Source organism: uncultured Martelella sp. (assembly GCF_963677965.2).
Classification (GTDB): domain Bacteria; phylum Pseudomonadota; class Alphaproteobacteria; order Rhizobiales; family Rhizobiaceae; genus Martelella; species Martelella mangrovi.
In genome coordinates, this window is sequence record NZ_CAXXFM010000002.1 from 1 (window position 1) to 224142 (window position 224142).

Sequence of the window (224142 nt, forward strand, 5' to 3'; positions counted from 1 at the left end):
AGCGCCACCCGGTTAAGGCCGTCATCCACTCCGACAAGCCGGGCATTGCGGATATCGGAAAGCGGGATATCGAATTCGCCGGTCTCGATCGGCGGCAGGGCATCGAGCTGCAATTGCGTGAGATCGGAAAGCAGTTCCTGCGGCCGCGTCTTTTCCATGTCGGAGGGCACGACAACCATGGCGCCGTTGACCTCGCCAAGCCCGCCGAACTGGCGGCCCTGCACCGTGCGCCCGCCGGCGACGCGATCAAGGATCTTCAGATAGGTTTCGTTCGCCACCGTGCCGCCCTCGTCGATCTCGGAAGGATCGAAGCCCTGTTCATTGGCGGATTTCTCGAACAGGATCGCCGCCGTCTGCAGCACGGCCGATTGCAGTTTCGGCTGATGCGCGAAGGCGGTCCCGAGCGCCGGCAGGGCAACCGCCGTCTGGTCGGACTGCGACGGCATCTTGACCGTGAACACCTTCTCGTTTTTCAGCGTCAGCGCGCGCGAAACCTCATCGACAATCGTGGCGTCGCCTGTCGTCAGCGAAAGCGCGGAGGCATGCGCAATCACCGGCGCCTGGTCGGAAAGCTCGGCCAGGATCGGCACAGCCCTGTCGCCCAGCGTATCGATCAGCGTGGCGGAAAAACCGGAAATCGCATCCGGGTTGCGCATCAGCGTTTCGGAAAGTCGCGCCTGTTCGCCGGGCAGGAAGAAGGGCACCGGCTGTTCGTAGATGGTGGAAACCTGATTGCGCTGCAGCTGGCGCTGGGAAAGCGATGTGGCCAGCGCCTCGGCGCTTGTCGGATCGATGGCCGTGACCTCGATCAGCCCGGCGCGACCGGCCTGCCCGAGCGGGTCTGTGGCGCGTTCCTTCAGCAGGTCGTCGGCATGCTTGGCGGCGGCGGCAAGAACTTCCTGTTTGGCGGCGTAGCCGGCGCTGCCGGCGCTGGCGTCCGTCTGGTCTTTCAGCGTCTGCAGCCGCGCGGCGATTTCCGTTTCGCTTTCGGCGTCCATGTTTCGGGTGGCGTCGTATATCTGCTGTGCCTGTTTGCGCGCGCGGTTCCATTCAACGGCCGCCTCCGGCCCGAGAAACTGTTCAACCGTGGCCGCATCAAGCCCGGTTTCGGCCGGATCAAGCCCCTTGCCGTTTTTGGCCATGCTGGCAATGTCGTCGGCGACAAGGCCCTGCAGCTGGGCGGCGCGTGAGCGGAATGCGTTCTTTTCCGCATTCGTCATGTCGGTGGCGTCACGCTGCAGCATTTCGCTGAGCGCTGTAATCTCTCCCAGCATCCGGTTGCCGTATTCGCCGATCGACGGATCGTTTTCCAGCCATTTGTCAACGAGGCTGACGGCAAAGGCTTCCTTTTCCTGCGGGCCGGGCAGGGCGTCGTAAACGCCCTGGATGCGTGCGCGGGATGCCGTGATGGCAACGTCTTCCTTGAGCTTTTCACCTTCCGCCGGCGAAATCGTGTTGTTGGCAACGGCCTGGTCGATCGACGCCTGCGCCCGATAAACCATCTGGCCGACAACCTCGTCGCCGTCGCCATTGGCGCCGTAGCCATAGGCCTGCCGCTCGACATTCACCTGCACGGCGGCAATGCCGTCGGTAAAGGCAACTTTTTCCTCGTCTTTCAGGCGGCGGCCATAATTGGCGGTGATCTGCTGCTGATATCCGAGTGCGCGCTGTGTGATGTTCTGTTGCAATGCCTCGCGCATCTGCGGATCGGCAAAGGCGGGGTCCTCAAGATAGCGCGCCTGAATATCGTTGACGGCGGCATTAAAGGCTGCCGGATCGTCCTGAAATTCCTGCTGTGCCTGAAACAGATCGTTGGAAACGCCGGCCTGCACGCGCCAGAGATAGGCCGATTGCGCCGCCCGGTCATAGGCATCGCCATAGATCGTGCCATCGCGGCGCAGCTGCAGCGGTGCGGTGTTGATCTGGCGTGAAGGGTCGAAAGCGGGCGCCGCCGTGCCCGTGCCGCCGCGCGTGCTGTCGTCTTCAATGTGCCAGTTTTCGTTTCCAAGCGGAAATTTCAGCCCATAGGCCGGCGCATTCTCATGCAGCCACGAAACCACGTTCTGCGGGGCCTTGCTGAGCGACTGGCCGTTATAGGCAACATCCATCGCCTTGCCGTGATTGTGTTGGCTCTTGCCGGGCGGCGCCACCCATTTGCGGGCGGCCTCGGCCGAACCGTATTTGACAAGCGCATCCTGCCACAGCCGCGCCTGGTGATCTTCCGATCGATAGCCGGAATACATGCCCAGTCCGGCGCGAATTTCTTCCGGCGCGGCCTGAAACAGGTTGGCCACCTTGACCGCGAAATTGTCGTCAAGGCCTTCGGTGTGGCTTGCCGCCTTGTTGGAAACGCCCTGCAGGAATTGCTTTGCCGCGATCGGATCGCCATTGATGGCGCGATATGTCGTCGCGCTCTGCAGATAGGGCGCGCCGGCGCTCTCGCCAACAGGCGTTCCGTCTCTTGTCCCGGCGCGAAGTGCCGCCCCCTCGGCCAGCGCGGTCAGCCGCTCGGAAAGTGAGCCGGCAAGATTGGCGAGCGCGGCGGATGCGCCGCCATTGCCGGCAACAGCGGAAGGAACGCCGGACCCGGCGCGGCCCTCGCTTTCAAGGCGTCTGATCGGTGCCATGTCAAGCTCCAAGCTGGCGGATATTGAGCGCGGTATTTGCACCCGTGTTGATGGCATTCAGAAGGCCGCCAGCCGCCGCCATTCCGCCCTTTCGTCTCAAATTGCGAGCGCGTGCACGGTACTGCGCCTGCACGAATTCGCTGTCCCGGCGGTCGATTGATATCTGTTCGGCGGCATCTTCTGCGGTTTTTCGTGCCTGTCCGGCGGCAATGCCACCGGTAAGGTCAACGCCGGCGCTTGCATATTTTCCTTTGGTCTCGCCAAGGATAGAGGCCATTTCGCGCCGGATGCGGTTCTGGCGCTGTTGCGCGTCAAGCCGTTCCTGTCCTGCCTGCAGGTCCGCCTCATCTGCCTGCGCCCGCGCAATGTCTCTTTCGGCAAACCCCATGCCGATCTGTCCGAGCGCCGAAATGGCGGAAAGGCCGATAATGCCAGTCTTGAGCGCTGCAAGGCCGCTGCCGGCCGCGACGGCCGGCGCAACAGTTCCGGCTGCCCCTGCCGCCCCGGCCGCCGTTGCTGCCGTGGTTGCGGCAGCCGCACCGCCGCCCGAGAACAAACCCGCAATTGCCGAAAACGCTGCTTCCATGGAAAGCTCCCCTAAAGTGCAGCCTCAAACGTAATCGAGCGCACGTTCAGTCTACCCGGCCGCACCTGCGAGACCGTCACAAAGGGCTGGTCGGCATAGCCGCGCAGACCGGTAATCTTGATTTCGCCGGTAAAGCCCTGGTTTAATTCACCGACATCGGCCAGCATGCCGTAGCGCATCAGGTTCACGTCGCGCAGCTGGCCGTCATTGGTGCCGACGGCCACGCTTGTCGTATCGGAAAGCGAAAGCCGAACCGTATGAATGCGGCCGCGCCGCTTCAGCACGCGCTCGCCGCCGACCTCGCGCGAAGGCGGCAGCGTTTTGACGATCGGCGGAGACCATGTGCCGACGGTTGCAGCGGAAACCGCGATCGGCAGCGTCAGCGCACCGCCGGAAACCGTGTATGGACCGAAAACATTGCCGTCCGCGATCACCCACACCGAAACGCCGTTGAAACGCGAAAGGCCGCTGATCGTTGACGACGGACTGCCAAACGAAAAGTCGCTGGCATCGTCCAGCAACAGCCCTTCCTCGAACCGCATAAGGGTGCGGTTGCCGCTGCGATCGGAAATAAATGAAATTTCGTTCCGGCCGTTGACGGCCGTTGCATTAAAGGTCAGCCCTTGACTGGTCATCCGCGTGAAAGCGGTTACTTCCTGTTCGCGTAGGATCGTCGCCAGACGTCCATGGCCGGTACTCAAAACCAGAGACAGAAGGTTGGCAGAATTATCGGATGTTGTTTTTTGAAGCGCTAGAGAACCTATTCCGGATTTCATGAGGTGTGGCGCAAGTAACGATATATTGGCCGACTTCAGGTTGCCATCTTCATATGGCCTGTAAAGCTCACCGAGCGATGATCTGTTTTTATAGAGATAGATTGTGGATCCTTCGCTCTCAACGGGTGCGACAGCGCCAGCTGTGCCATTCGTTGAAGCAGGTACGTGGTCTGGTGCCTTGTTGCGTGATAGCCCTCGTTCGGAAATCCAGTATTGGGCTTCGGACGTAAAGATTTGCAGATAAAGAGATGGGTTAATGTGCTCAATGCTCTCACCGCCCTTAGCATCCATCGGAACAAGCGCGGGGCCATCATCCTCGGTAAAGCGGTTGTTGAACTCGAAATAATCCGCCTGGCGGCTCATCATCCAGGCATGCGGCAAGCTCTTGAACCCACCCATCAGCAGGCGCTGATTGTAGAACGCCCCGCATTGCGGCCAGCCTTTGTCTGCGGAAATCACCGGCTCGCCAGGTGCAACGCCGACCGTATCCTTGACCGAAACAATCGCCGCATCCGCCTTGTTCACGACCTTGCCGGAAACCGCCCAGCTGTCGCCCTCATTGCCCTCGCCGCTGAAGGTGATTGATATCTTGTTTGACGATGGCGAGGATACGGCAAAACCGGCGGAAATATTCGGTAGATCGTTCAGCGCGGTCTCGATCGCTGAAACCAGCGTCGGCATGTCGCTTTTATACGTGATCGAGAACGTTTCCTGCTGGGAAATCGTCAGCGTGAAAATCGAGGTGTCATTTTGCAGGCCGACAAATTCCAGCGTCCAGACGGCTGCGACCCCGTTTGTGTAGGTGCCGCCATAATCCCAGCTCGGCAGGTTTTCGAGCGGGGCTGTGTCCACCACCCATCCGCTATCCGTCAGCCTGATCCGCTTTGGCTCCATATCGCGGTGAAAAAGCAGCATCGTGTCGAAGCGCTGCGCATTTGTTGCCTCCGATAGCACGCCGGAAAGGCCGGAAACCGTGATATCGGCGGCTTTGGCCGATGCGCCCCACACCTCGCCGGCATCACCGGCAAAAACGATGTCGTAAGCGCCGCCCTGCGAGCTTTCGAACGGGAAAATTCGGTCTGCGGCGGCGGGCAGGGCGCCGACATGGCGCAGGCCGGGCCGCAACGTAAATCCGCCTTGCGGCGCAATGGTGATGTTTTCGGCGTGTTTGAGGCCGGTTGCGTAATATTTGAGCCGGGTGCGTTCCTCCAGCAACGGGTCCAGTTCGCCGGCGGTAAAGGCGGCCTGTGTGACGCCCGGACTTGAAACCATGGTCAGCCCCTCCAGGCTTGCTCAAGCGGATTTTGCGAAGTGCCCATCGGGCGCGGCGGGTTTGAGAACCCGTCTTCGGAAAGCGCCGTCCGCATCTGCCCGCCGCGAAAATTCTCTGACGCGCTGCCATAGGCTGTTTGCTGCAGTTCGGTGCGGGTGTTGCGGTCGGAGGCCAGCGAATAGGCCATTTCGGCGGCAAGCGCGGTGATGGTCGCGCGTTTGAATGTGGCAGTCCAGAGGCTGGGCGCAGCCCGGAATTTCACCATGGCATAAAGCGGATCGTCGCTGGCGTGGATCTTGCCGTTTGTGAGAATGAAGCGGTTATAGCGGCGATCGGGGTCCGAAGGGTCATCGGTCAGAAAAACCGGCGTGCCGGTGTAGGGCGCCGGAATGTCGAAAACATGATCGTAGCCGGTAAACGCCGTTGCGCCGTCGATGCGGGAGAGCTGGCGCATTTCACGGGCGAACTGAAAGCCGGAAGGCTGAAGGCCGAGGTTGAAATCCACCACCATGCCATAAAGCAGGCCTGCGGCCGAGTTGCCGCCATCGTCATCGTCGAAACTCTGTATCGGGTCCTCGCCGATCATGGCGCAGGCGGCATTTGCAATCGCAAGGTCGGTTTCAAGCAGGTCCATTGCTCACTCCTCAAAGGCAAACGGCCGCCGGGATGTGTGACCGGCGGCCGAACACATCGGCCAGAATAACGCGAAGCGTTTTCGCCCGGACGATGTGCAGGGATGCAGCTAGAGATTTCGCATCAAGCGACGTTCTGTGCTGCAATCGCCACCACGCCGGCGGAATTCGAGCTGACCACGTAGTTGCGGCGCATTACGGTTCCGTCGAGATCCAGCGTGCAATCGATGTGATCGCCTTTCTTCACGCGCGAAGACAGGTCGTTGAAGTAGCCGGCCGTTTCTACGGCGGCGGTGTCGTCATTGGTGACGTATTTATGGACGGCGAGATTGGCGCCGGCCTCGCCGGACGGGTTGGTCATGTAGTCGATCGTCCGGAAACCCTTGACGTTGAAAGCCATGATTTCATTTCTCCTGTTGAGGGGATAAACGGGGCGCCAGGACGCCCCGATCGGAAAGCGTCAGACGATCGCGATCGCCGAGTTGGTGGAGGTGCGGAAGCGCTTGATGCCCTTGCCCTCCTGCAGGGTGGTGGCCGCGCCCTTGGCCTGCATGTTGATCGTCCAGTAGTCCTCGTAATTGTCCCACTGGGTGATCACGCGCAGGTCGGTGTTGTTTCCCCAGCCCATGGCGGACTTGTGCCAGATGAACAGGTCCTGCTTGTTGGAGGCCGGAACCGGGTAAAGATCCTCGGCGTCTTCCTCGACGAACAGGAACCAGTTGACCCCGTTCCAGAACCGGGTATCGGTCGCGCCGACAAAGGGCAGGCCGTTGGGGCCGACATGTTCTGCGGAGTTCACGACCTTATTGGCCAGGAGCTGGTTCCACTGCAGCGACGGAAGCCCGCAATAGACCTCGCCGTTCCACGGCACCTTGTCATCCTGGAGCGCCTTGCAGAGCATCAGGGCGTTGGCAGCCGAGAATGCGCCGGCGGAAAAGTCGAGACCGGAACCGAACGAGGCATGCGCGGCCTGCATCTTGGCGTAGATCTCGATATCGGTCGCGCGGCCGAGCGCATTGGCGCCGCTCTCGTAGATCACTTCCTTTTCGTCGACGGTCATGCGATCGACGTCGTATTCGTCGACGGTATCGAAGGCCACCCAGGTCTCCAGGCTGGCTTCGAACTTCTTGCGCTCGGAATTCGACGGCACGTTGCGTTCGCGGCGGGTCTTCTTCTTCGCCTTGGACTTGCCGGCGAGCCAGAAGACGGCCTTTTCGTTGTTCTCGATGCGGGTTGCCGCCGTCACGGTCGGCCGCAGGCGGTTGCCCTTCTGCTGGTAGATGTGCATCGCGCGGTTGGCGTACTGGGTGGTATTCCAGTTGTTGGCATTGATAGACATGGATCGCTCCGATGTTGATTGATGAGAAAAACACCGTTTGGAGAGGCCGCGCGCAGCATCAGGGTCCGGTCATCAGCCGGAGAGGCCATCACTCTTGCAGGTCCGCCCGTTGTCGAGATCAAGGCTAGGCGCGCGCGGGTGCGGTAAACCGCCCGCACGAAAAAGGCCGGGTCGCCCCGGCCTGTTCTGTCTGCGTTTTTGTCTTGTGACGGTCTCAACCGTAGAGCCGATTATAAGCTTCATCGTAACGTTTGCGCAGATCCTCATCGAAACGCTTGTTCGGGTCTGGATTGTTGCGGTTGCGCGGATCGATGCGTGGATCAGCATCGAGCTTTTTCAGGTCGGCCTCGGTTAACGCGCCTTCGCCGCCGCCCTTGCCTTCCAGCCCGAAACCGCTGTCGTTGATCCGCGCGGACAGCGCCTGCAGGATGGCATTGCCGGCCGCCGTATCGGTCAGCCCCATAAACATGCCCTTGGCTTCGTCGGTGAGCTTTTGCGGCAGGTCCAACTGCTCGATCAGACCCTTGGCGAAGCTTTCCGATTGCTGCAGCGCCTTGCCGACGCCCGCCCTGTCAAGCCCGGTAGCCTCCTGGAAGCTGCGCACCTCTGCTGCTGCATCGAACGGGGCGGAAAGGGCGCCGGCTTCTGCCAGCGGGCCGAACGTGTCGGACAGGAAGCCAGAGAACTGTTCCTGGCTTATCCCGTATTTATGCGCTGCCTCGCGGGCGGAGGCATAAAGCTTGTCTTCTTTCAGGTCGCCAAAGAATGGTGCCAGCTTCTCATCCGGCTCGAAGCTGTATTCATCAGGCGTTTTGGGCGCACTTGGCCGTTGTGCCAGGTCTTTGCGCAGGCCCTCGGCGCGTTTGTTGGCATCGGTGTAACCGCCGAGCAGCTTGCCAAGCGTTTCGTCCGCATCCGCGCCGGTGAATTCCTCCGGCAGGCCTTCCGGCGGTTTCCAGCCGCCGCCGGCCGGATCGCCGCCGTCCCCGCCATTGCCATCGGCGGCCGGGTCTCCGCCGTCACCGCCGCCAAGGCCTTCGCCCTCGAAAACCACAAGCGGCAAGAACCGTCTCAGAAGATCATGCATTGCTTATCACCTCTACACATCACGAGGCTTGATTGCCTCTTTTTCGCCCGCGCTGATATGCCGGGCGATATCGTGCGCGAGGGAATTCTGGCCCTCGCGAAACGCGCCATAGGTCGCCATCGTCGCCGGGTCCCATCCGGCTGTTGCCATGTAGACCGCACGCCGCAACGTCACATCGAACATTGCCTCAAGGGCCTTGCGGCCGTCCGGCGAATTGTAGAAACGCGCCCAGGCGGAGGCGATCGCGCGTTGATCCTCGGCGGCGCGTTTTTGCTTAAGATCAATATCTTTCTTGATCCTTTCGTTCGCCTGCTTAAACCAGTCCCACCCCCCTTCGGCTGCGCCGGAAATGATGCTCTCAATGTCCAGTGGCTGCATGTCATGTTCCTCCTGCGGCGCCGGCCGCCTGCGCGGCGATCGCGGCCGCCTGCATTTCCTGTTCTCGGGTATCCATCGCATCGCGTTCCTTGTCGGAAACCATCAGAGTTTCCGGCACGCCAAAATCGCGGCCGATCATCACCAGGGCCTGCTCAACGCGCGCGACGCGGTTGGAACGATCCGCCATGATCATCAGCACCATCTGCAGCCACTGAACGATTTTCTCTATGCGCTGCGCCTCGCGGGCAATTGCCAGCGGGCTTTTGATGCGCACGCGGATCAGCAGCTGGTCAATCGGAATATCATCGGCGATCAGCCCGCGATTATAGGCAAGCTCCAGCACGCGCTTGACCGCGGGGATCGTGACTTCCTTCACCAGTCGCCCGTAAGCGCCAAGATGGTCGGAAGCGAGCCGTTTGACGCGCTCAAGGATTTCGGTTGCCGAGCGCACTGCGGCGCCTTCGGCCGGCAGGCTCTGGTCCATCATGGTCGCCTTAACGCCCATGCGCATGTCGTTCAAAACCATGTCGGAAAGATCAAGGCGCGGATCGGGGAAACGCTGCACCGATGGGCCGAGCGATCCGCCGTTGCGGGCGACCTTCCAGAAAGACCCCGGCGCTTGCGTTGCCAGATCCGGATTGAACACGCCATCATCAACGGCGGTATAGATCCCGAGCATGGTGATTGCCGCCGCCTGAAGCTGCAGCCGCGCCGTGGTGTTGAGCGTCTTGATCGTCGGCATGGCCAGCATCACCGGACCGCGCCCGTAGGTCTCGCCCGGCACACGGAAATAGCGCGGCACCAGCCAGGGACATGTGCGGCTTTTTGCCTGGTTCAGCCGGCCGTCTTGCTGTTTGCACCACACGGTCATCACCCACTGGTCCTTGCGGGCGTCGTGGATCGTGTCCTGATAGACCTCGATTTCCTTTTCCGGGTCCTGTTCCATCAGGTCCCGCAGTTCCTGGCCGAGTTTGGCGCGCGGCCAGGTATCCTTGATCACCCGGAGCGACATTTTTCGCGTCCAGAAGATGCCGGAAATGCGGTTGCGCGGGCCGTTTTCAAGCAGGATTTCATCGACCGGTACGCTCATCGGCTCCCACAGCTTGTCCGGCGCCGTGGTGCTGTCCATCAGGATAGCGCCGGTTCCGGCCGAAAGCTCCAGCGCCATTTCATGAAATGACATATCCCAATCGCCATCGTCGAAGAACGCGCCGGCAACGCTGGCAATCGGGGCAAGCTGTTTGGCAAATTCGTCGCGTTCGGCCTGGTTGACGATCACCGGCCCCGGTTCAAGCTGGAAGTTGTCTTGTCCCGCCGGCCAGAAATCCTGTTGCAGCTTTCCGGCAAAGCGGAATGCGCTGTCGATTGCGGTATGATCGAAAACCTGATCGACGCGTTTTTCACCGCGCGATCGGCCGTTGCGCTCGCTGTTGGCCGATTTTCGGAACGGGATGGCATACTGGTAGGCCTCATCCAGCAGCGGCTGGAATTCGTCGCGCTCTCGCTGGGCGGCATTGCGCCGCTGTTTGAGCCGGGTTGTTTCGCTCATCAGGCGCCGCCAAGCTTGTCAACGCCGTTGCCGGAAAGGAAGGTCAGAAGCCGGCTGCCTGTCTTGCGCCCGGCCTTTCCGCCGGTCGCCTGGTCAACTTCAGCCTGTTGCCGCGCCAGATCGGCCAACTGGCGTCTCTGGTTGCTCTCCTGCTGTCTGCGAAGATCGCCCGCACCGCTTTTCCCGCCGAATAATCCGCCCATCTCTCTGCCAAAGCTCCGTGTTGTTCCAGTGCTCGACGAAACGAAAGCCGCAGAGGCGGGCAAGCCGCCGGCCGGCATCCGTTGCGCAAAACGTCACGATGGCAGGGTAGGGCGCGGCATCTAGCGTCAACCGGCCGTGGCGGACGATAAGCCGCATGTGGCGGGCGCATTCCGGGCGGACGGAAAACCACGCTTCAGCCCAGCCGTCATTGGGATAAATCCCGAAAAGGCAGATCGGTTTGCCATCCTCCCGCAGAACATGGGTTTCCCCGTGCGACCACATCTGTTTGGCAATTGCCCAGTGAATTTGCGTATGGGCATCGGCCATGTCGGCCATGTCGAAAATCGTCGCAGGTGTTTCGATTTCAAGCGTGGTCATCGGCCGACAAGCCCCACCTTGTGCGGATCGAAGCCGCCACCCCCACCCCAGGGGGACGAATTCCCCCGTTGCGGGCGGCCGAAGCGGTCGCCCTGGCTGGAAGGTCGCGCGGCATCGGCCGCGCCGCGAATGGCGCCTGTACGGCCGCGAAAGCCAAGCACGAGATATTGCAGCCCATCGTGAATATCGGACCACGGATGGCCTTTGTCTGGTTTTTCCTCGTAGTCCGTCGAGGCGGTTTCCGCGCGTTTCTTGTACCGGTATTTGCCTTCAAAACCTTCCAGCAACAGCGGGCATTTCTCCGGGTCAATCAGCAAGTGCGTGTCCGGCTCCAGATAACCACGGATTTCGGCTTTCACCGCATCGAGCCGCATGCCAAGCTCGTTCGAACCGCCGGCGGGAATGAGGATCGGCAGGCCGAGAATGACGGCAAGCGTTTCCATGGCTGAAAGCTGGCCGCCTTCCTGGTCGGCGCCATGCTCTGCCGCCGGGTCCACCCAAATGCGGATTTTGCTGGCGTTTGAATAGTCTTCCGAAAGCTTCTGTTTCAGGGCTTCGCCAAACCGCGCCGCCCCGACGCCGTGCCCCAGATAAAGTTCATCGGCAACAATGATCCGGCCGGGTGCGCGCGTCTGGCCGAGCACGCAGGCAGGATTGAGGGTGTTCATCGAAATATCGATACCGATGCCCAGCGTCAGTTTCGGGTCCGTCATGATCCGCATGCGCGCCACATTCCGCCGCCGGTCGAACCCCTCATAGACCGGCTTGCCGGCGCGGGAATAGCCGAACTCGTTATCGACCATGCGCCGCACAAACCAGTCCTCCTGGTTGCGCACAATGCGGTCGTAATAGTCCGCTTCGAGGTTGAAGCGGTTTTCGGCGTCGTCGGATCGGCCGGACGGTTGCTGAAACAGGTATCGGTCCGGCGTCCGGTTCTTGATCAGGTCGCGATAGGTCCAGCTATCGACCGTCGGCGCGTTCATGTCGCCGATCACCATGCGCTGGCGTTGGCCGCTGACAAGCTTGCGGCCCAGTTTTCGGCTAAGGTCCTCGATCTCGTCCACTGTCAGCAGGTTTTTCGACGCCGGATAGCGGCCGACGCGCTGCTCCATATCGGCCAGCGAACCATCTGCATGTGTGTCGATTTCGTTCAGCCATCCGCCGGAATATTCCCGGCCTTTCATCATGGTTTCAATCGAGTTTTCGCCAAGGCCGGCGAATTCCGTGATGGCCTCAACGCGAATGCCATCGACCATGAAACGCAGTATATGCGTCACCGGACGGTCGTTGCCGCCGGCCCAGGACGAACCCGGATAGCCTTTCGGAAACCACTGTTTCCAGCTTTCCAGCACGGTCTTTTCCGCTGATCGGAAGGTGTCGCGGAGAACCACCCAACGGCACATGCGCGTCGGCTTGCCGTCTTCAGGGTGCCAGGCGATCGGGGCTTTTGTGGCGGCATAGATGCGCTTGAAAACGCAAGCCGTCGTCTTCCCGCCGCCAAGCGGACCCATGATTACGGTCGTCAGCAGGTCCGATTTGATGAACGCCTGCGCAACCGGGCCGGGCGGCGTGTAACTGAATGGCGAAAAGTTATCATTGATCTCAAGTTTGGCGACGAGGGCGCGTTCCTCCTGCGTGTCCAGTCGCTTGAGATCGTCGCGTGTAATACTGCCGATCGTGTCGCTCATGCGCGCGCCCTCACAATGCAAGAACCAGTCGGCGCGCATGCGCGCGCGCCGACACCGAATAAGTCACCTGAAGGCCGGAGGCCGTAAGGTGTCCTTTCAATCATCGTCAGTTCGGCATTCTGTCGACCGTATGAAGGGCAAAGACCTTCCATCCCCCGACCCCGGCAGAAGCGGGAAGGGCGCCGGCGCGGCCTTGATGATCCCCCGCACCCCCATGGCTCCCGTCTGAACGCGACGCAACGTCCAGATTGACCGGTTCCCGGATCACTGACACCCGATTGCTCAAATCGGGATCGGTGCGCAAGCGCCTCCCCCCTCGGGGCGGGGGTGCCCCCCTTTCGGGGGAAGGCCTCGGCGGCGGCCGCGATCCGGCGGCAAAAAATCTGGCGGGCGAGGGGCAGGGGGCAGGGGGCAGTGCCGCCCGTGGCCGATCGTCCGGCCCGGCTCTGCCACTGATATCTGATCAGTTGCCGATTGAATGATTTCAATGCTTTACGAGCCGTGTGACTGTTGAGACCAAAAGTCACAAATGCGTCAATCTTCCATGTCATTGTTTTTATTTGCCTTTTCTTCAATGAGCGGCTGGCCGACTGACAGGCCCTTTTGCTCGGCCAACTGCCGCGCCTGGTCGAGCTGGTTGGTGCCGAGATGGAGGAACAGGGCGGGCAGCATTTCCTCAAGCTGCTGGGGCATGCTCATGATCTTGGCATGGAGGTAGGGCGCAAGCTGCACCCGCATGGCATTCTGGTCCTGCATCACCTGCCAGAGGCTCGGCGGCTTGTCCGGCTGGCGCTCGCATATCCAGGCATGCAGCTGCTCGGCCGGCATCGTGACATACTGCATCATCGCTTCGACCGGATCGGCATAGCCTTTCTCGTCCTGCAGGGCGAGAAGGTCGCGCGATCGCTTGTTTGTCGCGCCTTTCGGCCGTCCGGGCTTGCGCCTGGGCTTGGCCTTGCGGTCGCGCTCCAGCCGTTCGGCCTCGCGCCGCTCCCAGCTCGCCCCGGCGTCGGCGAACTCACCCCAATCCATATTTTCAGTTTCTTCGGATTGTTTATTCATGGCCCTGCCTTTCGACTGTCTAGAGACTGTCTAAACGCTGTCTTATGAATAACGTAATAAATACAATACGTTATATATAAATTAGACAATTAGACAGTTAGACAGTCATTCTCTACACATGCGCGCGTGTGTGTGCGTATGTACGAGACGAAACGCTGTCTAATTGTCTAATTGTCTTGTGGTTCTGATTTTGCATTTCAAAACAATGCCTTGGCGGCGCAAAATCCGTAGACAGTAGCAAGACAGTGCTAGACAGTTTGTCTGTCTCGCCACACGCATGAGTGCACCATACGCCCACGCACGAACGGTCAACCGCGCGATTTATTGCAATTCGACGGGTCCGGGTGGGGGATTTCGGGTGCAAAATGACGCAATCGGGCGGCGCTCTGCATCGTCTGGTTGAGATCATGCTAGAGCGCTCCGTATGCCTTGAGGTCGACAAACAAACACCGCACCTGTCGCCCGGCGATGGTCACGCGGTTATCCTCGCGCCCGCTGCCGTCGTCGATGCCGCGCTGCACGATGTGCGGCGGCGCACGGCGCAGCGCCCACTTCCACGATCCGTTGCCGCCACGGTCGCCGAATGGCGTATCCAGCAGCGCACGGCCGATCTTCTTCGAACTGTTGGGAACGGCGAGGATCAGCCCGCCCTTGACGCTGCCATAAAGCCCGAGATCCGCATGGCCCAGCTTGCGCCGCGTCTCCTCGAATGCGCCCGTCGCGCTGCCGCCCATGGCGTCGCTGCTGCGGCCCTGCTTCAGATCGTCCAGCACCTCGGAAACCGTGTTCCGCACCCCGCCGGAATAGGCATCGATCTCGCTTGTCAGAATAAGGTCGATCGCCTGGCGCCAGGTCTCGCCCGCGCCTTCCAGCTCCGGCATGGCCTCGGCCTGCAGCCATTCGCCCCAGCGGTGCAGGTCGCCGCCCTGTTCGCTCGGCATACCCAAGGCATGCAATCCGTCATCGCCGATCAGCGTATGCGCCAGCGCCAGAAACGTGCCATAGGTCTTTTGTCCCCGGCTGTTGTGCCCGGCCTCGCGCAACACGGCATAATACTGGTCCAGCTTGTAATCGAGATCGCCCCAGCCATCCGCAAGGATCCGCAACAGGCGCGGTCCCACAGTCTCGGCCGCCGGCAGCGTCGGCGCCTTGTTGCTGGTCACCTTCAGCGGCATCATTTCCACGATCACAAGCCGCGTGAGGTTTGCCGGTGGAATGGGCGGGGGATTGATCCCCGAAAAGGCGAAACTCGATTGCGCTTGAAATTCCACGCCCTTGTGGTTCTGCCCGCCACGGATGCGCACCGATCCCGAAGCCGCATCACGCGCCATCTTGATCACCTTCTGCGCCTGGTCCTGCCCGTCCTCGCCTTCCAGTTCGTCGATCGCGATCGGCACGCTGTCATGGCCGACAAGCTGGTAAAGCCCGGCCTCGCTGGCGTTCGTCGTGGCCACCATCATCTTGCCGAGCACAGAACGGATCAGCCCGTTCTTGCCGAAAAGCTCGGATTTGCCCGTGCCGGCATCGCCGACCATGAAAATCGACGGTCGCCAGTCCAGCGCGCCGCCCAGCATGGCCACGCCGAGCCAGCCGATCAGAAACATCACATCCACATCGCCGCGCGCGAAATTCCACGTCCGCAATATCTCGAAAAGCGTGGTCGCTGGATTGTCCTTCTGCGCAACAGGTTCGGCCCATGGCGTAAAGCTCGCCGGCCGTCGCGGATAGAAATAGCCGTCATATTCGCCGGTATCTTCCAGCTGTCCCTCGATCCACATGGCATCGCCGCAATGGATCATCAGCCCGCCCTGGTCATCGCGCCAGGCGCCGCGCCCGCGCACGGTGTCGCTCATGCTCCATGCGCCGCGCGCCCGGCAGGCTGCAAAAAGATCGCGCCGCACGCGCTCGCTCTTGAAGCCAGGGTCGGCCGCCATCTTTTTCGGTTCCTTGGCAGGCCACGCCCAGTAAAGAAAATCCTCATGCCCGGCGAAAAGGATCTGCATCCGCTCAACACCCAGTCGCCCGGCAGCGGCAGAGTTGAAAACCTGCCCCATCGTGTCGACGAAATAAAACGCCTCGCCTTCATAGCCGAGCGGGCGCACCGGGCATGCCTTGGGCAGAAAACCGGTGTCATCGATTTCGCCTTTTTCCGGCCATTCTCCCGGCGGCACCCCGTTCCATGGCTGGCCGGGCAGCGGATAAACCGCATCGCGCCGCTTTGCCTCCAGCTTGGCGCGCTGCCCGGCCGCCGCAATCAGCCCGCCGACGCGTTTCGCGCCGCCGTTCTGGCCGCCGTTTCCCGTGTTGTCCTGCTCTTGCATTGCAATTTACCTGTGGAAAACTTTTCTTCACCCGCAAAAGCCGGTCTGAAACCGGCTTCAGGTTGACAATTGACCGCTCAGTTTCGCGGAGCCTTGCGGCGGCTTTTGCCCTTTGCGGCCGTTTTGCGGGTCGTGGGCGGCGTTTTCACAGTCTTGCCAGCTCCTCCAGCCGCGCCATCCGGTGCGCCCTGCTGTCCGTTCCCGTCGCCTGCAGGGGGCGTATCACCATCGCCCGGAACCACCGGTGCACCCTGCGGTGCTCTGCCTGCTTGCGGTTCCGTGTTCGTGCCAGCTTGCGGCTGTTGATTTGCTGTTTCTTCTTCACTGGGCGCTCCAAGGTTGATTGGCTGCATCTGCGCCCCGTCCTCATGCTCGACGATCGCCGGCGGCATTTCGGGGGCAGGGGCTTTCGGTTTGGAAAGGTTTTTGAGGAAATCCAGCGCATGCGGCTCCATCTCGCCCATGCTGCCGATCGGCTCAAAAATCGTGTCTTCGATCTTCGGCGCCGCCGGCGCTTTGCGCCCCTCTGCAAGGCGCATTTCCTCGCGGAGGCCGCGTTCGGTCGCCAGCTTGTCAAGAAGGGGCTTGAAGGTTTCGCAAAACAGCAGGAATGCCCATTTCCGGCTTTGCTCGACATCGGCAAAGGCCCGGCTTTCCGGCATCCCGTCGTTGATCATGCCGCGCATGCGGCACTGTATCCAAAGTTGCTCGCCACCGGCCTGCTTGCTGGCTGTATAGCAGGCCATGCCGTATATCTCGGTCGCCAGCGCATCGCCCTCAAGGCCGGTTCCGGCCCAGTCAGCGCCATCCATCTCGTTCAGCATGCCGTAAAGCTGGCTCGAGGCCGCATGAGCCACGGCCGCCGCCGCTTCTATCGTGTCCAGTTCCAGAAAATCGAGTTTCACCACTCTCTCCTCGTATAAGCATCGTTGACGTCTTTCCCCCAGCTCGCCGGCATGGAAACCACTTCCACCGGCTTGCCGAAGCCTTTGATCCGCGCCACCGCGCGGCGAAACAGGTCCTGCGCCTGGCGCTTGCCCCAGTCATTGTCCTGAAAGATGATGAAGCCGCTCGCAGCCGCGTGGTCGGGCATATGCAAAAGCCCGGACAGCGAGCCGGTTGCCCACATGCGCAGCTCGGGGGCGGCAATCGCGGCGGAATATCCATCCTCACAGCCCTCGACGATGCCGACCAGGCCGCAAACGCCCTCGCGTGCGGCCTGCTCCGCGCCGATCCCGGCCGCGCCATTGGTCAGGCGGATCACAAGCCCGCTGGTTTCGGGAAACATCAGCTTGGCCTTGAACACGTCGGCCTTGCCGCTGCCGTCGGCGCGCAGGAATGTGTAATGGTTCGCCGCCACCTTGCCGCCGGCCGTCACCATGGCGTGCACCATGGCCGGCATCAGCGGCCGTTCGTCTTCCATCCAGTATTCGCAGTCATGGCGATACCGGATCGCGTGCCCGAGTGCGGGAATGGCGGAAAGGGCAATGCCCCGGCTTTCCAGATATGCCTCCACCGGCGTGCCGGCCACGTTCTCGCTGCAGGCATAGAAAAACTTGCGCGCCCGGTTGATATTGTTTTCCCGCCGGGCCTTTTCCTTCGCCTCGGCCGCCAGCCGCCGGCTTTTTCCCTCGGCCTCCATCCGCCGCTTGCGCGCCGGGTCCATGTTCTTCAGGCCGTAGCGTTCTTCCAGCCATTCCACCGCCGCCATGCGGCTGTCATCGCTCACCGCACCGGCCAGCGCATAGGCCACCAGGTCAATCGCATCGCCCTTGTCGTTGGAAACGAAATCCTTGAACGCGCCGCGCCGGTTGCCCGTCAGCCAAACCACCATCTGGTCCGGCTTGGCCTTGGCCCGATAGGGATTGACGATATTCCAAAGCCCGGTGCGCTTGTGGCGCCGGCTGGCGCGGTAAAGCTCCTCGACGATGCTTTCCAGATCGTCGATCGCGCGTTCCTTGGCGACGGAAAAGCGGCTCATTTGGCTTTACGCCTCCTGCCGCTGGTGAATGCCGGCAGCGGGTCGGCCAGGCGCAATGTCTGCCCCCCCCCAGCAAACAGGCAATCATCCTGCTCGGTCAGCATGCCCTTGCCGGCAAGGCTCGTAACGGTCTCCGCCTTCACATGCTTGCCGTCGGGAATGGAGAAATACACATAGCCATTGCCCAGCCGGATCGCCGTTTCGCTGTCGGATGACATGCGGGCAATAATATTTCCTTTTGCCTGCAGGCGTTCGACCAGGCGCTTTTCATTGGCTGAAAGATGTGGGGTCTCAGGCATGATCACCTCCAATCATCACCGCCTCGATCCGCGCCAGCGCGCGGTCAAAGGCCGTGTCCTCGCGGGCCTTTTCCACCCGGCGAAGATGTTTCGAAATGTTCTGCTTCGTGCAGCCGCACAGCGTGGCCGCGTCGGTCTGGTTCAGGTTGCAGCCGGTCACCAGCAGATAGATCTCGACCGCCTTTTTCCGGGGCTGCAGCTCCGGCATGAAGGAAACGGCAAGGCGTATGGATCGAAGCGCCGTTCCGCCGGCGCGCAGCATCAGCCGGTCAGTCATCGGGGAACACCCCTTCCGCCCCGCGCCGCCGCGCTTCGATCGTGCGCAGCGCAAACCGCAAGGCGGTAATCTGTGCCGGAAAGGCGCGTTTCTCCCGCCTGATCCGCCGCCATGTCTCGCGTGAAATCCCGGCCGTATCCGCCAGCTCGGAATGATGCACGTCCATGACCTGCCGCCGCGTCTCGATGGTAGAGAGCGCATCCGCCTGGTCGGGCCGGTAAAGATTTCGCTTCGTCATCTCGCCACCTGGTCAAAGGCGGCCCTACGCACAACAAAAAGGCCTTGTTACTGTTTGGATGCGAGCGCCCATTTCTTGGCACGGCCGATGAAATCATTGGCTTCCTGCACCGTTTCAAACACTTCGACATCGCGTGTCAGTTCGGTGTCGTAGGAGATGCGCTCGTATTTTCCGGTTTCGTCCATATTGGTGACCACAGCGGCTTCCCATGCATAGGGATAGGGGTGTGCGATCGGACCGTTAATAAGCGAAAGGCCAAAACCGTTCGGCAATCTGTAAAGGCGCTGAACGCCGCCTGCCGCCGGATTGCCGCGCTCAAGGATCAGCATGTCGTTCGTGATCTGGATTTCCTGTGTGTCTGCCATCTCACTTTGCCTCCATCTTCAGTTTGAATTCCGCCGCGCGCTGCCAGTTGCAAAGCGCGGCCGCTATCCCGCTCGTCGAGCTGGACCTGATACCGGCCAGAATGATGAACGTGCCGTTCCAGCTGTCGCGCGTCTTCGCGCCTTCCTCGGCGCCAAGCTTTTCCAGCGCCGCCGCTGCCGCCGTCCGGTGCGCAGCCACGCTGGCGTGATATTGCGCCCATGGCTCGACCGCGATTGCCGGTATCGCCGCCCGCAGCCCCGCAACCACGCCAATCAACCGCCGCAATTCGTCCTGTTGGCTCATGCCGCATTCTCCATCAGCAGTGTGCCCCACTGGTCGGCCATGGCCTCGGCAATGCCGGGAAAAAAGCGTGAGCGTTCGTGGCCGCGATTGCCTTTCGGCGGCATCCGCCAGACGCGGTTCCACTGTTTCCATTCGGCGCTGTTTCTTTCGGGTTCCTGCAGGCGCTGCGTTTCCGCCAGCGGCGGCAGGCCGCGCGTGTAGAGGCCGGTATTCTTGTATTCCGCATGACCGAACCAGTGCGGCTGCACCATTTGCGGGCGCGGCAGGTCGGCGGGCATGCGCGCCCTGGCGATATCGTGCATTTCCGGGTTTTCAATCGCGACACGGTCAACTGGCGCGCGCCAGCAGGTCAGAAACAGGTCAACGCCTTCCTCGAATTCCGCTTTCATGCTGTCCCATGTACGCCCGCGCGGCAGCGCTTTCGGCGGCGTCATCATGCCGGGGCCGGAAAGCCAGCGCCGGCCGGATCGGCAAAGCCGCGTGCACGGCGGATGCGCAACAATCAGAAGGTCCCAGCCATCACCGAGAATGGCACGCACATCGCCGGTAATATGCCGGTTGCTGCCATCCTCGGCCGGCAGCAGGTCGCATGACCACGCGTCATGTCCGCGCGCCAGAAAGGCGTTGCGCACCGTGCCGGAAAACTCGCATGCGGCAAGAACCCGGCCCATCACCGCTCACCCCGCGCAAAAAGCGCCCTCAGATCGTCCACATCGGCGCGTTTGCCGTGTGTCACCGTGCCGGCCAGCATCATCTGGCCGGTTGCGGCGCTGTAGCTGTGGCCGGTAAGTTCGACGCCGCCGGCGGAAAGGGCGGCGGATATGCGGTTCATCACGGCCAGCTGGTCGCGGTAGACCGCGCGCACGGCGGCCGGGCCTTCCGCCCGCGCATCCGCCGGCACAATGCCCCTGAGCCTGATTGTCGCGCCGGCGAAACTCATGACAGGCCTCCCGAAAGCAGCGCGACGCCCAGCAGCGCGGCCATGCCGGCACAAAACAGCACGCCGCCGATGGCATGGCGCACAAGCGCGCCCTGCAGCCGGTCACGATCCGCCCGGATCGCCGAAACCCTGCGCGTGGCAGCCCGGTCCATCTCGTCGCGATGCTTCATGCCGCACCGCCTTTCGCCTTGGCGCGGTATTCCGCTTCCAGCGCCGCCAGACCCAGTGCAATAGACTTGATCAGATCGCGTTCCGCCGTTGTCGGCCGGTACCATTCATCGGCAAACGGCCACCATGCCGGCGTAAATCCTTTTGGCTGGCCGTCGTCATGGGCATGAAGGGCGTAGCAGCCGGAAGCGGCCGCCAGCACGGCAGGGCCGTGCGCGTCGTCATGCTCCACTGTCCAGCCCTCGACGGCAACCTGCCTGTACCGCTCGTTGATCGCGGCCATCAGCGCCCGCAATCCCGCAGCGCGGCCATGTCCTGCCAGGTTTTTAACCGTGTCGGTGGCGGCGCGCGTGTTCCAGCGATCGGCATCCTCGACCGGCCAGGCGTAGACCCCGATCGGGCACCGTTTCGCGCCTTCACCTTGTTCGACGTGCTGCAGCGTTCCGCCACGATCCATCATTTTGTCGCCACAAAACGGGCAGGGTTTGAATTCCTTACTGCTCATGACACACCGCCTTTCCGGCGCGCAATCTCGCGGTCGAGATACCACCGCGCCTTCTCAAGATCCTCGATCGCATTGCCCTTCAGGTCGGCGCGCCAGATGTATTTCACCGCATTGCCGAGGTTGAACCCCATATGCTCGGTGATCTGGATGCACTCGATGCCGGAAGGATGCTTGGTGTAATGCTTCGAATGGTTGACCGGATCGGGATCGGCCGACGGTGTGTGCAGCGCCCATTGTGTCGCCCATTGTATTCTGTCGGCACTTTCCTCAGCGATGCACGACGGACATATGTTCGACGTCGTAAAGGTAGATGAAGCGTATTCCTTGCCGCACACGATACACAGGCCGGGTGCGAAAAATTTTGGATCTACTACCATCCCCGTTTCCTCCCTCTGCCGCGCGTGTCATTGCCATTGGCTCGGCCGATCAGAAGGCCGATGCCGCCGGACACGATGAAGAACACAAACACGAGGGCGAGAAGCCCGATCACGATCCAGCTCATGACCCCGTCCTTTCCCGCATGACCTCCAGCCGCTCGCTTACCATCTCGTCGAGCGCGGTCTTGAGCTTTTGCAATGTGCGCTCGCTCACCGTCCGCCGGTTGGCCTTGCGCGCCGTGTATGTCGTTGGATGTACGCCGGCGCGCTGGCACAGATCGGCCTGCGAAATCCCGGCGGCAGCGCGACGTTTTTCAATTTCCGAAAACATTGCAAATCACCCTTGCGAACTGATTTGCATATATGCATAAGCAATATTGCTTATTTTGCAAGGTGTTTTTTTGTGACTGCGTTAGCACTCCCCCATAATATATTTGCGCGCATGACGGATAATCAGCGCGATACAAAAGCTTGGCTCAAGGCGGTGGCAGACCATATGAACCTGTCGCTGTCCAAGCTCGCCCTCAATGCGGGCATGGCCGCCTCGACGCTGACCCGTTATTACAATGACACGACCGGTTCGGTCGGTATTACGCAGACCTCGCTTGAGAATGTCGCCCGCTATTCCGGCTTTCGGCCGGGGCAGATGCCGGGCCGCAGCATCTCCGGCATGGCCGAACCCGACGCACTTCCCTATGCCAATGACAACGAGCCGCGCCCGGCGTGGATAACCGCCGCCGTGCAGGCAGCCAGCAATGGCCGCAACGGCGTCGAAGCATGGATCATGAAGGGCGGCGCGCTGGACGGTATGGGCATCATGCCCGGTGATATCGTCATTATCGACCAGAACCGCCGCCCAAAAACCGGCGATATCGTGATTGCCCAGATCATCGATCCAGTGCGCGGCACGGCGGAAACGGTCATGCGGCTCTATCAGGCCCCGTTCATCACTTCACATTCCATGCGCCTCGGCCCGCAGCGGCCCGAGCAGGTTGACGACGATCGCGTTTCGATCGCCGGCACGGCCATCGGCATCATTCGCCACCCCGAATAAGTTTTTCGCAGCTCGACACTTCGCACCATCCTTGCACCCGGCTTCGCCAGGGGGGGCAGGTCATGGTCCGCTGCGCTGATTTTTTCCATGCATTGAGGGCCTGCAGGCGAGGGTGATAAAACCTGTCACCCTTCGCCGCGATAGCGCTTTCGAGGCCTTGACATGTGCGTTATTGCTGTCATTTCGAATTTTGGCATAAGCGCAATCGCAAATTAATGCTTGCCATAATAAGCATTAACGCTTATTGATTTGCAATATCGCAACGATGCCAGGAGGCGATGCAGATCATGACTATCCAACACCACACCATGGAAGCGGGCGCGGTTGCCGAATGCCTCGGCATTTCGCGCTCTGTTTTCCTGCGCCGGCGTGATGCGCTTGAGCGTGAGTATGGCTTTCCGCCGCCGCTGCCGCTGGCCCGGCCGCTGCGCTGGCAGCAGGCCGCGGTTGAAAAATGGCTGGAAGGCTATGCCGATGCCGGCCGCAAGCGCACCGCACAGACCGTGCGCGAAACCGTCATCGAAAACGACAGAACCCGGCTGATGGCAAAATATGCCCGCCCGGCCAACGAAAACGGGGTGGCGGCATGAGCGTGCATTACGACGTCGAAACCACGGTTGCGCAGCTGCGCACCGCGCTGAACGAAAGAAAGGCGCCGGGCGAACACGCCACGAAGGGCACGCATGTGCGCTTCCGAAACCCCGAAGCGATCATCGCCGTGCAGGAAATGTTCATGCGTGAACTGAACCGCGCCACGCCGAGGGAAGACATTATCGAGGCTGTCATTGAAATGACGGTCGATCACCTGACCTCGCTGCTTGGCGGCAATCGTGAGGCGCTGTCCGCGCTGGCGGAGCCGTTCGCCGTCGCCTTTATCGACCGGATGCTGACAGCAGCCGGCGGCGAGGGTGTGCGCAGCAAATCCTACCCCATGGTTTTTGAACATGGAGGCCACGCATGAACGCCGCCGCCGTCAGCATGTTCGACAAGCCGGCCGTCGCCGCGCCGAAAAAGGCGCTGACCGCCGGCCAGCGCAAGGCGCTGCAGGCCGTCGGCCAGTTCCGCCACCATCGCCAGACCTTTTCTGGCGGCTGGTATATCGGCAACCGTTATTGTCAGCGCGGCACGGTCGCCGCGCTGATGAAGGAAGGCCTTGTGCGCCGGGAAAAGAACCCCGGCCGGGGCAAGGGCTACCGGCTGGAACTGACCATGGCCGGGCAGATCGTTCTGGAAAGGCTCGGATCATGACCAGCCTCCGCGCCCATAACCGCACCATGAAGGACATTCACGACACCGCGCGCGCTGCCATGGCGGACCTCATTGAAGGCATCGCGCGCACCGCGCCGGACTATGAAGGGCTGGAAGACCTGCGGGCGGAAGGCAAGGCGGCCGCGCTGGCGCTGGCCGATTTCTGCGCCTCCGCCCAGGCGGCCGGCATAGAGCTTGCCACCGGCCTTTCCGTCCGGCGCCATTTTCCCAAGAAGCCGGAAAACGGCCACACCGATCAGGCGGCCCTGTAACCTGCGTATGCACCGCCGAAGATCATAAAAACGCGGCCCGGTCTCCTGTCCCTTCCGGTTCCGGTCCGCACGCGCCGCAAGTCCTCCCAACCCCGCGCGGCGCCACCTCGCGCCGGCGGCATGGCACTCCTTACATGCCGCCGGCGCTTTTTCCTTCAACGATGGAGAATGAATATGTCACTGGAATGGAAGAAGAATGCAGCCGGGTTTTACAAAAGCGAGAACAAGGCGGCGACATTTGAAATCGAAAAACGCCGTTCCGGCTGGTGGGTTGGTAGCGCACGGCCGAAGAAGGGCAATGGGTTTGCACAGTGGTCCAGACGTTCGTTGATGGCTGCCAAAGCTGCAGCTGAAGTGCAGGCATGTGAAAGGCGGTATCACTGATGACTGACGCCACCTCAACAACACGCGTATATTCCTTCTCAAAGGAAACGCTCGCTTGGCACGATGAGGCTATTCGCGCATCCGATAGAGCGCGGCAATATCTCCGTCCGGGCGATCGCATCACTTATGAGCATTGCCCAGGGCCAAAGCGATGGGGTGTTTTCGTTTGCTTTGACGGGCACTGGGCCTGCACAAAAACCCGCAACGACGTGGTGCCGATGTGCATCACCAAGGTGAACAACGTTCCTGTCGATTTTACGGACAAGGGTGTTTGTTCCTCGTGTTCGATGATCGGCATGGGAGGGTGGAACGGGTGCTTTAGTCCGCGATCAGCTTTAGGCGGTGGCTGCAACGCGATCGGCTGCCCCTATCAAATTTGTCGTCAGGACCCGGACGATGACATTCCGCTCTAAACCCCAAGGAACCCGTCATGCGTAACCTCAACGACCCGTCACTGTTTCTCTATGCATTGCAGCTTGGCGAAGACGGCGGCGCTTTTGAAATCCCGCATCGCCCCACAAGCGTTGTCCTGCGTGTCGTCGCATCTGTCGGCCTTGGCTGGGATCACGTCAGCGTCAGCCTGCCAAAGCGCTGCCCGAACTGGCCCGAAATGGAATATGTCAAGCGCCTGTTCTTTCGCGAAGACGAAACGGCCATGCAGTTGCACGTGCCGCCGGCCGATCACATCAGCCATCATCCATTCTGCCTTCATATGTGGCGGCCGCATCACATCGAAATTCCGATGCCTCCGTCGTTCATGGTGGCTTGAGCCTCAAGGAACCCGTCATGCGTAAAGCCGATCCCAAGATCAAATATGTTTCATGGCGCAATGGCCGGCCGCGCTTCACGCCGGGGCCGAAGCTGCGGCAGCAGGGCTATAAGGCCGAAGACCTGGTAAACGATGCCGGCGAATGGATGACGGCCGGCGAGGCGCTGGACTGGTCGCGCCGGTTTGCCGAAAGCCTCGCCGCCGCCCGCAAGGCCCGGCCGCGCCGCAAGCAGGCCGCCACGCCGCCGCCAAAGCCCGTCAGCTATTACACGGTTGCCGAACTGTTGAAGGACTACGCCACCTCGCAGGCCTTCCGCGATCTGCAGCCGCGCACACAGAAAGACTATCTCACGAAAATTCGCTCCATCGAGCGGCATCTGAAAGACGCCTGGGCGGCCGAAGCCGAAGCGCTGACACAGCCGATCTGTTTCGGCATGTATGACGAGCTGCGCGGCAAGACCGGCCTGCACACCGCCAATGCGGCGATGCGCCTTTTGGGTATTGCCTATAGCTGGGGCATGTCGCGCGGCAAGCTGCCGGCCGTCGCCATCAACCCGGCGCACAAGCTCAAGCTCAAGAAGGAAAACCCGCGTGTGCGCGCCGGAGAGCGCGAGGAAATCGAACACTTGATCGCCACGGCCGATGCGCTGAAACGGCCGGAGATCGGCGACATGATCGCGCTTGGCGTCTGGTCCGGCCAGCGCCAGGGCGATCGCCTGGCCTATCAGATCGCCGGCCGCCGCAATGGCCGCATCATGCTGCGCCAGTCCAAGACAAAGGTGCTGGTCGATATCCGTGAATTTTCCGAGCTGAATAGACGTCTCGATGCCGCCCAGGAGCGCCGCAAACTGGCGGAAGTGATCTCAAGCCATGTCATCCTCGACGAGCGCACATGGCGGCCGTTCGAGGAAGATCACTACCGCAAGGTCTATGCGGAAGTCCGCCGCCACGCCGCCCGCACGATGAAAAGCTGCGCCACGCTGCGCGATCAGGACCTGCGCGACACGGCCGTGACCTGGCTTTTCCGCGCCGGCTGCACCGTCGGCGAAATCTGCGCCATCACCGGCCACAGCCTGGCCACGGCAACGCAGATCCTCGAACACTACTTCGCCCGCCACCCCGAGCTGGCGGACAGCGCAATCGACAAGGTTGAACTCTGGTGGAACAAGGGAGAGTGAAATGTTTACACCTTTGACAGTGAATATCATGCTTGCCTGCCATGTCTCGAAAGATCCTGACGACGTGGTGGGGACAAAAGTTTGGCATTCCATTGCCGCAAAAGAGGAACGCGGCTTGCTGGTTAACGAGGGTATGCTGGAACTTGAGAACGGTGATTGGATCGTCACTGATCGCGGTAAGGTCTGGATCGAGCGCATTCTATCGACGCCGTTGCCGACTTGCGTATGGACGTTTCCAGATGACTAAACCGCCCTGCGATCTCCGACAGGGCTTCCTGTTCGCTTACTGCCAGCGCTGTGGCTGGACGGAGTACGACGACGACGATTTTCCTTGCCAAAGGCGTGTGACGAAACCTGAAACAGAACCGGTCACAAAGCAGCAAAGTCACAAATCAAAAGAAACCTAAAGCATTGAAATAAATAAATATTCCAAATACTCTTAATCAGCGGGTCGTAGGTTCGAGACCTACATCACCCACCATTTTCTCTTTCATCGTCCTGTTTATTTGCGCCTCGATAGGCATGTCGGGCGTTACTGCTTTCTGCAATATTGGGAGCGGTGCCGGTTCGTGCCCTGTTTTTGTGCGTGGCTGGTTTGATATCGGCCCGATGGATTTTCCCACATAGCTTTCCCCGGTGCACCACGGCTGCCGTACTATTGTATGACAGTCGTTATTATAGATCATGTGGTCTTTACATAAGGTCCATATGGACTATATTGGTCTGCAAGGAGCAATGATATGCACGTTCTGGAAAAACAACATGAGCCGGCCGACGTCGCGGCAGTTGCCCTCAAGGCCTATGCCCGCGTGGTCGATGGCTGGGGGCTCACGCAACGCGAGGCCGCCTTCCTTGCCGATATGTCCGAGAGTACCTGGAAACGCGCGAAGAAACCCGGCTTTTCCGGTGAACTGACCAAGGACCAGATGCTGCGTCTGTCCGCGGTCATTGGCATCTACAAGTCGCTGGAGCTTTATTTCTCCGGCAAGATTGCCGGCAGCTGGATGACGCGTCCGAATTCCGGACCTCTTTTCAGCGGGCGGCGTCCGGTCGATACGGCGATTGAAGGTGGCCTGCCGCAGATCCTGCATATCAGGACCTATCTGGATGCCCTGCGGGGTGGGGCGTGAGGCAGACGAATCTCTCCGACCGTGCATTGGCCCGGCTCATCCCGGCGACCTATCACAAGCCGCCGGTATTAAGGGGACTGGTCGATAACGAGGCCGAGGCGGAAATCCTCGCCGAGATTGAAGGGCTGACAAATGCGCGGCTTTCGGCAGAGGCGGGAAACAATCCGCATTTCGATCCGCGTGAACTGGCATGGTATCGCCGCAAGGCGGACCTTCGCGTCTACGGCAACACCCATGTAAATGCGGCCTTCACCTACACGCGCAAAGCCGGAAACCGTTTCAATACGGAAGACCGGGGGGCGTGGTACTGTGCCTGGGATGTTCAGGTCTCGATTGCCGAAGTTGCCTTTCATCGCACACGCGAACTCGAATTCACCGGCCTCTTTGAAGACGAGGCGCGCTATGTGGAGATCAGGGCCGATTTCATCGGGTGCTTCGATGACATCACCGACGAGATCGGTCATGCAGCGCTCCACCCGGATGTGGAAGTTGGCTACAGGGCCGGTCAAGTTCTCGCCGAAGAGCTGCGGCGCGGCGGGTCGCGCGGACTGATCTATCCTTCGGTACGGGCGCCGGAAGGCAATTGCCTCGTCTGCTTTGATCCCGGCGCCGTTCAGAACGTGACGCCCGGCGCCAGCTGGAATCTCGTCTGGGACGGCTCGCCGGTCTACACCATCGAGAACATCGCCTGAAACCGCATATTCACGGATCGCGGCCGCTGGAAGCCACGGGGCAGACACCGTCCGCCTGCGCGAAACCTGATCGGTATTTTCATTGACATCGCTTAAACATGACTTTTAAAGGAAGGTTAAACTTGCCGCGGGGTCGATCTCCGGCGCGCGTCGTGTGCCGAGCCTTCGCAATGAACGGACGGGTATCAAAGCATAATGCCAATGAGTTGGGATATTCAGGGCCTGTTCCGGCTTCATGCGAAGGGGATTGCACGTTCGTTGACGCGCCGCGGCATGTCTGATGAAAGTGCCGCCGATATTACACAGGACACGTTTGAGCGCGTTCTGGCCAGGCCGCCGGAGCACGGCGTTTCCAACCACAATCCCAAGGCTTATCTCTACCGCGTTTCACGCAATCTTGGCATCAATCAGCAGCGCCGTGATGCGCTGCTCCGCACCGTCGATCTGGACAGTGACGAGGCGCGGGAGCAGGCCGATCCTTCGCCGTCTCCCGAACACATCGTCTATTCGCGGCAATGCCTTTTGCAAACCTATCGGGCGCTGGAGCAATTGCCGGACAGAACCCGCAGGGCCTTTGAAATGCACCGCCTCGGGGAACGCACGATTGCCGAAGTGGGGGAGGAACTGGGTATTTCCACGACCCGGGCGTGGACGTTGATCCATCAGGCCTACCGTCATCTCCTCAGCGCGACGGAAGAAGAATGAACCTTTTGCCGATCCTGAACGGAAAATCCGGCGCTCTCGATTGTACTACAGGCAGGAAATATGCGCAGGCCGTTGCCGCGCCGAGGGATATGAGATGAACGACGCCGCGCCTGAAGAAGAGCGCCTGCTGGACGAAGCCATCGACCTGATGATCAGCCATCAGGGCGATCCGGACAATGCCGGGATCATTGACAGGATCATGGCATGGCGGGCGGTCAGCGATGACCACGAGCGGGTGTGGAACCGCGTCGCGAAAATTCACGGGGCCTCCGGGCGCATTCTCTCCGAAAAGAAGCGGATTGAACGGCGTGACGCCCTGCAGACGTCCCGGCGGAATTTCATGATCGGCGCGGCGGCAACCGCCGGGGCAGGGGCGACGGCCTACCTGTTCGGGCCGGGGCTTCTTCTTGAGGCCCGTGCCGACTATCTGACAGGCAAGGGCGAGTTCCGGCGTATCGAACTGGCAGACGGCAGCGTCGCGATCCTCGGTCCGCAAAGCGCATTGGCCGTGGATTTCGGCGACCAGCAGCGGGCAATCAGGCTGCTGGCGGGCATGACCTTCCTGTGGGTCGCGCCGCTGCCGGGCGCACCGCTGTCCGTCATGGCCGGGCCTCTGCGCGCCGCATCGTCCAGTGGCGCTTTCGATATCAGCAGCGATGGCGACTATGTGACCGTGGGGGTCGATGACGGCCGGGTAAACCTCTCTTCCCAGCGCCGGCAGTTTTCCGGCGATGAGGAACTGCGGCAGGGGGACTGGCTCAGCTTTGATGCGTCATCCGGCGCCATCGGGCGCGGCAGGCGGGAGCGCGACATGATCGGCTCGTGGCGCGACAATCTCATCATTGCCGAAAACGAACCGGTCTCGGCGCTGGCGCTGCGCATCGGTCGCTGGATACCCGGGCGGATCGTGATTGCCGATCCCTTTATCGGCAGCCGTTATGTCAGCGGCGTTTTCGATCTCGACAGGCCTTTCAGCGCGCTGGAAGCCGCCGTCCATCCGGCAAATGCAAAGGTTCGGCGTATCTCCTCGCTGCTGACCATCGTTTCGCCTGTCTGAAAAAAAAGTTGAGTAAAGGGTGAATATTTTGTCAGCCCGTTTGTACTAGCTTTGAGGACAATGGGCCGGATCGCTGCCCGTTGCCGCAAAATTCAATGCAACGGAGTGGTTGACGCATGGGGCGCATCAACGAAAAAAACATGATATTCAACAGGTTGAAGAATGGAACTGCAGCAGTGGCTGTGGTTCTGGCCGCAGGCGGACTGCTGCATGTGGGGGCGTCCACGCCGGCTGTGGCGCAGGTGCAGGCACAAACCGGTTTTACCATTCCGGACGGATCGCTGAGTGGGGCGTTGACGACGTTCGGCCGCCAGGCCGACCTGCAGGTGACCTATCTCGCATCGGTCGTGGCCGGAAAAGCCTCTCCCGGCTTCAGCGGAACCGCCAGCCCGCAGCAGGCGCTCTCTGCAATCCTTCAAGGCTCCGGTCTGGTCTATACCTTCACCAATGACCGGACCGTGGCCATTTCCGCGCCCGAACCGGTTTCCTTCGGTGCCGGCGGAGGCGGCGATGCGGATGATACGACGTTTCTGGAGCCGGTGACGGTGACAACCAGTGCCGGGGGCAATGTCGGCATCGTTGCGACCGCGAGCGGAACCGGGGCGAAATCCGGCCTGCCGATCAAGGATACGCCGCAGGCCGTCAACGTGGTGACCCGCGACCAGATGGATATTCAGGGCTCGGAAACGGTGGTACAGGCGCTGCGCTACACGCCCGGCGTGGTGGCGCAATATGGCGATGCCGATGCGCGCGTGGACTGGTTTTCGGTGCGCGGTTTCCGGCCGGGGCGCTATCTCGACGGCCTTCGCCTGCCATTCGGCGCGCGCGGCTACGCCCAGCCGAAGATCGAGCCTTACGGGCTGGAAAGCGCCGAAGTGCTGAAGGGCCCGACATCGGTGCTTTACGGCCAGAACCTGCCGGGCGGGTTGATCAACATGGTCAGCAAACGCCCGCGCGATGAGGAAATCCGCGAGGTCGAACTGCAGGCGGGCAGCTATGACCGCTTCCAGACCGCGTTCGACTTCGGCGGCCGTCTCAACGACGAAGGCACGATCCTTTACCGCCTGACCGGGCTCGGGCGGATTTCCGACACGCAATATAACTATGTCGACGAGAAGAAGGGCTTCTTCGCGCCGTCGCTGACCTTCGCACCCGATGACGCCACATCGCTAACGCTTTATGGCCAGTACCAGAAGGTCAAGTCCAATGGCGGCGGCGGGTTTCCGACCCTGCCGGCAAACGGCACGCTCTATACCGACGTCTACCCGGAACTGCCGCGCGATACCTTTGTCGGCGAGCCGGATTATGACAAGTTCGAACTGGTGCAGACCTGGGCTGGCTATGAGCTGGACCACGAATTCAATGACACCTGGGCGGTCAAGCAGAACCTGCGCTATGCTTATGTGAATGCCGACACCCAGCGCGTGGCGCCGGTATGCCTTGCGGGCATGGTCTGCGATCCGGCGGCGCTTATGCGCTATGCCTGGGCGTTTCCCGAGCGCTCGCACCTGTTTACCGTCGATAATCAGGCGATCGGCACATTCTCCCTTGGCGAAACCGAACACTCGCTGCTGCTCGGCCTCGACTATTCCTACGAGACCAGCCATTTCGAGGAATCGCAGCTGACGATCATCACGACGCCGTTCGACGCCTATGATCCGGTCTATGGCGCAACGCCGATCTCCCGTCCGCCGGCGGCCATGCGGATCGATCAGGAGCGTTCGCAGCTCGGCCTTTATGCGCAGGACCAGATCGAGTGGGACAACTTCGTCTGGACGCTTGGCGGCCGGTATGACTGGGCCGACACCAAGACCCGGACCCGCAATGCCTCCGGCGATGCCACGGTCGACCAGAATGATGGCAAGTTCACCTGGCGGACCGGCCTCGTCTATAATTTCGACAATGGCATTTCGCCCTATGCGGGCTATTCCACATCGTTCAATCCGCAAAGCGGAACCGACCGGAACGGCAATCCGTTCAAGCCGACGACCGGCGAACAGTTCGAAGTCGGACTGCGCTATGTGCCGTTCGGTGAGGATATCTCGGTCAGCGTTTCGGCCTATCAGTTGACCCAGAATGACGTGCTGACGCCCGACCCGGCCAATATCAACTACAACACCCAGACCGGCGAAGTGCGGCTGCGCGGTATCGAGGTCGAAGGCAAGGCGGAACTGACCGACGGTCTCTCGCTGATTGCTTCCTACGCCTATACCGACAGCAAGATCACCGAGGATAATCCCGATGCCGCAGGCCTCAGCGATGTCGGCAACCGGCTGGCCTTTGTGCCGCGTCATCAGGCCTCGCTATGGCTCGACTACACGGTTCAGTCGGATACCGCCTGGGGTGGCCTGAGCTTCGGCGGCGGCGCGCGCTATATGGGCCAGACCTATGGCGACAATGCCAATGTCTACGACATTCCCGACTATACGCTGTTCGATGCCGCTATCCGCTATGACTTCGCGGCGATCGATCAGAAATATGACGGGCTGACGGGTTCGCTCAACGTCTCCAACCTGTTCGACAAGAAATATGTCTCGACCTGCATCGCGTCGACGGGCTGCAACTGGGGTGACGGGCGCACGATTTACGGCACGCTGAAATACAGCTGGTAATCGTTGATGCCATTATCTGCAAAACATGCTCTGACGCGGCGGCAATTCGTTGCCGCGTCCCTGCCGGCGCTGTTCATGGGAAACGCGGCCTTTGCATCTCAGCAGGGGCCGCGTCTTGCCGTGCTCGACTGGGCCTGGGCGGAAACCGTTCTGGCGCTCGGCGCAGCACCTTATGCCGTTGCCGAGGCGCCGCTTTATAACGAACGGGTGGTTTCGCCCGCATTGCCGGCCACAACCATCGATCTTGGCCTCAGGTCATGGCCCAATATGGAACTGCTGAAATCGCTGCATCCCGGCCTGATCATCACGCAGGCCGGTTACGGCGTTCCGGAAAGCCGGCTCGAGGCCATCGCGCCGACCATGGCACTGCCGCTTTTCACGACCGACAGAACGCCGCTCGCCCTTGCCGAAAGCGGCATGAGCGCGATTGCCGAACGGCTGGACCGCAAGGCGGAGGGCGATGCCTGTATCGCGCGCTTTGACGCCGCCCTTTCAAAGATGCGCGACACGCTTGAAGGGGATGACGGAAGGCCGGTTCTGATCGTCAAATTCGCCGGTGAAAGAATGCTCGATATTTACGGGCGAGGTAGCCTGTTCGACGATGTGCTGCAACGGCTCGGGCTTGAGAACGCCTGGCAGGAAACCGGCAATCGCTGGGGCTTTTCCACCGCCGGGCTGGATGCCGTTGCCCGCCACCGCGATGCCCGGCTGGTGATCATCGAACCGGGCCCGCCGCCAAGCCTTGCGCAAAGCCGCCTGTGGAACACAATTCCCTCCGTCAGCGCCGGGCGGGTTTTCACCATTCCACCGACCTGGGTGTTCGGCGGTCTGCCATCGGCCTTGAGGTTCGGCCGCATCCTGACGGAGGCACTGACGACCGCATGAGAAATTCTGCCACCGCGCCCGTCGCCGCGCTTTCGATCCTGACCCTCTTCGCGCTGGCGCTGACAGTCTTCGGTTATGCCGGCCATGTCGCGCCGGGCCGGCTGCTGTCCGCGCTGATGGCGCCCGACCCGGAGATCTTCGGCGAGGTCTATCTGCATTACGGCCTGTTTCCGCGCCTGTTCGTGGCGCTCATTTGTGGCGCTGCGTTGGGGCTTGCCGGGGTGATCTTCCAGCAGGTGCTGAAAAATCCGCTGGCCGAACCGGCAACGCTCGGGCTTCTGTCCGGCGCGCAACTGGCCATCATTGTCGTTTCGCTGGCATCGGTCGGTGCCGGCGGCCTGTGGGCGCGGGAGCTTGCAGCACTTGTCGGCGCGTTTGCCGCCCTCGGACTGGTCGTGGCGCTTGCTTCGGGGCGGAATTTCTCGCCGGTCACGTTGCTTTTGGCGGGCATGGTCATCAGCTTTCTGGCGGGCGCGACCATTGTCGTGCTGTCGCTGTTTCATCATGACTATCTGCGCGCCGTCTTCATCTGGGCCAGCGGCTCGCTGTTGCAAAACGACTTTTCCGCCGTTCCTGCGCTGGCGCTCAGGCTCGTCATCCTTGTGCCGCTGGTTCTGCTTCTGGTGCGGCCGCTGACGATTGCCGGGCTTGACGATGCCAGCGCGAAAAGCCTCGGCCTGCCGGTGAAGACCATTCGCCTTGCCGCGCTGTTGCTGGCCTCGGCCATTTCCGCCGTCGTGGTGGCGCGCGTCGGGGTGATTGCCTTTGTCGGACTGGCCGCACCGCATTTCGCCAGTCGTTTCGGCGCGCGGCATTTTGCCCGACGTCTGCTGCTTGCACCGCTTTTCGGCGCGCTGCTTCTGGCCTTTGCCGATGGCGCGGTGCTGACAATGGCGCGCTTTATCGGCGAGGTGCCGACCGGCACGCTGACGGCGATTTCCGGTGCTGTTCTGCTGCTCATCCTGCTGAAGCGACTGCCGGCTGCCGCCCCGCAGGCCAGCGCGCCGCAGATCGTGCAAAGCCGGCGGTTTCCCGCTTCTGTGGTGCTGACACTCACCCTGCTTGTGCTTGCCGGTGTCATCGCATTCTCGCTGTCCGAGACGATCTTCATCGACGGGCTTCCCCTCTCCGAACTGGCCGCCGGCCGCTGGCCGCGCATTGCCGCATCCTTCGGGGCAGGGGCGATGCTGGCGCTGGCGGGTGTCGTGATGCAGGCGATGACCGGCAATCCGCTTGCCAGCCCGGAAAGCCTCGGCGTCAGCGCAGGCGCGGGGCTTGGCATCATCGGCGCGGTGTTTCTGGCCGGATCGTTCTCGCCGCCGGTAATGCTGGTTGGCGGTGTGGCCGGGGCGGGGGTAACCTTCGTCTTCATCCTCGCCGTCGCGCGCGCCTGTGCGTGGTCGCCGGGGCCGGTGTTGCTGGCGGGCGTGGCCGTCGGCACATTTGCCGCGGCGCTGATCTCGCTGGTTCTTGCCAGCGGCGACCCGCGCGCGGCCTATATTCTCGCCTGGAGCGTCGGCCCGACCTTCCGCGCCACGGCAATCACCGGGGGGATAGCGCTGGCGCTTTCCCTGTTGTCGCTGCCGTTTGTGCCGCTTTTCGCGCGCTGGCTGGAAATCCTGCCGCTCGGCAATGAAAGTGCCCGCGCGCTCGGTGTTTCTCCAGGCCGCGCCCGCGCGTTTATGCTGACATTTTCTGCCATTCTCACCGCCGCCGCGACACTGGTGGTCGGGCCGCTCAGCTTTGTCGGGCTGATGGCCCCGCATATGGCGGCGATGCTGGTGCCGGGGCGTCCGCTGGCGCGCGCCTTTTGCGCGGCCATGCTCGGCGCGCTGTTGATGGTGACCGCCGACTGGCTCGGCCGCAGCGTCGATTTTCCCTATGAAATCCCGGCGGGCGTTCTGGCGGCCTTTGTTGGCGGCCCCTATTTCCTCTGGCTGCTTTATCGGAGGCCGGCATGAGCGCCGATCCAGACCGGTTGATAGCGATGCTTGACGGCCCGCTTGCGCTGGTGCGCGCCAAACTGTCCCTTCATCCCGACCCGCGCCCGGCCGAAACGGCCACAGAGCTTCTGGAGGAAAAACGTCTGTCCGCCATTCTCGCGCGCCACGGCAATCATCACGGTGTGGCGCCGGATGCGTTCCTGCTGTCGCTCTGGTCGCAGAAATATCTGGCGGTGGCGATCATTCCCTATATTGCGCTGTCGCTGCTGGCCGGACGCCCCTTGCGTATCGGCATGGACGAGGCCGCCTTCGTGCTCGACGAAACCGGTGAGCCGGTGGCGCTGCGTCCGCCGGAGGGTAAGTTGACCTTCACTGAAGGGCAGGCGGCAGACATCGTGCCGACGCTTTATTCCGCCCATCTCGAACCCGCCATCGCAGGGCTGAAACAGGCAAGCCGCCTTTCCGAAAAGGCGCTGTGGGGCAATGCCGCGCATTATCTGGAATGGGCCATCCGCCAGATGGAAAGGCATCCGGCCGTTGACCGGCAGGCGGCGGCCGACGCGCTGGCATTTTTATCGCGCCAACGGCTTGAACACGACAAGCCCAATCCTTTGAAGGATGCGATCCACTATATCGAAGAGGCGGGACGGACAGTCCGCCGCCGCAAGGTCTGCTGCCTGCGCTATCGCGTTCCCGGCGTTGAGGGCTGCGGCACGCTTTGCCCGGACAGGAAGATAAGAGAAGCTTCATGCATGACGACCAATTGACGTTTTCGCTCCGCGACGTGTCTTTCGGCATTGGCGACCAGACGATCCTGCAACCGCTGACCCTCGATCTCTCGCTGAAGGGCCAGGTGGCGGGTCTGATCGGCCATAACGGCTCGGGCAAATCGACCCTGCTGAAACTGCTGGCGCGGCAGTTGCAGCCGCAGGGCGGTGCGATCCGTCTCAATGGCGAGCCGATCGACAAGCTGAAGGACCGGGCGCTTGCCCGAAGGCTTGCCTATCTGCCGCAAAACCCGCCGCCTGCCGCCGGTATGACGGTGCGCAATCTGGTGGCGCTAGGGCGCTATCCATGGCACGGCGCGCTTGGCCGGTTTTCCAAAGCCGACCGTGACGCGGTGGACGAAGCCATGACGCTGACGCGGGTGACAGCCATGGCCGACCGGCTTGTCGACACGCTGTCTGGCGGGGAGCGGCAGAGGGCATGGCTTGCCATGCTGGTTGCCCAGAAGCCGCAATGCCTGCTTCTGGACGAGCCGATTTCCGCCCTCGATATCGCCTATCAGATCGAAATCCTCAAACTGGTCGGCGACCTTGCCCGCAACCACGATCTCGGCGTCATCGTCGTTCTCCACGACATCAACATGGCGGCCCGCTTCTGCGACGAAATCGTCGCGCTGCACAGCGGCAGGCTGCTCGTGAGAGGTACGCCGGACGAGATCCTGAAGCCTGCAATTCTCAAACGCATCTATAGCGTCGACATGCACATCACAACGCCAACCGGGGCGTCATGGCCCATTGCCACGCCTGTGTGACACGAAATCAAAACCGGTAAATTGAGGGGCAGGGATCGCTTACGAAGTTTGCTCTTAACGGCGGCGTCTATCTCGGTTACATCTGCCGTCTTGTGTCACAAAAGAGGAAGATGTTGATTTGACTTCATTCTTTGAGCTTCTCGTCGTTTTCCTTTTTCTGTGGCTTGCATTGTCAAATGCGGGGATGAAGGGGCGTCTCAAAAGTCTGGAAGACGATCAGCGGAAAACCCGTGCGCGGCTGGAGCAACTGGAGCGGCTGAAAAACGATGCCGGTACCGCCGCAGAGGACCAGGCGGAGACGGCGGCCGAACAGCCGGCTACGGAGGCGAAGACCACTGAAGCCGAAGATCTCGCGCCGGCGCAAGACACAAAGCCGGAAACCGCAAGACCGGCCGAAACCGGAAAAACGCCACCCGCAACGAGCGGTCCCCCGCGCGCCTTTGTCTTCACCGGAGCGCTTCTGCAGCAGTTCGGTGAGTGGTTGCGACAGAACTGGACGATCGCACTTGCTGCACTTTCGCTGGCGCTGGGCGGCATTTTCATGGTCCAGTACGGCGTTGAAAACGGGCTTCTGACGCCGTTCTGGCGCGTTGCAGGCGCGTTGCTTCTGGGCGCGCTGCTGGTGGGGGCGGGCGAGGTGATCCGCCGCCGCTATGGCGACGAGGAAAACGAAGCGACCCGCTATCTGCCCTCCGCCTTTGCCGGGGCAGGGTTGATCACGCTTTTCTCCGCCGTGCTGGCCGCCCGTCTTCTTTACGGGCTTGTTTCGGCCGAGACCACACTGGCCGGGCTGGTTCTGGTCAGCGTTCTGGCCGTGGCGCTCGGCTGGCTTTACGGCTCCGTCCTGAGCGCCGTCGGCATTATCGGCGCCACGGCCGCGCCGTTCCTCGTTGGCGGCGAATCGGACAACAGCTGGCTGTTCTTCTATTATTTCGCGCTCATCGCCGTTGCCGGCCTTGCCGTCGACAGTGTGAAGCGCTGGGCATGGGTCTCCGCCGTGGTGCTGATCGCAACGGCGTCGGCGGCGACAATGCTTTACGTCGCGACGGGCGGCATGATCCACTACACGGCTTTTCTTGCGCTGTCCTGGCTGGCGGCCGTCATCATCCCGGTGCAGAGTTTTGTGCCGACACATGTGGGCCAGACCGTGCTGGCGACGCTGTCGGGTCTCAAGCCGCGCGCCGATTTCCCGACCCGCATCGTTGCGGCGATGACGCTTTTTGTCTGCGGGGCCGGGGTATTCCTTTCACTCGATACGCAGTCTGTTACCGAAGCCAATATCGTCTTTGCGTTGATCGCCCTTGTTCTTGGCGCGACGCTGATATGGATGTACCGGGCCGAGGCGCTGAACGATATACCGCTTCTGCCGGCCGCCGCATTTCTGGCTGTGCCTGTCCTTCAGGCCGTTCAATACGGACCGCTTTTCAGAAACGTCACCGGCGCCACGCTGTCACAGACCGATATGGCCTCTCAGTCGCCGACATCCTTTGTCACATACGTTCTGATCCTGTCGGTGGTTGCTTCTCTCATGGCGTTCTGGCGGATGGCGCGGTCTCGGGATGACGCCCGCGCGGCGATCGGCTTTGCGCTGGGCGCTGCGAGTTTTGCACCGGCGACCACGCTCATTTTCCAGTTTCTGTGGTTACCGGCAGCCGTTTTCGGAGACTATGTCTGGAGCCTGCATATTCTGGCCGTCTCCGCTGTCATGGCGTTCCTGACAGACCGGGTGCTGCGTGGCGAGGCGCGCCCCGAACGTCAGCTGCATGCTGCGCTTTTCGCCATTGCCGCACTTTCGATGCTGGCGCTGGCCCTGTTTGTGGTGCTCACCCAGACCGCGCTCACACTGGCGCTCGGTATTGTGGTCGTTCTCACCATCTGGCTCGACCGGCGTTTCGATCTTGCGCTCATCGGTATCTTCACCAAGCTGGCGCTGGCGGTGATTGCCTTCCGGCTGGTGATCAGTCCCGGTTTCTTCTGGGCGGTGCGCGGCACCACATCGTGGCTGGCATTCGTGGAGGCCTATCTCGGCACGCTGGCGCTGCTTTATGCCGGCTGGCGCCTGACCGTGCTGCGCGCACGTCAATCGGTGCAGGTTGCCATCGAAACCACCACATGGACGGTCGCTGCCGTCTTCGCCTGTGCATTGTTGCAGCGTCTGGTGCCGGATGAGCCGGGGCTGCTCGCCGCCGTTCTGGCCATCGCCATGCTCGCCCAGCTCAGTCGTTTGCAGACGACCGGCAAGGGGTTGCGGTTCCTGAGGGGCGCTTTCGCAGTTGTCTTCGGGTTTATTGCCGCGATCCTGATTGCCGTGCCGCTGACGATCTCCAATCCGCTGATGTTCCGGTATAACCTGGTGAAGGGGCCGCTGATCTTCGACACACTTGCGCTCAGCTATCTGCCGCTGGCGGCCGTTCTGGCGGTGGGCGCGTGGAAGATCGGCAGCCTCTCACGATGGCTGCGGATCGGCTTTATCGCCATTTCGAGCCTGCTTGGCGGCTTTTATGTCATCTGCGAGATTCGCCGGTTCTGGCGTGGCCCCGATCTTTCGGTTCCCGGTGTTACCCAGCCCGAGCTTTACAGCTACACGATTGCGCTGGTGATCATCTGCGCCGCCCTGCTGGTGATCAGCTTTTCGCGGCGCTCCCATATCCTGCGCAAGGTTGCCATGGCCGCAACCGGTCTGACGATCGCGAAGGTCTTTCTCGTGGATATTTCCGGCCTGGAAGGACTGTTGCGGGTCGTCTCCTTCATCGGCCTCGGGCTGGCGCTGGCCGGTCTCGGCTGGCTCGACCGCACCATGAAGCTTCGCTGGAGCAGGATGACGGACCGGTCCGAAACACCGGGTTACACCGAGAGCTGACAGATGGCCGTGCCACCGGACCTGCCAATGCCAAAATCATGGCAGGTCTTTACGGCGTTGCCGACGCCCTCTGCCTGTTCTGCAATGCGGGGTAGGTGCAGAGAGAGCTTGCGACCCAGACTTCGTCTGATGTCCGTCCCTGAAATGGAAACAGAATAACAAGGGCCGGGGGGGGCCACAGTCCCTGGAGGCGTGGTTCTATCGTCTGAATTCGGACTTTTGCTGAAGCGCGTAGAACTGGCGTTTCTGGCTGTACATCTCAGCATCGGCACGGCGCACGGCAGACTCGATGGTTTCGTCCTCCCCGCAAATCGCCATGCCGGCGGAAATGCTGATCGGGCAATCGGCGTAAAACTGATTGTTGATCTCCAGGACCTTCTGAATTTCCTCCAGCGCCATTTCGGCTGCCTGCTGATTGGCGCCGGGCATCAGCACCGCAAATTCGTCACCGCCGATACGGGACACGCAGTTGGGCTTCGAAACCGATTCATTGAGCACCTCGCCGAGCCTGCGCAGTAGACTGTCGCCGGCATCATGGCCAAAAGCGTCATTGGTATTCTTCAGGCCGTTGAGATCTATGACCAGTACACCGACAGGGCGGAGCCTCTTGCGCTCCAGCCGGTTGATTTCCTCGGTATAAAAAGAACGGTTGTAGAGCTTGGTCAACACATCATGACGGCCGAGATATTCGAGATAGGCCTCCGCCTTCTTGCGCGCGGTGATGTCGGTCAGCGACACCAGAACAAGCGACCAGTCCTCCTCATGGCCGGGGAAGACGGAGAATTGCAGCAGCACATAACGTTCGCTCCCGTCGAGGGCGTAGTTCATCACCTCATGGGTGTGCAGAAGGCGACCTTCCCATAGGTCGATCAGCTGCTCGCGGAAATGATCCTCGACATCATCGCGGAAGACGGCATGCTGGTTCTGCAGCAACACCTGGCGGTTCGGCGCCCGGAACATGTCGAGGGTGGCCTGATTGACATCGATGACGCGGATTTCGCTGAGACACTGGCGCACGAATTCGGGGTGGACATCCAGGAACACACGTAGATCCATAATGTGGCGCGATCGCAGATCATCGAGCAGGGCGCGGATTTTGGAGAAATCTTCGACCCAGAGCGACACGGGCGAATGTTCAAACAGGCCCTTGGCATAAAGCGACTGGTGTCGTTCACGCCGGTGGGCATCCTCGCGCTCGGTCACATCCTCCGTGGCCAGCAGAACATAGTCGAGCGTCTGCTCGTGGCCGGGCATGACCTGGCCGCGCAGTTGCACGTCAAGCCGTTTTCCGGAAAGTGTGTAATTGACCGTATAGCTGGTGAAGTTCTGCTTGCCCTCGAAAAGCTGCGTCAGTTCGTCAATATGGGTTTCCAGCATGTCATCGCGAAACACGGCGGAAATATTGTCGACGAGGTGGGCCGTATCCCGGGCCTCGAACAGCTCCAGTGTCTTGCGGTTGACCTTCAGGACGCGGATGGCGCGCGAACATTCTGCAACACGCGACATGTCGGCCCGCAGGAAAGATGCAATATCGGTTACACCTTCACCGCGCCAGGTGTCGAAGAGTGCCTTGACCGCACTGAAATCCTCGACCCACATGGCGATGGGGGCAAGCTCGAACATCTCATGATCAAAGGCACTTTGATCCGGGGGGCTGCTGTTCATTCGTTCACGTCGGCCTTTCTCAGGCTGTCGGGGGGGCAATGCTGCTCTAACCACGGATAAAAACACTCCGGCCAGGTTCCAGCGGGGCGCGGCGATCCTATAGCGCTTCCGACATTCTGCAAAGAAGGTATCGTCATCCGCCAACGCTTGCCGGCGGGCGGAAAACGGTTTGCCGGTACTGATGACGTGTTCAGGTTCGGAAGAAATTTCTACTTTTTATACAGTGTATTATAGAGGAATATGGATGCAAATTCGCAGCTGAACGTCAGGACGTGTTGAGCGCGGCCTGTTGACGTAACTGTATCCATCGCCGTTTTCGCCGTGTGATGACCGGCGCAAGCGATAGTCCTGTCATGGCTTACGAATCAGACGCCGGCGGCATTGGATGTCTGGCTTGTTTTTTGGCAAGCGATATATATTGCGTCGGGAAGCGGGCAGGGCGCGTTGATCATCCTCGGTGGCTCGGCGCGGGGCAGTGATGATACGGCTTTCTGCCGCCGGGCTCCGGACAAACCGGGTATTTAAAATGATCGTCTGGGGCGCTGAATTCCGATCACGGTTTTACGCGGACTTGATTTTTATTGCCCGACAGCGAAAATTGCGTAAGAAGGTGTCAGAGTGCGACGCGCCGGGCGGCGCGGTAAACCAATCGGAGCAATTATGATGTCGGCGAAGATTTATCGTCCCGCCAGAACGGCAATGCAGCAGGGCCAGGCCAAAACCCACAAGTGGGTGCTGGAATTCGACCAGCAGGCGCCGCGCAAGATTGACCCCGTTTTCGGTTACACCTCGTCTTCCGACATGCTGCAGCAGGTCAAGCTGCGCTTTGAGAGCCAGCAGGAAGCCGAAGACTATGCCCGTCGCCACGGCATCGCCTATCGGGTGATCATGCCGAAGGAAACCAAGGAAAAGGTCGTTTCCTATTCCGACAATTTCAAGCCTGGCCGGGTTCAGCCCTGGACGCACTGAAGGTCTGCTTCCGGACCGCGGACTGCCGATCCGCTCGCTCGAAATTTTTGAAGCCGCTTCCGTTCCTTGCCTCAACACCGCAGCGGGCCGGTTGTGTTTTTCCAGCGAATGAGGCATTCATGCCCCGCGCTGACCCAAGCGCGAAAACGGCCCCTTAGCTCAGCTGGATAGAGCACCGGCCTTCTAAGCCGACGGTCGCAGGTTCGAATCCTGCAGGGGTCGCCAATCTTTTCAGGTGGTGCCAATGAAGCATAAGAATGCACGAAATCGCCATTTCTCGTGCACCCCCCGAGTCAAGTGATTTCTCGGAAAATGTAAGTTTTCTCTGAAAATCAAATTAAATCAGTTGCTTGTGGCTGTATCGGATCAGATCACGATGAAGATCGAGATTCTGTCATGTTGGAATTTGAATCAAAGTTCTGCTCTTACCCCGGCATTCGTGAAGAGGCGGGAGCCCAAAGCGAGCGGGGTGAAGCATCCTGAACGCCACCCAACCGCATATATGCGCCCGGAATTTTCCTGGCGCGGCATCTGGGAACGACAGCTTAGCGCCCCCAAGTCGGACGTTTGCGGTTGTGGCCTCAGTTCCCGTAAGCAGCCATTCGCTGCGGTCAGATCCAACGGCAGTACTGCGCAAGATACAGGAGTTCGCAAAGTCTCTATGAGCACCTGTTACGGTGCCCGGTCGCGCAGCGGTTATAGCATCTGGCGCATGGCATCCCGCACCGAATGCGTCAGCGTGCTGACGGCGTGCAGAATCTACCCCAAAATGATGCCGTATGCCGTGCTGGCGATCTTGTAGAATAGCCAAGACGCAAATCCACCCAGCGCAAGGCGGTGTGTCAGTGCGCGGTCCTTATTCTCGACGAGAACGTTAACGGGAAAAGCCCACTTAGCGTATGCGGTCAATGCCCGGTAAAGGATTATACAAAGGCCAACAAAGTAGATGAACAGAGGCCAGCGAAACAATTCGAAATTCGCACCGGCCGGTATTAACTGATCCATGTAAAAGGCAGAGAAGTAAAGCGACACCGGCAACGCGATAAACCATAGGCCAATATCATAGGCGAAGTTTCGGTGAATCGCGCCATACCAAGTTTTGTGCGCGGTGACCTTCTTCTCAATAGCCTTCTGAACAGCGTTGAAGAATGTAATGTCCTCCGCACGGACCATTACATTGCCTTCGTTTGGGGTGGCTTCCGATACCAATGGGTGCGGGTCAAATACCTCCGGCTTACCAAAGTCCAAGAAGACCGAAATGCGGTTCCTTGGTTCGTTGCCGTTGGCATTTCTCTTAAACGAGTTCACATTAGTAAAGAAAATGGATTTAATGGGTTTCGGAAGGTTCGGGTCGTCAAAAACACTATCGGTTTCTCCGTAAAGTTGCTGGTCCCGCAAACCGTTTACAGTGATGGTAAGGCAAAACGCGTCATCAAGCAGAAAGGACTTACGTTCCTCCCACTCTTCATCAGTCAAGTCCGCCTCACGCTGCAATGTCGAAATTACCTGTTCGCCAAATTTCCTGTTGATGGCGTCGAGGTCGCGATAAACGTCCTTAATATTCTCCAACGACAACCTACAACCGCGGATAGGTATTGTCTCTTCATACCAACCTACCGGCTTGCGGTTCGTTGTAACCAAAGCATTTTCTGTCATTGAAACGTCCGAAAGTGTATGCCTCCATCACAAATATTCCATACACATTCGATTTACCATGCCAAATGACATGATGTAGCGCGCGCAGGCGCCGCAAAGGGCAGTATTGGGTGTGACCTGCAACGATAACCATCCAACGGATGGCGGCTACGGCCGAAAGCGCAGCAGCGCGCAACGTAGGACCATGTCCGCTTTGCCGTCTGACTATCCGGAAACCCGCCAGTCAGCAGTCGGCCCCCTTTCAGCCGTTGATAAACAACATGCCCGGTGGTCCGTCGTGAGAGTACGATTGCGTTATAAGTTTTACGCAAAAGGCTTATAACGCCGTAGATAAAGGCTGCGTCAGGATAGACGAAGATATCTCACACAAGGACCGTGCTCGCGACTTCACTGAGCTTGAAAGAATTCGGCTGCCGGTATGTTCAGGCTTCAATCATGCCTCGCATCAAGAGTTCAGCTTCCTGCCCGGCCTCCACCTCCGACGGGTAACCAAGCGAAACATTGCGAACAATCGTGTCGCCTTCGACGGCTTCACGCTGTCGATGCGTATGCCCGAACAACCAGGCATCAGGATTGTGCTTCGTGATCACCGCCCGAAGATCCGAGCCGTAGATCGGATCAAATTCGCTTGGCGTATCTGACAGCAGCTCCGGATGCGGACAGTGGTGCGTGACCACCACCGTCTTGCCCGCAAACGGCTTTGTCAGCTGGTCCTCCAGCCAGCGCCGATGATCACCGTGAATGAGCACCGTGTCTGATGGCTGGATCTTGCCGTACCGAGGTGTTTTACGGATATAGCGGTAATCATTCATCCGTGTTCTGGCGAACGCCATGGCCGCAGCAGGCGCGCCATGAAGCGCGAAGTCGGTCCAGAGCGTGCAACACAGAAACCTTGTATTGCCCACCGTGACTGCGGCCTTCTGAACAAAGTGGGCTCCCGCCTGAACCGTCAATTCGGCAAGACGATCATCGCCATCAATGACGTGGTGATAATAGTCGTGGTTTCCGGGGAACACGTAAATGCGTGCCGGGTCGACATGGCGTCCAAGATACCGGAGCAATTGCGCCCATCGCACCTTCGGTTTGTCCGCCAGATCTCCTGCGATGATCAGTGCATCCAATGAGCCGAGGATTTCAGGGGACAGCGCGGCGAAAGGAACGCGCCCTTCTCCAAGCCATTGATCGAGATGCAGGTCGGCGGTGATCAGAACGGGCATGATGTTCACATTTGCAGGGCGAGAAGCGAGATGGAGCGGATAGGCAGGCAGATTATTTCAACTGCATGTCACACCGAAACCAATGGCGGTCAACGTGCCGTTAACCACGGTTCACGAAACTTGGCTTAAGCTCCCTCTGCTGCGGGCCTCAAACGACTGCTAACGATGCGAATGGCATTCTGAGTTTCGCATTGCTTCTCAGTATTGCAGCGACGTTATCGCCAGGTCGGTCGGCCAACCAGACGAAATGCGAAAACCTCAGATGGCCGCTCTTTCAGGGCTTACGCCTGACCATGCGATGAGAAATTTCGAACCCGTTTCGGATATTCGCAGGGCTGTTTCACATGCACACCGTTCGGGTCTCTTGCCGTCGCCAAAACGACGTTTCCTTTTTCACATTAATTCAATTTATTCAATTATTTATGTGGAAAAATCAGGACTTTCAAAGCGATCGATATTGGTGCTATCTCCGCCTCCTGTTTGAAGGCGGCCACACCCTGGCCCCGAATATCCGCCCTCCACATCACTGCTCCGCAATATTCGTCCCGCTTAGCACCGTCATTTTGAGTAACCATGACCCGCATATGTCCGCTCTCGGATAAGATCGATGGCGATCCTTACGACCCTATCGGGGGCGCCTTCCGGACCGTCAGAAAGGGGACCGTGAACGGACTGTCCGGACTTGGCAGTGGGTGAAGAAACAGCTGCCATAGACCACGGTCGGCCTCCATGACCGCTTCGCGCCCCCAATTCAGCCGTCGAGAGCTAGTCCGCGTACGTCAAAAAGCGGACATGACTTCATGTCTTCAGTTCGGTCGTTGGATTGGTGGTGCGCGGTTTCCGAAAGCAGCCATCTGGGCGGCGCAGGGCAAAAGTGCCCGATCAGGCGGGGCGCTTCGGTTTGCTGCTCTTGTTTTTCGACGTCTTGCGGCGATCGGCCGGCGGAACATGGTGTTTGCGGGCCGGCTTGCTGTCCTGCTTGAATTTCGGTTTCGCTTGTCTCGATTTTTCGCGTGTCTCACCGGCAGGCGCGATCTTGATGCCTTTCTCGAGACTGCCGGGTTGCTTGATCTGTTTCGCGTAACCGGCGGCCTTGTTGGCCGAAATTTCGAAACGGGTTTCAGTCTCATCGATCTTGATCTTGCCGACATCGCGCTTGGTCACGCCGCCAGCGTTGCATATCATCGGCAGCAGGAATTTAGGATCGGCGCGCTGCCTGCGCCCGAGCGAGATGGTAAACCATACGCCGTCCTGCATGTCCGCACCGCGCGGCTCGCGAACCGTCCCTTGCTTGTCTGCAGACCGGCGGGCGAGAGCGGAGGTCTTGTTCTCAAGCGCTTCGGCGGGCAACGGCAAGAGGTCTTCGGGAACAGGGCGGGCGGCCAATTGCTGACGAAGGAAAGCCGCTGCGATCCGCTCAGGCCCCACCCGGTTCAGCAATTCGGCCACGAATTCTGCCTCCGGTCCTTCGGGCGGCGTAGAAGAGGCTGCGGCATCCATGATCCGCCGGCGGTAGCGCGCCTCGATTTCGGCAATGCCGGGTGCTGCACGAACGGTCGCCGTCAGCTTGGCCAATGCGAGCACGCGCCGAACCGCGCCACGCCTGTTTTCCGGAACAATGAGCACGCATACGCCCTTTCGACCTGCGCGGCCGGTTCGGCCGGAGCGATGCAGCAGCGTCTCCGGGGTGCTCGGCAGATCAGCGTGGACGACGAGGTCAAGGTTCGGAAGGTCGATGCCGCGTGCCGCGACATCGGTCGCCACGCAGACTTGCGCGCGCCCGTCACGCATCGATTGCAGCGCATTCGACCGCTCCGACTGCGCCATTTCACCCGAAAGCGAAACCACCGCGAAACCACGATTTGCCAGCCGCGCCGTGAGATGACGAACCGCTTCACGCGTGTGGCAGAACACCAGCGCGCTTGAGCTATCGGTATCGAGCAGCGTATTGATGATGGCATGTTCGCGCTCGTCGCGACGCACCACCATCAACTGATATTCGATGTCGGCATGTTGCTCGGTGGATGCGGTCGTCTCGATGCGCACCGCGTTCTTCTGCACGGTCCTCGCCAGTTCGGCGATACCGCGCCGCACGGTCGCCGAAAACAGCAATGTGCGACGCTCCTCAGGCGCGGCGCCGAGAATGAATTCCAGGTCGTCGCGAAACCCGAGATCCAGCATCTCGTCAGCTTCGTCCAGCACAACCGCGCGAATGGCGCCGAGGTCCAGCGCGCCCCGCATGATGTGATCGCGCAGGCGGCCGGGTGTGCCGACGACGATATGGGCGCCGCGCTCGAGCGCACGGCGTTCGCTGCGCATGTCCATGCCGCCCACGCAGGTTGCGATCCTGACCTTCGCGGCCGCATAAAGCCAATCGAGCTCCCTTTGGACCTGAATGGCCAGTTCGCGTGTCGGCGCGATGACCAGACCGAGCGGCGCGGCAGCGGCGTCGAATTGCGCATCAAACCCGAGCAGCGTCGGCGCGATTGCGATGCCGAAGGCGACCGTCTTCCCCGAGCCAGTCTGCGCCGAGACCAAGAGATCGGCGTCACCGTGCTCTTTATTCGTCATCGCCGTTTGAACCGGTGTCAGCGCGCTATAGCCTTTGGCCGCGAGGGCGGAGGCAAGGGCCGAATGTATGGCGGCGATCGGGGATGTATTACTGGAATCGGCATTCGGCGTCATGGTCACCACCTTTGTCAGCCGCCGAATAACATCATGTGTGCGTTCTGGATAGCAATAGTTTGCCGGGTTCTGCGACCCTTGACACGCAGGGCTGATGCTCGGAAACCCGCAGCCCCTCCTGTTGCCGTTTAGACCGATCCGCCGACCGCGCCCATGTTGGTCGTTGGAGACACGAAATTGGCTCCCAAATACGGACGTGCCTTCGCTTGTCTGGCCGCAACCCAGTCGTGGAGACCTATGATCAGGAACAATCCGACTTTCGGGAAGCAGAGAAAAGCCCACTTTTCTTTGCTTGGGCCAAGTCACTCGATTGAGCCGGCTTCTTTTCCTCGTCAGCAATGGAAGACTGTTTTGCAGCTATCCTAAACTTTGATACGCCTCTACCTTGGAATAACCGCCCCATGACGGCTGACGAGGGATCGCAATCGAAGATGATTGATATCAAGCATTTGCGGATTTTTTTATGCGTTGCTGAAGTCAAATCTCTTAGCCGGGCGGCGGATCTCATGCGGCGTTCGCAGCCTTCGCTCAGCCAGGCGGTGCGCGAGATCGAAGCCAGCCTGCAGACGACGCTGTTTCACAGGACCGGGCGCGGAATGGAGTTGACCGCAGAAGGCGAGGCATTTGCCAGGGCGATTGCTGAGCCGCTGTCGGCGCTTGACCGTGCGATCTACCGCGCCAGCAACAACACCGAAGTGAGCGGCCGTGTTACCATCGCAGTGCCGCCGTCACTCGGCCCATGGGCGACCAAGACGTTGAGTGCGACGACAGCCAGGCAACATTCCGCCCTTCTGATCCGGATCATCGAGGGGCACCCGCTGCACATGATCGAATGGCTCCAGAAGGGCGAAGTCGATCTCGCGCTTCTCTATGGGCCAGTGCAGAAGCTTCATTTCAAGCTTACGCCCCTGTTCAGCGAACCCCTCGTTTTGATCGCCAAGCGGTCCGCTGGACTTGATCCGGCAAAACCGATCGAATTCAGGGAACTCAGCCGTCTGCCTCTCATCCTGCCAAGCCGGCCTTATGGGATCCGCACGGTTGTCGATCTTGCGGCAGAACAATCAGGAATCCGCATCGCGCTTTTCCTGGAATCCGATTCCGGGAGTTCAATGCGCTCCATTGCCTCTGAAGGTCTCGGATACGCGATCCAGCCGCAATCGGTCACAATCGCCAACGCCGAACAAATGCAGCTCAGTTGGGCACCGTTCACCAATCCCGTCCTCGAGCGTGAGGTCATCCTGGCGGAACCCTCCGATCGGGCGCCGGGGCGCGCTGTCGAAGCGGCCACATCCATGCTGGCTGCGGCTGTCTGCGAGCTGGAGAAGGACCCGGCATGGGCGATCTCGGTTACGCCGGTCTGCCGGCGTCTGTCGGCTAGCAGAAAGAACTGAAGTCCAGGTGAAGATATAAGAATTTCTTATATCTGCTATCGGTTCTCCTGTGATTGTGAAGCACAGAACCGCTCCGTAACATCGATCTCAACAGACACGACGAATGCACCCGCCTGACCGGCACATTCCCCGTGTCTGGGCTTTTTGATGTGACGCAGAGAGAATAATTCATGATCCGTATCGGCATCGACATTGGCGGCACCTTCACTGATTTCGTTGCCTGGCGCGAAGGTGAAGACGAAGTCGTCCTGTCGTTCAAGCTGCCTTCGAGCCCTCCCAATTTCGATCGTACCGTTTGTGAAGGCTTCGACCGGATCATTGACGCGATGAAGCCCGGCGCCGATGAAGCGGTCATGCTGATGCACGGCACGACCGTCAGCACCAACATGGTGATCGAACGCGCCGGTTCGCGTCTGGGCCTTCTGACGACGGAAGGCTTTCATGACATTATGGGGCTGCAGCGCCTCAGACTGAAGGACCCAACGGGCCTCTTCAATGACCGGCCGACGCCTCTGGTGCCACGCCAGTTTGTCTTTCCCGTCGCAGGCCGTATCGATGCGCATGGCCGCGAGATTGAGGAACTTGACGAGGTCGCCATTGCGGAGGCCGCGCGGCAGGCCGAAAAGGCCGGCATCGAAAGCATCGCGATCGCCTTCATCAACAGCTTCAGAAATGCCGGTCATGAGCGCCGCGCCCGCGAAATCGTTCAAAAGACGGTTCCCGGCATGGATGTCAGCCTGTCATCCGATATCTGGCCGCAGATCGGCGAATATGAGAGGGCGCTGATCGCGCTGCTCAACAGCTTCGTCAAGAAGCGGATGAGCGACTATCTGACCGCGATCGAAGACCACATGGCCTCGCGCCATGGCCGGGCGCATCTGTTCGTGACACAGTCGAACGGTGGCGCCATGTCGACGGCCGAGGCCAAGCGCGAGCCGGTTCACACGCTGTTGTCCGGCCCGGCCTCCGGTGTCGCTGCCGCCAGTTTCCTCGGTCGTCTGGCAAAGATTGATGACCTGCTGACATTTGATATGGGCGGCACCAGCACGGACATGTCGTTGATCCGCTATGGCCAGCCGACAGTCTCACGCGATGCGGAGGTCGGTGATTTCCCGCTTTCCATGCCGGTGACCGGGATCGAGGCAATCGGCGCGGGCGGCGGCTCGGTGATTGCAGTGCGCGATGGCGTTCTTTCCGTTGGTCCGCAAAGCACCCAGTCTTATCCTGGTCCCGCCTGCTACGGCCGTGGCGGCACGCGGCCGGCGCTGACGGATGCCTATCTGCTCTGCAATTATATCGATGAGAAGCATTTCCTCGGCGGCCAGATGCCCCTTGACCGGGACGCAGCTGTAAGGGCGATGCAGCCGGTGGCCGACGCACTCGACATCAGCATAGAGGCGGCGGCCGAAGCAGCGATCCGGGTCGCGACAGCCAATATGGTCGCCGCCGTCATGCCTTATCTCGCAAGGCTTGGCATGAACCCCGAAGTGCTGAGCATGGTGCTTTTCGGCGGTGCCGGCGGTGTTCACGGGCCACTCCTCGCCGCCGAAATCGGCGTTCCGCGTATCGTTGTGCCGCAGACTTCGTCCGTCTTCTGCGCCTTTGGCGGGCTCATCAGCGCGCTCACGCATGATGTGGTGGAAAATGTCCACCGTCGCTCGCTGGCAGGCGGGGCGCTGGCCACGGCGCTTGACCGTCTGGAAAGCGAGGCACGCGCCTGGCTTGCCGAACAGATCGATGCCCGGATGATCCTCGATACCGATATCGAATATGTCGCGGCCATGCGCTATGCGGGCCAATCCTTCGACATCGATGTCGTGCTCGACGCTTCCGCGCGCGCCGGCAATGTTGAGGCTGCATTTGCGCTTTTCCACGCCGAGCACAAGCGGCTCTATTCCCATTCCGATCCTGACGCTGCGGTCGAATTCATGACGCTTCGTGCCCGCATTCGCGGCAGCCTTGCCGGACCGAAGGGAACGGGGCGCAAGCGTATGTCGTCCGGCAGTACACGTCAGCTTGCCGCGCGCGATCTGCGCATTGGCGGCGAATTCCATGCCAATGCCTCTGCATTCCATCGTGATGGCATGGACGCAGATGATGCGATCCCCGGTCCGGCCATCATCGAGCAGGACGATGCAACGACGCTGGTGCCACCAGGATTTGTCGCCCGCCTCGGCGCGCAGCGCGAATTGATCATCGAAAGGCAGGACTGACCATGGATCCGATCCGCACCGCGATTATGTACAGCCGCTTTTCGGCGGTCGTCGAGGAAGCCTCGTCCACGCTGCATCGCACGGCCCATACGACCTTCGTGAAACTGGTGCAGGACTATCAGTGTGCGCTTGCAACGCCTGAAGGGGACATCTTCGCCTACCCCTCGGGTTCGGGCGTGACCACCTTTATCGGTCTCCCGCTTCATGGTGTGCTGCGCTGGCTCGATTTCGATAGCCTTGAGCCCGGGGACGTGATCCTCACCAATGATCCCTTCGCCTCTGATGGCGTGGTGACCCACCAGATGGACGTTACCATGCTGCGTCCGATCTTTCGGGAAGGCCGGCTGATCGCCTTTGCCTGGTCGTTCGTCCATGCCTCCGATATCGGCGGTGCGGTTGCCGGCAGTATTTCACCGTCCTTCACCGAATCCTACCAGGAAGGTATCCGGCTGCGACCGGTCCATCTGGTCAAGGCCGGCAAGGTCAACGAAACCATCAAGAACATCCTGTTCGACAATTCACGCGCTGCGGAAGACGTCTGGGGCGATATGAAGGCCATGCTGGCCGCTATGGCGAGCATGGACGAGCGGCTGAACGGTCTCTGTGACCGCTTCGGAACCGCTGATGTCGAGGCCGGCATGCAGGATGTCATGGCGCTTGCCGAGCGCAAGGCCCGCAACGTCATCCGCGACATACCCGACGGCAGCTATGACTTTTCCGATTTTGTCGAAGGTCTGGGACAGGGCGAGTTTTTCCAGGTTCGCGTCAACATGACTGTTGATGGCGATGCCGTGGATTTCGATTTTACCGGCACCGATCCGCAGATGCCCTCGGCCTATAATTTCATCTGTGGCGAGCGGCCTCATCCCTATATCGTTCAGGGCCTGATGAACCTCATCCTGACGCGCGCGCCGGACGCCCCGAAGAATGCCGGCCTGCTGCGCCCGATGACCATGAACGCCCCGCGCGGCAGCCTGATCAATGCGGAACCGCCGGCGGCAATGGGCTCGCGCGTGGCCTCGGGCCTGCGCGTCTATGATGCAGTCATCGGCTGTCTCAACAAGGCACTGCCGAACGGCCTGATGGCGGCTGGCGCCGGCATGGCGGGCATCGTCGTGGTCAACGCCATCGATCCCGTGACCGGCAAGGAACGCGTCACCGTGGTCAATCCGATCTGTGGCGGTGGCGGTGGACGCCAGGTCCGTGATGGCATTGACGGCATTGATGGCCGCGTTGGTGGCCTCAAATCGGTTCCTGCAGAAATCGTGGAGGCCGAGACGGTGCTGCGCGTGCGTCGCTTTGAACTGCTTCCAGACAGCCAGGCTCCCGGGAAATACCGCAGCGGAGCGGCGGTCGTGCTGGAGCTCGAAAGTACAGGCATCAGTGCTGAGATTACCGCGCGCGGCATGAACCGCTTTCACTTCCGTCCCTGGGGTGTGAAGGGCGGTGAGCCCGGAAGGCTTGCCAAAATCTCGCTGGCCCATAAAGACGGCACCTCTGAGATGATAGACCGGATCACCGTCCTGCCGCTGCAGGAGGGCGATATCCTGACCGTTGAAACACCTGCCGGCGGCAGTTACGGACCGGCTTTCGACCGCGATCCGGAACTGGTGCTCGCCGATGTCGAGCAGGGACTGGTGAGCCATGAAATGGCGAAAGAGGCTTATGGCGTGGTGATTGCCGATGGCACGATAAATACAGATGCGACCGGACGGGAGCGCAAGGGACGCCAGTCCGCAAACGGCGACGTCACGGACATCGTTTTCGGGCCGGAACGCCTGGCGTTCGATCGTCTTCGACCCGAACCGGTACGCATTCATCTGGCCAACCGGCTGCTGCAGGAAACGACCGCGACCCGAAACCAGCTCGTGCGGGCGATCCAGCCCGAACTGTCCGCGCGGACAGAACCACTCGATGTCGATGCCGCCGATGACCTTGTGGAACGCCATCTGCGGCGGATCAGAGGCGAGCGCCCCCAAGACCAGGCATCGAACCAAATCCGATAGTGAAAAGACCCAACACAAAGCGAAAAGGGGAATATCATGAAGACCAACAAGATGACGCGCGGCCTCATGGCCGCTGGCCTCACGCTCGGGCTTGCCCTGGCTTCATCCGCAGCACTCGCGGAGACCTGGCGCATGGCCGTCGACCAGAGTCTGGAGAGCCCGGAAGGCCAGGGTATCCAGCGGTTCGCCGAGCTCGTGGAAGAATATTCCGACGGCGACCTGACCATCCAGCTCTTTCCGTTTGAACAGCTCGGCAAGACTGATGCCGTGATGGAACAGCTTTCCAGCAACGTCATCCAGATCCAGTCGGCCGGCCTCGTGCGGCTGATCAAGTGGAACCCCGATATTGCCTATATGAACGCACCGTTCCTGTTCGAGGATCGTGATCATTGGGTGCGCTTCATGCATTCCGATCTCGTCAATGGCTGGTTCGATGGTATTGCCGAAGATGCCAATGTCGCCGTCCTTGGCGATCCCACGATCTTCCTGCGCGGTCCGTACCGGGTGATCGTCTCCACCAAGCCGGTGCATACGATCGATGATCTTGCCGGCCTCCGTCTTCGCATGCACCCTGACGAGCTGGCTGTCGAAGCCTGGCAATATCTCGGTGCCGATGTCCGTATCATGGCCTGGAGCGAGGTCTATCAGGGCTTGTCGCGCTCGATGATCGATGCCGTCAACAGCCCGATTTCGCTGGTTGAGAGCACGCGTTTCCAGGAAGTCGCCAAGAATGTTGCCGAGCACGACGAATACTGGCAAAGCGTCGGCTTCATGATGAATACGGACGCCTATGACGCGCTCAGCGAAAAGGATCAGGAAGCGCTGCAGAAGGCCTATGTCGAAGCCTCGGCCTACGGCACGGAACTCGTTGAGAATTCCGTCGATGCCTCCATCGAACGCATGCAGGGCGAAGGCGTGACCTTCAGCAAGATGGAAACAGGCCCGCTTGTCGAAAAGATGCAGCAATTCTACGACGAGAAGGATCAGGCCGGCGCGTTGCCGGAAGGCTTCCTCGCGGCCGTTGAAGCAAGCAGGTCCGCTCAGTAAAGAAAGCGACATGCGGGAAGGGACCGACAATGTTGAAGCGCCTCGGACATCTGTTCGACGTTCTTGCTGAACGTTTTCAGCAGGCCGCGACAGTCATCCTCATCGTGATCTTGGCGCTGAATGCCGCCAACATCCTCTACAGGCTCACGATGGGAACTGATATCGGCCCGGTTCTGCCGTGGACGATGCTGTTGTTCGTCTGGATGGTGTTTGTCGGTTTCTTCCCTCTTTGCCACATGGGCAGCGACGTAGCCGTCGAGTTCCTGACCAACCGCATGGGACCTGCCGGTCAGAAGGTCATCGCCCTTTCGACCGACCTTCTGACCTTTCTCCTGACGGGCTTCCTGCTGTTTCAGGCACCACGGGTCATCGCCTCGCAGGTCGGCGCACTGCCGATGGTCGGTCTGGAGCGTTACTGGTTGTCCGTGCCTTTGTTCATCTCCTGCGCTGCGCTGATGCTCGATTCGATCATCCAGTTAGCGACACGGCTTGCCGGTCAGGAAGCGGAGCAGCAGGCATGACCGGCGTTATTCTCTTCGGCGGCTTCATCGCGCTCATGGTCCTTGGGATACCGGTTATCAGGGCACTCGCCTGTTCGGCGATCGCCGCATTTCTCTATGCCGGTTTCGCCAGCACATCCTTTCTCGTACCGCAGCAGATACTGGAAGGCGTTGACGCGTCCACGCTTCTGGCAATCCCGTTCTTCATCATGGCCGGTAATCTGATGAATGCGGCCGGTGTTTCGGACCGGATATTTGCCTTCGCATCAGCTTTGGTCGGTCGTTTCCGAGGCGGTCTGGCGCATGTCAATGTCCTGGCTTCACTGATCTTTTCGGGCGCTTCCGGCTCCGCGCTTGCCGATATTGCCGGCCTCGGCACGATCGAAATCAAGGCCATGCGGCAGCGCGGATATAACGCCGACTTTGCCGCCGCGCTTACCATCGCCAGCTCGATGCTTGGCCCGCTGATCCCACCGTCGATCGGACTGATCGTCTACGCCTACCTTTCAGAAACATCCGTAGCACGCCTGTTTCTGGCGACGCTGCTTCCCGGCCTGCTGCTTGCGGCACTGATGATGGCAAACGTTGCATGGCTTGCGAAGCGCCAGGAAATGCCTCGCGAAGAGCCCACGTCGCTGCCGGAAATTGGAAAGACCGCCATCCATGGCATCGGGGCACTGGTTTCGCCCGCCATCATTCTCGGTGCCATCTTCACAGGCGTAACGACTGCGACCGAAGCCGGCGTTCTGGCATGTCTGTGGACGCTGTTGCTCGGCTTTTTCTATCGTAGCCTGAGCTGGCATGACATCTGGAAAGCGGCCCGATCAACCGTAACGACGACGACCTTCATCATGATCATTGTCGGCTTTTCCGCTCTGGTCGGATGGCTGGTCGCAATTCAGGCGCTTCCGCAAGCACTTGCAGACTTCACCATCGCCAACACCGACAGCAAGCCTGTGTTCATCGCCATCCTCGCGCTGTCCTTGCTGGTGATCGGCTGCTTCATCGAGAGCGTGCCTGCCAAGATCATTCTGGTGCCGATGCTGCTTCCGGTGCTCGACCAGTTCGGCGTCGACCGGATCCAGTTTGGCGTGCTCCTGACACTCGCGCTTTCAATCGGCATTGCCACTCCGCCCATGGGCGTCGGACTGTTCATTGCATCGAAAATCGCAGATCGTCCGATAGAGAACATCGCCCGGGCCATTCTGCCCTTGATGCTGCCGCTTCTGTTTCTTCTCGCTCTGATCGCCTACTGGCCACCGTTAACCCTTTGGCTTCCCGGAATCGCCATGGACTAGCGATATCTCACTCACCTGGCAGACTGAGGAGGCCCTTTTCGTCGTACAATCAGAAGCAAGCGGACCGACCGCTCCCGGCCCCGTTGGGTTTATCATGTTCGCCTATCCTCCTGGCGGCCAATGGTGGCCAAAGGAGTATAAACATGGGAATAGCACAGTATGATCCTGCCGCTTGCGGCAGGCCTGCATGGAACGCCGGACGAATGGCCGGTGTAAAGAAACCCCTGAAGCAGCGCCAGATCTGGGCGATCCGCTTCTTTCTCGATCGCGAAGGGTGAATGCGTGATCGCGCCCTGTTTGATCTCGCCATAGACAGCAAGCTTCGAGGCTGTGATCTCGTCAAGATCAAGATCGGTACGCTGGTTTCGAGGCCGTTGATCCGGATTGGCGAACGCGGAAAAGCCGATATTAATTGGAGCACGCTTGTTCCTACGGCCAGGAAAACTACTGACGTTACCTCGCTTCCGGTTTGGAATTGCGGAGTAGAACTGTCAGGACACCGGCCAGCGGCAGCCAGGCAGACCAGACGAAGATGGTGTGGACGCTGGTGGCGTCTGCCAGCCAGCCGAATACGGCAGAGGCGAGGCCGCCGATGCCGAAAGCCGTGCCGTAGAACAGGCCGGAGATCATGCCTATACGTGCCGGCACCAGACTTTGGGCGTGAACAATGATCGCGGGAAAGGCCGAGGCAATGACCGCAGCCGCCGTGATTGCCGCCGCTATCGCCCCGACCTGCCCCAAATAGGGAAAAGCCAGTGCGAAGGGCGCTGCCCCCCAAAACGAAAAGGCTATGACGCGCGCCGTACCGAGCCGATCGCTGAAGGCGCCACCTATAAGGCCTCCCCCCGCAACCGCCGCATGAAAGCCAAAAAGGACGATAAGCCCTTTCGAAGCGGGAAAGCCGAGTGTCGCCTCCAGATAGAAAACCAGGAAGCTACTAAAGCAGGCGATATAGATGTATTTCGCGCAGACGAGAACAAACAGGAGCGTGAGTTGGCCTGCCGGTCGCGCAGCGGGTGATGTTTGCCGACCAACCGGGTCGCCGGACGGTCGCGTCGCTGCATGAGTTATCTGATCCGGCTCCGCTGCAGTGATCCGCACAGTCAGAAATACGCCGATCAAGGCAACGAGCAGGAACCATGTGATCGAGCCCTGACCATAGGGTAGTACGATCGCCGCTGTCAGCAATGGTCCCGCCATGGTGCCGAGACTGCCACCGAGCTGGAACAGTGATTGGCCCCAGCCAACTTTTTCGCGTGCCCATTTGCGGGCCAGGCGCGCCGCTTCGGGATGAAAAACCGCAGACCCGAGGCCGAGAAACAGGCTGGAAATCAGGAGATGCGCGTAACTCCCGGCCAACCCGAGCATGAGGATGCCAACGCCGCTCAGCGCCATACCGAAAGCCAGGCTCCATCGCTGCGCACGACGATCCGTCAGTGCGCCGACGGTCGGTTGCAGCACCGAAGCCGTGACCTGATAAGTCAGGCTGAGCATGCCGATCTGCAGAAAGTCGAGGGAAAGCTCCGTGCGCAATAGCGGATAGCTTGCGATCAGCAAGGCCTGCATCAGATCGTTCAGAAAGTGAGAGGCGGCGATGCCGGAAAGCCGGAACCGGCCTTCATCATGCCCCCGGGCGGAGACCGTGGTTTGACTGGACATTGGAAACTCCCGTTGGTTCCCAGCATTCTTGCCCGCGCCTGTTCCGCAATGATATCTATGATGAGCCAAAAAACATCGCGAGTGAGCCATGACCGAAGACATTACTGGACCAGAGGACATTATTGCCCTCGGACGGCGATATGCCGATGGCAGCCATCTGGAAGAGCATCGTCATGAACGCTCGCAACTCCTCTATGGACTGACCGGAACCGCGATCGTGACCACACAGTCTGGCCTGTGGATGATGCCGCCCGATGCTGCACTCTGGATCCCGGCTGAGACACCGCACGAAGTCAGGATGGTTGGCGAAGTGAATATGCGCAGTCTTTACCTCAAGCCGACGCTATTGCCTCAGATGCCACGACATTGCGTTGTCCTTGAGGTGGGGACGCTTCTCAGGGCCCTGCTTGATGCGCTTGCGGATACCACCGGGACTGAGGAGAGCAAGCGAAGACTGATGTCTGAACTGGTATTGCTGGAAATCGCAAGCCAGCCAGTCGTTCCGCTGACGCTTCCATTGCCGCCCGTCGGCCCGTTGAGGAACCACTGCCTGGCTTTCAGCGCCGCGCCGAATGTCCACGCAAAACTGGACGACTGGTGTGCCGCCCTGAATATGAGCAGGCGTAACTTCACCCGGGTATTTCGTGCAGGCTCCGGCCTGAGCTTCGTCGAATGGCGCAGCAGAGCCTGTGTGCTGGCTGCCATTTCGCGGCTGTCCGCAGGTGATCAGGTGACCCGCATTGCATTCGACCTCGGCTACGACAGTTCCGCCTCATTCGCTGCAATGTTTCGCCGTGCAACAGGCAGTGTCCCATCCCGCTTCAGGCAAAAGCAATAGGGAGCAGAGTCTCCCGCGTAAGCCTGATCGAAGTAAGTGATCAGTATCGTGAAAGCGATGAACCAAAACAGGACGGATATGGAGCTCCATCTCGGACTTTCGCAGGATTTTTGTTATATCTGCAAAGCAGCCGTCCGTCGTACGTTGTTCGAATGCCCGTAGCGGGCCGAATTCTACTCTGCCCTATGCAAAAGGCCGGCGCGGATGATCTTGATTTCCTCTTCGAGGTGAGGGCCGCGGTAGACAAAAGAAGTTTCGTGCCGGGCGTATTGTCCATTGCGATCGGCGCTGAGCCAGTTGAACGATCCAGCGCAAAGAAGATCTTTGTCGACGGTCACGATCTTGCTGTGCAGTTTAGGGACCCTGTGCATCGCGACGCCAATTTCTGAAAGCCTGCTCTTAACAGCCTCTATCTGGCTGAGCCCGCCCGCTGCAGGGCCGGTATTTAGCAATGGGTCGGCAAAGACTTCAATTTCGGCACCACGCTGGCGTGCCGTTGCCATAGCGTCCAGTAGGCCGGTCCGCTCGATTGTTCCGGCTACGACCCAGGGGCTGACGATCACGTATCTACGACCTTCGCCTCTCAGTGCATCCAGCAAGAAGGCGTCGTGCTCAGCCGCCTGTTGAAGCATTTCGATTCTTGCCTCGCCCCGTGTCAGGTCTTCACGGGGTTCCATGGCGAAATCCAACGCCTTGCCCTTGGTGGCCAGGAATTCGGACAGCAACGCACGGGGGGAGCCGCTGCGGGCCGTGGCGAGGACATCCATGTCGCCGAAGACGAGGAAGCTGTCCTTGGCGCGCGATACGGTCACGTTCAACATGCTTGGCGAGGCGTCGATGAAGCCGCCATCTGCGTGCTTGGAGTAAACCGGCGAGAAGATCACCACGGGCCGTTCAGCGCCCTGCAACGCGTGCACGGTGCCGATGGTCATGCCGTCACGGCCGGACACAGTGATGCGGCGCAATTCAACACCGCTTGAAAGCATCTCGATCTGCTGACGATCATCGGCCTTGAGATGCGAAAATCCGGAAGCGCGGTGGCGGTTCTGTTCAAGTCGGTCGACCCGGCGCCTGATGCGCGCATGATCCTTACGGGTAACTGTATCAGCGGCTCTCTGCCAGTCCTCCTTCTCCCGCTCTTCCGGCGAGAGCTTTGCCTCCCGCAGCTTTCGAAGGTGCTCTTCGAAACGGCGCGTGACTTCGATGGTGTTGAGGGGCTCGAAGAACCGGGCTTCGACAAAGGGTATCCGTTTCCACGAGCGCAGGAGCTGCGGACGCAATTCAACAGTTGTCTTGAGGACTATTATGCGAAAGCAATGACCGGCAGAACATTTGAAGCGCGGGGTCTTCTCGTTACCGGAAAATCGCGAATGGGAAAGTCGCATGAAATCGATCACCTGATCAGGGCGTTTAATGACAGCGCCACACCGATGCCAGACGGTCGGCCGGCTCGGTTTATCCAGCTCCGGCTGTGGGCGCGGAACTCGTTGAAGGATCTGGGCAGTTCGACATTGGAAGCGCTTGACTATCCTGCCTCCGGAAAGGCGAAATCCCCTTTTCAGATCTGGGAAATGGTCCTCGAGCAGGCCGAACGAAACGGCGTCATCGGCATTCATTACGACGAGGCACAGCATGCTTTCACCGATACCGGCGGTGCCACGAACCGTACCATGCTCGATAACTTCAAGGCACTGATGAAGGAACCTCGCTGGCCAATGATCCTGATCCTGTCCGGCGTCGACGCCCTGTCTCAGCATGTTGAACTGGTGGGGCCAGAAGAGCGCCGGCAACTGAGACATCTGTTGCGGCCAGTCCGTTTTCGCCCAATTGACCCCAAGGCTGACCTCGACGAGCTGAATGGACTTGCCTACGCATACGCGAAGAAGGCCGAAATCGATTTCGCCCCTCTGTCGAGCACCGATTTCTTTCAACGTCTTTCCCACGCTTGCGGAAATCGCTGGGGACTCGTTATCGAGTTGATCATCGCTGCCTTCATCCGATGCAAACGGGCTGGTGAGGCCCAGATTTCACTGGATCACTTTATTGACGCGTTCGCTGAAATGCATGGGACGCCCAGAGATTTTTCGCCGTTTACTGCTCCAGACTATCAAGAGCTTTTTGAGCCGGACAGACTACTGGAGATTCTCAACGAGGAAGACTGACCCAGACAGTCTCCGAATATTGAATGCGAGAAGGTCCGCCCATAGCGGGCCTTTTTTCATGCGGATGATCTGGTGGGCTTTTCAAGGGTGTGCACGTTTATGCTTCATATCTGCATGCTTATGCTTGGGGCTTCATGGGTTCTCTATAAGTTATTGATATCATATGTTATTTTTGCTTTAAATGCCGGAAATTGATTCGGTGTGCACTCTTATGCTTCATTGGCAGGTGGTTAGGTTTATTGCGCTGCACAAATGGTAGCCGGTTTACGGGCTGGTTTACAATTTCCGCAATCAGGTACCGCCTTATAGCACGGCTATGCACCAATCCTATTTGCCTGTGTATCTCCGGCGCTCCCTGAGAACCGCCTGATAGTTCGAAAGCAGGATTATTGCTCCGCCGAGGAAAACCCAAAGGTCGATGGCTTCGCCATAGGCGTAGTAACCAACAATGGCCGCCAGGGGCACGCGCAGAAAATCGATGGGTATGACGACCGATGCTTCGAGCCTTTTGAGGGCCTGTGCCTGGCAGAAATGGGCACTGAGCGCGCCAATGCCGGCGACCAGCATCCACGGCACATCGGTCCAACTGACCGGCTGCCAGTCCGTGAGTGCGAAAACAAAACCCAAGGGTAGCTGGATCAGGATCATCCAGACAACAATCACGCCGGGCGAACACTCACGTGTCAGCTCTTTCACGCAGATCAGAGCCAGGGCGTAAAACGCAGCGGCCAGCAGGACGAGGCTCGCCGCCGGATCAATCATTCCAAGGCCCGGGCGTGCAATGACCAATACACCGAGGAACCCGCCAAGGGTGGCCAGAATGCGTGGACGGGTCAGCTTTTCCTTGAGGAAAAGCCAGGCGAAGAAAGCGACCCAGATCGGCATCGTGAACTCCAGTGCGAAAACCGATGCCAGCGGCAGGAGAACGACGCCGATTGTCCAGAAATACTGCCCCGTAAAGTGGACGATATTGCGGATAATGTGCAGACGGACCATTTTTGCCTGCCTTATCTCGGGCAGGAATTGTCTAGCCAGGACGATAATGATGCCCAGGCCGACGAGTGCGCGGAAGAACAGGACCTGCCTGATGGATAATGACGTGGCGAGTTCGCGGGAGCCGACGGACATCCCGATAAAAGCGGCCATGCTCAGCGCGACCCATATCAGGCCTTGAGAAAATTCTGCCCGGCTGCGGGGCTGATCCAGGTTGAGGTTAGCAGACATTGTGTTTCTGTTCTCGCTCGACGGAGCGTCTGGGGACTGAGGCTTTGCGGGCTGATCGTTCACGGCGGATGAACAGCCCATTGCCCTTCAGGGGCAACAAACCGGATAGCGTGTTCAAAGAGGGCAGGGCCTAAAGCTCGGCCGGGTCTTGCGGCTGGTTGACCGATTCCACCGTCAAGCGGCAGACCCGGCCGTCTCGCGTCGTCCAGTCGATTGAATGCCCGGCTTTCAGACCGATCAACGCTGCGCCGATGGGCGTCAGAACGGAAATCTTGCCTTCAGCGATATCGGCCTTTCCGGGATAAACCAGCGTTACCTGTCGGTCTTCGCCGAGATCGGTCGTGAAATGAACAGACGAGCCCATACGCACCACATCAGTAGCAATGCGTTCGTCTTCAACGATACGAGCGCGTTCGAGTTCGCTGAGAAGAAAATCGGCAATCTCTGCATTCTGATCGGCAAAGCGTTCGGCAAGAAGCAGAAGGCGCTTGTGGTCGGTTTTCGTCAGAACAATGGCAGGTTTGCGCAGTTTCTTTTGGTTTGAAGGCACAGTCCATCTCCTTGCTGAGATCATCAGCAAAATGAACGCCGCGAGCGCGGGCATTATCTCTGCTATTTAAGGATTTGTGTCGCTTGACAGGCGCTGTTTCGAGCGCCCGGTGGCAAAATGCCTGTGCCCCGCGACCGGGGCGCGACGCGACCAGGCCGGGGGCTATTTGCCTACGATGAGGCGAACCCGTTGAGAGCGGAGATGGAAACGCGTGTTGTTCATGAGCCAAGGTGTGGCTTTGAACTGACCTTGAGTCAACCCGGCATCTTTGCGCCAAGGTGCGTCGAAGTGTCTGGGAATGAATTCATCGAGGGGCCGCTTGTGTCAAAGTCCGCGGCCAATGAGCCGAAATGCCTGTGCTCTTGTGTTGTCAGATGCTGGTGTTGTCGTCCAGGCGAGAAACCGACGGCCGACAAGGCGGAGATTGCTCTGGCCCGGGAAGACAGAACGGTCTGACACGCCGGATTACGGTATCAGCTTTGTTTCCGACCCGATACCGAATTCGGGCTGTGGCCTATCTGCCGCAGAAAATCAGCCGTAGCGATCCAGACCTTCAATCATGCTTTCCTTGCCTTACGGGCAATCGCGGTCCTCAAGCACCGGCTTCGAAGCGACGGTGCTGGCGGGAGAAGCGCGGCCCTGAAAAGGCCGCGCAGCAGGACGGCGGATTTAACCGCCATATTCTTCATCGATAACATGCGCGCCCCAGTCAACGGCCGAGCCATCGACGGCTTTCTGAATGGCGTAATGGGTTACCGAAGTCGTATCGGTCGCGCCATGCCAGTGCTCGACATCCGGCGGGCACCAGACAACGTCGCCGGCGCTCATGATCTGCTTTTCCTGGCCGCGTTCCTGGACCCATCCGGTGCCGGAGGTCACGACCAGGATCTGGCCGGCCGGGTGTGTGTGCCATGCGGAGCGGGCGCCTGGAAGGAAGGTAACCTCACCGGCATTGACGTCGCCCATTACCGGCGGGAAAACCGGCGCCACATAGGAGGTCCCGGTAAAGACTTCGGCATCGCCGATTTGTCCGGCACGCTCCGCGTGGCGGCTGATTTCCATTGATTGTGCGAAGGCCGTCGGGGCGGCGGCGAGAAGGACAGCAAGTGTGAGTAGGGTTCGTTTCATTTCCGGTCGTCTCCTGTTCGTAAACACTGGGGCGGCCTGATGGCGCAACCTTGAGGGTTGGAATTCCAACCGCGATCCGAACATGGCTCCCGGGATTTTCAGAATAATGCTTCAGATTCACAAGTCGGTCATGTGCTGGATTCATGAAAGCCCGACAGGCCCTGAACTCCAGGCGTCACGCGCGCCTGTGACGAACTTGTCGACTGCATGCGGACCGATAACAAATTCGTGAATCGATGAAGAACTGCCCGCAGAATTAATGACCTTCCTTCATAAGGACGGCAGTCGGTGCCGGGCAGGGAACCGTTTTCTTGATAAAAATCAGGGAGCTATGCTGTGACGTCATAGTGTGCATGCCATCTCTTCAATTTTAACCGGGCAGCCGGGGTTCTATATCATGTGTGTGAAAGGACCGCGTAATGGCATTGCTCACCCCCGCGCCGCAAACAAACCCGGCGTCGTTTCATAAGACGTCCGTGATTTTCCGGCGCAAACTGCGCCAGAGCCTGGTTGCTCAGATGGCTGCGCTTTTCTGCATCTGGATTGCCGGTGAAATGATTTCGCGCGGACTTGGCCTGCCCATCCCCGGCAGCGTGGTCGGCATGATGTTCCTGCTCATGGCCTTGATTTCCGGCGCTGTGCAGCCCGCCAGCATCCGGCGCGGTGCCCGCTGGTTCATTGCCGAACTTCTGCTCTTCTTCGTACCTGCCGTTCTGGCCGTGCTGGATCATCCCGAATTTCTCGGCATTGATGGCCTGAAAATCATGGCGGTCATTTTGTCCGGCGTTGTCTGTGTGATGGTCACAACCGCGCTTTCCGTCGATCTCGGTTTCCGGTTGATGGCCAAGCTGAATTCGGACACCAAGTGATGCCCTTCCTCGGAATGCTTACGGCAACGGTTTTCTGGTCGTTGCTGACCATTGCCTTTTACATTGTCTCCAAGAAACTCAATCGCCGTTTTGCCTCACCGCTGACGGCGCCACTGGTGTTGACGCCGGCGCTGTTGATTGTCGTCGCCCTGATCCTGCGTCAGAGCTATTCCGGCTATATTCATGCCACCCACTGGCTGGTGATGATGCTTGGTCCGGCAACGGTGGCCTTTGCGCTGCCGATCTTCGAACAGAGAGATATGATCAGGCGCTACTGGCCCCTGCTTTTGATCGGTGTGGTGGCTGGCAGCGGCACAGCCATGCTTTCGGCCTGGGGTATGGCCGATCTGTTGGGTCTCAACGAAAGCCTGCGGTTGAGCCTTATGCCGCGTTCGTTCAGCACGCCTTTCGCCATGACCGTCTCGGAAGATATCGGCGGCATTCCCGATCTCACTGCCGTCTTCGTGGTTATCACCGGCGTTGCCGGCGCGCTGATCGGCGAGGTTCTGCTGCATGTTCTGCCGCTGCGTTCTGCGCTGGCGCGCGGCGCCCTGTTCGGCATGGGGGCCCATGGCGCGGGCGTGGCCAAGGCAACGGAGATCGGCAAGGAAGAAAGCTCGGTTGCCGGCCTGATGATGGTCCTCGTGGGCGTTGTGAACGTGCTGGGCGCGCCATTCCTGCATATGCTTTTGCAATAGAGAATTTATTCCGGACGCCATCAGCTTAGGCAGCATGGGCGGATTTGATGAAGTTGAATGCCATCGCGCTTGAAGCGTTGGCATGAAAGCCATGCCGAGCTCCACATCAGTCGACGCCTTATGAACTAGATAAAGCTCTGCCGGGGATTCCATTCCTTCAAATTATGGAAATCGGTCTGCACGTTTTAGTATATATCCTGTAATTAATATCCTAAATCGCGAATAAAATAAAATTTATTAATAACGGAACATATCTACACTTTATGCATTATGACCATAATTCGACTAAAATTTGTCGCATTTATGCGGTTTTAACTAATTTAGGCGATCGTAATAAGATAATTACCCAACGCGTTTGGACGCGTTCTTTGGAGAGGGGCAGATATGCGTAAAATAGCTTTGATTACGTTGGCTTCTTTGATGAGCGGCGTCTCGGCCAATGCAGCCGATATCGTGATGACTCCTGCGCCACAGCAAGAGGTGCCTCCGATGAGGGATGTGCCCACCGCTTTCAACTGGCAGGGGTTTTATGTCGGTGGGGTCGGCGGCTGGGTGTGGACCGAAGCGGAACCCAATACATTCAGAATACGTCAGTCGAGCCTTGATTCAAACAATGGGTTGATCGGCGGCTTTGTCGGTTACAATTACCAGTTCGAAAATAATTTCGTGTTGGGTGTCGAAGGTGAGCTCGATTATAATTTTGGCTCGGATGATCAGAATCTGGACGTTCTTTTGAACGGCTCCTATCAGCCAATGAATGGCAAGCTTGATCTCCAGTGGGGTGGATCGATCCGCGCTCGCGCGGGCTATGCCTTTGATCAGGCACTCATCTATGCGACAGGCGGCTGGGAAGTTGTCGGTGCTCGCTTGAAGGCTTCAGGGCCTGGTGGAAGCATCGATACAGACGACCAGGCATTCAACGGCTGGACCATCGGTGCCGGTGCTGAATACGCGTTTACCAAGAACTTGTTCGGCCGTGTTGAATATCGATACTCGCATTTCCCGAAGGTCGATCACCCCTTTGGTTTCGACAACAGTTTCAGCGTGAAGTCCCATCAAAACCGCGTGCAGGTCGGTTTGGGTTACAGCTTCTAGAATACATTAAATCGGAATTGGCTGCGGGGCGGGTTAAACTTTAATCCGCCCCGTCGCGTGCGTTCCAATAAGCTGCTGTATCCAGCGAATATTGCCCATCCAAAAAACGGGAACCGCTAGATGAAGTGGCGTGACTTGGCTTGCAGAGCCGACGAAAAGCCTAATGTTTCAGCTGGTTTTCGTTTATAAAAAACTTTATTTTGTTCCTTTATGATATTGATTTTGCCGTGACTTTATGAGCTTACGGTTGCGGTTTCTAGACCTTTCGGGCACGCCAATATTTTCAAGGTGTTACCGACATACAAAAAGGGTGCAACAACCGTGCTCCACGGTCACATGATCTGATGCAGGAAGAAACAATCGATATTGAACGGATTTATACGCTCTGGGACGAGTTGGCGGATTTCGAGGCGTCGCGCATGCCGGAGGCGCGGCTACGCCTGCTTTCTGTCGTTTGCGACATGATCGATGCGCGGCAGGCTGACTGGATCGGAGCCGTCAGGCTGGTCGACAACATGCAGCGCGATCCGCTTTTCGGCTGGCGCCCACGCAGCCTTTCCGCGCTTTATCCCGACGCGGAAACTGCGAGAACCATTCAGGAAGCATTTGCACTGATGGAGAAGGGGGAACCTGACATCACCACGATCCGCAATGCAGAGCTTGCCGGACAATTTCGGGTCTTCATGCTGCATGAGCTTGCCACGCCCGAGTGGTATGAAAGCTATTCCTACAAGACCTTTTATCGCGGTCTGGATCGGTTGGACTCGATCTGGGTGGGCATTCCCATCAATGCAGACGCCGAAATCCAGATTGGCTTTCACCGCTCGCTCTCGCAGCCATCGTTTTGCGAGCGTGATCGCCAGATCGTGATGCACGCCTTGCGCGGTATCCGCTGGTTTTACCGCTTGCAGATGCTGTCGGAGGGGATCGGGGTTGCCTCCGAGCCCTTGACGCCGATGGAAAGCAGGGTGCTGCATGACCTGCTGCAGGGGCTTTCAGAACGCAAGATTGCCGAACACAATGGCCAGAGCCCCCATACCGTCCATGATCACGTCAAGCGGATCTACCGAAAATATGGCGTTTCCAGTCGCGCCGCACTGATGGCGCTGTGGCTGGGCCAGCCCATTCCCCCCTGAACAGGGGATTTCAAACGCAAGACGGCTGCCCGATAAGCGTTGGCGAAACAGGGTCTCGTCAAAACCGGTGCGCCTCGCCGCCGTCATCAGGCTGAATGCAAAGCAGGGTCCCTTATGCAACGATCCGTATTGGGGGAACCATGCATCAAACGGCCTTGTCAGAGAATTCCGGTTTGTTCGCGACAGCGCGCCAGAATTCCCCTGAAATGCCCCACGACGAGAAGGCGGCAGGCGGATCTGCGCAGTTACCCGGCAAAAACGGGCCTCCCGCCCGTCCGGTTTCCTCCTGGTGGGGATTTCTCGGCTGTGGTTTGCTGGCGCTGGGCTGCCTTCTGGCAAAAACAGACACGGCCCTGGCACAAACCGCAGAGCGGATCGAACAGACGGTTGCCGGCCAGACGACCATTCTCGAGCGGTTCACACCGCCGCAGCGCATCGGCACGGTCGATATCAAGGTGCAGGATCAGCGTCGGCGCACTCCCGAAAAGGATGCCGCCCGGATCCGCTTCACGCTGAATTCTTTGACGATCAAGGGCACGGAAACACTTCCGGCTACGGCGTTTTCCGATCTCTGGCAGGGTACGGCGGGGAAGGTCATCAGCCTTGCCGATCTCTACCGGATTGCCGCTGAGGTCGACGCTCGGTATCTGCGGGCGGGCTATTTTTCGATGACCGTCGTGCCGGTTCAGGACTTCTCTTCCGGAAAGATTACGCTGCGCGTCTATGAAAGCTATGTCGAGACGCTGGAGATCAACAGTTCCATTCCGGGCATTCGCCAACGGCTTTCGCCCTATATTGATGGCATCATCGCCATGCGGCCGATCCGGATCAGAGAGGCCGAGCGCATCCTGCTGCTGATGAGCGATCTTGGTGGGCTCGATATCGAAGGCATTCTGATACGGCCGGAAAACCCGCAAGGTGGCGGAACGCTGCGTCTCAATATCGGTTTCGACCGCGCCTCAGCCGGAGCCGGACTCGACAATCTGGGTTCCGATGAGGTCGGCCCGCTGGAGCTGTCCGGCAAGGTCACCGTCAATGACATGCTGGGGCTTTTCGACACGGCGAGCCTCGTGGGCGTGACGGTTCCCAACACGCCGCAGGAAATGGTTTTTCTGCAGGCATCTCAGGATATCCCGATCGGCTTTAACGGTCTGTCCGCTGGATATGACCTGTCATACGTGACCCAGAAACCGGGCGGAGATCTGAAAGCCGACGACCTTCATATCCAATCCGTGGTCGGCACGGCGCGGCTCGATTATCCGTTCATCCGCACGATCGATCAGAGCCTTTTCGGAAGGTTCGAGGTCAATCTGCGCAATGACCGCATTGATGTCATGGGTACGCGGGCAGCGCGCGAACAGACGCGATGGGCGGCGATGTCGCTGACCTATGATCGTCAGAGCGGGTCGACGGCCTTTCTGACGAAAGCCGAATTCGGACAGGGGCTGGGACAGAAAACCGCGCTGCCCGACGTGCCGGAGGACTATCGGTTCGCGCGGTTGAATTTCGACATCGCGCATGACCTTGGCGCCGACACGGCCATTCGTCTGCGCAGTGCCGGACAGTATTCCGCAACGCCGCTGCCAGTAGCAGCGCAGTTCTCCCTCGGCGGAGATCCTTATGGCTGGGCTTTCGACGGCGGCAGCCTCTCCGGTGCCAGCGGAACGGCGGCAGCCCTTGAAATCAGCCATGACATCGAAACCGGCTGGTCGGCGCTTCCGGATCTGACCTGGACGGCCTTCACCGATTATGGCGTGGTCTGGAATGACGCGGCAAGCGCCGACTATGCGCGCGACGCTCTGGGGTCTGTCGGCATCGGTGTCAGCGGCATGTTAAAGGAAAAGATGAAGTTTCAGCTGATCGCGGCGGTGCCATGGTACAGTCCCGACAATGGTGGGGATGAGGGGCTCAGGGTTTTCTTCAAACTGGGGCTACCGCTTTGATGCGGTCCAGGTCGCATCGGCACCTGACAAACGAGACGTTCCGGCGGAGCCGGTTTTCGAAAAGAGGATAGAGGTTTTCCATGTCACATTTCAAAGCTTCGCGCCGCCGTTTTCTGGCTTCCGCTTCGCTGGCTTCGGCCTCTCTTGTCTTGCTCTCGGCTCCGGCATTGGCCGAAATGCTGCCGCCATCGCGAACGGCAGGTGTTCCGGTTCCATCCGGGCAGATTGATAAGGCCGTGGCCGCGCTTGATGGCATCATTGAAGACATCAAGGCCCGCAGCGGCGTGCCGGGCGTTGCCGTCGCAGTGGTTCACGGCGGCGAGACTGTCTATGCCAAGGGATTTGGCACACGCGGCGGCGACCTGCCGGTCACACCCGATACGGTGTTCCAGCTCGCCTCGCTGTCCAAATCCATCGGCGCGACGGTTGTCGCCCGCCAGGTCAGCCGCGATGTGGTCTCCTGGGACAGCCGCATGCAAGACCTGCTGCCGTGGTTTTCGCTCTCTGACGCGGCGGTCAGCGAACGGCTGACAATCGGCGACCTCTACAGCCATCGCTCGGGCCTGCCGGATCATGCCGGAGATGATCTCGAGGACCTCGGTTTCGGCCGCCAGACCATTCTCGAGCGGCTGAGGCTTCAGCCGCTTTCACCCTTTCGCACCAGCTATGCCTATACGAATTTCGGCCTGACGGCAGCCGCCGAAGCGGTTGCCGATGCTTCCGGCATGGCGTGGAGCGATCTTGCGCAGGAGGCCGTATTTCAGCCGCTTGGCATGACCAATACCAGCGCGCGCTTTGAAGACTTCATGGCGCGCGAAAACCGCGCGACGCCCCATGCCCGAACCGCAGAGGGTTTCGCCCCGCTCTATCAGCGCCAGCCTGATGCCCAGTCGCCTGCTGGCGGTATCAGTTCTACGGCCAATGACATGACGAAATGGATGAAGATGGTGCTCGCCGATGGCGCCGACCTCATCCGGCCCGAAGCCTTGCAGCCGGCAATCAGCCCGCAGAGTTTTTCCAGAAGGCCGCACAGCCCGGATGAACGCGCCGGTTTTTATGGCTACGGATTCGGCGTCAGCACAGACCCGAGCGGCCGGGTGATCCTCAGCCATTCCGGCGCTTTCATTATGGGGGCTGCCACCTATTTTGCGCTGATCCCCTCGCTCGATGTCGGGATTGTGGTGCTCTCCAACGCGGCTCCGGTCGGCGCGGTCGAATCGATCGGCGCGAGCTTTACCGACATGGTCCAGACCGGCGCTGTCACGCGCGACTGGTTTTCAGGCTATGAGCCGATGTTTGCGGGCTTTTACACCCCGCTGGGCGAGACCGCCGGAAAGCCGTTCCCTAAGGCGGCCGCAGCGCCGCCGCCCGCAAGCTATAGCATCGGCCGCTACAGTCACCCCTATTTCGGGACCGTCGAGGTGGCCGAGGACGAGACCGGTGGGCTGGCCTTGCTGGTCGGGCCCAGGCCAGAGGCGTTTCAGCTGATGCCGTGGGACGGCGCGATGATGGTGTTCGACATCGATACCGAAAACGCGCCCGCAGGCTCCCGCTCGGCCGCCACGTTCTCCGGCGGCCCGGGCAAGGCCGAAACGCTGGAGATTGAACTGTTCGCCCTGAACGGGCCAGCGCGGTTCACAAGACGATAGCCGCTCATCGAGCGTTCCGTCCCTTCGCTCCAGCCAGCGCCTTCGTCTTGGCGTTGGCTGCAATGCTCTCCATCCACTTCATCTACCGGATCGATGCCGGCATCGAGAAATGCCCGATGGACGACGATCATGTGATCGTCGATGGAACCTCGACAGCTGAGCTTGCCTGAAAAATCGATGTTTTCCTGACTTGTCTCCGAGGCTCTGGAACCGGTCACCGCCCAGCGACGTTCTTTCAAAACGGTTTTCGCGCGTCTGGCTTGCTTCGGCTTGGCCCATCAGAAGGCATTGCCGGCGATCGTGCGCAACCGGGCCGTTTTCTCGCTGTCGAGATTGTGACAATCTGAACGGGAGGAAATCAATATCAGCATTTGCGTCCAAACCGGACAGCAGAACGGAAAGTCATGATCGCGTTCATCGGTGTTTCCCCCGCCATTGTGGCACTGGTGCTTCTGGCGCTTCTCTTCGCAGCCTTCACGATCGAAAAATATCCGCCCGATGTCACTGCTGTCATCGGCGCGGCGCTGTTCATCGTCCTTGGCCTGGTGTCTGCGGATGATGTGATGAGCGTGTTTTCCAGCTCCGCCCCGATTACCATCGGAGCGATGTTCGTCGTTTCCGGCGCCCTGTTGCGGACAGGCGTTCTGGATGCTCTTGCCGATTTCATCGTGGGACGAGCGAAATCCCACCCTGTTTTTGCGATCATGATCTTTATCGTTATCGCAGCGTCCGCTTCCGCCTTCATGAACAGTACGCCGGTTGTCCTTGTCCTCATCCCGGTGGTGGTGCGCCTTGCCGCAAGCCTGAGCATGGCGCCCACCCGACTGCTGATACCGCTTTCCTACACCGCCATTCTAGGCGGAACCTGCACATTGATCGGCACCTCGACCAATCTTCTGGTGGCGGGAGTGGCGCAACAGAACGGTCTGGAGCCGTTCTCGATATTCGAAATCGCGCCTGTCGGTATCATCTCGGCGGTTGTGGGCGGCATTTCCGTCTTTGCGCTCGGCAGGTTCCTGCTGCCGCACCGGGACACCGGCGAGAATGTCGGCGATGAGGAGACGCCGTTCCTGTCCGAGGTCACGGTTCTGTCCGACTATGCGGGCATTGGCAAAACGCTTTCCGAAATCAGCGACTTCCAGCGGTCCGGCATTCGTGTGACAGGCATTCGGCACGGGAGCGAGATCGAACGAAGCGGCCTGCCCGAACACGTTCTCAAACAGGGTGACGCAGTGATCCTGATCGCCCCGACATCCGAACTTCTGACCTTCGAAGAACAGGCCGGCCTGCAGGTCGGCTTGCAGCGCTCGGTTTTTCTGGAACCGGACGCCGAAGTCCGGGTGGCCGAGGTCATCGTGTCGCCATCGCGCAGAAGTTCCGGCACGACAATAGCGAACCTGGCGCTCGGGCGGCGCGCAGGCATGCGCGTCCTGGGAGCCTATCGCGCCAGCCATGTGGCAGGGCCGGACCTGCCCAATGTTCAATTGCGTCCGGCCGACAAACTGCTTCTTGAAGGCACCTCGGAAGGGTTCAGCGATCTGTCGAGGGTTGGCGATGTTGTTTCCGTGACGGAGCCCGGCGGCCGGGCCTTTCGTCGGCGTCAGGCACCGATCGCCGTTTTGACCCTGATCGGCATCGTCACCCTTGCCGCATTCAACGTCTTGCCAATCGGCATCCTTGCTCTGCTGGGCGTTGCCGTTATTCTCGCGCTTCGCTGCATTGACAGCGATGAAGCCTGGAAGACCATCGACGGGTCCATTCTTGTTCTGATCTTCGCGATGCTGATCGTGGGCGCCGGCCTGGAAAACAGCGGCGCCGTGGAACTGGTCGTGAACATGCTGAAGCCATGGCTTGAAAACCTGTCACCGATGCTCATGCTGCTGGCGGTCTATTTTGTCGGCTCCATCCTGACGGAGACCGTTACCAACAATGCTGTAGCGGTTGTCTACACGCCCGTCGTCATCGCGCTTGCCACCCAGCTCGGCCTTGATCCCCGGCCGTTTGTCGTTGCCGTGATGTTTTCAGCCAGTGCGAGCTTCGCAACGCCGATCGGTTATCAGACCAACACGCTCGTTTATGGAGCCGGCAACTACCGGTTCGGCGATTTCCTGAAGATGGGAATCCCGATGAACATCATCGTCGGCTTGACGTCGGTTTTCGCGATCGGCTTTTTCTTTCCGATGTGAGGGCCAACGCTGTATCGATGGCGCTGCAAACCGGCGGCTACATCGGGGCCAGGAGTGACTTTCGGTTTTTGGGCGAGCGCGTCATAGCCTGCCGTTCCATAACGGGCATTCCCTTGGCTTTATAATTGTCGCGTATCGATGAAACAGGCATCCTGCCGCAAAACAAATCCCGAAATCTCATTTCGATTTCCGGGACAAAAATAGTGCCAGCGCCGATGACGTCGCACCGAACACGCATGTCCCGGTCCAGCCCCAGGCGGCATATGCAGCACCGGCGAGACCGGCACCGGCCGCGCCTCCCGCGAGCATGGTTGCCATGAAAACCGTGTTCAGTCGGCTGCGTGCAGTCGGATCAAGCGCATAGACGCGCGCCTGGTTGGCAACCTGCGAGGACTGTACCGCAAGGTCCAGAACCAGAATGCCTACAATCAAACCGGTGATGGAACCGCGCCAAAGACCGAAAATGAGAAAGGCCAGCACCACGAGCGCCGCGCCGAACGAAACCACAACAGCCGGCCCCTGACGGTCCGCAAAGCCACCGGCAATGGGAGCCGCAAGTGCGCCTGCGACACCGACAAGCGCCAAAAGGCCGACCGCCGTGCCACCGAGTTGATAGGGCGGTTCAGACAACAACAATGCGAGATTTGACCAGAAACCGATAAAGGCTGCAAAGATCAGGAATTGCACCATGACCGCCCTCCGGAGAGCCTCATGCGCCCGTATCAGTGTCCACAGAGACCCAAGCAGGCGCGGATAACTCAAGTGGGTCGTCGGCGGTACGCGCGGTAACCAGATGGCCAATGCGACAGCGACCGCCGTCATCAGGACGGCAGCAAACCAGAATACGTATGTCCAGCCCCAAAGGTCCGAGATTGCGCCGCTGATGGTGCGGGCAAGCAAAATGCCAATGAGGATGCCGCCTGTCACTTTGCCGAGTATGCGCCCACGTTCCGAAGGCGGAGCCAGATGCACGGCGAGAGGAACGATCTGTTGTGCAACAGTGGCAAACAGACCAACCGCAAGGCTTGCGATTGCAAGCCATATGAAGCCTGGCGAGATGGCCGCGCCGATCAACGCTGCCACCAGAGTTCCGATGGTTATGAGGATGAGAGACTTGCGTTCCAGTCGATCCCCGAGCGGGGCGAGAAAAAGCACGCCGAGCGCGTTTCCGGCTTGCGTCAACACCGGCACAATGGCGGCGATCCCGGATGCCAAGCCGAAATCCGTCGTCAAATGGCCGAGAAACGCCTGATTGTAGTAGCTGTTGGCAACGGACGCGCCAGCGCCCACCGCCAAAAGGCGAACCAGAGCGGCCGGCAGGTGATCAGGTTGATGAGGATGAGTTTGCATGAATGCAGACATACATTTCGGCACCAGTCGGACAAATCATTTCTGTTGTCGAATGATTTAGTTCAGCTAAACTCTGTCTTATGACACTACCTGTTTCTTTCAGCGCGCTACGCGCCTTCATCGAAGTCGGGCAGCAAGGCAGCATTAAACGCGCCGCGTTGGAATTGAATGTCACACCGGGGGCTGTGAGCCAGCAGGTCAAATCGCTGGAAACGAGGTTTGGGGTCAAACTGCTTCAGCGCGGCAATCGTGAAGTGAAGCTGTCGGCGCATGGCCTCAGGCTGTTCAACATGGTTGCGCCGGGATTTGAGCAGATCGATGCCGCGGTTCAGGTGTTCGAAGATCGTCGGGCAAAGCCACGTTCTCTCGTCGTCAGCACGACGCCGTCTTTTGCTGCCTGTTGGCTTGCGCCCCGCCTCGGTGGTTTCACCGCGCAACATCCCGAGATAGAGGTGCGGGTTGAAACATCGGTCCAGCTTGCTGACATGAAGAACGGCATGGTTGACGTTGCGATACGGCACGGTTCCGGCGAATATTCCGGTCTTGACGCCACTTTGCTGTTCGAACCGCGTCTCATCGCGATTGCAAGCCCATCACTCCTGCTTGACGGCACCCTGACCGATCCGGTCGATTGCCTGCGCTATCCGCTATTGCAGGATCGCGACCGGGTCGAATGGGCGACCTGGTTTCGCGCGCTTGGCGTCAAGGCCGGCCGCAATGCATCGAAAGGGCCAAGTTATGCCGACGACGCCATGTTAATCCAAGGCGCCAGTGCCGGACAGGGCCTTGCCGTCGTGCGGGATGTTTATGCTGCCGGTGCTCTGAAAACCGGAAACGTGGTTCTCGCAATCGAGGCGCCCGTTCCAACGAAGGAAAGTTATTTCGTGGTCGTCCACCCAAACAAGCTGACCGTTCCCAAGATCGCGGCGTTCCGGCGATGGATCACGCGAGAAGCCGGCGCTGCATGAGCCCGTCTTTTGAAACAGCCAACCATTTGATTTTGTCTGCACTCCTACGCTTCATTGGCGCCCTGTCTCAGCCAGGAACGCGTCGTCGCGTTGACGAGTGATTGCACTGCGGCCGAGCTCAGCGAGCGGCAGGCGATGGACAGGTCAAGCGGGTTTGGTCCATTCAGCAATGGCCGCATGACAAGTGAAGAGGGCATGACCCGCTCTGCATATTCCGGCATCAGCGTGAGCGTATCGGTCACCAGCATCAGGGAAAAGGCTGCCGCGATATCGGCAGCGCTGTGCGTGGGTTCGAGAATGACATTGTTTTCCTCGCACCAGATGTCGATTGTCCGCCGCAGGGCCGGGCCGACGCGTTCGTTGATGGCGACCAGCGCGTGACCGGCAATGTCGTCGATGGAAAGCGCATCGCGGGCGGCGAGAGGGTGGTCCGCCCGCATGAAAGCGGCGATGCGATGTCTGTCGATCGAATTGGAGCGCACGCCGCGCAGGGACGTTGCGCCCCGGACGAAGGCGAAATCCAGATTGCCGTCATGCACCGCCTGTAAAAGCGCGACGGATGACCGGCTGGTCACGACGATTTCCAGATCGTCTGCCTCCTTTTTGAGAATTTGGCGCAGCCGCGGCAGGATTTCGGCCTCAAGGCCGGAAATGATCCCCACCCGTAGCAGCAGCGACGACGCCTTGAGGCGTGAGACGGAGCTGTCGACCTGTCTGAGGATCTGCCGGGCATGGCCGAGGAAGATCTGCCCCTCGCGGGTCAGCCGCATCCCGCGCGTCTCGCGCGCAAACAGCATCACGCCAAGCTCTGCTTCCAGGTCGCGCAACTGCCGGCTCAGCGAAGGCTGTGCCGTATGTAGCGTCGAGCGCGCGGCCTCGCTGACGCTGCCTTCATCCGCCACCGCGACGAAATACCGTAAATGCCGAAGTTCCATCTGCCCATACCTCGCAAGCATGGGCGATAGCACTAGCAAGTCTTTGTATCGATTTAAAGCCGGGCGTAGCTATGGGCGCGACTTGAGGCGGAGCCTGCCTTTTTGCCCGGTTCTCCGCCGCCTTTCGGAGTGACAGGAGACAACAATGAAACAGGAACATGAAATTCTGTTCGAACCGATGAAGATCGGCTCTGTGGAAATCAAGAACCGGTATGTGATGGAACCGATCGGGCCGGTCGGCTTCTGCGATGCCGATGGCGCCTACAACCAGCGCGGCGTCGAATATTATGTCGAGCGCGCCAAGGGCGGCGCGGGCCTGATCATGACCGGCGTGACGATGGTGGAAAACGAGATTGAACAATGCGTCATGCCATCGGCGCCCTGTCCGACGCTGAACCCGCACAGCTTCATCCGGACCGGCAAGGTCATGAGCGAGCGTATCCACGCCTATGACGCCAAACTGTTCCTGCAGCTTTCGGCCGGTTTCGGTCGCGTCGGCGTTCCTTCCGTCATCGGAACGGTCGCCATTGCGCCGTCACCGATCCCACATCGCTGGATGGATGGCGTTATCTGTCGGGCGCTGACGTTCGAGGAAATCAGGACCTATGTGCGCAAATTCGCCGACAGCGCCGAGATCGCCCAGCAGGCGGGTTTCGACGGCATCGAGATCCACGCCGTTCATGAGGGCTATCTGCTCGACCAGTTCGCCATTTCGATGTTCAACCAGCGCACCGATGAATATGGCGGCAGCCTTGAAAACCGGCTGCGGTTTGCGGTTGAAATTGTGCAGGCGATCAAGGAACGCTGTGGCGACGACTATCCGGTATCGCTGCGCTATTCGATCAAGAGCTTCATCAAGGGCTGGAAGCAGGGCGGCCTGCCGGGCGAGGAATTCGTCGAAATGGGTCGCGATATCCCTGAGGGCATTGAGGCCGCCAAGCTGCTTGAAGCTGCCGGTTACGACGCCTTCAACGGCGATGTCGGCTCCTATGACAGCTGGTACTGGAGCCATCCGCCGATGTATCAGGCCAAGGGGCTCTATACGCCCTATAACGAGATTCTGAAAAAGGCGGTCAGCGTGCCGGTGATCACCGCCGGCCGTATGGACGACCCCGACCGTGCGGTCAACGCAATCCACAACAGGCAGGCCGACTTTATCGGTCTGGCGCGGCCGCTGCTGGCCGATCCGCAGCTTCCCAACAAGGTGCGGGCGGAAAAATTCGAGAAAGTCCGTCCCTGCATCTCCTGTCAGGAGGGCTGTCTTGGCAGGCTGGCGGCCTTTACCCAGGTTTCCTGCGCGGTGAACCCGGCCTGCGGGCGGGAAGCGGAATACGGGCTGACCCCGGCATTGGAGAAGAAATCGGTGATGATCGTCGGCGGCGGCATCGCCGGCATGGAGGCGGCCCGCGTTGCGGCGCTGCGCGGCCATGTGGTGACGCTTTACGAGAAGACGGATCGCCTCGGCGGGGTCGTCATTCCCGGCGGCGTGCCGGATTTCAAGGAGGACGATCACGGTCTGATCAGCTGGTATGAACGGGCGTTGCGCGACCTGAAGGTGCCGGTGGTCTTCAACACGGACGTCACGCCGGCGGCCGTCGAAAAGGCTGATCCCGATGTGCTGATCGTCGCCACCGGTGCACGGCCGAAACGCCTGAAGATCGGCGACGCCGAAAACGTCCTGACCGCCGAAGACGTGCTGAACGGCGTGAAAGACCCCGGCGACAGCGCCATCGTCATCGGCGCGGGCCTTGTCGGCTGCGAAACGGCGATGTGGCTGCATGACAAGGGCAAGAAGGTCACCATTGTCGAAATGGCGGATGACATTCTGGCGCTGACCGGGCCGCTCTGTCACGCCAATCACGACATGCTGCATGATCTGATGCATTTCAAGAAGATCGGCGTCATGACGTCCAGCCGGGTCACGGCCCCGGCGCCGGGTGGCTTCAAGGTTGTAACCGGCGACGCGGAAACCCTGGTGGAAGCCGACAGCGCGATCCTCGCCGTCGGCTACAGCTCGAACCGCGATCTCCACAACGAAGTCCGCAACATGGTGCCGGAAGTCTATACCTTCGGCGATGCGCGGCATGTGTCCAACATCATGTACGCCATCTGGGACGCCTATGAGGTCGCGCGGTCGATCTGATCGGAAGCTGAACAGCAGAAAACCCGTTGCCATGTGCCGATGCGCATGGCGGCGAACTTTTATGATCGTGTTGAAATATACCCTGTCAGGGGGATGGTGATCGGAGACCGCGATCGTTCGATGGAGGAGGGCAAGCGCCAATGCGCCCTGAAGCTCGGTGATATGCTCCCAAACCTGATGAGCGTTCTGCAGCCTCGTGTTGGCGTTGCAACTCCCTTCCGAAAAGAAAGGAGCGCGCCATTTGTTTTCCCACACCTGAAAAGTTTTTGAAGTTTGGGCAGTGAAGAAGCTTTATGGAAATATAACCTGTTGTTATTTAATTATTTTTAATTGTAGAGGGAAACTTTCCAGGAGGGAGGATGCCTTACGGACTGCACGAAAAAATTTCCGTTTCGCGCAGTCTTGTGCTTCATTGGCAACTTCAGAAACAAGCATCAAACCACTGAAGAAGATTCTGTTTCTCTTGCGTGGAACGATGCGGCGAGCCTATGGTTCGATGGAATTTCTGGTCAGTCTATGATGACGTTAGATACTGTTCCTGAGCATTCTCATTGCGCCATAAAATCCACAAACATGGGAGTCCGTCCGGATGAAAAAGACCCTTCTGCTTTCCTCCTGCCTTGCGCTTTTACTGGCCGCGCCGGCCTATGCTGCAAACCCGCAGCCTGACGAAACTCTGGCAGACAACCAGAACCTGGAATACTGGTTGCTCGATGCCATCAAGACCAAGGATCCGCAGCTCAACAGCGCGGTTGAAGGTTCGCATGTGGCACGTCAGCTGTTTGAAGGTCTCTACAATCAGGATAATGCAGGCAATCTCGTTCCCGGCGTGGCAACCGATTATGAGGTTTCCGACGATCAGACGGTCTATACCTTCCATCTTCGCCCCGACGCAAAATGGTCCAACGGCGATCCGGTGACGGCCGGGGATTTCGTCTTCGCATGGCAGCGCCTTGCCGATCCCGCGACCGGTTCGACATACGCATGGTATGAAGAGCTGATGAATGTGAAGAACGCAGCGTCCATTATTGCGGGCGAGACCGATCCTTCGGAGCTGGGCGTCAAGGCTGTTGATGACCACACACTGGAAGTCACGCTTGAAAGCCCGATCCCCTTCTTCGTCAAGATGCTGACCCACACCTCGACCTTCCCGGTCAACAAGGCCGTGGTCGAAGAATATGGCGACCAGTGGACCCTGCCGGAAAACATGGTCGGCAATGGCGCCTACAAGCTGGTTGAAGACAAGCTCGGTCAGGACCTCACGCTTGAGCGCAACGAGAACTACTGGGACAACGACAATACCGTCATCGACAGCATTCATTTCCAGGCGATCAACGACAAGAACGCAGCGCTGACGCGCTATCTGGCCGGTGAACTGGACTATATCGAGCTGCCGTCCGGCCAGTTCCCACGCCTGAAGGAAGAATATCCGGAGCAGACGCATGCCGTGCCGCGTTCGTGCACCTATGCCTATCTGTTCAACCTTTCCGACAAGGGACCGGAAGCGCTGAAGGATGTGCGCGTGCGCAAGGCGCTCTCCTATGCGCTCAATCGCGACATCATCGTCAACAACATCACCCGCAGCGGCGAAAAGCCGGCCTATAGCTGGACCTATTACGCCACCGCCGATTTCGAGCCGCCGGTCACCGATTATTCTGAGTGGTCGCAGGAAGAGCGCAATGAGAAAGCGGTCGAACTTCTCAAGGAAGCCGGATACGACAAGAGCAATCCGCTGGAACTGACGCTTTCCTACAACACCTCCGACGACCACAAGAAGATCGCCATTGCCGCCCAGCAGTTCTGGAAGGCCATCGGCGTCAACGTCACGCTTAACAACACCGAGTGGAAGGTCTATCTCGACAACCTCAAGAATTACAATTTCGATATCGGCCGCTACGCCTGGTGCGGTGACTATGACGAAGCATCCACCTATCTCGATTATTTCCGCTCCGGCGGCATGAATTATGGCGGTTTTGACGACCCCGATTATGATGCCGTGATGAAGGCATCGCTGACGGCGGAAGATCCGTCGGCCGATTACGACAAGGCCGAGCAGATCCTGGCCGAGGAAATGCCGCTGGCGCCGATCTATTTCTATTCGACGCCGGTTATGGTGCCTGCCGACCTGAAGGGACTTCCGGTCGAAAACGTGCTTCAGAACTGGTACGCGAAAGACCTTTATCGCGTCGCCAATTAAGGATATGAAACCGGCCTCGCGGGTGCGGCGGCAATTGCCGTTGCCCCGCGGGGCCGTATCGTCCGTATTGTCCGAACCTGACGAGCCTTTTAAGTTTGAGGCATGAGGGGAGGGCTGGAGCACAAGACCGAGCCAAGCCGAATATGACCGGTTACATCATCAAGCGCCTGTTTGTGGCGATCCCGACAATCCTGCTGCTGATTGTCTTTTCCTTCTTCCTGATGCACGCCGCTCCGGGCGGCCCGTTTTCCTCCGAGCGCGCTCTGCCGCCGCAGGTCCTTGCCAATATCAATGCAAAATACGGTCTCGACCAGCCGCTGTGGCAGCAGCTTGTCGATTATATCTGGGGCATTGTTTCGCGGTTCGATTTCGGCCCGTCATTCGTTTATCCGGATCAGACGGTCAATTCGATTATCGCGCAGGGCTTTCCGGTGACGCTGACCTACGGCCTGTTGTCGGCCATCGTCGCCGTGCTTGTCGGGGTCACCCTAGGCGTGGTTGCCGCTGTGCGGCACAATACCTGGCTCGACAGTCTGGCCGTCGGCATTTCGGTCGGTGCTCAGGTTCTGCCGAATTTTGTGATGGCACCGATCCTGGTGTTGATCTTCACGCTATGGCTGCGCTGGCTGCCCGGCGGCGGCTGGGAAGGGCTCGGCCATCCGGCCTACATGATCATGCCGGTGATTGCCCTTTCGACCTCCTACATGGCGTCGCTTGCCCGCATCACCCGTTCATCCATGCTGGAGGTGCTGAACTCCAACCATATCCGCACGGCCAAGGCCAAGGGGCTGCCGATGCGCCGCGTGGTGATGAAACATGCGCTCAAACCGTCGCTTTTGCCGGTGATTTCCTATCTCGGTCCGGCCTTTGTCGGCATGATCACCGGTTCGGTGGTGATCGACATGTATTTCTCGACCGGCGGCATCGGCAAGTTCTTCGTCGAATCCGCGCTCAACCGCGACTACGCCGTGATGATGGGCATCACCATTCTGCTCGGATCGCTGACCATCGCCTTCAATCTCTTCGTCGATATCCTTTACGCCTGGATCGACCCGAAAATCAGGTACTGAGCCATGCTGATCGAAAGAGAGAAAATTCAAAGCCTGTCCGAGGCCATGGCCGATGAGGCGGAAAAGGGGCGTTCGCCCTGGGCGGATGCCCGTATACGGTTCTTCAAGAACCGGCAGGCCGTGGTCGGGCTCTGTCTGCTCGTCTTTGTCGTTCTCTTCGCGGTAGCAGGTCCGTGGATTGCGCGCTGGTCGATCGACGAGATCGATTTCATGGTCATGGGCGACATCGTGCGCGAAGGCGCGCCGTCGCTGGCCAATGGCCATTATTTTGGAACCGATGATCTCGGCCGCGATCTTTTCGCGCGAACGGTGCTGGGCACGCAGATTTCGCTGGCCGTCGGCCTTATCGGCGCTTCCATCGCGGTGATCGTCGGCACGATCTATGGCGCTGCCGCGGGCTTTCTCGGCGGCCGGGTCGACAACCTGATGATGCGCACCGTCGATATCCTGCTTGCCATCCCCTACATGTTCGTTCTGATACTGCTGCTGGTGATGTTCGGCCGTTCGATCGTGCTGCTGTTTGTCGGCATCGGGCTGTTGTCCTGGCTCGACATGAGCCGCATCGTCCGGGGCCAGACGCTCTCCCTGAAAGGCCGTGAATATGTCGAGGCGGCGCGGGCGACGGGGGTTGCCTCCGGCACCATCATTCGCCGCCATATCGTTCCCAATCTGCTGGGCGTCGTCATCGTCTACGCGACACTGCTGGTGCCGGGCATGATCCTGTCGGAAAGCTTCATCTCCTTCCTTGGCCTCGGGGTGCAGGAGCCGCTGACCAGTCTCGGCGCGCTGATCTCGCAAGGCGCGGCCACGATGAATTACGGCACGCTCTGGCAGCTGATCTTCCCGCTCTTCTTCTTCATCGTCACGCTGTTTTCCTTCTTCTTCCTGGGAGACGGGCTGCGCGACGCACTAGACCCGAAGGATCGCTGACATGGCGCTTCTCGATGTTTCCAATCTGGATATCCGGTTCACCACCAATTCCGGCCCCGTCTTCGCCGTGCGCGGCGTCGATTTCAAGCTCGATCGCGGCGAGACATTGGCAATCGTCGGCGAAAGCGGATCGGGCAAAAGCCAGACCGTTTTCGCGATGATGGGCCTGCTTGCTGCAAACGGCACGGCCTCCGGCTCGGTGCGGTTCGACGGAACCGAGATCCTCAATGCGCCGCCCAGGGTGATCAATCCCATCCGTGCCAACCGCATGGCGATCATCTTTCAGGACCCGATGACCTCTCTGAACCCCTATATGCGGGTTGCAGAACAGATGGCGGAAGTGCTGCAGCTCCACAAGGGCATGTCGAAACGCTCCGCGATTGCCGAAAGCGTGCGCATGCTGGATGCCGTGCGCATTCCCGATGCGAAATCGCGCGTCAGCCTTTATCCGCACGAGTTTTCCGGCGGTATGCGCCAGCGGGTGATGATCGCCATGGCGCTGCTCTGTCGCCCCGAAGTGCTGATCGCCGACGAGCCGACAACGGCGCTCGACGTGACGGTTCAGGCGCAGATCATGCATCTGCTTTCCGACCTCCAGCGCGATTTCGGCATGGCCCTCATTCTCATCACCCATGATCTGGGTGTGGTTGCCGGTGCCGCCGAGCGGGCGATGGTGATGTATGGCGGGCAGGTCATGGAAAAGGGCCCGGTCGACGCGTTGTTCAAGAATGCGACGCATCCCTATACGCGCGGGCTTATCGGCTCGATCCCGCGTGTTGACCGCAGTGACGACATGCTCCGTTCCATCCCCGGCAATCCGCCCAATATGGCGCGTCTGCAGCAGGGCTGTCCGTTCGCGCCGCGCTGCGATTTTGCCGATGAGGACTGTCTGGACCATCTCGACCCGCTGACGGAGTTTGCGCCGGGGCGGCTGCGCGCCTGCAACCGGCCGATTGCCGTGGTGACCAGTGGCGATGCCGAAGTCAGGGGAGATCTGCAATGACAAGTGATGTTCTGCTGAAGGCGGAAGATGTCCGCGTCACCTTCGATATCCATCGTTCAAGCAGCATGCCCTGGCAGAAGCCTTTGTCTCTGCATGCCGTCAATGGCGTCAGCTTCGAACTGCGCCCCGGGGAAACGCTGGGGATTGTCGGGGAATCCGGCTGCGGCAAGTCGACACTGGCGCGGGCGATGATCCGCATGGTTCCGGCAACGGGATCGGCGCTGTGGAACGGCGAGACCAACCTGCTGGAGCTTTCGCCGCGCGAGATGCTCAAATACCGCAGCGATATCCAGATGATCTTTCAGGACCCTCTGGCAAGCCTCAATCCGCGCATGAAGGTCGGCGATATCATCGCCGAGCCGCTGATCACCCACCAGAAGGGGATAGGCAAGGAAGAGGTGCGTGAACGGGTGCAGGAGATGATGAGCCGTGTGGGGCTTCTGCCCAACCAGATCAACCGCTATCCGCATGAATTCTCCGGCGGCCAGTGCCAGCGTATCGGCATTGCCCGCGCGCTGATCGTCCGTCCGAAGCTGATCATCTGTGACGAGCCGGTATCCGCGCTCGATGTTTCAATTCAGGCGCAGGTCATCAACCTGTTGATGGAGTTGCAGCGTGAACTGGGCCTTGCGCTGATGTTCATCGCCCATGACCTGTCGGTGGTGAAGCATATCTCGACACGGGTCATGGTGCTCTATCTCGGGCGGGTGATGGAGGTGGCGCCGAGCGACGAACTTTATGCCGCGCCGCAGCACCCCTATACCCAGGCCCTGCTTTCCGCTGTGCCGATCCCCGATCCCGAAATCGAGCGCAACAAGACGGCGCTGCCGCTTGAAGGCGACCTGCCAAGCCCGCTCAATCCGCCATCGGGCTGTGTTTTTCGCACCCGCTGCCCGCGTGCAACAGCCATATGTGCCGAACAAACGCCCCCGCTGCGCACAGACCCGGATAAAGGCTCTCAGCACAGTTTTGCCTGCCACCATCCGGGACCGGAGACAGAGGCGTTGACTGCGTGATTCACTGCGCTGGGCGATGAAGCCGGCGGCCTGTCAGCCATTCACCACGCGATAATCGGCGGGCCGGCTTTTTGCGAGGACGAGACGCATATTCGGCAGGTCATTGCCGTCCATCTTGCGCTCACGGTCTTCGGGGCTCAGATGTGCCCAACGCGCCGTCAGCCGGTCGTGCAGCGTCTTTTCCGGCACCTCGATGAAAACCGTCCTGTCGAACATCGCCGTGACCGGCTGCCAGCGGATATCGTCCAGAAGCAGATAATTGCCTTCGACGATGATCAGTCGCGCCTCAGGGCCGATAATGCGGGCCCCTGCGCGCGCGATTTCAATGCTTCGGTCAAACACCGGAACGGCGATTTCCGCACCGTCATCCGCCCGGATGCGCTGGAGGGCTGAGAGGAGGCCGCCGACATCAAACGTGTGCGGCGCGCCTTTGCGCGCCAGGTCCCCGCGCGCCTCAAGCACCATGTCGTCAAAATGAAACCCGTCCATGGGAAGGATCTGACCCTTCCCGGGCATTTTGTTGTTAATCAAAGAAAAAAGCACATCGGAAACATGACTTTTCCCCGCACCCGGAGCACCCGCCAGAGCAATAAGCTGACGACGGCTGCCGGCCGCAAGCTCTTGCAACTCCAAAGCAAGCTTTTCCAGCCCGATCTTCATGTTCATTCGTCTCCTCCCGGCCAAAGCGGCGATTTTTGAAAGTGGCTATTCGTATTCGGGCCCAGGGGCATCGATGATCAGTCGCGGCGGCACGACAGAAACCTCGCCGGCGCGCTCGTCCTCGCCATCGAACCACGAAAAGCAGACCTTGATCAGGTTTTCCACATCCTGCCTGAGCATGATGCTTTTTACCGGAAGGCAGGCTGCAAACGGGTCCCAGTCGAAACAGGCGACACGTATGTTTCCGGCAAGATCAGGCCGGTCACGCCAGAATGTTGCGAACCCCTCGAAGGTCGTGATCGAGTTGATGAGCAGGGCAAGCGGGGGGCTCTTCGTGTCGTCGAACAGCTTCGAAAGCGCCTCGCGGGCCGCGACCGGGCTGTAGCCGCAGCGGACGATATCCTCGTTGCCGGCGGTCCGGTTGTTTTCCTGCATGCCCGCCAGAAAACCTTCGATACGGCGGTCGGTGGCGTATTCGTGCTCCCGACCGCCGAGGAAGATCGCGCGTGCCGTGGGCGCCAGATCTTCGAGCAGGCGCCGTGTGAGGTCACGCGCGCCGCCGAAATTGTCTGTGACCACGGAAAAGGCGTCCGGTCCGGGAAGGTCGACGTTGACGCAGCGCACGCCCTTGTTGCGGCAGAGCCGATTGATGCCGGACGGGTTTTCCACACCGGCAACGACCAGCAGTTCGACCTCCTGCATGACCAGTTTGGCGGCGACCTGGCGCTCGATTTCCGGGTCACGCTGGGTGCTGACGACGATCGGGACAAGACCGCGCGCCCGCGCCTCGGTCTCGAAATTCTCGACCAGACCGGCAAAGAACCGGTTGCGATGGTGGGGAATGATCATGCCGGCCAGCGAGGAGCGCCCGAGGCGCAGGGCGCGTGCGCGCTGATTGGCCTGGTAGCCCAGCTTGGCGGCAAGAGCGAGGACACGCTCAGCCGTTTCCGGGTTGGTTCTGTGTTTTTTCCAGGTTCCGTTCAGCACAAAACTCACTGTTGATACAGACGTTTCAGCGGCCTCTGCAAGGTCGCGGATCGTCGTCTTTTTCTTCGGTTTTGGCATGTCTGAATCCGGTTTCACTGATTCCGCTTAGCGCTGTCCCTGCGAATATACAATCGCAAAACCGGGTTGACAGTGCAAGCTAAAAGGTTTTAGCTAAACATATTCGGTGAGACACGGCAGCAGGAGGCCGTCGCCGGATTTGCAGTTTTAACAGGAGGAGGAGATCCCAATGGCCTTTACGACCATGACCCGCCGCGCGCTTTTGGCAGGGGCGGCCACGATGATGACGGTGTTTGCCGGACCGGCAGTTCATGCGCAGGATCAGACCACGATCGGCGTTGTTGCCAAGATCGGCGGTATCCCGTGGTTCAATGCGATGGAAGCGGGTATTGAAGAGAAGGCCGAGGAGCTCGGCGTCAACGGTTTCATGATCGGCCCGACCAGTGCCGACCCGGCGCTTCAGGTTCGCGCCATTGAAGATCTGATCGCACAGGGCGTCGATGTCATCGGCGTCGTGCCGAACGATGCTGCGGTTCTCGAGCCGGTGCTGAAACGTGCCCGCGATCAGGGCATCATCGTCCTCACTCATGAATCGCCCGATCAGCAGAATGTCGACTGGGATTTCGAACTCGCGTCAGCCGTCGGCTTCGGAGAAGCCTATGGCAAGCAGCTGGGCGAGATGATGGATGGCGAAGGCAAATACGCCGTGTTTGTCGGCGGCCTTACGGTTCCGCTGCACAATGCCTGGGCCGATGCGGCCATTGCCTATATTCAGGAAAACTATCCGGATATGGAGCTCGTCGGCGACCGTTACGGCGTGGCCGAGGATGTGGACGCGTCGCGCAAGACCGCTCTCGACCTGATGCGCGCCAATCCCGATCTCGGCGGTATTCTCGGCTTCGGCAGCCAGGGCCCCATTGGTGCGGCGCGCGCTGTCGAAGAGCGCCGCAAAACGGGTGAGGTCGTTGTGCTGGGCCCGTTTTCTCCGGGGCAGGGCCGAAAGCTCGTCCATGACGGCGTGCTGTCCGGTGGGTTCATGTGGAACCCGAAACAGGCCGGCGAGGTGTTCGTGACGCTGGGCACGATGCTCGTCAATGGCGAGGAGATCGAGGCCGGGATGGATATCGAGGGCCTTGGTGTCATCGATCCCGATTTCGAAGGACGCGACATCATCGTTGATCAGCTGGTGCAGATCAACAAGGATACCGTGGACGATCTGGCCGCACTCGGCCTTTAGTGAAAGCGTCTGCGTTCGGCGCCGTATGTCGGACGCAGACACTGACAGACCTTTCAAAATATCAGGTGGATCCATGACGGACGAGCAAACGCCCCGTGCGGCGTCGGCTGGCGACGGCCCATGCCTGTTGCGCCTTGAGCATGTCTCCAAACGTTTCGGTGGAGTGCAGGCTCTCGATGATGTCTCTTTCAATGTCTGGCCCGGCGAAGTGCTCTGCCTTGCCGGAGAGAACGGCTGCGGAAAGTCAACGCTGATCAAGACGGTCAGCGGCGTGCACAAGCCGGAGCCGGGTGCGGTGATGGAATGGGACGGCGCGGATATGACCGATCTCGACCCCGCCAAAGCCCGCGCAATGGGCATTCAGGTGATCTGGCAGGACCTGGCGCTGTTTCCCGAAATGAGCGTGGCCGAAAACATCGCCTTTGAACGCAATCTTGGCGGCAAGCCCAGGCTCGTCAATCACGATGCCATGCGCCGGGAGGCTGCCGACATTCTGGATCGCCTCGGCGTGTCGATCGATCTGGAGGCGAAGGTTTCTTCGCTGTCGATCGCCAACCGGCAGCTGGTTGCCGTCGCGCGCGCGCTGATTGCCGATGCCCGTCTGGTCTTCATGGACGAACCGACGGCATCCTTGTCGCGGCATGAAACGGAGGCGCTGGTTGCAATCGTTCGGCGGTTGTCGGAACAAGGGGTCGCTGTTGTCTTCGTCAGCCACCGTCTTGCCGAGGTTCTCGACGTTTGCTCCAGGGTCACCGTGCTCAGAGATGGCTGCTATGTCGGCACCTATCCGACCGAAGGGATGACACAGGCGCGTCTGACCGAGTTGATGACCGGCCGCAATTTTGATTATGAGGTGCGTGCGCCGCAGGCAAACCACGCGGCCCCGCTTGTTTCGGTGCGTGGACTGACCCGTCACGGCGAATATCAGGATATCGATCTGGATATTGCGCCCGGTGAGATCGTCGGCCTGACCGGGCGTTTGGGGGCAGGGCGAACCGAACTTGCGCTGACCCTGTTCGGCATGAACTTTCCTGATGAGGGCGAGATCGTGATGGAGGGGAAGCCGCTTCGGTTGATGTCGAACCGGGACGCGATCCGTGCGGGGATTGCCTATGTCTCGGAGGACCGCTTGTCGCTCGGGCTGGTTCAGCCGCAGTCGATTGCAGACAATACCGTAATTTCCGTTCTCGATCGTCTGCTCAGCAATGGCCTGCTGTCAGCGACGAAAAAGAAGAAGCTGGTGGATGACTGGATCGGCCGGTTGCGGGTGAAGATCGGTGAAACCACGGACCCGGTTTCCAGCCTGTCCGGTGGCAATCAGCAACGTATCGTGCTGGCCAAATGGCTGGCGACCAATCCCAAACTGCTGATCCTCGACAGTCCGACGGTGGGTGTCGATGTCGGCGCGCGCGCCGGAATTTTCGATATCGTCAGCGATCTGGCCGCCAGAGGGATGGCAATCCTTCTGATCTCCGATGAGACACCGGAAGTCTATTTCAACGCTGACCGTGTCCTGCATATGCGTGATGGACGGATCGTTGAAACATTCCAGCCCGCCGAAACCGATATCGAACGCATCGAGGAGGCGGTTCATGCGTAAATACCTTCCAAGACTGACCGGAACGGAACTGTGGCTGTCGGCGGTCATTGCGCTGATCGTTGTCGGCCTCTCGGTCACCACCGATACCTTCTTCACGCTCGTCAACCTGTTTGATCTTCTGAACTATTCGGCGGTGAATATCATTTTCGCCGCTGGCCTGCTGGTCGTTCTGATTGCCGGCGGCATCGATATATCCTTTGCCGTTGCCGCATCGGTCGTTCAGTACCTTCTGGCAACCACCCTGATGCAGTTCGGTGGCGGAAACTGGGCTTTCGGCTTTGCTCTGGCCATCAGTTTCGGTGCGATGCTGGGCGCCATCAATGCGGCGATGATCTATCATTTCCGCATCATCTCGATTGTCGTCACCATCGCCACCTTCAACCTGTTCTTCGGACTTCTCATGTTCGCCACAGGCGGCGTGTCGATATACCTGCTGCCCGACTGGATGGTGGATCGCGTTGTCCTGTTCGAACATGAAACCGCGATAGGATGGGCGGAAATCACCTTGCCCGTTGCCGTCATGGCGGTGGTCGTGTTCGCGACATGGCTCCTGCTGCGGCGACTGAATCTGGGGCGTCAGCTGTTCGCCATGGGCGACAATACCGAAGGCGCGCGGCGGCTGGGTATCAATATCGGCGCCATGCACTATCTCGCCTATTGCTGGCTGGGCGCCTGTGCCGGCATCGCCGGGCTGATGCAGGCGCATTATGCCCAGGAAGTGGTGCCGAATGCGCTCTATGGCCGGGAGCTGGAGGTTCTGGCTGCTGTCGTCCTCGGCGGAGCCCGCCTTGGCGGCGGTCGCGGCACGCTTCTTGGCGCGGTCCTCGGTCTGGCGCTGATTGCCATTACCCAGAACGGGCTGAACCTGCTCGGCATCTCCCCATACGCGTTCCGCATGATTGTCGGTGCAATCATCCTCATCGCCATCGCGATGTCTGCTGAAACGCTGGGGCTCGTGAACGAAAAGCTGCGCCGCTTCAAGGCAAATACCGGCCCGACGGGAGTGACCAGATGACACGAACGTTCAACAATCTGTTTCCCCGCACTGCCGCCAGCAGCGAGATCTTCGGCCTTGTTGTCGTGCTGTTTGCCCTGATCGCGCTGTTCGGATCGCTTTCGGACCGGTTTCTGACAGGCGCGACCTTCTCGTCAATCGCTTTCCAGCTGCCCGAACTCGGCCTTCTGACACTGGCGATGTTCATTCCGATCCTCTCGGGAGGGCTCAATCTGGCCATCACGTTTTCGGCCAATATTTCCGGGCTCGTTCTGGCCTGGGTGATTACATGGGGCGGCGGTGCAGATGCCGGCCCGGCAGTGATCATTCTGGCTGTCGTCGCCGCGCTTTTAAGCGGCATCGTCATCGGCTGGGTGCTCGGGGCCATCATTGCCTATACCGGCGCGCATCCGATCCTGGCCTCGCTTGCGATGATGATCTTTCTGCGCGGACTGGGAGAATTTTTGACCCGCGGCGGCAGTGTCTCCGGTTTTCCGCCCGCCATTTCGGCGCTGGGGCAGGGGACCGTGATGGGTATTCCCGCGCCGCTGATTGTCTTTGCGGTCTGTGTGGGGCTCTGGGCACTTCTTCTCAACCGTACACGGCTTGGCTTTTCGATCTTCATGCTCGGGTCAAACCCGGAGGCAACGCGCTATTCCGGCATTGATACCCGTTTCACCCTGACCATGATCTATGCACTGTCGGGCTTCATGTGCGCGGTTGCGGGCATCATCATGGCCAGCCGTTTCAACTCGGTCCGTGTCGGTCACGGCGAAGCCTATCTTCTGATCACCGTTCTGGCCTGCTTTCTCGGCCGGGTCGATCCGTTCGGCGGGTTCGGGCGTGTCTCGAGCGTCGTGCTGGCACTCATCATCCTGCAGATCATTGGCTCCGGCCTGAACCTGCTCGGCACCAATCAGCATCTCGCAACGGCCCTTTGGGGCGGTATCCTGCTGGCCGTCATGGTGTCGCGTTATCTTTGGTCGCACCGTGGTCGTGTCGCCAGTTTCAAAACCAAACTTTCACTTTCAACTTCGCAGCAAGGAAAACAACAATGAGTATCAGTGGGTTCGGCGTTCACACTGCCATGTGGGCCATGGAATGGAACCGCGAAGCGGCCGAGTTTGCCATTCCCGACGCCGTGAAATACGACATCGACTTTCTCGAAATCACCATGCTTGATCCCGAAGGCGTTGACGCAGCACACACGCGTGGTCTGCTGGAAAAGAACGAAGTCGAGTGCGTGTGCTCGCTCGGCCTTCCGCTGGACCGGTTGCCGACAAACAATCCGGAGGGCGCTCTGGAATTTCTCTACATGGCGATCGACAAGTCTTCCGCCATCGGCGCGAAAGCCATGAGCGGGGTCATTTACGGCGGTCTTGGCCAGCGCACCGGCAAGCGACCGACCGAGGCTGAATATGACGCCACTGCCCGTGTGGTTGCGAAAGCGGCCGCCTATGCCAAATCAAAGGGCATGGATTACGGTTTGGAAGCGGTCAATCGTTACGAAAACCACCTGCTGAACACCTCCGACCAGGCCGTGATGCTGTGCGAGAAGATCGGTGCCGACAATGTCTTCGTGCATCTCGATACCTACCACATGAATATCGAGGAAAAGGGCATTGCGCAGGGCATTCTGAAAGCGCGTGAACATCTGAAATATATTCACCTTTCAGCATCGGACCGCGGCACGCCGGGGCGCGACACCATTGCCTGGGATGAAGTATTCACCGCACTGGCGGCCATCGACTACAAGGGCGGCATGGCAATGGAGAGCTTCATTACAGTTCCGCCTCAGGTCGCCGAAGCACTGTCGGTCTGGCGCGATGTTGCGCCTGCCCGCGAAGAGGTGCTGACGGACGGGCTTGGTTTCCTGAGGATGAAAGCCAATCAGTACGGCCTGATCTGACAGGCCGCTGACACGCTGCAATACTTGCAAGGGCGCGGGACCATAGATGGAGCCACGCGCCTTTCGTTTGCGCGGCTTGCACGACTTTCCCGTTTCACGATCGTGTGGGTGGGCGAGAAATACGGCGAGACGTCTGAAAACAAAGCCGATGCGTTTTGCTTTGAAAAGGCCGAAAAGCGCGAGCAAGTATGGCGGAGGAGGTGGTTATGTGCCTTCCGCCAGAAAAACAATACCTTAGTCTGTCTGCACCGCCCATTTATACCGTTGAAATTGTTGACGTTTTTTCGCCAAGGTCCAACGCATTTACGGCCTCTCTGATCATCTCTCACACGCTCGAAATGGCGGGAGTGTGACATGGCGCTTTTGAGAGAAAACGACGTTCTGTTCGCCTACAAGGCATTGAACCTTATTCCGGGTCTACCCGAAGCCTCACGCCGTGTTGCCGGCGCGATCCTTGACCACTTCAACAAGAAAGACGGACAGTGCGATCCCGGCATTGAACGGCTATCGCGTATGCTCGGCCTGAACCGCTCAACGGTCATCCGTGCGACGGAAAAGCTGGACGAACTCGGCCTGATCGGGAAGGACAGCCACGGCGGCAAAGCGCATCGTGCCAGCTACAAGCCGAACTGGTCACTCTTCAGAGCCATCGTCGAAGATTGGGATGCCCGCATGATCAAGGGAGAAGCTCCCTCGAATGAAGCCGCTCAAAGGGGTGACATGGTGTCACCTGTCGCTTCTGGAGCCCCTGAAATGACGGCCGCCAAAATGTCCACGGGTGACATGGTGACACCCGTCAGCGACGAAAACTCAGGATCAAAGGTCGCAGGCCTGCAACGTTCAAGGTCGCAGCGCTGCAACCCAAACCCTTCGAATAAACCCATCGAAAGAACCCATAGAAGCGGAGCAAGTGGAAACGCGGCAGCAAGAGCCGCCACGAGAGCGACCGCAGAAAGACCGGAATGGGCTTAGGAATGGATGGAGCAAGCAGGCAGGACAGCGTTCCCTCCTCTTGCCCATTGCCGGAGGAAAGCCCGCACGGTCAGTCTCTCACGCTCAGGCAGCCAGAGCGGCGGCAGACAGGCGCTTGGGAACGGCTTTGAACGATCTTGGCGTAGAGGCATCGGCTGAGGTGCTTGACTGGATCACTGAGGAACGTCACGCGGCGGCAGTCGAAGCGGAAATGCGATGGCACGGCGGCGGAATGGCCTATATTCGGGAGGGGATTGGCGGGGAAAGGTTGGTTGCTCATGGCTGACTGGCCCTGCAACACGGCAGCTTGGCGGCGGCTGCGCATGGCAAAGCTGGCGGCGGAACCACTTTGCTACGCCTGCAAGCTTCGAGGGCAGATTGCTGAGGCCAAGGCGGTTGACCATATCACGGCAATCAACGCTGGCGGTGATCCGTTCCCGGCTTTGGATGGCCTGATGAGCCTTTGCGAACGATGCCACAACGACAAGACCAACGCTGTTGACCGGCCAGACCGGCGCGGCTCGGGGCGGCGGTTCAAAGGCTTCGACCTTGAAGGCAAAGCGCGTTTCGCAATCTGATCCTCAACCAGCGGGTTTCGGCTGTGTCCCGGTTCATTCACAAGGCCGAATGGGATCGCTGCAACGCCGCGTCGGACCTTGCCAGCCTCAAGGGCCGCGAATGCTATGGCGGGCTGGACCTTTCCGGCTCACGCGACCTCACGGCCTTTGTTCTGGTGTTTCCGAAGGAAAGCGGCTTTGACGTTCTCTGCCGTTTTTTCATGCCGGAGGCGCATATTGCGGAGCGCTCAAACGAAGACCGGGTGCCTTATGACCTATGGGCCAGACAGGGCCATATCACGCTTATTCCCGGCTCAACCATCGATCCGGGCTTTGTCGCTCACGCGATCATGGAAGCGGCGCAAGAATACGACCTCAAGGCTGTTGCCTATGACCGCTGGCGAATTGAAGACCTGAAACGGGAACTGGCACTGTTTGGCGGCTCAATCCCGCTGGAACCCTTCGGGCAGGGCTTCAAGGATATGTCGCCCGCCGTCGATACGCTGGAGCGACATGTGGCCGAACGGATGCTTGCCCATGCTGGCAACCCCGTGCTGAACATGTGGGCCGCCAATGCCGTTGTCACGCGTGATCCGGCAGGCTCCCGCAAGCTGGACAAGTCCAAGGCCACGGGGCGCATTGACGGGCTTGTGGCGCTCGCTATGGCCCTTCAGGTTTCGGGGCGTCATGAGCCGGAGGCGCTTCCGGCGTGTCTAGCGGAGTTGATGGTTTAGTATTCTTGCCATCGCGGCGTTCAATACTCGCTTTTGTGTTTTCAGGCAGCAGAGCATATAGTTCTTCGGCCTCACGCACCTCAGTAATCATTTTTTCGACGATGCGGTTGATGCAAACCAGAAGAAATTTAGCAATTTGTCTATCATCGCGAAGATCCAATTGGCCAGGATGCACAGCGTTGTTGCCAACTACTCGAACCCCATCTAGCATTTTTTGTATCTTATCAGGAAGACCTCTGCTAACCAGCTCCCCAATTTGAGCATCAAGCTTTTTCTTTGGATTACAACCCAATTCAATACATAGTTCCTGCAAAGCTAACCGAGAAAGTGCTGCGGAAGCTCTGGGGGACGCGCTCAAACATCGAGAAGCTTCTATGAAAGTGCGCTTGATGGGCTCAGGTAGGTCCGTATTGGGGGCGATTTCCTGCTCGGAGGGATAGAGCATGGCGTCATATTTCCATACAGAAACGCCTCCACAGTGGTGGCACCTTTCCAGAAACAGATTGTGAACTTTTAAACCCTTGTGAGTTACAAACTTCCGTTCAATCCGAATATCTCCGTCAACAAGCCTTTTTTGTAGTTCTAATAGCTCTTCTTTTGGGGTCGTCGCCGTCGCCTCTCCCATAACCAAATCGTAGATCTCAGATTTAGTGGGAGTTTTTGTCCCTAAACTTCCGGCATAGGTTTGATGCCACGTATGGACGGTGTTTATGCCGCAAAACGGACAGGTGAACCCTCTTTCGTTAATGCTCGGCGGAATAGTGTTAGCCATAATCACAACCCCTTCTGAAGACGCACCCCGGGCCCTTCTCCATTCGCTTCGACGAAAATCACACCAGCACGTTCAAACGCTGATTGCAAAGCTTCAATTGTTCTCGGAAGCAAGTCTTCTCCCCGCTCAAACCGTGAAACGGTGTCGACGGACACGCTCGCTTGCTTGGCAAGATCGCGGACGCCCCAGCCGACAGCGGCGCGGGCCATTTTGCATTGAATGGGTAAGATCATAACATTGTACCGATTTCATATTGACGCACTGACTCAGTGCGGTTATCGTAACAATGCACTGATTTCATAATCCAGACAATGGAGCAACGCGAATGAACACTCATTTTCGCGAAGGGGATAGCTTTGTCAGCCTTCTGGAGGTCACGCCGGAGCTGCGCAAGGGCATCGAACAAACGGTTGAACAACTGATCGCGTTGCTCGATCTCTTTGACGGCGACGAAAACTCGGAAGACGACGGAACTGCCGAACCTCTTAACGGCTGGCCGAATGGCGACCATTTCCCACCGCACTCGGTCACCAATGCCCTGTCCTGCGATGATGACCGGGAAAATGATAACGCCGACTATGAGGACAACGCCGATTGCGAGCCGTGGCTCGGCTGGACTGTAGACGGCGAAACTGGCTCGCCTTGCGATGCCGACCTCGAAAGCAATGGCGATGAGCAAGAGCCGTTGTGCGGCTGGAGCGAGGGCGTAGACCAGACCGACCCTAAAAGCAGGGAAACGACGCGCCCGCAGGAATGGAGCTCTCATTCCGGGTTTGACGGCAGCGGCGAACGTGTTGGCATGAGCCTCCTTCGCGAGAAGGTTGGCGACCGCGCGGCGCAGAATGTGGCTCAGACGGGCGTTCGGGCGTGGCGACATTGGTCCGGCACCGATCTCTAAATGTCAAAAACGCATTTTGTCTTGACTTTTCAGACAAAACAGGTCATTTTCTGACAAAAGAGTTTTACACATTTAGGTTTTCAATATGGTCAAGACCACCCAATTTATCGACGGAATGGCAGGCGCGACAGGGCTTTCAGATAAAACCATTCGCGTTGCATACCGGTCTTTGCGCGAAGCTGGCCTGATGACCACGGGTGCCCGTGGCGTCAATGCCCCTGACATGGTTTCAATGGATGCGGCCCGGATGCTGATCTGGGCGCTTGTGAGTGACCGTCCGGCGGATGGCCCGCAGGTTGTGGCTGATTTTGCAGGTTTGGCGCTTCAACTTGATCTGCTTGAAGGTTCGCATTTCGACAGTCTCCGCGCTGTATTTCCCGGCTTCTTTGAGCCTCATTGCTTCGAAACCGGCATCGAAATGCTGCTGAACCTTCTGAACGCTGAGGGTGGGGCCGATCCGGTTATTGAAGATTGCGCCATTGAAATCCGCTCTTCCGATCTGATCGGGATCATCGAAATCAATTCTGTCTCTTTCGTCTATGCGCTGAGCTTTGACCATGGCTCGCAAGGCGATCTGCGGAGCGCCAATAGCGGCTTTTTTGCAAAGAGGAGCGAATATCAGCGCCGCATCAAACAGTCCCGTCGGGTCGAAGTCGAGGAGATTGAGGAGATCGCCGCGATGTTCGCCGAATAGTTTCCCGCCATTCCCCGCGCCGTTCATTGAGGCTCCGCCAGCGAGCCAACAACGACAAGCAGCCCTCCGGGGCGCGGGGCCGAACGAACCACCGGACAAGGGCTGCACGCTGGCGAAATTCCCCGCCCACAAGGGCATTATTCAAAGCATACAACCTTACACATGAACTTGGTTCCGGACGGTCACAACCCAAAGGAACGACTTATGAAAAAACTGATCGAACTGCGCGAACAGCGTGCCGCCAAGGTCACGGAAATGCGCAACCTGCACAACAAGGAAACCCTCGCAGATAACGAAGAACAGCGCTTCAAGGCTTTGGAAACCGAAGTCGAAACCATTGACCGTCAGATTGGCCGCGAAGAACGGATGGCCGCTTTTGAGCGGGAAACCTCTGCTGAGGCGGTCAACGACAACGGCGAATATGGCCGCGAGCTTCGCAGCTATTCGCTTGCTGCTGCTGTCTCCGGCGCTCTTTCTGGCCGCCTCAACGGTCGCGAAGCCGAAGTCCATCAGGAACTGAGCCGGGGCCGTGAGAACCGTTCCGGCGCGAACGGAATTCATCTTGCAGTTCCATCCGAAATCCTGCTTGGCCGCACCGAAACGCGCGAACAGAGCGTCGGCACAGCAACGGCGGGCGGCTACACCGTGGCAACACAGCTTTCCGCTGTTGCTGACCGCTTCCGTCCGTCACTGAAGGTCGAAGGCATGGGCGCGACCGTGCTGCGCGGCCTGACGGGCTTTCTGGACCTGCCCAATATGATCGGCTCAGGGACAACCTCATGGGTTGCCGAAGGTGGCAATGCCGCGCGCTCTGCCGTGACTTTTGGCAAGGTGTCTATGGCTCCGAAGACAATCACTGGCGAATATGGCCTGACACGCCGCCTGATGCTTCAAAGCGATGAAGCAATGGAAACCATTCTTCGCCGCGATCTTGGCCTGATGCTGGCACAGGGGCTTGACCATGCTGCGATTGCCGGAACCGGTGCAGATAATCAGCCGCTTGGGTTGCTGCAAAATACTGCCGTTGCCGAGATCGCAGCCGACGCTGATGACTTTGCAAGCACTACTGCCGATCTGATTGCGGCTTTGGAAATGGATGACGTGACCGGCACAACCGGTTTTCTGACCAATCCCACGGTTATGAATACCTGCCGCAAGCTGAAAGATGCAGACGGCCATTCCTTCGCCATGGCCGAACTGTTCCACAATAATCGGGTTGAATCCTCGACACAGGTTCCCGCTGATCTTGGCGATAACGAAGACAAGTCGGCACTGATTTACGGCCAGTGGGGCGAGCTTTATCTCGGTTATTGGTCTGCGGTCGATATCCTGATTAATCCCTATCATCCGGACGTTGCCAGCAATGGCGGCGCGCTGCTTCATGCATTCCTCGACGCTGACGTGACTGTTCGCCACGGCGAAGCCTTCGCATACGCGGAGGTCTGATCATGGTGACGCTCGCTGACGCAAAGGCCCATTGCCGCGTTGATTTCGATGATGATGACGCCGTGATTGAACGCTTTATCGCGGCAGCGAGCGCGCATCTCGCATCGATCGGCGTGGACATGAGCGCCGACCCTCTGCCCGAACCGCTCGACCTGGCTGTGTTGTTGCTGGTCGGGCATTTTTACACGAACCGGGAAGCCTCCAGCGCGGAAGCACTGCGCCGCACACCCTTCGGTGTTGACCGGTTGATTGCCCCTTACCGGGAGAATTTTGCATGATGAACCTCGAAAAGCGGGGCCTTGCCGCTGAAATCCGCGCAAAAGGGCGCAGACTGGAAGGCTATGCCGCGACCTTCAACAACCCCGCTGTGATCGGCGGGGCCTTTTCCGAAACGATTGCGCCGGGGGCATTCTCCGGCTCGCTGCGTTCCGGGCGTGACGTGCTTGCCCTTGTCGATCACGATCCGGGCCGCGTACTGGCGCGGACGCGCTCTCACTCGCTGCGGCTCGGGAGGCTTACGCACAGGCGCTTGCAGGTGTTGAAGAATGGCGTTCGAATATCGGCGCAAGCCGGACCCGTCCGGGCTCATTCGATGCTCTGGCCGTCTCGTTCTATCGCTCACCGCTCTTTCAGGGGCGCAGGGACAGTACACAGAACACTTACAGGCCAATTATTGAACGGTTCCGGGCGAAGCACGGCAAACGCATGATCCGTGACCTTCACCGAGAACATATCAAAGCAATTCTTGGCGACATGCGAGAGACGCCACAGGCCGCAAATCGGCTTTTGTCGCTTCTCAAGATCATGCTCGATCACGCCTTGGACAACGGATGGATCGCAAGCAACCCTGCGGCAGGTATCAAGGGCTATTCTAAGAAGACTAAGAGTCTGTTCAAGAAAGCGGATATCGAGCGAGCCGCCTTGTCATGAGCTTGATCATAGCGGTCTGAATGAAGGCGAGGCTTGTTGCTGAGAACCGCTCGAAATCCTTTGCCAAACGGCGGTTTATCCCGAGCCACGCCAATGTTCGTTCGACAATCCAGCGCTTCGGCAGAACCTGAAAACCTGCTTGACTGCGCTTGACGATCTCCATCGGTCTCGGGCTTGCCTCTTCGACCCTTTGGCCTTGATAGCCGCCATCACCGCAGATTTTTTCGATGAAGGGAAAACGATTGGCGATTTTGTTGAACACGAACGCTGCTCCGTCACGATCCTGAATGTCTGCCGAGTGAACCTCGGCCTTTAGAAGCATACCGAGCGTGTCGACCAGGATGTGCCGTTTGCGGCCCTTGACCTTTTTGCCGGCATCATAGCCGACATCACGGCGGGCATCCGGGCCAGTCTTCACCGACTGGCTGTCAATGATGGCAAACGACGGCTGTTCCTCACGCCCCTCCAATCGCCGGGTCCGGCAATAGAGCGCGTCATGAATACGTCGCCATGTCCCGTCCCGGCAGAACCGTTTGAAATAGTGATGGACTGTGCTCTTCGGCGGAAAGTCGTGAGGCAGCAAAGCCCATTGGCAACCCGATTGCAGCAGGTAGAAAATGGCGTTTATCACGGCGCGAAGCGAAGTCCTGCGCCTGCGGCCGCGCGACGGCTGAGATGGCATAAAAGGCGCGATCATGCTCCATTCCCGATCCGTCAGGTCACTTGCGTAGCGCAGGCGGCTTCTGTCATGGTGACGCCGGGTGAAGGGTGTCCAGGCCATTCGATATCTCCGTATTTGTCGCAAAATACAAAGAATCTGATTGCCGCCCTTCACTCAACCCCGCGACGTCATCGCCATTCTTGGACAGACACTAAGGGCTTTCATACCTGGACTGAAGAAGAAATCGCCAAATTTGAAGCCTTCCACGCAGAGGGGACAAATGCGCGTCTTGCGCTCAATCTTCTGCTCTACACAGCCCAACGCAGAGGCGATGTGGTCAAGCTTGGATGGCAGAACATTCGCGGGAACCGCTTGCATGTCATTCAGCAAAAGACCGGGGTGGAGCTTGATCTCTTTATTTTGCCTGAGTTGGCCCAAACTTTGCAAACATTACCGCATGACAAACCGACCTTCCTCACGAATGGGCTGGGCAATCCCTTCACTGCTGCTGGCTTTGGAAACTGGTTTCGAGATCGCTGCACCGAGGCCGGGCTGACAAATTGCACCGCCCACGGGCTTCGCAAGGCCGCGGCCCGACGCATGGCTGAGGGTGGCATGAGCGCTGACACGATCAAAGCGGTGACCGGCCACACGAACCTCAAACAGGTATCCGTCTACACCGCAGCCGCCAATCAGGCGGCGCTGGCAGAACGCGGCATTAAAGCGATTTCCGGGAAGAAAAAGAGAACAGAAATTGTCCAACCAGTCGCCAAGGTTGGACAAACAGAAGGGAAATAATATGAAAAATCAGAAGCTTACAAAAAGAATGGCGGAGGAGGTGGGATTCGAACCCACGGTACGCTTTCACGCACGCCGGTTTTCAAGACCGGTGCCTTAAACCGCTCGGCCACTCCTCCGCAAAGGGCTGCGGTCCCGGCTACCGGTGTTGATCAGCCGTTTTCGGTGCAGCGAACGGGCTTTATCATCGCTGTCTTGTGGCGGTCAATGCCGTATTCGCGCGGATATGCCGATATCGCCATGCGGACATGATGCCCGGATCCGGATGGAATATCGATTGCAGTTATGGGTTGAATCGGCCGGGCGAATTTGATACCCGCCTTAAAGCAGCCACTAAGTCTCGCCATAGGGGACGATATTCAGATTTCAAGATGGTGGTTTCCGGCAGGTTTCAGCGGCTGGCCGATCAGGACAAATGGAAGAATTGCTGGCATGAGAGAATTTCGGTTATCTGCTTCGGTCGCCATGCTGGCCGTGACTGCATTGCTGAGCGCTTGCGCAACCACGGGCGATACATCCGAAACGAGCAAGGATGACGCCGCCGAAACAGCCAAGACGTCCGCAGAAAAGACGGCCACGTCCAAAAGCCTCGGTTATCAGAAAGTCGGAAAGCCCTATCAGGTGAAGGGCAAGTGGTACACGCCGAAAAGCGTTGATAAATATTCCAAGGAAGGCCTCGCCTCCTGGTATGGCCCGAATTTCAATGGCGGGCGCACTGCCAATGGCGAAATCTACGACATGAACCACCTGTCGGCGGCACACAAGACCCTGCCTCTGCCGAGCTATGTTCGCGTCACCAATCTGAAAAACGACAGTTCCGTTATCGTGCGCGTCAATGACCGTGGTCCCTTCGTCTCCGGGCGGATCATCGATCTTTCGAAAAAGGCCGCGGAAATGCTAGACATGACCGGCGCCGGCGTTGCCGACGTGCGGGTTGATTATGTCGGGCCGGCATCCCGTTCAGCTGACGATATGGACTACCTGCTGGCCTCATACCAGAAGCAGGCAGTTCCCCCGGGTGTCGATCCGCAACGCTTTGGCGATGCTTCGGTTCAGGTTGCCGAGGCGGAAATCAAGACAGAACCGGCGGGATCGGAGACCTTGCTGGGGCTGATCGAGAAGAAGAAATCGGTGAGCGATGCGGCCACAGCCGCAAACAAGGCCGTTGCCGCCGAGGCGAAAGTGGCTGAGGAGGCAAGTGCGCTTGCCCTCGTCGACAGCCAGTCCGACGAGCCGGGCAACCCGGCGAGCAAGGCCGCGGAATCGATCCTTGTCGAGGATGCCAGCCTCCCGGCCGCTGCCCCGATCCCCTTTAAAAAACAGGACTAGCCCGCCGCAGGGCTTTTTCCCTCGCCTGAATTCCTCTAAACCGGCTGAAGTTCGAGATGTGAAGGACGGCTGGTTCCGTGCGACAGGGCATTTTCATCAGTTTCGAGGGCGGGGAAGGCGTCGGCAAGTCGACGCAGATCCGCATTCTCGCCCAACGGCTTGCAGACCTTGGCCATGCCGTCGTGACGACGCGTGAGCCCGGCGGTTCAGCCGGTGCGGAAGCCGTTCGGCATGTGCTTCTTTCAGGGGCGGCCGAGCCCTTCGGCGTCGGCATGGAAGTGTTGCTGTTTGCTGCTGCCCGCAATGACCATGTCGAAGAGGTCATTCGACCTGCCCTGAACAAGGGGCAGATTGTGCTTTGCGACCGTTTCATGGATTCCTCGCGGGTCTATCAGGGAGCTTCGGGCGCGCTTTCACCGGAATTCGTGACCACGGTCGAACGGATTGCGGTCAACGGTCTGACGCCCGACCTGACGCTGATTTTCGATCTGGATGCGCCCGAGGGGCTGAAACGTGTCCGCCAGCGCCTGCCGGAGACGGCATTGGCCGGTGTGCCCGATCGTTTCGAGAAGGAGGCGCTTGCCGTTCATGCCGCGCGGCGCCAGGCCTTTTTGAAGATTGCCGAAGACGAGCCGGATCGTTGCACCGTTGTCGATGCTGCGGGCGCTCCTGAAACTGTGGCAGAGGATGTCTGGCGGGCCGTTTCGGCATTGCTGGATGCGCGGAACTCAGGAGGCGACGGCAATGACTGATGAACAACTTCTGGACGGCGCAATCGAGCCTCAGCGCAACAGGCGGCTTTTCGGGCACCGGGAGGCGGAAACCTATCTGGCGCGTTCCTATAACAGCGGCAAGGGGCATCATGCCATTCTGCTGGAAGGGGCGGCCGGCATTGGCAAGGCGACGCTTGCCTTCCGCTTTGCAAATCATATCCTGCATTTTCCCCACGCCGGCGATGCGCCGGACCATCTGATCGAACCCGATCACGATGCGCCGCTGACACGGCAGATCATCGCCGGTGCGTCGCATGATCTTCTGCATCTGAAACGCCCGATCGACCAGAAGACCGGCAAGCTCAGAACCGCGATCACCGTTGAGGAGGTGCGCAGGGCAGGGCATTTCCTGTCGCAAACGTCGGGTACGGGAAACTGGCGGATCGTGATTGTCGATTCGGCCGATGACCTCAATCGCAGTGCCGCCAATGCGATCCTCAAAATTCTCGAGGAACCGCCGAAAAACGCGATGTTCCTGCTGATCTCGCATACCCCCGGCAGGCTTCTGCCGACGATCCGGTCGCGCTGTCTGCCGCTTCGTCTGCGGCCGCTGGCACCCGATGACCTGATCGCAGCATTGTCCGCGCTCGGTCTTTCGGTCGAAGGACAGGATATGGAAAGGGTGACGGCGCTGGCCGGCGGAAGTGTTGCCGAGGCGCTGAAACTACTCAATTATGGCGGGCTCGATATCATCGATGCCTATGATCAGGCGTTGCAGTCCTCCTCTGCCGAAGCGCGGCTTGTCATGCACAAGCTTGCCGACACGCTTTCCAAGCGCGAAAACGAAACGATCTTCGCGTTTCTGATCGGCCATGTCGATGGCGATATCAAGCTGCGCGCGCGCAATGCAGCGCTTTCAGGGGACCTCGATCTTGCCGAGCGGCTGGCCGTGCTTTCCTCGCGCATTGCGTCCGATACCGCGGAAGCCGATGCCTACAATCTGGACCGCAGGCAACTCGTCCTCGATCTGCTATCGCGCCTCAGATCTACGCTGCAGCCGCAGCCGCACACCGCCTGAAGCAGGTTTGACTTGATGCGCCCATTGAGGGGCGTTAAGACCGGTCTGATTTCAGATGCCGGAACCGGGGATCAGCGAAACCCGGCCTGCCTGCACATCACGAACGCCCCTGGAGCAACCCGGCTCCGCGACAGCCATGCATACGGACAGTGGAATGAGCGACAACAACAAGTTTTACATCACAACGCCGATCTTCTATCCCAATGGCGCGCCGCATATCGGCCATGCCTATACCATGATCGCCAGTGACGCTCTGGCCCGCTTTAACAGGCTGGAGGGCAAGGATGTCCGTTTCCTGTCGGGCACGGACGAGCACGGGCAGAAAATGCAGCAGACGGCCGAAAAGGAAGGGATCACGCCGTTGGCGCTTGCCGACCGCAACTCGGCCGTCTTCCGTGGTCTTCTCGCACAGCTCAATTGCTCCAATGACGATTTTATTCGCACGACGGAAGATCGCCATCGCAAGTCCGTGCAGGCGCTCTGGCGGCGTATGCAGGAAAACGGCGATATCTATCTCGGCAAATATGGCGGCTGGTATTCGGTGCGTCAGGAAGCCTATTTCGACGAGGGCGAAACGACTGTCGGCGAAGACGGCGTTCGGCGCGAACCGCTCGGCTCTCCCGTTGAATGGGTGGAAGAGGAAAGCTATTTCTTCAAACTGTCGGCCTATGGCGACAAGCTGCTCGAATATTATGACAATCATCCCGAATTCATCGGCCCGGCCGAGCGCCGCAATGAGGTCGTTTCGTTCGTGAAATCGGGCCTCAAGGATCTGTCGATTTCGCGCACCACCTTCGACTGGGGCGTGCCGGTTCCCGATGATCCCGATCATGTCATGTATGTCTGGGTGGATGCGCTGACGAACTATATCACCGCGCTCGGCTTTCCCGACGAGGAGAACGCGCTGTGGTCGTACTGGCCCGGTGTGCACATCATTGGCAAGGATATCATCCGTTTCCACGCCGTCTACTGGCCGGCCTTCCTGATATCGGCCGGTCTGCCGCTGCCGCAGCGGGTCTATGCCCACGGCTTTCTTCTCAACAAGGGTGAGAAGATGTCGAAATCCGTCGGCAACGTCGTCGATCCTTTCAATCTTGTCGAACATTTCGGCCTCGACCAGATCCGCTACTTCCTGCTGCGCGAAGTCTCCTTCGGCCAGGACGGCAGTTACAGCGACGAGGCGATCGGCACGCGCATCAATTCCGATCTTGCCAACGGTATCGGCAATCTGGCCAGCCGTTCATTGTCGATGATCGCCAAGAACTGCGATGGTCAGATCCCGGAATGCGGGCCGCTGACGGCGGAAGACGAGGCGATGCTGGCGGCTGCCGACGGCGTCATCGAGACGGTGCGCGAGGCCATGGAGAAATTCGCAATCCACCGGGCGATGGCCGCGATTATCGGGCTCGTCTCGGAGGCTGACCGCTATTTTGCCGGACAGGAGCCCTGGGCCCTGCGGAAAACCGATCCCGAGCGCATGGCGACCGTGCTGTATGTGACGGCGGAAGTGGTGCGTCAGGTCGCGATCCTGCTTCAGCCGGCCATGCCGACCTCTGCGGGAAAACTGCTTGACCTGATTTCAATACCGCAAACACAACGCGATTTCGCGCATCTGGGCCAGGCCGGCCGCCTGAAGGCGGGCACGCCGCTTGAAAAGCCGGCGCCGGTCTTTCCGCGCTATGTCGCGCCCGAGGAATGAGACATCATGCTGATCGATAGCCATTGCCATCTCGATTTTCCCGATTTCGAGGCCGAACGTGACGACCTCGTCGCACGCGCCAAAGAGGCCGGCGTTGCGCAGATGGTGACGATTTCAACGCGCGTGAAGAAATTCAATCAGGTTGTTGAAATCGCAGAAAAATATGAAAATGTTTTCTGCTCCGTCGGAACCCATCCCGGCAATGCCGATGAAGAGCTCGACATCGGAACGGATGACCTCGTTCGCCTGACCGAACATCCCAAAGTGGTGGCAATCGGCGAGGCGGGGCTGGACTATCACTATCAGCCCGAAAAGGCCGAGGCGCAGAAAACCGGACTTCGACGCCATATTGCCGCTGCCCGGCAGACCGGTCTGCCGCTGGTCATCCACAGCCGCGAAGCCGATGATGACATGGCGGCAATCCTGCGGCAGGAGACGGGCGAGGGCGCGTTTCCCTTCATCCTGCATTGTTTCTCGTCCGGTGCGGATCTGGCAAAAACCGGGGTCGAACTTGGCGGCTATGTGTCCTTTTCCGGCATTCTGACCTTCAAGAAATCCGACGATCTGCGGGCGATTGCCGCCGATGTTCCGATGGACCGGTTGCTGGTTGAAACCGATGCGCCCTATCTGGCGCCGACGCCTTATCGCGGCAAGCGCAACGAGCCGTCCTATGTGGTCAATACCGCCCGCGTCCTGGCCGAGGTGAAGGGCGTGAGCGAGGCCGAAATCGCGGATATCACCACCGAAAACGCATTCCGCTGCTTTTCCAAGATGACGCGGGTCTGACATTGGTCTATCGCCGTCGTTTCACCATTCTCGGCTGTTCGTCGTCGCCCGGTGTGCCGCGCATCAACGGGGACTGGGGCGCGTGCGATCCGCAAAACCCGAAGAACCGGCGTTCGCGCACGGCCTTTCTCGTCGAGCAGATCGCGCCGGATGGCGGCGTGACGACGGTGGTGATCGATACCGGCCCGGATTTCCGCGAACAGATGGTGCGCGCCGGGGTTTCCCGTATCGATGCCGTGCTGTTCACCCATGCGCATGCGGACCATATCCACGGTATCGATGACATTCGCGGTTATTTCCATGCCCAGCACAGGCGCATCCCCGTCTATGCCGATGAGCGGACCATGGAGCGGATCCTGGAGGGGTTTGCCTACTGCCTCGAAACACCGAAGGGTAGTGCCTATCCGCCGATTGCGCATGCCAATGTCATTACCGATTTCGACCGGCCCGTCACCATTGACGGGCCCGGTGGAAAGATGCGGTTCATGCCGCACCGCCAGCAGCATGGCGAGATCATTTCGCTCGGCTACCGGCTGGGCGATGTGGCCTATTGTACCGATGTCAGCGATTTTCCGGCCGAATCTGTGGAAAAACTGCGCAATCTCGACCTTCTGGTGATCGATTCGCTGCAATACCGCCTGCATCCAAGCCATCTTTCGCTGGATCAGGCATTGTCATGGGTGGATTATTTAGGCGCGCGCCGTGCAATCCTCACCCATATGCATATTCCGCTCGACTATGAAACGGTGCTGCACGCAACACCCGATCATGTCGAACCCGCCTATGACGGGTTGAGCGTTGAATTTTCTGTCGCCGAAGACGCACTCTGAACGGCTTTTTCCGGCTTATGCAGCGCCTGCGCGCCAGGCTTGTGTCATTTCCCTATGTGCTTGTTTTTCACTCGAAATACGTGTTTTTGCGAAGAATTTTGAGTACGACGAAAGTCTGTCAACCCCATAAAACGGCAAATCGCTGTTGAAATTGCGGTCGATTTCTGCCCATTCTTTGTCCGTTCTTTGAATTTGAGGTTGAATTAGGCAAAACGAATTGCACTATAAAACCGGACTGCTTGAGAAGGCGCGCACGACGATGCGGCCCGCAAGATCCGCTATAACAAGGGGACAAAATGGCTGAAAACCGGGGTGCTTCGGTTAAATACGACAGTGTTCAAAAAAGTTATGATGGCGAAACCCTCGTCGTTAAAAAGTTAAATCTGGATATTCCGCCGGGCGAATTTCTGACCATGCTCGGCCCGTCGGGTTCGGGCAAAACCACCTGTCTGATGATGCTGGCGGGGTTCGAACCCGCCACATACGGTGAGATTTATCTCAACGAAAAGCCCATCAACAACGTGCCGCCGCACAAGCGCGGCATCGGCATGGTGTTCCAGAATTACGCGTTGTTTCCGCATATGTCGGTGGCTGAAAATCTCGCTTTTCCGCTGCAGCTGCGCAAGATGGGCAAGGCCGAGCAGGAGGAAAAGGTCAAGCGGGCGCTCGACATGGTCCAGCTTGGCAATTTCGGAAACCGCCGTCCCGCACAGCTTTCCGGCGGCCAGCAGCAACGTGTCGCGGTGGCCCGCGCGCTGGTGTTCGATCCCGAACTTGTGCTGATGGACGAGCCGCTCGGCGCGCTCGACAAGCAGCTGCGCGAGCAGATGCAGTACGAGATCAAGCACATTCATGAAAGGCTTGGGGTCACGGTCGTCTACGTGACGCATGACCAGACCGAGGCGTTGACCATGTCGGACCGGGTTGCCGTGTTCAACGACGGCGTGGTGCAGCAGCTCTCCGAACCGTCGATGCTTTACGAGGACCCGAAAAATTCGTTCGTCGCCCAGTTCATCGGCGAGAACAACAAGCTCAGCGGCACGGTGACCGAAATCCGCGGCAGCGAATGCTCCGTCAAGCTCGATGACGGCACCATCATCATCGCCGACAAGGTGAATGTCGATAATGTCGGCGACCGCACAACCATTTCGCTCCGTCCGGAGCGTGTCGAAATCGTTCCCACCGATGATCACGCCAACACCATTACCGGCACGATCGAGGAACTGATCTATCTTGGCGACCATATCCGCGTGCGCATGAATGTGTGCGGAAACGACGAATTCGTCGTCAAGGTTCGAAATCGCGGCGAACGCTGGGATCTGCACGAAGGCAAACAGCAGACGATCGGCTTTGCCGCCGGCGACTGCAAGGCGCTTGATCCCGTCGCGTAACAGCAGCTTCCGGTCGCTTGAGACCGGCGGTTTCACAATGCGGGCTTCAAGGCCCGGCCAATCATCTCGAAGAAGGGGAAGAAAGACTATGAAATCCAAGTCTATTATTCTTGCACTGGCGGCATCGCTCGCCACGTCCACGGCAGCTTATGCCGAACAGATGACCATCGTTTCGTGGGGCGGTGCCTACCAGGATTCGCAGAAGAATGCCTATACGGATCCCTATATGGAGGAGAATCCGGATATCGAGATCGTCTGGGACGAATCCTCGAATGAGGCGGTTGCCAAGCTGCGCGCCATGAACGAAGCCGGCAACATCACCTGGGACCTCGTTGATGTGGTTGCCGCCGACGCCATGCGTCTTTGCGACGAAGGCCTGGCCATGGAATATGATCCCGACGAGTTTCTCGCACCTGCCCCCGATGGCACGCCGGCTTCGGAAGACTTCGGTGATCTGATCATCTCCGACTGCTTCATTCCGGAAATCGTTTATTCCACCACCGCCGCCTACCGCCCGGACCTGCTGCCGGAAGGCGCGCCGGAGCCGGAAACGATCTGCGCCATGTTCGATACGGAAACCTATCCGGGCAAGCGTTCGCTCGAAAAGCGCCCGATCAACAACATGGAATGGGCGCTGATCTGCGACGGCGTTGCCAAGGAAGACGTCTATGACGTGCTTGAGACGGAAGAAGGCCAGGATCGCGCCTTCGCCAAGCTCGATACCATCAAGGACGACGTGATCTGGTGGTCGGCTGCCGCCGAGCCGCCGCAGCTCCTGGCCGATGGCGAGATCGTGATGGGCTCGTCCTATAACGGCCGCTGGTTCTCCGCGATCGAGGAGGAAGACCAGCCCTTCGAGATGCTCTGGGACGCGCAGGTGTTCGACCTTGACGGCTGGATCATCCCGGAAGGTCTTCCCGAAGACCGTCTGGCCATGGTCAAGGATTTCGTCCGCTACGCCACCGACACCCAGCGTCTGGCTGACCAGGCTGCCTACATCTCCTACGGTCCGGCCCGCAATTCCTCGGCGCCGCTCGTCGGCGAGCATGCCACGCTCGGCGTTGACATGGGGCCGCACATGCCGACCGCACCGGAAAACTCCAAGAACGTGTTCGTCTATAACTACGAATGGTGGGCTGACTACCGCGACGATCTGGACGCCAAGTTCCAGTCCTGGCTGGTACAGTAAGCGCCGTTCGCTTTGGTGAAAGCGCGGAAGGGCCGGCGGCCCTTCCGCACCTGAAATGACGAAAGGCCGCATCAGACGGTCGGACAGACGGCCGCAGGCCGAACCAGCAAAGAAGCGGGGAACATGAGCGACACGACCTCCAATACGGCGGAGAAGCTGACGACCTCCGACGGCAAGCCGCTGAAAGCCAGCCTGGCAAAAGCGCTGAGACGCCAGAAGATGCGCGCGCTGCTTCTGATTGCGCCGCTCCTGCTGTTTGTACTGATTTCCTTTGCCGCGCCGATCATCGACATGCTGTTCCGCTCGGTGCAGAACGAGATTGTTCCCGAAACGCTGCCGCGCACGGTGACCGCGCTGGAAAGCTGGGACCCCGCTTCCGGTGAACTGCCTGACAATTTTGTGTTTGCCGCGCTGCGCGATGACCTGGTCATCGCTGCCGAGCGCAAGCAGCACACCCGGCTGGGTTCACGGCTGAATTATGAAATGACCGGCATGTCGAGCCTGTTCCGCAAGACGGGACGGAGGGTCGATGATTTCGGCGAGATTTTTACCGAACAGTTTGAAGATCTGAACGAAGCCTGGGTCGAGCCGGCCACCTGGGTCTCGCTGATGGCGACAGAAGACTGGATCACGGCGCAGGCCGAATGGGCCGCTGAAGATGATGATTCCGTTGCCGAACCCGCTTTCGAGATTTCCGAAACGGCGAAGGAAGCGCTTCCGCGCACGGCTGAAATCTATGCCGGCTTTGCCGATGTCATTCAAACGGAAGATCAAGACAGCCCGACGGAAGAAGAGCCGTGGAACCCGGTCTATGCCGCGCTTTATGATGATCTGATCGAAAACCCGGACGCCGCGTCCTTCTATTCCGGCGCAACCGCAGAACTGCTGGCGTCTGCTGCCGCCGCTGTTCCCGATTTTGAGGCGACCACTGCGCGCGAGGAATTCATCGACGCCGACGAGGACTGGGGCTCGCTTGACGTCTGGCAGACGCTTGACCGTTTCAAGGGGCGTTACACCGCCGGCTACTATCTTGCCGCGCTCGATGCCAAGCGCACCGCCGATGGCATCGAAATGGTGCCCGAGGAACAGCGTATCTATCTGCTGCTGTTCATGCGCACGCTGATCCTGAGCGTGGTCATCACCTTCTCCTGCCTGCTGCTTGGCTATCCGATTGCCTTCCTGCTTTCGCACCTGCCGCTGCGCTCCGCCAACCTTTTGATGATCCTGGTGCTGCTGCCGTTCTGGACATCGCTTCTGGTGCGCACCTCGGCATGGAAGGTGCTGCTGCAGCAACAAGGCGTCATCAACGACATACTGGTGTTCATCGGCCTTGTCTCCGATGACGGGCGGCTTGCGCTGATCAACAATGCGACGGGCACGGTCATCGCCATGACCCATATTCTGCTGCCGTTCATGATCCTGCCGCTCTATTCGGTGATGAAGACGATTTCGCCCTCTTATGTGCGTGCGGCCAAGAGCCTAGGCGCGACCGACTGGACGGCCTTCTGGCGGATCTATTTCCCGCAGACCGTGCCCGGCATCGGCGCCGGCGCCGTTCTCGTCTTCATCCTGTCGATCGGCTACTACATCACCCCCGAGCTCGTTGGCGGCACCTCCGGTACCTTCATCTCCAACCGGATTGCCTACCACATTTCGAGTTCACTGAACTGGGGGCTTGCGGCTGCGCTCGGCACGCTGCTTCTGGTCGTGGTGCTGCTCTGCTTCGTCATCTACGACAAGCTTGTCGGCATCGACAACGTGAAACTCGGATAGGAGAGGGACCATGGCCAAACTGCCTCCATACATGACCACCGGCCAGCGCGTCTGGCACTATGGCTTCCGGGTGATCTGCGGACTGATCTTCTTCTTCCTGATCTTTCCGATCCTGGTGATCATTCCGCTGAGCTTCAACGCCACGGACTTCTTCACCTTCACGCCCGAAATGCTGTCGTTCGATCCCGCCGGCTATTCGTTCAAGCATTACCAGGATTTCTTCACCAATCCCGACTGGCAGCAGGCGCTCAGAAACTCCGTGATGATCGCGCCGGCGGCAACGCTTCTGGCGACCGGTTTCGGAACGCTGGCCGCCATCGGCCTGTCGCAAAGCCATGTGCCCTATCGCGGCGCCATCATGGCAATCCTGATTTCGCCGATGATCGTGCCGCTGATCATCTCGGCTGCAGGCATGTATTTCTTCTATTCGCGCCTCGGCATTCAGGGCACCTATTGGGGCGTGGTGCTGGCCCATGCCGTGCTCGGCACGCCGTTTGTGATCATCACCGTGACGGCAACGCTGGTCGGTTTTGACCGCGCTCTGGAGCGGGCGGCGGCAAGCCTCGGGGCCAATCCGGTTACCACCTTCTTCAAGGTGCAGATGCCTCTGATCCTGCCCGGGGTGATTTCCGGCGCGCTGTTTGCCTTCATCACCTCGTTCGATGAGGTGGTCGTGGTGCTGTTCGTCGGTTCGGCCTCGCAGAAGACGCTGCCCTGGCAGATGTTCACCGGGCTGCGCGAGCAGATTTCGCCGACGATCCTGGCGGTCGCCTCGATCCTCGTGACAATTTCGATCGTCCTGCTGACGGTGCTCGAACTGCTGCGCCGCCGTTCGGAAAGACAGCGCGGCCTTTCGCCGGGCTGATGGTCTGAAACGCTCTCAAAAAAAAGCAATCCGCTCTTCGTCGCCCTTCGTAGAGATGTGCAAACCGCATCTTTACGGAGGGTGAAATGTCTGTGGCGCTGCTGATCTTCGTTTTCATCGGGCTCTGCCTTGGCATGGCCGGAGCATGGGCTGTTCAAAGAGCAACCGGCAACAGCGGCTGGATCGATACGATCTGGGCCGCGGTGACGGGGCTTGGCGGGCTTGCTGTCATCATCTTCTCCGTCGATGGAAACCCGGCCCGAAAATGGCTCGCCGGCATTCTGGTCGGTCTCTGGGCGCTCAGGCTGGCCGGCCATATCGCCACCCGCAGCGCCGGCAAGAAGGACGATCCACGCTACGCTGCGCTGATTGAGGAATGGGGAAGCCATGCCGGGCCGCGGCTGCTCTGGTTTCTGCAGATCCAGGCGTTTGCGGCTTTCATTCTGGCGCTTTCGATCTACGCCGCCATTCTCAATCCCGCGCCGTTTCCGGGCATTCTTGACGGGCTTGCGCTTGTCATCGCCGTCGTGGCGATTGCGGGCGAGGGCATGGCCGACTGGCAGCTTTCGCAGTTCAAGCGCAGAAGCCCGGAAGGCAAGACGGTCTGCGATATCGGCCTATGGGGCTATTCACGTCATCCCAATTACTTCTTCGAATGGCTGTGGTGGTGTGCCTGGCCGCTACTGGCGCTTTCCGGCTTTCAGACGATCTTCTGCTTCATCCTGTCGCTGCTGGCGCCGCTGATGATGTACTGGCTGCTCAACCACGTCTCCGGAATTCCCTATCTGGAAAAACACATGGAAGCCTCGCGTGGTGACGCTTTCAAGGCGTACCAGAAACGTGTCAGCGCGTTTTTCCCGTGGTTTCCGGAACGCGATAAATAAAGCATCGTCAATAAGTTAAAATGTACGAATAATGTCAATTCTTAAACGAGGTCAAGATGGGGACGCGCTCGGCGGTGCGGCGGGAACGACGGCCCTGGTCCTTGCGCTCAACAAGCCGGTTTACCCGATCTATGTCTGGTTTCTGGCCGAAAGCGCGTTTCAGCTTTCGCTGCTGACGGCACTGTCGATGCCGCTCTATCTTGTCGTCTGGTACGTCTCGCGTGTCGGAAACAGTCGCGCGGCGCGTTTGGGCCTGGTGATTGTCGGCGTTGTCGATACGCTTGCGATTGCCTTGATCTTCGGCCGGGAGAGCGAAACGCTCGTCTTTCTCTTTGCCTGCCTCGTGCTTTCCGGGTTTGCCTTCTATCGCTGCGAGGTGTGGCTGTCGCGCGGGCTCGTTGCGGCGATCTTCGTCCTGTTCGTTCTGGCGGAAAGCCTGATCGGCGGGCCGCTGAGGCCGGTCACGGCCGGCGACATGCAAAACCTCGCCTATCTTAATATCACCGGCGCGGCGGCGCTCGTCGCCTTCATCGCGCTGCGTTTCCCACGGCAGGGGCGGACGGATTGAGGCTCAGACGGCCGGTTTCATCAGATGAAACTGCGCGACGTCGATGCGCCCCGCGTTGAAGCCGGAAGCGCAGTAATTGAGATAATAGCACCACGTTCGCCGGAAGCGTTCGTCGAAGCCGAGCGGCCGGATTGCCTCCCACTCCGCCAGAAAACGTTCCTCCCATTCCTTGAGCGTGCGGGCATAATCCTTGCCGAACGCAAACAGCTCCTTCACGGCCAGCCCGGCACTTGAAGCGCCTTTGCGGAAGGTCTCAACGGATGGCAGCATGCCGCCGGGAAAGATGAAATGCTGGATGAAATCCGGGTTGTCGCGGTAGTCGTCGAGGCGATGATGTTCGATGGCAATCGACTGGATCACCGCGGTTCCGCCGGGGGTAAGGCGCGCATTCACCGTATCGAAGAACACCGGCCAGTTTTCCTCACCGACGGCCTCGAACATTTCGATGGAGACAATCTTGTCAAATGTGCCGTTGCAATCGCGATAATCCTGAAGCCGGATGTCGGTGCGCCCGGAAAGGCCCTTGTCGGCAAGCCGCTGGCGGGCAAACCTGGCCTGTTCTTCCGAAAGCGTCAGGCCGGTGACATGGCATCCCGTGGTCGCCGCGGCATGTTCGGCAAAACCGCCCCAGCCACAGCCGATTTCCAGTATCCGGTCTTCCGGCCCGACCTGCAGGCTGGCCAGAATACGGTCATATTTGGCGGTCTGCGCTTCCGGCAGGGAGCGTTCACGCCCGTCGTAAAGCGCGCTTGAATAGGTCATGGTCTCGTCAAGCCACAGCTTGTAGAAGGCGTTGCCGAGATCGTAATGGAAGGCAATATTGCGCTTGCTGCCGGTTTTGGTATTGGCGCGCATGCGGTGGCGCAGGCGGCTTATCTGCGTGAACAGATAGGACGAGGACAGCGCTTTCGACAGTTCCTCCTCATTGACGATCGCCAGATCAATCACGGCGCCGAGATCCGGCGTATCCCAGTCGCCATCGATATAGGCGCGGGCAAAGCCAAGGTCGCCTTCGCTCAGCAGCCGGTAAAGCGGGCGCGCATTGTGGAGCATGATTTCGGCCGCAGGGCCCGGTCTGACGCCTGTCACCGTTTTACTGCGCCCGTCGCGAAAACGCAGCGTAAGGGAACCGGCCGTAATCCGGCCGGCGATGTTGGCGATCGGCCTTTGCCAGAGTTTCAGGCTTTTCTGCGGGGGGTGTCCGTCATGCGTCTGCTTCATCGGGTCTGTCTCTTCGCGGCGGGCCGCCCGCGACGACGCTTTGAACACGCGATGCGGATGGCCGGTGTTTGAATACCGGTATTCCCTTCAACAGTAATCGTATCGCCTCAAGATGAATACCCGCAATGATTTTTACCGTCATCAGCGGATAGGCGAAGAAGGCGGACAGAAAAGCGCGGTCGCTGATTGCGTGACGCTTGCCGTTGAAGGCGGCAAACAGCAGCGCACCTTCGCTGTCTTTCTCGTTGATCCGCACCGACACGGTTTCGCCCGGCGGGGCGATGGAAAAATGATATTCGCACGCCATCGGGATGAAGGGCGAGACATAAAGCAGCTTTTGCGCGCGCTGCCGCACGGGGCGGGTGTCGTCTGTAACGGGGATGATATAGGTCAGCCGTTCCTTGAAGGTGTTGCAAACTTCGTAAAGGATTGCGGCAAGCGCGCCATCGGCCCGGTAGCAGAAATAGACCGTCAGCGGATTGAAGACATAACCGAGGATGCGCGGATAGCACAGCATTTCCACCCGCGTGATCGTGTCATCAATGCCGGCCTTTGCGAGTTCATCGATTGCCCAGGATTTCAGATTGCCGCCATCAAGCTTTCCGTGATCGCGGTCATGAACGCTGAAAAGCGCAAAACGGTTATGGCCGAAAAGCTTCATCCGGTTGCCGAGGCGGGGGAGTTCATCGAGATCAACCAGCAGCGAAAACACCCGGTAATGCAGCCGGTGGGCTTTCGGCCGGTGGCGACGGTGGATCACATCGCCCCTGTATATGGCGGAGCCGGATGTCATTCGGCGGTCACCGGCGCTGGCGCGAGGTGGATACGGCCGGATTCGTTTTCGACAGACCACGGCCGCCTGACCCCACCGATCGCTTCCGCCACGGCAAGGCCCGACTGCAGCCCGTCTTCATGAAAGCCGCTGCCGAAATGCGCACCGCAATACCAGACATTGCCATGCCCCTGGATCTGCCAGAGATCACGCTGCGCGTCGATTGCGTTCCGGTCGAAGAGGGGATGGGTATAGGTATAATGCGCGTGAACCCTGTCCGGCCGGATCGGCTCCGCCGGATTGAGCGTGACGAACAGCGGAAAGCGCTCATCGATATTCTGCAGCCGGTTCATCCAGTAGGTCACACTCAGCGAAATGTCAGCGGCCCCTTTGTGTTCCAGATAGTTCCAGCTCGACCACACCTTGCGGCGCTTCGGCATCTGGCTCTCGTCACTGTGCAGATACGCCTCGTTGACGGTGTAGCGGAATGCGGAGAGAAGCCTTTGTTCATTGTCGCTGGCATCCGCCAGCAGCGCAAGGGCCTGATCGCCATGGGTGGCCACGACCACGGCATCGAAATCCTGTTCCTCGCCATGATCAAGGATGAGACGTACGCCATTTTTGCGGCGATAGATCTGTCTGACGGGTGTCGACAGCCGTACCGGGCCGTTCACCGCCTCCAGCAGACGCGTGACATAGGAGCGGCTGCCGCCGGAAACCGTGCGCCATTGCGGCCGGTCGACAAGCGTCAAAAGCCCGTGGCTTTCAAAGAAGCGGGTGAAGGCGGCCAGAGGATAGGCGCGCATCTGCTCGGCGGTGGTCGACCAGATCGCCGCCCCCATCGGCAGGATGTGATCCTCGACGAAACGCCGGGAATAACCTTTGCTGTCCAGATAATCGCCAAGCGTCAGATCAACGGCCGTCGTGTCGCGCGCGGCGACGGGGGCCTCGCGGTAAAACCGGAAGATATCATAGACCATCCGCCAAAAGCTGGCGCGCAGTATATTGGATTTCTGGGCGAACATGGTGGCGATATTGCTGCCGCCATATTCAAACGCGCCATTGTTCAGCGAGGCCGAAAACGACATCTCGGATTTTTCGGTCTCCACATCGAGATGTGAAAACAGGGCGGTGAGATTGGGGTAGTTGCGTTCATTATAGACTATGAAGCCTGTATCGACGGAGATGTTTTTGCCGTTGATCACGGTATCCGCCGTATTGGAATGGCCGCCCGGGCGCTGGTCCGCCTCAAACAGCGTGACCCTGGAGGACTGGCTCAAAAGCCATGCGGCCGACAGGCCGGAAATGCCCGAACCGATGACGGCAACCTTTCTCACGCCAGGAATTCTCCTGTGGGCCTTGTCCAGCTTGTGATCCATGTGCGGATTCCTCTTGATCTGTTACCTGATCTACGCACCGGACCGTTCGACGGATTGAAATCGGAACAAAATTGTTGGAACCTTCAATCTGGATGGGGCGTCGTGCCGTAGAAGAGGTCATGTCAGATCTTTCACACTACAGGCCGTCTTCCGGCACGGTGCCCAGACCAGCCCGCTTCAGGGGGATACCCGCTGTTGCGGCGGGGAGGGTGACAACGTCGGAAGGCTCGGTTGTGGAGGAATTGACGACGGAAGATATGACGCTTTGCCTGGTGCGCACCGGCCGGTCGCATGACGTTGCGTCCTTTGAACGGTTATTCCTTCATTTCGGACCGCGGATCCGCAGCTATATGCTGAAACGTTCGCTTGACGGGCAACAGGCAGAGGAGCTGATGCAGGAGACCATGATGATGGTCTGGCGCAAGGCGTCGCTGTTCGACCCGCAGCGCGGAAATGCCGCCGCCTGGGTGTTTACACTTGCCCGCAATGTGATGATCGACAGCCTGCGCAAGGCCAGGCGGCCTGAATTCGATCCGACCGATCCCGCCTTTGTGCCGGAGGCCCCGGAAGCGCCCGACAGCTATTACGAACAGGACGAAAGCGCCGCGCGCATGCGCCGCGCCATTTCCACGCTGCCGGAGGAACAGGCGGAATTGTTGCGCATGTCGTTTTTCGAGGACATTTCCCACAGTATGATTGCCGAGAAGACCAATTTGCCCCTGGGCACCGTCAAGTCCCGTATCCGGGCTGCCTTTTCCAGATTGAGGGTGGCGCTGGGAGAAGAACGATGACCGCGATCCATCACCATATTTCAGATGCGCTGTTGCTGGAATATGCCGCGGGAACGCTGGCGGAAGGCTGGAGCATTGCGGTGGCCACACATCTCGCGCTGTGCCCGGCCTGCCGCAAACGCCTTGATCTGATGGAGGCAACAGGCGGTGCGCTGATGGACGCAATCGAGCCGGATACCGCACCCGAGCGCGACAGGGCCAGCTGGGAAACGATGCTGCAGCGGATGAAGGCCGAACCGGTCGAGCCCGCGCCCGAACACCCGGAAAACGACAGGATCGAAACCGTCCCGGACCATGCCGTGCCCCAGCCGTTGCGTTCCTATATCGGTGCCGCTTCGCTTGATCAGGTCGGCTGGCGCCGCCTTGGCATCGGCGCTTCGCAGTTCAAGGTGCTGGCAGAAGGCGATATCAATGTGCGCCTGTTGCGCGTCGGCCCCGGGCGACCCTTGCCCGAGCACGGCCATGGCGGGCGTGAGCTGACGCTGGTTTTGAAGGGGCGCCTGCGCTGCGATGACGAAACCTTCGGTCCGGGTGACTTTACCGAAGAGGACGAAGACACCGTCCATGAACCGGTGGTGACGCCGGAGGGCGAATGTATCTGCCTGATCGTGACCGATGCACCGCTGAAGTTTCGAAGCCGGATCATGCGGGTCGTCCAACCGCTGCTTGGTATATGACGCGATGCCCATGAACCGCTCTGTAACAGCATTTCTTGTCATGGCCGTCTGCTTTTCGCTGCTGGATTTCATCTGGCTGGGAACGGTTGCCTTCAGCTTCTACGAAGCGGAAATCGGTTCGCTCCTGCTGGCTTCCCCGAATTGGTACGCAGGATTAACTTTTTATGGCATGTACCTGATTGGAATATATTATTTTTCCGTCTATCCCGGCGTGAAGGCGGGCTCATGGCGAAAAGGGCTTGTCAACGGGGCGGTGTTCGGCCTGATGGCCTACGGCACCTATGACCTGACCAATATGGCTACGCTGAAGGACTGGTCCTGGGCCGTTGTCGGTGTGGATATGGCCTGGGGCATGTTTGCCACCGGCCTGACGGGTCTGGTCAGCTGTCTTGTGACCGGGTGGATTGCGGGGCGTCGCGTCTGACCTGCCTTGACTCCGGCGGGCCGGTGCCGTTCAAACGGTGGACCGTTCCATCATGCCGAAGCCCATGTTCAAGCTCATCAGACCCGCCACCAGCGAACGCGAAATCAAGAAAAGCCGGTTTGCGACCATTGCCGCGCCTGTTGCCGATGAAGAGGCGGCGAAGGCCTTTGTCGCGGAGAACAGCTTTGCCGATGCCAGCCATAATTGCTGGGCATGGCGGATTGGCGCCGACTATCGCTTTTCCGATGACGGGGAGCCGGGCGGGACGGCAGGCAAGCCGATCCTGCAGGCAATCGAGGGGCAGGAGGTCGATGGCGTTGTGGTCGTGGTCTCCCGCTGGTTCGGCGGTGTGAAGCTGGGCACGGGCGGTCTTGCCCGCGCCTATGGCGGCAGTGCTGCCGAATGTCTGCGGCTTGCCGACAAACAGCCGATTATTGCCACCACACAGCTTTCCGTCGCCGTGGCCTTCACCGATCTGGCGCTTGTCGAGGCGCGTCTGGAAACCTTTGACGATATCGCGGTGACGGCGCGCGATTTTGACGAAAACGGCGCGGTGTTCCGGCTCGATGTGCCCGACAGCCGGCTTTTGGCGCTGGCTGAATTGCTGCGCGACCTGACGAGCGGGCGGGCAAGCCTTGATCCCGATATTCTGGCCGATCCGCCGGCAGACCCATAAAAAAGCGGGGCCGGGCGCTTTCCACTGACCCCGGCTGACCTAATTAGATTATAACATTTGCGAATATGTTTGTTCCGATCCGTTTTCCAGACCCGACCGAGGTGGTTTCATGCGCATTCCTGTCACAATTCTCGCCCTTTCCCTGCTTGCTGCCGGCTGCACGCAGCGTGCCGATAGCATCGGCGCCATGCCGGTTTCGCCAAGCCAGTATGCCGGTGCCAGCTGCCAACAGCTGAGCGATCAGATGGAGACGGAAAACAACAGGCTGAAGGAGCTGGCGCGCCTGCAGGATGAGGAAATCGTCGGCGATTTCCGGGTCATGGGCGCCGATCTGGGCAGCGTTGCCGCCGAAGGCGCGGGCAATCAGCAGGCGGCGATTGCCTATAGCAAGGGCAAGATCAACGCGATCGACATTGCCATGCGCCGCCAGGGCTGCGCGATGTGATCGTCCCGTGTTGGCGGATTGTTCCGCGCTGTGTAAAACAGGCCTGACGCAGCGCGAAGGGCAGACAGAGTGATGGAAACGGCAGGAGAACCGGAGGAGCAGAACCCGCAGGCCAGCGGTTCTTCGGGCAAGGCGCGCGCAGGCGCGCTCAGGCTCTGGTCCGCCTTGATTGCCGCATCCGCCGCTCTTGTCGTCGTGCTTTCGCTGGCCGGGCTTCCGGCAGCCCTTCTCCTGGGGCCGATGCTGACGGCCATCCTGTTTTCCTTCTTCGGCCGGCGCATTGTTGTGCCGGTGGCGCCTTTCAGCCTGGCACAGGGCATGGTCGGCTTGCTGATCGCGCGCACCATGACCTGGCCGATCGTGCAGGAAATCGGCAGGGACTGGCCGATTTTCGTCGCCGGTGTGCTGGCGGTGGTGTTTGCCGCCGTGGCGCTTGGCTGGCTTCTGGCGCGGCTTCAGGTTCTGCCCGGAACGACGGCGATCTGGGGTGCGTTTCCGGGGGCTGCCACGGTGATGACGCTGATGTCCGGCGCGTTCGGGGCGGATATGCGGCTGGTCGCCTTCATGCAATATACCCGTGTGGTGATCGTCACCATCGTGGCCGCGACCATAGCAAGACTGTGGACCGGAATGGGCGGCGAGGGCGCGCCTGCACCCGTTTTATGGCTTGCCGAGCCGCGCTGGTGGCCGCTTGGCCAGACCCTCATTCTGGTGATCATCGGCGTTGTCATCGGCAAGCGCTCGCCGATACCGGCAGGTGCGATGATCGTGCCGGTGATCCTCGGCTCGGCGCTCAATATCGCAGGCCTGGTGGATATCGAACTGCCGCAGCCTCTGCTCGCCGTCTCCTATGCACTGGTCGGCTGGGCAATCGGCGCGCGGTTCGATCGCGAGGTCATCCGCCATGCCAGCCGGGCGCTGCCGCGCGTGCTGGCCTCGATCCTGGCGCTTGTTGCGGTCTGTTCGGTGTTTGCCGCGCTGCTGGTGGTGTTTGCCGGGATCGACCCATTGAGCGCCTATCTCGCCACCAGTCCCGGCGGCGCGGATGCGGTCGCCATCATCTCCGCCTCCACCGATGTCAACGTTGCTTTCGTGATGTCGATGCAGATCGCGCGGTTCTTCTTCGTCATGGCGCTCGGGCCGATGCTGGCGCGGTTCGTGGCAAAGCGGAGCCATTTTTAGGATAAAGCGTAAACCGCATTGTTGAACGCCACGGAACGGGTTAGCCTCAGCCAACCATAACAAGGGTCAGGCGGAGGAAATCCCATGTGCACGCGCATCTTCTATGAAACCGGAACCGGCAACTTCATCACCGGGCGCTCGATGGACTGGCGCGATGTGACGATGCAGTCCGATCTCTGGGTGTTTCCGCGCGGCATGTCCCGCAATGGTGGGGTGGGCGAGGGCTCGGCCACATGGACTGCGAAATACGGCTCGGTTGTCGTCGCGATCTATAATCTCGCCACGGCCGACGGCATGAACGAGGCGGGCCTTGCCGGCAACATGCTCTATCTGGTGGAATCGGCTTACGGCGATCCGGCCGCGCGCGCAAAACCGCTGATCTCGGTCGGCGCGTGGCTGCAATATATGCTCGACAACTTCGCCAGCGTCGCCGAAGCCGCCGCCGCCATGGCCGATGACCCGCTGACGGTGATCACCGGCGAGGCGCCGAACGGCGCGCCGGCAACCGTGCATCTGGCGCTTTCCGATGCCTCCGGCGACAGCGCGATCTTCGAATTCGTCGGCGGAAAGCTCACCATCCATCACGGCCGCGAATACAGGGTGATGACCAATTCGCCGACCTATGACCAGCAGCTTGCCATCAACGGCTACTGGGACCTTGTCGGCGGCAAGAGCTTTCTGCCCGGCACGGTCAACGCCGCCGACCGCTTCGCCCGCGCCAGCTACAACCTGAAATCGGCCACACCGCTGAAGGACCGCCGCGCAGCCCTTGCCTCCGTGTTCTCGCAGGTGCGCGCCATCTCCACCCCGCTCGGCATGACCGACCCCGAAAAACCCAACATAGCCTCCACCCTCTGGCGCACCGTCGCCGAACACGACCAGAAACGCTACTATTTCGACTCGGTCATCAACCCGTCGGTGTTCTGGGTCGATCTGGATGATTTTGATCTGGGCGAGGGGGCCGCGGTGAAGAAGCTGGCGCTGAATGACCCGGAGGTGCCGGGCGGCGATGTTGCGGGGCTGCTGAAGGCGGCGGAGCCGTTTGAGTTTTTGGTGCCGTGAGGGGGCTACCGGCAGACGCTCAGCCACCCCCTGACGTCTCACCTTCCAAAAACCTCCCAGCCCACAATCTCTCCCCTTGAGGGAGAGATGCCCCGACAGGGGCAGAGAGGGGTGAACCCTTTCCGAGAGCACAGAACTTGCGGATACACCTCTCTGTCGCTTTCGCGACATCTCCCCCTCAAGGGGGAGATTGATGGTGAAGAAGCATTCAGTAAAATGATTCAAGAGCGCCTTCCGACACAGTAGAGTCAATAAGGCGCGAGGTTTGATTCGAACTTCATAAACTTGGAAATACGAAAATATTAGTTCCTATAGTTTAGTTAATCAAAATTAAAATTATCTAACAATAAAAATATAATTATATTATTGAATAAACTACATTTTTATATTATTTATTGATAAAATAAAAACAAGAGCGATTATGGCAATAGTGCCATTTGCAGTCGCCTCAAAACCCCATCCACTCAATTGGATCATTGGTCTTCTCCATATTTCAAATGTAAACTTACTATAGAGAAGACTAAATTTTTCTTCGATAGAATATAATTCGTGGCTGTACGAGGATGAAACTGCTTCGATTAGAGATCCTTAAGCAGCGCATTCTATCTCCGTGTGTCAAGCTCCTTCCTCATTTTGTCTATCGCCTTTTTTCCGGCAGACACCTGTTTTTCAATGTGATTTAACTCACTATTCGGCGGTATTTCACCGTACTTTATCAATAGCTTAATGGTGTCCCTCTGGGACAGAGAAATGCTATGGCTGTTCTCAAAAAACTCCTGCAACCTTCTGACTTGTAAGTAGAGTTGAACTGGTTTCAATTCGCTTCTCAGCTTCTTGGGTCTTCCGATTTTGGTTTCAGTTTTGGCTCGCGTGTGTCCCGAGCGTTTTCGCGATGTCGCATTCATCGCCACCACTCCAAGAAGCCATACTAGGTCATCGACATCTTCGTTCAGCCGTTCTTCAATATACCACCCAAAGCCTAATTCGCGGGCTGCTGCCAATATTTGAAACTTCCGATGGCTTTCATTTGTCGCCTCCTGCTGTGCTGAAGTTGTCATATGCCTGTTTGATCCCATAATTCTCCGCACAAAGCGGTCACATCCGTCAACCATAGCATGTTGCCTCATTGGGAGACGCAGTGCCATTCAACAGGGTTGGTTATTTCTCCGAAGTAGAGCGCGCCAGATTCCTATCGCGATGTTTTTTTGTCGATGAGGGAAGCGAGAAGGGACATCCCCCAAAACAAAAGCCGGCGTTTCCGCCGGCCCAGACTGCTGACAAAGCAAGTTGCAGACACTTTAAGCTTGCCTCCCCCTCTGTCCGTCATCCCGGACTTGATCCGGGGTCCAGGGCGGGGAGCACCTTACGTTCAAGGGGCTCTACTCGTGGCTGTTGTCGAAATTTGCCCTAGATGCCGGCTCAGGGCCGGCATGACGGGGGAGTCGGAAAAGGGACTTTGTCAATAAGCTGAGCCGGCGTTTCCGCCGACCTTTGATCTCACAATAGTGATGCGGCCCGCCCTCTACTCCGCAGCCTCCGCATACTCGCTCATCGGCGGGCAGGCGCAGACCAAATTCCGATCCCCATAGACATTGTCCACGCGGTTGACCGGGGGCCAGTATTTGTCGACGCGGAAGGCGCCGGGGGGGGAAGCAGGCTTCCTCGCGCGAATAGGGGTGGGTCCATTCGCCGACGAGGTCTTCCACCGTGTGCGGCGCGTTTTTCAGCGGGTTGTCGTCCCGGTAGGCGCGGCCTTCCTCGCGGATCGGCGAAAATTTGCTCATGGGACGTGGATGCCACAACCATCTCCCCTTGCACCTCACTTCATGATCGGTAGGTTTCCGGCGACGGAGTCGCTTTTGCGGCTCCGCGTTTTCACACCCCGATTTTGAAAAATCCCGGAAATACAACATGCTGCATAAATTCGCCGCCCTGGGCGTTGCCCTTGTCTGCCTTGCCACGCCCGCCCTTGCCGACGAAGCCGATATCAAGGGGTCGCAGGACCATCCTCTGGTGTCGCGCATGCCGGGCACGCATATTATTGGCTATCACACCTCGGATTATCAGGAATTCATGATTGCGACGGGGCCGAAGGCTGAGGGGGAGGACCTTCCGCCGGTCGAGCGGTTTGAAGGTCAGTCCACCGTCATCACCTATCTGGCGGACGAGAAGTCGCTTTCGGCGCTGGCAATCTTCAGGAACTTCGAAAAGGCCTTTGCTCAGGCCGGTTTCGAGGAGACGTTTACCTGTAAATCGGATGCGGAATGCGGCGAGAAATTCGTCACCCAGCTCTACTGGTACGGCGATCCGCAGCGGCAGGGCCAGAACCCGCGCCTTGATGCGCCCAACCGCCACGGCGACCGCCACGCCTATTATTACTGGTCCGGCACGGGTAAGGCCGAGAGCGGCGATTATGTCATCTCGCTTCTGGTTGCCCAGCATTCGGCGATGAACTTTCCCGCCGTCGTCGTTCTCGATATCAGCAAGCCCGAGGCGCTTGATGACGACCAGATCACCATCAATACCGAGGCGATGACCGGGGACATGGAAAAGGACGGTCATGTCGTGCTCGACGGCGTGTTCTTCGACTTCGACAAGGCGACGCTGACGCCCGATTCCGAACCCGCGCTGACGGTGATCGCCGATTACCTGAACGCCAACCCGGAGCGGAAATTCTTCGTCGTCGGCCATACCGATATCGAGGGCGGGCTCGATTATAACCGGGCGCTGAGCCGCGAACGTGCCGATGCCGTCATCAATACGCTGGTGAAAGATTACGGCGTCGCCACCGCGCAGATGATGGCCGTCGGCGTCGGCCCCGTTGCCCCGGTGACCAGCAATGAAACCGAAACCGGCCGCGCCGAAAACCGCCGCGTTGAACTGGTTGCGCAGGACTGAGGGGCGGTTGCTGGCCTCGCAATCCCCTCCGTCATGCCGGGCTTGCCCCGGCATCCAGGGCCGGATTTCGAGGACGATCGCGAACATTCCTCCTGCGGCCCTGGACCCCGAATCAGGTCCGGGGTGACGGGCATTGGATGGGCGTGTTTGGTTTGTCCAAAACACAGTCTTTCAGCGACTAAAAAGGCCGGCGTTTCCACCGGCCTTTTTTGATGTTTGGCGTTGCTGGCTGGCGTTACTCCGCCGCCTCCGCATACTCGCTCATCGGCGGGCAGGCGCAGACCAGGTTGCGGTCGCCGTAGACATTGTCCACGCGGTTGACCGGGGGCCAGTATTTGTCGACGCGGAAGGCGCCGGGGGGGAAGCAGGCTTCCTCGCGCGAATAGGGGTGGGTCCATTCGCCGACGAGGTCTTCCACCGTGTGCGGCGCGTTCTTCAGCGGGTTGTCGGTGCGGTCGGCCTTGCCTTCCTCGATGGCGCGGACTTCCTCGCGGATCGACAGCAGCGCATCGCAGAAGCGGTCGAGCTCGGCCCTGGTTTCCGATTCCGTCGGCTCGATCATCAGCGTGCCGGGGACGGGAAAGCTCATCGTTGGCGCATGGAAGCCGCAGTCGATCAGGCGCTTGGCGATATCGTCGACGCTGACATCGGCGCTGTCCTTCAGCGGGCGCGTGTCGATGATGCATTCATGCGCCACGCGGCCCTTTTCCGACTTGTAGAGCACGTCATAGGCGCCTTTCAGCCGGGCGGCGATATAATTGGCGTTGAGGATCGCCACGCGGGTTGCCTGCGTCAGCCCTTCGCCGCCCATCATCAGGCAGTAGCTCCACGAGATCGGCAGGATCGACGGCGAGCCGAAGGGGGCCGCCGAGACCGCGCCGCCGGCCTCGTCCGTTGCCGGATTGGCGGGCAGATGCGGGGCCAGATGCGCCTTGACGCCGATCGGCCCCATGCCCGGACCGCCGCCGCCATGGGGGATGCAGAAGGTCTTGTGCAGGTTCAGATGGCTGACGTCCGAGCCGATATCGCCCGGCCGCGACAGGCCGACCATCGCATTCATGTTGGCGCCGTCGAGATAGACCTGACCGCCAAATTTGTGCGTGATCTCGCAGACCTCCTTCACCGTCGCCTCGAACACGCCATGGGTCGAGGGATAGGTGATCATGCAGGCGGCGAGATTGTCGGCGTACTGTTCGGCCTTTTCGGCAAAATCGGCAAGGTCGATATCGCCGTTTTCGCGCGATTTCACCGCAACCACCTTCATGCCCGCCATATGGGCGGATGCCGGGTTGGTGCCGTGCGCCGACATCGGAATGAGGCAGATGTCGCGATGGGCTTCGCCATTGGCGCGGTGATAACGGCGGATGGTCAGAAGGCCGGCATATTCGCCCTGCGCGCCGGAATTCGGCTGCATGGAAAAGGCGTCATAGCCGGTGATGGCGCAGAGCTTTTCCGAAAGGTCGGCGATCATTTCGCGGTAACCCGCCCACTGGCTTTCCGGCGCGAAGGGGTGAATGTCGGCGAATTCCGGCCATGTGATCGGCAGCATTTCCACCGTGGCATTCAGCTTCATCGTGCACGAGCCAAGCGGGATCATCGCCCGGTCGAGCGCCAGATCGCGGTCGGCGAGGCGGCGCATATAACGGGTCATCTCGCTTTCCGCACGGTTCATGTGGAAGATCGGGTGCGTCATGTAAACGCTTGTGCGCAAAAGGCTTTTCGGAAGACGGTAATCAGCCTCGAATTCGGCAATCGAGAATTTGCCGCCAAAGGCCTCCCAGACCGCTTCCACATGGGCGGGGCGGGTGCGCTCGTTGACGGAAATGCCGATTTTCGTGGTGCCGATCTTCCTGAGGTTGACGCCGTTTTCCACGGCATTGCGCATGATCAGGCCCTGGAATGCGCCGACTTCGACCGTAATCGTATCAAAGAAGGTCTGCGGCTCGACTTCGAAGCCGAGCGCCTCCAGCCCCTTGGCCAGCAGCACGCCCTTGCGGTGCACCTGCTGGGCAATCGCCTTCAGCCCGTCGGGGCCGTGGAACACGCCATACATGGAGGCCATGACGGCGAGCAGAACCTGCGCGGTGCAGATGTTCGAGGTGGCCTTTTCGCGGCGGATGTGTTGTTCGCGGGTCTGCAGCGCCAGACGGTAGGCGCGGTTGCCGCGGCTATCCACCGAAACGCCGACGAGACGGCCGGGCATGGAGCGCTTGTAGGCATCCTTCACCGCCATGAAGGCGGCATGCGGGCCGCCGAAGCCGAGCGGCACGCCGAAACGCTGGGACGAGCCGATGGCGATATCGGCATCCATCTCGCCGGGCGATTTCAGCAGCGTCAGCGCCAGCGGGTCGGCGGCGACCGTGGCAATCGCCTTGGCCTCATGGAGTGCCGCGATCACATTGGTGAAGTCGTGCACATGGCCATAGGTGCCGGGATACTGGAAAATCGCACCGAACACCTCTTCCGCCTTCAGATCGGTAAAGGGATTGCCGACGACAACGGTCCAGCCCAGCGGTTCGGAGCGGGTTTTCAGCAGCGCAATCGTCTGCGGATGGCAGTTTTCATCGACGAAGAACGCCGTTGCCTTCGATTTTGCGATGCGGTTTGCCATCGCCATGGCTTCGGCCGCCGCCGTTGCCTCATCGAGAAGCGAGGCGTTGGCGATATCGAGACCGGTGAGGTCGGCAATCATCGTCTGGAAGTTGAGCAGAGCCTCAAGGCGACCTTGCGAAATTTCCGGCTGATAGGGCGTATAGGCTGTGTACCAGGCCGGGTTTTCCAGAATATTACGCTGGATCACCGGCGGCACGATGGTCGGGTTATAGCCCTGGCCGATCATCGAGATCAGCGGCTTGTTCTTGTTGGCGGTTTCGCGCAGCTTGTCCAGCGCCTCGCGCTCGGTCATGGCCGGGCCCCAGGCAAGCGGCGTTTCCTGGCGGATCGCAGCCGGCACGGTGTCGTCGATCAGCGCGTCGAGGCTGTCATAGCCGATTGTTTCCAGCATGCCGGCCATTTCGGCGGGCGAGGGGCCGATATGCCGCCGGTTGGCGAAGTCATAGGGCTGGTAATCGGTAAACTTGAATTCGGCGGGCGTGGTCATCAGGCGATGAACTCCTTGTAGGCCGCTTCATCCATCAGCGCGTCGGCATCGGCGGGGTTGGCAAGCTTCAGCTTGAAGAACCAGCCGCCCGCCATCGGCTCGGCGTTGACCAGTTCCGGATTGTCGGTGATCGCCTCGTTGACCTCGGTGATTTCACCGGCCAGCGGACAAAACACATCGGACGCGGCCTTGACGGATTCGACGGTTGCCGCATCGTCATTCTTCTCGAATGTCGCGCCGATTTCCGGCAGTTCGACAAAGACGAGGTCGCCGAGCTGTTCGGCGGCATGCGCGGTGATGCCGACAGTGGCGATGTCGCCCTCGATCTTCAGCCATTCATGTTCTTCGGTAAATTTGATGGTCATGGAAAATGTTCCCGCTCAGCGTTTGTAGGTGGGTTGAATAAAGGGGGTATCGGCGATGGTGACGGGCAGGTATTTGCCGCGCACCTCGGCGAAAATGGTTTTTCCGGTTTCGGCGTATTGGGTTTCGACATAGCCCATTGCAACCGGGCTCTCGACGGAGGGGCCAAAGCCGCCGGAGGTGACGTGGCCGATTTCGGTCCGGCCGGTTTCATCGGCAAACAGTTTCGCCGGCGGACGGACCGGGGCGCGGCCTTCGGGCTTCAGGCCGACGCGCTTGCGGGCAACGCCCTCCGCAAGCTGGCGGAAGACGATTTCGGCGCCGGGAAACCCGCCTTCGCGTGCGCCGCCGGGCCTGCGGGCCTTCTGCATGCCCCAGACGAGTGCAGCCTCGACCGGCGTCGTGGTCGTGTCGATATCGTTGCCATAGAGGCAGAGCCCGGCCTCAAGGCGGAGCGAATCGCGGGCGCCAAGGCCGATCGGTTCGCAGTCCTCATGCGCCAGCAGCGCGCGGGCCAGATCTTCGGCTTTTTCGGCCGGCACGGAGATTTCGAAGCCGTCTTCACCGGTATAGCCGGAGCGCGAAATCACGCAGGTGACGCCCAGAATTTCGCAGGCGCGCACATCCATGAACTTCATCTCGGCAACAGCCGGGCAAAGCGGCGAGAGCACGGCTTCAGCCTTCGGCCCCTGCAGCGCCAGCAGCGCCTTGTCTTCGAAATGTTCCTCGACAATGCAAAGATCGGAGAGGTAGGCCTTCATATGTGCAAGGTCGGCTTCCTTGCAGGCGGCGTTGACGATGACCAGCAGATGGTCACCGCGATTGGCCACCATCAGATCGTCCAGAATGCCGCCGTCCTCTTTGGTGAAAAAGGCGTAGCGCTGCCGTGCAGCCTTCAGGCCGGCGATATCGACAGGCACCAGTTTTTCCAGCGCGATGGCTGCGTCCGCCAGATTGCCGGAGATCGGCTTGAGGTAGACCTGGCCCATATGCGAAACGTCGAAAAGGCCAGCCTTTTCACGGGTATGCAGGTGTTCCTTCAGAACGCCCATCGGATATTGCACGGGCATGTCATAGCCGGCAAACGGCACCATGCGGGCGCCGAGTTCCTTATGAAGCGCATGAAGCGGGGTTTGTTTCAGTGGTTCTTGCGGGTCCAAGAAATTGCCTCCGGATTGCGTTGTTCAAAACGCCGGCTCAAAGGGTGAAGGATACGCGGAAAAAGCGCATCCGGACGATTGAGCCCCCTCTGTCCCGTGTGCCTGAGATTATTATCCCTTCGGCCAGCGTCGCTTCCGGTGAAAGAAAGCGCCACCTTGTCTCCAGAGTTTTCGAACCTCGCGCTGGTCCTTTGGCCTGAGAGTTTCCGGGGCAGTTGCTCCTTCGGCACCACGTCGAACGTGGATTCTCCCAGCGCGAATTTGAGGTGGATTATCCGGTTTGCGACGCAATTTGCAAGAGGCAAGACATCGTGTCCGCTGAAATAACCCGGGCTGTGTCCGCATCTTCTTCCTGCGCGGGGCTGGACAACCTCCTGAAACGCTCTAGAACAGCCGGGTTCGGTCTGCTCGCTACAGGTGGGGCGGTCCGAACGCACGGGAGGCGCATGCGTGTGCAGACTGCGCATTCGGTTTTAAACGAAGGCGCACTGTAGCGAGACCAGAAGGAAAAGGCCGTGCCACAAATTCTTTCCCATGCTCTTCTTGCGGCCGCCGGCGGCGCAATCGGGTCTGTCGGACGCTACCTTGTCGGCGTTTATGCGGTGCGCTGGTTCGGGCCGAATTTCCCGTGGGGAACCTTCATCGTCAATATTGTCGGGTCGCTGCTGATCGGTCTTCTGGTCGAAGCGGTTGCGCGGGCGCTGAATCAGTCAGCCGATATGCGCATTTTCATCGTCACCGGTTTTCTCGGCGGTTTCACCACCTTTTCGTCATTCTCGCTGGATGCCATGAACATGATCGAGCGCGGCGATGTTGTCCCGGCCGTTGCCTATATTGCCGCAAGCCTCGTGCTGGCGCTGATTGCCGTATTCGCCGGTCTGGCGATCGGTCGAATGGTATTCTAAAGCCATTTCATTCCGGCGCGGCATGCGATAGAAGCCACGTCTTGGAACAAGGGTTTTTCGCATAATGGCGGGTATCGAACATATCAAGGTGGATCAGGACGAGGCGGGCATGCGCCTCGACCGGTGGTTCAAGGTGCATTATCCGGGCCTCGGTTTCGGCGCATTGCAGAAACTGCTGCGCTCGGGCCAGGTGCGTGTCGACGGCGGCCGGGTCAAGAGCGATACCCGCGTCGAGCCGGGCCAGACCATTCGTATTCCGCCGATGAATGTCGACGCCAGGAAAACCGGCCCGATTGCCGGCAAGGCGCTGAAGCATTCACCCGATTCCGAGCTTCTGTCGCGCATGCTGCTGCATGAGGATGAGCGTGTCTTCGTTCTCAACAAACCGGCCGGTCTTGCCGTGCAGGGCGGCTCCGGCGTTGTCCGGCATATCGATAAAATGCTGGAAGCCTGGACCAACAGGAAGGGCGAAAAGCCGCGTCTGGTGCATCGTCTCGACCGCGACACATCCGGCGTTCTGGTGATTGCGCGTTCGCGCCGCGCCGCGCAATCGCTGACGGAGGCATTCCGCCACCGCACCACCAAGAAGACCTACTGGTCGCTGGTCAAGGGCGTGCCGCGCAAGCGCGAGGACAAGGTGTCGACCTGGCTGGTCAAGGAACAGACGCCAGACGGCGACCGGATGCGCGTGGCCAGACATGGCGAACCCGATTCCGATCACGCTGTCTCGTACTACCGGGTCGTTGAAACCGCCGCCAACCGGCTTTCCTGGCTTGAGATGGAGCCCTATACCGGGCGCACCCATCAGCTGCGCGTGCATGCGCTTCACATCGGCCATCCGATCATCGGCGATCCGAAATATTTCGAGGATGATCCGAACTGGGAATTTCCCGGCGGCATGCAGAAGAAGCTGCATCTTCACGCCCGCCACATCGATATCCCCCATCCCGATGGCGGACGCCTGAAGGTGACCGCGCCGCTGCCGCCGCACATGGTGCAGAGCTGGAACCTGCTTGGTTTCGACCCGGACCGCCCCGATCTCGACAAGGAATAACATGAAGCTCGTTCTGTTTGATTGCGACGGCACGCTGGTGGACAGCGCCGTGCGCATCCATGAAACCATGCGGCGCGCTTTTATCGCCTTCGGTCATCCCGAGCCGACGCTGGCCGAAACCAAGACCATTATCGGTCTTTCGCTTGATCTTTCCATTGCCCGGCTGCTCGGCCGCCAGGAGGTCGATGACGAGGTTCTGGCGATCCGGGTGAAGTTCAAGTCGCTGTTTGCCGAAGTGCACTCCGATCCCAACATGATGGAACAGCTGTTTCCCGGGATCGCCGAACTGATCGCAGCGCTTGCCGCGCGCGACGATATCACCATCGGCGCGGTGACCGGCAATTCGCGCCGGGGCCTCGCCCATGTTCTGGAACTGCACGGACTGGCGCCCGATTTTTCGGTGTCGCGCACGGCTGACGACTGCCCGTCGAAACCGCATCCGGCCATGGTGCTTGAATGCTGCGTGGAAGCAGGGTTCAATCCGGCGGATGCCGTGGTTGTCGGCGATGCGGTCTTCGACATGCAGATGGCCGGAAAGGCCGGCGCCCACGCCATCGGTGTTGCTTGGGGTTATGGCGAGATTGCCGACCTGCAGGATGCCGGCGCCGGTGCGATTGTCTGGCATCCGGAGGAAATCCTGAAACTTGTGTGAGCCGGGAGCGCTTTCATGAAGCTGGTGCTATTTGACTGTGACGGAACGCTGGTCGACAGCCTGGCGATCATTCAGGAGACGATGGTGCGCACATTCCGTGCCTTCGGGCATGCCGTGCCGGAAGAACACGCAATTCGCGGCACGGTCGGCCTGACGCTGGATGTGGCGATTGCCGGTCTTCTGGGGCGCCAAGCGGTGGACCATGAATGCCGTGACATGATGGGCTATTACCGCTCGCTGTTTGCCGAGGTGCGGCGCGATCCGGCGATGCAGGAAAAGCTTTACGACGGCATTGCCGTGATGTTGTCAGAGCTGTTCCTGCAGGACGATATCCTGGTCGGCGCGGTGACCGGAAAATCGCGCCGCGGGCTCGACCATATGCTGAAGACCCATGGCTACAGCGAAAAATTCATCGCCACCCGCACGGCCGATGATTGTCCCTCCAAGCCCAATCCGGCGATGGTGCTGGAATGCTGTGACGAGACCGGCATGCGGCCCGAACAGGCGGTTGTCGTCGGCGACAGCGTGTTCGATATCCAGATGGCGCGCTCGGCCGGCGCATCGGCAATCGGGGTTTCGTGGGGATATGGCGCACCGGACGCCCTGAAACAGTCGGGCGCCATGGCGATTGCCGCAACGCCGGATGATATTCTGAAATATGTTCTGAAGGGTGAATGATGAGTGATGATCCCATCCGCCGCGCGCAGGAACTGATGCGCGCCGAACTGCCGAAGAAATTCTATTCCGAAGCCAGCATCGCCGCCGAAGGCGAAGGTTTTGCCGTGAAGCTTGACGGCCGGTCGGTAAAGACGCCCTCGCGCCATCCTCTGATCCTGCCAACGGCCGCTGCCGCCGAACATGTCCGCGCCGAATGGCAGGCGCAGGAAAACGTCATCGACCCGGCAAAAATGCCGGTAACCCGGCTTGCCAATACGGTGATTGACGGCGTCAGCCTAAACAGCGAGGCCGTGTTTGAGGAAATCATCGCCTATGCGGGCAATGACATGCTGTTTTACCGGGCCGAAAGCCCGCAGGAACTGGTGGAGCGCCAGAAACTGGAATGGGACCCCGTTCTCGACTGGTTCGCCGACGAATTCGGCGCGCGCTTCGTGCTTGTCGAGGGCATTATCTTCGCCGGTCAGCCGGCGGAAAGCATCGAAGCCTTCCGCCGCGAACTGTCGCGGCATACAGAGCCGTTTGCGCTCGGCGCTCTGCATGTGATGACCACGATTTCCGGCTCCGCTCTCTTGGCGCTGGCACTGGCGCGCGGGCGGATCGATCTGGACACGGGCTGGGCGCTTGCCAATCTCGAGGAAAACTGGACCATCGAACACTGGGGCCGCGACGAAGAAGCCGAGCGCCGACGGGCAAAGCATTTCGAGGACATGAGCGCCGCGCATACCCTGATGAGGGCGCTTTCAGACTGAAATGCCGGCTTTTGATTCAGCTTGTCAGCAAAGCCTGAGATGTGGCGGTTCGTGTCTTAAGCGACTTTCCCACAGGCGCCATGCTCGGGCTTGACTCGAGCATCCAATCACGTCTGTCGCGAGAAGCGTTGGCGAGCTTTTAGCACGACATTGCAGAAGCCTCACGACAACCGCAAACGCTCTAGCCGTGGCACGAGACACATGGATCCTCGGGTCAAGCCCGAGAATGACGCGGCGGAGGGGCAGACGTTTGTCAGTCATTTCAGCCGGAAGCATGGCTTCCGGCTGAAGCGTTTCCATTCCCCACGTTTCAGACCCTAAAGCCGCGCGGCATGCCAGCGCAGGTGGTCTTCCATGAAGGTCGAAATGAAGTAGTAGGAATGGTCGTAACGCTCGTGCATGCGCAGCGTCAGCGCGATGTCCGTGCCCTTGATGGCCTCTTCGAACAGCCAGGGTTTCAGACCGTCCTCGAGGAAGCCGTCGGCCTTGCCCTGATCGATCAGAAATTCCGGAAAACGGGCGCCGTCTTCCACCAGTGCGCAGGCATCATAGGCGCGCCATGCGGCCTTGTCGTCACCGAGATACTGTTTGAAGGCGCCGATCGCCCAGTCCGAGGTTGACGGCGACACGATCGGCGCGAAGGCCGAGCAGCTCTTGAAACGATCCGGATTCCTGAGCGCAATCGTCATTGCCCCGTGGCCGCCCATGGAATGGCCGAATATGCCCTGACGCTCCATATCGGCGCGGAAGTGGCTGCCGATGAGCGCCGGAAGTTCTTCGGTGATGTAGGTGTACATCTGAAAATTGAGCTGCCACGGCGACACGGTCGCATCGACATAGAAGCCGGCGCCCTTGCCCAACTGCCAGTTGGTCAGTTCATCGGGGATTTCCTTGCCGCGCGGGCTGGTGTCGGGGCAGACGATGATGATGCCGAGTTCAGCGGCCAGACGTCGGTATTCGCCCTTTTCCATGACATTGGCATGGCTGCAGGTGAGGCCGGAAAGATACCAGAGAACCGGGCAGGGGCCGTCAACGGCCTGCGGGGGCACGAAGACGGCAAAGGTCATCTCGCAATTGCAGGCCTTCGAATCATGCGAGAAAACGCCTTGCATGCCGCCAAAGGCCGTGTTTTCGGAAAGGATGTTCATGGGTTCAGTCCTCAGGTCTGGTCCGTGTCTGATGTCTTTATTGATTTCGCCTGCCGGCAAAGCCGTTCCATGGTTTGCAGAAAGGCGGAACGGTCACGCGGCGTAAAGGCGGCGTTGTAGCCCTTGCTTTCGCCGGTTTCCCGCAAATGCTGGCCAAGGTCGCGCATCGCCCGCGCCATGCCGATATTGGCGGTGTCGAACAGCCGGCCGGTCGGGCCCGTCACCAGTGCGCCTGTTGAAACGCAGCGTTCGGCCAGCGGTACATCCGCCGTCACCACGATATCGCCGGAAGCAGCGCGTTCGGCAATCCAGTCGTCGGCGGCATCGAAGGCGCCGGAGACGATCACGTTCTTGATCATCGGGTCGCGCGAGGGCCTCAGCCCGGAATTGGCGACGAAGGTCACCGGTAGCGCGTGGCGCTCGGCGACCTTGATGATTTCGGGTTTAACCGGGCAGGCGTCGGCATCGACGTAAATCATGCAGCCGCTCCCGCCGCAGGCTTTCGCAGCATGTCGACATGCGGGATACCGTCTTCCAGATATTCTTCAGACGTGACGACAAAGCCGAAGCCTGCATAGAAATTCTGAAGATGCGCCTGCGCGGAAATGGAAATCGCTGTGTCGGGCCAGAGCTTTTCACAGGCCGTAACAGCTTCCCGCATGACCGCGCGCCCCATATTCTGCCCCCGGTGAGATGGCGCAACGATGACGCGACCGATACGCGCCGGCCCGGAAGACGCAGGCGGTGCGAACAGCCGTGCATAGCCGAAAAGCCCGTTATCGTCGCGAAGGCGCATATGCAGCGCCTCCGGATCCTTGCCGTCGATCTCGGGGTAGGGGCAGTTCTGTTCCACCACGAAAACATCGACGCGCAGCTTTACGACGTCGTGGAATTCGCCCGCAGTGAGAGCCTCCATGCGGGCGATATCGACGCTGTAATCCGACATCAGTAGACGACGACCGAGCGGATGCTTTCACCGCTGTGCATCATGTCGAAGCCCTTGTTGATGTCCTCGAGCTTCAGGAGATGCGTGATCATCGGGTCGATGTCGATCTTGCCGTCCATGTACCAGTCGACGATTTTCGGAACGTCGGTGCGCCCGCGTGCGCCGCCGAATGCCGTGCCCATCCAGGTGCGGCCGGTGACGAGCTGGAACGGACGAGTGGAGATTTCCTGACCCGCGCCGGCAACGCCAATGACCACCGACTTGCCCCAGCCGCGATGCGCGCTTTCCAGCGCCTGACGCATGACCGTGGTGTTACCGGTGCAGTCGAAGGTGTAATCCGCGCCGCCGATCGTGTCATTGCCGCGCTTGGTGAGGTTGATCAGGTAGGGAACGATATCCTCGCCGACCTCTTTCGGGTTGACGAAATGGGTCATGCCGAAGCGTTCGCCCCATTCCTTCTTGTCATTGTTGAGGTCGACGCCGATGATCATGTCGGCGCCGGCAAGGCGCAGGCCCTGAATGACGTTGAGGCCGATGCCGCCGAGGCCGAAGACGATGGCCGTTGCGCCGATTTCAACCTGTGCCGTGTTGATCACCGCGCCAACGCCGGTGGTGACGCCGCAGCCGATATAGCAGACCTTGTCGAAGGGCGCGTCGGGATTGATCTTGGCAACCGCGATTTCCGGCAGAACCGTGAAGTTCGCGAAGGTGGAGCAGCCCATATAGTGATAGAGCGGCTTGCCATCGAGCGAGAACCGCGAGGTGCCGTCGGGCATCAGGCCCTGGCCCTGGGTGGAGCGGATCGCCGTGCACAGATTGGTCTTGCGCGACAGGCAGGACGGGCATTCGCGGCATTCCGGCGTATAAAGCGGAATGACATGGTCGCCCTTCTTTACCGAGGTGACGCCCGGGCCGACATCGACCACGACGCCGGCACCCTCATGGCCGAGAATCGCCGGGAAAATCCCCTCCGGGTCGGCGCCCGACAGGGTGAAATCGTCCGTATGGCAAAGGCCGGTGGCCTTGACTTCGATCAGAACCTCTCCGGCCTTGGGGCCCTCGAGCTGTACATTCATGATTTCAAGCGGTTTACCTGCTTCGACCGCTACGGCTGCGCGCACATCCATCTGGTGTTTCTCCAAAATCGCCTTTGTTATCGATCAATCTTTGCCATGGCCGCCCCGACCTCCGCAAGCATAATACCAGGGATCGGTGACCGGAAATTTCACTGTTCGGTGACCTGCTGATCGGTGATGACTGGCACTTTCCGCCGGTTTTGGCTATGAAGGGGGCAAGAACCGGAAAAACCGGCATGCCGAACGGGATGGAAAGGCCTAAAATGGTTGAAGACGAACTTTACGGCGATGATACGCTCGGGGGGCGCCTGCTGGCCGCCCGTGAAAGCGCTGGCATGAGCCCGGCGGAACTGGCCGGGCGTCTGGGGGTCACGCGAGAGACGCTCAGGAACTGGGAATGCGATCGCGCCGCACCTTCGCTGGAACGGCTGGTGCGCATTGCATCCGTGCTGAAGGTGCGCCCGCTCTGGCTGATTGCGGGTGACTGCGAAAAGGCGGGTTCAGGCCACCGGCAGAAGAGTTTCAGCCTCAAGGACGTCGTTATCGAGGTCAATCATGTCGGGTATGCCGGGCGTTATCCGGATGCCATCCGGCACCCACGATTGCCCGGCGCTTTCGGGTTTTCAGTGACAGGCGGCCGAACGCTGCACTGAGCCTTCATGCGGTTTCCGACGTGACGACTGTTTCGCCGAAAACCTCTTCGAACGCTTTTCTAAGACAGATATCGACATCTTCCATCGTCACCGGCAGGCCGAGATCGACCAGGCTGGTGACGCCGTAGCCGGCAATGCCGCACGGCACGATGCCACCGAAATGTTCCAGTTCCGGCTCGACATTGATCGACAGGCCGTGAAAACTCACCCAGTGGCGCAACCGGATGCCGATCGCGGCAATCTTGTCTTCCGCCGGCGTGCCGTCGGGCAGAGGCGGGCGTTCGGGGCGGCGGACCCAGACTCCGACCCGGTCCTCGCGCCGCTCTCCGCGCACATTCATCGAATCAAGCGTCTTGATGATGGTCTCCTCGATGGCGGCGACGAAGGCGCGCACATCGCGCCGGCGGCGTTTCAGATCGAGCATCAGATAGGCAACGCGCTGTCCGGGACCGTGATAGGTGTATTCGCCGCCGCGTCCGGTCTCGTAAACCGGAAACCGGTCGGGGGCCAGCAGGTCCTGGCGCACGGCGCTGGTGCCTGCGGTATAAAGCGGCGGGTGTTCGACCAGCCAGACAAGCTCGTCGGCTTCGCCGCGCGCTATCAGATCGACTTCGCGTTCCATCACGGAAAGCGCTTGCGGGTAGGGCACAAGCCCGTCCGACAGACGCCATCTGACCGGCGGCGAACCGGGCTCGGCATGCATGAGAAAATTGATTTCGCGTCGTTCCATCGGTTCATCCTTTGCGCTTCTCCTTGCAGATTTCGCGATAGGCGGCAAGGCGAAAGCGCCGGTGACGGCAAGGCGCTGCACGGTCTTTGAAAGTTTCTCCCGAAGAAATGAAAAAAAACGGTAACAGGCGCTTGTGCGGTGATGAGGCTTTTGCTACATGCAGCGGCGCCGGCACAAACCGGCCTCTACCACGATGCGGTCGTGGCGGAATTGGTAGACGCGCAGCGTTGAGGTCGCTGTGGGGCAACCCGTGGAAGTTCGAGTCTTCTCGACCGCACCATTTTTCAAATAAAATGCGTTAGAATCATATTTTTGGCATCGAAACTGGCCCACCACATGCCATGTGGGGCAGGTGGTTTCGGTTGAGATTTTTCGGCGGTCGGCGCGACGGCTGTGGAGTTTGCTCATCCTGGCCTCGCAATGATCGGGAATCGCCATCAGTCCATACTGGCTGATCCCGAGTTTCATCAGCAGTTCCGCAAGGTCGTTGCGCACGTCGTGCGCTGGAAGCTGTGGCTTCGATTGATTCCTTTTTCAGCGATTTCCAGTGCAAGGCTTCTACGCCTGCGATCGTGCATTCATGCGGTCGATCCGAGGATTGTCAGATTCGCTATCCTGCAACTGTCCGCGCCGGCGCGGACGGCGCCACGCGGGTCTTGATGCCTGCAGTATCGAGCGCGGGCGGATAGGCTGGTCAACCGGACTGGGATTTCAAGAAAACACGTCCTGGGTGGTCCGGCATAAAACCAAGTAGCAGTTGCGTGGCGTTACGCGACCGGGCCGGTCGACTGGCGTTCGATCAATGTGGTTGCTAGCGGTCCCGGTTTTTCCAGTTCGCCGCCCTGCAGGCGGGCGAGCAGGTAATCGGCCGCGGCCCTGCCGATTGCCGCGTTGTCGACGGACATCGTTGTCAGCGGCGGGTCCGTGAAGGCGGCCATGGGCACGTCATCGAAGCCGGTGATCGAAAGGGTTTGCGGCACAGCTATGCCCATGGCCCTGGCTTCGATCAGCGCACCGAAGGCGAGGGCGTCATTGCCGCAGATGATGCATCCCGATGTTCAGGCGCTGGCGGCATGCCGGGCCGGAGCGCATGTCCGGATGGCCGGTGCGGTCGGAGATGATGATTTTGCCGAGCCGGCGCTTGCGCTGCTGCGTGAAGGCGGTGTCGATCTTGGCGGCGTCGAAACGGTGGGCGGGACGACCGGTATCGCGGTCATCCTCGTTGGCGGCGACGGCGAAAACATGATTACCGTCGTCCCCGGCGCCAATGGCACGCTGCAGGCGCAACGGGCCGAGGACGCCATTGCGGAGATGACGCCGGGCGATACCGTGATGCTGCAGCTCGAAATTCCTGCCATTGCCGTGGAACGGGCGCTCAACTGCGCCCGTGAACGCGGCGTGCGCAGCATTCTCAATGTCGCGCCCCTGACGGAGGATGCTGTCCGTCTCGGCCGTATGGCCGATATCGTCGTCGCCAATGAAACCGAGTTTGAGCTGTTGGCCGGAACCGAAATCAGGGACGCTGAAGCCCGCCGCACAACGCTTGCAGCACTTCATGCCGAGACCGGGCAGACCTTCGTCGTGACGCTGGGCGGGGAAGGGGCAATCGCCATCGAAAACGGTCGGTTCTTCTCCGCGCCAGGCCTTGCCATCGAACCGGTTGACACCGTGGGGGCCGGGGATACGTTCTGTGGTTACTTGGCGGCCGGTCTCGATGCCGGATTGCCGCTTTCCGATGCCATGCATCGCGCGGCTGTCGCCGGTTCGCTGGCCTGCCTCAAGGCCGGCGCACAGACAGCGATTCCGCTGGCCGCCGACATCAGGTAAGGCCGGACGTCCTTGAGGGCGGTTCGTATTGGTGATTGCCATCTGCCAATCTGTTTTGTGGCCTGTGCGCTGACCGGCGCCCGGGCTGCCTTCCTCCAATTTGGTGAACGGGTCCACTCGCATCTTGCCATGGACCGTCGGCTCATTTAAGTAAAACACCAAGGGCTGGGTGACTGTCCCTTTTACCGGTCCGCGGCTTTGAACGGCCCGCGAAAACGCACTGTGAGGTTGATGGCAATGATGAATTTCGAAACGGCCCGTGAGAAGATGGTGGAGTGTCAGATCCGCACCACCGATGTGACAGCACACCCGGTTATCTCTGCATTTCTTTCGGTCCCGCGTGAGGCATTCCTGCCGGCAGCGCTGAAGCCGCTTGCCTATATCGACGAGGATATTCAGGTAAAGCCCGCCACCGCCGAAGGGCCGGCCCGCTACATGATGGAGCCTTCTCCGCTGGCAAAGCTGATTCAGCTTGTCGAAGTGTCGAAGAGCGATGTCGTCCTCGTGGTTGGTGCGGGCGAGGGCTATGCGGCTGCCATTCTTTCGCTTCTGGCCCAGTCCGTTGTCGGCATCGACAGCGACGAGGAGCTGGTGCATTCGGCAAGCGAGAACTTCATCGAACTGGGCTATGACAATGCCGCTGTCGTTGTCGGCGAGCTGACAGCCGGCTATCCCTCCGAAGCGCCCTATGACGTGATTTTCGTCAACGGTGCGGTGGAATACGTTCCTGAAACACTGCTTGAGCAGTTGCGCGACGGTGGCCGGCTGGTCTGCGTCGAGGGGGCCGGCAATGCTGCGCGCGCCAAGGTCTGTCGCCGGGATGGCGATGTGTTTTCCGAGCTCCTGTCCTTCAATGCGGCCGTCAAGCCGCTGCCGGGCTTTACCCGCGAAAAGGCTTTCGAGTTCTAGGCACAGCCCGCAGATCGTCCGCATCCCTTTAAAAAACTGTGTACGATACTGAAAACACGATGTTTTCAAAGGGGATAGGTGTTGGAATTGGTCTATCGTCAGGTATGATTCGGAACGACGAGAAATTCGCATAAGCGCGCGGAAAGGTTTGTCATGGCGCAGCCGAAGTTGCAGCAGGAACCATCAATGGAAGAAATTCTGGCGTCCATCCGTCGGATTATCGACAGTGGTGAAGATGCCGGACGCTCGCCCGGATACCGTTCCTCGCAGCCGCGTGATGCCGGTCCCGATCTGGCCGGCAGTGACGATGCACCGCAGTCGCACGACCAGATGGACGAAAGCTGGTATCAGCGCGAAGAACAGCCTGTGCATGAGCCTGTGATTGTTTCACGTCATCATGCGGCCGGTGAACCGGTTACCCCCGAAGAGCCGCAGTCGCCGGAACCGACGCAGTTTGCGCCGCATGAAGCCGAACAGCAGGTCTACGGCGAAGCAGAGCAACAGGCCGCGCATGATGCCGTCGAGGAAACGGCGGCAGAGCAGCCTTTTCAGGCGGTCTATCCGGGAACGATGGGTGAAGTGGCCCGCCAGGTGCGCGAAGCAAGCGGCCAGATCCACGAAGCCGAGACGGACGACAGCGCGGTAAGCAATGACGCGCCTCTGCTGTCCGGTGAATCCGAAGTGCGTATTTCCGAAGCGCTGCGCGAATTGTCCACCGCGCTTGAGCGTGAAGGCGCCCGCGGCATCGAAGAGATTGTCGCCGAAGAACTGCGCCCGCTGTTGAGCCAATGGCTTGAAACGCACATGCCGTCGATCGTCGAAAATGCGGTTGCGCGCGAGCTTGAGCGTATGCGCACCGCCAAGCACTGATCTCGGCCGGTCGCTGGTTATATTCGTCGCCGGCACAATATGCCATTAAGGCCGCCTCCTTCGGGGCGGCTTTGTTGTTGACAGGCTTTGCGCCAAACGCTTAACAACATCTGGCCGTAAACCGGCCCCGGACCGGCTGAATAAAAGGGCCGGAAGATAACGGAAAGACGGTTGGTCGCCCTTCGTTCGGGTCCCGGTCCGATCATTCTTTCAAAGCAGGAATTGGCACAGAAATGCTTGAAAAGACTTATGACGCCAAGAGTGTCGAACCCAAGATCGCACGCCGCTGGGAAGAGCAGAATGCTTTCCGTGCAGGCGCCAATGCAAAGCCGGGGGCGGAGTCTTTCAGCATTGTGATCCCGCCGCCGAACGTGACCGGCTCGCTGCATATGGGCCACGCGCTCAATAATACCCTGCAGGATATTCTGACCCGCTTCGAACGCATGCGCGGCAAGGATACGCTGTGGCAGCCGGGCATGGACCATGCCGGTATCGCCACGCAGATGGTTGTCGAACGCCAGTTGATGGAAAAGCAGCTGCCCGGGCGGCGCGAACTTGGCCGCGAGGCGTTTATCGAGAAGGTCTGGGAGTGGAAGGACGAATCCGGCGGTCAGATCCTCAACCAGCTGAAACGTCTTGGCGCCTCCTGCGACTGGTCGCGCGAGCGCTTCACCATGGATGAAGGGCTGTCCGAAGCTGTTCTGGAAGTCTTCGTCTCGCTCTACAAGCACGGGCTGATCTACCGCGGCAAGCGCCTCGTCAACTGGGACCCGCAGTTTGAAACCGCGATTTCCGATCTCGAAGTCGAGAACAAGGAAGTCGACGGCCATATGTGGCATTTCAAATACCCGCTGGCCGACGGCGAAACCTATACCTATGTCGAGAAGGACGAGGACGGAAACGTTGTTCTCGAGGAAGAGCGGAACTATATCTCGATTGCCACGACGCGACCGGAAACCATGCTTGGCGACGGCGCGGTTGCGGTTCACCCGTCTGATGAACGGTATGCGGCAATTGTCGGAAAATTCTGTGAAATTCCGGTCGGACCCAAGCAGAATCGCCGCCTGATTCCGATCATCACCGACGAATATCCGGACCCGGATTTCGGTTCCGGCGCGGTCAAGATCACCGGCGCGCATGATTTCAACGACTATCAGGTCGCCCGCCGCAACCATATACCGCTTTACCGTCTGATGAACGAACAGGCTGAAATGCGCACCGATGGCGAGCCCTATGCGCGGTGCGCCGGGCAGGCCATGGAGATCGCAAAATCGGGCGAACTGCCGGGCGAAGCCGAGGTCGACGATATCAACCTCGTTCCCGATGAATATCGCGGCCTCGACCGCTATACGGCACGCAAGCGCATTGTCGATGCGATCACGGCGGAAGGCCTTGCGGTCACCGTCAAGGATGACGAGGGCAATGATGTTCCCTTCGTCGAGAACAAGAAGATCATGCAGCCCTTTGGCGACCGTTCCGGCGTGGTTATCGAGCCGATGCTGACGGACCAGTGGTTTGCCGATGCCAAGACGCTGGCCGAACCGGCAATCGCCTCGGTGCGCGAGGGGCGCACCAAGATCGTGCCGCAGAACTGGGAAAAGACCTATTTCGGCTGGCTGGAAAATATCGAGCCCTGGTGCATTTCGCGTCAGCTGTGGTGGGGCCACCAGATCCCCGCATGGTATGGCCCGGATGGTTCCGTCTTCGTCGAAAAGACCGAGGAAGAGGCGCTGGAAGCGGCCATCCAGCATTACATCTCGCATGAAGGGCCCTGGAAGGCCTGGGTCGAGGAACAGCTGGAAAATTTCGAACCCGGCAATATTCTCACCCGTGACGAGGATGTGCTCGACACCTGGTTCTCATCCGCGCTGTGGCCGTTTTCGACCATGGGCTGGCCTGAGGAAACGCCGGAGCTTGCCCGTTACTATCCGACCTCCGTTCTGATCACCGGTTTCGATCTGATCTTCTTCTGGATCGCCCGCATGATGATGATGGGCCTGCATTTCATGAAGGATGAAGACGGCAATCCGGTCGAGCCGTTCCATACCGTCTACATGCACGCCCTGGTGCGCGACAAGAACGGGCAGAAGATGTCGAAGTCGAAAGGCAACGTCATCAATCCGCTCGACCTGATCGATGAATACGGCGCCGACGCACTGCGCTTCACGCTCGCCATCATGGCGGCGCAGGGCCGTGACGTGAAGCTCGATGAGAGCCGCATTGCCGGTTATCGCAATTTCGGCACCAAGCTGTGGAACGCCACCCGCTTTGCCGAGATGAACGGCATGAGGCTCGACAGCGCCTTCCGCCCGGACAGCGCCGGCCAGACCATCAACCGCTGGATCCTGACCGAACTTTCGAAGACCGCGGAAGAGGTGACCCGGGCCACCGAGGCCTATCGTTTCAACGAGGCGGCCGGCGCCCTCTATCACTTCGTCTGGCACGAACTCTGCGACTGGTATCTGGAACTGCTGAAGCCGGTCTTCATGGGCGAGGATGAAGGCGCCAAGGCGGAAGCGCAGGCCTGTGTCGGCTATGTTCTTGCCGAGACCTACAAGCTCCTGCATCCGTTCATGCCGTTCATGACCGAGGAATTGTGGGCCCAGATCGGCGGCGAGGGGCTGCTTTGCCATGCCGATTGGCATGTGCCGCTCTACCGCGACGACGAGGCCGCCGACGAGATCAACTGGCTTGTCGATCTCGTGTCGGGCATCCGCTCCGCGCGCTCGGAAATGAACGTGCCGCCGTCGGCCAAGGCCCCGCTGATCTTCGTCGGCGCGAATGCCACGACCCGCGAACGCAGCGCCCGCCATTATCCGGCAATCGAGCGTCTCGCCCGCGTCGATTCGCTCGATTTCGAAAAAATTGCGCCCAAGGGGGCCGCCCAGGTGATCGTCGGTGAGGCAACGGCCTGCATTCCGCTCGGCAGCCTGATCGACGTTTCCGCCGAAACCGCGCGCCTGGAAAAGGCCATCGGCAAGGTCGACAAGGATATCGATCGTTCGTCCAAGAAGCTCGGCAACGAGAAATTCATCGCCAACGCCGATCCGGAGGTCGTCGCAACCGAGCGAGAGCGTTTTGCCGAGCTGCAGAAACAGCGCGAACAGCTTGCCACGGCGCTGACCCGGGTGAGCGAAGCGGGCTAAGCGGAGCGGTTCGCGCAACGGCAATGAACAAGAGGGGCGGGGCATTTGGTGCGCCGCCTCGGGCTGCTGACAAACCTTTCCCTTTTACGGGCGTCATCCTCGGGCTTGACCCGAGGATCTAATCACCTCGCCACACGAGCGAGGTGGGCTTTTTGTAATGATCTGTTTGAGCCCAATATTTATACCGATACGCCTGTTGCATCGCGACGTGGTTGGACCCTCGGGTCAAGCCCGAGGGTGACGCTGAGAGGGTGGTGCAGGCTTTGTCCACAAGCTGAGGCAGTGCATTCGTGCGCCGCCCCTTTTCGGCTATCCTACCAGCGCTGATGAACATGGGGGGCGATGCGGTTGCGGTAGATTTCCGCCATTGCCTCCATCACATCGTCGCCGATCACCGGAAGGTCGGAGGCGCGCGCATTGCCCTTGGCCTGTTCGGCATTGCGGGCACCGGGAATGGCAACGGTGACGGCCTCGTTCATCAGGATCCAGCGCAGCGCGAAGGCTGCCATGGTTTCGCCGCCGGGCACGTGCTTGCGTACTTCTTCCACCGCGTCGAGCGCGATCTCGAAGGGCACGCCGGCAAAGGTCTCGCCAACATCGAAAGCCTCGCCCGAACGGTTGAAATTGCGGTGGTCTTCCTTGTCGAACCGGGTATCGCGGGTGATCTTGCCGGAAAGCAGGCCGGATGCCAGCGGCACGCGCACGATCACGGCGACATTTTTCCGTTTCGCCTCGGGCAGGAACAGGGATGCCGGGCGCTGGCGGAAGATGTTGTAGATGATCTGGACACTGGTGACGCCCGGATATTCGATTGCCTTCAGCGCTTCCTCGACCTTTTCGACGCTGACGCCGTAATTGGCGATCTTGCCCTTGGCCTTGATCGCCTCAAGCGCTTCGAACACCTCCGGCCGGTAGAAGGCCTCGGTCGGCGGGCAGTGAAGCTGCACCAGATCGAGCCGTTCCATTTTCAGGTTCTTCAGGCTGCGGTCGATGAAGCCTTCGAGGTTTTCGCGGTTGTAGCCTTCAACCGTATGCGGATCGAGCCGCCGCCCGGCCTTGGTGGCCACGAAGGGCTTCTCGCCGCCGCGGCCCGAAAGCACATCGGCGATGATCTTTTCCGAGCGCCCGTCGCCGTAGACATCGGCCGTGTCGATGAAATTGATGCCGGCGTCGAGTGCGGCGCTGAGCGCGGCGCGGCCGTCCTCCTCGCTGACCGACCCCCATGAACCGCCGATCTGCCAGGCGCCGAATCCGATATTGGAGACGGGGCGTCCGGTGCGGCCGAAATTGTGATAATGCATGCGTTCCTCCGGTTGATTTCTGATTCCTGCCCGAATGATGCAGACAGGACAAAGCGCCGGGCTGGCGCTTTTATGCTTGAAATGCTCTCCCCGGGTCTTTTACCCCTCGAAGACCGAAGAAAAAACAGGGAAATGCGATTTGTGACTTCGTTCCGCTTCATACACGCCGCCGATCTGCATCTGGGAAGCCCGCTTTCCGGGCTGATGCTGAAGGACCGGCAGATGGCGGAACGCTTTGCCGCCGCCGGACGCGCCGCTTTTTCCGCCCTGATCGAATATGCGCTGGCCGAAAAGGTCGATTTTCTGGTGATCGCCGGCGATGTCTATGACGGCGCCTGGAAGGACAATCATATCGGCCTGTTCTTCAATCGCGAGATCGCCCGCCTGTCGCGCGCCGGCATCCCGGTCTATTTCCTGCGCGGCAATCATGATGCCGAAAGCATCGTTACCCGCACGATCGCGATGCCCGAAGGCGTCCACGAATTTTCCACCCGCAAGCCGCAAACCTTCGTGCTGGATGACCTGAAAGTGGCGCTGCACGGCCAGGGCTTTGCCGAGCGCGTGGCGGCCGACAATCTGGCGCTTTCCTATCCTGCCGCTTTACCGGGCCATTTCAACATCGGCGTGCTGCACACCTCGCTTTCCGGCCGGCCGCCGCACGCCGTCTACGCGCCGTGTTCTGTCGCCGATCTCGCCGCGCGTGGCTATGACTACTGGGCGCTTGGCCATGTTCACGCCTTCGAGGCGGTCTCCACCGATCCGCCGGTCATCTATCCCGGCAATCTGCAGGGCCGCAATATTCGCGAGACCGGCCCGAAAGGGGTGGTTCTGGTCACTGTCGAAGACGATCGCCCGCGCTATGAGCGGATCATGCTCGATTGCGCCCGGTTCGAAACGGTGGACGTTCCGCTGGACCCTGAGATGGCAGATGGCGCCATTCCGGCGGCCATCGAGGCCGCGCTGTTGCCATTCGCCGAAACGGCCGATGAGCGTCCCGTAGCGCTGAGGGTCACGCTTTCGGGCCGGCACCCGGCGGCAGAGCGCATCAAGGCTGCGCGCTCACAGTGGCGCGATGATGTGCAGGCTGCCTGTCACCGCATTCATGCCGAGCTCTGGCTTGAAAAGCTGGTGATCGACGTCGATACCACAGATGCCGAAGCGCCGGCAGCCGAAACCGAGCTGATGGTCGATATCGACGCTCTGGTGCGCGACATCGCGTCCGGCCAGACACTGGCTGTCGAGGACATGATCGCGGAAATCGGCCGCAAGCTTCCGGGTGGTGCTGCGCCCGGAGAGCCGCTCTTGGGGGCCGGCGAACAGGAATTGCTGGCCGAGGCGCGCGATATTCTCAGGGCGCGGCTTGCGGGAGAGGGATAGGTATGCGGTTTCTGACGCTTGATCTCATTCGCTACGGCCATTTCACCGAACGCGAAATCGCATTCCGCCCGGATGCCGCGCTTCATATCGTCTATGGCCCCAATGAAGCGGGCAAATCTTCCGCGCTTTCCGCCTTTTCGGACCTGTTGTTCGGCTTTCCCGACCGCGATGTCGGATTTGATTTTCTCCATGATGCACGCGATCTCAGGGTCGGGGCTGAAATCCGCGCGCGTGGCGGCGAAACGCTTGCTTTCCGCCGGCGCAAGGGGCGCAAGAACACATTGCTTGCGGCCGGAAAAGAAGGCGACAGCGCGCTGAATGACGATGCGCTTTCCGGTTTTCTCGGCAGTCTCGACCGAACCGTCTTCGAGCGCGCCTTCGGGCTTGATTCCGAACGGCTGAGGGCCGGGGCGGCCGAAATGCTGGCCGATGGCGGCGAGATCGGACAGATCCTGTTTTCAGCCGCTTCCGGGCTGACGGGGCTGCGCTCCGTCGGTGAGGCGCTTGCCGCTGATGCCGACCGGATCTACGCCCCGCGCAAGTCGCAAAACCGCAGCTTCTATCAGGCGTTGGAGCGCCATGACGCGGCCCGCAAGGCCGAACGTGCGCTCGAACTCAATGCCAGCGACTGGAAGGCGCTGCTGCGCGAAGAAAGCGAGATCGAAGCGGAGCTTGCGGCTCTGGGTGAACGCCAGCACGCGCGGCGCACCCGCATGGCCGATCTCGACCGTTTGCAGCGGCTGCGCGGCCTGCTGGCCGAGGTCGATCGGCACGAGCGGGCACTGGCGCAATTTGCCGATCTCGAAGCCGTGTCGGAGGAAACCGGCGCGGAACTGGAAAAGCTTCAGCAGCGCGAAGCCCGCATGGCTGGCGAGGTCGAAGACAAGGCCGGTCGGCTGGTCGTGTTGCGCCGTGATTTCGAGGCCCTGAAAATCGATCACGCCCTGCTGGCCCGCCGGGAAGAGGTGAGGCGCCTTTACGCCGAAAGCGGCATTTACGCCCAGGCCCTGGAGCATCTGCCGGAGCGCGAGGCGGCGTTTCAGGAAGTCATGTCCGCGCTTTCGCTTCTGGCGTCCGATCTTGGTTTTTCCGAGATTGAAAATCTTGAAAAGAATAGACCGGACAATATCTTGCTGTCCGATTTTAAGGCGTTGATGGAAGAAGGGCGCAAGCGTGAAAGCGAGCTTGCGGCGCTTGAAAAGGGGCTTGCCGAAAACCGTCGCGCCGTCGAGGCGCTTGAAAGCGAGGACGGCGGCGGACAACTGGTTGATCCCGCGCCCCTTCGCCGCCGTTTCGATGCGCTGCGGCCGGAACTTGTCAAACTCGAAGACGCCGATGCGCTTGAGGCCGAGATCGCCGCGCGCGAACGGGCACTGTGCGAAGATGCGGCAGCACTTCGCCCGGCGGTGGCTGACATTCACGGGCTCTCGCGCGGGGCACTGCCGGATATCGCTGCGGTCAGGGCTGCCGGCGATCAGATTGCGGCCACGCAACAGGCTCTGGAAACACTCGACCGCAAGATTGCCGAAGGGGCAGCGGAGCGCGACCGGATCGAGGCACAGATGGCGCAGGAGGCCGGCGATGGCGCGGTGCTGACGCGTCAGGATATCGCTGCTGTCCGGCAGGAGCGCGACCGGGTTTTCGAGGTGTTTGTTGCCGGAAACGGGACGCGGGAGACCTATCTGGCCTCGGTCGTTGCCGCTGACGGGCTGGCCGACCGCGCGCTCGACAACGCGGAAAAAGTGGCCCGGCATGGCGAATATCTGAAACGGCTGGATGCGCTTCAACGTGAAGCAGACGAACGCGCGCGCGAACGTCAGGAGCTTACCGGCACATTGGCGGAGGAAACCGAAGATTTCAGGGCGCTGTTTCAGCCGTCAGCCGTCGAGGCATCGGGCCCGGAGCACATGCTCGACTGGCTGCGGCAGGTCGCACAGCTTTTCGAACGGCGCGAAGCGCTTTACGGCCTGATCGACCGCCGCAAGGGGCTGGAAAAGCTGAAAGCGGCGCTAGGTACAGGTCTTGCGGAACTTGCCGGCGATGTGGGAATCGATATGCTGGTTCTGCCGCTGGCGCGTTATGTCGAGGCGCGGATTGAACGCCTGAGCGAGCGCTGGGAGGATGCCCGCAGGCAGCAGGCCGAGATATCCGCGGCGCGGCAGGCAATTGCCCGTCGCGAGCAGGAGCTTGCAGCGCTGAAGACCGCCGGGGAGGATTTTGCCGGCCGTTATGCGCGTTGCCTTGCAGCCGTCGGGCTTGACGAAGGAACCGGTCTGGCGGCGGCGGAAACGGCCTTGCAGCTATGGGGCAGGGTGCCATCGCTTGTGGAGCGGAAAGACCGGCTCGGGCGTGAGATTTCGGCCGACCGGGAGCGGATCGAACGGTTCGACGCCGCTGCTGCTGCACTGGTGAGCGATCTGGCGCCGGACCTTGCCGGCAGGCTTGCTGCGGATGTGGTGCAGATACTGGGAGAGCGCATCGACCGGAACACGTCGGAGGCGGCACGGCGCAACACGCTCAAGGAAGCGGCCGATACGCTTGCCGGCGAAACACAGGCGCTGAAGGACGATCTCGACGCCTGCCGGGCAGAGCTTGCGGAAATTGCGCAATCCCTGCCCGATGGCGTTTCTGCAGACGGGCTGGCCGCACGGCTTTCCGAACGGGCGGCAATCCGCAGGGAGCTTGCCGAGGCGCGTCGCCGTTTTCTGGAAGGCAGCGAGGGGGCTGATGAAGCCGAAACCCGCGCACTTGCCGAAGGGCTGGACGTGATCGCCTGCCGGCAGGAGCGCGAGGCGCTGGCGGCAGAAGAGGCGGAAGACGAAACGGTGCGCGAAGACCTGTTGCAGAGGCGCGCTGCCTGCCGCCACCGCAAACAGGAGCTCGGGCGCGGAGAAAGCGCCGAACAGGCGGCTTTCGATCGGGTTTCGGCGGAAGAAGAAGCGCGCGAACTGGCGCGCGAATGGGTGGTGCTGAAGCTTGCGGGCAATCTGCTCGATGCCGCGATGGAGCGATATCGCGCCGGCCGCGCCGATCCGATCCTCGACAATGCGGCCCGGCATTTCGCAGCGCTGACCATGGGCGGCTTTGACGGATTGCTGCAGAATTACGGCGCCAATGACGAATTGCTGCTGGTCGCCCGCCGGGCCGATGGTGGCGAAGTGCCGGTCGAGGGGCTGAGCGACGGCACTCGCGACCAGCTTTATCTGGCGCTGCGACTGGCCTTTCTCGAAGATTATGCAAGCCGCAACGAGCCTGCGCCGCTGATCGTCGACGATATTTTCCAGACCTTTGACGATGCGCGCAGCGCGTCAGGCCTAAAGGCGCTTTCGGCGCTGGGCGGCGATATCCAGACAATCCTGTTCACCCATGAAAAAAGCCTTGTCGACATTGCCCGAAACGAGCTTGGCGACAAGGCTGATATCGTGATGCTGGAGCGATAGTCAGGTTTCGCCGGCGTGGTTATCCCGGGTCTTGCGGCGGCTGAGCCGCGTATGCACCTCGATCCGGTGCAGCACGAACAGCACGACGATGCCGAGGATCGAGGAAAATATTCCCAGCGTCCACAATCCGAGCCCGATGGTCAGGCCGATTGCGCCGGAAAGCCACAGTCCGGCGCCGGTTGTCAGTCCCTTGACGGTGCCTTTCTGGAAAAACACGATGCCGGCGGCGAGAAAGGCCACACCTTCGGTGATCGACTGGATCACGCGGGTCGGATCGATGCGCAGCACATCGCTGTCTTCCGGCATCAGGTCCGGCACTTCGGTGGAGACGATGACAAACAGGGCAGCGGCAAGACTGACGAGAATGTGGGTGCGCAGACCGGCCGAACGGTTCTGCATCTCCCGTTCAAGCCCGATCAGCCCGCCGAACAGCGCCGCACCCACCAGCCGGACGAAGAAGACAAGATTTTCGCGACCGCCTGTGGTGGTGATATCGTCAATCAGGGCTTCCATCGTTCTCCCGTCGGGTTGTTAAAGCTGCTCCCGGATCTTTTCGGCATTGGCCGAAAGCACCGCACTGTCTTCCATAACGCCCGAATGCCGCTTGAGGTCCACGCCGTCATGACGCGGGATGACATGGAAATGCAGGTGGAACACGGTCTGGCCGGCGGCGGGCTCGTTGAACTGGGCGATGAAAACACCGTCGGCAGCGAACGCGGTCTTGACTGCGCGGGCCATTTTCTGGACCACCGCCATGGCCTTGCCGACAACCACCGGATCGGCGTCCAGCAGATTGCGTGAAGGCTTGCGCGGGATCACCAGAACATGTCCCGGCGCCTGCGGCATCACATCCATGATGGCGACCACGTCGTCATCCTCGTAAAGCCTGGTGGCCGGTATCTCGCCGCGCAGGATCTTGGCGAAGATGTTGTCGTCGTCATATTCGGCAATGTGGGTTTCGTCTGCCATGGTATTCACTCCCTTTTGCAAGCCGGCTTGCGTCATTCGCTCTTCTTGTAGGGCGCATGTGCGCTCAGGATATCGTTGAAATGGGCAACGTCTTCCCGTTCGTGAACGAGAAATTCGGCCACCGCGTTCCGTAAGCCCTCATGGGTGATGTAGTGGGCGGAATGGGTGGTGACGGGAACGTAGCCGCGCGCCAGCTTGTGCTCGCCCTGGGCGCCGGCCTCGACACGGGCGAGATTGTTGGCGATGGCGAAATCGATGGCCTGATGATAGCAGACCTCGAAATGCAGGAACCGGTGATCCTCGACACAGCCCCAGTGGCGGCCGAAAAGCGCGTCGGACCCGATGAAGTTGATCGCGCCGGCGATATAGCGGCCGTCGCGCTTTGCCATGACGAGAAGAATATCGCGCGCCATGCGTTCGCCGATCAGCGAATAGAACTCGCGCGTCAGATAGGGACGGCCCCATTTGCGACTGCCGGTATCCATGTAGAATTCGAAGAACTGATCCCAGATGTCTTCCGTCAGGTCATCGCCGGTCAGCCAGTCAATGGTGATGCCGGCCTCGAGCGCCACCCGGCGTTCCTTCTTCAGCGCCTTGCGCTTGCGTGAAGCCAGTGTCTCGAGAAAATCCGCGTAAGCCGCATAGCCCTGATTGAGAAAATGAAACTGCTGGTCGGTGCGATGCAGGTAACCGGCATCATCGAAGACGGCCGTTTCCTCCTCCGGCACAAAGGTTACATGGGCAGAGGAGACATCGAGACGGTCGCTGACCGTCATCAGCGCCTCGGCCAGCACCTTTTGCACGGTGGGCTTGTCATAGCCCTCGCGCACCAGAAGATGGGGCGCGGTTGCTGGCGTAAACGGCAGCGAGGCCTGAAGCTTGGGATAATAATGCCCGCCGGCGCGCTCGAAGGCATCGGCCCAGCCATGGTCGAACACATATTCGCCCTGGCTGTGGTTCTTCAGATAGGCGGGCAGGGCGCCGATCAGCTTGCCGTCTTCCGTTTCAAGCAGGAGATGATGGCCAAGCCAGCCGGTCTCGGCGCAGGCCGAGCCTGATTCTTCCAGCGATGAAAGATAGGCGTGGGACAGAAACGGGTTATAGCCCGCACCGTCGAGCCCCGGGCGAACGCCCATGAGCGCGTTCCATTGCTCCGGGGCAATGGCGGTGAAGCTGTTTTCAATCCGGATTTGCAGGTTTTCGCTCAACAGAACTCTCGTCGCCGGTCAGTCACGCGGGATCGAACCCCTCGAATGTCATCTGATCGGCATATTGGAATGTGATCTGGCGGGCGCGGGCATTGCGAACGGTCCAGGTGATGACCGGCACGCCGTTATCGCGCAGGCCCGCGACGAAGTCGTTGGGCAGATCATCATAATAATAGGAGACAAAATCAAGGCCGATCGTCATGGCCCGGCGGTGTGTCTCGAATTTTTCCGGTGTGTGGCCGTTGGCGGTCAGCCCGAGCGGACAGGTGGCGCCCGCCGCCTTCAGCGCCGCCAATATCCCGGCATCGAAGCTCATCAGCGCGTGAGAGCCGGCATAGTCCTTCATCGCGGCCAGCACGGTGGCTGCGAAGTGGTCCGGGTCCGTCGGCCCTGATTTCAGCTCGATGACGAGCGGGACACGGCCGTCGGCCGCCTCAAGCAGGGCCTCAAGGCGCGGGATGGTCGCCCCTGACGTGCCGACCTTTATTGTTTCGATCTCCGCCGCGCCGAGCGATTCGATGGTATCGGAGCGCCCGCAAAGCCGCATGAGATCGTCGTCATGAAACACGATCACCTTGCCGTCGGCGGAAAGGCGAATGTCGCATTCGATGGCCAGGTCGTTGTCGATGGCGCGGACAAAGGCGGGAAGCGTGTTTTCCCAGATCGCCTCGTTCATGTCGTGATAACCGCGATGGGCAATCGGCCGGGCCGTCAACCAGTCATGGCGTTGCATCTCAGGCGATCTCCACGATTGCATCGATTTCAACGGCGGCGTTCAGCGGCAGCGCGGCCATACCGACGGCAGCGCGGCTGTGCTTGCCCGCATCGCCGAAGACTGCGGCAATCAGGTCGGAGGCGCCGTTGATAACCAGATGTTGGTCCGTGAAATCCGGCGCGGAGGCCACGAAACCCGATAGCTTCAACACCCGTTTGACCCGGTCGAGATCGCCGTCAAGCGCTGCATTGATCTGGGCGATGATATTGATGGCGCAGGCGCGTGCGGCCTTCTGGCCGTCTTCCAGCGAAACATCGGCGCCGAGATGTCCGGAGGCGACCATTCTGCCGTTTTCCGTCGGCAACTGACCGGAGATGAACAGCAGGTTTTCGGAGGCGGCGAAGGGGAGGTAATTGGCGGCGGGCGCGGAGGCTGCGGGAAGCGTGATGGAGAGGGCTTTGAGGCGATCTGAAACGGTTTCGGACATATTCGACTCCGGCTGATGAAAGGAATGTATCAACAATTGGCAGAACGGACACATTTCTATACACTTGGGTTACAAAGCCAAGGGGAATGTAAATGCGGATATTAGCGGCGACGGGAATTTTCTGGACCACTCTGGCGGTGGGGGCGTTGGCAGCCGGTCCGTCTGCCACCGGCGTTTCCCTGTTGCCGCACCGTGCGGTCTACGAGCTTTCGCTGGACCGGGCCTCGGCCCAATCGGGAATCGAGGGGCTTTCGGGCCGCTTCGTCTATCTGTTTTCCGGCAGCGACTGTGCCGGCTACACCACTGAAATGCGGATGGTCACCGATGTTGTCCGCGAAAGTGGTTCACTGGTGACTGACCAGGTTTCGTCTTCATTCGAAGATCACGGGGCGCTGGCCTTTTCCAACACGCTGTTTTCCGATTTTTCGCTGCAGTCGGAAACCGTCGGCGAGGCGCGGCGCACGGGCAAGGGCGGCGTTTCCGTCACATTCGGCGGCGATGATACGCAGCCGCTCGAATTGCAGGATGCCGAATTCCCGACCGAATACATGGCCAATGTCATTCTGGCGGCCGAAGATGGCCGCCGCACCTACGAGGCGACTTCGTTTGACGGTTCGGGCGAGGATGCCATGCGCGCAGTGACCGTTATCGGTGATCGTCGCAAGGGAAAAGACGGCGAGATGGGGTGGCCGATAACCTCGGCCTATTTCCCGATCGGCAAAGTGAGTGGCGACGAAACGCCTGATTATGCGATTTCGATGCTGATGTCCGCTGACGGGGTTGGCCGCGATCTGCTGATGGATTTCGGCAATTTCAAGATCGCGGGAAAACTGACCAAATTGGAAAAGCTTGAACGCGCGCCGTGCGAAACCGCGTCGGCAGCACTTTCGGTCAGGCCCTGAAGACGGTTTTTAGGCCGGAGCGTGCCAGATCGCACGTCGGTCGGCCGAGGCTCTTGCAATTTCCTGAAAAACCGGGTATCGCGCCCTCATTCCACACGCAGGCCATGGGGTGTTCCGGGAGAAATCCGGGATGTTCCGCCGGTGACAGGCATTTCGGTGTCTGGTCTTGAGGTCTGCGGAGGTTCAACCGGAAAAGGAGAAAAGGCAATGGCATTGCCCGACTTTACCATGCGCCAGCTGCTTGAGGCAGGCGTCCATTTTGGTCACCAGACCCACCGCTGGAACCCGAAGATGAAGCCCTACATCTTTGGTGACCGCAACAACATCCACATTCTCGATCTCGCCCAGACGGTACCGATGCTGTCGCGCGCCCTGCAGGTCGTTTCCGACACCGTTGCCCGCAATGGCCGCGTTCTGATGGTCGGCACCAAGCGCCAGGCATCCGAGATCGTTGCCGATTCGGCACAGCGTTCGGCCCAGTACTACGTCAACTCCCGCTGGCTCGGCGGCATGCTGACCAACTGGCGCACGATTTCCAACTCGATCCAGCGTCTGCGCAAGCTTGACGAAATCCTCGCCAACGAGGCACAGGGCTTCACCAAGAAGGAACGCCTGAACCTCGACCGCGAGCGTGAAAAGCTCGACCGCGCCCTTGGCGGTATCCGCGACATGGGCGGTGTTCCGGACCTGATCGTCATCATCGATACCAACAAGGAAAAGATCGCCATCGAGGAAGCCAAGCGTCTTGGCATTCCGGTTGTCGCGATCGTCGATTCCAACTGCGATCCGGATGAAGTCGATTACCCGATCCCCGGCAATGACGACGCCTCGCGCGCGATTGCCCTTTACTGCGACCTGATCTCGCGCGCTGCCATTGACGGTATCGCCCGCCAGCAGGGCGCACAGGGCGTCGATCTCGGTGCTGCTTCCGAAGCGCCTGCCGAGACCGCACTCGAGGACGAATCCGAAGCGCCGGCTGAGGCTCCTGCCGAAGATGCCTCTGCCGAAAAGCCGGCAGAGTAAGTTTCAGGGTAAAAGGGTTGCGGTCAGACCGCGGCCCGCTCTGTATACTCAGAAGCGCATCGGTGTTGCCGGTGCGCTTCCTGCAAGAATTTGAGCCGGCGGGCCTGGTCGGTCTGCCGCAGGGGTTTCATCACCCTGTCACAGTACGGGTACACTTCGTTGCCCAACCGGCGGCGTTTTGATGCGACAACGCTGCTAAGCGAATGGACGAGAGGCAAGTTATGAGCACGATTACGGCTGCAATGGTGAAGGAACTGCGCGAAAAGAGCGGCGCAGGCATGATGGATTGCAAAAAGGCGCTCACCGAAAATGACGGCGACATGGAAGCGGCCATCGACTGGCTGCGCGCCAAGGGCATTTCCAAGGCCGACAAGAAGTCGGACCGCACGGCAGCCGAAGGCCTGATCGGCTTTGCCGGCGGCGACACGGAAGCTGTTGTTGTTGAAATCAACTCCGAGACCGACTTCGTTGCCCGCAACGAAGCGTTCCAGACCATGGTTTCCGGCATTGCCGAAGTTGCGCTGTCGACCGACGGTTCCGTCGATGCGATCAGCGCTGCGACCTATCCGGCAACCGGCAAGAGCGTTGCTGACAGCATCAAGGATGCAATCGGCACGATCGGCGAAAACATGACGCTGCGCCGCGCCGCCAAGCTTTCGGTCGGCTCGGGTGTCGTTGCCACCTACATGCACAATGCCGTTGCCGACGGTCTTGGCAAGCTCGGCGTTCTGGTCGCGCTGGAATCGGAAGGCGACAAGGCTGTTCTGGCCGCCATCGGCCGTCAGGTTGCCATGCATGTTGCCGCGACCAACCCGCTTGCCGTGCGCGCCGAGGAAGTCGACAAGGACGTTGCTGACCGCGAACGCGCGGTTTTCCTGGAGCAGGCCAAGGAATCCGGCAAGCCCGCCAACATCGCCGAAAAGATGGTCGAAGGCCGCATGCGCAAGTTCTTCGAGGAAGTCGCGCTTCTGTCGCAGTCCTTCGTCATCAATCCCGACCTGACGGTCGAGGAAGCTGTCAAGGAAGCCGAGAAGGAAGCCGGCGCACCGATCAAGGTTGCCGCCATTGCCCGTCTGGCGCTTGGTGAAGGCGTTGAGAAGGAAGAGAGCGACTTCGCTGCCGAGGTTGCTGCAACCGCCAAGGGCTGATCGTCCAACGGCTGGTAATTTGAAGGGCGCTGCGTGACATTGCGGCGCCCTTCGTGTATCCGGATGGCATTGCTTTTTAGGAGTTTGTGGTTTTGACGAATCCGATTTTCAGGCGTGTTTTGCTGAAGGTTTCCGGTGAGGCCCTGATGGGCAATCAGGGCTTTGGTATCGATGTCAACGTTGCTGACCGGATTGCCTCCGATATCGCCGAGGTCCGCGCCATGGGCGTCGAGGTCGGGATCGTGGTTGGCGGCGGCAATATCTTCCGCGGCGTTGCGGTGGCTTCCAAGGGCGGCGAACGCGTGACCGGCGACCACATGGGCATGCTGGGCACGGTGATCAACGCGCTGGCGCTGGCGACCTCCCTGCGCAAGATGGATGTGGATACGGTGGTGCTGTCGGCAATTGCGATGCCGGAGATCTGCCAGTCGTTTTCCCAGCGCGCCACACGCACGCATATGGATGCGGGCAGGGTGGTGATCTTTGCCGGCGGAACCGGCAATCCGTTCTTCACCACGGATTCGGCAGCAGCCCTGCGTGCAGCCGAGATCGGCGCGGAGGCGATCTTCAAGGGCACCCAGGTCGACGGTATCTATTCCGCAGACCCGAAGACCAATCCGGAGGCCACGCGCTTCGAAGCGCTGACCCACAGCCAGGTGCTGGAGCGTGGCCTGCAGGTGATGGATGTTGCCGCCGTTGCGGTGGCACGGGAGAACAATATACCGATTATCGTGTTTTCCATTCACGAACGCGGTGGTTTCGGCCGGATTCTGGCTGGCGGCGGCCGCAAGACAATCGTAACCGACGAATGATGACTGCGCGACGACCCCAAGGGCAGGTGTGGCGCAAGACGGGAGAATGATGATGAGCGATGCAACCGATATGAAAGATCTCGAGCGCCGTATGGAAGGCGCTGTCAACGCCTTTGTCGGCGACATTACCTCGCTGCGCACGGGCCGGGCTTCCGCCAATATTCTGGATCCGGTTCAGGTTGAGGCCTATGGTTCGAAAGTGCCGCTCAACCAGGTTTCCAACATCACCGTGCCGGAGCCGCGCATGCTGTCGGTCAATGTCTGGGACAAGGGCATGGTGAGCGCAGTGGACCGGGCAATCCGCGAATCGCATCTCGGTCTCAATCCGATCATGGACGGTCAGAACCTGCGCATTCCGCTGCCCGAGCTGAACGAGGAACGCCGTCGTTCGCTGGTCAAGGTTGCGCATGAATATGCCGAGAAGGCCAAGGTTGCGATCCGTCACGTTCGTCGCGATGGCATGGATGCGCTGAAAAAGGCTGAAAAAGACGGCGATATCAGTCAGGATGACAGCCGTTCGCTGTCGGATGAGGTGCAGAAATTGACCGATGGTGCGATTTCTCGCATTGAAGACTTGCTTGCGGAGAAAGAAAAAGAAATCATGCAGGTCTGATTTTTTAACCTGCATTTTTTCAAGAATTTGAGCAACGACATGACGCCATTCGCAGATAGTGCCAAGCCGGATCACGTTGCCATTATTATGGATGGCAACGGAAGATGGGCGAATGGTCGGGGTTTGAAGCGTATTTTCGGGCACCGCAAGGGTGTCGAGGCGGTGCGCCGCGCCGTTGAGGCGGCGCGGGACGCCGAAATAAGCCACCTGACCCTGTTCGCCTTTTCCTCGGAAAACTGGAAGCGGCCCAAGGATGAAGTCAGCGACATCATGGATCTGATCGCGATCTTCATTCACCGCGAGTTGCAGAACTATCATGCCCAGAACATGCGCTTCCAGATGATCGGCGAGCGTAACGGGCTGGGTTCCAAGGTTCTGGGTGCGCTCGAATACGCCGAGGAGCTGACCCGCAACAATACCGGCCTCCATGTCGTCGTCGCCGTGAACTATGGTTCGCGCGCGGAAATCGCGCGCGCGGCGGCAGCGCTGGCGCGTGAGGCGGTCGAGGGCCGGATTTCGCCGGACGAGATTAATGAGGCGCTGGTGTCCGGACGTCTCGATACGGCGGGGATCCCCGATCCCGACCTGATCATCCGCACCAGCGGAGAACAGCGTCTTTCAAATTTCCTGATGTGGCAATCGGCTTATTCCGAACTGGTGTTCCTGCCGTGTCTGTGGCCTGAATTTTCCAAGGACGTGTTTGACGAAGCACTCAGGGAATATGCGCGGCGCTCGCGTCGCTTCGGCGATGTGGTCCAGCCGACCGCTGTTATGACGGGGTCCTGATGGGCCGAGAACTGCAATTACGGATCATGTCGGGCGTGGTGTTGGCGCTTGCCGTTCTGACTGCGACCTGGTTCGGCGGTGCAGCCTTTCTGCTTCTCGCCGTCGGCATCGGCCTTCTGGTTTTTTACGAATGGCTGGCGATGAGCCGTTCCAGGCCTTCGGCCGGGCGCGGGGAAAGCATCACGGTTCTGCTGTCAGGCTGGGCTGTCATGATTGCGACCGCCATTTTGACGTTCCTGGAATTGTTTGTGCCCGCGCTGCTGCTTTCGGCAGTCGCCGCCGGCGGCGCCTGGGCCTATGGTCGCAGCAGACCGGTCCCGCTGTGGTTTGGCGGTGCGCTCCTCTATGCCGGTGCGGCGATGGTCTCACTAGCCGCCATCAGAAGCGGTAGCGCTGGCGGTCTTTACGCGACCCTGTTCATCTTTGCCGTCGTCTGGTCGACGGACATCATGGCCTATTTCGTCGGGCGCACGTTTGGCGGTCCCAAACTTGCCCCTGCGATCTCGCCCGGCAAAACCTGGTCGGGGGCCATTGGCGGCACGGTCTTCGGTGTTGCCGCCGCGCTTGGCCTTTGTGTTGCCTATGGTGGCAGGCCGTCGGTGCTTCTGGCCTTGCTGTCGGTGGTGCTGTCAGCGGTCAGCCAGGCCGGCGACCTGTTCGAATCGGCACTCAAGCGCCGGTGTGGTGCCAAGGATTCCAGCCATCTCATTCCCGGCCATGGCGGGGTGATGGATCGTGTGGATGGACTTGTCGCTGCCGCATTCGCGATGTTTATCTTGGCCGGTTTCGCCATGCTGTCCGGCATGGGCGACAGCGTCGGCGCGGTGCTTTTTCGGTGGAGTGGCCTGATGGTCCTGCCGCCCGTTCATGGAGCCTGAATTGGGTATCGGTTTTACAAACGCACCGGGAATGATCGTTGCCTTTCTGGTGGCGATCTCCTTTCTCGTCTTCTTTCACGAACTGGGGCACTATCTGGTGGCGCGTTGGTGCGGAATTCGCATTCTGGCGTTTTCGCTCGGTTTCGGCCCGGAGATTGTCGGGCGAACCGACAAGCATGGCACCCGCTGGAAGCTGTGCGCGATACCGCTTGGCGGCTATGTGCGTTTTTACGGTGACGAGGACGCTGCCAGCCGCCCCGATTTTGCCGGCGTGGACGCGATGCCGCCCGAGGAACGCGCAAAAACTTTCAACGGCGCAGCACTCTGGAAGCGGACTCTGACTGTTGCCGCCGGCCCGATTGCGAATTTCCTGCTGGCAATCGCTATTTTTGCGGTCATCTTTTCTGTTTACGGCCGCGGTGTTTCCGATCCCGTTGTCGGTGAGGTCGTTGCCGACAGCCCGGCGGCCGAAGCCGGGATACAGCCCGGCGATATCATGATGTCGCTCGATGGCCAGAAGGTCGGAACCTTCGATGCGGTGGTGCGCTATGTCAGCGTGCGGCCCGGCGTTCCCATCCATCTGACGGTGGAACGCGACGGTGCGCCGGTCGATCTCACGGTGGTGCCGGAACGCATCGAGGAGCAGGACCAGTTCGGAAACGCGATGGAGCTTGGCCGGATCGGTGTGGTGGGCACCCGCGATTCGGGTAATTTCCGTGTCGAGCGCTATCAGCCGCTTGAAGCGATCGGGCAGGGCGCGCTGCAGAGCTGGCACATCGTCGTCAGCACCTATGACTATATCACCAACGTGTTTGCCGGCCGCATGAAGGCGGATCAGATCGGCGGACCGGTGCGGGTGGCGACAATGGCCGGGCAGATGGCATCGCTCGGGATTGTCGCCTTTGCCAATTTCGCCGCGATTCTGTCTGTCTCCGTCGGTCTGTTCAATCTGTTGCCGGTGCCCATGCTGGATGGCGGCCATCTGCTGTTTTACGCAATCGAGGCCGTGCGCGGACGTCCGCTGTCGGTCAGGGTTCAGGAATTTGCCTTCCGCATCGGATTGTTCCTGGTGCTTGCGCTGATGGTTTTCGCCACGTGGAACGACACAATCGGCCGGATGGGTTGAGACATTCCGTTTTTAACCCTTTGAGACTGTTTGGCTAAAGCAGATGTGAATGATCTTGTGGCGAAGGGGGGAGTGTGCGAATGTGGCCTTGCCTTTGGCGCGGGAGATGATAGGAGAAGCGCAGTAGATACGTTTCGGTTATTGTAGCCTTCCGTTTACCATATTGTGAAAAGAACGTGGCGATTTGGCCACGCTTGGGGCGGAAGTTGCAAAAGTCGGGCGGCTTTCTATTGCGTGGAGGTGTGAAGTCTTTAGAACAAAAGACGGGAAAACCTCTAAAACGCTGATATTGAGCGATCATAAAGGGTAGATAATAGCATGGCCGGTTCAAGATTTTTGAACACAGTTTCAGGTGCGGCGCTTTCGTTGGCTGTCGCTGCTTCCGGGGGGATTGTTGCTGCTGTTGCCTTGCCCTCGAGCGCTTACGCTGCTGTTGTGAGTAATATTGTCGTCAATGGCACCAATCAGGCCGGTTCGGATGCGATCCGCTCCAAGCTGACGATCCAGCCGGGCCGCAGCTTCACCGACGCCGATATCAACCAGTCCATTCGCAATCTTTACAGCTCGGGCTATTTCTCCGACGTCAAGATTTCGGTTTCCGGTTCGACGCTCGTCGTGAATGTGACCGAGAACCAGCTGATCAACCAGGTCGTCTTCAACGGCAACCGCAAGGTTGACGACAAGAAGCTTCAGGGTGTCGTGCAGCTGCATTCGCTTGGTCCGTTCAACAGGGCGCAGGCCGAGCTGGATGCCCAGCGCATCAAGGACGCCTATTCGCAGATCGGCCGTTCCGACGTTGAGGTCAGCATTGATACCGCGACCGTTCAGGACAACAGGGTCAACGTTGCCTTTGTCATCGATGAGGGTGGGCGGACCAAGACCCGCAAGATCAACTTCGAAGGCAACAACACCTTCGGTGATTCCCGTCTGGCCTCGGTGATTTCCACCAAGCGCTCGACTCCGCTGTCGTTCCTGACGCGCAAGGATATCTACAATCCCGACAAGCTGCGTCATGACGAACAGCTTCTGCGTGATTTCTACAACAATCACGGCTTCCCCGATTATCGTCTGATTTCCACGGATGTGGATTACAGCGAGGAAGACAATTCCTATTCGATCACGTTCAACATTTCCGAGGGCGATCGCTATCGTTTCGGTGATATCGGCGTTGCATCGACGGTTGAAGGTGTCGATACCGCCACGTTGAAAGGCGACATCAAGACCAAGGCCGGCAAGATTTATGATGCCGACGATATTCAGAAGACCTCCGAATCGATCGCCGCATCGGTTTCTTCCCAGGGATATCCGTTCGCGCAGGTTACGCCGCGCGGCGACCGTAATTTCAGCAATGACACATTGTCCGTGAATTACGAGATCGATCAGGGTGTCAGGGCCTATATCGAGCGCATCGACATTGTCGGCAATACCCGTACGCGTGACTACGTCATCCGGCGTGAGTTCGAACTGGCCGAAGGCGACGCCTATAACCGTGAGATGATCGCGCGCACCAAGCGGCGGCTGGAAGCGCTCGGCTATTTCAGTGATGTCAGCATTACCACCCAGCCGGGCAGCGCGCCGGACCGCGTCGTTCTGGTCGTCGATGTGACCGATGAGCCGACAGGTTCGTTCTCGGTCGGCGCCGGTTACGATGCCGAAGGTGACTCGCTGGTTCTCGAACTCTCGGTTCAGGAACGCAACTTCCTCGGACGTGGTCAGTTCATCCGTGCATCGGCCGGTCTCGGCGACGACGATTCGCAGATCTACAACTTCTCCTTCACCGAACCCTTCTTCCTGGGCTATCGCGTGGCGGCCGGTTTCGATCTGTATCGCTCCTATTCGGCCTCGCAGGATTACTACACCTACGCCGAGACGGCCGGCGATATCCGCCTGACGGCGCCGCTGACCGACGATCTCAGCTCGACGATCAAATATGTCTATCAGCAGTTCGAATATGATGGTGCCGGCGACTGGGAAAACCCGAACAATCTGTCTCCGGTGTTCCAGAACCTGATCGATGGCAGCCCGTGGACCGTATCGTCGGTCGAGCAGTCCTTCGACTTCTCGAGTATTGATAACCGGCAGCTGCCGCGTGAAGGCGTTCTGGCCAACCTGACCAATACGGTTGCCGGTCTTGGCGGCGATTCGCACTATTACGCGATGACCGGTAAGGTCCGCTGGTACCAGATGATTTCGGATCAGGCAGATATCATCGGCTCGCTGACGGGACGCGGTGGTTTCGTAACGCCCTTTGATGATGATCTGAATGTGTTCGACCAGTTCACCATCGGTGGCCAGGAAATCCGCGGCTTCAAGCAGAACGGTATCGGTCCGCGCACGGTGCAGCAGGGCGATGCGCTCGGGGCACAGTATTATGCGACCATTTCGGCCGAAGCTAACTTCCCGCTTCCGCTCATCCCGGAAGACATCAATCTGCGTGGTGCAGCTTATGTCGACGCCGGTTCGGCCTGGGGCAACGCCGTTGAGGTTAACAATACGGCTATCGAGGGTACGGACTTTGCGGTCCGCGCGTCTGCCGGTATCGGCCTGATCTGGAACTCGCCTTTCGGCGATCTGCGCTTCGATTACGCCGTTCCGTTCGCCAAGGAAGATTTCGACGAGACCCAGCATTTCCGCTTCGGAATTGCCAACTCGTTCTGATCTCCCTGTCCAGAGCTTATTTCGTCACTGTTCTGGAGAGAAAAATGGATCAGAACCAGTTTTTCGGTGCGCGGCAGTCAATTCGTCTCGACGTGTTGGCTGAGCGCACCGGGTCGGTGTTGTCTAAACCCGATAGCGGCGACCGCATGGTTGAATCGGTGTCGCCGATCTATCGGGCAGGGCCCTACGATATCTGTTACATCCTTTCACGCAGCAATATCGATCAGCTGAGAACCTGTCGCGCGGCGGCGGTGTTCTGTTCTCCTGACCTTAAAAAGCATATTCCGGCGGAGCTGCCGGCACTTGTTTCAGATGCGCCGCAGCTTGCCTTTGCGCGTGCGGCGGCTCAGCTCTATCCGGCCGCGATGCGTCCGCAGGCCGCGCTGAACCGTCAGGCCGGCATTTCACCTCAGGCGGTTGTTGACGATACGGCTGTTATCGAGAAAAGCGTGCAGATCGAGCCGTTTGCGGTGATCGGTGCACGTGCGGTGATTGGCGCGGGCTCGCGCGTTCTGTGTGGCGCCGTGGTCGGAGCCGATGTGAAAATCGGCCGCAATGTCACGCTCGGCGCGCATGTTTCGGTGTCCAATGCACTGATTGGTAACAATGTCATCATCCATACCGGTGCGCGCATCGGTCAGGACGGGTTCGGCTATGCGCCGGGACCGACGGGCATGGTGAAGCTGCCGCAGGTCGGCCGGGTCATCATTCAGGACGATGTCGAAATCGGAGCCAATACCACGATCGACCGTGGGGCGATGGACGACACGGTCATCGGCGAAGGCACCAAGATCGATAATCTGGTTCAGATCGGTCATAACGTGCAGATCGGCCGGCATTGCGGTATCGTGAGCCAGTCGGGTGTCGCAGGCAGCACCAGGATCGGCGACGGAGTGATGATCGGCGGGCAGACCGGTATCAATGGCCATATCGAAATTGGCAGTGGCGCGCAAATCGCCGGCAAGAGCGGTGTGCTGAACTCCGTGCCTGCGGGAGACCGGATAGGGGGGAATCCCGCACGGCCGATCCGGGATTATCTGAAAGAAGTGGCAGAGATCGCACGGCAGTCAGCGAAATCGGGAGACAAAAAAGGTGAGTGAAGAAACGAAAGAAACGTTGGGGACGATGGATCTTCTGGAAATCATGAAGTTCCTGCCTCATCGTTACCCTTTTCTGCTGGTAGACCGCATTGTCGAGATTGAAGGCGACGAAAGCGCGGTCGGAATCAAGAACGTCACGGCCAACGAACCGCATTTCCAGGGGCATTTCCCGGAAATGCCGATCATGCCCGGCGTTCTTCTTGTCGAGGGAATGGCTCAGACGGCGGGCGCGATCTGTGCTCACAAGGCCAATGAAGTCGACAATCTCGTGTATTTCATGACGATAGACAATGCCCGTTTCCGTAAGCCGGTGGTGCCGGGAGATCAGGTGTATTACAAGGTCGTCAAACAGAAACAGCGCCGCCGCGTGTGGAAGTTCCACTGCGAGGCGCTTGTCAACGACCAGCTTGTCGCCGAGGCTGATATCGGTGCCATGATGGTGCGCAAGGACGAAGAATGACCAATATTGCCAGCTCCGCAAAAATCGACAGCCGCGCGATTGTCGAGGACGGAGCCGTGATTGGTGAGCACGCCGAAATCGGCGCGTTTTGTTACGTCGGCGCCAATGTTGTGCTCGGCGACAATGTGAAGCTTCTGCACCATGCGGTGGTTGAGGGGGCGACGCGGCTGGGTGATGACTGCCAGGTGTTTCCCATGGCGGTGATCGGCGGTGCCCCGCAAAGCATCCGTCATGACGGCAGCCAGACACGGCTTGAAGTCGGCCGCAACTGCGTCTTCCGTGAAGGCGTGACTATCAATACCGGCTCCTCCCACGGCGGCGGTGAAACCGTTGTCGGCCATGACAACCTGTTTCTGGCCAATTCCCATGTCGGTCACGACTGCCGCATCGGCAATAATGTGATCCTGTCGAACAATGTCATGGTCGGCGGTCACGCGACGGTCCATGACCGGGTGATCCTGAGCGGCGGCGCGGCGATCCATCAGTTCGTGCAGATCGGGCGACAGGCATTCATCGGCGGGCTCGCCGGCGTGGTCAACGACGTGATTCCCTATGCCATGGTCGTCGACAATCCCGCTTTTATGGGCGGGCTCAATGTGGTCGGCATGCAGCGCGCCGGCATGAGCAAGAGCGAGATCCATGCCGTTCGCAGGGCCTATCAGGCGATTTTTGCTGCCGGCACGGTCATCGGCAACGCCCGCGCCCTGCTTGAGAGCGGGGATGAGACAGAAGGCGCTGCCCGCGAAATCATCGACTTCGTTCTTGACCGCGACAGCGAGCGGGCTTTGACGACGCCCGGCTCCAGGCGGCGGGGCAGCAAGGCGTGAGTGCGGCATCGGCTTCCGGATCGGAGCCGGTCGCGATCATCGCCGGAAACGGCCGTCTGCCGTTTTATGTCGCCGAGGCCGCGCGTCAGGCCGGCACGCCGCCCTTCATCATTCAGCTGCGCAGCGAACGCAGCCATGACTGGTCCGGTTTTGACCATATGGAGGCCGATATCGGCGCGTTCCGGCCGGTCGTGACCGCCCTCCAGAAACGCGGCATACGGAAAGTAGTGCTGTCTGGCGGTGTGACGACGCGGCCGGACCTTCTCGGCCTCAGGCCGACCGCGCGGGTATTTCTGTCGCTTCCTTCGATTTTGAAAAAGCTGAAAAGCGGCGGCGATGACAAGGTGCTGCGCATGGTGATCGAGCTTTTCGAGCGCCATGGCTTCGAAATCATCGCAGCACAGGCAATTGCCGGCGATCTTCTGGCAACAGCGGGTGTGCTGGGTGCCGTTGCGCCGGATCGCGATGCGATTGGCGACATTCTGGCCGCGGGCGAAGCGGCGCGGACCATCGGCGCGATGGATATTGGCCAGGGGGCGGTCAGCCTTGGCGGCCGGGTTGTCGCGCTTGAAGGCGCTGAAGGGACCGACCAGATGCTGGAACGGGTCCGCACAATGCGTGAAAGCGGGCGGATATCGCGAAAGCACCGGGGCGCGCTTGTCAAACTGTGCAAACCCCAGCAGGATCTGCGCGCCGACCTGCCGTCGATCGGCCCGGAAACCGTGCGCGCGGCATCGGCCGCAGGCCTTGGCGGTATCGCGGTGGAAGCCGGACGCGCACTGGTGCTGGATCGCGCGGAAGCCATTGCGGAAGCCGACAGGGCAGGGCTTTTCCTTTACGGGCTCGAGCCGGACGAGATCGCAGCGCCCGCGTCGTGAACCAATCTCTTCATGGGAGTGAAGCCATGTCGAAAACTTTGAAGATCGGCGTGATTGCAGGCGAGGTTTCGGGCGATCTGCTTGGCGGCGACCTGATTGCGGCCCTGAAGACGATTCATACCGGCGACGTTGAGCTTGTCGGGGTTGGCGGCGATGCCCTTGGCGCCGAGGGGCTCGATTCGCTGTTCGACTATTCCGAACTGTCGATCATGGGGTTTACCCAGGTGATTGCGCGGCTGCCGCAGCTAATCAGGCGCATTCGCCAGACGGCCGATGCGCTGATTGCGGCACGGCCGGATGTTCTGGTGATCATCGACAGTCCCGATTTCACCCACCGGGTGGCAAAACGGGTGAAAAAGGCACTGCCGGATCTGCCCGTGGTCAATTATGTCTGCCCCAGTGTGTGGGCGTGGAAGGAACACCGCGCGCGCGACATGCTGGCCTATGTCGACCACGTGCTGGCGGTGCTGCCGTTCGAGCCGGAAGCCATGGAGCGGCTGGGCGGGCCGGAAACCAGCTTTGTCGGACATCGGCTGAGCGAAGAGCCGGGCGTGATCGCCGCCCGGCAGAGTTCTGCCCTTCCGGCTGCGGGCGCGCCGCCGACCATCCTGCTGCTTCCCGGCTCTCGCGCCGGCGAGATCAAAAGCCTCGCACCGGTCTTCCGGGATGTTGCGCGGATTTACGCGGAGCGCAATGCGATGCCCCGTTTCGTGCTGCCGACAGTGGCCCGCAGGGAGGAACTGGTGCGCGCGGCGATTGCCGACTGGCCGGTGAAGCCGGAGCTTGTCGTCGGCGATGCGGCCAAATGGAAGGCCTTCAGCGAGGCCCATGCGGCCGTGGCGGCCTCCGGCACGGTGGTGCTGGAGCTGGCGCTTTCCGGCATTCCGGTGATTTCGGCCTACAAGGCGGATTTCATCGGCCGGTTCATGCTGAAGAAAATCAGTATCTGGTCGGCCTCGTTGCCGAACTTGATCGCCGACCAGCCGCTGGTTCCGGAATATTTCGATGACACGATGCGGGCAGGGGCGCTGGCCCGCTGGATGGAACTTCTGACGCGCGACACGCCGCAGCGAAACACCATGCTCGAAGGGTTTGACGGGGTCTGGCAGCAGATGCGTACCGCGGTTTCACCCGGCAGACGGGCTGCGGAGGTGACCCTTCAGGTGCTGAAAGACCAGAACAGGCTGTAGCCGGAGGCCGGATAGCAAAAAGGGCCGCGATTGCGGCCCTTTTCGTAAACAGAAGCGGCTTTTGAAATCAGCGCTTGGAGAACTGGAACGAACGGCGGGCTTTCGCGCGGCCGTACTTCTTGCGCTCGACGACGCGGCTGTCGCGGGTGAGGAAACCACCCTTCTTCAGCACGGCGCGCAGTTCCGGTTCGAAATAGGTCAGTGCCTTGGAGATGCCGTGACGTACAGCACCGGCCTGGCCGGAGAGGCCGCCGCCGGTAACCGTGGCAACGATATCGAACTGGCCGGTACGCTCAGTCACGACGATCGGCTGCTGCAGGATCATCTGCAGAACCGGACGACCGAAATAGTCGGTGAAGTCCTTGCCATTGACGGTGATCTTGCCGGAACCGGCCTTCACCCATACGCGGGCGACGGCGTCCTTGCGCTTGCCGGTGGCATAGGCGCGGCCGAGATCGTCAACCTTGCGTTCGTGAACGGCGGCTGCGGGGGCTTCGGAGGCCGTGGCGACATCGCCCAGCGTCTTCAGATCGGACAGGTCAGCCATTAAGCGCTCCTTACATTCTTCTTGTTGAGCTTGGCAACGTCGAGAACTTCGGGCTGCTGGGCTTCATGCGGGTGGTTGGTGCCGGCGTAAACGCGCAGGTTCTTCATCTGGCGACGGCCAAGCGGACCGCGCGGAACCATGCGCTCGACAGCCTTTTCGATGACGCGCTCGGGGAAGCGGCCTTCGATGATCTGGCGCGCATTGCGCTCCTTGATGCCGCCGGGATAGCCGGTGTGCCAGTAGTACATCTTGTCGTTGTACTTCTTGCCGGTCATCGCGACCTTTTCGGCATTGATGACGATGACATTGTCGCCGTCGTCGACATGCGGGGTGAAGGTGGCTTTGTGCTTGCCGCGCAGACGCATGGCAACGAGCGAAGCGAGACGGCCGAGGACGAGACCTTCGGCATCAATCACGATCCACTTCTTTTCCACCTCTTCAGGCTTCTGGGAGAAGGTAACCATTTTCTGATACTCTCGATTTCATTCCGACCCCGAAGGGCGGACGTTTTTTGTTGCTTTACTTGGGGAACCCCAAGCGGGGCATATGCGACGGGCGCATGTGCTGGCGGTTGTATAGAGACAGGCTTGCGGAAGGTCAAGCGTCAATATCGCGCTTCTGGAATGTATTTCCATTGTTTTTCAACGGCTTAAAATATTGGTATTATAATACCGTATATATGACGGCCGGTTTACCGCCTGGATCCGCCTTCCGAGTATCGAAGGATAGCACATTGCGCTGGCGCTTTTGGCGAAAATATGGAACATATAAAGAACAAAAAGTGACAGATATGGGAGAGTTTCATGGCGTTTCAGCGCAGGATCAGCATGATCACGCTCGGTGTGGATGATCTGGCGGCGGCGACGGCCTTTTACGAAAGGCTTGGCTGGAAACGGTCATCGGCGTCTCAGGAGGGCGTCAGCTTTTTCGGCCTCGACGGCATCGTGCTCGGGCTTTTCGGGCGCAAGGAACTTGCCGAAGACGCCGGGCTTTCCGGTGTGCCGGCTGACAAGCCCGCCTTTTCCGGTGTGGCGCTTGCCTATAATGTCTCCTCGCAAGCCGCGGTGGATGAAACCATCGCCTTTGTCGAACGCTGCGGCGCGACCGTGGTAAAGCCGGGCGAGGCGGTGTTCTGGGGCGGTTACAGCGGTTATTTTGCCGACCCCGAAGGCCATTTGTGGGAGGTGGCCTATAATCCGTTTTCGCCGCTTGATGAACATGGTCATATGACCTTGCCGGAATGAACGGGTGCCGGACATGTTCGCAGCCTTTTCCTTGCAATCGCGGGCGTGCGGAGCGATAAGCCGCATCGTCTGAATGAATTGAAGAAGGATGCCATGGCAGGCACGAACAGCGAGCTTCCGCTCATCGCCGAAGGACCGGTGATCATTCTGGTGAACCCGCAGCTTGGCGAGAATATCGGCATGGTGGCGCGCGCCATGGCCAATTTCGGGCTTGCGGAACTGCGCCTTGTCGATCCGCGCGACGGCTGGCCGAGTGATACCGCGCGGGCTGCCGCCTCCAAGGCCGATCACGTGATCGATGGGGCGACGGTTCACGACACCCTGGTCGATGCGATTGCCGATCTCAATTTCGTCTATGCCACGACCGCCAGAAGCCGCGACGGATACAAGCCGGTGCGGGGGCCGGGCGTTGCCGCCAAAACACTGCGTCAGCGATACAGGGATGGCGAGCGCACCGGCATCCTGTTCGGCCGCGAGCGCTGGGGCCTCAATAATGAGGAGGTCGGCATGGCCGACGAGATCGTGACCTTTCCGGTCAATCCGGCCTTCGCCTCGCTGAATATCGCCCAGGCCGTGCTGTTGATGTCCTATGAATGGATGAAATCCGGCATGGAGGATGAAAGTCGGACGGCGTTTCAGCCTGTCGACCAGACGCCCGCCACCAAGCAGGACTTGTTCGGCTTTTTCGGCCATCTGGAAGACGCGCTCGATGCACGCGGCTATTTCCGCCCCGCCGACAAGAAGCCGCGCATGATCGACAATCTGCGTTCGGTGTTTACGCGGCGCGCCATGAGCATGCAGGAAATCCATCTGCTGCGCGGGGTGATTTCATCGCTTGATCGCTATACCCGCAAGAGCCCGCGCGGCGGCGAGGGCAGCGATGGCTGAGGCGCGCGAGGGTCCGGTTCTGATATTCGATTCAGGGATCGGTGGGCTGACCGTCCTGCGCGAGGCCCGCATGCTGATGCCGGACCGGCGTTTCGTCTATATCGCCGACAATGCCGCCTTTCCCTATGGCGACTGGCCGGAAGAGGCGTTGCTGGCACATCTGCTGGCATTGTTTGAGCGCCTGCTCGACGATATCCGGCCGGCCTGCGTCATCATCGCCTGCAACACGGCCTTCACGCTGGCAGGTGCGGCCCTTCGCGCGCGTTTTCATGAAACCGATTTCGTCGGCACGGTTCCGGCGATCAAGCCGGCGGCCGAACGCACCGCCTCGGGGCTGATTTCGGTACTGGCGACGCCTGCGACCGTGAAGCGGGATTATACGCGCACCCTGATTGAGAGTTTTGCCACGCATTGCCATGCCCGGCTGGTGGGGTCGAAATATCTCGCAGCCCTTGCCGAAGCCTATATCAGCGGTGGCGCTGTTTCCGATGAGGTGCTGTGGGCGGAAATCGCGCCCTGTTTTGTCGAGGAAGACGGGCGGCGCACCGATATCGTGGTGCTGGCCTGCACGCATTACCCGTTTCTCGCCAACCGTTTCCGCAAGCTTGCGCCCTGGCCGGTGGACTGGCTGAACCCGGCGGAAGCCATCGCCCTGCAGGCCAGACGCGTGCTGGGCCAGCGCCCTGCCGATGCAATCGGCGAAACCAACCGTGATCTGGCGATCTTCACCAGCCGCGACGTCCGCCCGGAGATCGCACGGCTGATGCAGGGTTTCGGCCTGATTGTAGCGAGCGGAGCGGTGTCTTAGCCGGCGGCAAGCCCCGGGATCGGCACGCCGAAGGTCTGCAGCAGAAGCACGATATTGAGCGAGAGGACGGCTAGCGAGCCGATGATGGCAAGCGCCCCGATCAGCCGTCCATTGGCATAATCGCCCATGATTGCCCGGCTGCGGGTGAAGATGACCAGCGAGATCATCGGTACCGGCAGCGCAATCGACAGGATGATCTGGCTGACCACCAGCGCTTCTGTGGCATTGACGCCAAGCGCCACGACCACAAAGGCGGGCGCCATGGTGATCAGCCGGCGCAGCCAGATCGGAATGCGGAAGCCGACAAAACCCTGCATGATCATCTGGCCGGCCATGGTGCCGACGACAGAGCTGGAAATGCCCGAGGCGATCAGCGAGATCAGGAAGGCGCCTGCGGCCGCACCGCCCAGAAGCGGGGTCAGCATGTGATAGGCGGTCTCGATTTCCGCCACTTCGCTGTGGCCCTTGTGAAAGGCGCTGGCCGCCATCATCACCATCGCCATATTGACCACGCCGGCAACGGCAAGGGCGAGCACGACCTCGATGTTGGAAAACCGCAGCACCCGGCGGCGGTCGTCCTCGTTTCTGGTCTTGACGCGGTGCTGGGTGAGGCCGGAATGCAGGAAAACCGCATGCGGCATCACCGTTGCGCCGATAATGCCGACGGCGATGGCAAGCGCGGTGGCATCGGGAATATCCGGCGTGACCATGTGAAAGGCGGCTTCGCCCCAGGCGATCGGCGCGATGAACAGTTCGACGATGTAACAGAGGCTGATGACGGCAATCAGGCTGCCGATGATCAGCTCCATCGGCCGGAAACCGCGGCGTTCAAACAGCAGGATGCCGTAGGTGACAATCGCCGTGACCCCCATGCCGGCCATCAGCGGCATGTCGAACAGCAGCGCAAGCCCGATAGCGCCGCCGAGAAATTCGGCAAGATCCGTCGCCATCGCCGCGATTTCGCTGACGATCCACATCAGGATGACCACGGGCTTTGAAAATTCGTCGCGACAGACTTCCGCAAGATTGCGGCCGGTGACGATGCCAAGCTTGGCCGAAAGCCCCTGAAACAGCATCGCGATCAGGTTGGCGAACAGCACCACCCATAACAGCGTGTAGCCATAGCCAGCGCCGGCCTGGATATTGGTGGCATAATTGCCGGGGTCAACATAGGCGATCGAAGCAATCACCGCCGGGCCGGCGAAAAGCAGCGCTGAACGCGGCCTGATATGGCCGGAAGCCATGGCCTGCTCGATGGCCGTATTGGTGCGATCACTTAGAGAAGGGCGTCTGGAATTATGGTCTGACATCTTGGATACGGCAATAAAATGGACTTGGAAATATTCCAAATATAGCCAAGGCTACATTTTTGTCAATCGGCGTCATATCTGCAATCCCTTGCATGCCGGCGGAGTTCCGATTATTTTGTGATAACAATGTTTAGCCTGGGCTTTAAAATGCAATCACATGTTATTTTCGGCTGTTTCGATGCCGGGAAATACGGGTTTTCGCAAAGACAGGTGTGTTGATGCTGCGGGAGGCAGGGATATGACCGACGGACCGGGCGATCAGGCCGACCGATTCTCCAAAGCCCGTTCGGAACGTGCTTCAGCGCTTCTGGAGGATTATACCGAACTGATTGCCGACCTGACGGCGGAACATGGCGAGGCGCGGCTGGTGGATATCGCCAGAGCCATGGGCATTGCCCATCCGACAGCGGCGAAGGCCGTCTCCCGGCTGAAGCGGGAGGGGCTTGCAACCTCGCGGCCCTATCGCGGTGTTTTTCTGACGGAGGCCGGCGAGGCGATGGCGGACAAGGCCCGCATCCGTCACCAGTTGGTGCGCGACCTGCTGCTGGCCGTTGGCGTTCCGGCAGAAGCGGCGGAACTGGACGCCGAAGGCATCGAGCATCATGTGTCCGACGAGACGCTCGCCGCCTTCGAGGCGTTTTTGAAGCAGACCTAATCCCAGAACGGACGTCCGGCCTCCTGTTGGGCCTGATGCGGTTCGATACCGATATCGCGCAGCCGCTCGTCGGTGAGTTCGCGCAGTATCAGCCGCTGTCTGCGCCGTTGCGGCCAGTAGACAAGAAGCAGCCGGGTCAGTTGCCGGATTTTGCGGGCGATCTGGAGGGGGAATGCGGATTTGCGGTTTTGGGGGACAACGATCTCGGTCATGGCGGTTTCCTTCAATTGGTGAGGAAGGAGATAGCCGCAGTCGAAGCCGTGATGTTTCGGTCGTGAGCGAACTGTCGGCCGCTGACGGATCGGTTGTCCGGTGCTAGATTGAGCGCCATGACAAACATCGTTTCGGGAAACACGCTTGCCTCTGTCGCCGCTCTGATCGGCGATGTCTCGCGTGCCAATATTCTTTCCGCCCTGCTTGGCGGAAAGGCATTGACGGCGGGCGAACTGGCCGCCTGTGCGGGCGTGTCGCCGCAAACGGCGAGCAACCATCTCGCTAGGCTTGTCGACGGTGCGCTGGTTGTGGTCGAAAAACAGGGCAGGCACCGCTATTTCCGGCTGGCCTCGGCGGAGGTGGCCGAAACGCTGGAACATCTGAGCCTGCTATCGGCAACCGGCCCGGTGCGCCATCGCCCGACGGGTCCAAAGGACGAGGCGCTCAGGCTCGCGCGGACATGTTATGACCACATGGCCGGTGCGATTGCCGTCGGAATCACGGATTCGCTGGTGCAGTCCGGCTTTCTCGTATTCGACGGAAAGGCCGGACTGGTCACCGACAAAGGCGCTGTTTTTCTTCAGGATTTCGGTGTTTCTCTGAATGAGGCGCGTCACAGCCGAAGGGCGCTTTGCCGCACCTGTCTCGACTGGAGCGAACGGCGTCACCATATCGGCGGCTGGCTGGGGCGGCCATGCTGGAGCGCTGCTGCGCGCGACACTGGCTGCGGCCGGTATCGGACGGCCGTGCGCTGATGCTGACGCGCGCCGGGCAGGCGGGTTTTTCAACGGTGTTCGGTCTGCCGCCCGAGATGCTCAGGATTATGACCACGGAAAGCTGTGGGTAACCCCGCAAACTCTCGGCGCGGCCCTTTCGACCTGTTACAAACGGGCCGCAACACCAACAAGAAGGCAAAGGCAACAAGTGCAAGTCGATATCGATATGGGAACGACATCGGCGGGTGACGTGGCCACACTCGATATCGAGGAGCTGCTGGCGACCCGTCTTCTGGTCCAGGGCAATTCGGGGTCGGGCAAGTCCCACCTGTTGCGTCGTCTTCTGGAACAGTCGGCCAAATGGGTGCAGCAAGTCGTCATCGACCCGGAGGGTGATTTCGTCACGCTGTCGGAGGCCTTTGGTCATATCGTCGTGGATGCCGAGCGCTCCGAGGGGGAGCTGATCGGTATTGCCAACCGTATCCGCCAGCATCGCGTCTCCTGTGTGCTGACGCTGGAGGGTCTGGAAATCGACGATCAGATGCGCGCGGCCGCGACCTTCCTGAACGCGCTTTTCGATGCAGACCGCGACCATTGGTATCCCGTGCTGACCGTTGTCGACGAAGCGCAGATGTTTGCGCCGTCGGCCGGCGGAGAGGTGAGCGAGGAAGTCCGCCGGCTTTCGCTCGGCGCGATGACCAATCTGATGTGCCGCGGGCGAAAACGCGGCCTTGCCGGCGTCATCGCCACCCAGCGGCTGGCCAAGCTTGCCAAGAATGTCGCGGCCGAGGCCTCGAACTTCCTCATGGGCCGCACATTTCTCGATATCGACATGGCGCGCGCCGCCGATCTTCTCGGCATGGACCGCAGGCAGGCCGAGCAGTTCCGCGACCTGAAGCGCGGCAATTTCGTTGCCCTTGGCCCGGCCATGTCGCGCCGTCCGCTGGCGGTGACGATCGGGCCGGTGGAGACGTCCGCGCGCTCCTCCAGCCCCAAGCTGATGCCGCTGCCGGAAAAGCCGGAGGATGTCGAAGACCTGATCTTCACGCCGGACCCGGAGGATATGGCGCGCCAGGCGACAACACCGCGCCGTGTCGCGCCCCGTCCGCGCCCGACCGTGGACATCATCGACGCGCTGTCGAAATCCGCCGAAGAGGCCGAAATGCCGGAAGCGCCCGTGCGCGGTTCGCGTGCGCCGGCGATGTCCGAGGAGGAGAAGGAAGACTGGATTGCGATGACACTGGCGGAGATTTCCGGTTCTCCGGAATCAGCTTTCCGTTCGGATTCAGAGCTTTATCAGGACTTTTTGATGCGCGGCCGCATGAAGCGGATTTCCGGTGCGCCGCTTGCCATGTCCGATTTCCGCCGCCGGCTCGCCATCGCCCGCTCCGGTGCGGATGATGCGATGGTGGAAAGCGAGCAATGGCAGATGGCGCTTTCGCTGCTCGCCCATGTGACCGAAGATCTGCAGGGCGTGTTCCTGATGCTGGCAAAGGCGGCGATTGCGGGCGATGCCTGCCCGTCGGATGCCGTTATCGCGCGCGCCTACGGCACGCATTCGGCGCGGCGCGCCCGGCGTTTTCTCGACTGGTTCGAGGAGCAGGGGCTGATCGTTCTGCACACCGATCTCAGCGGCCTGCGCATCGTCGCCTTCCCCGATCTCGACCGGCAGACGGCCGGCGGCAATCCCGACGCGCCGGCCGATGAGGCCGAACAGCGCAAGGCGGCAGAGTAGGGCGCCTGCGGAGCGCGGCTTTATGGCTGCGAGCGGGCTTTCAGGTGATCGAGCACGAACAGGCGCACGGCGGATGAAAGGTTTACATCCGGCGCGCGGTTATCGTCGATTTCGCTTAAAAGGGCGGCAAGGCTGACACCGCGCTCACCGGCGATGTCATGAATTTCACTGAAGAACGCATCCTCGAGGGAAAGGCTTGTACGGTGGCCGTGCAGGCTGACGGAGCGTTTGCGGATCAATCGTCGCTGTCCTCAGCCTTGCGGTTTGCGGGAAAGGACGTAATGCGGCCCTGTTCGAAAAGCCGCTCCGTCTTGTCGCGCTCAAGCCTGTCGCGCTGTTTTTCGCCCTTGGTGCGTCCGTGGATCGCGCGATTTTCAGCAGCTGTTTCCGCCGCCTTCTGCCGTGCGGCGCGTTTGCGCTTCTGTCGCAGATTGACGACCTCGGCGCCCATGGCCGTTCAGTGCTTCTTGCGGAAGGCGTCGAGCGAGACGACCGAAGCGCCGTCATCGTCGCCGGGACCGTCGTCATCACCGCTGTTTTCGACCTGCGGCTCGACAGGCTTTTCCTCTTCCACGTCCAGCGTGGCGACATCGAATTCGAGTTCGAAATTCACCGACGGGTCGTAGAAGCCGACAATCGCGTTGAAGGGAACGACGAGGCGCTCGGGCACATCGGAAAACGACAGGCCGATTTCGAAATGGCTGTCGGTCACCTTCAGGTCCCAGTACTGGTGCTGGATGACGATGGTCATCTGCTGGGCGTATTTCTCCTTCAGCGCCTGGGAGATGCGCACGCCCGGCGCGCCGGTCAGGAAGGTGATGAAGAAATGATGCTCACCGGGCAGGTGGCCTGTGGCGGCGACCTCTGAGAGAACCTTGCGCACCATGCCGCGCAGGGCGTCCTGTGCCAGAATGTCGTAGCGAATATGGTCTTGCCCCATCACGTCTTTCCCGCCCTTGGCCGTTTGATTGCAATCTGACTACAGCCAATTAATTCGCCTGATGCCTGAGCGCAATCTTTACAGGGGATTTTGTTCAAATTCAGGTGGAGGCTTCTGTTGCCAGGTGCCTCCGGACCCCGCCTTACAGTGCTACCCATAAGGACTTAAGGTGGGTTTCTGGAACCGCCATTAGGCAGCTACAGCGTAACCCTGAGCTTTGTTGTCATTTGCAACTACTCGTTTGACCCGATAACGGTGGTATCATGCCGGGCAAAAGGTCAATCTTTACACTCTTGTCGATCCTGTTTCGCCCCCATCACAAGCAGGCCTTTTCCGCCTGTTTGTGGTGGAGGCGCCGGGTACCGCCCCCGGGTCCAATGAGCTTATTACATTGCCGTTTATTACCATAGCCGGAAGAACCGGCATGCCTGATATAAGTGTTTCGGACGCTTCTGCAAAGGGGGCGGCGCGCAAAAGGCGGGGAAAGGCGCTTCGACACCCTTTTCCATGCGCCTTACATGGCTATAGAACGAGGAACCGACTGCACGAGGGAGCATCATGCGGCAATATCTCGACCTTCTGGGCCATGTGCTTGAAAACGGAACCGACCGGAGCGACAGAACCGGAACGGGCACACGCTCCGTTTTCGGCTACCAGATGCGCTACGACCTGTCGGACGGCTTTCCGGTTCTGACGACGAAAAAGCTGCATCTGCGCTCGATCATTCACGAATTGCTGTGGTTCCTCAAGGGCGACACCAATATTGCCTATCTGAAGGAAAATGGCGTTTCGATCTGGGATGAATGGGCTGACGAGAATGGCGATCTCGGTCCCGTCTACGGCGCGCAGTGGCGCTCCTGGCCTGCGCCGGACGGTGGCCATATCGACCAAATCGAAAAGCTTGTGGAAAGCATCCGCAACAATCCCGACAGCCGCCGCCACATCGTAACGGCCTGGAACCCGGCCGAGGTCGACAACATGGCCCTGCCGCCGTGCCACTGCCTGTTCCAGTTCTATGTCGCCGATGGCAAACTCTCATGCCAGCTCTACCAGCGCTCTGCCGATATTTTTCTGGGCGTGCCCTTCAACATCGCCTCTTATGCGCTGCTGACCCTGATGGTGGCGCAGGTGACGGGGCTTGAGCCGGGTGACTTCGTCCACACGCTGGGCGACGCGCATCTTTACGCCAATCATTTCGAACAGGCGCGTGAACAGCTTTCCCGCATTCCGGGGCAATTGCCGGTGATGCGGCTCAATCCGGCCGTCACCGGTCTGTTCGCCTTCACATTCGAGGATTTCACGCTCGAAGGCTATGAGGCCGCGCCGTCAATCAAGGCGCCGATCGCGGTTTGAGGGCGGTTCGATGAATTATCCTGAAATCGAAATGATTGCCGCGGTTGCCGAAAACGGCGTGATCGGCAGCAACGGGGACATGCCGTGGAAGCTATCGTCCGACCTCAAGCGTTTCAAGGCGATCACGGTCGGCAAGCCGGTGATCATGGGTCGCAAGACCTTTGAGTCCATCGGGCGCCCCTTGCCGAATCGCACCAATATCATTGTCACGCGCAATGAGGGATTTAAGGCTGAAAATTGCATTGTTATCAATCGACTGGAGGATGCAGTTGAGATAGCGCAGGAAGAAGCGCAGGCTGTGGGCGCCGGTTCGGTCTGCGTGATCGGGGGCGGTGAAATCTATCGGCAGTCCATGCCTTATGCCGGAAAACTTCACATCACCCATGTGGAAAAGACGCTCGATGGCGATACCGTCTTTCCGAAGATCGATCCGGCGATCTGGCAGGTCGAAAGCAGCGAGACGGTTCCTGCGGGCGAGAAAGATGACTACCCGACGCGCTACGTGGTTTACGTTCGCAAAAGCGGATGAACAGGATTTTACCGCGATTTCGGCACCCAGTTGACCGATCGCGTTGAAAGCGCGTTTCCGCGACCCTATAACGGGTACAAACGCCTTTGGCGTTAATGCGCGGCTGCGGCACAAGGTTCCGCAGCCTGAAACAGTTTTTTTGGAAGAGGTGTTAATGCCCTGGAGCAATCAGAATGGCGGCGGTCCCTGGGGAGGGGGCGGTGGCGGCGGCGACAATCAGGGGCCGTGGGGACAAGGTCCCAAGCGTCCTGGTGGTGGCGGCAACGGTGGTAACGGCAATGGCGGTCCGCCGGATATCGAGGATTTCTTCCGCAAGGGGCAGGATCAGTTCAAGGGCATGTTTCCCGGTGGCTTCGGCGTCGGACTGGTGGCGATCATCATCATCGTGGTTGCCGCGTTCTGGGTCATGCAGTCGATCTATACCATCCAGCCGGACCAGCGCGGTGTCGAACTGAGGCTCGGCAAGCCGCAGCAGGAAATCGCCGGCCCGGGCCTGCACATGATGATCTGGCCGATCGATCAGGTCGAGACCGTCAACATCACCGAACAGCAGCTCAATATCGGTGGCGGCACTTCGGCGCGTGCCGGAATCATGCTGACCGGCGACCAGAACATTGTCGATATCGAATTCGCCGTTCTGTTCAGCGTCACCAATCCGGAAGCCTTTCTCTTCAACGTCGAAAATCCGATCCTGACATTGCAGCAGGTCTCCGAAAGCGCCATGCGCGAAGTCGTCAGCTCGCGTCCCGCACAGGACGTGTTCCGCGATGACCGCGAGGGCATTTCGCTTGATGTGAAGGACATCATCCAGTTCACCATGGACCAGTACGGCGCGGGCATCACCGTCAATGCCGTTTCCATCGAGGAAGCTGCACCGCCGACGGAAGTTGCCGATGCGTTTGACGAGGTCCAGCGAGCCGAACAGGACGAGGACCGCTATCTCGAGGAAGCCAACCAGTATGCCAATCGAGTGCTCGGTGCGGCCCGTGGTGAAGCGGCCCAGATCCGCGAGGCGGCTGCCGCCTACAAGGATCGCGTGGTCAAGGATGCCGAAGGTGAAGCCGGCCGGTTCAACTCGATCTACGAGACCTATGCCGCTGTTCCGGAAGTCACCCGCAAGAGGCTTTATCTGGAAACCATGCAGGATGTCTTCGGACGCTCGAAGAATGTGATTGTCGACGAGAATGAGGGCGGGCAGGGCGTCGTTCCCTATCTGCCGCTGGATGCGGTGGACCGGAACAATGCGGCGCGCAGCCAGCGTTCTTCGGGGTCGCAGACATCTTCCCCCGCAACACAGAATCTGACCCAGGGAGCGAGCCAGTAATGTCATCCAATCGTGTTTTCGCTATCCTGGCCGGTGTCGTGGTCCTGCTGCTGCTCGGCTATGCATCGATCTTCATCGTCAATCCGCGTGAGCAGGCCCTCGTCATCCGCTTCGGACAGATCCGGGAAGTGAAGAGTGATCCGGGGCTTTATTTCAAGCTGCCGTTCGCTTTCGCCGGCGCCGACAAGGTGCAGTTCATCTCCAATCAGGACATGCGCTTCGATCTGGACGATATCCGTGTTCAGGTGTCGGGCGGCAAGTTCTATGAAGTGAACGCCTTCGTGGTCTACCGGATCACCGATCCCGAACGGTTCCGCGAGGCGGTGTCCGGTGACCGGGATGTCGCGGTTTCGCGGCTTCGCACCCGTCTCGATTCCTCGCTGCGTCGTGTTTACGGTCTGAGGGATTTCCAGGCTGCTCTTTCGAGTGAACGTGCTTCGATGATGCAGGAAGTCGGCGACCAGTTGCGTCCGGCTGCCGAATCGCTCGGCATCTCCATTGTCGATGTCCGCATTCGCCGGACCGATCTGACCCCGGAAGTGTCCGACGAGACCTATGCCCGGATGCAATCCGAGCGTCTTGCCGAAGCCGAGGCCACCCGCGCCCAGGGGCGTGAACGGGCCGAAGTCCGCCGTGCCGCCGCTGACCGCGAGGTTGTCGAGATCCAGTCGTCCGCCAACCGCGATTCGGAGCTTTTGCGTGGTGAAGGCGATGCCGAACGCAACCGCATTCTCGGCGAAGCCTATGGCAAGGATCCGGAGTTCTTCTACTTCTACCGGTCGATGAACGCCTACAGGGACGTGCTCGGGGACAACTCGACCATGGTTCTGTCGCCGGATTCGGAATTCTTCGAATACTTCCGCAACAGCGGAGCCGGCAAGATGCCGCTGAGCCCGGCGCTTTCCGGCGGTGACGGCGCGGATGAGGCCCAGCCGCAGGTAGCAGATTAATGCTCCTGCAGGACATTCTGATCGGATTAGCGTTTTATCTGATCATCGAGGGGCTGGTCTACGCACTGGCCCCTTCGTTTCTGGTGGCAATGGCAAAGCTGTTGCCGACAATTTCGGAAGGTGCGTTGCGGGCAACGGGACTGATTGCCGTGATGCTTGGTGTCGGCCTTGTCTGGCTGATACGCGGATAGGCTTGCCGCAGCTGTTGCGACAGGAAGACAATCAACCCGACGGAGGCAAGATGACGACAGTCGAGCACACTTTCCCGGTTCGCCGTTTCCTGGCGCGCTATGTCGTCGGTGCGGGGGTTTATGCAGCGGCCGCCGTTCTGCCGCTTGCAGCCGTTGTCGCGCCAGTCCGCGCCCAGACGCTCAGCGATGTGTCGGTGGCTGATATGGCGGAAGGGCTGCTGGATTCCGTCGTCAATATCTCGATCTCCGAAGACGGCGGACCGTCCGGTGAAACCCGGCCGCTGCCGGACGTTCCGGAAGGTCAGCCGTTTGAAGATCTGTTCGAGGATTTTTTCGAAGGCGAGGAGGGGCCGCACAGCCGTGAGATTTCCTCGCTCGGATCGGGCTTCATCATCGATCCGGACGGTATTATCGTCACCAACAACCATGTCATCGACAATGCCGATACCATTGAGGTGACGCTTGCCGATGGCACCACGCTGGATGCGACGCTGCTTGGCGTGGACGACAAGACGGACCTTGCCGTGCTCAAGGTGGAGCCGGACGAGCCGCTGCCGGCGGTCAGGTTTGGCGATTCGCGCAAGGTGCGGATCGGCGAATGGGTCATGGCGATCGGCAACCCCTTCGGCCTTGGCGGTTCCGTCACGCTCGGTATCGTTTCGGCGCGCGGACGCGAACTCGACGGCCCCTATGACAATTTCATCCAGACCGATGCCGCCATCAACAAGGGCAATTCCGGCGGGCCGCTGTTCAACATGGATGGCGAGGTGATCGGCATCAACACGGCCATCCTGTCGCCGTCGGGCGGATCGATCGGCATCGGCTTTTCCGTGCCGAGTGAGCTTGCCGAAAACGTCATTGACCAGCTTGTCGAGTTCGGGCGTACGCGCCGGGGCTGGCTCGGAATTCGCGTTATGGAAGTGAGCGATGCGATGGCCGAAACGCTCGGCGCCGGCAATCGCCCGGCGGTCGCTGTCGGCTCGATCATCGAAGGCGGTCCGTCCGATGGCGGTCCTCTTGAGGAAGGCGACCTCATCCTGAGCTTTGACGGCCAGGAGATCAACAATACCCGCGACCTGCCGCGCTTTGTAGCCGAAGGTCGGATCGGCGAACCCGTGGATGTCGAGATCATCCGCGACGGCGAGCGGATGACGCTTCAAGTCACGCCGCAACTGCTGGAAGACCCGGAAGAGACGGAAGGCGCGCTTGCGACAACGGATGAACCGGATGCGGGCGGCGAGGCCGTGACGCCGGGACTGCCGGTGAGCCTTTACGGCATGACGCTGGCCGAACTCGACGATAATGGCCGCACGCTTTACCAGATCGACGGCGATGTCGAGGGCGTGCTGATCACCGAGGTGGAGGCCGGCAGTGCGGCTGCCGCGGAAGGGCTTCAACCCGGCATGGTGATCGCCGAGGTCGGGCAGGATGCTGTGACCACGCCGCAGGAGGTGCGTTCGCGCATTGTCGAACTGATCTCAGAAGGACGCCGCAGCGTTTCGGTCATGGTTGCCGATCCCGATGGCACGCTCGGCATTGTCAGTCTGGTGCTGGAATAGGCGTCTCAGCCGGAGCGCTGCCAGTCCGTCTTGTGCAGCCTGTAGAGCACGTGGCGTTTCAGGTGGGGATGACTGTCGGGTACGGAGGGATGATCGAAGTCGCCGTCAAGATCCCTGCGCATTCCGAGCCTTTCCATGACCGCCGTCGAGCGGTGGTTGACGGCGACAGCGAAGGACACAAGCTGGTCGTGGCCGCGTTCGTCAAAGGCCAGTGTGATCATCGCGCGTGCGGCCTCTGTCGCATAACCCTTGCCCCAGTGTCGGGTCACCATGCGCCAACCAAGCTCGGGCGCGTCTTTCGGTTTGACGTCCGTATTGTTGATGAGGTTCAGCCCGGTAAAGCCGATGACTTCGCCGGTCTCTTTGAGTTCGACGGCAGGAAAGCCGTAGCCGGTGTCCTCAATCATATTGCGCAGCTTGTCGAGCATCTCGTCACTCTCGGCGCGGTTCCGGCGCATCGGGAAGAACGCCATCACCGTGTCGTCGGAATTGATTTCGTGGAACAGGTCGCGGTCGCGGTCTTCCCAGTTTCGGATAATCAGACGTTCGGTTTCAGCGAGCTTCATCGGACAAATTCCTCCTGGCGATAGCCCTGAATATAGAGAAGCGCCGTCAGGTCGCCATGGTCGATGCGGATTTTCGCCTTTGCGGCCACGCTGGGCTTGGCGTGGAGCGCGACGCCGGAACCGGCCAGTTCCAGCATGCCAAGGTCGTTGGCGCCGTCGCCCACGGCCATGATCTCGGTTTCGGCAATGCCGCGTTTGCGGGCAACATCATGCAGCGCCTCGATCTTGGCCTGCTTGCCGAGGATCGGATCGGCGACATGGCCGGTCAGCTTCCCGTCTTTTTCCAGAAGTGTGTTGGCGCGGTTTTCATCAAAACCGATCATCGCGCCGATACGGCTGGTGAAAACGGTAAACCCACCGGAAACCAGTGCGGTATAGCCGCCATTGGCCTTCATCGTCGCAATCAGTTCCCTGCCACCCGGCGTCAGCGTGATACGCTTTTCGATGATCTCGTCGACAATGCCGATGTCGAGGCCGGCAAGCAGGGCAACGCGCTCGCGCACCGCCGGCTCGAATTCGATCTCGCCGTTCATGGCACGCGCGGTAATACCGGCGACCTTGTCCTTCAGGCCGACTTCGGCGGCGAGTTCATCGATGCATTCCTGCCTGATCATGGTGGAATCCATGTCGGCCAGAAGCGCCTTCTTGCGGCGGCCGTCCAGCGGCTGGATCACGACATCAACGACGAGGTCCCCGAGCGTTTCACGGATGGCGGTTTCGGCTGCCTGCGCGGTCATGTGTGGCTCGAGATAAAGGTCGACCGCGATACCTGCGTTCAGCCAGTCGATCTTTTCCGGGAGAACGGCGTCGGAAACTCTGGAAACCAGCTCCGAAGTCACAACAGGATTTGACGGATTGGCGACAAGCGTGGCAACGAGAACCATGGTGAATTCCTCGGATAAAAAATGGCGTGCGGTCCTGATAACGGGGCCAACGGCGGGCGGCAAGTCCGCTTATGCACTGCGGCGTGCGCGTGAAACCGGCGGCGTGGTGATCAACGCCGACAGCATGCAGGTCTATGATACGCTGCGGGTGCTGACCGCGCGGCCTTCCACCGAAGACATGGACGGCATCGAACATCGCCTCTACGGGCATGTCGCGGCCGGCACGGATTATTCCACCGGCGCATGGCTGCGGGATGCTGCGGCACTGATCACGCGGCTGGAGGGCGAGGGGCGCATGCCGGTCTTCGTCGGCGGTACGGGGCTTTATTTCAAGGCGCTGACCGAGGGACTGGCCGAAATGCCGGATGTTTCGCCTGCCATCCGCGCGCATTGGCGTTCTGTTCTGGCGAGCGAGGGCCCGGAAAGGCTTCATGATATTCTCGTTGAACGCGATCCGGTCATGGCGGCACGGCTGGAGCCTGCCGATGGGCAGCGGATCGTGCGCGCGCTTGAAGTGCTTGATGCGAGCGGCCGCTCGATTGCGGACTTTCAGGCCGAAACCCCGCCGCCGCTGATCCGGCCGGACGAGGCGGAAAAAGTCGTCATCCTGCCGGAGCGGCCGGTCCTGCATGACCGCATCAACACCCGCTTTGCCGCCATGCTGGAAGATGGCGCCGTGGAGGAGGTTCGGGCGCTGCTTGCTCTGGAGCTTCCACCGGAAACCCCGGTCATGCGGGCCATCGGCGTTCGCGAAGTCGCGGCGATGCTGGCGGGCGACATGGATCGTGAAACGGTTATTGCGCGGGCGAGTGCGGCAACCCGGCAATATGCCAAGCGGCAGATGACCTGGTTTCGCAACCAGATGGGTGACGATTGGCAACGTCTTGATCCGGCTACGCTTTGAGCGCCGGAAAGCGACCATCGCCTGCCTAATTTAATTTCACTGAACGGCCCGTTTGGCTATTTTTCTTGCAGTCGTGCGTTGACTGAGGCGGCAAGACCGGCTAATCACCCAAGCATGATTATGAAAGAACTTCTTATTGTGGTGGGATCGCGCATGGGCAGGATGGTGTAACCATCCGGCAGAAGCCACCCATGCGCGACGTCAGGCTCCTTGAAAGGGGCCTTTTTTTATGCCCGATAACAACGCAAGACCTTGAGACCATCGAAACGGAAAAATGACGATGACCGCGACGGATAACTTGATGACAGGCGCCGAGATCGTTTTGCAGGCGCTGAAAGAAAACGGGGTTGAACATATCTTCGGATACCCGGGCGGCGCTGTGCTGCCGATCTATGACGAAATCTTTCAGCAGGACGATATCAACCATGTGCTTGTGCGTCACGAGCAGGGCGCGGGCCATGCGGCTGAAGGCTATGCCCGTTCCACCGGCAAGGTCGGCGTCATGCTGGTCACCTCTGGTCCCGGCGCCACCAATGCGGTGACCCCGTTGCAGGATGCGCTGATGGATTCGGTTCCGCTGGTCTGCATTTCCGGCCAGGTTCCGACCACGCTGATCGGCTCCGATGCGTTTCAGGAATGCGATACGGTCGGCATTACCCGCCCCTGTACGAAATACAACTGGCTGGTCAAGGATGTGAACGACCTCGCCAATGTCATCCATGAGGCCTTCCGCATCGCCCAGAGCGGCCGTCCGGGTCCGGTCGTTGTCGATGTTCCCAAGGACGTCCAGTTCGCCAAGGGGCGTTATTCACCGCTGAAGGGCCACCCGATCCGCGAGAGCTACCGGCCGGAAGTTCAGGGCAATGCCGACGCCATTGCGGCGGCAGTCGAGCTGATGTCGAAAGCCAAACGGCCGATCCTCTATACCGGCGGCGGCGTCGTCAATTCCGGCGACGAGGCCACGCGGCTGCTGCGCGAACTGGTCGGGCTGACCAACTTCCCGATCACCTCGACGCTGATGGGGCTGGGCTGCTATCCGGCATCCGGCAAGAACTGGCTGGGCATGCTGGGCATGCACGGGTCCTATCAGGCCAATATGGCGATGCATGACTGTGACGTCATGGTCTGTGTCGGCGCACGCTTCGATGACCGCATTACCGGCCGTGTCGATGCGTTCTCGCCGAATTCGACCAAGATTCACATCGATATCGATCCGTCCTCGATCAACAAGACTATCCATGTCGACGTGCCGATCCTCGGCGATGTCGCCCATGTGCTGGAAGAGATGGTTCGCGCGTGGCGCGCGCTGCCGGCGGAAAAGCCGTCGCTCGACGAGTGGTGGGACAATATCGAGCGCTGGCGGGCGCGTGACTGCTTTGCCTACACGCCCAACAAGGACGTGATCATGCCGCAATATGCGCTGGAGCGGCTGAATGCGGCGGTCAAGGGCCGCGATTTCTACATCACCACCGAGGTTGGCCAGCACCAGATGTGGGCGGCGCAGTTCTTCGATTTCGAGGAGCCGAAGCGCTGGATGACCTCCGGCGGTCTCGGCACCATGGGCTATGGCCTGCCGTCGGCGCTCGGCGTCCAGATCGCTCATCCGGAAGCGCTGGTCATCGATGTTGCGGGTGACGCCTCGATCCAGATGTGCATTCAGGAAATGGCTGCGGCGATCCAGCACAAGGCGCCGATCAAGATCTTCATCATGAACAACCAGTATATGGGCATGGTCCGCCAGTGGCAGCAGCTGCTCCACGGCAACCGGCTGTCGCATTCCTATACCGAGGCGATGCCCGATTTCGTCAAGCTGGCGGAAGCCTATGGCGCGGAAGGCATTTATTGCGACAATCCGGACGATCTCGATGAGGCGATCCAGCGGATGATCGACAGCCCGAAACCGGTGATCTTCGATTGCCGCGTCGCCAATCTCGCCAATTGCTTCCCGATGATCCCGTCGGGCAGGGCGCATAACGACATGCTGCTGCCGGATGAAGCCAATGACGAAGCCGTTGCAACCGCCATCGACGCCAAGGGCCGTCAGCTCGTCTGACCCGGGGAAAGGATAGAAACTATGAACGCCAAGCTACAACCGACCGGTTCAGCCTATTTCATCTCGAGCCCGACCGCCCCGCCCGAGCGCCACACGCTTTCCGTGGTCGTTGCCAACGAGCCGGGCGTTCTCGCCCGCGTGATCGGCCTCTTCTCCGGACGCGGCTATAACATCGAAAGCCTCACGGTTTCGGAAACCGAGCATGAGGCGCATCTGTCGCGCATCACCATCGTCACCAAGGGCACGCCCGATGTGCTGGAGCAGATCAAGGCCCAGCTCGACCGGCAGGTGCCGGTACACAAGGTGGTCGATCTTTCCGTCCGCGCCCGCGAACTGGGAATTGCCCCGCCGGTCGAACGCGAGGTGGCGCTGATCAAGGTGGTCGGCAATGGCGATCAGCGCCAGGAAGCGCTGCGTCTTGCCGATGCGTTTGAAGCCAAGGTGGTGGACGCCTCGGTCGAGCATTTCCTGTTCGAACTGACCGGCAAGGTTTCCAAGGTCGACCAGTTCATCGCCATCATGCGTCCGCTCGGCCTTGTCGAAATCTGCCGCACCGGCCCGGCGTCGATGAACCGCGGTCCGCAGGGGATGTAATCCATCATCTTTTGATCGGCCGCGCCGGATCAGGGCGGTATGCTGTTTCGGCGCGGTCCACCTGCGGGAGGGGCAGGTCCATGACCAACGAAACATTGCTGGCCCTGATCGGGTTCGCGCTGGCGGCCTCGATCACGCCCGGTCCGAACAACATGATGGTGTTCGCCTCGACGGTGAATTTCGGGTTTTCCCGCACGCTGCCGCATATTTCCGGCGTGGTGGCCGGCTTCGCGCTCTTGATGGCGGGGGTCGGCGCCGGGCTCGGGGCGGTCATCACCGCGTTTCCGTCGGTGCTCGTTGTCGCCAAGATCGCCGGTGCGCTCTATCTGCTGTGGATCGCCTGGAAGATCGGCACGACGCGCAAGATGGCGTCCGGCGAGGCGACGACCGGCAGGCCACTCACCTTTTTTCAGGCGGTCGGCTTTCAGTGGGTCAATCCCAAGGGCTGGATCATGGGACTGACGGCCATGTCCGTCTTCACCGATCCCGCCGATTATGCCCGCTCCGTGGCGATTGTCGCGATCGTGTTCGGCCTGATCACCATCCCCAGTATCTCGCTTTGGGCCGGTTTCGGCTCGGGGCTGCGCCACTGGCTCTCTTATGGCAACCGGCTGAAATGGTTCAATATCGTGATGGCGCTGGTGCTGGTGGCAAGCCTCTGGCCGATGCTGCGTTGAGCTTCCTTTCGCCTCCAGAATGTCTGCCAGCCGGTGTCGTGCGCGCGACAGGCGCGACATCACCGTGCCCACCGGCACGTCTAGCCGCACAGCAATTTCGTCATAGCTGAAACCTTCGAGATCGCAGAGAACCACGATATCGCGGGCGACAGGCGGTAATGTATCGAGCGCATCGGCAAGCATCAGCCGGTCGATTTCCACGTTTTCTTCCGCGCCGTCGTCCGGCAGGTCTTCGGCAAGATCAAGCTCAAGGAAGGAAAGCGTGTTGCGGTGGCGAAAATGATTGGCGTTGATGTGCACCATGATCGCATAGAGCCAGCCGCCGAGATTGTCGCCATGCCATTGGCATTTATGGGACAGCGCGCGTTCGATCGTATCCTGCAACAGGTCGACGCCGTCTTCGGCCGAGCCCGCCAGCGCGCATGCCATGCGGATAAGCTGAGGCAGGCAGCGCTGCATTTCCGTTTCGAACAGGTTTTCCGGCGCGGCGGTTCCAGGCTGCCGCGCCGGTGTGCGATCACGCCGGGCGGGCAACCTGCCAGAGATTGCTGACGCCGTCGCCGGTGACATCGCCGGGCTTCTTGTCATTTGCCCGGAAATAGAGAGGTTCGCCATTCAAAGCCCACTGTCTCTGCCCGTCCTTGCGCACCACAAAAGAGTATTTCGAGAACGGTTGCGCGGATGGGTTGGCGAGATATGGGGGCCATTTGGCAGCACAGCTACCGTAGCACACGGATAGGTGGTTTGCGTCCTTGTCATAGGTGTAGAGCGTGCGTCCGTTCTGCCCGGCCAGAACCTGACCGTCATAAGTGTTGACGGCGCGGAACGTGTCTGTGCCGGCAAAGGCCGTGCCTGCAACGGCTACAAGTGCTGCGGCGGCGAGAATGGAAATTGTCTTCATCATGTCGATTTGTCCGTTTTGCTGATCTGCGCCGCGATCTGTGTGGCGCATTCACCCGATAGACACCTCAGATCGGCGATTTATTCCCAAGCAGATCCGATTTTTTGTTGCCCCGGGTTGGCGAATCCTGCCAAGTCACGCCATGGAGTTTTCACCGCAACAGGATGAAGCGCTGCAGGCCGTGTCGCGCTGGCTGAAGGAAGGCCGTTCGCCGGTGTTCCGGTTGTTCGGCTTTGCCGGAACCGGCAAGACCACGCTTGCGCGCTATTTTGCCGAACATGTAGATGGCGAGGTGCTGTTTGCCGCCTTCACCGGCAAGGCCGCGCAGGTGCTGCGCTCGCGCGGGGCCAGCAATGCCCGCACCATTCACTCGCTGATCTATCGCCCCAAGGGCGAGGAAATGATCGAGGACGAGGAGACCGGCAAGACGTCGGTCGCACCGATGTTTTCCATCAACCGGCAGAGCCCGCTGGCAAAGGCGGCGCTGATCATCATCGATGAATGCTCGATGGTGGACGAAAAGCTCGGGCAGGACCTGGTCAGTTTCGGCACGCCGGTGCTGGTGCTCGGCGACCCGGGGCAGTTGCCGCCGGTTTCGGGCGGCGGCTATTTCACCAATCACGAGCCGGATTTCCTGCTGACCGAAATCCACCGGCAGGCGCGCGACAACCCGATCATCGATCTGGCCATGCGGGTGCGCGAGGGCGATGAGATACCACACGGTGATTACGGCGAGGCGAAGGTGATTTCGCGCCGCGAAGTGACACAGGATCTGGTGCTCGATGCCGATCAGGTGCTGGTCGGCACCAACAAGACCCGGCGGCGCTACAACCAGCGTCTGCGTGAACTCAAAGGCTTTTCGCAGGTCTATCCGCAATCCGGCGACAAGCTGGTCTGCCTGCGCAATGATCCGGCCAAGGGCCTGCTCAACGGTTCGCTGTGGAAGGTGATGTCGGCATCGAAGGAGACGGTGAAGCCGGGGATCAACCTGCTGGTGAACCCGGAGGAAGACGATCCCGACCGCGGTGCGTCGCGCATCAAGCTGCTGAAGGCCGCCTTTGAGGACAGCGAAACCGAAATTCCCTGGTCGACCAAGAAACGCTACGATGATTTCGACTACGGCTACGCGTTGACGGTCCACAAGGCGCAAGGCTCGCAGTGGAACAATGTGGTGCTGTTCGATGAAAGCTGGGCATTCAGAGATACGCGCGAGCGCTGGCTTTATACCGCCATTACCCGGGCTGCGGAGCGACTGACGATCGTCTCCTGACATCGTGTTCGCAAGGTTCGACAAGGCAGAACCCGCATCCGCGGAGGTTGCATACGCAGTACCAGAAAAACAACGGCACCCCGACTACGCAAATACTCAAAAGGTCGGGGCAACTTGCCGCGCAACCGTCCGCTGTCTTTTTTCTAACGGCAGAACCTTACCGCTTGGTTAGCGCAGACGCGCTTTTAAAGCAGTTGGCCATAAAAAAATCCAAAGCCTGTGTTTGTCATTTAGCTGTCCGGGCACTACTCTTGACATAAACGAATTCCAGAAGCGTTTCGCCGTTGGCTGCGGCAGCAGGCGCTCAGGCAGGGTATGGATCAATCGTTATGAAAGCGCATATTGCCGCCGCATGTGTGGTTGCGGGATCGTTTACAGTTTCAGCGCAAGGCGCGCAGGCACAGGACCGGTGCTCCGATATTTCGATTGCGGAGCTGAACTGGTCGTCGGCAGGGCTTGCCGCATGGGTCGACCGGATCATCCTCGAGGCCGGGTTCGACTGTACGGTCTCCATGGTCCCGGGCGATACCGACAGCGCGGTGGAGACGATGATCGAAACCGGAAAGCCGGAGATCATTCCCGAATTCTGGTTCGAAAGCGCAACGCCTGCGCTGGATGAAGCCGTGGCTGAAAAACGGGCTGCCTTTGCCGCACCGCTCCTGAGCGAGGGTGGGGTGCAGGGCTGGTGGATACCGAAATTCCTTGCCGATGCGCACCCGGAGATCACCACGGCCCAGCGGGCGCTGAAGCACCCCGAGCTTTTCATGCCGGCCGAAGGCGGCGACAAGCCGGCGGTGTTCAACTGTCCCGTTGGCTGGGCCTGTCGGGTCTCGACGGAGAACCTGTTTCGCGCGCTCGATGGCGCCGACAAGGGGTTTGACCTGGTTGAGATGGAGTCGGGAACAGCCCTCGAACGCTCGGTCGCAAAGGCCTTTGAAGACGGGAAAGGCTGGCTTGGCTATTACTGGGCGCCAACCGCGCTTCTGGGCGAATACGACATGGTGAAGCTCAGCTTCGGCGTCGAATTCAGCAAGCAGGAATGGGACAGCTGCACGATCGTGGCCGATTGCGCCGACCCGAAGCTCAATGCCTATCCCGTCTCGGCCGTCTACACGCTGGTTTCCGGCGACTTCGCGATGGAGGGCGGCGATTTGATGGACTATTTCAACAACCGCTCATGGAGCAATGCCACCGTCAGCCAGGTGCTGGCCTGGATGAGCAATAATGACGCCGACAATGAAGGCGGCGCCCGCCATTTTCTGGAAACCTATCCGGATATCTGGAAGGCATGGCTGCCCGAAGATGTGGCGGACAAGGTCGCCCGGTCTCTTTAAGGCGTTGTCGCCAGCCAGGGCGCATCATTGCGAAACCGGCGGCAAAACGCTATATTGATGAAGCGCCGGAACATGGTTTGCGGCTTGGCGGAGGTGGTCTTCGCAAGTGCGCATCCGAAATGATCAGCAAGGCGGACGCCTCTTGTTCTACGAATCGTCCGCTTTCATTTCGGGGCCGTTTTCCGGTGCTTTTCATCGACAACAACGGATCGGGGCTCGAGTTTGCAGAATAGTGCAACAGCGCAAGGGGCGTGCCTGATCCTCGGTGGTGCCCGGTCGGGCAAGTCGGCGCAGGCGGAAAAGCTGGCAAGGGCGGAAAAGGGCGATCTTCATTATGTCGCCACGGCGCAGGCCCTCGATCCCGAAATGGAAACCCGGATTGCCCGTCACAGGGCAGAGCGCGGCAATGCCTGGCGGACCCATGAAGTGCCGCTCGCGCTTGTCGAATGTCTTGAAAGCCTGCGGGACGAACCGCGCCCGGTGGTGTTGATCGACTGCCTGACGCTGTGGGTGACCAATCTCATTCTGGGCGATCACGATGTCGGTAAGGCCGGTGAAAGGCTTGCGACCTTTGTTGCCGAATGTCCCTATCCACTGTTCATCGTTGCAAACGAGGTCGGGCTCGGCATTGTGCCCGACAATGCCCTGGCGCGCCGGTTTCGCGATGAGGCCGGATTGCTGAACCAGCGAATAGCGGCCGCCGCACAGACCGTGATCTTCATGGCGGCGGGTTTACCAATGCAGTTGAAGATTACATCATAAGCCACTGATAAATCGGGTTTTGATCGTCAAAAAATACCTTGGCGGCCATGGCCAGGCTGGAGATTGCCAGCAGCGGCCGAATGATCTTTGCGCCGCGTTTCATGGCGAGGTTCGAGCCGGTCTGGGCCCCGAGAAATTGGCCGACGCCCATGACGAGACCGATCTTCCACAATATCGCGCCACCCGCCAGGAAAACGACGAAGGCGCCGAGATTGGACGAGAGATTGAGCAGCTTGGTGCGCGCGGTCGCCTTCAGCATGCCCAGCCCGCCAAGGGTGACGAAGGCGAGCATGAAGAACGAGCCGGTGCCCGGCCCGAAAAGACCATCGTAAAACCCGATTGCCGGAACCACCAGACCGGCAAAGAGCGGCACAGAGAGCCGCTGGTGCCGGTCGGTATCGTCAAGCCCGCTGCGCAGCGCGAAATAAAGCCCGATGCCCGCCAGCAGGAAGGGCAGGGCCGCCAGCAGCACATCGCCGGAAATCACCGTTGCAAGTGCGGCGCCGACGGCACCGCCGGCAAAGGCGAGAAGCGCCATCGGCCATTGTGTCTTCGGGTCCACCCGGCCGCCGCGGGCATAGGAGATGGTTGCCGAGGTTGCGCCGAAAATGCCCTGCAGCTTGTTGGTGCCCAGCGTTTGCAGCGGCGGAATGCCGGCGATCAGCATGACGGGAATGGTGATCAGGCCGGCGCCGCCGGCAATGGAATCCACGAAACCGGCGACGAACGCCGCCGCGAACAGGATGAGCAGCAGCTCGAGACTGGCTTCAAACAAACGGATGAAACTCCAAAAAAGGCAGGCAGCAGGCGCCACCGGAGACTGTCAGCGTTTTCTTTTGCGCCCGGATCGTGTAGGCCGTTTTGCGGGCGGCGCTTCAGCCGGTTACGATCTTTCAAAAAGCAGGATTCGTTTTCATGCACAAGGTAATTTTCGACACGGACCCGGGTATCGACGATGCAATGGCATTGCTTTTCCTCGAGCGTCACCCCGACATCGAGCTTCTGGGTGTGACCTCCGTCTTCGGTAACGCATCGGCTGATACGACCACCCGCAATGCGCAGTTTCTGAGGCGTGAATTCGGAATTTCGGCGCCGGTGGTGCGTGGTGCCGATGAAACCTACGATCCGGCGCGCCCGATGGCCCCGTGGCCGGTTGTGGTGCATGGCGTCAACGGTCTCGGCGATATCGAAATGCCGGAAATCATCGACGATGTGCCGCTTGATTCGCGTCCCGCATGGCAGTTCATCATTGATACGGTCCGCGCCAATCCGGGCGAGGTCGAAATTGTCGCCGTTGGCCGGATGACCAATCTGGCGCTGGCGCTGGCCCACGATCCCGAAATTGCCGGTCTGGTCAAGCAGGTGGTGGTCATGGGCGGCGCATTCGAGTGCAACGGCAATGTGACGCCGGCGGCGGAAGCCAATATTCACGGTGATCCGGAAGCCGCCGATGCGGTTTTCACCGCGCCGTGGAAGGTCGTCATCATCGGTCTCGATGTTACTATCCAGACAGTGATGACCCGCACCACCATGAAGGATCTGGCGCGGCGCGGCGGCCCGGCTGTCGAGCTTCTGGCGAAGATTTCCGATCCCTACATCGATTTCTACAGCCAGCAGGTGGATGACGGCATGGTTGTCCATGACAGCTGCGCCTGCGTCTACGTCGTTGCGCCCGAACTCTTCGGTTTGCGCGCGGGAAGCGTGCGTGTCGTGTGCGGCGGCATTGCCGATGGCCTGACGCTGCAGAAACCCGCCGGACAGTTTTTCCCGCCAAGCCCGTGGGATGACAAGCCGGAACAGCAGGTTGCGATGACAATCGAAGCCGAAAAAGTCGTCGACCTGGTGGCTGCAACCCTGGCGCCCTGAGGAATGCGGGGCCTTCCGGCCAAACCGTTTACCTTACCGGTAGTCTCGCATTGATTGTAATTCCCGGTGCACGTAACCTGAGCGACAGGGGACAATGTATCGGGGATTATCATGCGCATCGTTTTCACTGCACTTCTGTTACTCCTTGTAACCGTATCTGCCGCCGATGCGGCGCGTAAATCCGGTGATGATATCTTTGAGCCGGGCAAGGTCGTTGCGGCCGTCAGCCTCAGGGACCAGACGATGAAAGTGATCATCGGCGGTCATGAGCGTTACCAGTGGCCGGTATCGACCGGGCGCGGACACTATGCCACGCCGCAGGGGATTTACGGCGCGGAATGGCTTTCGAAAAATCATCGTTCGCGCAAATACAACAACGCGCCGATGCCGTATGCGATCTTCTTCCACCATGGTTACGCCGTTCACGGAACCGACCAGCTTTCCCGGCTCGGCTCGCCGGCCTCGCATGGTTGCGTGCGGCTGCACCCGGATAACGCGGCGCTGTTGTTCGACCTTGCCCGCACCATGGGGCTCGACAATGTGACGGTCGTGATCGGCGACTGAGTTGCGATGCTTAAAAACCGCGTTCGGGAAGGGCCGGATGAACGGCAGTCCGTCAATCATCCCGTCCCGGCGGCGCTTTTGCCTGATACCGGCATGCTGGCGGCAGGGACGCGCAGATCAAATGGTATTTCGAAATTCCCGAATTGGCGCGGGCGTCTTGACGGCGGCGGTGGCAGCGGGCATAACGCGGCAATGAACACGGCCCTTTGCATTATCTGCACCATTATTCGCTAGCGTTTCGCTGGCCGGCCGTCCTTGTCCTGAAATCAAGCTGAAGACAGACGACCCGGCCGGGTCGCTGGCCTGTTGACGTGCAGCAAGACTGATTTCGGGAGACTGGACATGGGCGAAGCCCTGAAGCTCTATAATACACTGACGCGCGAAAAGCAGGTTTTCGAACCGATAGACCCTGAGAACGTGCGCATGTATGTCTGCGGGCCGACGGTCTATGACTTTGCCCATATCGGCAATGCCCGGCCGGTCATCGTCTTCGACGTGCTTTACCGCCTGCTGCGTCACGTCTATGGCGAGGAGCACGTCACTTATGTGCGCAACATCACCGATGTCGACGACAAGATCAACGCACGGGCCAGGCGCGACTATCCGGACCTGCCGCTGAACGAGGCGATCCGCAATGTGACGGAAAAGACCGCCGATCAGTTCCACAAGGACATCGCCGCACTCGGCGTTCTGCCGCCCACAATTGAGCCGCGGGCGACCGAGCATATCGACGGCATGGTGGCGATGATCCAGACGCTGATCGACAAGGGCAATGCCTATGTGGCCGAGGGTGCGGAAGGCAAGGAAGTGCTGTTCGACGTGCCATCCATGCCCGATTACGGCAGGCTGTCGCGCCGCAACCTCGAAGACCAGCAGGCGGGCGCGCGCATCGCCGTGGAAAGCCACAAGAAAAGTCCGGCCGATTTCGTGCTGTGGAAGGAAAGCGCGGCGGATGAACCCGGCTGGGACGGCGCCTTCACCGTCGACGGCGAAACCGCCGTCATCCACGGCAGGCCCGGCTGGCATATCGAATGCTCGGTGATGTCGGAACAGCATCTCGGTGAAACCTTCGACATCCACGGCGGCGGCCTCGACCTGATTTTCCCCCACCACGAAAACGAGATCGCCCAGTCCTGCTCGGCCCATGGCAACCACGTGATGGCCAATGTCTGGATGCATAACGGCTTCGTGCAGGTCGAAGGCCGCAAGATGGCCAAGTCCGAGGGCAACTTCTTCACCATCCACGAACTGCTGGAAACGGAAAATTTTGGCGGCCGCAAATGGCCGGGCGAGGTGCTGCGGCTGGCGATGCTGATGACGCACTACCGCGAGCCGATCGACTTTTCGGTGAAGCGGTTGGAGGAGGCAGAGCGCCTGCTTACGAAATGGTATCGCCAGCTTGATGAAGTGGACAATCTTCAACCTTCCGTTCCAAACACGCGTTTTATAAGTGCGCTCTGTAATGATTTGGATACGCCAAAAGCGTTCCAATTACTCTATACGCTATTTAGCTCCGATCAGATGGGTGTGTTGGAAGCTGGAGCGTCAGAGCTTGGATGGGACTTCTACGACCGAGAATGTGGTGCAGTTGCACTAGCATCCGCGAGGTTTGTAGGCCTCCTTTTACATTCGCCTGACGAATGGCTTCGGCGGAAGCAAGGTTTAGACGAAATTCAAGAAAAGATAGACGAACGCCTCGCCTTCATCCGCGAGAAAAACTGGGCCGAGGCAGATCGCATTCGCGATGAACTGGCATCTCAGGGCATTCAGCTAAAGGATTCAAAAGACAAGGAAACGGGCGAGCGTATCACGACATGGGAGGTAAAAAGATGAGTGAACGCATGATCGATCACATGGGGCTGCCGGTCGCTAACCTGAAGGCGGCGATGGCCTTCTATGAGAAAGCGCTGGCGCCGCTTTCGATGTCTGTCGCAATGAAATTCTCGATGGACGAAAGCGACCCCGAGCGTCTCGATGGCGTTGCCTTCGGCGCCGGAAAGCCGCTTTTCTGGCTTTCGCCCGGCGGGCCGGTCAAGCCGCCGCTGCATATTGCCTTTCGCGCCGAGACCCGCGCGGAAGTTCGGGCTTTCTATGATGCCGCACTTGCTGCCGGCGCCACCGACAACGGGCCGCCCGGCATTCGCCCGCACTACCACGCAACCTATTACGCCGCCTTCGTTCGCGACCCCGATGGAAACAATATCGAGGCCGTGTGCATGAAGCCCGAGAGCGAAGCATGACCAGCGCACCGACCTTTTCCGGCGGATGCCAGTGTGGCGCGGTGCGGTTTCGCGCCGGCCACCTCGGACGGCCGTCAATCTGCCATTGCCGCATGTGCCAGAAGGCGTTCGGCAGTTTCTTCGGCCCGCTGGTGTCCGCCGATATCGCGCATCTGACATGGACGCGCGGCAAGCCGAAGCTTTTCAGGTCGTCGGCAAAGATCCTGCGCGGCTTCTGCGAGCACTGCGGCACGCCGCTGACCTATCAGCACCCGAACGGCATCGAACTTGCCATCGGCGCGTTTGATGAACCGGAGCATTTCGAGCCGCGGGTTCAGGTCAATCATGAAAGCCGCTTGCCCTGGATCGACCATCTTTTCGAAAAGCCCGCACGCGAGCAGGCCCTTGAGGAAACCGACATCGTTTCCTTTCAGCACCCCGACCACGATACCGAAAAATGGCCGCCCGATGATGAGGCGGACGCCGGATAACAAGGCTGAATACGGCCGATTTCAGGGATGGAGACCCACGATATGGAAAAGCGCGAGCGCATCTATTTGTTCGACACCACGTTGCGCGACGGCCAGCAGACGCCGGGCATCGACTTTTCGGTCGAGGACAAGATCGCCATTGCCAACCTGCTGGATCAGGCCGGTATCGATTATGTCGAAGGGGGGTATCCGGGCGCCAACCCGACGGATAACGCTTTTTTCGCCGAAAAGCGGACCGAAAGCGCAAGGATGACCGCTTTCGGCATGACCAAGCGCGCCGGGGTTTCGGCCTCCAATGATCCGGGCCTTGCCGCGCTGATCGGCTCTCAAAGCGACGCGGTCTGTCTGGTCGCCAAGAGCTGGGATTATCATGTTTCCGTGGCGCTTGGCATTTCGAACGAAGAAAACCTTACCTGCATATCAGAAAGCGTTGCCGCTGTTGCCGCGTCCGGCAAGGAGGCGATGGTTGACTGCGAACATTTCTTCGACGGCTACAAGGCCAACCGGGACTATGCGCTGGCCTGCGCCAAAGCCGCTTATGATGCCGGCGCGCGCTGGGTGGTGCTGTGCGACACCAATGGCGGCACGCAGCCGGACGAGGTCGCCGAAATCATCGCCGATGTGATCGCCGCGGGCATTCCGGGGGCATGTCTCGGCATTCATGCGCACAACGATACCGGACAGGCGGTCGCCAATTCGCTTGCCGCGGTGCGTGCCGGGGTCCGGCAGGTTCAGGGCACGCTGAACGGCATCGGAGAGCGCTGCGGCAATGCCAATATCATCACTCTGGCCGCGACGCTTGCGCTCAAGGAACGCTACAGCGAACGCTATGCGCTTGGCCTCGATGAAGCCCGCCTTGCGGAACTGAGCGCGCTGTCCCATGGCTTTGACGAGTTGCTGAACCGTGCGCCCGATCCGCAGCTGCCTTACGTCGGCGCCTCGGCCTTTGCCACCAAGGCCGGTATTCATGCCTCCGCGCTTTTGAAGGACCCGCGCACCTATGAGCATGTGGCCCCGGAAAAGGTCGGCAACACGCGCAAGGTGATGGTCTCCGATCAGGGCGGAAAATCCAACTTCATCAACGAGTTGAACCGTCGCGGCATCACCGTCGCCAAGGATGATCCGCGTCTCGACAAGCTGATCGCCATCGTCAAGGAACGCGAATCCATGGGCTATGCCTATGAGGGAGCCGATGCCAGTTTCGAGCTTCTGGCGCTGCGTGAACTGGGGTCGGTTCCGCATTTCTTTCATGTCGACAGTTTTCGGGTGATGGTCGAGCGCCGCTATGACAGTCACGGCCGGATCAAGACTGTCTCGGAAGCGGTGGTGAAGCTTGAAATCGATGGCCGGCCGGTGATGTCCGTGTCGGAAGGCGATGGCCCCGTCAACGCGCTCGACAAGGCCTTTCGCAAGGACCTCGGCAAGTTCCAGTCCGAAATCGCCGATCTGAAGCTGGCCGACTACAAGGTGCGTATCCTCAACGGCGGCACGGAGGCGATCACGCGTGTCCTGATCGAGAGTATCGATGATGACGGCGTGCGCTGGTGGACCGTGGGCGTGTCGGAAAACATCATCGATGCCTCGTTCCAGGCGCTGATGGATTCCATCATCTTCAAGCTGATGAAGAACCGCCGGCTTGCAGGGCGTGTCGCCGCGGAATGATCGAATCCGTCCGGCATGCGGTGGCGCGACATTACCAGAATTGATGCGTGCTTCACCGAAACCGGGTGGCGTGCGCCGCCATCTGCCGGTATTGGCATCTGGTAACCAGATAGGACAATGCCATGTCGGCCGATGAGATTGATACAACCGTGACGCCACCGGCAGCAACTGTCGCCGACGGCGATACGGCCAAGGGCTTTTTGCTGGCGCTGACGGTGTTCTTGATGTGGGGCTTTCTGCCGCTCTATCTGAAACTGGTCGCCGACCTGCCGCCGATGGAGGTGCTGGCCCACCGCATCATCTGGTCCGTGCCCTTCGCCGGCGCGATTGTCGGGCTGGCGGGGCAGGGTGGAGAAATCCGCGCGGCGTGCCGGAAACCGAAAGTTCTGACGATTGTCGGGCTCAGCAGCGTCTTCATCTGTGTCAACTGGGGCACCTATATCTGGGCCGTCAGCAATCACCACACGGTCGATGCCGCCCTTGGCTATTTCATCAATCCGCTGTTTTCGGTCGCGCTGGCGGCGGTGATCCTGCGGGAGCGGCTTTCGCGGCCCCAGCTTGTGGCAATCGCGCTGGCGGTCGTTGCCGTGACCATTCTGGCGGTCGAGGTCGGTAGCCTGCCTGTGGTGGCGCTGTTGTTGCCGTTTTCCTTCGGCATGTATGCCTTCCTACACAAGATCGTGCCGATTGGCGGCAATCCGGGGTTCACGCTGGAAGCGCTGATCATGAGCCTGCCGGCGGCGGTCTACATCATCTGGCTGGAAATCAGCGGCAATGGCCACTTCCTGGAGACGCCGATGACGACGTTTCTGCTGGTCGGCTGCGGGGCGGTCACCGCCATTCCGCTGATGATTTATGCCAATGCCGCCAAACTGCTGAAACTGTCGACCATCGGCATCATGCAGTATGTCGCGCCGAGCCTGATTTTCCTGATCGCCGTGTTTGTGTTTCACGAGCCGCTGGAGCTGTCAAAGCTGATCGCTTTCATGCTGATCTGGACAGCCCTTGCCATCTACACCACGTCGATGTTCCGCGCGCGCCGCCGGTCGTCGTCAAGATAACGTGCCGGGACCGAAAAATCCCAAATGACGCCCCAACAGGGTGACTGTCTGATCAGGCGTTATTTTCGACTGCGCATTTTGCCAGCGGGTTTCAGGGCCGCTGGCTGTGGTTTCAGGCAGCGGCTTCTTCGTCCAGTTGATTGGCGCGGATGAAGGCAGGTCGGACGACCAGTTTTTCGGCGTAGTCCTGAAATGAGGCGCGCGTCTCAACCATATTGAACTTCATGCCCCAGATGACGTGGGAGCCGACATAGACATCTGCGGCAGTAAAGTGATCGCCGGTGATATAGGGGCTTTCCGAGAGCCGCATGTCGAGCGTGTCCATGACGTGTTCGAATGTGCCGTAGCCGACGGCGCGCTCGCGGTCTGCCGGCACGACGAACCCGAACGCCCTGTTGACGGTTGCCGCCTCCAGAGGGCCGGCGGCGAAGAAAAGCCAGCGGTAATAGGACGCGCGATCGTCAACTGCCGGAGCCAGGGCGGCTTCAGGAAAGACATCGGCGAGATAGGCGCAGATCGCGGCGCATTCCGTCACCACCCTGCCATCATGTACGATTGCCGGGACCTTTCCCATCGGATTGATCGCCAGATAGTCCTCAGACTTCATCGTGTCGTTATAGGTCAGGATGTGCGTCTCGTAATCTGCGCCGGTTTCCTCCAGCATCCAGCGGATCATGCGGCCGCGCGATTGTGGATTAGTGTAGAAATCAAGCTGCCTCAAGGCGAATCCTCCGAATTTTGTTCCTGTTGTGTTCCTATTGCATCCTTGCCGGCAAGTGTAAACCCAATTCCTCTATCCCATAAAAAACCCGGCGCGAAGGCCGGGTTCTTCTATACCGAACTGTGTCTGCCTCAGGCGGCCATGGCCTTCTGCAGGTTCTCGTCAATCTTGTCGAGGAAGGCGGTGGTCGACAGCCACGGCTGGTCGGGGCCGATCAGCAGCGCCAGATCCTTGGTCATGTGGCCGCTTTCGACGGTGTCGATGCAGACCTTTTCAAGCGTGAGAGCAAATTCGGTCAGCTCTTCATTGCCGTCGAGCTTGCCGCGATGGGCAAGGCCGCGCGTCCAGGCGAAGATCGAGGCGATCGAGTTGGTCGAGGTTTCCTGACCCTTCTGGTGCTGACGGTAGTGACGGGTCACCGTGCCGTGTGCGGCTTCGGCTTCAACCGTCTGGCCATCCGGCGTCATCAGAACCGAGGTCATCAGGCCGAGCGAGCCGAAGCCCTGGGCAACGATGTCGGACTGGACGTCGCCGTCATAGTTCTTGCAGGCCCAGACATAACCGCCCGACCATTTCAGGGCGGAAGCGACCATGTCGTCGATCAGGCGGTGTTCGTACCAGATCTTCTTGGCTTCGAACTGATCCTTGAATTCGGCGTCGAAGACTTCCTGGAACAGATCCTTGAAGCGGCCGTCATAGGCTTTCAGGATGGTGTTCTTGGTCGACAGATAGCAGGGAACGCCGCGCTGAAGCGAATAGTTGAACGAAGCGCGGGCGAAATCGCGGATCGAATCATCAAGGTTGTACATCGCCATGGCAACGCCGGAAGAGGGGGCGTCGTAGACTTCGTGCTCGATTTCCTGGCCGTCATCGCCGACGAACTTGATCGACAGCTTGCCCTTGCCGGGGAACTTGAAATCGGTCGCGCGATACTGGTCGCCGAAAGCGTGACGGCCGACGATGATCGGCTGGGTCCAGCCGGGAACCAGACGCGGCACGTTCTGCATGATGATCGGTTCGCGGAAGATGACGCCGCCGAGAATGTTGCGGATCGTGCCATTGGGCGAACGCCACATCTTCTTCAGGTCGAATTCCTCAACGCGGGCTTCATCCGGCGTGATGGTTGCGCATTTGATGCCGACGCCGTGCTTCTTGATGGCGTTGGCGGCGTCAACGGTAACCTGATCGTCGGTGGCGTCGCGGTTCTGGACCGAAAGGTCGTAATATTCGATCGGCAGATCGAGATACGGGAAAATCAGCTTTTCCTTGATGAACTGCCAGATGATGCGTGTCATTTCATCGCCGTCGAGATCGACAACCGGGTTTGCCACCTTGATCTTCGTCATTATCCATCCTCGTCTAGCGGGGCGCACGGTTGCCCCCGATGTTTCATTAAGCCACGAGGGCTATAGCATTGCGATGCCGGTGAAAAAAGGCGTTCACGCGCTAAACTTTGGTAAAAAGCGGTCGATTTTTCCGACCACCGGAGATCGGGGCGCGCAAAGCCCGGGCCCGCAATTCATCAATTTGCCGCAGTTTGGGAACATGCGCCCGCCACCTGACGCCGTGGCGTTGCAGTCGAAACCATCAAAAGTAGAAATGTAACAATTGTTTTTAAAATAACACATGTTACAAAAGGTCGAAAACTCAGCCGTGAAGGGCCGTGACAATGCCGGAACTCAGCCAGATTGAACTATCGCTTTTGCGCCTGATCCGCGAAGACCCCTTTGCCGGACAGCAGGAAATGGCGCATCGGCTTGGCATTTCGCGCCCGGCCGTGGCCGCCCATGTCATGCGGCTTACCGAGCGGGGCCATATACTGGGCCGTGGTTATGTGCTGCCGCAGGAAGGGAGGATCGTGGCGATCGGCGGCGCCGTGATCGACCGCAAATATCACGCGCGGGCACCGCTGATCGCAGGCACCTCGAACCCTGTCGAGGGCACGCGCAGCTTTGGCGGCGTTGCCCGCAATGTTGCGGAAAATCTGGCGCTTCTCGGCGCTTCGACCGGGTTCGTGTCCGCTGTCGGCACGGACGAGAGCGGGCGTGACCTGCTGCGTCATCTGCGCGAACGCGGCGTCGATACCGCTCATGTGCTGTCGCTTCCCGATCAACGCACGGCCGAATATGCGGCCATTCTGGAGCCGGGCGGTGATCTTGCCTATGGCATCGCCGATATGGCGATTTTCGACGCGCTGACACCGGAAATGATGGATAGCGTATGGCCGGCCGTTGCATCCGCCAGTCTGGTGTTTGCCGATTGCAACCTGCCTGCGGCAACGCTGGCGGCGCTGATCGAAAAGCGGCCGCGCAGTCGGTTTTCGCTGGCGGTCGATGCGGTTTCCACACCCAAGGTCGCCCGCTTGCCCCGTGAGCTGAAGGGGATCGACCTGCTGTTCATGAATTTCGACGAAGCCTGCGCCTGGAATGATTGCGATTTTACACGTGATATCAACGGAATGATGGGCGCGGCAAATGCGCTGCATGAAGCAGGCGCTGCAGCCGTTGTTCTGTCCTGCGGCACGCTCGGCGTCGTGGTTCACACCAAGGATACTGTCTGTCATGTGCCGGTTGTCGAGGCCAAACCTGTCGACATGACCGGCGCCGGCGATGCGATGATTGCCGGAACGCTCAATTTCTATTCCCGGAACGACACGCTTGTCGAGGCGGTGCGCAAGGGCGCGCTGATCGGCTCGCTGACGACCGAAACGCCGGCCAGCGTCCATCCGGAACTGTCCACCGATTTCGTCGAAGCCTGTCTGCACAGGCTCGGCCCATCCGTTACCAATGGAGATCATCTTGTCAGAAATTGAAATCATCAAAAGCGGCGAAGTCGAAACCGCTCTTGCCGGCGGAAAACCGGTCGTCGCGCTGGAATCCACCATCATCACCCATGGTATGCCCTATCCGGCAAACCTTGAAACCGCGCTGGCGGTCGAGGCGGTGGTGCGCGAAAACGGTGCGGTGCCTGCCACCATTGCCGTCATTGACGGCAAGCTGCATGCCGGTCTGGACGCAGACGTCATCGAGCGCCTGGCGAAGGTCGAAGACGGCGTCGTCAAGGCGTCCGGCCGCGATCTCGCCGTTGCGATGGTCAAGGGGCAGACGGCCGGCACGACCGTTTCGGCCACGATGAAGATTGCCGCCCTTGCCGGTATTCCGATCTTCGCCACCGGCGGTGTCGGCGGCGTGCACCGCGGCGCTGAGCAGACCTTCGATATTTCCGCCGATCTGACGGAATTGGGCCATACCGCCGTGACGGTTGTCTGTGCGGGGGTGAAGTCGATCCTCGATATTCCCAAGACGCTTGAATATCTCGAAACCCAGCGGGTGCCGGTCATGGCTTATCGCAGCGATGATTTTCCGGCGTTCTTCACGCGCTCCAGCGGGTATACGGCCGATCATCGCATGGACCGCGCCGAGGATATCGCCAGCGCCATGCTGCTGCATGATGCACTTGGCACCGGAACCGGTATTCTCGTTGCCAATCCTGTTCCCGAAGCCGATGCGCTGACCCACGAATTCATCGACGGCACCATTGCCGATGCGCTGCGTGAGGCCGAGGAAAAGGCGATTACCCGCAAGGAGCTGACGCCCTTCCTTTTGGCGCGCATCAACGAGCTTTCGGGCGGCAAAAGCCTTGAGGCCAATATCGCGCTGGTGAAAAACAATGCCGCGCTTGCCGCGCAGGTGGCCGTTGCCCGGGTGGCGATGACGGATTGACAACCCGCATTGCGTTCGGCGCCTGCACAGCGTTATCCTCGCGGCCAACACAGGGAGTGCATGATGAGTGAGACCTTTCCCGCTTTGCTGATTCGCGACAAGGACAATGCGAAGGCAGAGCTGACGGAACTCAGTCGATCCGACCTGCCGGACCTGCCTGTTCTCGTGCGGGTCGACTATTCGAGCCTCAACTACAAGGACGGGCTGGCGGTCAGCGGAAAGGGGCGTATCGCGCGGCGCTTTCCGATGGTGCCCGGCATCGACATCGCCGGTACGGTGATCGAGTCGGATGCCGACGCCTTCAAGCCCGGCGATAAGGTAATCGCCAACGGTCATGGCATGTCGGAGACCGCGTGGGGTGCCTACAGCGCCTTTCAGCGGGTCAAGCCGGAATGGCTGATGCCGCAGCCGGAGCAGTTCACCCAGAAACAGGCGATGGCAATCGGCACGGCCGGTTATACGGCCGCCCTTTGCGTCAACCAGTTGCTTGCCTGGGGGACGGTTTCCGTTGACGAGGGCAGCGTGCTGGTGACAGGGGCGGCGGGTGGCGTCGGCTCTTATGCCGTGGCCTTGCTGTCTTCTCTCGGGTTCAGCGTTACGGCCTCGACCGGCAGGCCGGAAACCCATGCCTATCTGCGCCAGCTCGGCGCCAGCAATTTCATCGACCGTAAGGAGCTTTCAGAGGCCGGCAAGCCGATCCAGGCGGAACGGTGGAGCGGTGCGGTCGACAGCGTCGGCTCGACGACGCTCGCCAATGTGCTGGCGCAAACGGTGTATGGCGGCGCGGTGACGGCCTGCGGGCTGGCCGGCGGCGCGGATCTGCCGGCAACGGTGATACCGCATATCCTCAGATCGGTTGCGCTGATCGGGGTCGATTCGGTGATGGCGCCGCTCAAGCGCCGTGAAGCGGCGTGGCGCCTGCTGCAGGCGCAGCTGACGCCCGAACAAATCGATCTGGCGACGGAAGGCGAGGTCGGGCTTGCGGAACTGCCGGAAGCTGCCGAGGCCATTCTGGCGGGGCGTATTCGCGGACGCATGGTTGTGAAAGTCGCCTGACTGGTCAGGTCTTTTCCAGTTCGGCCGTCTTCACGACAAGGCTCTCGTCTTCTGTCTCCTTCAGAAAACGGGCGAAATAGCGCGTGAGCTTCGGTATCTTGATCAATTCGTCGATCGAATATTTGTGTGCGTCACGAACCAGGCTGGACGGGTTGAAATAGGCTTCGGCGTTTTCAGGCGTGAGAACAAAGGGCGGCTTGCCTTCGCGCCCGAGAATATAGCTCATGACCAGCGCGCCAGTCCGGTGATTGCCCTCGATGAAAAGCTGCGGGCGGCTCAGCGCCCGGACGTAAATGCCGGCAGCCCGTTTGCGCACACCCTTGCCCGTGTGGCGCTGATACCAGTCGACCAGTCCGCCGATGTCGCCGTTATGGCGATCGTAGAAATGCGATTCGGTGCGCTCGATGTGATGCCGGAATTCTGCTCTGCTTTTTGCTGACGAGCCGCACAGGACGATATGGTTGAGCTCGAGCAGGTGGTGAAATTCGCCGAGTTTGAGGATATCGGTTCCGTCATTCAGGAGACGGTCGACATAGGCATATCCTTCCATCATGTGTTCGATGATGGAATCGGGCATGCTTTCGCGACGCATCGTCAGGAGCATGTTGATGCGTTCGAACTGGCGCTGTGTGTCACGCAGTTTGGCTTCGATCTTCTCAAGGTCGAGGCTGTGTCTGAACATCAAACTCTTTCTGTTGCGTTCCAAGGCCGGCGCGGTTGGCGCATTATACCAAAAGGGCGGCTTTTGGGAAAAGCCGCCCGAAAACGCTGCGATGGTTCGTTTGAGCCTTAGCTGAACTCGCCCGAAAGATATTCCTTCGTGAGGTTTTCCTTCGGGTTTTCGAAAATCTGCTTGGTGTCGCCGACTTCGACGAGGAAACCGGTGCGGCCGCCCTGCGACATGTCGACGGAGAAGAATGCCGTCTTGTCGGCAACGCGGATCGCCTGCTGCATGTTGTGGGTCACGATCGCGACCGTGTAGTCCTTCTTCAGCTCCAGCATCAGTTCCTCGATCTGGCGCGTGGCGATCGGGTCGAGCGCGGAGCAGGGCTCGTCCATCAACAGAACCGTCGGCTCGGTGGCAATCGCACGCGCGATGCACAGGCGCTGCTGCTGGCCGCCGGAAAGCGACAGGCCATTCTGCTTCAGCTTGTCCTTGACCTCGTTCCAGAGCGCAGCGCGGCGCAGCGCCTTTTCGACGCGGCCGGAAATGTCGCCCTTGAAGCCGTTGAGGCGCAGGCCGAAGGCAACGTTTTCAAAGATGCTCATCGAAAACGGGTTCGGCTGCTGGAACACCATGCCGATATGGCGGCGCACGACCACCGGGTCGACATTCTTGCCGTAGACGTCCTGGCCCAGGAAACGCACATGCCCTTCAAGGCGGAAGATCGGGATCAGGTCGTTCATGCGGTTGAGAGAACGCAGCACCGTCGACTTGCCACAGCCCGACGGGCCGATGAAGCCCGTGATCTTGCCTTTTTCGATATCGACGGCGGCGTCGCGCACGGCCAGGAAATCGCCGTAGTAGATCTTGTCGATGTTCGCGCCGATGGCAACATCGCCGTGCTGCTGTGCGGCCGCGGCCTCAATCTTGTTCATTTCCATTTCCGTAGACATGATAATCGACCTTTTTCTCCTACACGCGGCGAGTGCCGAACGAGCGACTGAGAATGTTGAAGACAAGCACGATCAGAACCAGAACAAGAGAGGCTGTCCATGCAAGTTCAATCTGGTTTTCATAGGGCATTGCCGAGAAGTTATAGATCAAAATCGACAATGATGCTGTCGGCTCGGTAAAGCTCCCGATCCAGTAATTCGAAAAAAGCGCCGTAAACAGCAGCGGGGCCGATTCACCGGACGCGCCCGCCACTGCAAGCATTACACCGGTCATAACACCTGGAAGGGCGGTCGGCAAAACAATTTTGGTCGCGACCTGTGTTGAATTGCAGCCCATTCCGTAGGCGGCATCCTTCATCCGCTGGGGCACCATCCGGAAGGCCTGTTCGGCCGTCAGAAGCACGGTCGGCAGCATCAGGATCGACAGCGAAACACCGCCGGCAATCGCCGAATAGGTCTTCATCACCACCACCAGCCAGGCATAGACGAAGACACCGGAAAGGATCGATGGAAATCCGGTCAGGACCTTGCCGACGAAACGGATCAGCGCAGATATCTTGCCGTCGGGGTTGATAAGCCCGGTATAAAGGCCGCCGAGAACGCCGACCGGGATCGAGATCAGCGATGCAATCGCAACCATGACCAGTGTGCCGACGATGGCGTTGCCAATGCCGCCGCCCTGTTCGAAGGGGGCAGGCGGAAGCTCGGTGAAGATTGCCGCCGAGAGCCGCAATCCGCCACGGCTGATCAGCATCCACAGAACCGAGATCAGCGGGATGGCGGCGATGCCGGCCAGCACCCACAGGATCACGGTCTGGATGAAGTTCATCAGCGTGCGGCGCTCGCCGAAGGAAAAGCTGAGATTGGGGTCGCCGAGGGCGACCACTTCGGGGTTCATCGTTGTCTGGTCCGTCGTGCTCATGATCTGATCATCCTCAGGTGACGGTCTGGCGGGAGGTATAATTCATGATGATCGTGCCGATGATATTGACGGCCATGGTGATCACCAGAAGAACAACGGCGGCATACATGAGCGGGCCGATCTGGTTGGCGCCGGCTTCCGGGAAGGTGGAGGCGAGCAGCGAGGCCAGCGTGGTGGCCGGCGAAAACAGCGACAGCGTGACGTGCTGGGCGTTGCCGATCAGCATCGCCAGCGCCATGGTTTCGCCGAGCGCCCGGCCGAAACCGAGAACCAGCGAGGCGAAGATGCCGCCGGACGCCGTCGGGATGATCACCTTGCGGATCGCTTCCCACTTGGTCGTGCCCATGCCATAGGCCGCTTCCTGGATCTTCATCGGGATTGCCTTGAAGGCATCCTGGGAGATCGCCGCAACGGTCGGCAGGATCATGATCGACAGCACGATCATGGCCGGAAACATGCCGGGGCCTGCAAGCTTGGTCGAAAAGAACGGGATGAAGGACAGGGTATCGTGCAGCCAGTTGGCGACCGGGCGGATTGCCGGGATCAGAACGTAGATGCCCCAGAGGCCGTAAACCACCGAAGGGATGGCGGCAAGCATCTCGACGATCAGCCGGAAAACCCAGGCCAGGCGCGCGTTCAGAAAACCCTGTGTCAGAAAGATCGCAACCGCAATGCCGAGGACGCCGCCGAAAAGCAGAGCCAGAAGCGAGGAATAAAGCGTACCCCAGATTTCGGCGAGGATACCGTATTCATTGGTATTGGGGTTCCAGACAACGGTCGTCAGAAAGCCCAGGCCATATTCGCGCATGGCGGGGGCAGCCTGTGCGCCGAGCTTCCAGAAGATATAGACCAGAAGCAGGATGGTCAGAACGCCGGCTGCCAGCGTCAGGATACGAAAGGATTTGTCGTAACCGTATTCGAAAGCGGTCGGCGGTCTCGAAACACTGCCGTCTTCAGGCAATGTGTTTTTCGTGTTGTCGGCCATCAAGCGGGCTCCTACTGGCGAAGATCGGGGCTATCCCGGTGATCTTGTCGTTGGCGCAAGCGCAAACGGATCCTGAACTGAGAAAGCCGGGGCGCATGACAATACGCCCCGGCACAAGACAGCGTGCTGTCTCGATTACTTGATTTCTTCCATCGACTTGCGATCAAGTTCGATGACGTTTTCCGGAAGCGGGATGTAGCCGAGCTTGTCGGACATTTCCTGACCGGTGGTCAGGCCGTAGTCGACCATCTTCTTCAGGGCAGCAACGGTATCGGCGTCCTGGCCTTCCTTGTAGAAGAGCAGCCAGGTGAACGTCGAAATCGGGTAAGCCTGTTCACCCTTGGGGTCGGTGATGAAAGCGCGGTTGTTGTCGTCGAATTCGGCGGAAGCCAGAGCGGCCTTACCAGCATCGGCGCCAGCGCTTACGTAGTTGCCGGCCTGGTTTTCAAGCATGGCGTAAGGCGTGTTGGTCTGCTTGGCATAGCCGTATTCGATGTAGCCGATCGCGCCGGGCGTCTGCTTGATCGTGGCGGTGATGCCCTGGTTGCCCGGAGCGGCGATGAAGTTCGAAGCCTTCGGCCACGGAACGGTCTTGCCGGCGCCGACAGTGCTTTCGAAATCGGAGCTGATGGCGGCCAGATGATTGGTGAAGTTGAAGCTCGTGCCCGAAGAATCGGCGCGAACAACAACCGTGATGTCTTCGTCGGGCAGGTCGACGCCGTCATTGGCGGCTGCGATGGCCGGATCGTTCCACTTGGTGACTTCGCCAAGGAAGATCTTCGGGTAAACATCGCGCGGCAGCTTCAGGTCGGAAACGCCATCAAGATTGAAGGCGAGAACAACTTCGCCGGCCGTCATCGGCAGAAGCACGACGCCGCCGTCGATCTTGGCGATTTCCTCATCGTCCATGGCCGCATCGGAAGCAGCAAAGTCGACGACGCCATTGGTGAAGTCTTCGATACCGGCGCCGGAACCCTTCGACTGGTAGTTGACTTCAATACCGGTCTTCTGGCCAAAATCCTTAAACCAGGCCGAGTAGAGCGGGAAGGGGAAAGAGGCGCCGGAGCCCGTCAGCTGAACGTCCTGAGCCTGTGCGACAGTGCCGGACACCAGCATGGCGGTTGCAACGGCTGCGACCTTAGCGCCCTTGGAGAAATTTCCGATTTTCATCAGATAGCCCTTTTGAGGTTTGGTTGAAAACGGAAGTCCTATAACAACGAAATAATTCCAAGCATAGCATGTTGTAAAAAATTCATATTCGCGTGGATATCCTGCATTTTCTTTAAAAAAAGTGTCACACAACAGTCATAAAACTGTCATAAACAAAATCGACTTGACGCAGTATTTGGCGTTTCTGGTTTTTTGCCTTTCCCGACTGTCCCCCATTTCCCCGCAGCCGCGCTTTGGATACGATGGGCAAAGGGTTCGCATCGCCTGCTTGACATAGCGCAAGGCGAATGCGCAGCCGCCCTCTAATTTCGCCGCTGGCCGGAAGCGCTTTGCCGGCGGCCATCCAGAACGTCGCTTACAGATCCGCCTATGCAACAGGAGACGCAATGACTGAAACAGGCACCCCGGCCCGGCATGCAGAGGGGCCGCATGAGGATACCGTGGCTGAACTGCTCCTGCGGCAAAGGGCGCTGGAAAAGACAGCGCTGATAGCGCTGGAGGCGGGACGTATCCTCATGGAAACCGGTGCGAAGTCGGCCGTCGTTCGCGAAGGGGTTCGCAAGGTTGCGCTGGGGCTGGGCGTCACAAGCGTCGATATCCGGGTCGGTTTCGCCTCGATTGCGACCACGGTGGGCGATGGCGTGTGTACCTCGACCCATATGGCCGGGGTCGGGCATCATGGCGTGAACATGCGGATCAATCATCGCGTTCGCGAAATCTGTGCCGAGGTCGGCAGAGGGGGAATGACCCCGCAGGCGGTCGAGGACAAGCTTTCAAAGGCCCAGCGCGACACGCTGAAACATCATAAGGCGCTCAATGTGTTTGCCGCCGGGCTTGCCTGCGCGGCGTTCGGCCGGCTTCTGGGCGCGGATGCGCCGGCCTTTGTGACAACGCTGATCGCCAGCATGGTCGGCCAGTATATCCGGCTCGTTCTGCTCGAGCGCCATTATAATGCCTTCGTCGTCACGGCCACGGTGGCGTTTGCCGCTGCCGTGCTTTCCGGTCTCGGGGCGATGGCCATGGGCAGCACCATGATCGATACCTCGATGAGTGCTGCGGTGCTGATGCTGGTTCCGGGCGTGCCGTCGATGAATGCGCAGACCGATATCATGGAAGGATTTCCAACGCTCGGCAGCGCGCGCTTCGTGACCGTCGCAATGATTCTCGTATTCATTACGCTGGGGGTCGGTGCGGCCCATATCGTGCTTGGCGGCGGATTGCAGGATGCCCCGAAATCCGCACCCAACATTGCCCATCATGCGTTTTTCGGCGCGGTTGCTGCGGCAGGTTTCGGGGTGCTGTTCAATTTCGGCTATCGCAATCTCGGCTGGGCTGCTCTGGCCGGCGCGCTGGCGCTGGCGGTGCGGACTTTGTGCATGCTGCACGGCTGGCCGCTAGAGGCGGCATCCTTTGCCGCAGCCGTTGCCGTGGCGCTGGTGGTCGAGCTTTCCTACAACACACCGTTTCCGGTCCGGCGCGTGGGCAATGCCATTGCGGTTGCCGGTTGCATTCCCATGGTGCCGGGCAGTGCGGCGGCCCACTGGATCATCGGCCTCCTGGAAATCACGGTCCAGCCGCTCGAAAAATCCGACATGATGCTGGCCGCCACCACAAGTGCCGGGCTGCAGGTGATCTTCACAGTTGGCGCGATCGGTGCAGGGCTTACCATGATCTCCTCGACATTCCGCAGGCCGGAATTTCCAACGCGCGATCACGAGGATTAAGATCCGGTCGAAGTGCAACGCAATACGGTCATTGTTTTGTCGATTGATCGTGTTTTCGCGCAGGCTCATCAACACGTGACGGAGGCGTCATGAATCCGTTCGTCATTATCGTTGGGGCCGTGTGCCTGCCGCTTGTCGCGTCGGTGATACTGGCCTGTGTGAGCCGGTGGATGTGGGCCGCTGCCGCCATGATCATCACCGCCATGCCGCTTCAGCTTCTGGGGTTCACCGGTACGTGTACGCAGGGCGCGGATGGGACATTCATCACAGGCAGCATTCTGTCGGCGCCGCTGTTGTTCATCGCGATCTGTTTCATCCTGTGGGCATCGTTCAAACGCACGGCAGCCCGGAGCACCGGCATTTTCGCGGCGGCTTTATCGCTGATTCTGCTTGCCCTGACGCGGAATGCCTGGCTGGGCGCTGTTTTATACGGATCTCCCTGCGGGGCGGACTATCTTCACGCCAGCGGTGCGGAGGGACTGCTCATCATTCTCGGCGGCTATCTGGCATTGCCGCTTCTTGTCACGGCCTGTGGGGTCTGGAGCGCCAGTAGGGCCTGACCGAAAAGTCGGAGACGGACTTTTCGTCAAACCCTGTAGGCAATCACAGCTTTGCCTGTCCCTCCGCCGTCATTCCGGCCCTGAGCCGGAACCCATTAAGCGAAAGTCCTTGCGCGCAAAGACTCTTTCTGGAAGCGCACAGCAAGCGGCCGTGGATACCGGCTCAAGGCCGGTATGACGAAAGAACGCGGGACGAGCTTTGTCAACAAACTAAGGCCCGCAGGGAAGCGGGCCTTTGCGTTGTTGTCTCTGGCGTGGTCTCAGCGCAGGTTGGTTTTGGTTAACTGCACCAGTTCGTCGCCGCGTCCATTCAGGATGGCCCGCATCATGTACAGGCTGAAGCCCTTGGCCTGTTCCATGGTGATCTGCGGCGGCATGGCCAGTTCCTGCTTGGCGGTCATCACATCCACAAGCACCGGACCGGGCGTGGCCAGCGCCTCGTCGAGGGCCGCCGACAACTGGCTGGCGTCTTCGACATGAATGCCCTTCATGCCTGCCGCATCGGCAATGCGGGCAAAATCGGGGCTGCTCAGATCGGTCGAATCGGAAATATAGCCGCCGGCCTTCATCTCCATCGCCACGAAGCCGAGCGTGCGGTTATGGAACACCACGATCTTGATCGGCAGATCGAGCTGGGTGACCGAAAGAACATCGCCCATCAACATCGAAAAGCCGCCATCGCCACACATGGCGATCACCTGCCGGTCGCGGTCGATGGCCTGTGCGCCGATGGCCTGTGACAGCGCATTGGCCATGGAGCCGTGCGAGAACGATCCGATCAGGCGGCGTTTGCCGTTCATGCCCACATAGCGTGCGGCCCAAACTGTCGGGGTGCCGACATCGCAGGTGAAAACGGCATCGTCACTGGCCTTTTCGCTGAGCAGCCGGGCGACATATTGCGGATGAATTTGCTCCTTCGCACTCTTTTCCGTTGCCAGCGCATCAAGGCCTTCACGCGCCTTTTTGTAATGCTTGATGGCGTTGTCGAGAAACCGGCTGCTGCGGCCCTTTTTGAGCTTGGGCAGAAGTGCCTGGATGGTCGAGCCGACATCGCCGAGAATGCCGAGATCGACCTGGGTGTGGGCGCCGAGCGCTTCGGCACGGGTATCGACCTGGGCGATCTTGGCCTCGGCGGGATAAAAGGCGCGATAGGGAAAGGCGGAACCCAGAATCAGCAGCGTATCGGCCGACCCCATGGCGTGATAACCCGAGGAAAACCCGATCAGGCCAGTCATGCCGACATCGAATCTGTTGTCATATTCGATAAATTCCTTGCCGCGCATGGCATGAACCATGGGCGATTGCAGCGCCTCGGCAAGGGCCAAAACGTCCTCGCGCGCACCGGCGCAGCCGGCACCGCACAAAAGCGTGATGTTGCTGCCATTGTTGAGCAGTTCGGCCAGGGCATCGATTTCCGCCTCGGGCGGCACCACGGCCGGCTGGCGCGGGGCGTTCCAGCGGATCGCGGTATCGCCGGGCATTTCCTTCAGGGCGACGTCGCCCGGCAGCACGATCACGGCGACGCCTTTTTTGGCAATGGCCGTGCGCATGGCGACTTCCAGCACATAGGGCATCTGTTCCGGCGTGGAAACCAGTTCGCAATAGACACTGCATTCGCGGAAGATTTCCTGCGGATGGGTCTCCTGAAAATAGCCGCTGCCGATTTCGGAGGAGGGGATGTGGGCGGCGATTGCGAGAACCGGCACATGATTGCGGTTGCAGTCATAAAGACCGTTGATGAGATGCAGATTGCCGGGACCGCAAGACCCCGCGCAGACCGCCAGTTCGCCGGTGACATGGGCTTCCGCGCCGGCAGCGAAGGCTGCGGCTTCCTCATGGCGGGTACCCATCCATTCCAGCGTCTTCAGGCGGCCGATGCTGTCGCTGAGCCCGTTCAGCGAATCGCCGGTGACCCCCCAGATCCGCTTGACGCCGGCCTCACCGAGATAGCGGGCGATGTAATGTGCGATACTCTCTGCCATGGTTATGCTCTTTTCGTTATCTGGCGCCTGGGATACTTGCCAGTCCGGCAGAGTGCGCCTGCTTCAGCCGGAAACCGTTTCCGAAGCTCCATCGCCGCGCAGGAACAGATCACGCAGTTCTGAAAAGAACGCCGGAGACGAGAAAAAGCTTACCAACAGGCTGAAAAGAGGGGAAGCCCCGGCAGACCGTTTCGGGTACGCGAAAGCGGCCTGCGGCGCGGGGCGTGACAATATTTTACGATGGACGCCGGATATTTGGCAAAATCGGCGATTGTTTCCTCAGTCGTCGTCGCAGTAGAACAGGCCAAGGGCCATGTCGTCGCATTCCGGCGGGCCGGGTTTGCATGACAATGTCGGGCAGGCATTGGTGTCGCTGGTCGGCACCACACGCTGTACCGCATGACCGCCCTGGGCGAAACAGACAGCCGGGCTGCTGACATAGCGATCGTAAAGTGTGCGCCCGCTGCCGCTGGGAGCGGGATAGCGCAGGATCGCCGCACCCTGACTGGCAAGGATGCCGTGCACCTGGTTACAGGTCATATTCTGAATGTCGTAACGATTGATCGGCTCTTGCGCTGACGCTGTGCCGGCTGCAAGCATGAGCACGGCCGATGCGAGTATGAGCTTCTTCATGGTCTACCCAAGGCCCCTGAGGGCTCCTCCATGGACTTCGTATTCGTCAATACCATAAGGAGATGTGCAACACCATGACGCAACCTGCTGAAACAGATGCAAAAATACGTGAAATCCTGGGCTCCGTCCGGCGGATTGCCCTGGTTGGGGCGTCGCCCAAGCCCGAGCGGCCGAGTAACCGGGTCATGGGGTTCCTGCTCGCACGGGGCTATGACGTGGTTCCGGTCAATCCGGGTCTGGCCGGCAGAAGCATTCACGGCCAGACGGTCTATGGCAGCCTTGCGGAAATACCGGGCGCTATCGATATGGTCGATATTTTTCGGGCCTCCGAATATGTCGGCGGCGTGGTAGACGAAGCGCTTGCGCTCGCGCCGAAACCGGCGGTGATCTGGATGCAGCTCGACATTATCGATGAGGATGCGGCGCGAAAGGCAGAGGCAATGGGGCTGAAAGTGGTGATGGACCGCTGCCCGGCGATCGAATATCCGCGTCTCATGCAGGCGGGATGACGGCGCTTAACCTTCGAAACGGAGCATATCCGGATCGGCGCGCATCTCGCTGAGGATCTCGGAATTCTCGCAATATTCGCGGAAATGGCGCTCGGCCCTCTGGCATGCCAGATCCGCGCGGCAGCGTTGTTTTGCCCGACACCCGGCACAATTGGCCTGCATACCGTAAAAAAGACGACGATACTGGAACTCGGCCTCGACCGGGTCGATGTTGAGAACCTTCATCATCTCGTTCATTTCGCTGGCGTCGCGCGGCTCTGCCATGGCAATGTCTTCCGCGGCGATGCGCTGGAGGAAGGCAAGGGCGGCGGATTCTTCACCTTCGGAATGGGTGGCATTGCGCCATTCGGCATAACGGTCATCTGCGTGATTGTCGTCGGTCAAAACGCCCATTGCGCTGCTCCTCTTGGTCGACGGCAATTTTGACGTTTGTATAAAAGACGACATTGATCTTGATCAAAACAGGGCCGGTCAACCGACAAGACCGGTCCATAAACAGGGAAGGATAATCATTATGGAAACCAGGGAACCGGGTTTTTCGACACTGTCAATTCATGCAGGGGCAGCACCCGACAGCGCGACCAATGCCCGCGCGACACCGATCTACCAAACGACATCCTACGTGTTTAACGATTCCGACCACGCCGCAGCCCTGTTCGGGCTTCAGGAATTCGGCAATATCTATACCCGGATCACCAACCCGACGACGGCGGTTCTGGAAGAGCGGGTGGCAGCCCTTGAGGGCGGATCGGCCGCCGTTGCCGTGGCCTCCGGTCATGCCGCGCAATTGCTGACCTTTCACATGCTGATGCAGCCGGGCGACAATTTCGTCGCGGCCCGCCGCCTTTACGGCGGTTCGATCAACCAGTTCGGCCATGCGTTCGAGAATTTCGGCTGGTCGGTGCGCTGGGCGGATTCCGGCGATATCGCGAGCTTCGCCGCACAGATCGATGAGAACACCAAAGCCGTTTATATCGAAAGCCTCGCAAATCCCGGCGGCACCTTCGTCGATATCGCCGCCATTGCCAGGGTCGCGCATGATCACGGTCTGCCGCTGATCGTCGACAACACGATGGCGACGCCCTATCTGGTGCGGCCTTTCGAACACGGCGCCGATATCGTGGTTCATTCGCTCACCAAGTTTCTCGGCGGTCATGGCAATTCCATGGGCGGTATTCTCATCGACGGCGGCACCTTCGACTGGTCGAAAACCGGCCGTTATCCGATGTTGAGCACCCCACGCGCCGAATATAACGGGCTGGTGCTTCACGAGGCATTCGGAACGATGGCGTTTGCGCTGGGCGCGCGCGTGCTGAGCCTGCGCGATCTCGGGCCGGCAATTTCGCCGTTCAACGCCTTCATGCTTTCCACCGGGATCGAGACATTGCCGCTGCGCATGCAGCGCCATTGCGACAATGCGCTTGCCGTCGCGAAATGGCTGAAGCAGTCCGACAAGGTTGCCTGGGTCAGCTATCCGGGGCTTGAGGATGACGAAAACCACGACCTGCAGCAGCGCTATGCGCCAAAAGGGGCAGGGGCCGTGTTCACCTTCGGCCTGACGGGGGGATACGAGGCCGGCAAGACCTTTGTCGAAGGCCTCGAACTGTTCTCGCATCTGGCCAATATCGGCGATACCAAATCACTGGTTATCCACCCTGCATCCACAACCCATGCACAGCTTACGACCGAGCAGCAGATTGCCGCCGGCGCCGGGCCGGATGTGGTGCGTCTTTCGGTGGGTATCGAGGATGTGACTGATATTATTGCCGATCTTGAGCAGGCCTTTTCCAGGATCTGACGATCACCTGGACACAGAGAAGAGCGGAACCGGCGGATTGTGCACAGGCACTGTCCGCCGGTTCTGCAATTTATCCACAAGGGGGGGGCGGATGGTCAGCTTGCGTTTCCGAGCGCGGCAAGCGCCCCTTCCGGCGACACGGGCGAAGGCACGGCGCTATAGCTGACCACGCAGTTGCGGCCCTGGTTCTTGGCCTCGTAGAGCGCCCGGTCCGACTGCCACAGCAATGTTTCGAAACCGGTGAAACGGCCTTTCTGAAATGCGATGCCAATGCTCACGGTCATCGCTGTCGGGCGGATTGTGCCGGTATATAGGGTCGCCGCCTGCCGGGCCCTGATCCGCTCGGCAATGCTGATCGCCTCCTGAATGTCGTCGACCTTGATGAAGACCGCAAACTCTTCACCGCCGGTTCGGCCGAACAGCGCCTCTTTCCCGATCTCCGCCAGAACATTGTGCGCAAAGGCGACAAGAGCCTGATCGCCGACATCGTGTCCGAAACGATCGTTTATCCGTTTGAAGTGATCGACGTCGATCATCAGATAGGCAAACAGCTCGTCTGGGAGCGCATAGGTGATCCGCTCCTCGATACCGTGGAAAAAACCGCGACGGTTGAAGATGCCGGTCAGGGGATCGTGAAATGCAAGCTTTTTGAGGTGAAATTCGAATTTCTCGATGGAAAGCCAGACAGCGTGAAAAATCTTCACCGAAAACAGCAGGAATCCGGAGATCAGGGCAACGGAGATCATGACGCCTTCGTCGGGAAGTGCGGGGCTGTCAATCAGAAACAGGATGGCGATCGCCAGTCCGACGACGGCCTCGACAGACAGGATCAGCGGCGTGGCGCGATGGTAACCGACCTCCTCGAAATCGGCATGGCGCAGCAGAAAATGAACCGCGTAGACGGCAATGCCGATATCGGCCAGATAATAACTGGCAACGCAGGCAACCGAACCGAAGCCCGACAGGTGAAACAGCAGCAACCCAGCCAGCCATACGCCCAGACTGCAGAGCATGAACCGCAGCGGACACTTTGCGCCGTAAAGGGAAAGCAGTCCGGCTGTGGAGAGGGTTTCGGCTGCAACCAGGGCGGCGATCGGCAGGGTGAAGAAGCGGACGCCGTAAACACCGATGGCGATCAGACCGGCAAGTCCGAGCCCCATCAGCAACAGCGATACCGACCACAACAGGATAAAGCTCCGGTCTTTGTTGCGCAGCCACAGCGGCAGCAACAGCACGGACAACAGAATACAGTCTGCCGCCCAGACAAAAACGGCCGTCAAGTTATAATGCAAGGCGGCGGATCGCTTCCCAACTTGATGAAATCGAATGCCGTTAGTAGCCCTCATGGTTAAGCTTCACCACACATTCCCTGGACCATTTTTAAAGTTAATCGATTTAATCGTTCTGAATGCGTTGTTTTGCAGCGGCAAATCTCTGCAATCCGTCAATGGCGGCGAAGTGTCGGCGAAAGCCGGATGCACGCTTTGAAAACACTTCTCTTGAAGTGACCGGGTGAGGCACTCTATGTAGGAGGGTAACGAAAGATTCGATGAAAAACGGTTCCGATCAGCCGGCCGAAGGACAGACATGACAAATCCCGTAGATACCGCGATGGCTCTTGTACCCATGGTCGTCGAGCAGACCAATCGCGGCGAACGTTCCTATGACATCTATTCCCGCCTGCTCAAGGAGCGGATTATCTTTCTTACCGGTCCCGTGGAGGATCATCTGGCGTCGCTGATCTGCGCCCAGCTGCTGTTCCTCGAAGCGGAAAATCCGAAGAAGGAAATCGCGCTCTACATCAATTCGCCCGGTGGCGTGGTGACCGCCGGCATGGCGATTTACGACACCATGCAGTTTATCCGCCCGGCTGTCTCGACGCTTTGCATCGGTCAGGCCGCTTCGATGGGCTCGCTTCTGCTGGCCGCCGGCGAAAAGGGCATGCGTTTTGCCACGCCGAATGCGCGCGTGATGGTGCATCAGCCTTCCGGCGGGTTCCAGGGCCAGGCTTCGGATATCGAACGCCACGCCCGCGACATTCTCAAGATGAAGCGCCGCCTCAACGAGGTCTATGTCCGCCATTGCGGTCAGTCCTATGAAGAGGTTGAAAAGACGCTCGATCGTGACCACTTCATGGATGCGAGTGAGGCGATGGATTGGGGCCTTATCGACAAGGTCATGACCTCGCGCAGTGAAATCGAGGGCGGCAACTGATCTTCGGCGCCCGATCATGCGTATCTGAACCGCGCTTCCTCCGTGCGGGACCTGACTTTACGGTCTCGTCGGCGGGTGCGTTGTTTGTTTTGTGGACTTTGAGACGGTAATTCGGGTTCACGATCGCGTTTTTTGGGTTTAAACCGGCGCTCAAGCCGTTAATAGTATGGAAAACCGGATTTGATATCCGGTTTCATGGATAGCCGGTGGGACGTTGTTTGGCGTTTGCGTCCGTTGCCAGTAGCGCCGATACGTCGTTTTGTTGCCCTGATGTTTTGCAAGCTTTTCGACGTACGGTAGAAGCGAAAAAGTTGAGTGGCCGTTCATCCGGATCAAGGGACGGCTTACTGGAAGGAAGTGATAATGAGCAAAGTCGGCGGTAACAATGGCGGTGACTCCAAGAACACGCTCTATTGTTCCTTTTGCGGCAAGAGTCAGCACGAAGTCCGCAAGCTGATCGCTGGCCCGACGGTTTTCATCTGCGATGAATGCGTCGAATTGTGCATGGACATCATCCGCGAGGAAAACAAGACCTCAATGGTGAAGTCCAGCGACGGCGTGCCGACACCGCAGGAAATCATGGGTGTGCTTGATGAGTATGTCATCGGCCAGAGCCATGCAAAACGCATTCTGTCGGTTGCGGTGCATAACCACTACAAACGCCTCTCGCACGCCTCCAAGAGTTCCGACATCGAGCTTTCGAAGTCGAACATTCTGCTGGTGGGCCCGACGGGCTGCGGCAAGACCTATCTTGCCCAGACGCTGGCGCGGATCATCGATGTGCCGTTCACGATGGCGGATGCGACGACGCTGACGGAAGCTGGCTATGTCGGTGAAGATGTCGAGAACATCATTCTGAAGCTGCTGCAATCGGCCGATTACAATGTCGAGCGCGCCCAGCGCGGCATCGTCTATATCGACGAGGTCGACAAGATTTCCCGCAAGTCCGACAATCCGTCGATCACGCGTGACGTCTCGGGCGAGGGCGTGCAGCAGGCATTGCTGAAGATCATGGAAGGTACGGTGGCCTCCGTGCCGCCGCAGGGCGGGCGCAAGCATCCGCAGCAGGAATTCCTGCAGGTCGATACGACCAACATCCTGTTCCTGTGCGGTGGTGCCTTTGCCGGTCTCGACAAGGTGATTTCGGCGCGCGGCGAACGGACGTCGATCGGTTTCGGCGCCTCGGTCAAGGCGGCTGACGACCGCAAGGTCGGCGATGTGCTGCGCGATCTGGAGCCGGAAGATCTGGTCAAGTTCGGCCTGATCCCGGAGTTCATCGGCCGATTGCCGGTCATCGCCACGCTCGAGGATCTCGACGAGACGGCGCTGGTGCAGATCCTGACCGCGCCGAAGAACGCGCTCGTGAAGCAGTATCAGCGCCTGTTCGAAATGGAAGATGTCGAACTGACCTTCCATGAGGACGCGTTGATGGCGATTGCCCGCAAGGCGATCGAACGCAAGACCGGCGCGCGCGGACTGCGCTCGATCATGGAGAAGATCCTGCTCGACACCATGTTCGAACTGCCGGCCATGAAGGGCGTTCGCGAAGTTGTGATCTCCGACGAAGTTGTTTCGGGGACCTCGCAGCCGCTCTACATTTATGAAAATCACGCGGACGACAAGGCAAACGCATCGGCCTGATCGCGGCGTTTTCAAAGTGAAACGGAAGGCAGGGCAGGTCCCTGCCTTCGTCGTTTTACGGACAAACACGACAAAACGCGTGTAATGACCCGTTGTTCCGCCGAAAACACGGGCAAAGGTTGAAATCGCTCTTTTAAAGCGCCACTTGTTCCGCAACAATCGAGACGAACTTTCGGACTGTCCTCCCAGCAGTCCGTCAATGCCCGGTGTGCGGCCGGGCTGCCTGAAAGGAAACAGACATGACGCAGAACGCGCCTGCAGCGGAAAATGCTGCGTTCCCGGTGTTGCCATTGCGTGACATTGTGGTTTTCCCCCACATGATCGTTCCCCTCTTTGTCGGCCGCGAAAAGTCGATCCGCGCGCTGGAAGAGGTCATGAATGCCGATCGGCAGATCATGCTGGTTACCCAGGTCAACGCCGGCGACGACGATCCCGAACCCGATGCGCTTTACCGCATCGGCACCATTGCCAATGTGCTGCAGCTTCTCAAACTGCCCGACGGTACGGTCAAGGTCCTGGTCGAGGGCAAGTCGCGCGCCGCCATCGGCGATGTCCGGCTGGAAAACGACTTCTACGAAGCCGATGCCGAAGTGCTGGGCGAACCGGAAGAAGACGCTGTCGAGATCGAGGCTCTGGCCCGCTCGGTGGTTTCCGAATTCGAAAACTACGTCAAGCTGAA

224 protein-coding genes, 3 tRNA genes, 1 other RNA gene, 4 pseudogenes and 1 riboswitch (1 of these 233 only partly in view) are annotated in these 224142 nt (G+C 59.9%); of the genes and pseudogenes, 144 read left to right on the top strand and 88 right to left on the bottom strand.

From position 1 onward, the window contains the following. The 27 genes from ACHZCU_RS17215 to ACHZCU_RS17345 form a co-directional block, all read right to left on the bottom strand. Nucleotides 1-2627 (bottom strand): M15 family metallopeptidase (locus tag ACHZCU_RS17215; RefSeq protein ID WP_319519820.1); only part of this gene is annotated, 2627 nt, incomplete at its 3' end. A gap of 1 nt (nt 2628) precedes the next feature. Further along, a complete protein-coding gene (locus ACHZCU_RS17220; protein ID WP_319519821.1) occupies nt 2629-3213 on the bottom strand; it encodes a hypothetical protein in 585 nt (194 codons plus the stop codon). An 11-nt stretch (nt 3214-3224) separates the two neighbouring features. Further along, nucleotides 3225-5261: a hypothetical protein gene (locus ACHZCU_RS17225; RefSeq protein WP_319519822.1), complete on the bottom strand. Its 2037-nt coding sequence runs from the start codon at nt 5259-5261 to the stop codon at nt 3225-3227. A gap of 2 nt (nt 5262-5263) precedes the next feature. Beyond that, a complete protein-coding gene (locus tag ACHZCU_RS17230; protein ID WP_319519823.1) occupies nt 5264-5896 on the bottom strand; it encodes a hypothetical protein in 633 nt (210 codons plus the stop codon). Between the two features lie 122 nt (nt 5897-6018). After that, the gene (locus ACHZCU_RS17235; RefSeq protein ID WP_319519824.1) at nt 6019-6294 is read right to left on the bottom strand and encodes a hypothetical protein; all 276 of its coding nucleotides are present in this window, start codon (nt 6292-6294) and stop codon (nt 6019-6021) included. Nucleotides 6295-6354: 60 nt separating this feature from the next. Beyond that, nucleotides 6355-7233: a phage capsid protein gene (locus ACHZCU_RS17240; RefSeq protein ID WP_319519825.1), complete on the bottom strand. Its 879-nt coding sequence runs from the start codon at nt 7231-7233 to the stop codon at nt 6355-6357. A 214-nt stretch (nt 7234-7447) separates the two neighbouring features. Further along, nucleotides 7448-8320, bottom strand: coding sequence for a hypothetical protein (locus ACHZCU_RS17245; protein ID WP_319519826.1), 873 nt, complete (start codon nt 8318-8320; stop codon nt 7448-7450). Nucleotides 8321-8332: 12 nt separating this feature from the next. Next, nucleotides 8333-8698: a hypothetical protein gene (locus ACHZCU_RS17250; protein WP_319519827.1), complete on the bottom strand. Its 366-nt coding sequence runs from the start codon at nt 8696-8698 to the stop codon at nt 8333-8335. Between the two features lies 1 nt (nt 8699). Continuing rightward, nucleotides 8700-10247, bottom strand: coding sequence for a portal protein (locus tag ACHZCU_RS17255; protein WP_319519828.1), 1548 nt, complete (start codon nt 10245-10247; stop codon nt 8700-8702). A gap of 99 nt (nt 10248-10346) precedes the next feature. Beyond that, the gene (locus ACHZCU_RS17260; protein WP_319519829.1) at nt 10347-10829 is read right to left on the bottom strand and encodes a hypothetical protein; all 483 of its coding nucleotides are present in this window, start codon (nt 10827-10829) and stop codon (nt 10347-10349) included. Continuing rightward, nucleotides 10826-12517 carry a hypothetical protein gene (locus ACHZCU_RS17265; protein ID WP_319519830.1) on the bottom strand — a complete coding sequence of 564 codons (1692 nt, stop codon included), beginning with the start codon at nt 12515-12517 and terminating at the stop codon, nt 10826-10828. The genes ACHZCU_RS17260 and ACHZCU_RS17265 overlap by 4 nt, the downstream gene beginning before the upstream one ends. Nucleotides 12518-13051: 534 nt before the next feature. Beyond that, on the bottom strand, nt 13052-13549 hold the full coding sequence (locus ACHZCU_RS17270) for a hypothetical protein (protein ID WP_319519831.1): 498 nt from the start codon (nt 13547-13549) through the stop codon (nt 13052-13054). A 440-nt stretch (nt 13550-13989) separates the two neighbouring features. Continuing rightward, a complete protein-coding gene (locus tag ACHZCU_RS17275) occupies nt 13990-15900 on the bottom strand; it encodes a hypothetical protein (RefSeq protein ID WP_319519832.1) in 1911 nt (636 codons plus the stop codon). Between the two features lie 77 nt (nt 15901-15977). Then, the gene (locus ACHZCU_RS17280; RefSeq protein WP_319519833.1) at nt 15978-16805 is read right to left on the bottom strand and encodes a hypothetical protein; all 828 of its coding nucleotides are present in this window, start codon (nt 16803-16805) and stop codon (nt 15978-15980) included. After that, nucleotides 16802-17881 carry a toprim domain-containing protein gene (locus ACHZCU_RS17285; protein WP_319519834.1) on the bottom strand — a complete coding sequence of 360 codons (1080 nt, stop codon included), beginning with the start codon at nt 17879-17881 and terminating at the stop codon, nt 16802-16804. Before ACHZCU_RS17285 ends, ACHZCU_RS17280 begins: the two co-directional genes overlap by 4 nt. Then, nucleotides 17878-18192, bottom strand: coding sequence for a hypothetical protein (locus ACHZCU_RS17290; RefSeq protein WP_319519835.1), 315 nt, complete (start codon nt 18190-18192; stop codon nt 17878-17880). The genes ACHZCU_RS17285 and ACHZCU_RS17290 overlap by 4 nt, the downstream gene beginning before the upstream one ends. Beyond that, on the bottom strand, nt 18173-18457 hold the full coding sequence (locus tag ACHZCU_RS17295) for a hypothetical protein (protein ID WP_319519836.1): 285 nt from the start codon (nt 18455-18457) through the stop codon (nt 18173-18175). Before ACHZCU_RS17295 ends, ACHZCU_RS17290 begins: the two co-directional genes overlap by 20 nt. Next, the gene (locus ACHZCU_RS17300; RefSeq protein WP_319519837.1) at nt 18450-18695 is read right to left on the bottom strand and encodes a hypothetical protein; all 246 of its coding nucleotides are present in this window, start codon (nt 18693-18695) and stop codon (nt 18450-18452) included. The genes ACHZCU_RS17295 and ACHZCU_RS17300 overlap by 8 nt, the downstream gene beginning before the upstream one ends. Nucleotides 18696-18742: 47 nt before the next feature. Then, nucleotides 18743-19060 carry a hypothetical protein gene (locus ACHZCU_RS17305; RefSeq protein ID WP_319519838.1) on the bottom strand — a complete coding sequence of 106 codons (318 nt, stop codon included), beginning with the start codon at nt 19058-19060 and terminating at the stop codon, nt 18743-18745. Nucleotide 19061: 1 nt separating this feature from the next. Continuing rightward, complete coding sequence (locus ACHZCU_RS17310; RefSeq protein ID WP_319519839.1) at nt 19062-19364, bottom strand: hypothetical protein; 303 nt, start codon at nt 19362-19364, stop codon at nt 19062-19064. Next, the gene (locus ACHZCU_RS17315) at nt 19361-20035 is read right to left on the bottom strand and encodes a hypothetical protein (protein ID WP_319519840.1); all 675 of its coding nucleotides are present in this window, start codon (nt 20033-20035) and stop codon (nt 19361-19363) included. Before ACHZCU_RS17315 ends, ACHZCU_RS17310 begins: the two co-directional genes overlap by 4 nt. After that, nucleotides 20035-20304, bottom strand: coding sequence for a hypothetical protein (locus ACHZCU_RS17320; protein ID WP_319519841.1), 270 nt, complete (start codon nt 20302-20304; stop codon nt 20035-20037). The genes ACHZCU_RS17315 and ACHZCU_RS17320 overlap by 1 nt, the downstream gene beginning before the upstream one ends. Next, on the bottom strand, nt 20301-20474 hold the full coding sequence (locus ACHZCU_RS17325) for a hypothetical protein (RefSeq protein WP_319519842.1): 174 nt from the start codon (nt 20472-20474) through the stop codon (nt 20301-20303). The genes ACHZCU_RS17320 and ACHZCU_RS17325 overlap by 4 nt, the downstream gene beginning before the upstream one ends. After that, on the bottom strand, nt 20471-20977 hold the full coding sequence (locus ACHZCU_RS17330) for a hypothetical protein (RefSeq protein ID WP_319519843.1): 507 nt from the start codon (nt 20975-20977) through the stop codon (nt 20471-20473). Before ACHZCU_RS17330 ends, ACHZCU_RS17325 begins: the two co-directional genes overlap by 4 nt. Further along, nucleotides 20974-21354 carry a DUF3310 domain-containing protein gene (locus ACHZCU_RS17335; protein WP_319519844.1) on the bottom strand — a complete coding sequence of 127 codons (381 nt, stop codon included), beginning with the start codon at nt 21352-21354 and terminating at the stop codon, nt 20974-20976. The genes ACHZCU_RS17330 and ACHZCU_RS17335 overlap by 4 nt, the downstream gene beginning before the upstream one ends. Beyond that, entirely contained in the window at nt 21348-21479 is a 132-nt protein-coding gene (locus ACHZCU_RS17340) for a hypothetical protein (RefSeq protein ID WP_319519845.1), read from the bottom strand. The genes ACHZCU_RS17335 and ACHZCU_RS17340 overlap by 7 nt, the downstream gene beginning before the upstream one ends. Continuing rightward, nucleotides 21476-21685, bottom strand: coding sequence for a helix-turn-helix transcriptional regulator (locus ACHZCU_RS17345; protein WP_319519846.1), 210 nt, complete (start codon nt 21683-21685; stop codon nt 21476-21478). The genes ACHZCU_RS17340 and ACHZCU_RS17345 overlap by 4 nt, the downstream gene beginning before the upstream one ends. A gap of 165 nt (nt 21686-21850) precedes the next feature. On the opposite strand from ACHZCU_RS17345, the gene ACHZCU_RS17350 reads away from it, so the two are divergent. The 20 genes from ACHZCU_RS17350 to ACHZCU_RS17445 all read left to right on the top strand — a co-directional run bounded on the left by ACHZCU_RS17350 (nt 21851) and on the right by ACHZCU_RS17445 (nt 39680). Next, nucleotides 21851-22408: a hypothetical protein gene (locus ACHZCU_RS17350; RefSeq protein ID WP_319519847.1), complete on the top strand. Its 558-nt coding sequence runs from the start codon at nt 21851-21853 to the stop codon at nt 22406-22408. 287 nt (nt 22409-22695) lie between these two features. After that, nucleotides 22696-22998 (top strand): hypothetical protein, encoded by a 303-nt coding sequence (locus tag ACHZCU_RS17355; RefSeq protein WP_319519848.1) that lies wholly within the window; start codon nt 22696-22698, stop codon nt 22996-22998. Further along, entirely contained in the window at nt 22995-23369 is a 375-nt protein-coding gene (locus tag ACHZCU_RS17360) for a hypothetical protein (protein WP_319519849.1), read from the top strand. The genes ACHZCU_RS17355 and ACHZCU_RS17360 overlap by 4 nt, the downstream gene beginning before the upstream one ends. Beyond that, nucleotides 23366-23656, top strand: coding sequence for a hypothetical protein (locus ACHZCU_RS17365; RefSeq protein ID WP_319519850.1), 291 nt, complete (start codon nt 23366-23368; stop codon nt 23654-23656). The genes ACHZCU_RS17360 and ACHZCU_RS17365 overlap by 4 nt, the downstream gene beginning before the upstream one ends. Beyond that, a complete protein-coding gene (locus tag ACHZCU_RS17370) occupies nt 23653-23928 on the top strand; it encodes a hypothetical protein (RefSeq protein ID WP_319519851.1) in 276 nt (91 codons plus the stop codon). Before ACHZCU_RS17365 ends, ACHZCU_RS17370 begins: the two co-directional genes overlap by 4 nt. A gap of 174 nt (nt 23929-24102) precedes the next feature. Beyond that, nucleotides 24103-24312, top strand: coding sequence for a hypothetical protein (locus ACHZCU_RS17375; RefSeq protein WP_319519852.1), 210 nt, complete (start codon nt 24103-24105; stop codon nt 24310-24312). Next, nucleotides 24312-24725 (top strand): hypothetical protein, encoded by a 414-nt coding sequence (locus ACHZCU_RS17380; protein WP_319519853.1) that lies wholly within the window; start codon nt 24312-24314, stop codon nt 24723-24725. The genes ACHZCU_RS17375 and ACHZCU_RS17380 overlap by 1 nt, the downstream gene beginning before the upstream one ends. A gap of 17 nt (nt 24726-24742) precedes the next feature. Next, nucleotides 24743-25081: a hypothetical protein gene (locus ACHZCU_RS17385; RefSeq protein ID WP_319519854.1), complete on the top strand. Its 339-nt coding sequence runs from the start codon at nt 24743-24745 to the stop codon at nt 25079-25081. A 17-nt stretch (nt 25082-25098) separates the two neighbouring features. Next, the gene (locus ACHZCU_RS17390; RefSeq protein WP_319519855.1) at nt 25099-26259 is read left to right on the top strand and encodes a hypothetical protein; all 1161 of its coding nucleotides are present in this window, start codon (nt 25099-25101) and stop codon (nt 26257-26259) included. A gap of 1 nt (nt 26260) precedes the next feature. Further along, nucleotides 26261-26506: a hypothetical protein gene (locus ACHZCU_RS17395; RefSeq protein ID WP_319519856.1), complete on the top strand. Its 246-nt coding sequence runs from the start codon at nt 26261-26263 to the stop codon at nt 26504-26506. 493 nt (nt 26507-26999) lie between these two features. Then, a complete protein-coding gene (locus ACHZCU_RS17400; RefSeq protein WP_106301025.1) occupies nt 27000-27389 on the top strand; it encodes an antitoxin Xre-like helix-turn-helix domain-containing protein in 390 nt (129 codons plus the stop codon). Further along, nucleotides 27386-28081 (top strand): RES family NAD+ phosphorylase, encoded by a 696-nt coding sequence (locus ACHZCU_RS17405; RefSeq protein ID WP_319519857.1) that lies wholly within the window; start codon nt 27386-27388, stop codon nt 28079-28081. The genes ACHZCU_RS17400 and ACHZCU_RS17405 overlap by 4 nt, the downstream gene beginning before the upstream one ends. A gap of 201 nt (nt 28082-28282) precedes the next feature. After that, the gene (locus ACHZCU_RS17410) at nt 28283-28786 is read left to right on the top strand and encodes a sigma-70 family RNA polymerase sigma factor (protein ID WP_106301019.1); all 504 of its coding nucleotides are present in this window, start codon (nt 28283-28285) and stop codon (nt 28784-28786) included. 94 nt (nt 28787-28880) lie between these two features. After that, nucleotides 28881-29843, top strand: a complete 963-nt coding sequence (locus tag ACHZCU_RS17415) for a FecR domain-containing protein (protein WP_319519858.1) — start codon at nt 28881-28883, stop codon at nt 29841-29843. A 176-nt stretch (nt 29844-30019) separates the two neighbouring features. Further along, complete coding sequence (locus tag ACHZCU_RS17420; RefSeq protein ID WP_319519859.1) at nt 30020-32455, top strand: TonB-dependent siderophore receptor; 2436 nt, start codon at nt 30020-30022, stop codon at nt 32453-32455. Nucleotides 32456-32461: 6 nt separating this feature from the next. Then, nucleotides 32462-33340 (top strand): ABC transporter substrate-binding protein, encoded by an 879-nt coding sequence (locus ACHZCU_RS17425; protein WP_319519860.1) that lies wholly within the window; start codon nt 32462-32464, stop codon nt 33338-33340. Continuing rightward, nucleotides 33337-35301: a Fe(3+)-hydroxamate ABC transporter permease FhuB gene (gene fhuB, locus ACHZCU_RS17430; RefSeq protein WP_319519861.1), complete on the top strand. Its 1965-nt coding sequence runs from the start codon at nt 33337-33339 to the stop codon at nt 35299-35301. Before ACHZCU_RS17425 ends, fhuB begins: the two co-directional genes overlap by 4 nt. Beyond that, nucleotides 35298-36050, top strand: a complete 753-nt coding sequence (gene fhuF / locus ACHZCU_RS17435) for a siderophore-iron reductase FhuF (protein ID WP_319519862.1) — start codon at nt 35298-35300, stop codon at nt 36048-36050. The genes fhuB and fhuF overlap by 4 nt, the downstream gene beginning before the upstream one ends. Next, nucleotides 36032-36820, top strand: a complete 789-nt coding sequence (locus ACHZCU_RS17440) for an ATP-binding cassette domain-containing protein (protein ID WP_319519863.1) — start codon at nt 36032-36034, stop codon at nt 36818-36820. Before fhuF ends, ACHZCU_RS17440 begins: the two co-directional genes overlap by 19 nt. 118 nt (nt 36821-36938) lie before the next feature. Further along, nucleotides 36939-39680, top strand: coding sequence for a DUF2339 domain-containing protein (locus ACHZCU_RS17445; RefSeq protein ID WP_319519864.1), 2742 nt, complete (start codon nt 36939-36941; stop codon nt 39678-39680). A 198-nt stretch (nt 39681-39878) separates the two neighbouring features. Here the strand turns inward: ACHZCU_RS17445 and ACHZCU_RS17450 are convergent, their stop codons facing one another. Next, nucleotides 39879-41345: a sensor domain-containing diguanylate cyclase gene (locus ACHZCU_RS17450; protein WP_319519865.1), complete on the bottom strand. Its 1467-nt coding sequence runs from the start codon at nt 41343-41345 to the stop codon at nt 39879-39881. A 663-nt stretch (nt 41346-42008) separates the two neighbouring features. Between ACHZCU_RS17450 and ACHZCU_RS17455 the strand changes: the two genes are divergently transcribed. Together ACHZCU_RS17455 and ACHZCU_RS17460 are read left to right on the top strand one after the other, a co-directional pair. Then, a complete protein-coding gene (locus tag ACHZCU_RS17455; RefSeq protein ID WP_319519866.1) occupies nt 42009-42314 on the top strand; it encodes an ETC complex I subunit in 306 nt (101 codons plus the stop codon). Between the two features lie 148 nt (nt 42315-42462). Next, nucleotides 42463-42539, top strand: a tRNA-Arg gene (locus ACHZCU_RS17460). Between the two features lie 534 nt (nt 42540-43073). Here the strand turns inward: ACHZCU_RS17460 and ACHZCU_RS17465 are convergent. The 3 genes from ACHZCU_RS17465 to ACHZCU_RS17475 form a co-directional block, all read right to left on the bottom strand. Next, nucleotides 43074-43970: a hypothetical protein gene (locus ACHZCU_RS17465; RefSeq protein ID WP_319519867.1), complete on the bottom strand. Its 897-nt coding sequence runs from the start codon at nt 43968-43970 to the stop codon at nt 43074-43076. A 422-nt stretch (nt 43971-44392) separates the two neighbouring features. Continuing rightward, a complete protein-coding gene (locus ACHZCU_RS17470; RefSeq protein WP_319519868.1) occupies nt 44393-45187 on the bottom strand; it encodes a metallophosphoesterase in 795 nt (264 codons plus the stop codon). Between the two features lie 882 nt (nt 45188-46069). Next, a complete protein-coding gene (locus ACHZCU_RS17475) occupies nt 46070-47872 on the bottom strand; it encodes a DEAD/DEAH box helicase (protein ID WP_319520120.1) in 1803 nt (600 codons plus the stop codon). Nucleotides 47873-48210: 338 nt separating this feature from the next. Here ACHZCU_RS17475 and ACHZCU_RS17480 point away from each other — a divergent pair, with 338 nt between their 5' ends. From ACHZCU_RS17480 to ACHZCU_RS17510, 7 genes and pseudogenes are all read left to right on the top strand, one after another. Continuing rightward, complete coding sequence (locus ACHZCU_RS17480) at nt 48211-49263, top strand: LysR family transcriptional regulator (protein ID WP_394706127.1); 1053 nt, start codon at nt 48211-48213, stop codon at nt 49261-49263. A gap of 170 nt (nt 49264-49433) precedes the next feature. Further along, nucleotides 49434-51476: a hydantoinase/oxoprolinase family protein gene (locus ACHZCU_RS17485; RefSeq protein ID WP_319519870.1), complete on the top strand. Its 2043-nt coding sequence runs from the start codon at nt 49434-49436 to the stop codon at nt 51474-51476. Between the two features lie 2 nt (nt 51477-51478). Next, nucleotides 51479-53482 (top strand): hydantoinase B/oxoprolinase family protein, encoded by a 2004-nt coding sequence (locus tag ACHZCU_RS17490; protein WP_319519871.1) that lies wholly within the window; start codon nt 51479-51481, stop codon nt 53480-53482. A gap of 36 nt (nt 53483-53518) precedes the next feature. Continuing rightward, complete coding sequence (locus ACHZCU_RS17495; RefSeq protein WP_319519872.1) at nt 53519-54529, top strand: TRAP transporter substrate-binding protein; 1011 nt, start codon at nt 53519-53521, stop codon at nt 54527-54529. 29 nt (nt 54530-54558) lie between these two features. Continuing rightward, nucleotides 54559-55050 (top strand): TRAP transporter small permease subunit, encoded by a 492-nt coding sequence (locus tag ACHZCU_RS17500; protein WP_319519873.1) that lies wholly within the window; start codon nt 54559-54561, stop codon nt 55048-55050. Continuing rightward, on the top strand, nt 55047-56327 hold the full coding sequence (locus ACHZCU_RS17505; RefSeq protein WP_319519874.1) for a TRAP transporter large permease: 1281 nt from the start codon (nt 55047-55049) through the stop codon (nt 56325-56327). The genes ACHZCU_RS17500 and ACHZCU_RS17505 overlap by 4 nt, the downstream gene beginning before the upstream one ends. Before the next feature lie 143 nt (nt 56328-56470). Next, nucleotides 56471-56710 (top strand): annotated as a pseudogene (locus tag ACHZCU_RS17510) (integrase); the annotation flags it as partial. Nucleotides 56711-56780: 70 nt separating this feature from the next. Here ACHZCU_RS17510 and ACHZCU_RS17515 read toward each other — a convergent pair. Then, the gene (locus ACHZCU_RS17515; RefSeq protein ID WP_319519875.1) at nt 56781-58106 is read right to left on the bottom strand and encodes an MFS transporter; all 1326 of its coding nucleotides are present in this window, start codon (nt 58104-58106) and stop codon (nt 56781-56783) included. Between ACHZCU_RS17515 and ACHZCU_RS17520 the strand changes: the two genes are divergently transcribed. Next, entirely contained in the window at nt 58075-58824 is a 750-nt protein-coding gene (locus ACHZCU_RS17520; RefSeq protein ID WP_319519876.1) for a helix-turn-helix transcriptional regulator, read from the top strand. The two genes, ACHZCU_RS17515 and ACHZCU_RS17520, sit on opposite strands and share 32 nt — an antisense overlap. Before the next feature lie 173 nt (nt 58825-58997). On the opposite strand, the gene ACHZCU_RS17525 is transcribed toward ACHZCU_RS17520, so the two are convergent. After that, on the bottom strand, nt 58998-60209 hold the full coding sequence (locus ACHZCU_RS17525; protein WP_319519877.1) for an AAA domain-containing protein: 1212 nt from the start codon (nt 60207-60209) through the stop codon (nt 58998-59000). Here ACHZCU_RS17525 and ACHZCU_RS17530 point away from each other — a divergent pair. After that, nucleotides 60195-60986 (top strand): hypothetical protein, encoded by a 792-nt coding sequence (locus ACHZCU_RS17530; protein ID WP_319519878.1) that lies wholly within the window; start codon nt 60195-60197, stop codon nt 60984-60986. The genes ACHZCU_RS17525 and ACHZCU_RS17530 overlap by 15 nt on opposite strands. Before the next feature lie 327 nt (nt 60987-61313). Here ACHZCU_RS17530 and ACHZCU_RS17535 read toward each other — a convergent pair whose 3' ends face one another. The 3 genes from ACHZCU_RS17535 to ACHZCU_RS17545 all read right to left on the bottom strand — a co-directional run bounded on the left by ACHZCU_RS17535 (nt 61314) and on the right by ACHZCU_RS17545 (nt 63888). Further along, nucleotides 61314-62210 (bottom strand): DMT family transporter, encoded by an 897-nt coding sequence (locus ACHZCU_RS17535; RefSeq protein WP_319519879.1) that lies wholly within the window; start codon nt 62208-62210, stop codon nt 61314-61316. A gap of 130 nt (nt 62211-62340) precedes the next feature. After that, the gene (rnk, locus tag ACHZCU_RS17540; RefSeq protein WP_319519880.1) at nt 62341-62760 is read right to left on the bottom strand and encodes a nucleoside diphosphate kinase regulator; all 420 of its coding nucleotides are present in this window, start codon (nt 62758-62760) and stop codon (nt 62341-62343) included. Nucleotides 62761-63429: 669 nt separating this feature from the next. Beyond that, nucleotides 63430-63888 carry a cupin domain-containing protein gene (locus ACHZCU_RS17545; RefSeq protein ID WP_319519881.1) on the bottom strand — a complete coding sequence of 153 codons (459 nt, stop codon included), beginning with the start codon at nt 63886-63888 and terminating at the stop codon, nt 63430-63432. Nucleotides 63889-64307: 419 nt separating this feature from the next. Here ACHZCU_RS17545 and ACHZCU_RS17550 point away from each other — a divergent pair, with 419 nt between their 5' ends. From ACHZCU_RS17550 to ACHZCU_RS17580, 7 genes are all read left to right on the top strand, one after another. After that, on the top strand, nt 64308-64757 hold the full coding sequence (locus ACHZCU_RS17550) for a CidA/LrgA family protein (protein ID WP_394706128.1): 450 nt from the start codon (nt 64308-64310) through the stop codon (nt 64755-64757). Then, nucleotides 64757-65455, top strand: coding sequence for an LrgB family protein (locus ACHZCU_RS17555; RefSeq protein ID WP_106308935.1), 699 nt, complete (start codon nt 64757-64759; stop codon nt 65453-65455). Before ACHZCU_RS17550 ends, ACHZCU_RS17555 begins: the two co-directional genes overlap by 1 nt. Before the next feature lie 384 nt (nt 65456-65839). Continuing rightward, nucleotides 65840-66550, top strand: coding sequence for an outer membrane protein (locus tag ACHZCU_RS17560; RefSeq protein WP_319519883.1), 711 nt, complete (start codon nt 65840-65842; stop codon nt 66548-66550). 344 nt (nt 66551-66894) lie between these two features. Next, nucleotides 66895-67686 carry a helix-turn-helix transcriptional regulator gene (locus tag ACHZCU_RS17565; protein ID WP_319519884.1) on the top strand — a complete coding sequence of 264 codons (792 nt, stop codon included), beginning with the start codon at nt 66895-66897 and terminating at the stop codon, nt 67684-67686. Nucleotides 67687-67892: 206 nt separating this feature from the next. Continuing rightward, the gene (locus ACHZCU_RS17570) at nt 67893-69629 is read left to right on the top strand and encodes a ShlB/FhaC/HecB family hemolysin secretion/activation protein (protein WP_319519885.1); all 1737 of its coding nucleotides are present in this window, start codon (nt 67893-67895) and stop codon (nt 69627-69629) included. An 80-nt stretch (nt 69630-69709) separates the two neighbouring features. Further along, nucleotides 69710-71278 carry a serine hydrolase domain-containing protein gene (locus tag ACHZCU_RS17575; protein WP_319519886.1) on the top strand — a complete coding sequence of 523 codons (1569 nt, stop codon included), beginning with the start codon at nt 69710-69712 and terminating at the stop codon, nt 71276-71278. Nucleotides 71279-71682: 404 nt separating this feature from the next. Beyond that, nucleotides 71683-73464 (top strand): SLC13 family permease, encoded by a 1782-nt coding sequence (locus ACHZCU_RS17580; protein ID WP_319519887.1) that lies wholly within the window; start codon nt 71683-71685, stop codon nt 73462-73464. Nucleotides 73465-73641: 177 nt separating this feature from the next. Here the strand turns inward: ACHZCU_RS17580 and ACHZCU_RS17585 are convergent, their stop codons facing one another. After that, on the bottom strand, nt 73642-74754 hold the full coding sequence (locus tag ACHZCU_RS17585) for an MFS transporter (RefSeq protein WP_319520121.1): 1113 nt from the start codon (nt 74752-74754) through the stop codon (nt 73642-73644). Nucleotides 74755-74894: 140 nt separating this feature from the next. Between ACHZCU_RS17585 and ACHZCU_RS17590 the strand changes: the two genes are divergently transcribed. Continuing rightward, nucleotides 74895-75782 (top strand): LysR substrate-binding domain-containing protein, encoded by an 888-nt coding sequence (locus ACHZCU_RS17590; protein WP_319519888.1) that lies wholly within the window; start codon nt 74895-74897, stop codon nt 75780-75782. A gap of 44 nt (nt 75783-75826) precedes the next feature. Here ACHZCU_RS17590 and ACHZCU_RS17595 read toward each other — a convergent pair whose 3' ends face one another. Next, nucleotides 75827-76717: a LysR substrate-binding domain-containing protein gene (locus ACHZCU_RS17595; protein WP_319519889.1), complete on the bottom strand. Its 891-nt coding sequence runs from the start codon at nt 76715-76717 to the stop codon at nt 75827-75829. Between the two features lie 145 nt (nt 76718-76862). Between ACHZCU_RS17595 and ACHZCU_RS17600 the strand changes: the two genes are divergently transcribed. From ACHZCU_RS17600 to ACHZCU_RS17625, 6 genes are all read left to right on the top strand, one after another. Beyond that, nucleotides 76863-78860 (top strand): FAD-dependent oxidoreductase, encoded by a 1998-nt coding sequence (locus ACHZCU_RS17600; protein ID WP_319519890.1) that lies wholly within the window; start codon nt 76863-76865, stop codon nt 78858-78860. Nucleotides 78861-79449: 589 nt separating this feature from the next. Next, complete coding sequence (locus ACHZCU_RS17605; protein ID WP_319519891.1) at nt 79450-81057, top strand: peptide ABC transporter substrate-binding protein; 1608 nt, start codon at nt 79450-79452, stop codon at nt 81055-81057. Between the two features lie 143 nt (nt 81058-81200). Then, nucleotides 81201-82127: an oligopeptide ABC transporter permease OppB gene (oppB, locus tag ACHZCU_RS17610; protein WP_106308944.1), complete on the top strand. Its 927-nt coding sequence runs from the start codon at nt 81201-81203 to the stop codon at nt 82125-82127. Between the two features lie 3 nt (nt 82128-82130). Next, entirely contained in the window at nt 82131-83057 is a 927-nt protein-coding gene (locus ACHZCU_RS17615; protein WP_106308947.1) for an ABC transporter permease subunit, read from the top strand. A gap of 1 nt (nt 83058) precedes the next feature. Continuing rightward, nucleotides 83059-84060, top strand: coding sequence for an oligopeptide/dipeptide ABC transporter ATP-binding protein (locus tag ACHZCU_RS17620; protein ID WP_319519892.1), 1002 nt, complete (start codon nt 83059-83061; stop codon nt 84058-84060). After that, entirely contained in the window at nt 84057-85076 is a 1020-nt protein-coding gene (locus tag ACHZCU_RS17625; RefSeq protein WP_106308953.1) for an oligopeptide/dipeptide ABC transporter ATP-binding protein, read from the top strand. The genes ACHZCU_RS17620 and ACHZCU_RS17625 overlap by 4 nt, the downstream gene beginning before the upstream one ends. A gap of 33 nt (nt 85077-85109) precedes the next feature. On the opposite strand, the gene ACHZCU_RS17630 is transcribed toward ACHZCU_RS17625, so the two are convergent. After that, the gene (locus ACHZCU_RS17630; protein WP_394706129.1) at nt 85110-85736 is read right to left on the bottom strand and encodes a nucleoside/nucleotide kinase family protein; all 627 of its coding nucleotides are present in this window, start codon (nt 85734-85736) and stop codon (nt 85110-85112) included. Between the two features lie 45 nt (nt 85737-85781). Next, the gene (locus ACHZCU_RS17635; protein WP_319519893.1) at nt 85782-86801 is read right to left on the bottom strand and encodes a LacI family DNA-binding transcriptional regulator; all 1020 of its coding nucleotides are present in this window, start codon (nt 86799-86801) and stop codon (nt 85782-85784) included. Between the two features lie 220 nt (nt 86802-87021). Here ACHZCU_RS17635 and ACHZCU_RS17640 point away from each other — a divergent pair, with 220 nt between their 5' ends. From ACHZCU_RS17640 to ACHZCU_RS17675, 8 genes are all read left to right on the top strand, one after another. Then, the gene (locus ACHZCU_RS17640) at nt 87022-87978 is read left to right on the top strand and encodes a substrate-binding domain-containing protein (RefSeq protein ID WP_319520123.1); all 957 of its coding nucleotides are present in this window, start codon (nt 87022-87024) and stop codon (nt 87976-87978) included. Nucleotides 87979-88051: 73 nt separating this feature from the next. Next, nucleotides 88052-89578, top strand: coding sequence for a sugar ABC transporter ATP-binding protein (locus tag ACHZCU_RS17645; protein WP_319519894.1), 1527 nt, complete (start codon nt 88052-88054; stop codon nt 89576-89578). Further along, complete coding sequence (locus ACHZCU_RS17650) at nt 89571-90593, top strand: ABC transporter permease (RefSeq protein ID WP_319519895.1); 1023 nt, start codon at nt 89571-89573, stop codon at nt 90591-90593. The genes ACHZCU_RS17645 and ACHZCU_RS17650 overlap by 8 nt, the downstream gene beginning before the upstream one ends. Continuing rightward, entirely contained in the window at nt 90590-91630 is a 1041-nt protein-coding gene (locus ACHZCU_RS17655) for an ABC transporter permease (protein WP_319519896.1), read from the top strand. Before ACHZCU_RS17650 ends, ACHZCU_RS17655 begins: the two co-directional genes overlap by 4 nt. Continuing rightward, complete coding sequence (locus ACHZCU_RS17660) at nt 91627-92481, top strand: sugar phosphate isomerase/epimerase (RefSeq protein ID WP_319519897.1); 855 nt, start codon at nt 91627-91629, stop codon at nt 92479-92481. Before ACHZCU_RS17655 ends, ACHZCU_RS17660 begins: the two co-directional genes overlap by 4 nt. A gap of 354 nt (nt 92482-92835) precedes the next feature. Next, entirely contained in the window at nt 92836-93453 is a 618-nt protein-coding gene (locus ACHZCU_RS17665; protein ID WP_319519898.1) for a helix-turn-helix domain-containing protein, read from the top strand. A 278-nt stretch (nt 93454-93731) separates the two neighbouring features. Further along, nucleotides 93732-94031, top strand: coding sequence for an HNH endonuclease (locus ACHZCU_RS17670; protein WP_319519899.1), 300 nt, complete (start codon nt 93732-93734; stop codon nt 94029-94031). A gap of 23 nt (nt 94032-94054) precedes the next feature. Continuing rightward, nucleotides 94055-94744 (top strand): terminase TerL endonuclease subunit, encoded by a 690-nt coding sequence (locus ACHZCU_RS17675; protein ID WP_319519900.1) that lies wholly within the window; start codon nt 94055-94057, stop codon nt 94742-94744. On the opposite strand, the gene ACHZCU_RS17680 is transcribed toward ACHZCU_RS17675, so the two are convergent. Then, on the bottom strand, nt 94671-95516 hold the full coding sequence (locus ACHZCU_RS17680; protein ID WP_319519901.1) for a DUF4145 domain-containing protein: 846 nt from the start codon (nt 95514-95516) through the stop codon (nt 94671-94673). The genes ACHZCU_RS17675 and ACHZCU_RS17680 overlap by 74 nt on opposite strands. 2 nt (nt 95517-95518) lie before the next feature. Continuing rightward, a complete protein-coding gene (locus ACHZCU_RS17685; protein WP_319519902.1) occupies nt 95519-95749 on the bottom strand; it encodes a helix-turn-helix transcriptional regulator in 231 nt (76 codons plus the stop codon). 92 nt (nt 95750-95841) lie between these two features. Here ACHZCU_RS17685 and ACHZCU_RS17690 point away from each other — a divergent pair, with 92 nt between their 5' ends. The 6 genes from ACHZCU_RS17690 to ACHZCU_RS17715 all read left to right on the top strand — a co-directional run bounded on the left by ACHZCU_RS17690 (nt 95842) and on the right by ACHZCU_RS17715 (nt 99484). Continuing rightward, entirely contained in the window at nt 95842-96414 is a 573-nt protein-coding gene (locus tag ACHZCU_RS17690) for a hypothetical protein (protein ID WP_319519903.1), read from the top strand. An 85-nt stretch (nt 96415-96499) separates the two neighbouring features. Further along, complete coding sequence (locus ACHZCU_RS17695) at nt 96500-97108, top strand: hypothetical protein (protein ID WP_319519904.1); 609 nt, start codon at nt 96500-96502, stop codon at nt 97106-97108. Between the two features lie 204 nt (nt 97109-97312). Beyond that, the gene (locus ACHZCU_RS17700; RefSeq protein WP_319519905.1) at nt 97313-98554 is read left to right on the top strand and encodes a phage major capsid protein; all 1242 of its coding nucleotides are present in this window, start codon (nt 97313-97315) and stop codon (nt 98552-98554) included. Between the two features lie 2 nt (nt 98555-98556). Continuing rightward, nucleotides 98557-98832, top strand: a complete 276-nt coding sequence (locus ACHZCU_RS17705) for a head-tail connector protein (protein WP_319519906.1) — start codon at nt 98557-98559, stop codon at nt 98830-98832. Then, nucleotides 98829-99263, top strand: a complete 435-nt coding sequence (locus ACHZCU_RS17710) for an HK97 family phage prohead protease (protein ID WP_319519907.1) — start codon at nt 98829-98831, stop codon at nt 99261-99263. Before ACHZCU_RS17705 ends, ACHZCU_RS17710 begins: the two co-directional genes overlap by 4 nt. Beyond that, nucleotides 99260-99484, top strand: coding sequence for a hypothetical protein (locus tag ACHZCU_RS17715; protein ID WP_319519908.1), 225 nt, complete (start codon nt 99260-99262; stop codon nt 99482-99484). Before ACHZCU_RS17710 ends, ACHZCU_RS17715 begins: the two co-directional genes overlap by 4 nt. On the opposite strand, the gene ACHZCU_RS17720 is transcribed toward ACHZCU_RS17715, so the two are convergent. Beyond that, the gene (locus ACHZCU_RS17720; protein ID WP_319519719.1) at nt 99447-100265 is read right to left on the bottom strand and encodes an IS5 family transposase; all 819 of its coding nucleotides are present in this window, start codon (nt 100263-100265) and stop codon (nt 99447-99449) included. The two genes, ACHZCU_RS17715 and ACHZCU_RS17720, sit on opposite strands and share 38 nt — an antisense overlap. A 15-nt stretch (nt 100266-100280) precedes the next feature. On the opposite strand from ACHZCU_RS17720, the gene ACHZCU_RS17725 reads away from it, so the two are divergent. Continuing rightward, nucleotides 100281-100943, top strand: coding sequence for a tyrosine-type recombinase/integrase (locus tag ACHZCU_RS17725; protein ID WP_319519909.1), 663 nt, complete (start codon nt 100281-100283; stop codon nt 100941-100943). Nucleotides 100944-100972: 29 nt separating this feature from the next. Here ACHZCU_RS17725 and ACHZCU_RS17730 read toward each other — a convergent pair. Beyond that, nucleotides 100973-101062: transfer RNA gene (locus ACHZCU_RS17730), tRNA-Ser, on the bottom strand. A gap of 313 nt (nt 101063-101375) precedes the next feature. On the opposite strand from ACHZCU_RS17730, the gene ACHZCU_RS17735 reads away from it, so the two are divergent. From ACHZCU_RS17735 to ACHZCU_RS17790, 12 genes are all read left to right on the top strand, one after another. Next, entirely contained in the window at nt 101376-102272 is an 897-nt protein-coding gene (locus ACHZCU_RS17735; RefSeq protein ID WP_319519910.1) for a septal ring lytic transglycosylase RlpA family protein, read from the top strand. Nucleotides 102273-102349: 77 nt separating this feature from the next. Then, nucleotides 102350-103024, top strand: a complete 675-nt coding sequence (gene tmk, locus ACHZCU_RS17740; RefSeq protein ID WP_319519911.1) for a dTMP kinase — start codon at nt 102350-102352, stop codon at nt 103022-103024. Continuing rightward, nucleotides 103017-104063 carry a DNA polymerase III subunit delta' gene (locus ACHZCU_RS17745; protein WP_319519912.1) on the top strand — a complete coding sequence of 349 codons (1047 nt, stop codon included), beginning with the start codon at nt 103017-103019 and terminating at the stop codon, nt 104061-104063. Before tmk ends, ACHZCU_RS17745 begins: the two co-directional genes overlap by 8 nt. A gap of 154 nt (nt 104064-104217) precedes the next feature. Next, nucleotides 104218-105762: a methionine--tRNA ligase gene (metG, locus tag ACHZCU_RS17750; RefSeq protein WP_106312582.1), complete on the top strand. Its 1545-nt coding sequence runs from the start codon at nt 104218-104220 to the stop codon at nt 105760-105762. A gap of 6 nt (nt 105763-105768) precedes the next feature. After that, a complete protein-coding gene (locus ACHZCU_RS17755) occupies nt 105769-106548 on the top strand; it encodes a TatD family hydrolase (protein WP_319519913.1) in 780 nt (259 codons plus the stop codon). 2 nt (nt 106549-106550) lie between these two features. Further along, nucleotides 106551-107378: an MBL fold metallo-hydrolase gene (locus ACHZCU_RS17760; protein WP_319519914.1), complete on the top strand. Its 828-nt coding sequence runs from the start codon at nt 106551-106553 to the stop codon at nt 107376-107378. A gap of 296 nt (nt 107379-107674) precedes the next feature. After that, on the top strand, nt 107675-108769 hold the full coding sequence (locus ACHZCU_RS17765) for an ABC transporter ATP-binding protein (protein ID WP_106312588.1): 1095 nt from the start codon (nt 107675-107677) through the stop codon (nt 108767-108769). A gap of 88 nt (nt 108770-108857) precedes the next feature. Further along, nucleotides 108858-109958 carry an extracellular solute-binding protein gene (locus ACHZCU_RS17770; protein WP_106312591.1) on the top strand — a complete coding sequence of 367 codons (1101 nt, stop codon included), beginning with the start codon at nt 108858-108860 and terminating at the stop codon, nt 109956-109958. Between the two features lie 123 nt (nt 109959-110081). Next, complete coding sequence (locus ACHZCU_RS17775) at nt 110082-111731, top strand: ABC transporter permease (protein WP_319519915.1); 1650 nt, start codon at nt 110082-110084, stop codon at nt 111729-111731. A gap of 10 nt (nt 111732-111741) precedes the next feature. Further along, complete coding sequence (locus ACHZCU_RS17780) at nt 111742-112596, top strand: ABC transporter permease (RefSeq protein WP_319519916.1); 855 nt, start codon at nt 111742-111744, stop codon at nt 112594-112596. 86 nt (nt 112597-112682) lie between these two features. After that, the gene (locus ACHZCU_RS17785; protein ID WP_319519917.1) at nt 112683-113480 is read left to right on the top strand and encodes a DUF1295 domain-containing protein; all 798 of its coding nucleotides are present in this window, start codon (nt 112683-112685) and stop codon (nt 113478-113480) included. A 31-nt stretch (nt 113481-113511) separates the two neighbouring features. Continuing rightward, a complete protein-coding gene (locus ACHZCU_RS17790) occupies nt 113512-114048 on the top strand; it encodes a hypothetical protein (RefSeq protein WP_319519918.1) in 537 nt (178 codons plus the stop codon). A 3-nt stretch (nt 114049-114051) separates the two neighbouring features. Here ACHZCU_RS17790 and ACHZCU_RS17795 read toward each other — a convergent pair whose 3' ends face one another. From ACHZCU_RS17795 to ACHZCU_RS17805, 3 genes are read right to left on the bottom strand one after another with little or no spacing between them, the layout of a single operon-like run. Continuing rightward, nucleotides 114052-115269 (bottom strand): cyclopropane-fatty-acyl-phospholipid synthase family protein, encoded by a 1218-nt coding sequence (locus tag ACHZCU_RS17795; protein ID WP_319519919.1) that lies wholly within the window; start codon nt 115267-115269, stop codon nt 114052-114054. Next, nucleotides 115253-116062, bottom strand: coding sequence for a DUF1365 domain-containing protein (locus tag ACHZCU_RS17800; RefSeq protein ID WP_319519920.1), 810 nt, complete (start codon nt 116060-116062; stop codon nt 115253-115255). The genes ACHZCU_RS17795 and ACHZCU_RS17800 overlap by 17 nt, the downstream gene beginning before the upstream one ends. Then, on the bottom strand, nt 116059-117378 hold the full coding sequence (locus ACHZCU_RS17805) for an FAD-dependent oxidoreductase (RefSeq protein ID WP_319519921.1): 1320 nt from the start codon (nt 117376-117378) through the stop codon (nt 116059-116061). Before ACHZCU_RS17805 ends, ACHZCU_RS17800 begins: the two co-directional genes overlap by 4 nt. 161 nt (nt 117379-117539) lie before the next feature. Between ACHZCU_RS17805 and ACHZCU_RS17810 the strand changes: the two genes are divergently transcribed. From ACHZCU_RS17810 to ACHZCU_RS17840, 7 genes are all read left to right on the top strand, one after another. Beyond that, a complete protein-coding gene (locus tag ACHZCU_RS17810; protein ID WP_319519922.1) occupies nt 117540-118211 on the top strand; it encodes a sigma-70 family RNA polymerase sigma factor in 672 nt (223 codons plus the stop codon). Further along, nucleotides 118208-118888: a ChrR family anti-sigma-E factor gene (locus ACHZCU_RS17815; RefSeq protein ID WP_319519923.1), complete on the top strand. Its 681-nt coding sequence runs from the start codon at nt 118208-118210 to the stop codon at nt 118886-118888. The genes ACHZCU_RS17810 and ACHZCU_RS17815 overlap by 4 nt, the downstream gene beginning before the upstream one ends. A 10-nt stretch (nt 118889-118898) precedes the next feature. Continuing rightward, on the top strand, nt 118899-119312 hold the full coding sequence (locus tag ACHZCU_RS17820) for a DUF2177 family protein (protein WP_319519924.1): 414 nt from the start codon (nt 118899-118901) through the stop codon (nt 119310-119312). 64 nt (nt 119313-119376) lie between these two features. Further along, nucleotides 119377-119988 carry a YigZ family protein gene (locus ACHZCU_RS17825; protein ID WP_319520124.1) on the top strand — a complete coding sequence of 204 codons (612 nt, stop codon included), beginning with the start codon at nt 119377-119379 and terminating at the stop codon, nt 119986-119988. Between the two features lie 109 nt (nt 119989-120097). After that, complete coding sequence (locus ACHZCU_RS17830; protein WP_106312621.1) at nt 120098-120433, top strand: hypothetical protein; 336 nt, start codon at nt 120098-120100, stop codon at nt 120431-120433. 72 nt (nt 120434-120505) lie between these two features. Beyond that, nucleotides 120506-121615, top strand: a complete 1110-nt coding sequence (locus tag ACHZCU_RS17835; protein WP_319519925.1) for an AbrB family transcriptional regulator — start codon at nt 120506-120508, stop codon at nt 121613-121615. An 84-nt stretch (nt 121616-121699) separates the two neighbouring features. Continuing rightward, complete coding sequence (locus ACHZCU_RS17840; RefSeq protein ID WP_319519926.1) at nt 121700-122677, top strand: linear amide C-N hydrolase; 978 nt, start codon at nt 121700-121702, stop codon at nt 122675-122677. Between the two features lie 602 nt (nt 122678-123279). On the opposite strand, the gene ACHZCU_RS17845 is transcribed toward ACHZCU_RS17840, so the two are convergent. Continuing rightward, nucleotides 123280-123735 (bottom strand): hypothetical protein, encoded by a 456-nt coding sequence (locus ACHZCU_RS17845; protein WP_319519927.1) that lies wholly within the window; start codon nt 123733-123735, stop codon nt 123280-123282. 464 nt (nt 123736-124199) lie between these two features. Continuing rightward, nucleotides 124200-124443: pseudogene (locus tag ACHZCU_RS17850) on the bottom strand (hypothetical protein); the annotation flags it as partial. A gap of 145 nt (nt 124444-124588) precedes the next feature. Between ACHZCU_RS17850 and ACHZCU_RS17855 the strand changes: the two are divergent. Next, entirely contained in the window at nt 124589-125575 is a 987-nt protein-coding gene (locus ACHZCU_RS17855; RefSeq protein WP_319519928.1) for an OmpA family protein, read from the top strand. A gap of 235 nt (nt 125576-125810) precedes the next feature. Here ACHZCU_RS17855 and gcvP read toward each other — a convergent pair whose 3' ends face one another. The 3 genes from gcvP to gcvT are packed head-to-tail and all read right to left on the bottom strand — an operon-like array spanning nt 125811 to nt 130132. After that, the gene (gene gcvP / locus ACHZCU_RS17860) at nt 125811-128675 is read right to left on the bottom strand and encodes an aminomethyl-transferring glycine dehydrogenase (RefSeq protein ID WP_319519929.1); all 2865 of its coding nucleotides are present in this window, start codon (nt 128673-128675) and stop codon (nt 125811-125813) included. Further along, nucleotides 128675-129040: a glycine cleavage system protein GcvH gene (gcvH, locus tag ACHZCU_RS17865; protein ID WP_106310956.1), complete on the bottom strand. Its 366-nt coding sequence runs from the start codon at nt 129038-129040 to the stop codon at nt 128675-128677. Before gcvH ends, gcvP begins: the two co-directional genes overlap by 1 nt. A 15-nt stretch (nt 129041-129055) precedes the next feature. Then, complete coding sequence (gene gcvT / locus ACHZCU_RS17870; RefSeq protein WP_319520125.1) at nt 129056-130132, bottom strand: glycine cleavage system aminomethyltransferase GcvT; 1077 nt, start codon at nt 130130-130132, stop codon at nt 129056-129058. Between the two features lie 240 nt (nt 130133-130372). Further along, nucleotides 130373-130461: riboswitch (glycine riboswitch) on the bottom strand. A gap of 252 nt (nt 130462-130713) precedes the next feature. Between gcvT and crcB the strand changes: the two genes are divergently transcribed. From crcB to ACHZCU_RS17895, 5 genes are all read left to right on the top strand, one after another. After that, a complete protein-coding gene (gene crcB / locus ACHZCU_RS17875; protein ID WP_106310962.1) occupies nt 130714-131103 on the top strand; it encodes a fluoride efflux transporter CrcB in 390 nt (129 codons plus the stop codon). A 64-nt stretch (nt 131104-131167) separates the two neighbouring features. Next, nucleotides 131168-132157, top strand: coding sequence for an RluA family pseudouridine synthase (locus ACHZCU_RS17880; protein WP_319519930.1), 990 nt, complete (start codon nt 131168-131170; stop codon nt 132155-132157). Nucleotide 132158: 1 nt separating this feature from the next. Beyond that, entirely contained in the window at nt 132159-132809 is a 651-nt protein-coding gene (locus tag ACHZCU_RS17885) for an HAD-IA family hydrolase (RefSeq protein ID WP_319519931.1), read from the top strand. 15 nt (nt 132810-132824) lie between these two features. Then, nucleotides 132825-133487, top strand: a complete 663-nt coding sequence (locus ACHZCU_RS17890; RefSeq protein WP_319519932.1) for an HAD-IA family hydrolase — start codon at nt 132825-132827, stop codon at nt 133485-133487. Beyond that, nucleotides 133487-134236: an ATP12 family protein gene (locus ACHZCU_RS17895; protein WP_319519933.1), complete on the top strand. Its 750-nt coding sequence runs from the start codon at nt 133487-133489 to the stop codon at nt 134234-134236. Before ACHZCU_RS17890 ends, ACHZCU_RS17895 begins: the two co-directional genes overlap by 1 nt. Nucleotides 134237-134553: 317 nt before the next feature. On the opposite strand, the gene fghA is transcribed toward ACHZCU_RS17895, so the two are convergent. From fghA to ACHZCU_RS17915, 4 genes are read right to left on the bottom strand one after another with little or no spacing between them, the layout of a single operon-like run. Next, on the bottom strand, nt 134554-135384 hold the full coding sequence (gene fghA, locus ACHZCU_RS17900; RefSeq protein ID WP_319519934.1) for an S-formylglutathione hydrolase: 831 nt from the start codon (nt 135382-135384) through the stop codon (nt 134554-134556). A gap of 11 nt (nt 135385-135395) precedes the next feature. Next, nucleotides 135396-135863 (bottom strand): YaiI/YqxD family protein, encoded by a 468-nt coding sequence (locus ACHZCU_RS17905; RefSeq protein WP_106310980.1) that lies wholly within the window; start codon nt 135861-135863, stop codon nt 135396-135398. Continuing rightward, nucleotides 135860-136330, bottom strand: a complete 471-nt coding sequence (locus ACHZCU_RS17910; RefSeq protein WP_319519935.1) for a GNAT family N-acetyltransferase — start codon at nt 136328-136330, stop codon at nt 135860-135862. Before ACHZCU_RS17910 ends, ACHZCU_RS17905 begins: the two co-directional genes overlap by 4 nt. Continuing rightward, nucleotides 136330-137457 (bottom strand): S-(hydroxymethyl)glutathione dehydrogenase/class III alcohol dehydrogenase, encoded by a 1128-nt coding sequence (locus tag ACHZCU_RS17915; RefSeq protein ID WP_106310986.1) that lies wholly within the window; start codon nt 137455-137457, stop codon nt 136330-136332. The genes ACHZCU_RS17910 and ACHZCU_RS17915 overlap by 1 nt, the downstream gene beginning before the upstream one ends. 212 nt (nt 137458-137669) lie before the next feature. On the opposite strand from ACHZCU_RS17915, the gene ACHZCU_RS17920 reads away from it, so the two are divergent. Then, nucleotides 137670-138059 carry a helix-turn-helix transcriptional regulator gene (locus tag ACHZCU_RS17920; protein ID WP_319519936.1) on the top strand — a complete coding sequence of 130 codons (390 nt, stop codon included), beginning with the start codon at nt 137670-137672 and terminating at the stop codon, nt 138057-138059. Nucleotides 138060-138063: 4 nt separating this feature from the next. Here ACHZCU_RS17920 and lipB read toward each other — a convergent pair whose 3' ends face one another. Next, the gene (gene lipB, locus ACHZCU_RS17925) at nt 138064-138789 is read right to left on the bottom strand and encodes a lipoyl(octanoyl) transferase LipB (RefSeq protein ID WP_319519937.1); all 726 of its coding nucleotides are present in this window, start codon (nt 138787-138789) and stop codon (nt 138064-138066) included. Between the two features lie 195 nt (nt 138790-138984). Between lipB and ACHZCU_RS17930 the strand changes: the two genes are divergently transcribed. Beyond that, nucleotides 138985-139069 (top strand) — tRNA-Leu (locus tag ACHZCU_RS17930). A gap of 487 nt (nt 139070-139556) precedes the next feature. Here the strand turns inward: ACHZCU_RS17930 and ACHZCU_RS17935 are convergent. Continuing rightward, the gene (locus ACHZCU_RS17935) at nt 139557-139781 is read right to left on the bottom strand and encodes a substrate-binding domain-containing protein (RefSeq protein WP_319519938.1); all 225 of its coding nucleotides are present in this window, start codon (nt 139779-139781) and stop codon (nt 139557-139559) included. Between ACHZCU_RS17935 and ACHZCU_RS17940 the strand changes: the two genes are divergently transcribed. The 4 genes from ACHZCU_RS17940 (at nt 139780) to ACHZCU_RS17955 (ending at nt 145541) form a co-directional block, all read left to right on the top strand. Then, a complete protein-coding gene (locus ACHZCU_RS17940; RefSeq protein WP_319519939.1) occupies nt 139780-140616 on the top strand; it encodes a ribokinase in 837 nt (278 codons plus the stop codon). The two genes, ACHZCU_RS17935 and ACHZCU_RS17940, sit on opposite strands and share 2 nt — an antisense overlap. A gap of 240 nt (nt 140617-140856) precedes the next feature. Then, on the top strand, nt 140857-141525 hold the full coding sequence (locus tag ACHZCU_RS17945) for a protein-L-isoaspartate O-methyltransferase (RefSeq protein ID WP_319520126.1): 669 nt from the start codon (nt 140857-140859) through the stop codon (nt 141523-141525). Nucleotides 141526-141678: 153 nt separating this feature from the next. Next, nucleotides 141679-142395 (top strand): DUF2497 domain-containing protein, encoded by a 717-nt coding sequence (locus tag ACHZCU_RS17950; protein WP_319519940.1) that lies wholly within the window; start codon nt 141679-141681, stop codon nt 142393-142395. Nucleotides 142396-142628: 233 nt separating this feature from the next. Continuing rightward, nucleotides 142629-145541 carry a valine--tRNA ligase gene (locus ACHZCU_RS17955; protein WP_319519941.1) on the top strand — a complete coding sequence of 971 codons (2913 nt, stop codon included), beginning with the start codon at nt 142629-142631 and terminating at the stop codon, nt 145539-145541. A 314-nt stretch (nt 145542-145855) separates the two neighbouring features. Here ACHZCU_RS17955 and ACHZCU_RS17960 read toward each other — a convergent pair whose 3' ends face one another. Beyond that, nucleotides 145856-146842, bottom strand: coding sequence for an aldo/keto reductase (locus ACHZCU_RS17960; protein WP_319519942.1), 987 nt, complete (start codon nt 146840-146842; stop codon nt 145856-145858). Nucleotides 146843-146974: 132 nt separating this feature from the next. Between ACHZCU_RS17960 and ACHZCU_RS17965 the strand changes: the two genes are divergently transcribed. Together ACHZCU_RS17965 and ACHZCU_RS17970 are read left to right on the top strand one after the other, a co-directional pair. Beyond that, nucleotides 146975-148219 carry a DNA repair exonuclease gene (locus ACHZCU_RS17965; protein WP_319519943.1) on the top strand — a complete coding sequence of 415 codons (1245 nt, stop codon included), beginning with the start codon at nt 146975-146977 and terminating at the stop codon, nt 148217-148219. 2 nt (nt 148220-148221) lie between these two features. Beyond that, nucleotides 148222-151659, top strand: a complete 3438-nt coding sequence (locus tag ACHZCU_RS17970; RefSeq protein WP_319519944.1) for an AAA family ATPase — start codon at nt 148222-148224, stop codon at nt 151657-151659. Here ACHZCU_RS17970 and ACHZCU_RS17975 read toward each other — a convergent pair whose 3' ends face one another. From ACHZCU_RS17975 to ACHZCU_RS17995, 5 genes are read right to left on the bottom strand one after another with little or no spacing between them, the layout of a single operon-like run. Then, nucleotides 151660-152172 (bottom strand): MgtC/SapB family protein, encoded by a 513-nt coding sequence (locus tag ACHZCU_RS17975; protein ID WP_319519945.1) that lies wholly within the window; start codon nt 152170-152172, stop codon nt 151660-151662. It lies immediately after the preceding gene. Between the two features lie 18 nt (nt 152173-152190). Further along, nucleotides 152191-152628: an HIT family protein gene (locus tag ACHZCU_RS17980; protein WP_319519946.1), complete on the bottom strand. Its 438-nt coding sequence runs from the start codon at nt 152626-152628 to the stop codon at nt 152191-152193. 32 nt (nt 152629-152660) lie between these two features. Beyond that, nucleotides 152661-153836, bottom strand: a complete 1176-nt coding sequence (locus ACHZCU_RS17985; protein WP_319519947.1) for a GNAT family N-acetyltransferase — start codon at nt 153834-153836, stop codon at nt 152661-152663. 22 nt (nt 153837-153858) lie between these two features. After that, nucleotides 153859-154569 carry a glycerophosphodiester phosphodiesterase family protein gene (locus ACHZCU_RS17990; RefSeq protein WP_319519948.1) on the bottom strand — a complete coding sequence of 237 codons (711 nt, stop codon included), beginning with the start codon at nt 154567-154569 and terminating at the stop codon, nt 153859-153861. A 1-nt stretch (nt 154570) separates the two neighbouring features. Continuing rightward, nucleotides 154571-155038, bottom strand: coding sequence for a RidA family protein (locus tag ACHZCU_RS17995; RefSeq protein ID WP_319519949.1), 468 nt, complete (start codon nt 155036-155038; stop codon nt 154571-154573). A 92-nt stretch (nt 155039-155130) separates the two neighbouring features. Here ACHZCU_RS17995 and ACHZCU_RS18000 point away from each other — a divergent pair, with 92 nt between their 5' ends. From ACHZCU_RS18000 to lpxB, 14 genes are all read left to right on the top strand, one after another. Continuing rightward, a complete protein-coding gene (locus ACHZCU_RS18000) occupies nt 155131-155940 on the top strand; it encodes an EipB family protein (protein WP_319519950.1) in 810 nt (269 codons plus the stop codon). 207 nt (nt 155941-156147) lie between these two features. Continuing rightward, the gene (gene rpsB, locus ACHZCU_RS18005) at nt 156148-156963 is read left to right on the top strand and encodes a 30S ribosomal protein S2 (protein WP_319519951.1); all 816 of its coding nucleotides are present in this window, start codon (nt 156148-156150) and stop codon (nt 156961-156963) included. Between the two features lie 221 nt (nt 156964-157184). Further along, nucleotides 157185-158111, top strand: a complete 927-nt coding sequence (tsf, locus tag ACHZCU_RS18010; RefSeq protein WP_319519952.1) for a translation elongation factor Ts — start codon at nt 157185-157187, stop codon at nt 158109-158111. Nucleotides 158112-158257: 146 nt separating this feature from the next. Next, nucleotides 158258-158923: a UMP kinase gene (gene pyrH, locus ACHZCU_RS18015; RefSeq protein WP_319520127.1), complete on the top strand. Its 666-nt coding sequence runs from the start codon at nt 158258-158260 to the stop codon at nt 158921-158923. 52 nt (nt 158924-158975) lie between these two features. Beyond that, on the top strand, nt 158976-159536 hold the full coding sequence (gene frr / locus ACHZCU_RS18020; RefSeq protein ID WP_106311214.1) for a ribosome recycling factor: 561 nt from the start codon (nt 158976-158978) through the stop codon (nt 159534-159536). A gap of 39 nt (nt 159537-159575) precedes the next feature. Further along, nucleotides 159576-160322: an isoprenyl transferase gene (locus tag ACHZCU_RS18025; RefSeq protein WP_106311053.1), complete on the top strand. Its 747-nt coding sequence runs from the start codon at nt 159576-159578 to the stop codon at nt 160320-160322. Continuing rightward, on the top strand, nt 160322-161200 hold the full coding sequence (locus tag ACHZCU_RS18030) for a phosphatidate cytidylyltransferase (protein WP_319519953.1): 879 nt from the start codon (nt 160322-160324) through the stop codon (nt 161198-161200). The genes ACHZCU_RS18025 and ACHZCU_RS18030 overlap by 1 nt, the downstream gene beginning before the upstream one ends. Next, nucleotides 161190-162326 (top strand): RIP metalloprotease RseP, encoded by a 1137-nt coding sequence (gene rseP / locus ACHZCU_RS18035; RefSeq protein WP_106311059.1) that lies wholly within the window; start codon nt 161190-161192, stop codon nt 162324-162326. The genes ACHZCU_RS18030 and rseP overlap by 11 nt, the downstream gene beginning before the upstream one ends. 318 nt (nt 162327-162644) lie before the next feature. Then, nucleotides 162645-164984, top strand: a complete 2340-nt coding sequence (bamA, locus tag ACHZCU_RS18040; protein ID WP_106311062.1) for an outer membrane protein assembly factor BamA — start codon at nt 162645-162647, stop codon at nt 164982-164984. A 44-nt stretch (nt 164985-165028) separates the two neighbouring features. Then, nucleotides 165029-166084 carry a UDP-3-O-(3-hydroxymyristoyl)glucosamine N-acyltransferase gene (lpxD, locus tag ACHZCU_RS18045; RefSeq protein ID WP_319519954.1) on the top strand — a complete coding sequence of 352 codons (1056 nt, stop codon included), beginning with the start codon at nt 165029-165031 and terminating at the stop codon, nt 166082-166084. Nucleotides 166085-166109: 25 nt separating this feature from the next. Further along, entirely contained in the window at nt 166110-166544 is a 435-nt protein-coding gene (gene fabZ, locus ACHZCU_RS18050; RefSeq protein WP_106311068.1) for a 3-hydroxyacyl-ACP dehydratase FabZ, read from the top strand. After that, nucleotides 166541-167371 carry an acyl-ACP--UDP-N-acetylglucosamine O-acyltransferase gene (lpxA, locus tag ACHZCU_RS18055; protein ID WP_319519955.1) on the top strand — a complete coding sequence of 277 codons (831 nt, stop codon included), beginning with the start codon at nt 166541-166543 and terminating at the stop codon, nt 167369-167371. The genes fabZ and lpxA overlap by 4 nt, the downstream gene beginning before the upstream one ends. Next, nucleotides 167368-168249 carry a UDP-2,3-diacylglucosamine diphosphatase LpxI domain-containing protein gene (locus ACHZCU_RS18060; RefSeq protein WP_319519956.1) on the top strand — a complete coding sequence of 294 codons (882 nt, stop codon included), beginning with the start codon at nt 167368-167370 and terminating at the stop codon, nt 168247-168249. The genes lpxA and ACHZCU_RS18060 overlap by 4 nt, the downstream gene beginning before the upstream one ends. Before the next feature lie 26 nt (nt 168250-168275). After that, a complete protein-coding gene (lpxB, locus tag ACHZCU_RS18065; RefSeq protein WP_319519957.1) occupies nt 168276-169439 on the top strand; it encodes a lipid-A-disaccharide synthase in 1164 nt (387 codons plus the stop codon). Between the two features lie 67 nt (nt 169440-169506). Here lpxB and rpsI read toward each other — a convergent pair whose 3' ends face one another. Then, on the bottom strand, nt 169507-169986 hold the full coding sequence (gene rpsI / locus ACHZCU_RS18070; RefSeq protein WP_319519958.1) for a 30S ribosomal protein S9: 480 nt from the start codon (nt 169984-169986) through the stop codon (nt 169507-169509). Beyond that, on the bottom strand, nt 169986-170450 hold the full coding sequence (gene rplM / locus ACHZCU_RS18075; protein WP_319519959.1) for a 50S ribosomal protein L13: 465 nt from the start codon (nt 170448-170450) through the stop codon (nt 169986-169988). The genes rpsI and rplM overlap by 1 nt, the downstream gene beginning before the upstream one ends. Before the next feature lie 339 nt (nt 170451-170789). On the opposite strand from rplM, the gene ACHZCU_RS18080 reads away from it, so the two are divergent. The 3 genes from ACHZCU_RS18080 (at nt 170790) to murI (ending at nt 172926) form a co-directional block, all read left to right on the top strand. After that, nucleotides 170790-171230, top strand: a complete 441-nt coding sequence (locus ACHZCU_RS18080; RefSeq protein ID WP_319519960.1) for a VOC family protein — start codon at nt 170790-170792, stop codon at nt 171228-171230. A gap of 93 nt (nt 171231-171323) precedes the next feature. Further along, nucleotides 171324-172118: an RNA methyltransferase gene (locus tag ACHZCU_RS18085; protein ID WP_319519961.1), complete on the top strand. Its 795-nt coding sequence runs from the start codon at nt 171324-171326 to the stop codon at nt 172116-172118. After that, a complete protein-coding gene (gene murI / locus ACHZCU_RS18090) occupies nt 172111-172926 on the top strand; it encodes a glutamate racemase (RefSeq protein WP_319519962.1) in 816 nt (271 codons plus the stop codon). The genes ACHZCU_RS18085 and murI overlap by 8 nt, the downstream gene beginning before the upstream one ends. Here the strand turns inward: murI and ACHZCU_RS18095 are convergent. Beyond that, nucleotides 172923-174236, bottom strand: a complete 1314-nt coding sequence (locus tag ACHZCU_RS18095; protein WP_319519963.1) for an Nramp family divalent metal transporter — start codon at nt 174234-174236, stop codon at nt 172923-172925. The genes murI and ACHZCU_RS18095 overlap by 4 nt on opposite strands. A gap of 238 nt (nt 174237-174474) precedes the next feature. Here ACHZCU_RS18095 and mntR point away from each other — a divergent pair, with 238 nt between their 5' ends. Then, complete coding sequence (mntR, locus tag ACHZCU_RS18100; protein ID WP_106311098.1) at nt 174475-174891, top strand: manganese-binding transcriptional regulator MntR; 417 nt, start codon at nt 174475-174477, stop codon at nt 174889-174891. Here the strand turns inward: mntR and ACHZCU_RS18105 are convergent. Beyond that, nucleotides 174888-175103: a DUF1127 domain-containing protein gene (locus ACHZCU_RS18105; protein WP_319519964.1), complete on the bottom strand. Its 216-nt coding sequence runs from the start codon at nt 175101-175103 to the stop codon at nt 174888-174890. The genes mntR and ACHZCU_RS18105 overlap by 4 nt on opposite strands. Nucleotides 175104-175220: 117 nt before the next feature. Here ACHZCU_RS18105 and ACHZCU_RS18110 point away from each other — a divergent pair, with 117 nt between their 5' ends. Continuing rightward, the gene (locus ACHZCU_RS18110) at nt 175221-175859 is read left to right on the top strand and encodes a helix-turn-helix transcriptional regulator (RefSeq protein ID WP_319519965.1); all 639 of its coding nucleotides are present in this window, start codon (nt 175221-175223) and stop codon (nt 175857-175859) included. 169 nt (nt 175860-176028) lie between these two features. Next, nucleotides 176029-177555, top strand: coding sequence for a helicase HerA domain-containing protein (locus tag ACHZCU_RS18115; protein ID WP_394706133.1), 1527 nt, complete (start codon nt 176029-176031; stop codon nt 177553-177555). 20 nt (nt 177556-177575) lie between these two features. Here the strand turns inward: ACHZCU_RS18115 and ACHZCU_RS18120 are convergent, their stop codons facing one another. The 4 genes from ACHZCU_RS18120 to ssrA all read right to left on the bottom strand — a co-directional run bounded on the left by ACHZCU_RS18120 (nt 177576) and on the right by ssrA (nt 178958). Next, nucleotides 177576-177794 (bottom strand): ribbon-helix-helix domain-containing protein, encoded by a 219-nt coding sequence (locus tag ACHZCU_RS18120; RefSeq protein WP_319519966.1) that lies wholly within the window; start codon nt 177792-177794, stop codon nt 177576-177578. Continuing rightward, entirely contained in the window at nt 177791-178006 is a 216-nt protein-coding gene (locus ACHZCU_RS18125) for a DUF4169 family protein (protein ID WP_319519967.1), read from the bottom strand. The genes ACHZCU_RS18120 and ACHZCU_RS18125 overlap by 4 nt, the downstream gene beginning before the upstream one ends. A 6-nt stretch (nt 178007-178012) precedes the next feature. Next, on the bottom strand, nt 178013-178495 hold the full coding sequence (locus tag ACHZCU_RS18130) for an SspB family protein (RefSeq protein WP_106311114.1): 483 nt from the start codon (nt 178493-178495) through the stop codon (nt 178013-178015). 103 nt (nt 178496-178598) lie between these two features. Further along, nucleotides 178599-178958, bottom strand: a transfer-messenger RNA (tmRNA) gene (ssrA, locus tag ACHZCU_RS18135). Nucleotides 178959-179053: 95 nt separating this feature from the next. On the opposite strand from ssrA, the gene ACHZCU_RS18140 reads away from it, so the two are divergent. The 6 genes from ACHZCU_RS18140 to ACHZCU_RS18165 all read left to right on the top strand — a co-directional run bounded on the left by ACHZCU_RS18140 (nt 179054) and on the right by ACHZCU_RS18165 (nt 184401). Further along, nucleotides 179054-179848: a thymidylate synthase gene (locus tag ACHZCU_RS18140; protein ID WP_319519968.1), complete on the top strand. Its 795-nt coding sequence runs from the start codon at nt 179054-179056 to the stop codon at nt 179846-179848. A 10-nt stretch (nt 179849-179858) separates the two neighbouring features. Then, nucleotides 179859-180377 (top strand): dihydrofolate reductase, encoded by a 519-nt coding sequence (locus tag ACHZCU_RS18145; RefSeq protein ID WP_319519969.1) that lies wholly within the window; start codon nt 179859-179861, stop codon nt 180375-180377. A 154-nt stretch (nt 180378-180531) separates the two neighbouring features. Then, nucleotides 180532-181701: an FtsH protease activity modulator HflK gene (gene hflK, locus ACHZCU_RS18150; RefSeq protein WP_319519970.1), complete on the top strand. Its 1170-nt coding sequence runs from the start codon at nt 180532-180534 to the stop codon at nt 181699-181701. Further along, nucleotides 181701-182651, top strand: coding sequence for a protease modulator HflC (gene hflC, locus ACHZCU_RS18155; protein WP_106311126.1), 951 nt, complete (start codon nt 181701-181703; stop codon nt 182649-182651). The genes hflK and hflC overlap by 1 nt, the downstream gene beginning before the upstream one ends. 5 nt (nt 182652-182656) lie before the next feature. After that, nucleotides 182657-182842 carry a DUF2065 domain-containing protein gene (locus ACHZCU_RS18160; RefSeq protein ID WP_319520129.1) on the top strand — a complete coding sequence of 62 codons (186 nt, stop codon included), beginning with the start codon at nt 182657-182659 and terminating at the stop codon, nt 182840-182842. Between the two features lie 50 nt (nt 182843-182892). Continuing rightward, entirely contained in the window at nt 182893-184401 is a 1509-nt protein-coding gene (locus ACHZCU_RS18165) for a Do family serine endopeptidase (protein WP_319519971.1), read from the top strand. Between the two features lie 5 nt (nt 184402-184406). Here the strand turns inward: ACHZCU_RS18165 and ACHZCU_RS18170 are convergent, their stop codons facing one another. Then, nucleotides 184407-184967 (bottom strand): GNAT family N-acetyltransferase, encoded by a 561-nt coding sequence (locus tag ACHZCU_RS18170; protein ID WP_319519972.1) that lies wholly within the window; start codon nt 184965-184967, stop codon nt 184407-184409. Further along, nucleotides 184964-185851 carry a phosphoserine phosphatase SerB gene (gene serB, locus ACHZCU_RS18175; RefSeq protein ID WP_319519973.1) on the bottom strand — a complete coding sequence of 296 codons (888 nt, stop codon included), beginning with the start codon at nt 185849-185851 and terminating at the stop codon, nt 184964-184966. Before serB ends, ACHZCU_RS18170 begins: the two co-directional genes overlap by 4 nt. Here serB and miaA point away from each other — a divergent pair. The 4 genes from miaA to ACHZCU_RS18195 all read left to right on the top strand — a co-directional run bounded on the left by miaA (nt 185850) and on the right by ACHZCU_RS18195 (nt 190079). Further along, nucleotides 185850-186755, top strand: a complete 906-nt coding sequence (gene miaA / locus ACHZCU_RS18180) for a tRNA (adenosine(37)-N6)-dimethylallyltransferase MiaA (RefSeq protein WP_319520130.1) — start codon at nt 185850-185852, stop codon at nt 186753-186755. The genes serB and miaA overlap by 2 nt on opposite strands. Nucleotides 186756-187035: 280 nt before the next feature. Next, complete coding sequence (locus tag ACHZCU_RS18185; protein WP_319519974.1) at nt 187036-188808, top strand: acetolactate synthase 3 large subunit; 1773 nt, start codon at nt 187036-187038, stop codon at nt 188806-188808. 21 nt (nt 188809-188829) lie between these two features. Further along, nucleotides 188830-189402 carry an acetolactate synthase small subunit gene (gene ilvN / locus ACHZCU_RS18190; protein WP_106311143.1) on the top strand — a complete coding sequence of 191 codons (573 nt, stop codon included), beginning with the start codon at nt 188830-188832 and terminating at the stop codon, nt 189400-189402. Between the two features lie 80 nt (nt 189403-189482). Beyond that, nucleotides 189483-190079: a LysE family translocator gene (locus ACHZCU_RS18195; RefSeq protein WP_319519975.1), complete on the top strand. Its 597-nt coding sequence runs from the start codon at nt 189483-189485 to the stop codon at nt 190077-190079. Nucleotides 190080-190118: 39 nt separating this feature from the next. Here the strand turns inward: ACHZCU_RS18195 and ACHZCU_RS18200 are convergent. Beyond that, nucleotides 190119-190694: pseudogene (locus ACHZCU_RS18200) on the bottom strand (RNA polymerase sigma factor); the annotation flags it as partial. Further along, entirely contained in the window at nt 190597-190983 is a 387-nt protein-coding gene (locus ACHZCU_RS18205) for a hypothetical protein (protein WP_319519977.1), read from the bottom strand. The pseudogene ACHZCU_RS18200 and the gene ACHZCU_RS18205, both read right to left, overlap by 98 nt. 139 nt (nt 190984-191122) lie before the next feature. Here ACHZCU_RS18205 and ACHZCU_RS18210 point away from each other — a divergent pair, with 139 nt between their 5' ends. The 3 genes from ACHZCU_RS18210 (at nt 191123) to cobU (ending at nt 194346) form a co-directional block, all read left to right on the top strand. Next, nucleotides 191123-192250: an ATP-dependent RecD-like DNA helicase gene (locus ACHZCU_RS18210; RefSeq protein ID WP_106311149.1), complete on the top strand. Its 1128-nt coding sequence runs from the start codon at nt 191123-191125 to the stop codon at nt 192248-192250. 329 nt (nt 192251-192579) lie between these two features. Further along, nucleotides 192580-193584: a glycine betaine ABC transporter substrate-binding protein gene (locus ACHZCU_RS18215; protein ID WP_319519978.1), complete on the top strand. Its 1005-nt coding sequence runs from the start codon at nt 192580-192582 to the stop codon at nt 193582-193584. A gap of 222 nt (nt 193585-193806) precedes the next feature. Further along, the gene (cobU, locus tag ACHZCU_RS18220; RefSeq protein WP_319519979.1) at nt 193807-194346 is read left to right on the top strand and encodes a bifunctional adenosylcobinamide kinase/adenosylcobinamide-phosphate guanylyltransferase; all 540 of its coding nucleotides are present in this window, start codon (nt 193807-193809) and stop codon (nt 194344-194346) included. Here the strand turns inward: cobU and ACHZCU_RS18225 are convergent. After that, nucleotides 194336-195121 (bottom strand): TSUP family transporter, encoded by a 786-nt coding sequence (locus ACHZCU_RS18225; protein ID WP_319519980.1) that lies wholly within the window; start codon nt 195119-195121, stop codon nt 194336-194338. The genes cobU and ACHZCU_RS18225 overlap by 11 nt on opposite strands. Nucleotides 195122-195261: 140 nt before the next feature. Here ACHZCU_RS18225 and ACHZCU_RS18230 point away from each other — a divergent pair, with 140 nt between their 5' ends. The 7 genes from ACHZCU_RS18230 (at nt 195262) to rarD (ending at nt 202209) form a co-directional block, all read left to right on the top strand. Next, entirely contained in the window at nt 195262-196212 is a 951-nt protein-coding gene (locus ACHZCU_RS18230) for a nucleoside hydrolase (protein WP_319519981.1), read from the top strand. A 111-nt stretch (nt 196213-196323) separates the two neighbouring features. Further along, nucleotides 196324-196776, top strand: a complete 453-nt coding sequence (locus tag ACHZCU_RS18235) for a L,D-transpeptidase (protein ID WP_319519982.1) — start codon at nt 196324-196326, stop codon at nt 196774-196776. A 342-nt stretch (nt 196777-197118) separates the two neighbouring features. Beyond that, nucleotides 197119-198609: a cysteine--tRNA ligase gene (gene cysS / locus ACHZCU_RS18240; protein ID WP_319519983.1), complete on the top strand. Its 1491-nt coding sequence runs from the start codon at nt 197119-197121 to the stop codon at nt 198607-198609. After that, complete coding sequence (locus tag ACHZCU_RS18245; protein WP_319519984.1) at nt 198606-199016, top strand: VOC family protein; 411 nt, start codon at nt 198606-198608, stop codon at nt 199014-199016. The genes cysS and ACHZCU_RS18245 overlap by 4 nt, the downstream gene beginning before the upstream one ends. Then, the gene (locus ACHZCU_RS18250) at nt 199013-199486 is read left to right on the top strand and encodes a GFA family protein (RefSeq protein ID WP_319519985.1); all 474 of its coding nucleotides are present in this window, start codon (nt 199013-199015) and stop codon (nt 199484-199486) included. The genes ACHZCU_RS18245 and ACHZCU_RS18250 overlap by 4 nt, the downstream gene beginning before the upstream one ends. Nucleotides 199487-199528: 42 nt before the next feature. Next, complete coding sequence (gene cimA / locus ACHZCU_RS18255) at nt 199529-201148, top strand: citramalate synthase (RefSeq protein ID WP_319519986.1); 1620 nt, start codon at nt 199529-199531, stop codon at nt 201146-201148. 122 nt (nt 201149-201270) lie between these two features. Next, a complete protein-coding gene (gene rarD, locus ACHZCU_RS18260; protein ID WP_319519987.1) occupies nt 201271-202209 on the top strand; it encodes an EamA family transporter RarD in 939 nt (312 codons plus the stop codon). Between the two features lie 112 nt (nt 202210-202321). Here the strand turns inward: rarD and ACHZCU_RS18265 are convergent, their stop codons facing one another. Together ACHZCU_RS18265 and ACHZCU_RS18270 are read right to left on the bottom strand one after the other, a co-directional pair. Beyond that, nucleotides 202322-202930: a glutathione S-transferase family protein gene (locus tag ACHZCU_RS18265; protein WP_319519988.1), complete on the bottom strand. Its 609-nt coding sequence runs from the start codon at nt 202928-202930 to the stop codon at nt 202322-202324. Between the two features lie 131 nt (nt 202931-203061). Then, a complete protein-coding gene (locus tag ACHZCU_RS18270; protein WP_319519989.1) occupies nt 203062-204276 on the bottom strand; it encodes an NADP-dependent isocitrate dehydrogenase in 1215 nt (404 codons plus the stop codon). Between ACHZCU_RS18270 and ACHZCU_RS18275 the strand changes: the two genes are divergently transcribed. The 4 genes from ACHZCU_RS18275 (at nt 204263) to ACHZCU_RS18290 (ending at nt 207708) form a co-directional block, all read left to right on the top strand. Then, nucleotides 204263-204535 (top strand): hypothetical protein, encoded by a 273-nt coding sequence (locus ACHZCU_RS18275; RefSeq protein WP_319519990.1) that lies wholly within the window; start codon nt 204263-204265, stop codon nt 204533-204535. The two genes, ACHZCU_RS18270 and ACHZCU_RS18275, sit on opposite strands and share 14 nt — an antisense overlap. A gap of 64 nt (nt 204536-204599) precedes the next feature. After that, nucleotides 204600-205742: a carbohydrate kinase gene (locus ACHZCU_RS18280; RefSeq protein WP_319519991.1), complete on the top strand. Its 1143-nt coding sequence runs from the start codon at nt 204600-204602 to the stop codon at nt 205740-205742. Further along, a complete protein-coding gene (locus ACHZCU_RS18285; protein WP_394706135.1) occupies nt 205717-206652 on the top strand; it encodes a pseudouridine-5'-phosphate glycosidase in 936 nt (311 codons plus the stop codon). Before ACHZCU_RS18280 ends, ACHZCU_RS18285 begins: the two co-directional genes overlap by 26 nt. Nucleotides 206653-206715: 63 nt before the next feature. After that, complete coding sequence (locus ACHZCU_RS18290; RefSeq protein WP_319519992.1) at nt 206716-207708, top strand: MDR family oxidoreductase; 993 nt, start codon at nt 206716-206718, stop codon at nt 207706-207708. A gap of 4 nt (nt 207709-207712) precedes the next feature. On the opposite strand, the gene ACHZCU_RS18295 is transcribed toward ACHZCU_RS18290, so the two are convergent. The 5 genes from ACHZCU_RS18295 to pstS all read right to left on the bottom strand — a co-directional run bounded on the left by ACHZCU_RS18295 (nt 207713) and on the right by pstS (nt 212402). Next, a complete protein-coding gene (locus ACHZCU_RS18295) occupies nt 207713-208390 on the bottom strand; it encodes a hypothetical protein (RefSeq protein WP_319519993.1) in 678 nt (225 codons plus the stop codon). 107 nt (nt 208391-208497) lie between these two features. Next, nucleotides 208498-209307 carry a phosphate ABC transporter ATP-binding protein PstB gene (pstB, locus tag ACHZCU_RS18300; protein WP_319519994.1) on the bottom strand — a complete coding sequence of 270 codons (810 nt, stop codon included), beginning with the start codon at nt 209305-209307 and terminating at the stop codon, nt 208498-208500. A gap of 37 nt (nt 209308-209344) precedes the next feature. Next, nucleotides 209345-210247 carry a phosphate ABC transporter permease PstA gene (gene pstA / locus ACHZCU_RS18305; RefSeq protein WP_319519995.1) on the bottom strand — a complete coding sequence of 301 codons (903 nt, stop codon included), beginning with the start codon at nt 210245-210247 and terminating at the stop codon, nt 209345-209347. A 13-nt stretch (nt 210248-210260) separates the two neighbouring features. Beyond that, nucleotides 210261-211232: a phosphate ABC transporter permease subunit PstC gene (gene pstC / locus ACHZCU_RS18310; RefSeq protein WP_319519996.1), complete on the bottom strand. Its 972-nt coding sequence runs from the start codon at nt 211230-211232 to the stop codon at nt 210261-210263. Between the two features lie 135 nt (nt 211233-211367). Beyond that, the gene (pstS, locus tag ACHZCU_RS18315; protein ID WP_106311202.1) at nt 211368-212402 is read right to left on the bottom strand and encodes a phosphate ABC transporter substrate-binding protein PstS; all 1035 of its coding nucleotides are present in this window, start codon (nt 212400-212402) and stop codon (nt 211368-211370) included. A gap of 386 nt (nt 212403-212788) precedes the next feature. Between pstS and ACHZCU_RS18320 the strand changes: the two genes are divergently transcribed. Together ACHZCU_RS18320 and ACHZCU_RS18325 are read left to right on the top strand one after the other, a co-directional pair. Further along, complete coding sequence (locus ACHZCU_RS18320) at nt 212789-214126, top strand: threonine/serine exporter family protein (RefSeq protein ID WP_227023785.1); 1338 nt, start codon at nt 212789-212791, stop codon at nt 214124-214126. A gap of 89 nt (nt 214127-214215) precedes the next feature. Beyond that, on the top strand, nt 214216-214686 hold the full coding sequence (locus ACHZCU_RS18325; protein WP_319519997.1) for a hypothetical protein: 471 nt from the start codon (nt 214216-214218) through the stop codon (nt 214684-214686). Nucleotides 214687-214946: 260 nt separating this feature from the next. Here ACHZCU_RS18325 and poxB read toward each other — a convergent pair whose 3' ends face one another. Both poxB and ACHZCU_RS18335 read right to left on the bottom strand, forming a co-directional pair. Next, nucleotides 214947-216668, bottom strand: coding sequence for a ubiquinone-dependent pyruvate dehydrogenase (gene poxB, locus ACHZCU_RS18330; protein WP_319519998.1), 1722 nt, complete (start codon nt 216666-216668; stop codon nt 214947-214949). Between the two features lie 279 nt (nt 216669-216947). Then, nucleotides 216948-217301, bottom strand: coding sequence for a hypothetical protein (locus ACHZCU_RS18335; protein ID WP_319519999.1), 354 nt, complete (start codon nt 217299-217301; stop codon nt 216948-216950). Nucleotides 217302-217375: 74 nt separating this feature from the next. Here ACHZCU_RS18335 and ACHZCU_RS18340 point away from each other — a divergent pair, with 74 nt between their 5' ends. Further along, nucleotides 217376-217810: a CoA-binding protein gene (locus ACHZCU_RS18340; RefSeq protein WP_319520000.1), complete on the top strand. Its 435-nt coding sequence runs from the start codon at nt 217376-217378 to the stop codon at nt 217808-217810. A gap of 6 nt (nt 217811-217816) precedes the next feature. Here the strand turns inward: ACHZCU_RS18340 and ACHZCU_RS18345 are convergent, their stop codons facing one another. Continuing rightward, the gene (locus ACHZCU_RS18345; RefSeq protein ID WP_106312544.1) at nt 217817-218203 is read right to left on the bottom strand and encodes a DUF6455 family protein; all 387 of its coding nucleotides are present in this window, start codon (nt 218201-218203) and stop codon (nt 217817-217819) included. Nucleotides 218204-218324: 121 nt separating this feature from the next. Here ACHZCU_RS18345 and ACHZCU_RS18350 point away from each other — a divergent pair, with 121 nt between their 5' ends. Beyond that, nucleotides 218325-219608 (top strand): O-acetylhomoserine aminocarboxypropyltransferase, encoded by a 1284-nt coding sequence (locus ACHZCU_RS18350; protein WP_319520001.1) that lies wholly within the window; start codon nt 218325-218327, stop codon nt 219606-219608. Between the two features lie 95 nt (nt 219609-219703). On the opposite strand, the gene ACHZCU_RS18355 is transcribed toward ACHZCU_RS18350, so the two are convergent. After that, complete coding sequence (locus tag ACHZCU_RS18355) at nt 219704-220888, bottom strand: GGDEF domain-containing protein (protein WP_319520002.1); 1185 nt, start codon at nt 220886-220888, stop codon at nt 219704-219706. Nucleotides 220889-221195: 307 nt separating this feature from the next. Here ACHZCU_RS18355 and clpP point away from each other — a divergent pair, with 307 nt between their 5' ends. The 3 genes and pseudogenes from clpP to lon form a co-directional block, all read left to right on the top strand. Then, complete coding sequence (clpP, locus tag ACHZCU_RS18360; protein WP_106312535.1) at nt 221196-221822, top strand: ATP-dependent Clp endopeptidase proteolytic subunit ClpP; 627 nt, start codon at nt 221196-221198, stop codon at nt 221820-221822. Between the two features lie 363 nt (nt 221823-222185). Continuing rightward, nucleotides 222186-223463 (top strand): ATP-dependent Clp protease ATP-binding subunit ClpX, encoded by a 1278-nt coding sequence (gene clpX, locus ACHZCU_RS18365; protein WP_106312532.1) that lies wholly within the window; start codon nt 222186-222188, stop codon nt 223461-223463. Between the two features lie 239 nt (nt 223464-223702). Further along, nucleotides 223703-224142, top strand: a pseudogene (gene lon, locus ACHZCU_RS18370) (endopeptidase La) (its annotated part continues 1910 nt past the right edge of the window); the annotation flags it as partial.

Bases quoted from the DNA above. Each gene is read 5' to 3' on its own strand.
- ACHZCU_RS17220 (WP_319519821.1), bottom strand. From the start codon at position 3,213: ATGGAAGCAGCGTTTTCGGCAATTGCGGGTTTGTTCTCGGGCGGCGGT.
- ACHZCU_RS17225 (WP_319519822.1), bottom strand. From the start codon at position 5,261: ATGGTTTCAAGTCCGGGCGTCACACAGGCCGCCTTTACCGCCGGCGAA.
- ACHZCU_RS17230 (WP_319519823.1), bottom strand. From the start codon at position 5,896: ATGGACCTGCTTGAAACCGACCTTGCGATTGCAAATGCCGCCTGCGCC.
- ACHZCU_RS17235 (WP_319519824.1), bottom strand. From the start codon at position 6,294: ATGGCTTTCAACGTCAAGGGTTTCCGGACGATCGACTACATGACCAAC.
- ACHZCU_RS17240 (WP_319519825.1), bottom strand. From the start codon at position 7,233: ATGTCTATCAATGCCAACAACTGGAATACCACCCAGTACGCCAACCGC.
- ACHZCU_RS17245 (WP_319519826.1), bottom strand. From the start codon at position 8,320: ATGCATGATCTTCTGAGACGGTTCTTGCCGCTTGTGGTTTTCGAGGGC.
- ACHZCU_RS17250 (WP_319519827.1), bottom strand. From the start codon at position 8,698: ATGCAGCCACTGGACATTGAGAGCATCATTTCCGGCGCAGCCGAAGGG.
- ACHZCU_RS17255 (WP_319519828.1), bottom strand. From the start codon at position 10,247: ATGAGCGAAACAACCCGGCTCAAACAGCGGCGCAATGCCGCCCAGCGA.
- ACHZCU_RS17260 (WP_319519829.1), bottom strand. From the start codon at position 10,829: ATGACCACGCTTGAAATCGAAACACCTGCGACGATTTTCGACATGGCC.
- ACHZCU_RS17265 (WP_319519830.1), bottom strand. From the start codon at position 12,517: ATGAGCGACACGATCGGCAGTATTACACGCGACGATCTCAAGCGACTG.
- ACHZCU_RS17270 (WP_319519831.1), bottom strand. From the start codon at position 13,549: ATGGATTGGGGTGAGTTCGCCGACGCCGGGGCGAGCTGGGAGCGGCGC.
- ACHZCU_RS17275 (WP_319519832.1), bottom strand. From the start codon at position 15,900: ATGCAAGAGCAGGACAACACGGGAAACGGCGGCCAGAACGGCGGCGCG.
- ACHZCU_RS17285 (WP_319519834.1), bottom strand. From the start codon at position 17,881: ATGAGCCGCTTTTCCGTCGCCAAGGAACGCGCGATCGACGATCTGGAA.
- ACHZCU_RS17295 (WP_319519836.1), bottom strand. From the start codon at position 18,457: ATGACTGACCGGCTGATGCTGCGCGCCGGCGGAACGGCGCTTCGATCC.
- ACHZCU_RS17300 (WP_319519837.1), bottom strand. From the start codon at position 18,695: ATGACGAAGCGAAATCTTTACCGGCCCGACCAGGCGGATGCGCTCTCT.
- ACHZCU_RS17305 (WP_319519838.1), bottom strand. From the start codon at position 19,060: ATGGCAGACACACAGGAAATCCAGATCACGAACGACATGCTGATCCTT.
- ACHZCU_RS17310 (WP_319519839.1), bottom strand. From the start codon at position 19,364: ATGAGCCAACAGGACGAATTGCGGCGGTTGATTGGCGTGGTTGCGGGG.
- ACHZCU_RS17315 (WP_319519840.1), bottom strand. From the start codon at position 20,035: ATGGGCCGGGTTCTTGCCGCATGCGAGTTTTCCGGCACGGTGCGCAAC.
- ACHZCU_RS17320 (WP_319519841.1), bottom strand. From the start codon at position 20,304: ATGAGTTTCGCCGGCGCGACAATCAGGCTCAGGGGCATTGTGCCGGCG.
- ACHZCU_RS17325 (WP_319519842.1), bottom strand. From the start codon at position 20,474: ATGAAGCATCGCGACGAGATGGACCGGGCTGCCACGCGCAGGGTTTCG.
- ACHZCU_RS17330 (WP_319519843.1), bottom strand. From the start codon at position 20,977: ATGAGCAGTAAGGAATTCAAACCCTGCCCGTTTTGTGGCGACAAAATG.
- ACHZCU_RS17335 (WP_319519844.1), bottom strand. From the start codon at position 21,354: ATGGTAGTAGATCCAAAATTTTTCGCACCCGGCCTGTGTATCGTGTGC.
- ACHZCU_RS17340 (WP_319519845.1), bottom strand. From the start codon at position 21,479: ATGAGCTGGATCGTGATCGGGCTTCTCGCCCTCGTGTTTGTGTTCTTC.
- ACHZCU_RS17345 (WP_319519846.1), bottom strand. From the start codon at position 21,685: ATGTTTTCGGAAATTGAAAAACGTCGCGCTGCCGCCGGGATTTCGCAG.
- ACHZCU_RS17350 (WP_319519847.1), top strand. From the start codon at position 21,851: ATGAACCTGTCGCTGTCCAAGCTCGCCCTCAATGCGGGCATGGCCGCC.
- ACHZCU_RS17355 (WP_319519848.1), top strand. From the start codon at position 22,696: ATGACTATCCAACACCACACCATGGAAGCGGGCGCGGTTGCCGAATGC.
- ACHZCU_RS17360 (WP_319519849.1), top strand. From the start codon at position 22,995: ATGAGCGTGCATTACGACGTCGAAACCACGGTTGCGCAGCTGCGCACC.
- ACHZCU_RS17365 (WP_319519850.1), top strand. From the start codon at position 23,366: ATGAACGCCGCCGCCGTCAGCATGTTCGACAAGCCGGCCGTCGCCGCG.
- ACHZCU_RS17370 (WP_319519851.1), top strand. From the start codon at position 23,653: ATGACCAGCCTCCGCGCCCATAACCGCACCATGAAGGACATTCACGAC.
- ACHZCU_RS17375 (WP_319519852.1), top strand. From the start codon at position 24,103: ATGTCACTGGAATGGAAGAAGAATGCAGCCGGGTTTTACAAAAGCGAG.
- ACHZCU_RS17380 (WP_319519853.1), top strand. From the start codon at position 24,312: ATGACTGACGCCACCTCAACAACACGCGTATATTCCTTCTCAAAGGAA.
- ACHZCU_RS17385 (WP_319519854.1), top strand. From the start codon at position 24,743: ATGCGTAACCTCAACGACCCGTCACTGTTTCTCTATGCATTGCAGCTT.
- ACHZCU_RS17390 (WP_319519855.1), top strand. From the start codon at position 25,099: ATGCGTAAAGCCGATCCCAAGATCAAATATGTTTCATGGCGCAATGGC.
- ACHZCU_RS17395 (WP_319519856.1), top strand. From the start codon at position 26,261: ATGTTTACACCTTTGACAGTGAATATCATGCTTGCCTGCCATGTCTCG.
- ACHZCU_RS17400 (WP_106301025.1), top strand. From the start codon at position 27,000: ATGCACGTTCTGGAAAAACAACATGAGCCGGCCGACGTCGCGGCAGTT.
- ACHZCU_RS17410 (WP_106301019.1), top strand. From the start codon at position 28,283: ATGAGTTGGGATATTCAGGGCCTGTTCCGGCTTCATGCGAAGGGGATT.
- ACHZCU_RS17415 (WP_319519858.1), top strand. From the start codon at position 28,881: ATGAACGACGCCGCGCCTGAAGAAGAGCGCCTGCTGGACGAAGCCATC.
- ACHZCU_RS17425 (WP_319519860.1), top strand. From the start codon at position 32,462: ATGCCATTATCTGCAAAACATGCTCTGACGCGGCGGCAATTCGTTGCC.
- fhuB (WP_319519861.1), top strand. From the start codon at position 33,337: ATGAGAAATTCTGCCACCGCGCCCGTCGCCGCGCTTTCGATCCTGACC.
- fhuF (WP_319519862.1), top strand. From the start codon at position 35,298: ATGAGCGCCGATCCAGACCGGTTGATAGCGATGCTTGACGGCCCGCTT.
- ACHZCU_RS17440 (WP_319519863.1), top strand. From the start codon at position 36,032: ATGCATGACGACCAATTGACGTTTTCGCTCCGCGACGTGTCTTTCGGC.
- ACHZCU_RS17450 (WP_319519865.1), bottom strand. From the start codon at position 41,345: ATGAACAGCAGCCCCCCGGATCAAAGTGCCTTTGATCATGAGATGTTC.
- ACHZCU_RS17455 (WP_319519866.1), top strand. From the start codon at position 42,009: ATGTCGGCGAAGATTTATCGTCCCGCCAGAACGGCAATGCAGCAGGGC.
- ACHZCU_RS17465 (WP_319519867.1), bottom strand. From the start codon at position 43,970: ATGACAGAAAATGCTTTGGTTACAACGAACCGCAAGCCGGTAGGTTGG.
- ACHZCU_RS17470 (WP_319519868.1), bottom strand. From the start codon at position 45,187: ATGCCCGTTCTGATCACCGCCGACCTGCATCTCGATCAATGGCTTGGA.
- ACHZCU_RS17475 (WP_319520120.1), bottom strand. From the start codon at position 47,872: ATGACGCCGAATGCCGATTCCAGTAATACATCCCCGATCGCCGCCATA.
- ACHZCU_RS17480 (WP_394706127.1), top strand. From the start codon at position 48,211: ATGGAAGACTGTTTTGCAGCTATCCTAAACTTTGATACGCCTCTACCT.
- ACHZCU_RS17485 (WP_319519870.1), top strand. From the start codon at position 49,434: ATGATCCGTATCGGCATCGACATTGGCGGCACCTTCACTGATTTCGTT.
- ACHZCU_RS17490 (WP_319519871.1), top strand. From the start codon at position 51,479: ATGGATCCGATCCGCACCGCGATTATGTACAGCCGCTTTTCGGCGGTC.
- ACHZCU_RS17495 (WP_319519872.1), top strand. From the start codon at position 53,519: ATGAAGACCAACAAGATGACGCGCGGCCTCATGGCCGCTGGCCTCACG.
- ACHZCU_RS17500 (WP_319519873.1), top strand. From the start codon at position 54,559: ATGTTGAAGCGCCTCGGACATCTGTTCGACGTTCTTGCTGAACGTTTT.
- ACHZCU_RS17505 (WP_319519874.1), top strand. From the start codon at position 55,047: ATGACCGGCGTTATTCTCTTCGGCGGCTTCATCGCGCTCATGGTCCTT.
- ACHZCU_RS17520 (WP_319519876.1), top strand. From the start codon at position 58,075: ATGACCGAAGACATTACTGGACCAGAGGACATTATTGCCCTCGGACGG.
- ACHZCU_RS17515 (WP_319519875.1), bottom strand. From the start codon at position 58,106: ATGTCCTCTGGTCCAGTAATGTCTTCGGTCATGGCTCACTCGCGATGT.
- ACHZCU_RS17530 (WP_319519878.1), top strand. From the start codon at position 60,195: ATGGGAAAGTCGCATGAAATCGATCACCTGATCAGGGCGTTTAATGAC.
- ACHZCU_RS17525 (WP_319519877.1), bottom strand. From the start codon at position 60,209: ATGCGACTTTCCCATTCGCGATTTTCCGGTAACGAGAAGACCCCGCGC.
- ACHZCU_RS17535 (WP_319519879.1), bottom strand. From the start codon at position 62,210: ATGTCTGCTAACCTCAACCTGGATCAGCCCCGCAGCCGGGCAGAATTT.
- ACHZCU_RS17545 (WP_319519881.1), bottom strand. From the start codon at position 63,888: ATGAAACGAACCCTACTCACACTTGCTGTCCTTCTCGCCGCCGCCCCG.
- ACHZCU_RS17550 (WP_394706128.1), top strand. From the start codon at position 64,308: ATGGCATTGCTCACCCCCGCGCCGCAAACAAACCCGGCGTCGTTTCAT.
- ACHZCU_RS17555 (WP_106308935.1), top strand. From the start codon at position 64,757: ATGCCCTTCCTCGGAATGCTTACGGCAACGGTTTTCTGGTCGTTGCTG.
- ACHZCU_RS17560 (WP_319519883.1), top strand. From the start codon at position 65,840: ATGCGTAAAATAGCTTTGATTACGTTGGCTTCTTTGATGAGCGGCGTC.
- ACHZCU_RS17565 (WP_319519884.1), top strand. From the start codon at position 66,895: ATGCAGGAAGAAACAATCGATATTGAACGGATTTATACGCTCTGGGAC.
- ACHZCU_RS17570 (WP_319519885.1), top strand. From the start codon at position 67,893: ATGCCCCACGACGAGAAGGCGGCAGGCGGATCTGCGCAGTTACCCGGC.
- ACHZCU_RS17575 (WP_319519886.1), top strand. From the start codon at position 69,710: ATGTCACATTTCAAAGCTTCGCGCCGCCGTTTTCTGGCTTCCGCTTCG.
- ACHZCU_RS17580 (WP_319519887.1), top strand. From the start codon at position 71,683: ATGATCGCGTTCATCGGTGTTTCCCCCGCCATTGTGGCACTGGTGCTT.
- ACHZCU_RS17590 (WP_319519888.1), top strand. From the start codon at position 74,895: ATGACACTACCTGTTTCTTTCAGCGCGCTACGCGCCTTCATCGAAGTC.
- ACHZCU_RS17595 (WP_319519889.1), bottom strand. From the start codon at position 76,717: ATGGAACTTCGGCATTTACGGTATTTCGTCGCGGTGGCGGATGAAGGC.
- ACHZCU_RS17600 (WP_319519890.1), top strand. From the start codon at position 76,863: ATGAAACAGGAACATGAAATTCTGTTCGAACCGATGAAGATCGGCTCT.
- ACHZCU_RS17605 (WP_319519891.1), top strand. From the start codon at position 79,450: ATGAAAAAGACCCTTCTGCTTTCCTCCTGCCTTGCGCTTTTACTGGCC.
- oppB (WP_106308944.1), top strand. From the start codon at position 81,201: ATGACCGGTTACATCATCAAGCGCCTGTTTGTGGCGATCCCGACAATC.
- ACHZCU_RS17615 (WP_106308947.1), top strand. From the start codon at position 82,131: ATGCTGATCGAAAGAGAGAAAATTCAAAGCCTGTCCGAGGCCATGGCC.
- ACHZCU_RS17620 (WP_319519892.1), top strand. From the start codon at position 83,059: ATGGCGCTTCTCGATGTTTCCAATCTGGATATCCGGTTCACCACCAAT.
- ACHZCU_RS17625 (WP_106308953.1), top strand. From the start codon at position 84,057: ATGACAAGTGATGTTCTGCTGAAGGCGGAAGATGTCCGCGTCACCTTC.
- ACHZCU_RS17630 (WP_394706129.1), bottom strand. From the start codon at position 85,736: ATGAAGATCGGGCTGGAAAAGCTTGCTTTGGAGTTGCAAGAGCTTGCG.
- ACHZCU_RS17635 (WP_319519893.1), bottom strand. From the start codon at position 86,801: ATGCCAAAACCGAAGAAAAAGACGACGATCCGCGACCTTGCAGAGGCC.
- ACHZCU_RS17640 (WP_319520123.1), top strand. From the start codon at position 87,022: ATGATGACGGTGTTTGCCGGACCGGCAGTTCATGCGCAGGATCAGACC.
- ACHZCU_RS17645 (WP_319519894.1), top strand. From the start codon at position 88,052: ATGACGGACGAGCAAACGCCCCGTGCGGCGTCGGCTGGCGACGGCCCA.
- ACHZCU_RS17650 (WP_319519895.1), top strand. From the start codon at position 89,571: ATGCGTAAATACCTTCCAAGACTGACCGGAACGGAACTGTGGCTGTCG.
- ACHZCU_RS17655 (WP_319519896.1), top strand. From the start codon at position 90,590: ATGACACGAACGTTCAACAATCTGTTTCCCCGCACTGCCGCCAGCAGC.
- ACHZCU_RS17660 (WP_319519897.1), top strand. From the start codon at position 91,627: ATGAGTATCAGTGGGTTCGGCGTTCACACTGCCATGTGGGCCATGGAA.
- ACHZCU_RS17665 (WP_319519898.1), top strand. From the start codon at position 92,836: ATGGCGCTTTTGAGAGAAAACGACGTTCTGTTCGCCTACAAGGCATTG.
- ACHZCU_RS17670 (WP_319519899.1), top strand. From the start codon at position 93,732: ATGGCTGACTGGCCCTGCAACACGGCAGCTTGGCGGCGGCTGCGCATG.
- ACHZCU_RS17680 (WP_319519901.1), bottom strand. From the start codon at position 95,516: ATGGCTAACACTATTCCGCCGAGCATTAACGAAAGAGGGTTCACCTGT.
- ACHZCU_RS17685 (WP_319519902.1), bottom strand. From the start codon at position 95,749: ATGATCTTACCCATTCAATGCAAAATGGCCCGCGCCGCTGTCGGCTGG.
- ACHZCU_RS17690 (WP_319519903.1), top strand. From the start codon at position 95,842: ATGAACACTCATTTTCGCGAAGGGGATAGCTTTGTCAGCCTTCTGGAG.
- ACHZCU_RS17695 (WP_319519904.1), top strand. From the start codon at position 96,500: ATGGTCAAGACCACCCAATTTATCGACGGAATGGCAGGCGCGACAGGG.
- ACHZCU_RS17700 (WP_319519905.1), top strand. From the start codon at position 97,313: ATGAAAAAACTGATCGAACTGCGCGAACAGCGTGCCGCCAAGGTCACG.
- ACHZCU_RS17705 (WP_319519906.1), top strand. From the start codon at position 98,557: ATGGTGACGCTCGCTGACGCAAAGGCCCATTGCCGCGTTGATTTCGAT.
- ACHZCU_RS17710 (WP_319519907.1), top strand. From the start codon at position 98,829: ATGATGAACCTCGAAAAGCGGGGCCTTGCCGCTGAAATCCGCGCAAAA.
- ACHZCU_RS17715 (WP_319519908.1), top strand. From the start codon at position 99,260: ATGATCCGTGACCTTCACCGAGAACATATCAAAGCAATTCTTGGCGAC.
- ACHZCU_RS17720 (WP_319519719.1), bottom strand. From the start codon at position 100,265: ATGGCCTGGACACCCTTCACCCGGCGTCACCATGACAGAAGCCGCCTG.
- ACHZCU_RS17735 (WP_319519910.1), top strand. From the start codon at position 101,376: ATGAGAGAATTTCGGTTATCTGCTTCGGTCGCCATGCTGGCCGTGACT.
- ACHZCU_RS17745 (WP_319519912.1), top strand. From the start codon at position 103,017: ATGACTGATGAACAACTTCTGGACGGCGCAATCGAGCCTCAGCGCAAC.
- metG (WP_106312582.1), top strand. From the start codon at position 104,218: ATGAGCGACAACAACAAGTTTTACATCACAACGCCGATCTTCTATCCC.
- ACHZCU_RS17755 (WP_319519913.1), top strand. From the start codon at position 105,769: ATGCTGATCGATAGCCATTGCCATCTCGATTTTCCCGATTTCGAGGCC.
- ACHZCU_RS17765 (WP_106312588.1), top strand. From the start codon at position 107,675: ATGGCTGAAAACCGGGGTGCTTCGGTTAAATACGACAGTGTTCAAAAA.
- ACHZCU_RS17770 (WP_106312591.1), top strand. From the start codon at position 108,858: ATGAAATCCAAGTCTATTATTCTTGCACTGGCGGCATCGCTCGCCACG.
- ACHZCU_RS17775 (WP_319519915.1), top strand. From the start codon at position 110,082: ATGAGCGACACGACCTCCAATACGGCGGAGAAGCTGACGACCTCCGAC.
- ACHZCU_RS17780 (WP_319519916.1), top strand. From the start codon at position 111,742: ATGGCCAAACTGCCTCCATACATGACCACCGGCCAGCGCGTCTGGCAC.
- ACHZCU_RS17785 (WP_319519917.1), top strand. From the start codon at position 112,683: ATGTCTGTGGCGCTGCTGATCTTCGTTTTCATCGGGCTCTGCCTTGGC.
- ACHZCU_RS17790 (WP_319519918.1), top strand. From the start codon at position 113,512: ATGTCAATTCTTAAACGAGGTCAAGATGGGGACGCGCTCGGCGGTGCG.
- ACHZCU_RS17795 (WP_319519919.1), bottom strand. From the start codon at position 115,269: ATGAAGCAGACGCATGACGGACACCCCCCGCAGAAAAGCCTGAAACTC.
- ACHZCU_RS17800 (WP_319519920.1), bottom strand. From the start codon at position 116,062: ATGACATCCGGCTCCGCCATATACAGGGGCGATGTGATCCACCGTCGC.
- ACHZCU_RS17810 (WP_319519922.1), top strand. From the start codon at position 117,540: ATGTCAGATCTTTCACACTACAGGCCGTCTTCCGGCACGGTGCCCAGA.
- ACHZCU_RS17815 (WP_319519923.1), top strand. From the start codon at position 118,208: ATGACCGCGATCCATCACCATATTTCAGATGCGCTGTTGCTGGAATAT.
- ACHZCU_RS17820 (WP_319519924.1), top strand. From the start codon at position 118,899: ATGAACCGCTCTGTAACAGCATTTCTTGTCATGGCCGTCTGCTTTTCG.
- ACHZCU_RS17825 (WP_319520124.1), top strand. From the start codon at position 119,377: ATGTTCAAGCTCATCAGACCCGCCACCAGCGAACGCGAAATCAAGAAA.
- ACHZCU_RS17830 (WP_106312621.1), top strand. From the start codon at position 120,098: ATGCGCATTCCTGTCACAATTCTCGCCCTTTCCCTGCTTGCTGCCGGC.
- ACHZCU_RS17835 (WP_319519925.1), top strand. From the start codon at position 120,506: ATGGAAACGGCAGGAGAACCGGAGGAGCAGAACCCGCAGGCCAGCGGT.
- ACHZCU_RS17840 (WP_319519926.1), top strand. From the start codon at position 121,700: ATGTGCACGCGCATCTTCTATGAAACCGGAACCGGCAACTTCATCACC.
- ACHZCU_RS17845 (WP_319519927.1), bottom strand. From the start codon at position 123,735: ATGACAACTTCAGCACAGCAGGAGGCGACAAATGAAAGCCATCGGAAG.
- ACHZCU_RS17855 (WP_319519928.1), top strand. From the start codon at position 124,589: ATGCTGCATAAATTCGCCGCCCTGGGCGTTGCCCTTGTCTGCCTTGCC.
- gcvP (WP_319519929.1), bottom strand. From the start codon at position 128,675: ATGACCACGCCCGCCGAATTCAAGTTTACCGATTACCAGCCCTATGAC.
- gcvH (WP_106310956.1), bottom strand. From the start codon at position 129,040: ATGACCATCAAATTTACCGAAGAACATGAATGGCTGAAGATCGAGGGC.
- gcvT (WP_319520125.1), bottom strand. From the start codon at position 130,132: ATGGTGCCGTTTGCCGGCTATGACATGCCCGTGCAATATCCGATGGGC.
- ACHZCU_RS17880 (WP_319519930.1), top strand. From the start codon at position 131,168: ATGGCGGGTATCGAACATATCAAGGTGGATCAGGACGAGGCGGGCATG.
- ACHZCU_RS17885 (WP_319519931.1), top strand. From the start codon at position 132,159: ATGAAGCTCGTTCTGTTTGATTGCGACGGCACGCTGGTGGACAGCGCC.
- ACHZCU_RS17890 (WP_319519932.1), top strand. From the start codon at position 132,825: ATGAAGCTGGTGCTATTTGACTGTGACGGAACGCTGGTCGACAGCCTG.
- ACHZCU_RS17895 (WP_319519933.1), top strand. From the start codon at position 133,487: ATGAGTGATGATCCCATCCGCCGCGCGCAGGAACTGATGCGCGCCGAA.
- fghA (WP_319519934.1), bottom strand. From the start codon at position 135,384: ATGAACATCCTTTCCGAAAACACGGCCTTTGGCGGCATGCAAGGCGTT.
- ACHZCU_RS17905 (WP_106310980.1), bottom strand. From the start codon at position 135,863: ATGATTTACGTCGATGCCGACGCCTGCCCGGTTAAACCCGAAATCATC.
- ACHZCU_RS17910 (WP_319519935.1), bottom strand. From the start codon at position 136,330: ATGTCGGATTACAGCGTCGATATCGCCCGCATGGAGGCTCTCACTGCG.
- ACHZCU_RS17915 (WP_106310986.1), bottom strand. From the start codon at position 137,457: ATGGATGTGCGCGCAGCCGTAGCGGTCGAAGCAGGTAAACCGCTTGAA.
- ACHZCU_RS17920 (WP_319519936.1), top strand. From the start codon at position 137,670: ATGGTTGAAGACGAACTTTACGGCGATGATACGCTCGGGGGGCGCCTG.
- lipB (WP_319519937.1), bottom strand. From the start codon at position 138,789: ATGGAACGACGCGAAATCAATTTTCTCATGCATGCCGAGCCCGGTTCG.
- ACHZCU_RS17940 (WP_319519939.1), top strand. From the start codon at position 139,780: ATGGCCCTGGCTTCGATCAGCGCACCGAAGGCGAGGGCGTCATTGCCG.
- ACHZCU_RS17935 (WP_319519938.1), bottom strand. From the start codon at position 139,781: ATGGGCATAGCTGTGCCGCAAACCCTTTCGATCACCGGCTTCGATGAC.
- ACHZCU_RS17945 (WP_319520126.1), top strand. From the start codon at position 140,857: ATGAATTTCGAAACGGCCCGTGAGAAGATGGTGGAGTGTCAGATCCGC.
- ACHZCU_RS17950 (WP_319519940.1), top strand. From the start codon at position 141,679: ATGGCGCAGCCGAAGTTGCAGCAGGAACCATCAATGGAAGAAATTCTG.
- ACHZCU_RS17955 (WP_319519941.1), top strand. From the start codon at position 142,629: ATGCTTGAAAAGACTTATGACGCCAAGAGTGTCGAACCCAAGATCGCA.
- ACHZCU_RS17960 (WP_319519942.1), bottom strand. From the start codon at position 146,842: ATGCATTATCACAATTTCGGCCGCACCGGACGCCCCGTCTCCAATATC.
- ACHZCU_RS17965 (WP_319519943.1), top strand. From the start codon at position 146,975: ATGCGATTTGTGACTTCGTTCCGCTTCATACACGCCGCCGATCTGCAT.
- ACHZCU_RS17970 (WP_319519944.1), top strand. From the start codon at position 148,222: ATGCGGTTTCTGACGCTTGATCTCATTCGCTACGGCCATTTCACCGAA.
- ACHZCU_RS17975 (WP_319519945.1), bottom strand. From the start codon at position 152,172: ATGGAAGCCCTGATTGACGATATCACCACCACAGGCGGTCGCGAAAAT.
- ACHZCU_RS17980 (WP_319519946.1), bottom strand. From the start codon at position 152,628: ATGGCAGACGAAACCCACATTGCCGAATATGACGACGACAACATCTTC.
- ACHZCU_RS17990 (WP_319519948.1), bottom strand. From the start codon at position 154,569: ATGCAACGCCATGACTGGTTGACGGCCCGGCCGATTGCCCATCGCGGT.
- ACHZCU_RS17995 (WP_319519949.1), bottom strand. From the start codon at position 155,038: ATGTCCGAAACCGTTTCAGATCGCCTCAAAGCCCTCTCCATCACGCTT.
- ACHZCU_RS18000 (WP_319519950.1), top strand. From the start codon at position 155,131: ATGCGGATATTAGCGGCGACGGGAATTTTCTGGACCACTCTGGCGGTG.
- rpsB (WP_319519951.1), top strand. From the start codon at position 156,148: ATGGCATTGCCCGACTTTACCATGCGCCAGCTGCTTGAGGCAGGCGTC.
- tsf (WP_319519952.1), top strand. From the start codon at position 157,185: ATGAGCACGATTACGGCTGCAATGGTGAAGGAACTGCGCGAAAAGAGC.
- pyrH (WP_319520127.1), top strand. From the start codon at position 158,258: ATGGGCAATCAGGGCTTTGGTATCGATGTCAACGTTGCTGACCGGATT.
- frr (WP_106311214.1), top strand. From the start codon at position 158,976: ATGAGCGATGCAACCGATATGAAAGATCTCGAGCGCCGTATGGAAGGC.
- ACHZCU_RS18025 (WP_106311053.1), top strand. From the start codon at position 159,576: ATGACGCCATTCGCAGATAGTGCCAAGCCGGATCACGTTGCCATTATT.
- ACHZCU_RS18030 (WP_319519953.1), top strand. From the start codon at position 160,322: ATGGGCCGAGAACTGCAATTACGGATCATGTCGGGCGTGGTGTTGGCG.
- rseP (WP_106311059.1), top strand. From the start codon at position 161,190: ATGGAGCCTGAATTGGGTATCGGTTTTACAAACGCACCGGGAATGATC.
- bamA (WP_106311062.1), top strand. From the start codon at position 162,645: ATGGCCGGTTCAAGATTTTTGAACACAGTTTCAGGTGCGGCGCTTTCG.
- lpxD (WP_319519954.1), top strand. From the start codon at position 165,029: ATGGATCAGAACCAGTTTTTCGGTGCGCGGCAGTCAATTCGTCTCGAC.
- fabZ (WP_106311068.1), top strand. From the start codon at position 166,110: ATGGATCTTCTGGAAATCATGAAGTTCCTGCCTCATCGTTACCCTTTT.
- lpxA (WP_319519955.1), top strand. From the start codon at position 166,541: ATGACCAATATTGCCAGCTCCGCAAAAATCGACAGCCGCGCGATTGTC.
- lpxB (WP_319519957.1), top strand. From the start codon at position 168,276: ATGTCGAAAACTTTGAAGATCGGCGTGATTGCAGGCGAGGTTTCGGGC.
- rpsI (WP_319519958.1), bottom strand. From the start codon at position 169,986: ATGGCTGACCTGTCCGATCTGAAGACGCTGGGCGATGTCGCCACGGCC.
- rplM (WP_319519959.1), bottom strand. From the start codon at position 170,450: ATGGTTACCTTCTCCCAGAAGCCTGAAGAGGTGGAAAAGAAGTGGATC.
- ACHZCU_RS18080 (WP_319519960.1), top strand. From the start codon at position 170,790: ATGGCGTTTCAGCGCAGGATCAGCATGATCACGCTCGGTGTGGATGAT.
- ACHZCU_RS18085 (WP_319519961.1), top strand. From the start codon at position 171,324: ATGGCAGGCACGAACAGCGAGCTTCCGCTCATCGCCGAAGGACCGGTG.
- murI (WP_319519962.1), top strand. From the start codon at position 172,111: ATGGCTGAGGCGCGCGAGGGTCCGGTTCTGATATTCGATTCAGGGATC.
- ACHZCU_RS18095 (WP_319519963.1), bottom strand. From the start codon at position 174,236: ATGTCAGACCATAATTCCAGACGCCCTTCTCTAAGTGATCGCACCAAT.
- mntR (WP_106311098.1), top strand. From the start codon at position 174,475: ATGACCGACGGACCGGGCGATCAGGCCGACCGATTCTCCAAAGCCCGT.
- ACHZCU_RS18105 (WP_319519964.1), bottom strand. From the start codon at position 175,103: ATGACCGAGATCGTTGTCCCCCAAAACCGCAAATCCGCATTCCCCCTC.
- ACHZCU_RS18110 (WP_319519965.1), top strand. From the start codon at position 175,221: ATGACAAACATCGTTTCGGGAAACACGCTTGCCTCTGTCGCCGCTCTG.
- ACHZCU_RS18125 (WP_319519967.1), bottom strand. From the start codon at position 178,006: ATGGGCGCCGAGGTCGTCAATCTGCGACAGAAGCGCAAACGCGCCGCA.
- ACHZCU_RS18130 (WP_106311114.1), bottom strand. From the start codon at position 178,495: ATGGGGCAAGACCATATTCGCTACGACATTCTGGCACAGGACGCCCTG.
- ACHZCU_RS18140 (WP_319519968.1), top strand. From the start codon at position 179,054: ATGCGGCAATATCTCGACCTTCTGGGCCATGTGCTTGAAAACGGAACC.
- ACHZCU_RS18145 (WP_319519969.1), top strand. From the start codon at position 179,859: ATGAATTATCCTGAAATCGAAATGATTGCCGCGGTTGCCGAAAACGGC.
- hflK (WP_319519970.1), top strand. From the start codon at position 180,532: ATGCCCTGGAGCAATCAGAATGGCGGCGGTCCCTGGGGAGGGGGCGGT.
- hflC (WP_106311126.1), top strand. From the start codon at position 181,701: ATGTCATCCAATCGTGTTTTCGCTATCCTGGCCGGTGTCGTGGTCCTG.
- ACHZCU_RS18165 (WP_319519971.1), top strand. From the start codon at position 182,893: ATGACGACAGTCGAGCACACTTTCCCGGTTCGCCGTTTCCTGGCGCGC.
- ACHZCU_RS18170 (WP_319519972.1), bottom strand. From the start codon at position 184,967: ATGAAGCTCGCTGAAACCGAACGTCTGATTATCCGAAACTGGGAAGAC.
- miaA (WP_319520130.1), top strand. From the start codon at position 185,850: ATGGTGAATTCCTCGGATAAAAAATGGCGTGCGGTCCTGATAACGGGG.
- serB (WP_319519973.1), bottom strand. From the start codon at position 185,851: ATGGTTCTCGTTGCCACGCTTGTCGCCAATCCGTCAAATCCTGTTGTG.
- ACHZCU_RS18185 (WP_319519974.1), top strand. From the start codon at position 187,036: ATGACCGCGACGGATAACTTGATGACAGGCGCCGAGATCGTTTTGCAG.
- ilvN (WP_106311143.1), top strand. From the start codon at position 188,830: ATGAACGCCAAGCTACAACCGACCGGTTCAGCCTATTTCATCTCGAGC.
- ACHZCU_RS18195 (WP_319519975.1), top strand. From the start codon at position 189,483: ATGACCAACGAAACATTGCTGGCCCTGATCGGGTTCGCGCTGGCGGCC.
- ACHZCU_RS18205 (WP_319519977.1), bottom strand. From the start codon at position 190,983: ATGATGAAGACAATTTCCATTCTCGCCGCCGCAGCACTTGTAGCCGTT.
- ACHZCU_RS18210 (WP_106311149.1), top strand. From the start codon at position 191,123: ATGGAGTTTTCACCGCAACAGGATGAAGCGCTGCAGGCCGTGTCGCGC.
- ACHZCU_RS18215 (WP_319519978.1), top strand. From the start codon at position 192,580: ATGAAAGCGCATATTGCCGCCGCATGTGTGGTTGCGGGATCGTTTACA.
- ACHZCU_RS18230 (WP_319519981.1), top strand. From the start codon at position 195,262: ATGCACAAGGTAATTTTCGACACGGACCCGGGTATCGACGATGCAATG.
- ACHZCU_RS18235 (WP_319519982.1), top strand. From the start codon at position 196,324: ATGCGCATCGTTTTCACTGCACTTCTGTTACTCCTTGTAACCGTATCT.
- cysS (WP_319519983.1), top strand. From the start codon at position 197,119: ATGGGCGAAGCCCTGAAGCTCTATAATACACTGACGCGCGAAAAGCAG.
- ACHZCU_RS18245 (WP_319519984.1), top strand. From the start codon at position 198,606: ATGAGTGAACGCATGATCGATCACATGGGGCTGCCGGTCGCTAACCTG.
- ACHZCU_RS18250 (WP_319519985.1), top strand. From the start codon at position 199,013: ATGACCAGCGCACCGACCTTTTCCGGCGGATGCCAGTGTGGCGCGGTG.
- cimA (WP_319519986.1), top strand. From the start codon at position 199,529: ATGGAAAAGCGCGAGCGCATCTATTTGTTCGACACCACGTTGCGCGAC.
- rarD (WP_319519987.1), top strand. From the start codon at position 201,271: ATGTCGGCCGATGAGATTGATACAACCGTGACGCCACCGGCAGCAACT.
- ACHZCU_RS18270 (WP_319519989.1), bottom strand. From the start codon at position 204,276: ATGACGAAGATCAAGGTGGCAAACCCGGTTGTCGATCTCGACGGCGAT.
- ACHZCU_RS18280 (WP_319519991.1), top strand. From the start codon at position 204,600: ATGCCGGAACTCAGCCAGATTGAACTATCGCTTTTGCGCCTGATCCGC.
- ACHZCU_RS18285 (WP_394706135.1), top strand. From the start codon at position 205,717: ATGGAGATCATCTTGTCAGAAATTGAAATCATCAAAAGCGGCGAAGTC.
- ACHZCU_RS18290 (WP_319519992.1), top strand. From the start codon at position 206,716: ATGAGTGAGACCTTTCCCGCTTTGCTGATTCGCGACAAGGACAATGCG.
- ACHZCU_RS18295 (WP_319519993.1), bottom strand. From the start codon at position 208,390: ATGTTCAGACACAGCCTCGACCTTGAGAAGATCGAAGCCAAACTGCGT.
- pstB (WP_319519994.1), bottom strand. From the start codon at position 209,307: ATGAACAAGATTGAGGCCGCGGCCGCACAGCAGCACGGCGATGTTGCC.
- pstA (WP_319519995.1), bottom strand. From the start codon at position 210,247: ATGAGCACGACGGACCAGACAACGATGAACCCCGAAGTGGTCGCCCTC.
- pstC (WP_319519996.1), bottom strand. From the start codon at position 211,232: ATGGCCGACAACACGAAAAACACATTGCCTGAAGACGGCAGTGTTTCG.
- pstS (WP_106311202.1), bottom strand. From the start codon at position 212,402: ATGAAAATCGGAAATTTCTCCAAGGGCGCTAAGGTCGCAGCCGTTGCA.
- ACHZCU_RS18320 (WP_227023785.1), top strand. From the start codon at position 212,789: ATGACTGAAACAGGCACCCCGGCCCGGCATGCAGAGGGGCCGCATGAG.
- ACHZCU_RS18325 (WP_319519997.1), top strand. From the start codon at position 214,216: ATGAATCCGTTCGTCATTATCGTTGGGGCCGTGTGCCTGCCGCTTGTC.
- poxB (WP_319519998.1), bottom strand. From the start codon at position 216,668: ATGGCAGAGAGTATCGCACATTACATCGCCCGCTATCTCGGTGAGGCC.
- ACHZCU_RS18335 (WP_319519999.1), bottom strand. From the start codon at position 217,301: ATGAAGAAGCTCATACTCGCATCGGCCGTGCTCATGCTTGCAGCCGGC.
- ACHZCU_RS18340 (WP_319520000.1), top strand. From the start codon at position 217,376: ATGACGCAACCTGCTGAAACAGATGCAAAAATACGTGAAATCCTGGGC.
- ACHZCU_RS18345 (WP_106312544.1), bottom strand. From the start codon at position 218,203: ATGGGCGTTTTGACCGACGACAATCACGCAGATGACCGTTATGCCGAA.
- ACHZCU_RS18350 (WP_319520001.1), top strand. From the start codon at position 218,325: ATGGAAACCAGGGAACCGGGTTTTTCGACACTGTCAATTCATGCAGGG.
- clpP (WP_106312535.1), top strand. From the start codon at position 221,196: ATGACAAATCCCGTAGATACCGCGATGGCTCTTGTACCCATGGTCGTC.
- clpX (WP_106312532.1), top strand. From the start codon at position 222,186: ATGAGCAAAGTCGGCGGTAACAATGGCGGTGACTCCAAGAACACGCTC.